This is a genomic window from Terriglobus tenax (assembly GCF_025685395.1).
GTDB lineage: Bacteria > Acidobacteriota > Terriglobia > Terriglobales > Acidobacteriaceae > Terriglobus > Terriglobus tenax.
In genome coordinates this window covers 2,404,302-2,628,164 of record NZ_JAGSYA010000004.1, presented here as the reverse complement: position 1 = coordinate 2,628,164, position 223,863 = coordinate 2,404,302, and the positions used below count along the sequence as shown (strand labels likewise).

211 protein-coding genes, 5 tRNA genes, 2 other RNA genes and 1 riboswitch (2 of these 219 running past the window's edge) are annotated in these 223,863 nt (G+C 60.5%); of the genes, 113 read left to right on the top strand and 105 right to left on the bottom strand.

The genetic code is table 11. The annotated features are described in order from the left end of the window. On the top strand, positions 1 to 746 hold the final stretch of the coding sequence (locus OHL13_RS16790) for a ribonuclease J (RefSeq protein ID WP_263411275.1). Its footprint begins 925 nt before the window's first position; the window shows 746 of its 1,671 coding nt (coding positions 926-1,671); its start codon lies off the left edge, out of view; its stop codon occupies positions 744 to 746. 213 nt (positions 747 to 959) lie between these two features. Here OHL13_RS16790 and OHL13_RS16785 read toward each other — a convergent pair whose 3' ends face one another. Then, the gene (locus OHL13_RS16785; protein WP_263411274.1) at positions 960 to 3,566 is read right to left on the bottom strand and encodes a DNA translocase FtsK; all 2,607 of its coding nucleotides are present in this window, start codon (positions 3,564 to 3,566) and stop codon (positions 960 to 962) included. A gap of 365 nt (positions 3,567 to 3,931) precedes the next feature. Between OHL13_RS16785 and OHL13_RS16780 the strand changes: the two genes are divergently transcribed. Continuing rightward, complete coding sequence (locus OHL13_RS16780; RefSeq protein WP_263411273.1) at positions 3,932 to 4,399, top strand: PA2169 family four-helix-bundle protein; 468 nt, start codon at positions 3,932 to 3,934, stop codon at positions 4,397 to 4,399. A gap of 63 nt (positions 4,400 to 4,462) precedes the next feature. Here the strand turns inward: OHL13_RS16780 and OHL13_RS16775 are convergent, their stop codons facing one another. Then, on the bottom strand, positions 4,463 to 5,842 hold the full coding sequence (locus tag OHL13_RS16775; protein WP_263411272.1) for a sigma-54-dependent transcriptional regulator: 1,380 nt from the start codon (positions 5,840 to 5,842) through the stop codon (positions 4,463 to 4,465). Next, on the bottom strand, positions 5,839 to 6,960 hold the full coding sequence (locus OHL13_RS16770; RefSeq protein WP_263411271.1) for a two-component system sensor histidine kinase NtrB: 1,122 nt from the start codon (positions 6,958 to 6,960) through the stop codon (positions 5,839 to 5,841). The genes OHL13_RS16775 and OHL13_RS16770 overlap by 4 nt, the downstream gene beginning before the upstream one ends. A gap of 274 nt (positions 6,961 to 7,234) precedes the next feature. Here OHL13_RS16770 and OHL13_RS16765 point away from each other — a divergent pair, with 274 nt between their 5' ends. From OHL13_RS16765 to OHL13_RS16755, 3 genes are read left to right on the top strand one after another with little or no spacing between them, the layout of a single operon-like run. Further along, positions 7,235 to 8,527, top strand: coding sequence for a TolC family protein (locus OHL13_RS16765; RefSeq protein WP_263411270.1), 1,293 nt, complete (start codon positions 7,235 to 7,237; stop codon positions 8,525 to 8,527). Beyond that, positions 8,527 to 9,675, top strand: coding sequence for an efflux RND transporter periplasmic adaptor subunit (locus OHL13_RS16760; RefSeq protein WP_263411269.1), 1,149 nt, complete (start codon positions 8,527 to 8,529; stop codon positions 9,673 to 9,675). Before OHL13_RS16765 ends, OHL13_RS16760 begins: the two co-directional genes overlap by 1 nt. Positions 9,676 to 9,677: 2 nt before the next feature. Further along, complete coding sequence (locus OHL13_RS16755) at positions 9,678 to 12,818, top strand: efflux RND transporter permease subunit (RefSeq protein ID WP_263411268.1); 3,141 nt, start codon at positions 9,678 to 9,680, stop codon at positions 12,816 to 12,818. Positions 12,819 to 12,925: 107 nt separating this feature from the next. Here OHL13_RS16755 and moaC read toward each other — a convergent pair whose 3' ends face one another. From moaC to OHL13_RS16715, 8 genes are all read right to left on the bottom strand, one after another. Beyond that, the gene (gene moaC, locus OHL13_RS16750) at positions 12,926 to 13,390 is read right to left on the bottom strand and encodes a cyclic pyranopterin monophosphate synthase MoaC (RefSeq protein WP_263411267.1); all 465 of its coding nucleotides are present in this window, start codon (positions 13,388 to 13,390) and stop codon (positions 12,926 to 12,928) included. A gap of 6 nt (positions 13,391 to 13,396) precedes the next feature. Then, positions 13,397 to 14,602 (bottom strand): molybdopterin molybdotransferase MoeA, encoded by a 1,206-nt coding sequence (locus OHL13_RS16745; protein ID WP_263411266.1) that lies wholly within the window; start codon positions 14,600 to 14,602, stop codon positions 13,397 to 13,399. Positions 14,603 to 14,679: 77 nt separating this feature from the next. Further along, entirely contained in the window at positions 14,680 to 15,858 is a 1,179-nt protein-coding gene (locus tag OHL13_RS16740) for a carboxypeptidase-like regulatory domain-containing protein (protein ID WP_263411265.1), read from the bottom strand. A 106-nt stretch (positions 15,859 to 15,964) separates the two neighbouring features. Further along, positions 15,965 to 16,660 carry a 7-cyano-7-deazaguanine synthase QueC gene (gene queC, locus OHL13_RS16735; RefSeq protein ID WP_263411264.1) on the bottom strand — a complete coding sequence of 232 codons (696 nt, stop codon included), beginning with the start codon at positions 16,658 to 16,660 and terminating at the stop codon, positions 15,965 to 15,967. After that, entirely contained in the window at positions 16,644 to 16,913 is a 270-nt protein-coding gene (locus OHL13_RS16730; RefSeq protein WP_263411263.1) for a putative signal transducing protein, read from the bottom strand. Before OHL13_RS16730 ends, queC begins: the two co-directional genes overlap by 17 nt. A gap of 96 nt (positions 16,914 to 17,009) precedes the next feature. Further along, positions 17,010 to 17,690, bottom strand: coding sequence for a 7-carboxy-7-deazaguanine synthase QueE (locus OHL13_RS16725; RefSeq protein WP_263411262.1), 681 nt, complete (start codon positions 17,688 to 17,690; stop codon positions 17,010 to 17,012). Positions 17,691 to 17,694: 4 nt separating this feature from the next. Next, positions 17,695 to 18,072: a 6-carboxytetrahydropterin synthase QueD gene (queD, locus tag OHL13_RS16720; protein ID WP_263411261.1), complete on the bottom strand. Its 378-nt coding sequence runs from the start codon at positions 18,070 to 18,072 to the stop codon at positions 17,695 to 17,697. A 48-nt stretch (positions 18,073 to 18,120) separates the two neighbouring features. Next, positions 18,121 to 18,366: a hypothetical protein gene (locus OHL13_RS16715; RefSeq protein ID WP_263411260.1), complete on the bottom strand. Its 246-nt coding sequence runs from the start codon at positions 18,364 to 18,366 to the stop codon at positions 18,121 to 18,123. Positions 18,367 to 18,424: 58 nt separating this feature from the next. On the opposite strand from OHL13_RS16715, the gene OHL13_RS18735 reads away from it, so the two are divergent. Together OHL13_RS18735 and OHL13_RS16710 are read left to right on the top strand one after the other, a co-directional pair. Beyond that, entirely contained in the window at positions 18,425 to 18,727 is a 303-nt protein-coding gene (locus tag OHL13_RS18735; RefSeq protein ID WP_399256094.1) for a BrnT family toxin, read from the top strand. Continuing rightward, positions 18,702 to 18,989, top strand: coding sequence for a BrnA antitoxin family protein (locus OHL13_RS16710; protein WP_263411259.1), 288 nt, complete (start codon positions 18,702 to 18,704; stop codon positions 18,987 to 18,989). The genes OHL13_RS18735 and OHL13_RS16710 overlap by 26 nt, the downstream gene beginning before the upstream one ends. A 118-nt stretch (positions 18,990 to 19,107) precedes the next feature. Here OHL13_RS16710 and OHL13_RS16705 read toward each other — a convergent pair whose 3' ends face one another. Continuing rightward, positions 19,108 to 21,117 (bottom strand): ATP-dependent DNA helicase, encoded by a 2,010-nt coding sequence (locus OHL13_RS16705; RefSeq protein WP_263411258.1) that lies wholly within the window; start codon positions 21,115 to 21,117, stop codon positions 19,108 to 19,110. A gap of 70 nt (positions 21,118 to 21,187) precedes the next feature. Between OHL13_RS16705 and OHL13_RS16700 the strand changes: the two genes are divergently transcribed. Further along, complete coding sequence (locus OHL13_RS16700; protein WP_263411257.1) at positions 21,188 to 22,486, top strand: MFS transporter; 1,299 nt, start codon at positions 21,188 to 21,190, stop codon at positions 22,484 to 22,486. Here the strand turns inward: OHL13_RS16700 and OHL13_RS16695 are convergent. Continuing rightward, the gene (locus tag OHL13_RS16695; RefSeq protein ID WP_263411256.1) at positions 22,470 to 23,372 is read right to left on the bottom strand and encodes an ROK family protein; all 903 of its coding nucleotides are present in this window, start codon (positions 23,370 to 23,372) and stop codon (positions 22,470 to 22,472) included. The genes OHL13_RS16700 and OHL13_RS16695 overlap by 17 nt on opposite strands. Positions 23,373 to 23,512: 140 nt before the next feature. Here OHL13_RS16695 and OHL13_RS16690 point away from each other — a divergent pair, with 140 nt between their 5' ends. Next, positions 23,513 to 24,151, top strand: a complete 639-nt coding sequence (locus tag OHL13_RS16690; RefSeq protein ID WP_263411255.1) for an NAD(P)-dependent oxidoreductase — start codon at positions 23,513 to 23,515, stop codon at positions 24,149 to 24,151. 73 nt (positions 24,152 to 24,224) lie between these two features. Here OHL13_RS16690 and OHL13_RS16685 read toward each other — a convergent pair whose 3' ends face one another. From OHL13_RS16685 to gyrA, 3 genes are read right to left on the bottom strand one after another with little or no spacing between them, the layout of a single operon-like run. After that, entirely contained in the window at positions 24,225 to 25,034 is an 810-nt protein-coding gene (locus tag OHL13_RS16685; protein ID WP_263411254.1) for a DUF4435 domain-containing protein, read from the bottom strand. 35 nt (positions 25,035 to 25,069) lie between these two features. Further along, positions 25,070 to 26,392 (bottom strand): AAA family ATPase, encoded by a 1,323-nt coding sequence (locus OHL13_RS16680; RefSeq protein ID WP_263411253.1) that lies wholly within the window; start codon positions 26,390 to 26,392, stop codon positions 25,070 to 25,072. Between the two features lie 54 nt (positions 26,393 to 26,446). After that, positions 26,447 to 29,323 (bottom strand): DNA gyrase subunit A, encoded by a 2,877-nt coding sequence (gyrA, locus tag OHL13_RS16675; RefSeq protein WP_263411252.1) that lies wholly within the window; start codon positions 29,321 to 29,323, stop codon positions 26,447 to 26,449. Between the two features lie 130 nt (positions 29,324 to 29,453). Here gyrA and OHL13_RS16670 point away from each other — a divergent pair, with 130 nt between their 5' ends. Next, positions 29,454 to 30,629, top strand: coding sequence for an AAA family ATPase (locus OHL13_RS16670; RefSeq protein ID WP_263411251.1), 1,176 nt, complete (start codon positions 29,454 to 29,456; stop codon positions 30,627 to 30,629). Between the two features lie 67 nt (positions 30,630 to 30,696). Here the strand turns inward: OHL13_RS16670 and OHL13_RS16665 are convergent, their stop codons facing one another. From OHL13_RS16665 to OHL13_RS16655, 3 genes are all read right to left on the bottom strand, one after another. Next, entirely contained in the window at positions 30,697 to 31,185 is a 489-nt protein-coding gene (locus OHL13_RS16665; protein ID WP_263411250.1) for a lipocalin-like domain-containing protein, read from the bottom strand. 69 nt (positions 31,186 to 31,254) lie between these two features. Continuing rightward, a complete protein-coding gene (locus OHL13_RS16660; RefSeq protein WP_263411249.1) occupies positions 31,255 to 32,163 on the bottom strand; it encodes a LysR substrate-binding domain-containing protein in 909 nt (302 codons plus the stop codon). Between the two features lie 93 nt (positions 32,164 to 32,256). After that, positions 32,257 to 34,458: a DUF4139 domain-containing protein gene (locus OHL13_RS16655; RefSeq protein ID WP_263411248.1), complete on the bottom strand. Its 2,202-nt coding sequence runs from the start codon at positions 34,456 to 34,458 to the stop codon at positions 32,257 to 32,259. Between the two features lie 234 nt (positions 34,459 to 34,692). Between OHL13_RS16655 and OHL13_RS16650 the strand changes: the two genes are divergently transcribed. Further along, positions 34,693 to 34,917 carry a hypothetical protein gene (locus OHL13_RS16650; protein WP_263411247.1) on the top strand — a complete coding sequence of 75 codons (225 nt, stop codon included), beginning with the start codon at positions 34,693 to 34,695 and terminating at the stop codon, positions 34,915 to 34,917. 129 nt (positions 34,918 to 35,046) lie between these two features. Here OHL13_RS16650 and rpoC read toward each other — a convergent pair whose 3' ends face one another. From rpoC to OHL13_RS16610, 8 genes are all read right to left on the bottom strand, one after another. Continuing rightward, on the bottom strand, positions 35,047 to 39,237 hold the full coding sequence (rpoC, locus tag OHL13_RS16645) for a DNA-directed RNA polymerase subunit beta' (protein WP_263411246.1): 4,191 nt from the start codon (positions 39,235 to 39,237) through the stop codon (positions 35,047 to 35,049). 165 nt (positions 39,238 to 39,402) lie between these two features. Then, the gene (gene rpoB, locus OHL13_RS16640) at positions 39,403 to 43,869 is read right to left on the bottom strand and encodes a DNA-directed RNA polymerase subunit beta (RefSeq protein ID WP_263411245.1); all 4,467 of its coding nucleotides are present in this window, start codon (positions 43,867 to 43,869) and stop codon (positions 39,403 to 39,405) included. 755 nt (positions 43,870 to 44,624) lie between these two features. Beyond that, on the bottom strand, positions 44,625 to 45,002 hold the full coding sequence (gene rplL / locus OHL13_RS16635) for a 50S ribosomal protein L7/L12 (protein WP_317889937.1): 378 nt from the start codon (positions 45,000 to 45,002) through the stop codon (positions 44,625 to 44,627). A 137-nt stretch (positions 45,003 to 45,139) separates the two neighbouring features. After that, on the bottom strand, positions 45,140 to 45,781 hold the full coding sequence (gene rplJ, locus OHL13_RS16630; protein ID WP_263411244.1) for a 50S ribosomal protein L10: 642 nt from the start codon (positions 45,779 to 45,781) through the stop codon (positions 45,140 to 45,142). A 66-nt stretch (positions 45,782 to 45,847) separates the two neighbouring features. Next, entirely contained in the window at positions 45,848 to 46,558 is a 711-nt protein-coding gene (rplA, locus tag OHL13_RS16625) for a 50S ribosomal protein L1 (RefSeq protein WP_263411243.1), read from the bottom strand. Between the two features lie 264 nt (positions 46,559 to 46,822). Further along, on the bottom strand, positions 46,823 to 47,017 hold the full coding sequence (locus OHL13_RS16620) for a hypothetical protein (protein WP_263411242.1): 195 nt from the start codon (positions 47,015 to 47,017) through the stop codon (positions 46,823 to 46,825). Positions 47,018 to 47,035: 18 nt separating this feature from the next. Continuing rightward, positions 47,036 to 47,935 carry an SDH family Clp fold serine proteinase gene (locus tag OHL13_RS16615; protein ID WP_263411241.1) on the bottom strand — a complete coding sequence of 300 codons (900 nt, stop codon included), beginning with the start codon at positions 47,933 to 47,935 and terminating at the stop codon, positions 47,036 to 47,038. A gap of 87 nt (positions 47,936 to 48,022) precedes the next feature. Next, entirely contained in the window at positions 48,023 to 48,616 is a 594-nt protein-coding gene (locus OHL13_RS16610; RefSeq protein ID WP_263411240.1) for a Uma2 family endonuclease, read from the bottom strand. 52 nt (positions 48,617 to 48,668) lie between these two features. Between OHL13_RS16610 and OHL13_RS16605 the strand changes: the two genes are divergently transcribed. Next, complete coding sequence (locus tag OHL13_RS16605; protein WP_263411239.1) at positions 48,669 to 49,904, top strand: excinuclease ABC subunit UvrC; 1,236 nt, start codon at positions 48,669 to 48,671, stop codon at positions 49,902 to 49,904. Here the strand turns inward: OHL13_RS16605 and OHL13_RS16600 are convergent, their stop codons facing one another. Together OHL13_RS16600 and OHL13_RS16590 are read right to left on the bottom strand one after the other, a co-directional pair. Further along, a complete protein-coding gene (locus tag OHL13_RS16600; protein WP_317889936.1) occupies positions 49,905 to 52,067 on the bottom strand; it encodes a putative bifunctional diguanylate cyclase/phosphodiesterase in 2,163 nt (720 codons plus the stop codon). It lies immediately after the preceding gene. Positions 52,068 to 52,287: 220 nt separating this feature from the next. Continuing rightward, entirely contained in the window at positions 52,288 to 53,247 is a 960-nt protein-coding gene (locus OHL13_RS16590; RefSeq protein ID WP_263411238.1) for a catalase family peroxidase, read from the bottom strand. A gap of 108 nt (positions 53,248 to 53,355) precedes the next feature. On the opposite strand from OHL13_RS16590, the gene rpe reads away from it, so the two are divergent. Further along, positions 53,356 to 54,018 carry a ribulose-phosphate 3-epimerase gene (rpe, locus tag OHL13_RS16585; RefSeq protein WP_263411237.1) on the top strand — a complete coding sequence of 221 codons (663 nt, stop codon included), beginning with the start codon at positions 53,356 to 53,358 and terminating at the stop codon, positions 54,016 to 54,018. 7 nt (positions 54,019 to 54,025) lie between these two features. Here the strand turns inward: rpe and OHL13_RS16580 are convergent, their stop codons facing one another. Next, positions 54,026 to 55,621 carry a B12-binding domain-containing radical SAM protein gene (locus tag OHL13_RS16580; protein WP_263411236.1) on the bottom strand — a complete coding sequence of 532 codons (1,596 nt, stop codon included), beginning with the start codon at positions 55,619 to 55,621 and terminating at the stop codon, positions 54,026 to 54,028. 278 nt (positions 55,622 to 55,899) lie between these two features. On the opposite strand from OHL13_RS16580, the gene bamD reads away from it, so the two are divergent. Both bamD and OHL13_RS16570 read left to right on the top strand, forming a co-directional pair. Next, on the top strand, positions 55,900 to 57,654 hold the full coding sequence (bamD, locus tag OHL13_RS16575) for an outer membrane protein assembly factor BamD (protein ID WP_263411235.1): 1,755 nt from the start codon (positions 55,900 to 55,902) through the stop codon (positions 57,652 to 57,654). 42 nt (positions 57,655 to 57,696) lie between these two features. Next, complete coding sequence (locus OHL13_RS16570) at positions 57,697 to 58,275, top strand: hypothetical protein (RefSeq protein WP_263411234.1); 579 nt, start codon at positions 57,697 to 57,699, stop codon at positions 58,273 to 58,275. 174 nt (positions 58,276 to 58,449) lie between these two features. Here the strand turns inward: OHL13_RS16570 and OHL13_RS16565 are convergent, their stop codons facing one another. Next, positions 58,450 to 58,653: a hypothetical protein gene (locus tag OHL13_RS16565; protein WP_263411233.1), complete on the bottom strand. Its 204-nt coding sequence runs from the start codon at positions 58,651 to 58,653 to the stop codon at positions 58,450 to 58,452. Positions 58,654 to 58,706: 53 nt separating this feature from the next. Between OHL13_RS16565 and OHL13_RS16560 the strand changes: the two genes are divergently transcribed. From OHL13_RS16560 to OHL13_RS16525, 8 genes are all read left to right on the top strand, one after another. Continuing rightward, positions 58,707 to 59,264: a D-glycero-alpha-D-manno-heptose-1,7-bisphosphate 7-phosphatase gene (locus tag OHL13_RS16560; protein WP_263411232.1), complete on the top strand. Its 558-nt coding sequence runs from the start codon at positions 58,707 to 58,709 to the stop codon at positions 59,262 to 59,264. Positions 59,265 to 59,268: 4 nt separating this feature from the next. After that, positions 59,269 to 59,583: a DUF721 domain-containing protein gene (locus tag OHL13_RS16555; RefSeq protein WP_263411231.1), complete on the top strand. Its 315-nt coding sequence runs from the start codon at positions 59,269 to 59,271 to the stop codon at positions 59,581 to 59,583. Next, positions 59,583 to 59,903, top strand: coding sequence for an Asp-tRNA(Asn)/Glu-tRNA(Gln) amidotransferase subunit GatC (gene gatC, locus OHL13_RS16550; RefSeq protein ID WP_263411230.1), 321 nt, complete (start codon positions 59,583 to 59,585; stop codon positions 59,901 to 59,903). Before OHL13_RS16555 ends, gatC begins: the two co-directional genes overlap by 1 nt. Beyond that, positions 59,903 to 61,339, top strand: a complete 1,437-nt coding sequence (gene gatA / locus OHL13_RS16545) for an Asp-tRNA(Asn)/Glu-tRNA(Gln) amidotransferase subunit GatA (RefSeq protein ID WP_263411229.1) — start codon at positions 59,903 to 59,905, stop codon at positions 61,337 to 61,339. Before gatC ends, gatA begins: the two co-directional genes overlap by 1 nt. Positions 61,340 to 61,477: 138 nt before the next feature. After that, the gene (locus tag OHL13_RS16540; protein ID WP_263411228.1) at positions 61,478 to 62,347 is read left to right on the top strand and encodes an outer membrane lipoprotein-sorting protein; all 870 of its coding nucleotides are present in this window, start codon (positions 61,478 to 61,480) and stop codon (positions 62,345 to 62,347) included. Continuing rightward, positions 62,347 to 62,880: a DUF4112 domain-containing protein gene (locus OHL13_RS16535; RefSeq protein ID WP_263411227.1), complete on the top strand. Its 534-nt coding sequence runs from the start codon at positions 62,347 to 62,349 to the stop codon at positions 62,878 to 62,880. The genes OHL13_RS16540 and OHL13_RS16535 overlap by 1 nt, the downstream gene beginning before the upstream one ends. A gap of 45 nt (positions 62,881 to 62,925) precedes the next feature. Then, the gene (locus tag OHL13_RS16530; RefSeq protein WP_263411226.1) at positions 62,926 to 64,179 is read left to right on the top strand and encodes a GGDEF domain-containing protein; all 1,254 of its coding nucleotides are present in this window, start codon (positions 62,926 to 62,928) and stop codon (positions 64,177 to 64,179) included. 93 nt (positions 64,180 to 64,272) lie between these two features. Continuing rightward, positions 64,273 to 64,349, top strand: a tRNA-Pro gene (locus OHL13_RS16525). A gap of 16 nt (positions 64,350 to 64,365) precedes the next feature. Here OHL13_RS16525 and OHL13_RS16520 read toward each other — a convergent pair. The 3 genes from OHL13_RS16520 to OHL13_RS16510 form a co-directional block, all read right to left on the bottom strand. Then, positions 64,366 to 65,652 (bottom strand): DMT family transporter, encoded by a 1,287-nt coding sequence (locus OHL13_RS16520; RefSeq protein WP_263411225.1) that lies wholly within the window; start codon positions 65,650 to 65,652, stop codon positions 64,366 to 64,368. Between the two features lie 33 nt (positions 65,653 to 65,685). Beyond that, a complete protein-coding gene (locus OHL13_RS16515; RefSeq protein WP_263411224.1) occupies positions 65,686 to 65,790 on the bottom strand; it encodes a translocated intimin receptor Tir in 105 nt (34 codons plus the stop codon). 153 nt (positions 65,791 to 65,943) lie between these two features. Next, entirely contained in the window at positions 65,944 to 67,464 is a 1,521-nt protein-coding gene (locus OHL13_RS16510) for a hypothetical protein (RefSeq protein ID WP_263411223.1), read from the bottom strand. Positions 67,465 to 67,551: 87 nt separating this feature from the next. Between OHL13_RS16510 and OHL13_RS16505 the strand changes: the two genes are divergently transcribed. After that, complete coding sequence (locus OHL13_RS16505; RefSeq protein WP_263411222.1) at positions 67,552 to 68,709, top strand: acyltransferase family protein; 1,158 nt, start codon at positions 67,552 to 67,554, stop codon at positions 68,707 to 68,709. Here the strand turns inward: OHL13_RS16505 and OHL13_RS16500 are convergent. Beyond that, the gene (locus tag OHL13_RS16500) at positions 68,704 to 69,537 is read right to left on the bottom strand and encodes a glycoside hydrolase family 6 protein (protein WP_263411221.1); all 834 of its coding nucleotides are present in this window, start codon (positions 69,535 to 69,537) and stop codon (positions 68,704 to 68,706) included. The genes OHL13_RS16505 and OHL13_RS16500 overlap by 6 nt on opposite strands. 161 nt (positions 69,538 to 69,698) lie before the next feature. Here OHL13_RS16500 and OHL13_RS16495 point away from each other — a divergent pair, with 161 nt between their 5' ends. The 3 genes from OHL13_RS16495 to OHL13_RS16485 are packed head-to-tail and all read left to right on the top strand — an operon-like array spanning position 69,699 to position 74,918. Continuing rightward, on the top strand, positions 69,699 to 72,818 hold the full coding sequence (locus OHL13_RS16495; protein ID WP_263411220.1) for a response regulator: 3,120 nt from the start codon (positions 69,699 to 69,701) through the stop codon (positions 72,816 to 72,818). After that, on the top strand, positions 72,815 to 73,774 hold the full coding sequence (locus OHL13_RS16490; RefSeq protein ID WP_263411219.1) for a diguanylate cyclase: 960 nt from the start codon (positions 72,815 to 72,817) through the stop codon (positions 73,772 to 73,774). The genes OHL13_RS16495 and OHL13_RS16490 overlap by 4 nt, the downstream gene beginning before the upstream one ends. A gap of 19 nt (positions 73,775 to 73,793) precedes the next feature. Beyond that, on the top strand, positions 73,794 to 74,918 hold the full coding sequence (locus tag OHL13_RS16485) for a sialidase family protein (protein ID WP_263411218.1): 1,125 nt from the start codon (positions 73,794 to 73,796) through the stop codon (positions 74,916 to 74,918). Between the two features lie 175 nt (positions 74,919 to 75,093). Here OHL13_RS16485 and OHL13_RS16480 read toward each other — a convergent pair whose 3' ends face one another. Continuing rightward, positions 75,094 to 75,888, bottom strand: coding sequence for a hypothetical protein (locus OHL13_RS16480; protein WP_263411217.1), 795 nt, complete (start codon positions 75,886 to 75,888; stop codon positions 75,094 to 75,096). Positions 75,889 to 76,118: 230 nt separating this feature from the next. Continuing rightward, positions 76,119 to 79,427: a lamin tail domain-containing protein gene (locus OHL13_RS16475; protein WP_263411216.1), complete on the bottom strand. Its 3,309-nt coding sequence runs from the start codon at positions 79,425 to 79,427 to the stop codon at positions 76,119 to 76,121. A gap of 254 nt (positions 79,428 to 79,681) precedes the next feature. On the opposite strand from OHL13_RS16475, the gene ssrS reads away from it, so the two are divergent. From ssrS to OHL13_RS16455, 5 genes are all read left to right on the top strand, one after another. Beyond that, positions 79,682 to 79,872, top strand: a non-coding RNA gene (ssrS, locus tag OHL13_RS18770) — 6S RNA. A gap of 55 nt (positions 79,873 to 79,927) precedes the next feature. Beyond that, positions 79,928 to 80,722 (top strand): prolipoprotein diacylglyceryl transferase, encoded by a 795-nt coding sequence (locus OHL13_RS16470; RefSeq protein WP_263411215.1) that lies wholly within the window; start codon positions 79,928 to 79,930, stop codon positions 80,720 to 80,722. A 22-nt stretch (positions 80,723 to 80,744) separates the two neighbouring features. Continuing rightward, on the top strand, positions 80,745 to 81,911 hold the full coding sequence (locus OHL13_RS16465) for an RluA family pseudouridine synthase (RefSeq protein ID WP_263411214.1): 1,167 nt from the start codon (positions 80,745 to 80,747) through the stop codon (positions 81,909 to 81,911). Between the two features lie 72 nt (positions 81,912 to 81,983). Next, complete coding sequence (locus OHL13_RS16460) at positions 81,984 to 82,955, top strand: VWA domain-containing protein (protein WP_263411213.1); 972 nt, start codon at positions 81,984 to 81,986, stop codon at positions 82,953 to 82,955. 18 nt (positions 82,956 to 82,973) lie between these two features. Then, positions 82,974 to 83,047, top strand: a riboswitch (Fluoride riboswitch). An 18-nt stretch (positions 83,048 to 83,065) separates the two neighbouring features. Beyond that, entirely contained in the window at positions 83,066 to 84,295 is a 1,230-nt protein-coding gene (locus OHL13_RS16455) for a chloride channel protein (protein WP_263411212.1), read from the top strand. Positions 84,296 to 84,305: 10 nt separating this feature from the next. On the opposite strand, the gene OHL13_RS16450 is transcribed toward OHL13_RS16455, so the two are convergent. The 3 genes from OHL13_RS16450 to OHL13_RS16440 form a co-directional block, all read right to left on the bottom strand. Then, positions 84,306 to 85,601 (bottom strand): flavin monoamine oxidase family protein, encoded by a 1,296-nt coding sequence (locus tag OHL13_RS16450; protein ID WP_263411211.1) that lies wholly within the window; start codon positions 85,599 to 85,601, stop codon positions 84,306 to 84,308. A gap of 24 nt (positions 85,602 to 85,625) precedes the next feature. Then, positions 85,626 to 86,930, bottom strand: coding sequence for a pectate lyase (pelA, locus tag OHL13_RS16445; protein WP_263411210.1), 1,305 nt, complete (start codon positions 86,928 to 86,930; stop codon positions 85,626 to 85,628). A gap of 113 nt (positions 86,931 to 87,043) precedes the next feature. After that, a complete protein-coding gene (locus tag OHL13_RS16440) occupies positions 87,044 to 88,465 on the bottom strand; it encodes a CCA tRNA nucleotidyltransferase (RefSeq protein ID WP_317889935.1) in 1,422 nt (473 codons plus the stop codon). A 99-nt stretch (positions 88,466 to 88,564) separates the two neighbouring features. On the opposite strand from OHL13_RS16440, the gene tsaD reads away from it, so the two are divergent. Further along, on the top strand, positions 88,565 to 89,722 hold the full coding sequence (gene tsaD / locus OHL13_RS16435; RefSeq protein WP_263411209.1) for a tRNA (adenosine(37)-N6)-threonylcarbamoyltransferase complex transferase subunit TsaD: 1,158 nt from the start codon (positions 88,565 to 88,567) through the stop codon (positions 89,720 to 89,722). 106 nt (positions 89,723 to 89,828) lie between these two features. Then, entirely contained in the window at positions 89,829 to 91,310 is a 1,482-nt protein-coding gene (gene cysS, locus OHL13_RS16430; RefSeq protein ID WP_263411208.1) for a cysteine--tRNA ligase, read from the top strand. Positions 91,311 to 91,346: 36 nt separating this feature from the next. Here the strand turns inward: cysS and OHL13_RS16425 are convergent, their stop codons facing one another. Continuing rightward, positions 91,347 to 92,186, bottom strand: a complete 840-nt coding sequence (locus OHL13_RS16425) for an EamA family transporter (RefSeq protein WP_263411207.1) — start codon at positions 92,184 to 92,186, stop codon at positions 91,347 to 91,349. Positions 92,187 to 92,211: 25 nt separating this feature from the next. Between OHL13_RS16425 and OHL13_RS16420 the strand changes: the two genes are divergently transcribed. Both OHL13_RS16420 and OHL13_RS16415 read left to right on the top strand, forming a co-directional pair. After that, on the top strand, positions 92,212 to 92,730 hold the full coding sequence (locus tag OHL13_RS16420) for a YraN family protein (RefSeq protein WP_263411206.1): 519 nt from the start codon (positions 92,212 to 92,214) through the stop codon (positions 92,728 to 92,730). A gap of 71 nt (positions 92,731 to 92,801) precedes the next feature. Further along, positions 92,802 to 93,290 carry a hypothetical protein gene (locus OHL13_RS16415; protein ID WP_263411205.1) on the top strand — a complete coding sequence of 163 codons (489 nt, stop codon included), beginning with the start codon at positions 92,802 to 92,804 and terminating at the stop codon, positions 93,288 to 93,290. Here OHL13_RS16415 and OHL13_RS16410 read toward each other — a convergent pair. Then, positions 93,277 to 94,002 (bottom strand): class I SAM-dependent methyltransferase, encoded by a 726-nt coding sequence (locus OHL13_RS16410; protein WP_263411204.1) that lies wholly within the window; start codon positions 94,000 to 94,002, stop codon positions 93,277 to 93,279. The two genes, OHL13_RS16415 and OHL13_RS16410, sit on opposite strands and share 14 nt — an antisense overlap. 186 nt (positions 94,003 to 94,188) lie before the next feature. On the opposite strand from OHL13_RS16410, the gene OHL13_RS16405 reads away from it, so the two are divergent. Together OHL13_RS16405 and OHL13_RS16400 are read left to right on the top strand one after the other, a co-directional pair. Then, the gene (locus OHL13_RS16405; RefSeq protein ID WP_263411203.1) at positions 94,189 to 94,923 is read left to right on the top strand and encodes a YcbK family protein; all 735 of its coding nucleotides are present in this window, start codon (positions 94,189 to 94,191) and stop codon (positions 94,921 to 94,923) included. Positions 94,924 to 94,955: 32 nt separating this feature from the next. Next, positions 94,956 to 95,612 (top strand): CatA-like O-acetyltransferase, encoded by a 657-nt coding sequence (locus tag OHL13_RS16400; RefSeq protein WP_263411202.1) that lies wholly within the window; start codon positions 94,956 to 94,958, stop codon positions 95,610 to 95,612. Between the two features lie 18 nt (positions 95,613 to 95,630). On the opposite strand, the gene OHL13_RS16395 is transcribed toward OHL13_RS16400, so the two are convergent. Beyond that, a tRNA-Ile gene (locus OHL13_RS16395) sits at positions 95,631 to 95,706 on the bottom strand. 61 nt (positions 95,707 to 95,767) lie between these two features. On the opposite strand from OHL13_RS16395, the gene OHL13_RS16390 reads away from it, so the two are divergent. The 3 genes from OHL13_RS16390 to OHL13_RS16380 all read left to right on the top strand — a co-directional run bounded on the left by OHL13_RS16390 (position 95,768) and on the right by OHL13_RS16380 (position 97,410). Beyond that, the gene (locus OHL13_RS16390; protein ID WP_263411201.1) at positions 95,768 to 96,061 is read left to right on the top strand and encodes a hypothetical protein; all 294 of its coding nucleotides are present in this window, start codon (positions 95,768 to 95,770) and stop codon (positions 96,059 to 96,061) included. Positions 96,062 to 96,115: 54 nt separating this feature from the next. Further along, positions 96,116 to 96,724 carry a hypothetical protein gene (locus OHL13_RS16385; protein ID WP_263411200.1) on the top strand — a complete coding sequence of 203 codons (609 nt, stop codon included), beginning with the start codon at positions 96,116 to 96,118 and terminating at the stop codon, positions 96,722 to 96,724. Between the two features lie 131 nt (positions 96,725 to 96,855). Continuing rightward, complete coding sequence (locus OHL13_RS16380) at positions 96,856 to 97,410, top strand: HdeD family acid-resistance protein (protein WP_263411199.1); 555 nt, start codon at positions 96,856 to 96,858, stop codon at positions 97,408 to 97,410. Positions 97,411 to 97,467: 57 nt separating this feature from the next. On the opposite strand, the gene OHL13_RS16375 is transcribed toward OHL13_RS16380, so the two are convergent. After that, positions 97,468 to 98,895, bottom strand: a complete 1,428-nt coding sequence (locus OHL13_RS16375) for a hypothetical protein (protein WP_263411198.1) — start codon at positions 98,893 to 98,895, stop codon at positions 97,468 to 97,470. Between the two features lie 424 nt (positions 98,896 to 99,319). Between OHL13_RS16375 and OHL13_RS16370 the strand changes: the two genes are divergently transcribed. Continuing rightward, positions 99,320 to 99,499, top strand: a complete 180-nt coding sequence (locus tag OHL13_RS16370) for a helix-turn-helix domain-containing protein (RefSeq protein ID WP_263411197.1) — start codon at positions 99,320 to 99,322, stop codon at positions 99,497 to 99,499. Positions 99,500 to 99,510: 11 nt separating this feature from the next. Here OHL13_RS16370 and OHL13_RS16365 read toward each other — a convergent pair whose 3' ends face one another. The 6 genes from OHL13_RS16365 to purS all read right to left on the bottom strand — a co-directional run bounded on the left by OHL13_RS16365 (position 99,511) and on the right by purS (position 104,659). Continuing rightward, the gene (locus OHL13_RS16365; protein WP_263411196.1) at positions 99,511 to 100,032 is read right to left on the bottom strand and encodes a hypothetical protein; all 522 of its coding nucleotides are present in this window, start codon (positions 100,030 to 100,032) and stop codon (positions 99,511 to 99,513) included. Then, the gene (locus OHL13_RS16360) at positions 100,029 to 101,354 is read right to left on the bottom strand and encodes an AAA family ATPase (RefSeq protein ID WP_263411195.1); all 1,326 of its coding nucleotides are present in this window, start codon (positions 101,352 to 101,354) and stop codon (positions 100,029 to 100,031) included. Before OHL13_RS16360 ends, OHL13_RS16365 begins: the two co-directional genes overlap by 4 nt. Before the next feature lie 37 nt (positions 101,355 to 101,391). Then, on the bottom strand, positions 101,392 to 103,287 hold the full coding sequence (glmS, locus tag OHL13_RS16355) for a glutamine--fructose-6-phosphate transaminase (isomerizing) (RefSeq protein WP_263411194.1): 1,896 nt from the start codon (positions 103,285 to 103,287) through the stop codon (positions 101,392 to 101,394). A gap of 85 nt (positions 103,288 to 103,372) precedes the next feature. Then, a complete protein-coding gene (locus tag OHL13_RS16350; protein WP_263411193.1) occupies positions 103,373 to 103,978 on the bottom strand; it encodes a histidine phosphatase family protein in 606 nt (201 codons plus the stop codon). Between the two features lie 21 nt (positions 103,979 to 103,999). Further along, positions 104,000 to 104,383, bottom strand: a complete 384-nt coding sequence (locus OHL13_RS16345; RefSeq protein WP_263411192.1) for a hypothetical protein — start codon at positions 104,381 to 104,383, stop codon at positions 104,000 to 104,002. A gap of 30 nt (positions 104,384 to 104,413) precedes the next feature. Then, positions 104,414 to 104,659, bottom strand: a complete 246-nt coding sequence (gene purS / locus OHL13_RS16340; protein ID WP_263411191.1) for a phosphoribosylformylglycinamidine synthase subunit PurS — start codon at positions 104,657 to 104,659, stop codon at positions 104,414 to 104,416. 108 nt (positions 104,660 to 104,767) lie between these two features. Between purS and OHL13_RS16335 the strand changes: the two genes are divergently transcribed. From OHL13_RS16335 to OHL13_RS16320, 4 genes are all read left to right on the top strand, one after another. After that, on the top strand, positions 104,768 to 105,292 hold the full coding sequence (locus OHL13_RS16335; RefSeq protein WP_263411190.1) for an inorganic diphosphatase: 525 nt from the start codon (positions 104,768 to 104,770) through the stop codon (positions 105,290 to 105,292). 200 nt (positions 105,293 to 105,492) lie between these two features. Next, on the top strand, positions 105,493 to 107,022 hold the full coding sequence (locus tag OHL13_RS16330; protein ID WP_263411189.1) for an ankyrin repeat domain-containing protein: 1,530 nt from the start codon (positions 105,493 to 105,495) through the stop codon (positions 107,020 to 107,022). A 60-nt stretch (positions 107,023 to 107,082) separates the two neighbouring features. Further along, positions 107,083 to 107,799: a 3-keto-disaccharide hydrolase gene (locus OHL13_RS16325; RefSeq protein ID WP_263411188.1), complete on the top strand. Its 717-nt coding sequence runs from the start codon at positions 107,083 to 107,085 to the stop codon at positions 107,797 to 107,799. 16 nt (positions 107,800 to 107,815) lie between these two features. Continuing rightward, positions 107,816 to 108,118: a hypothetical protein gene (locus OHL13_RS16320; RefSeq protein WP_263411187.1), complete on the top strand. Its 303-nt coding sequence runs from the start codon at positions 107,816 to 107,818 to the stop codon at positions 108,116 to 108,118. Positions 108,119 to 108,193: 75 nt separating this feature from the next. On the opposite strand, the gene OHL13_RS16315 is transcribed toward OHL13_RS16320, so the two are convergent. Then, positions 108,194 to 109,063: a dienelactone hydrolase family protein gene (locus tag OHL13_RS16315; RefSeq protein WP_263411186.1), complete on the bottom strand. Its 870-nt coding sequence runs from the start codon at positions 109,061 to 109,063 to the stop codon at positions 108,194 to 108,196. A gap of 125 nt (positions 109,064 to 109,188) precedes the next feature. After that, complete coding sequence (locus OHL13_RS16310) at positions 109,189 to 110,526, bottom strand: APC family permease (RefSeq protein ID WP_263411185.1); 1,338 nt, start codon at positions 110,524 to 110,526, stop codon at positions 109,189 to 109,191. A 64-nt stretch (positions 110,527 to 110,590) separates the two neighbouring features. Here OHL13_RS16310 and OHL13_RS16305 point away from each other — a divergent pair. Beyond that, positions 110,591 to 110,684, top strand: a tRNA-Ser gene (locus OHL13_RS16305). A 174-nt stretch (positions 110,685 to 110,858) separates the two neighbouring features. Beyond that, on the top strand, positions 110,859 to 111,497 hold the full coding sequence (locus OHL13_RS16300; protein ID WP_263411184.1) for a response regulator: 639 nt from the start codon (positions 110,859 to 110,861) through the stop codon (positions 111,495 to 111,497). A gap of 41 nt (positions 111,498 to 111,538) precedes the next feature. Here OHL13_RS16300 and OHL13_RS16295 read toward each other — a convergent pair whose 3' ends face one another. Then, positions 111,539 to 114,583, bottom strand: coding sequence for a sensor histidine kinase (locus OHL13_RS16295; RefSeq protein ID WP_263411183.1), 3,045 nt, complete (start codon positions 114,581 to 114,583; stop codon positions 111,539 to 111,541). Positions 114,584 to 114,883: 300 nt separating this feature from the next. On the opposite strand from OHL13_RS16295, the gene OHL13_RS16290 reads away from it, so the two are divergent. Beyond that, complete coding sequence (locus OHL13_RS16290; RefSeq protein WP_263411182.1) at positions 114,884 to 116,194, top strand: MFS transporter; 1,311 nt, start codon at positions 114,884 to 114,886, stop codon at positions 116,192 to 116,194. Positions 116,195 to 116,243: 49 nt separating this feature from the next. Then, positions 116,244 to 116,873 carry an HAD family hydrolase gene (locus OHL13_RS16285; RefSeq protein WP_263411181.1) on the top strand — a complete coding sequence of 210 codons (630 nt, stop codon included), beginning with the start codon at positions 116,244 to 116,246 and terminating at the stop codon, positions 116,871 to 116,873. 147 nt (positions 116,874 to 117,020) lie between these two features. On the opposite strand, the gene OHL13_RS16280 is transcribed toward OHL13_RS16285, so the two are convergent. Continuing rightward, the gene (locus OHL13_RS16280; protein WP_263411180.1) at positions 117,021 to 117,320 is read right to left on the bottom strand and encodes a hypothetical protein; all 300 of its coding nucleotides are present in this window, start codon (positions 117,318 to 117,320) and stop codon (positions 117,021 to 117,023) included. A 106-nt stretch (positions 117,321 to 117,426) separates the two neighbouring features. Continuing rightward, positions 117,427 to 118,308, bottom strand: a complete 882-nt coding sequence (locus tag OHL13_RS16275) for a hypothetical protein (RefSeq protein ID WP_263411179.1) — start codon at positions 118,306 to 118,308, stop codon at positions 117,427 to 117,429. A 516-nt stretch (positions 118,309 to 118,824) separates the two neighbouring features. On the opposite strand from OHL13_RS16275, the gene OHL13_RS16270 reads away from it, so the two are divergent. Genes OHL13_RS16270 through OHL13_RS16260 form a run of 3 tightly spaced genes read left to right on the top strand, consistent with a single transcriptional unit; the run spans position 118,825 to position 120,288 of the window. Beyond that, complete coding sequence (locus OHL13_RS16270) at positions 118,825 to 119,277, top strand: DUF6152 family protein (RefSeq protein ID WP_263411178.1); 453 nt, start codon at positions 118,825 to 118,827, stop codon at positions 119,275 to 119,277. A gap of 38 nt (positions 119,278 to 119,315) precedes the next feature. Next, positions 119,316 to 119,807: a DUF6644 family protein gene (locus OHL13_RS16265; RefSeq protein ID WP_263411177.1), complete on the top strand. Its 492-nt coding sequence runs from the start codon at positions 119,316 to 119,318 to the stop codon at positions 119,805 to 119,807. 10 nt (positions 119,808 to 119,817) lie between these two features. After that, the gene (locus OHL13_RS16260) at positions 119,818 to 120,288 is read left to right on the top strand and encodes a DUF6644 family protein (RefSeq protein WP_263411176.1); all 471 of its coding nucleotides are present in this window, start codon (positions 119,818 to 119,820) and stop codon (positions 120,286 to 120,288) included. Between the two features lie 86 nt (positions 120,289 to 120,374). On the opposite strand, the gene OHL13_RS16255 is transcribed toward OHL13_RS16260, so the two are convergent. Continuing rightward, positions 120,375 to 120,578 (bottom strand): Sec-independent protein translocase subunit TatA/TatB, encoded by a 204-nt coding sequence (locus OHL13_RS16255; RefSeq protein ID WP_263411175.1) that lies wholly within the window; start codon positions 120,576 to 120,578, stop codon positions 120,375 to 120,377. Between the two features lie 111 nt (positions 120,579 to 120,689). Between OHL13_RS16255 and OHL13_RS16250 the strand changes: the two genes are divergently transcribed. Next, positions 120,690 to 121,442 (top strand): hypothetical protein, encoded by a 753-nt coding sequence (locus OHL13_RS16250; protein ID WP_263411174.1) that lies wholly within the window; start codon positions 120,690 to 120,692, stop codon positions 121,440 to 121,442. 137 nt (positions 121,443 to 121,579) lie between these two features. Here the strand turns inward: OHL13_RS16250 and glgC are convergent, their stop codons facing one another. Both glgC and OHL13_RS16240 read right to left on the bottom strand, forming a co-directional pair. Continuing rightward, a complete protein-coding gene (gene glgC, locus OHL13_RS16245; RefSeq protein WP_263411173.1) occupies positions 121,580 to 122,836 on the bottom strand; it encodes a glucose-1-phosphate adenylyltransferase in 1,257 nt (418 codons plus the stop codon). Positions 122,837 to 123,079: 243 nt separating this feature from the next. Continuing rightward, positions 123,080 to 123,358, bottom strand: a complete 279-nt coding sequence (locus OHL13_RS16240) for a hypothetical protein (protein ID WP_317889934.1) — start codon at positions 123,356 to 123,358, stop codon at positions 123,080 to 123,082. 217 nt (positions 123,359 to 123,575) lie between these two features. Between OHL13_RS16240 and OHL13_RS16235 the strand changes: the two genes are divergently transcribed. Then, positions 123,576 to 124,034, top strand: coding sequence for a TIGR03435 family protein (locus OHL13_RS16235; protein ID WP_263411172.1), 459 nt, complete (start codon positions 123,576 to 123,578; stop codon positions 124,032 to 124,034). Here OHL13_RS16235 and OHL13_RS16230 read toward each other — a convergent pair. Next, entirely contained in the window at positions 124,031 to 124,177 is a 147-nt protein-coding gene (locus OHL13_RS16230; RefSeq protein ID WP_263411171.1) for a hypothetical protein, read from the bottom strand. The two genes, OHL13_RS16235 and OHL13_RS16230, sit on opposite strands and share 4 nt — an antisense overlap. 68 nt (positions 124,178 to 124,245) lie before the next feature. Between OHL13_RS16230 and OHL13_RS16225 the strand changes: the two genes are divergently transcribed. From OHL13_RS16225 to OHL13_RS16195, 7 genes are all read left to right on the top strand, one after another. After that, positions 124,246 to 124,629: a hypothetical protein gene (locus tag OHL13_RS16225; protein WP_263411170.1), complete on the top strand. Its 384-nt coding sequence runs from the start codon at positions 124,246 to 124,248 to the stop codon at positions 124,627 to 124,629. Between the two features lie 130 nt (positions 124,630 to 124,759). Next, positions 124,760 to 125,905, top strand: a complete 1,146-nt coding sequence (gcvT, locus tag OHL13_RS16220) for a glycine cleavage system aminomethyltransferase GcvT (RefSeq protein ID WP_263411676.1) — start codon at positions 124,760 to 124,762, stop codon at positions 125,903 to 125,905. Between the two features lie 54 nt (positions 125,906 to 125,959). Further along, positions 125,960 to 126,337 (top strand): glycine cleavage system protein GcvH, encoded by a 378-nt coding sequence (gene gcvH, locus OHL13_RS16215; RefSeq protein WP_263411169.1) that lies wholly within the window; start codon positions 125,960 to 125,962, stop codon positions 126,335 to 126,337. Beyond that, on the top strand, positions 126,337 to 127,662 hold the full coding sequence (gene gcvPA / locus OHL13_RS16210; RefSeq protein WP_263411168.1) for an aminomethyl-transferring glycine dehydrogenase subunit GcvPA: 1,326 nt from the start codon (positions 126,337 to 126,339) through the stop codon (positions 127,660 to 127,662). The genes gcvH and gcvPA overlap by 1 nt, the downstream gene beginning before the upstream one ends. Continuing rightward, a complete protein-coding gene (locus OHL13_RS16205) occupies positions 127,662 to 128,000 on the top strand; it encodes a hypothetical protein (protein ID WP_263411167.1) in 339 nt (112 codons plus the stop codon). Before gcvPA ends, OHL13_RS16205 begins: the two co-directional genes overlap by 1 nt. Before the next feature lie 9 nt (positions 128,001 to 128,009). Next, positions 128,010 to 129,557 (top strand): aminomethyl-transferring glycine dehydrogenase subunit GcvPB, encoded by a 1,548-nt coding sequence (gcvPB, locus tag OHL13_RS16200; RefSeq protein ID WP_263411166.1) that lies wholly within the window; start codon positions 128,010 to 128,012, stop codon positions 129,555 to 129,557. A 10-nt stretch (positions 129,558 to 129,567) separates the two neighbouring features. Then, complete coding sequence (locus tag OHL13_RS16195; protein WP_263411675.1) at positions 129,568 to 129,819, top strand: hypothetical protein; 252 nt, start codon at positions 129,568 to 129,570, stop codon at positions 129,817 to 129,819. Positions 129,820 to 129,824: 5 nt separating this feature from the next. Here the strand turns inward: OHL13_RS16195 and OHL13_RS16190 are convergent, their stop codons facing one another. Next, positions 129,825 to 130,403: a DUF4256 domain-containing protein gene (locus OHL13_RS16190; RefSeq protein WP_263411165.1), complete on the bottom strand. Its 579-nt coding sequence runs from the start codon at positions 130,401 to 130,403 to the stop codon at positions 129,825 to 129,827. Positions 130,404 to 130,476: 73 nt separating this feature from the next. On the opposite strand from OHL13_RS16190, the gene OHL13_RS16185 reads away from it, so the two are divergent. Beyond that, positions 130,477 to 130,553 (top strand) — tRNA-Arg (locus tag OHL13_RS16185). 6 nt (positions 130,554 to 130,559) lie between these two features. On the opposite strand, the gene OHL13_RS16180 is transcribed toward OHL13_RS16185, so the two are convergent. The 3 genes from OHL13_RS16180 to OHL13_RS16170 all read right to left on the bottom strand — a co-directional run bounded on the left by OHL13_RS16180 (position 130,560) and on the right by OHL13_RS16170 (position 137,005). After that, the gene (locus OHL13_RS16180; RefSeq protein ID WP_263411164.1) at positions 130,560 to 131,771 is read right to left on the bottom strand and encodes a ComEC/Rec2 family competence protein; all 1,212 of its coding nucleotides are present in this window, start codon (positions 131,769 to 131,771) and stop codon (positions 130,560 to 130,562) included. 54 nt (positions 131,772 to 131,825) lie between these two features. Further along, positions 131,826 to 135,152, bottom strand: a complete 3,327-nt coding sequence (locus OHL13_RS16175) for a TonB-dependent receptor (protein WP_263411163.1) — start codon at positions 135,150 to 135,152, stop codon at positions 131,826 to 131,828. 245 nt (positions 135,153 to 135,397) lie between these two features. Next, the gene (locus tag OHL13_RS16170; RefSeq protein ID WP_263411162.1) at positions 135,398 to 137,005 is read right to left on the bottom strand and encodes an ABC-F family ATP-binding cassette domain-containing protein; all 1,608 of its coding nucleotides are present in this window, start codon (positions 137,003 to 137,005) and stop codon (positions 135,398 to 135,400) included. A gap of 439 nt (positions 137,006 to 137,444) precedes the next feature. Between OHL13_RS16170 and OHL13_RS16165 the strand changes: the two genes are divergently transcribed. Both OHL13_RS16165 and OHL13_RS16160 read left to right on the top strand, forming a co-directional pair. Next, the gene (locus tag OHL13_RS16165) at positions 137,445 to 138,968 is read left to right on the top strand and encodes a di-heme oxidoredictase family protein (protein ID WP_263411161.1); all 1,524 of its coding nucleotides are present in this window, start codon (positions 137,445 to 137,447) and stop codon (positions 138,966 to 138,968) included. 106 nt (positions 138,969 to 139,074) lie between these two features. Continuing rightward, entirely contained in the window at positions 139,075 to 139,503 is a 429-nt protein-coding gene (locus OHL13_RS16160; RefSeq protein ID WP_263411160.1) for a hypothetical protein, read from the top strand. 63 nt (positions 139,504 to 139,566) lie between these two features. Here OHL13_RS16160 and trpS read toward each other — a convergent pair whose 3' ends face one another. The 5 genes from trpS to OHL13_RS16135 all read right to left on the bottom strand — a co-directional run bounded on the left by trpS (position 139,567) and on the right by OHL13_RS16135 (position 142,971). After that, the gene (gene trpS / locus OHL13_RS16155) at positions 139,567 to 140,652 is read right to left on the bottom strand and encodes a tryptophan--tRNA ligase (RefSeq protein ID WP_263411159.1); all 1,086 of its coding nucleotides are present in this window, start codon (positions 140,650 to 140,652) and stop codon (positions 139,567 to 139,569) included. Positions 140,653 to 140,679: 27 nt separating this feature from the next. Continuing rightward, positions 140,680 to 141,378, bottom strand: a complete 699-nt coding sequence (locus OHL13_RS16150) for a site-2 protease family protein (protein ID WP_263411158.1) — start codon at positions 141,376 to 141,378, stop codon at positions 140,680 to 140,682. A gap of 99 nt (positions 141,379 to 141,477) precedes the next feature. Next, positions 141,478 to 142,023: a hypothetical protein gene (locus OHL13_RS16145; protein WP_263411157.1), complete on the bottom strand. Its 546-nt coding sequence runs from the start codon at positions 142,021 to 142,023 to the stop codon at positions 141,478 to 141,480. 10 nt (positions 142,024 to 142,033) lie between these two features. Continuing rightward, complete coding sequence (locus OHL13_RS16140) at positions 142,034 to 142,759, bottom strand: SIMPL domain-containing protein (RefSeq protein ID WP_263411156.1); 726 nt, start codon at positions 142,757 to 142,759, stop codon at positions 142,034 to 142,036. Positions 142,760 to 142,791: 32 nt separating this feature from the next. Beyond that, positions 142,792 to 142,971 carry a hypothetical protein gene (locus OHL13_RS16135; protein WP_263411155.1) on the bottom strand — a complete coding sequence of 60 codons (180 nt, stop codon included), beginning with the start codon at positions 142,969 to 142,971 and terminating at the stop codon, positions 142,792 to 142,794. Between the two features lie 82 nt (positions 142,972 to 143,053). On the opposite strand from OHL13_RS16135, the gene OHL13_RS16130 reads away from it, so the two are divergent. From OHL13_RS16130 to OHL13_RS16105, 6 genes are all read left to right on the top strand, one after another. Continuing rightward, complete coding sequence (locus tag OHL13_RS16130; RefSeq protein ID WP_263411154.1) at positions 143,054 to 143,329, top strand: hypothetical protein; 276 nt, start codon at positions 143,054 to 143,056, stop codon at positions 143,327 to 143,329. 51 nt (positions 143,330 to 143,380) lie between these two features. Further along, positions 143,381 to 143,665, top strand: a complete 285-nt coding sequence (locus tag OHL13_RS16125; RefSeq protein WP_263411153.1) for a hypothetical protein — start codon at positions 143,381 to 143,383, stop codon at positions 143,663 to 143,665. Between the two features lie 86 nt (positions 143,666 to 143,751). Beyond that, a complete protein-coding gene (gene moaA, locus OHL13_RS16120) occupies positions 143,752 to 144,798 on the top strand; it encodes a GTP 3',8-cyclase MoaA (protein ID WP_263411152.1) in 1,047 nt (348 codons plus the stop codon). Between the two features lie 76 nt (positions 144,799 to 144,874). After that, positions 144,875 to 145,996 carry a sensor domain-containing diguanylate cyclase gene (locus OHL13_RS16115; protein ID WP_263411151.1) on the top strand — a complete coding sequence of 374 codons (1,122 nt, stop codon included), beginning with the start codon at positions 144,875 to 144,877 and terminating at the stop codon, positions 145,994 to 145,996. Between the two features lie 28 nt (positions 145,997 to 146,024). Further along, entirely contained in the window at positions 146,025 to 147,626 is a 1,602-nt protein-coding gene (locus tag OHL13_RS16110) for a PDDEXK family nuclease (RefSeq protein WP_263411150.1), read from the top strand. 9 nt (positions 147,627 to 147,635) lie between these two features. Further along, complete coding sequence (locus tag OHL13_RS16105) at positions 147,636 to 149,540, top strand: M61 family metallopeptidase (protein ID WP_263411149.1); 1,905 nt, start codon at positions 147,636 to 147,638, stop codon at positions 149,538 to 149,540. Between the two features lie 54 nt (positions 149,541 to 149,594). Here OHL13_RS16105 and OHL13_RS16100 read toward each other — a convergent pair whose 3' ends face one another. Next, a complete protein-coding gene (locus tag OHL13_RS16100; RefSeq protein ID WP_263411148.1) occupies positions 149,595 to 149,801 on the bottom strand; it encodes a DUF3565 domain-containing protein in 207 nt (68 codons plus the stop codon). Positions 149,802 to 149,846: 45 nt separating this feature from the next. Between OHL13_RS16100 and OHL13_RS16095 the strand changes: the two genes are divergently transcribed. Together OHL13_RS16095 and OHL13_RS16090 are read left to right on the top strand one after the other, a co-directional pair. Beyond that, positions 149,847 to 150,119, top strand: coding sequence for an oxidative damage protection protein (locus tag OHL13_RS16095; protein ID WP_263411147.1), 273 nt, complete (start codon positions 149,847 to 149,849; stop codon positions 150,117 to 150,119). A gap of 95 nt (positions 150,120 to 150,214) precedes the next feature. Further along, positions 150,215 to 150,291 (top strand) — tRNA-Pro (locus OHL13_RS16090). 102 nt (positions 150,292 to 150,393) lie between these two features. Here the strand turns inward: OHL13_RS16090 and OHL13_RS16085 are convergent. From OHL13_RS16085 to OHL13_RS16070, 4 genes are all read right to left on the bottom strand, one after another. Further along, entirely contained in the window at positions 150,394 to 150,912 is a 519-nt protein-coding gene (locus tag OHL13_RS16085; protein ID WP_263411146.1) for a cupin domain-containing protein, read from the bottom strand. A gap of 221 nt (positions 150,913 to 151,133) precedes the next feature. Then, the gene (locus OHL13_RS16080; protein ID WP_263411145.1) at positions 151,134 to 152,477 is read right to left on the bottom strand and encodes an aminotransferase family protein; all 1,344 of its coding nucleotides are present in this window, start codon (positions 152,475 to 152,477) and stop codon (positions 151,134 to 151,136) included. Between the two features lie 286 nt (positions 152,478 to 152,763). Then, the gene (locus OHL13_RS16075; RefSeq protein ID WP_263411144.1) at positions 152,764 to 154,314 is read right to left on the bottom strand and encodes an OmpA family protein; all 1,551 of its coding nucleotides are present in this window, start codon (positions 154,312 to 154,314) and stop codon (positions 152,764 to 152,766) included. A 125-nt stretch (positions 154,315 to 154,439) separates the two neighbouring features. After that, positions 154,440 to 158,498 (bottom strand): Ig-like domain repeat protein, encoded by a 4,059-nt coding sequence (locus OHL13_RS16070; protein ID WP_263411143.1) that lies wholly within the window; start codon positions 158,496 to 158,498, stop codon positions 154,440 to 154,442. A 405-nt stretch (positions 158,499 to 158,903) separates the two neighbouring features. Here OHL13_RS16070 and OHL13_RS16065 point away from each other — a divergent pair, with 405 nt between their 5' ends. The 4 genes from OHL13_RS16065 (at position 158,904) to purF (ending at position 164,479) form a co-directional block, all read left to right on the top strand. Beyond that, complete coding sequence (locus OHL13_RS16065) at positions 158,904 to 159,971, top strand: aldo/keto reductase (protein ID WP_263411142.1); 1,068 nt, start codon at positions 158,904 to 158,906, stop codon at positions 159,969 to 159,971. 37 nt (positions 159,972 to 160,008) lie between these two features. Beyond that, on the top strand, positions 160,009 to 160,449 hold the full coding sequence (dut, locus tag OHL13_RS16060) for a dUTP diphosphatase (RefSeq protein WP_263411141.1): 441 nt from the start codon (positions 160,009 to 160,011) through the stop codon (positions 160,447 to 160,449). 230 nt (positions 160,450 to 160,679) lie between these two features. After that, positions 160,680 to 162,995 (top strand): phosphoribosylformylglycinamidine synthase subunit PurL, encoded by a 2,316-nt coding sequence (purL, locus tag OHL13_RS16055; protein WP_263411140.1) that lies wholly within the window; start codon positions 160,680 to 160,682, stop codon positions 162,993 to 162,995. Continuing rightward, positions 162,995 to 164,479: an amidophosphoribosyltransferase gene (purF, locus tag OHL13_RS16050; protein ID WP_263411139.1), complete on the top strand. Its 1,485-nt coding sequence runs from the start codon at positions 162,995 to 162,997 to the stop codon at positions 164,477 to 164,479. Before purL ends, purF begins: the two co-directional genes overlap by 1 nt. Positions 164,480 to 164,599: 120 nt before the next feature. On the opposite strand, the gene OHL13_RS16045 is transcribed toward purF, so the two are convergent. The 5 genes from OHL13_RS16045 to OHL13_RS16025 are packed head-to-tail and all read right to left on the bottom strand — an operon-like array spanning position 164,600 to position 168,868. Then, positions 164,600 to 165,070 carry a Rid family hydrolase gene (locus OHL13_RS16045; RefSeq protein WP_263411138.1) on the bottom strand — a complete coding sequence of 157 codons (471 nt, stop codon included), beginning with the start codon at positions 165,068 to 165,070 and terminating at the stop codon, positions 164,600 to 164,602. Next, positions 165,067 to 165,564 carry a DinB family protein gene (locus OHL13_RS16040; protein ID WP_263411137.1) on the bottom strand — a complete coding sequence of 166 codons (498 nt, stop codon included), beginning with the start codon at positions 165,562 to 165,564 and terminating at the stop codon, positions 165,067 to 165,069. The genes OHL13_RS16045 and OHL13_RS16040 overlap by 4 nt, the downstream gene beginning before the upstream one ends. Then, positions 165,565 to 166,845 carry a phosphoribosylamine--glycine ligase gene (gene purD / locus OHL13_RS16035; protein WP_263411136.1) on the bottom strand — a complete coding sequence of 427 codons (1,281 nt, stop codon included), beginning with the start codon at positions 166,843 to 166,845 and terminating at the stop codon, positions 165,565 to 165,567. A gap of 38 nt (positions 166,846 to 166,883) precedes the next feature. Beyond that, the gene (gene rsmI, locus OHL13_RS16030; protein ID WP_263411135.1) at positions 166,884 to 167,750 is read right to left on the bottom strand and encodes a 16S rRNA (cytidine(1402)-2'-O)-methyltransferase; all 867 of its coding nucleotides are present in this window, start codon (positions 167,748 to 167,750) and stop codon (positions 166,884 to 166,886) included. Then, the gene (locus OHL13_RS16025) at positions 167,747 to 168,868 is read right to left on the bottom strand and encodes a CBS domain-containing protein (protein WP_263411134.1); all 1,122 of its coding nucleotides are present in this window, start codon (positions 168,866 to 168,868) and stop codon (positions 167,747 to 167,749) included. Before OHL13_RS16025 ends, rsmI begins: the two co-directional genes overlap by 4 nt. 56 nt (positions 168,869 to 168,924) lie before the next feature. Here OHL13_RS16025 and rsmD point away from each other — a divergent pair, with 56 nt between their 5' ends. After that, complete coding sequence (rsmD, locus tag OHL13_RS16020) at positions 168,925 to 169,485, top strand: 16S rRNA (guanine(966)-N(2))-methyltransferase RsmD (protein ID WP_263411133.1); 561 nt, start codon at positions 168,925 to 168,927, stop codon at positions 169,483 to 169,485. 11 nt (positions 169,486 to 169,496) lie between these two features. Then, positions 169,497 to 170,057, top strand: a complete 561-nt coding sequence (locus tag OHL13_RS16015; RefSeq protein WP_263411132.1) for a Maf family protein — start codon at positions 169,497 to 169,499, stop codon at positions 170,055 to 170,057. Between the two features lie 70 nt (positions 170,058 to 170,127). Here the strand turns inward: OHL13_RS16015 and OHL13_RS16010 are convergent, their stop codons facing one another. The 4 genes from OHL13_RS16010 to OHL13_RS15995 all read right to left on the bottom strand — a co-directional run bounded on the left by OHL13_RS16010 (position 170,128) and on the right by OHL13_RS15995 (position 173,295). Beyond that, complete coding sequence (locus tag OHL13_RS16010; protein ID WP_263411131.1) at positions 170,128 to 171,225, bottom strand: M20 family metallopeptidase; 1,098 nt, start codon at positions 171,223 to 171,225, stop codon at positions 170,128 to 170,130. After that, positions 171,222 to 171,992: a gamma-glutamyl-gamma-aminobutyrate hydrolase family protein gene (locus OHL13_RS16005; RefSeq protein WP_263411130.1), complete on the bottom strand. Its 771-nt coding sequence runs from the start codon at positions 171,990 to 171,992 to the stop codon at positions 171,222 to 171,224. Before OHL13_RS16005 ends, OHL13_RS16010 begins: the two co-directional genes overlap by 4 nt. 147 nt (positions 171,993 to 172,139) lie before the next feature. Beyond that, on the bottom strand, positions 172,140 to 172,799 hold the full coding sequence (locus OHL13_RS16000; protein ID WP_263411129.1) for a YqaA family protein: 660 nt from the start codon (positions 172,797 to 172,799) through the stop codon (positions 172,140 to 172,142). Between the two features lie 7 nt (positions 172,800 to 172,806). Further along, complete coding sequence (locus OHL13_RS15995; RefSeq protein WP_263411128.1) at positions 172,807 to 173,295, bottom strand: MogA/MoaB family molybdenum cofactor biosynthesis protein; 489 nt, start codon at positions 173,293 to 173,295, stop codon at positions 172,807 to 172,809. A gap of 107 nt (positions 173,296 to 173,402) precedes the next feature. On the opposite strand from OHL13_RS15995, the gene OHL13_RS15990 reads away from it, so the two are divergent. The 3 genes from OHL13_RS15990 to miaA are packed head-to-tail and all read left to right on the top strand — an operon-like array spanning position 173,403 to position 175,536. Then, a complete protein-coding gene (locus OHL13_RS15990) occupies positions 173,403 to 174,479 on the top strand; it encodes a TonB C-terminal domain-containing protein (RefSeq protein ID WP_263411127.1) in 1,077 nt (358 codons plus the stop codon). Next, positions 174,476 to 174,604: a hypothetical protein gene (locus tag OHL13_RS15985; protein ID WP_263411126.1), complete on the top strand. Its 129-nt coding sequence runs from the start codon at positions 174,476 to 174,478 to the stop codon at positions 174,602 to 174,604. The genes OHL13_RS15990 and OHL13_RS15985 overlap by 4 nt, the downstream gene beginning before the upstream one ends. Then, positions 174,598 to 175,536 (top strand): tRNA (adenosine(37)-N6)-dimethylallyltransferase MiaA, encoded by a 939-nt coding sequence (miaA, locus tag OHL13_RS15980; RefSeq protein ID WP_263411125.1) that lies wholly within the window; start codon positions 174,598 to 174,600, stop codon positions 175,534 to 175,536. The genes OHL13_RS15985 and miaA overlap by 7 nt, the downstream gene beginning before the upstream one ends. A gap of 169 nt (positions 175,537 to 175,705) precedes the next feature. Here the strand turns inward: miaA and OHL13_RS15975 are convergent, their stop codons facing one another. Together OHL13_RS15975 and OHL13_RS15970 are read right to left on the bottom strand one after the other, a co-directional pair. Further along, positions 175,706 to 175,915, bottom strand: coding sequence for a PGPGW domain-containing protein (locus tag OHL13_RS15975; protein WP_263411124.1), 210 nt, complete (start codon positions 175,913 to 175,915; stop codon positions 175,706 to 175,708). A gap of 20 nt (positions 175,916 to 175,935) precedes the next feature. Continuing rightward, positions 175,936 to 178,065 carry a molybdopterin-containing oxidoreductase family protein gene (locus tag OHL13_RS15970; protein ID WP_263411123.1) on the bottom strand — a complete coding sequence of 710 codons (2,130 nt, stop codon included), beginning with the start codon at positions 178,063 to 178,065 and terminating at the stop codon, positions 175,936 to 175,938. 28 nt (positions 178,066 to 178,093) lie between these two features. Here OHL13_RS15970 and OHL13_RS15965 point away from each other — a divergent pair, with 28 nt between their 5' ends. Further along, a complete protein-coding gene (locus OHL13_RS15965; protein ID WP_263411122.1) occupies positions 178,094 to 178,537 on the top strand; it encodes a YybH family protein in 444 nt (147 codons plus the stop codon). A 110-nt stretch (positions 178,538 to 178,647) separates the two neighbouring features. Here OHL13_RS15965 and OHL13_RS15960 read toward each other — a convergent pair whose 3' ends face one another. Further along, positions 178,648 to 180,333 carry a M20/M25/M40 family metallo-hydrolase gene (locus OHL13_RS15960; protein ID WP_263411121.1) on the bottom strand — a complete coding sequence of 562 codons (1,686 nt, stop codon included), beginning with the start codon at positions 180,331 to 180,333 and terminating at the stop codon, positions 178,648 to 178,650. A gap of 205 nt (positions 180,334 to 180,538) precedes the next feature. Between OHL13_RS15960 and OHL13_RS15955 the strand changes: the two genes are divergently transcribed. The 3 genes from OHL13_RS15955 (at position 180,539) to plsX (ending at position 182,397) form a co-directional block, all read left to right on the top strand. Beyond that, entirely contained in the window at positions 180,539 to 181,084 is a 546-nt protein-coding gene (locus tag OHL13_RS15955) for a YceD family protein (RefSeq protein WP_263411120.1), read from the top strand. 77 nt (positions 181,085 to 181,161) lie between these two features. Then, positions 181,162 to 181,347, top strand: a complete 186-nt coding sequence (gene rpmF / locus OHL13_RS15950; protein ID WP_263411119.1) for a 50S ribosomal protein L32 — start codon at positions 181,162 to 181,164, stop codon at positions 181,345 to 181,347. A 33-nt stretch (positions 181,348 to 181,380) separates the two neighbouring features. Beyond that, positions 181,381 to 182,397 (top strand): phosphate acyltransferase PlsX, encoded by a 1,017-nt coding sequence (gene plsX / locus OHL13_RS15945; protein WP_263411118.1) that lies wholly within the window; start codon positions 181,381 to 181,383, stop codon positions 182,395 to 182,397. Between the two features lie 115 nt (positions 182,398 to 182,512). On the opposite strand, the gene OHL13_RS15940 is transcribed toward plsX, so the two are convergent. After that, entirely contained in the window at positions 182,513 to 183,802 is a 1,290-nt protein-coding gene (locus tag OHL13_RS15940) for a GGDEF domain-containing protein (protein ID WP_263411117.1), read from the bottom strand. 173 nt (positions 183,803 to 183,975) lie between these two features. On the opposite strand from OHL13_RS15940, the gene OHL13_RS15935 reads away from it, so the two are divergent. The 4 genes from OHL13_RS15935 (at position 183,976) to OHL13_RS15920 (ending at position 188,748) form a co-directional block, all read left to right on the top strand. Then, on the top strand, positions 183,976 to 185,235 hold the full coding sequence (locus OHL13_RS15935; RefSeq protein ID WP_263411116.1) for an NAD(P)/FAD-dependent oxidoreductase: 1,260 nt from the start codon (positions 183,976 to 183,978) through the stop codon (positions 185,233 to 185,235). Between the two features lie 16 nt (positions 185,236 to 185,251). Continuing rightward, positions 185,252 to 186,640, top strand: coding sequence for a serine hydrolase domain-containing protein (locus OHL13_RS15930; protein ID WP_263411115.1), 1,389 nt, complete (start codon positions 185,252 to 185,254; stop codon positions 186,638 to 186,640). A 52-nt stretch (positions 186,641 to 186,692) separates the two neighbouring features. Next, a complete protein-coding gene (gene mltG, locus OHL13_RS15925; RefSeq protein WP_263411114.1) occupies positions 186,693 to 187,742 on the top strand; it encodes an endolytic transglycosylase MltG in 1,050 nt (349 codons plus the stop codon). 133 nt (positions 187,743 to 187,875) lie between these two features. Further along, on the top strand, positions 187,876 to 188,748 hold the full coding sequence (locus OHL13_RS15920; protein ID WP_263411113.1) for a LolA-like protein: 873 nt from the start codon (positions 187,876 to 187,878) through the stop codon (positions 188,746 to 188,748). A 77-nt stretch (positions 188,749 to 188,825) separates the two neighbouring features. Here OHL13_RS15920 and OHL13_RS15915 read toward each other — a convergent pair whose 3' ends face one another. The 3 genes from OHL13_RS15915 to OHL13_RS15905 are packed head-to-tail and all read right to left on the bottom strand — an operon-like array spanning position 188,826 to position 190,312. Continuing rightward, positions 188,826 to 189,797 (bottom strand): Gfo/Idh/MocA family protein, encoded by a 972-nt coding sequence (locus OHL13_RS15915; RefSeq protein WP_263411112.1) that lies wholly within the window; start codon positions 189,795 to 189,797, stop codon positions 188,826 to 188,828. A gap of 6 nt (positions 189,798 to 189,803) precedes the next feature. Beyond that, positions 189,804 to 190,004 (bottom strand): hypothetical protein, encoded by a 201-nt coding sequence (locus tag OHL13_RS15910; RefSeq protein ID WP_263411674.1) that lies wholly within the window; start codon positions 190,002 to 190,004, stop codon positions 189,804 to 189,806. A gap of 11 nt (positions 190,005 to 190,015) precedes the next feature. Then, positions 190,016 to 190,312, bottom strand: coding sequence for a hypothetical protein (locus tag OHL13_RS15905; RefSeq protein ID WP_263411111.1), 297 nt, complete (start codon positions 190,310 to 190,312; stop codon positions 190,016 to 190,018). A 567-nt stretch (positions 190,313 to 190,879) separates the two neighbouring features. Between OHL13_RS15905 and OHL13_RS15900 the strand changes: the two genes are divergently transcribed. The 13 genes from OHL13_RS15900 to OHL13_RS15840 all read left to right on the top strand — a co-directional run bounded on the left by OHL13_RS15900 (position 190,880) and on the right by OHL13_RS15840 (position 199,656). Continuing rightward, positions 190,880 to 191,473 (top strand): hypothetical protein, encoded by a 594-nt coding sequence (locus OHL13_RS15900; RefSeq protein ID WP_263411110.1) that lies wholly within the window; start codon positions 190,880 to 190,882, stop codon positions 191,471 to 191,473. Between the two features lie 55 nt (positions 191,474 to 191,528). Further along, positions 191,529 to 191,879, top strand: coding sequence for a hypothetical protein (locus tag OHL13_RS15895; RefSeq protein ID WP_263411109.1), 351 nt, complete (start codon positions 191,529 to 191,531; stop codon positions 191,877 to 191,879). Between the two features lie 158 nt (positions 191,880 to 192,037). Beyond that, positions 192,038 to 192,520: an HYR domain-containing protein gene (locus OHL13_RS15890; RefSeq protein WP_263411108.1), complete on the top strand. Its 483-nt coding sequence runs from the start codon at positions 192,038 to 192,040 to the stop codon at positions 192,518 to 192,520. Further along, complete coding sequence (locus OHL13_RS15885; RefSeq protein ID WP_263411107.1) at positions 192,521 to 193,492, top strand: hypothetical protein; 972 nt, start codon at positions 192,521 to 192,523, stop codon at positions 193,490 to 193,492. A 12-nt stretch (positions 193,493 to 193,504) separates the two neighbouring features. Next, positions 193,505 to 195,811 carry a hypothetical protein gene (locus OHL13_RS15880; RefSeq protein WP_263411106.1) on the top strand — a complete coding sequence of 769 codons (2,307 nt, stop codon included), beginning with the start codon at positions 193,505 to 193,507 and terminating at the stop codon, positions 195,809 to 195,811. 68 nt (positions 195,812 to 195,879) lie between these two features. Beyond that, positions 195,880 to 196,098 carry a hypothetical protein gene (locus tag OHL13_RS15875; protein WP_263411105.1) on the top strand — a complete coding sequence of 73 codons (219 nt, stop codon included), beginning with the start codon at positions 195,880 to 195,882 and terminating at the stop codon, positions 196,096 to 196,098. A 111-nt stretch (positions 196,099 to 196,209) separates the two neighbouring features. Beyond that, on the top strand, positions 196,210 to 196,470 hold the full coding sequence (locus OHL13_RS15870; protein WP_263411104.1) for a hypothetical protein: 261 nt from the start codon (positions 196,210 to 196,212) through the stop codon (positions 196,468 to 196,470). 46 nt (positions 196,471 to 196,516) lie between these two features. Beyond that, complete coding sequence (gene purE / locus OHL13_RS15865) at positions 196,517 to 197,014, top strand: 5-(carboxyamino)imidazole ribonucleotide mutase (protein WP_263411103.1); 498 nt, start codon at positions 196,517 to 196,519, stop codon at positions 197,012 to 197,014. Then, positions 197,011 to 198,165 carry a 5-(carboxyamino)imidazole ribonucleotide synthase gene (purK, locus tag OHL13_RS15860; RefSeq protein ID WP_263411102.1) on the top strand — a complete coding sequence of 385 codons (1,155 nt, stop codon included), beginning with the start codon at positions 197,011 to 197,013 and terminating at the stop codon, positions 198,163 to 198,165. The genes purE and purK overlap by 4 nt, the downstream gene beginning before the upstream one ends. A 60-nt stretch (positions 198,166 to 198,225) precedes the next feature. Next, positions 198,226 to 198,423, top strand: coding sequence for a hypothetical protein (locus tag OHL13_RS15855; protein ID WP_263411101.1), 198 nt, complete (start codon positions 198,226 to 198,228; stop codon positions 198,421 to 198,423). 194 nt (positions 198,424 to 198,617) lie between these two features. Continuing rightward, positions 198,618 to 198,866, top strand: coding sequence for a hypothetical protein (locus OHL13_RS15850; RefSeq protein ID WP_263411100.1), 249 nt, complete (start codon positions 198,618 to 198,620; stop codon positions 198,864 to 198,866). A gap of 2 nt (positions 198,867 to 198,868) precedes the next feature. Beyond that, positions 198,869 to 199,291: a hypothetical protein gene (locus OHL13_RS15845; RefSeq protein ID WP_263411099.1), complete on the top strand. Its 423-nt coding sequence runs from the start codon at positions 198,869 to 198,871 to the stop codon at positions 199,289 to 199,291. Positions 199,292 to 199,317: 26 nt separating this feature from the next. Continuing rightward, positions 199,318 to 199,656 carry a hypothetical protein gene (locus OHL13_RS15840; protein ID WP_263411098.1) on the top strand — a complete coding sequence of 113 codons (339 nt, stop codon included), beginning with the start codon at positions 199,318 to 199,320 and terminating at the stop codon, positions 199,654 to 199,656. Between the two features lie 167 nt (positions 199,657 to 199,823). Here OHL13_RS15840 and sucB read toward each other — a convergent pair whose 3' ends face one another. From sucB to OHL13_RS15820, 4 genes are all read right to left on the bottom strand, one after another. Continuing rightward, on the bottom strand, positions 199,824 to 201,458 hold the full coding sequence (gene sucB / locus OHL13_RS15835) for a 2-oxoglutarate dehydrogenase, E2 component, dihydrolipoamide succinyltransferase (protein WP_263411097.1): 1,635 nt from the start codon (positions 201,456 to 201,458) through the stop codon (positions 199,824 to 199,826). Positions 201,459 to 201,589: 131 nt separating this feature from the next. Further along, positions 201,590 to 202,330: a lipoyl(octanoyl) transferase LipB gene (gene lipB, locus OHL13_RS15830; protein ID WP_263411096.1), complete on the bottom strand. Its 741-nt coding sequence runs from the start codon at positions 202,328 to 202,330 to the stop codon at positions 201,590 to 201,592. Between the two features lie 190 nt (positions 202,331 to 202,520). Beyond that, positions 202,521 to 203,936: a dihydrolipoyl dehydrogenase gene (lpdA, locus tag OHL13_RS15825; RefSeq protein ID WP_263411095.1), complete on the bottom strand. Its 1,416-nt coding sequence runs from the start codon at positions 203,934 to 203,936 to the stop codon at positions 202,521 to 202,523. A gap of 192 nt (positions 203,937 to 204,128) precedes the next feature. Beyond that, the gene (locus OHL13_RS15820) at positions 204,129 to 204,737 is read right to left on the bottom strand and encodes a cytidylate kinase-like family protein (RefSeq protein WP_263411094.1); all 609 of its coding nucleotides are present in this window, start codon (positions 204,735 to 204,737) and stop codon (positions 204,129 to 204,131) included. Between the two features lie 228 nt (positions 204,738 to 204,965). Between OHL13_RS15820 and OHL13_RS15815 the strand changes: the two genes are divergently transcribed. Beyond that, the gene (locus OHL13_RS15815) at positions 204,966 to 205,907 is read left to right on the top strand and encodes a VWA domain-containing protein (RefSeq protein ID WP_263411093.1); all 942 of its coding nucleotides are present in this window, start codon (positions 204,966 to 204,968) and stop codon (positions 205,905 to 205,907) included. A gap of 169 nt (positions 205,908 to 206,076) precedes the next feature. Here the strand turns inward: OHL13_RS15815 and OHL13_RS15810 are convergent, their stop codons facing one another. Next, positions 206,077 to 208,506 carry an endonuclease MutS2 gene (locus OHL13_RS15810; RefSeq protein ID WP_263411092.1) on the bottom strand — a complete coding sequence of 810 codons (2,430 nt, stop codon included), beginning with the start codon at positions 208,504 to 208,506 and terminating at the stop codon, positions 206,077 to 206,079. A gap of 104 nt (positions 208,507 to 208,610) precedes the next feature. On the opposite strand from OHL13_RS15810, the gene OHL13_RS15805 reads away from it, so the two are divergent. The 4 genes from OHL13_RS15805 to OHL13_RS15790 all read left to right on the top strand — a co-directional run bounded on the left by OHL13_RS15805 (position 208,611) and on the right by OHL13_RS15790 (position 211,518). After that, positions 208,611 to 209,117: a zinc ribbon domain-containing protein gene (locus tag OHL13_RS15805; RefSeq protein WP_263411091.1), complete on the top strand. Its 507-nt coding sequence runs from the start codon at positions 208,611 to 208,613 to the stop codon at positions 209,115 to 209,117. 103 nt (positions 209,118 to 209,220) lie between these two features. After that, positions 209,221 to 210,210: a porphobilinogen synthase gene (hemB, locus tag OHL13_RS15800; RefSeq protein ID WP_263411090.1), complete on the top strand. Its 990-nt coding sequence runs from the start codon at positions 209,221 to 209,223 to the stop codon at positions 210,208 to 210,210. 196 nt (positions 210,211 to 210,406) lie between these two features. Further along, positions 210,407 to 211,003 carry a transcription elongation factor GreB gene (gene greB / locus OHL13_RS15795; protein ID WP_263411089.1) on the top strand — a complete coding sequence of 199 codons (597 nt, stop codon included), beginning with the start codon at positions 210,407 to 210,409 and terminating at the stop codon, positions 211,001 to 211,003. Positions 211,004 to 211,107: 104 nt separating this feature from the next. Further along, positions 211,108 to 211,518 (top strand): hypothetical protein, encoded by a 411-nt coding sequence (locus tag OHL13_RS15790; protein ID WP_263411088.1) that lies wholly within the window; start codon positions 211,108 to 211,110, stop codon positions 211,516 to 211,518. A gap of 132 nt (positions 211,519 to 211,650) precedes the next feature. Here OHL13_RS15790 and OHL13_RS15785 read toward each other — a convergent pair whose 3' ends face one another. Continuing rightward, a complete protein-coding gene (locus tag OHL13_RS15785) occupies positions 211,651 to 212,397 on the bottom strand; it encodes an SDR family NAD(P)-dependent oxidoreductase (RefSeq protein WP_263411087.1) in 747 nt (248 codons plus the stop codon). 186 nt (positions 212,398 to 212,583) lie between these two features. On the opposite strand from OHL13_RS15785, the gene OHL13_RS15780 reads away from it, so the two are divergent. Beyond that, positions 212,584 to 212,967 (top strand): winged helix-turn-helix transcriptional regulator, encoded by a 384-nt coding sequence (locus OHL13_RS15780; protein WP_317889933.1) that lies wholly within the window; start codon positions 212,584 to 212,586, stop codon positions 212,965 to 212,967. 296 nt (positions 212,968 to 213,263) lie between these two features. Here the strand turns inward: OHL13_RS15780 and OHL13_RS15775 are convergent, their stop codons facing one another. The 3 genes from OHL13_RS15775 to OHL13_RS15765 all read right to left on the bottom strand — a co-directional run bounded on the left by OHL13_RS15775 (position 213,264) and on the right by OHL13_RS15765 (position 216,534). Next, positions 213,264 to 214,181, bottom strand: coding sequence for a hypothetical protein (locus OHL13_RS15775; protein WP_263411086.1), 918 nt, complete (start codon positions 214,179 to 214,181; stop codon positions 213,264 to 213,266). Positions 214,182 to 214,441: 260 nt separating this feature from the next. Beyond that, complete coding sequence (gene eutC / locus OHL13_RS15770; protein WP_263411085.1) at positions 214,442 to 215,185, bottom strand: ethanolamine ammonia-lyase subunit EutC; 744 nt, start codon at positions 215,183 to 215,185, stop codon at positions 214,442 to 214,444. Then, a complete protein-coding gene (locus tag OHL13_RS15765) occupies positions 215,182 to 216,534 on the bottom strand; it encodes an ethanolamine ammonia-lyase subunit EutB (protein ID WP_263411084.1) in 1,353 nt (450 codons plus the stop codon). Before OHL13_RS15765 ends, eutC begins: the two co-directional genes overlap by 4 nt. A 99-nt stretch (positions 216,535 to 216,633) precedes the next feature. On the opposite strand from OHL13_RS15765, the gene OHL13_RS15760 reads away from it, so the two are divergent. Beyond that, complete coding sequence (locus tag OHL13_RS15760) at positions 216,634 to 217,224, top strand: NAD(P)H-dependent oxidoreductase (RefSeq protein ID WP_263411083.1); 591 nt, start codon at positions 216,634 to 216,636, stop codon at positions 217,222 to 217,224. Here OHL13_RS15760 and OHL13_RS15755 read toward each other — a convergent pair. The 4 genes from OHL13_RS15755 to OHL13_RS15740 form a co-directional block, all read right to left on the bottom strand. Then, positions 217,221 to 218,240, bottom strand: a complete 1,020-nt coding sequence (locus tag OHL13_RS15755) for a hypothetical protein (RefSeq protein ID WP_263411082.1) — start codon at positions 218,238 to 218,240, stop codon at positions 217,221 to 217,223. The genes OHL13_RS15760 and OHL13_RS15755 overlap by 4 nt on opposite strands. Before the next feature lie 5 nt (positions 218,241 to 218,245). After that, positions 218,246 to 218,608 carry a PadR family transcriptional regulator gene (locus OHL13_RS15750; RefSeq protein WP_263411081.1) on the bottom strand — a complete coding sequence of 121 codons (363 nt, stop codon included), beginning with the start codon at positions 218,606 to 218,608 and terminating at the stop codon, positions 218,246 to 218,248. Positions 218,609 to 218,759: 151 nt separating this feature from the next. Next, entirely contained in the window at positions 218,760 to 219,182 is a 423-nt protein-coding gene (locus OHL13_RS15745; protein WP_263411080.1) for a DUF1284 domain-containing protein, read from the bottom strand. A 2-nt stretch (positions 219,183 to 219,184) separates the two neighbouring features. Further along, on the bottom strand, positions 219,185 to 219,754 hold the full coding sequence (locus OHL13_RS15740; protein WP_263411079.1) for a biotin transporter BioY: 570 nt from the start codon (positions 219,752 to 219,754) through the stop codon (positions 219,185 to 219,187). A 58-nt stretch (positions 219,755 to 219,812) separates the two neighbouring features. On the opposite strand from OHL13_RS15740, the gene OHL13_RS15735 reads away from it, so the two are divergent. Further along, positions 219,813 to 220,088, top strand: a complete 276-nt coding sequence (locus OHL13_RS15735) for a hypothetical protein (protein WP_263411078.1) — start codon at positions 219,813 to 219,815, stop codon at positions 220,086 to 220,088. 42 nt (positions 220,089 to 220,130) lie between these two features. On the opposite strand, the gene rnpB is transcribed toward OHL13_RS15735, so the two are convergent. Beyond that, positions 220,131 to 220,567: RNase P RNA component class A (gene rnpB / locus OHL13_RS15730), an RNA gene on the bottom strand. Positions 220,568 to 220,632: 65 nt separating this feature from the next. Here rnpB and OHL13_RS15725 point away from each other — a divergent pair. Beyond that, the gene (locus OHL13_RS15725) at positions 220,633 to 221,496 is read left to right on the top strand and encodes a 3-keto-disaccharide hydrolase (protein ID WP_263411077.1); all 864 of its coding nucleotides are present in this window, start codon (positions 220,633 to 220,635) and stop codon (positions 221,494 to 221,496) included. 21 nt (positions 221,497 to 221,517) lie between these two features. Here OHL13_RS15725 and OHL13_RS15720 read toward each other — a convergent pair whose 3' ends face one another. Together OHL13_RS15720 and OHL13_RS15715 are read right to left on the bottom strand one after the other, a co-directional pair. Next, complete coding sequence (locus OHL13_RS15720; RefSeq protein WP_263411076.1) at positions 221,518 to 222,069, bottom strand: hypothetical protein; 552 nt, start codon at positions 222,067 to 222,069, stop codon at positions 221,518 to 221,520. A 67-nt stretch (positions 222,070 to 222,136) separates the two neighbouring features. After that, positions 222,137 to 222,712: a TetR/AcrR family transcriptional regulator gene (locus OHL13_RS15715; protein ID WP_263411075.1), complete on the bottom strand. Its 576-nt coding sequence runs from the start codon at positions 222,710 to 222,712 to the stop codon at positions 222,137 to 222,139. Positions 222,713 to 222,834: 122 nt separating this feature from the next. Here OHL13_RS15715 and OHL13_RS15710 point away from each other — a divergent pair, with 122 nt between their 5' ends. After that, positions 222,835 to 223,863: the 5' portion of an ABC transporter permease gene (locus OHL13_RS15710; protein ID WP_263411074.1), read on the top strand. The gene runs 198 nt beyond the window's last position; the window shows 1,029 of its 1,227 coding nt (coding positions 1-1,029); the start codon lies at positions 222,835 to 222,837; its stop codon lies beyond the right edge, outside the window.

Genomic DNA, 223,863 nt, shown 5'->3' with positions numbered 1-223,863 from the left:
CCCGCGCTGCCGTCGACAACCACAAGCACGCCCGCATCGAGCCCGGCGACACCGTCCTGCTCTCCAGCCGCATTATTCCCGGCAACGAGAAGGGCATCTTCCGCATGATCGACCACCTGGTGCGCCGCGATGCCGACGTGATCTTCGACGACGGCACCCACGGCATCATCCACGTGAGCGGACACGCCAGCCAGGAAGAGCTTCGCCTGATGATCAATCTCGTGAAGCCGAAGTTCTTCATCCCCGTGCACGGTGACTATCGCCACCTGAAGCGCCACGCGGAACTCGCGGCATCCACCGGCATCCCCAAACAGACCTTCCTTCTGGAAGATGGCGATGTGCTGGAGTTGACCAAGGACACGGCCACACGCCGCGACCAGAAGGTCCGCGCCGGACGCATCCTGATCGATGACGGATCGACCGCCGACGTGGTCGACGACCTCGTCATTCGCGACCGCCGCCACCTGTCGGAAGCCGGCCTGCTGCTGCCCATCCTGGCCATCAACAAGCTCACCGGCCTGGTCGAGGGCTCGCCCGAGATCATCGCCCGCGGTTTCGCCGTACCCGACCCCAGCGTGCTGAACGAAGCCCGCATGGTCATCGCACGCACCCTCGACAACTCCTCCAACGAGGAAAAGGGTGACTACGGTGTGATCAAGGAGAAGATCCGCACCGACCTCAAGCGCTACATCCAGAAGAACACCAGCCGGCGCCCGCTCATCATGCCGGTCATCCTGGAGATCTAAAAGAGCATTCGTTGCCCCACCCTTCGCAAGGCGAAGGGTGGGTATCTCGCAAAGCGAGAGTGCTTTTGCCTTTCTTGTCTTTTGTCATTCTGGAAGGGTCTGCTTCTCTTCGCAGACCGTCAGGGCGCGGCTTCAGCCGTGCCGAAACATCACCTTAAGAAAGAGAAACGCCGGCCTCAATGGCCGGCGTTTTTCTTCTCCCTGCAACATCCCTTACCGCAAGGCGGAATCGACTTCCTTTATCCAGTCCGGGCTCTTCAGAATCTCGCGGGGCTTTGATCCTTCGGCAGGACCCACCAGACCATCGCGCTCCATCATGTCGATCAGGTGTGCGGCGCGTCCATAGCCAATCCTCAGACGCCGCTGCAGCAGGCTGGTCGAGGCCTTACCGAACTCGAAGATCAGTTTGACCGCATCGTCGAACAGTTCGTCGTTGTCATCCTCGCTCATGGCATCCAGGTCGCGGCCCTTGTCGTCCTTCGGGCCTTCCAGGAAGCCCTGCACGTACTCGGCTTCGCCCTGCTGCTTCCAGAAGTCCGTGACCGCGGCAATCTCCTTCTCCGTCACAAACGGGGCGTGGACACGCTGCAGACGCGATGTGCCCGGCGGCAGGAACAACATATCGCCGCGTCCCAGCAGGCTCTCTGCGCCGTTGGAGTCGATGATGGTGCGTGAGTCCACCTTAGTCGCCAGGCGGAAGCTCATGCGCGTCGGCACGTTCGCCTTGATCAGGCCGGTGATCACATCGACCGAAGGCCGCTGCGTCGCCAGCACCAGGTGGATGCCGACAGCACGCGCCATCTGCGCCAGGCGGGTGATGGCCTCTTCCACGTTGGCCTTGTCCAGCATCATCAGGTCGGCCAGCTCGTCGATGATGATCATGATGTAGGGCAGCGGTGCCTGCTCCTCATCGTCCTCAAACATGGAAGGCGTGCCGTTCTCAAACAGTTTGTTGTACTGGTCAATGTTGCGGACGTGCTTGCTCGCCAGCAGCTTCAGCCGGCGCTCCATCTCGCGCACCGCGTTCCTCAGTGCATTCGCCGCCAGCTTCGGCTCCGTAATGATCGGCGTGAACAGGTGCGGAATCCCCTCGTACATCCCGAGTTCCACGCGCTTCGGATCGACCAGGATCATGCGCACCTGCTCCGGCGTCGCCTTGAACAGAACGCTCATGATCATGGCGTTGATGGCTACCGACTTACCAGAACCGGTGGAGCCTGCAATCAACACGTGCGGCATGGCGGACAGGTCCGCCGTGACAATACGGCCGTTGATGTCCTTCCCCATCGCAATGGCAAGCTTCGACTTCGTGTTGGCGAAGTGCTCGCTCTCCACAATGTCGCGCAGCCAGATGGTTTCGCGCTCGGAGTTCGGCACCTGGATGCCGACGGTGCTCTTGCCCGCCATGCGCTCGATCAGGATGCTCTCCGCCGCCATGGCCAGGCACAGATCATCGGCCAGCCCGGTGACACGCGAGTACTTCACGCCTGCCTCCGGGCGGAACTCGAAGGTGGTGACCACCGGTCCGGGATTGATCTGCGTCACCTGTCCGTTCACGTCGAACTCGGCACACTTCTCGACAAGCGTGCGAGCCTCTTCGCGCAGAGCGTCCTCGCGCACAATGGTCGGCTCTTCGCTGCGGTGCAGCAGGCTGGACGGCGGCAGCTTGTAGCCGTGGACGCTCTTGGCCGTCAGCGTAACCGTCTTCAGCTTCTCGTCGGCACGCTTGCCAAAGGAGATGTTCTTCTCTTCCGGCTCCGGTTCCTCATAGCGCTGCGCGGCGGCCGGCGTGGGAAAGCTGATGACCTTGCGCTCCGGCTCCGCATAGCTCTCTTCGGGTTCGAACTCCTCAATGGTGGCCTGGCTCAGCCGCTCCTCGGCGGCAGCAGCGTAGGCCGCCGGCAGAACGGGGTCACCACTCTCTGCCGGGGCATCCACCATGGTGCGCGGCACCTTGGACCAGACCGACGGCGTGGGGCCTGCCTCGGCCTCCAGCGGCTCGGCGGTTTCCTGCTCGCCCAGCGGCTCAGGCTTCACCTTGCGGCGGCTCATCCAGCCGAACAGGCTTGAGAGCAGAGAGGTGCTCTCGGCGGCATCGGCCTTCTGCGTCTTACGCTCTTCCTTCTCGCGGGCGCGGCGTTCGCGCTCCATGGAACGTTCGCGCTTGCTCTCGTACTCGGCAATGGCGCGGTCAGAGGCGGAGGTGCGATTCCCACGCCAGTTGCGCCAGCGGTCCTGCATAGCCTGCAGAAAAGCAAAACGGGCCGTGGCCCAGTCGCGCGCCGTGCTGAAGGTAAAGGTCGTGGAAAGGTAGGTGGCCATGACCACCATCATCCCCACCACGATGCAGGCGCCCGGGAAGTTAAGGATGGCGATCATGCCATCGGCCAGCAGACGGCCTTCCACACCCTCAATCGGCAGGGCGCCACGCCAGTGCATCTGCCCGGGGAAAAGCGCGAACATCGCGGGCCCGAAGACGATCCACAGCAGCAGTCCCACAGACTTGGCCACGGGCGATCCGGCCGGTCGCGAGCGCATCCAGCAGTAGCCCAGCCGCATCAGCCCCAGCGGGATGATAAACGCCGCCACACCAATCAGTTGCAGCGCCGCGTCACTGACAAACGCGCCGACAATGCCCGTCCAGTTATGCGCCGGCCGCCCCGTGGCGTAGCCTCCCACCGTGTTCCAGGATGGGTCTGTCGGCGTGTAACTGACCAGCGCCAGCGCCAGCAAACCGCCGGCAACCAGAACGGCCAGGCCAATCAGCTCGTTCAGGCGGCGGTTACGGGTCGGCGTGGTGACAAAACGGAGTGGCTTCATCTACACCTCGGGAAATGGGGGACCGCCTCCGCGCGCACGTCGCGGAAGTACCTTACATTCTCCCCGCTCCGGGGCCGCATCCGGGCCGGAAATCGCCCCGGGGGGAATCCAGGTGACTACCCTTCCGATTCGGGAAAGCGGTTTGATTTTCCGGGCAAACCCTCTCGGGCACCCGGCATCCATCCCGTTACGACACCCCGCTGACTTGTAGTCGGGCCGGCGGGAGAAATGCAACAAAGGGCTGGCAGGGGCGCGGGGTTTTCGCGATTTCCTCCTGCTTGCCGCCGGCGAAGGAGAATCGCAATGACAGCCGGCGGACCTTGCCTTAGCCCCTTAAGCGTATGAATCCACGGAGGATACAAACCATGGCAATCACCGATGCCGAAAAGCAAAGCAGCTTGAATGACACCCTGCGTGAAGTGATCCAGAACCTGATCGACGGGCAGGAAGGCTTCCAGACCATCGGCGAGCAGTTGAAGGACGAATCCCTGAAGCGTTACTTCCTGGCAGAGAGTCTGAAACGTGCCCGTTTCCGGGCCGATCTGGAAAACGAACTGCACCATGCCGGCTTCCACGATGTGAAAGAAAGCGGCACCGTTGCCGGCAAACTGCACCGCGTCTGGGGCGACCTGAAGGCCAAGCTGGGTGGCGGCGACCACTCACTGCTGGCGACCGCCGAACAGGGTGAAGATGAAGCCAAGAAGGTCTATGCCGAGGCCATCAAGGAAACGCTTCCGCTGCCGGTCCACAAGATCCTGAGCGAGCAGTATGCCCATATCCAGACCTCGCATGACTTCGTCCGCAACGCCCGCGACCAGCGTAAAGCGGCTTAAAAGAAACCACTTTGACACGCAAAAAGCGGCCTTCGGGCCGCTTTTTGGTGCTTAAAATGCGCTTTACTCGTCGTCTTTGTGAACCCCGGCCTCGACCAGGCCGTGCTTTTCCATGCGATAGATGAGCGTTCTGCGACTGATGTCCAGATACCGGGCAGCCTGCGTCTGGTTGCCGTGGAACCGTTCGAGAGCGCGGCGGATCAGGTCGCGCTCCAGCGCCTCCAGGCTGATGCCCTGCTCCGGCAGCTCCGGCCAGAAGAGCGCGGGACGCGGCGGCGCGCTAAGTTCGGGTGGCAGATCCTCCACAGGGATGACATTCGAAGAAGAGAGTACGACCAGCCGTTCCAGCATGTTCTCCAGCTGACGCACATTGCCCGGCCAGTGATAGGCGATGAGACGCTGCAGCACGCCCTGCGAGAGGCTCAGATCATCAATGCCGTGACGCTTGCAGGCGCGCTCAAAGAGCACCTCGATCAACTCCGGCAGGTCTTCGCGGCGCTCACGCAACGGCGGAATGCGCAGTGGCACAACGGCGAGGCGGTAGTAGAGGTCTTCGCGGAATGTACCGTCTTCAACCATTGCCGACAGGTCGCGATGGGTGGCGGCAATGACGCGGACGTCGACCTTCACAGGCTCGGTTGCGCCAAGCTTTGCGACCTCACTCTCCTGCAACACGCGCAGCAGCTTGACCTGTGCCTCCAGCGGAAGCTCGCCGACCTCATCGAGAAAGAGTGTGCCTCCGTTGGTGGACTCGATACGGCCTTCCTTGTTCGCAAGGGCGCCGGTGAAGGCTCCCTTGGTGTAGCCGAAGAGCTCACTCTCCACCAGGTCACGCGGAATGGCGCCGCAGTTGATGGCGGTGAAGGCCTTTTTACCGCGGCGGCTGTTGTGGTGAATGGCCCGGGCAACCAGCTCCTTGCCGGTGCCGGTCTCTCCCTGGATAAGGACGGTGGCGTCGCGCTGAGCGACGCGGGCAGCCTGGTCCAGCACACGCAGCAGACCCTTGGCATGGCCGACGATGCCTTCAAAGCCATAGCGCTGATCCAGAGCCGAGCGCAGCGTCTGCACCTCTTCAATCAGGCTCTGGCGCTCCATGGCGCGATGGACCACAAGCACCAGCGCCTCAAAGTCCAGCGGCTTGGTGACGTAGTCATACGCTCCGAGCTTCATGGCCTCAACGGCGGTCTCCACCGTGCCGAAGGCGGTGACGACAATGACGGTGGTCCGCAGACCTGCCTGGGTAATGCGTGAGAGCAGCTCCAGGCCGGTGGTGGGCATGCGCAGATCGGTAATGACGAGCTGCGGTTCGGACTCCTGCAGCATGCGCCATGCCTCCTCCCCATCCGTGGCAAGAGAGACCTGGTAGCCAGCTTCCTCAAGCTGCAGCTTCATGACGCGGCGCAGGCTGGCGTCATCATCGACAACAAGAATGCGGTTGCTCACGCCACCTCCACGGGTTGACGCAGACGTGCCGGGGCAAGCGGAAGCTCCACGCGAAAGATGGCTCCACGGCCCACGTTGGGGGCGCAGGTCAGCGTGCCACCGTGCTGGCCGGCGATGTTGGCCGCGATGGCCAGGCCAAGCCCGGTGCCGTTATCGCGCGTGGTGAAGAAGGGCTCGAAGATGTGGTCGCGCACCTCCGCGCTGATGCCCTTGCCCTGGTCGCTGACCTCCATGCAGAGCTTGCCGTTCTGCGCGAAGCTGCGGAGCGTGACGGAGCCTTCGCCCTCGGTGGCCTGAATGGCGTTGAGTACCAGGTTGAGCAGAAGCTGCTTGATCTGTTCCGGGTCGCACTCAACGGGCTGAAGAGCAGCGGCGTTACGGACCTCAATAGTGACGTTCTGACGGCTGGCGGCGTGCTGCGCCAGGGAGGCGACCGATGCGGCCATCTCGGCAGGCTCCATCCACTGCATGCGGGGCAGACGCGGGCGGGCGAAGTCGAGGAAGTTGGTGAGCAGCTTGTTGAGCCGCTGGGATTCCTTGGTCAGGATCTCAAGGCACTCGGCACGGGCTTCCGGCGACGCCTGCCCGCGGGCGAGGATGCCGGCGGCACCGCTGATGCTGGCCAGCGGGTTGCGGATCTCATGCGCGAGCGAAGCGGAGAGCTGTCCGGCGGCGCTGAGGCGCTCAGATTTGCGGAGCTGGTCAATGTTCTGGCGCAGCTCGGTGTAGACGCGCTCCAGCTCCTGCTTGGTGACCTCAACGCGGCGGCGCTGCATGCGTTCGCGGTCCGAAAGAATACCAGCAATGACGCCGGCCGCGCCGAAGGTACCAAGCTCAACGATCTGGTCCTGCGCGTCCAGCGGAGCCTTGAACCAGTGCAGGTAGATGGAGGGCGCAAAGAGCAGCCCCGCCAGCAGGGCCGTGCGATAGGCTCCGCGCCAGCCGAAGAACAGGCCGGCGAGCATGAAAGGCAGGATGTTGAGGTGGTGCAGGATGTTGTGCAGCACGACGGCGTGTGGCGGCACAACCCAGGTGAAAACCACCAGCACCACCACCAGCACAAGGACGAGTACGGCCTTGGCCTGCGAGGATCGCAACGCGGAGGGAAGCTGGGCCATGGTGTCATTTTCCCACGTGGGAACCGGCGGCATGGGCCAACGTAAGTTGGAGACTGCAGGCATCGCTGCCACTGTTGCAATTCCCGCGCCAACCCCGAAGGCCGCTGCGGATGAGGGTTTACCCCCGTTTTCCCGCTCGGCTGTGCCGGATAGCGAACACATGGTGTACGAAATGGGACACCCTTTCCCTTGCAAATCCATGGAAAACCCTGCATTTCCGGTTTGGTGCAGGAATTGCCATGGGGAGGTTGTGACGCCAGGAAAGCTTTTTCTATTGCCCTTGCTGCCAGCCAGTCTGCTGGTTGCGCAGAGCTCCGCCAACGCGCCGGTCGACGCGGGCACACCTGCGCAGACAGTGATGCAGCAGACGACCGCAGCAGCATCCGAATTGCGGCTGACATTGGATGAGGCGCTGGCCATGGCGCGGCGCAATAGTCCGCGGCTGCAGGAGGCGCTGGCCGCAACCCAGCGCAGCCAGGCGGGCGTGCTGGCCGCGCGAGCCTACAGCAATCCCACCATGGATATCTACTTCGGCCCGCAGTATGCGCGGCCTATCGCGACACCCGGCACGCCGGGTCTGCTGCAGCACTACAGCGGAACACAGACTATCGAGATTCCGTCAGAGCGCACCGCACGGCGCAAGGCGGCGGAGTTTCAGGTATCCAGCGCACGAGCGGCGGAGCAGGGAATCGGCCTGAATGTGATGGCCGATGCGCAGAGGGCGTTCTACATCGCGCTGAAGCGACTGCAAGAGATCAGGCAGGCGCGCGAAAACCTGACGCTGGTGGAAGATCTGCGCCGCCGTGTTGAGGTGGAAGTAAGCGTTGGCGAAAAGGGACGGCTGGAGCTGACCCGCGCCGAGGCCGAACTGGCCCGCGCGCGCTTTGCGGTCAACAGCGCACAGATTGAATACACCTCCGCCATTGCACTGCTGCGTGCCGCCATTGCTGCCCCGGCAGACGCCAACCTGGTGCCTGTGGGTTCCATTGATGGCCGCGCGGTGCTGCCTGCGCTGGATACGTTGCGCGACCAGGTGCTGGTGAATCACCCCGCGGTTCTGCAGTCGCAGGCGGATTTGAAGACAAGCCAGGCGACGCTGGACCGCGAGAAGGCGATGCGGATTCCGCGCCCCACTTTCTTTGCGGAGTTTGAGAACCAGCCGGATCTGCGTTACTGGCGCACGGGGTTTTCAGTACCGATTCCGGTGTTTGACCGACGGCGCGGCGAGATTGCCGATGCGAAGGCATCGATCTCTCAGTCGAATGCGGTTCTGGATCAACGCCGCCTGGAGTTGGTGAGCTCGCTGGAGCGTGCGTATGAGCAGTACCAACTGGCAAACCAGCAGGTCAGTTCGCTGGAGGCCGGCTCGCTGCGTGCGGCGGAAAGCGCGGTGGAAGCAGCCAAGTCCGCGTATCGCTTTGGCGAGCGCGGCATTGTTGAGGTTCTGGACGCGCAGCGTGTACTGCAAAGTGTGCGCGGCGATTTGCTGGATGCGCAGTTCGCGCGCCAGTCTGCATTGATTGATCTGGAAGAACTGGGCGCACTGACGCCAGGAGCGAAGCCGTGATGACACGATGGTATGCGGCCGCGGCGATGGCCGCGGTGATGCTGACAGCAGGTTGCAAGCAGAAGCCGAAGGAAGAGGCTGCGGCAGCTCCGGGAGACTCGAACATTGTTTCCGTAACGCCCGTGCTGGCAGAGAGCCTGAAGTTTGGCACGCCGCAGATGGCCGACGTAACCGGCACACTGCAGGTGGCAGCGCGCGTGGAGACGGATGCACAGCGTATTGCCCGCGTGGGGTCTCCGGTGGCAGGACGCATTCTGAACCTGCTGGTCTTTGAAGGGCAGCATGTACGCACGGGCGCGGTGCTGGCGACGCTGCACAGCACAAACCTGTCAGACACGCAGTTCGCGCTGATCAAGGCCGCATCGCAGCAGGCACTTGCCGATGCTGCCGTGAAGCGCGCGGAACAGCTTGTAACCGCCGACGTAATTGGACGCGCGGAACTGGAGCGCCGTCGCGCCGAGCTGCTGCAGGCAAGCACGGAGGCCGCGAGCTATCGCACGCAGCTGCTGGGCCTGGGCATGACCGAGGGGCAGATCCGCCAGTTGGAGACATCCCGCAAACTGAGCGCCGATTACCCGATCGTCGCTCCGAAGAGCGGCACTGTGCTGAAGCGTGAGATCACGATTGGGCAAGTAGTACAGCCGGCAGACCCGGCCTTTACCATCGCAGATCTTTCAAACGTATGGATTACCGCCGATGTGCCGGAACAGGAAGCCGGCATCCTGAAGGTGGGCATGGATGTCGAGGTGGGTATTCCCGCGCTGCCGCAGTTGAAGCTGCATGGCAGGCTCTCGTACGTTGCGCCGATCGTCGATCCGGCAACGCGGACGGTGCAGGTGCGCATGGATGTGCCGAATCCGGATGGGCAACTGAAACCGGATGAGCTGGCGAATATGACCTTCACCGGACACAGCGATCGCAAGCTGACGGTACCGAACACAGCCGTTGTGCGCGAGGAGAACAAGGACCACGTATTTATCCAGATCGGGCCGCAGAAGTACATTCTGCGCGAGGTCACGCTGGGCGAAGAAGAGAACGATCGCCGCGTGGTGTTGAACGGTGTGACACAGGCGGAACGCATTGTGACGGACGGTGCCTTCCACCTGAACAATCAGCGGAAGCAAGCTGCCATCAAAGGGGAGAAGTAAGCATGCTGCAGTCCATCATTGCGGGCGCACTGCGTCAGCGCCTCATTCTTGTGGTGGTTGCGTGTGTGCTGGTGGGCTTTGGCCTGAACGCGGCCCAGAAGCTCTCCGTCGACGCCTTTCCGGATGTAGCCAACGTGCAGGTACAGATTGCGACCGAGGCCTCGGGCAAGAGTCCGGAAGAAGTGGAGCGCTTCGTCACCATTCCGATTGAGATCGCCATGACCGGCCTTCCGGGCATGACCGATATGCGCTCGCTGAACAAGCCGGGGCTGTCGCTGATCACGCTGGTGTTTACCGACGAGAGCGATCTTTACCGCGAGCGGCAGATGGTCTCTGAGCGGCTGGCGGAACTGCGTGATCGCATGCCGGAGGGTGTCACGCCGGTGCTTGGGCCCATCACAAACGCACTTGGCGAGGTGTACCAGTACACATTGGAGCTGCCGGGTGAAGCGGAAGAGCATCATGTGCTGACACGGGAAGAGCTGGTTCAGCGCCGCACCCTGCAGGACTGGGTCGTGCGGCCGCTGCTGCGTTCCATCTCCGGTGTGGCCGAGATTAATTCCACCGGCGGCTTTGTCAAGCAGTATGAAACGCTGGTGGATCCGCAGAAGCTGCACTACTACAACCTGACGATCAACGATGTGCGTTCGGCGCTGGCGCGTAACAATGCCAATGCCGGCGGCGGCATTCTGCCGCAGCACGCCGAGCAGTACCTGATTCGCAGCGTGGGCCTTGTCCGCGATGTCGCCGATATTGAAAACATCGTGCTGAAGGAGAGCAAGAGCACGCCTGTCTACGTGCGCGATGTGGCCACTGTGCGCCTGGGCACCGAGGTCCGCTACGGCGCCATGGTGAAGAATGGCTATACCGAGGCGGTAGGTGGCGTTGTCCTGATGACCTCGGGCGGCAATGCCAAGCAGATCGTCAGCCGCGTGAAGGAACGCGTGACCGAGATCAATGCGAAGAACATGATCCCCGGCGGGCTGAAGATTGTTCCTTACTACGACCGGTCAGAGCTGGTGGACGCAGCAATCCATACCGTGACCGAGGTGCTGGGCGAGGGCGTGGTCTTTGTCGTTGTGATTCTGTTCCTCTTCCTCGGCGATCTGCGCTCAAGCCTGATTGTGAGCGCGAACCTGATCCTGACGCCTCTGCTGACCTTCCTGGTGATGAACCAGATACACCTGTCGGCGAACCTGATGTCGCTGGGTGGACTGGCGATTGCCATCGGCCTGATGGTGGACGGTTCAGTGGTGGTGGTGGAGAACGTCTTCGCCCGCCTGAGCCATAGCCATGGACACAGCGAAGAGAAACCGTCAAAGCTGCGCATGGTGCTGGATGCCACGCAGGAAGTGGCAACGCCGACGCTGTTCGGTGTGACGATCATCATCCTGGTCTTTCTTCCGCTGATGACGCTGGAGGGCATGGAAGGCAAGATGTTCGCGCCGCTGGCGTACACGATTGCCATTGCACTGGCCATCTCCCTGGTGCTGTCGTTGACGTTGTCGCCGGTGCTGTCCTCGTACCTGCTGAAGGGCGGGTCGGAAGACGACACCTGGCTGGTGCGCTGGCTGCGCAAGCCTTATTCGTGGATTCTGACGTGGGCGCTTGGCCATCGCAAGGTGATGGTGATGGGTGTCATCCTGTCCTTCTTCGGATCACTGGCCCTGGTGCCGCTGCTGGGCACATCGTTCATTCCGGAGATGCAGGAAGGCACGTTGTCGCCCAATGCGGACCGCGTACCGAATATCTCGCTGGATGAGTCTCTGCGAATGGAGTCGCAGATGCAGAAGCTGATCATGAGCGTGAAGGGCGTGGAGAATGTTGTCTCCCGCGTGGGACGAGGTGAGTCGCCGGCTGACCCGGCGGGTCCGAACGAGGCCGACGTGCTGACCTCGCTGACGCCGTTTGATGAGCGCCCCAAGGGCATGACGCAGGACAAGGTGGCGGAAGAGATCCGCACCAAGCTGGCGGCGCTGCCGGGCATCAACCTGGTGATGTCGCAGCCGATCAGCGATCGCGTGGACGAGATGGTTTCCGGCGTGCGCGCCGATGTGGCCGTGATGCTGTACGGCGATGACCTGGACCTGCTGGTAGAGAAGGCCAACCAGATTGCCAAGGTTGCAACCGGCATTCAGGGCACGCAGGATACGCGCGTGGATCGCGTGGGAGGACAGCAGTACCTGACCATCGACATTGATCGTGGAGCGATTGCGCGCTATGGCCTGAACGCATCGGATGTGAACGATGTGATTGAGACGGCCATCGCTGGCAAGTCTGCGACAGAGATCTACGAGGGAGAACGCAGGTTCTCCAGCGTGGTGCGTCTGCCCGCGAACCTGCGTGACTCGGTGGAGGACATTCGCCAGTTACAGATCAGCTCGCCGGATGGGCCCCGTGTTCCGTTGAAGGACCTGGCCAGCGTGAAGGTGGTGGAAGGTCCAGCACTGATCAACCGCAGCCTGGGCAAGCGCCGCATTGTCGTCGGAGTCAATGTGCAGGATCGCGACCTGGGCGGATATGTGGCGGAGCTGCAGCAGAAGGTGGAGAAGCAGGTGCCTCTGCCGGCGGGCTACTACATTGAGTGGGGCGGCCAGTTCCACAACATGGAGCGAGCTCTGCATCACCTGATGATCATTATCCCGATCACCATCGCGGCCATCTTCTTCCTTCTGTTCATCCTGTTCAAGTCCGTGCGGTTTGCCGCGCTGATCATCACCGTGCTTCCTCTGGCGTCGATCGGCGGCATCCTCGGATTGTTTCTCTCAGGAGAGTACCTGTCAGTGCCTGCGTCAGTCGGCTTTATTGCGCTGTGGGGCATTGCGGTGCTGAATGGCGTGGTGCTGGTCAGCTACATCCGCAAGCTGCGCCAGGAAGGGCTGGAGCAGGATGAAGCGGTGCGGGAAGGCGCTCGTCTGCGCTTCCGCCCGGTGATGATGACCGCAACCGTAGCAGCTCTGGGCCTGGTGCCGTTCCTGTTTGCAACGGGACCGGGATCGGAGATTCAGCGGCCGCTGGCGATTGTGGTCATCGGCGGCCTGGTGAGCTCGACAGCGCTGACGCTGCTTCTGCTGCCGGTGGTCTATGCCGCCTTTGAGGGCAAGAGCGCTCCGCCGGCGCTCGAGGAGATGCCGGAGGTTTAGGTGCGTCTTCTCCGGGGCTGAAGCCCCTTTACGATGAAGGCGAGTTCAGGCCTGCATGGAGACATACCCAGCCTCGAGCGAAGAACCGGGCTGATCCGAGGCTCCACTCAGCTTCTACGCCACTCGCCGCTCTTTCCGCCGGATTTCGACAGCAGTTGCAGATGGCGGATGCGGATGCCTTTGTCGAGCGCCTTGGTCATGTCATAGATCGTCAACGCTGCGACAGAGGCTGCCGTCATGGCTTCCATCTCGACGCCGGTACCGGCGACGGTGGCGGCGGTAGCCAGCACGCGGATACCGTCGTCCACGACCTCCGTCTGAATGTCGACGTAGCTGAGCGGCAGCGGATGACACATCGGGATCAGCGTGGAGGTCTGCTTGGCGGCCTGGATGCCAGCAAAGCGCGCCACCTCAAGCGGGTTGCCCTTGGGGTTCTGCGGAAGCGCGGCCAGCGTCTCGGCGGAGAGTTCCACGAAGGCCTCCGCGACCGCCTCGCGGCGTGTTCCGGCCTTGGCCGAGACATCGACCATGTGCGCCTGCCCTGCGTCGTCGTAGTGAGAAAGTTTGCTCATCGGCACTTAGCGTAGCAGGACGGTGACAGGCTCGCCTGCCTCAATGGAGTTACGGTCTGCCGGAAGCACAGCGTAGCCGTTGGCGCGGGCGTTGGCAGCCAGGTCGCCGGAGCCTTGCCATGGAACAAGCCGCACGGTGGGCGAGAGGGAAGAGTCCAGCCGTGCCGGAAGAAAGCGCGTGAGGCCGGGCTTGTGCTGCATGGGCTCAGCCGCGGCGGCCTGCGCGAAGAGCGGCGCAAGATTGGTGTCTCCACCGAGAGCGCGCAGCAGCGGAGCCGCAAAGAGCAGAAAAGTAACCTGCGTGGACACAGGGTTGCCGGGATGCCCGAAGAAGTACGGGCCGTCTTTCAGACGGCCGAAGACCAACGGCTTGCCGGGCTGGATGGCAACGGCGGTGATGTAGAACTCCGCACCGAGTTCGGCGAGTACCTCTTCGACGAGGTCATGCTTGCCCGCCGAAACACCGCCGGAGAGCAGGATCAGGTCGTGCTGGCGAGCCTGCTGCAGGCGCTGGCGCAGCGAATCGCGCGTGTCTTCCGCGATGGCAAGCTGTGTGGGGATGCCACCGTTCTCCAGCACCAAGGCGGCGAGCGTGTGGCTATTGGAGTTACGGATCTGGTGCGGCAGCGGTGTATTGCGCAGAGGGACAAGCTCATCGCCGGTGGCGAGAATGGCGACCGACGGCGCGGCATTGACCCAGAGCTGGCTTGCGCCGATGCTGGCAGCCAGACCGATCTCCGCAGGGCCGAGGCGAGCGCCGGCGGGCAGAATACTTTGTCCTGCCCTGGCTTCGGAACCGGTTGGAACGAAGTTCTCGCCGGACTTAAGGGTGCGACCGGCGGAGAGCGTGATGCGGTTGCCGTCGCGGGTGATGTGTTCGAGCATGACGACAGCGTCGGCGCCCGCGGGCAGTGGCGCCCCGGTCATGATCTCAATGGCCTGGCCGGGAAGGAGGTCTGCGGCCTGCCAGAGCTTGCCGGCGGGCAGAAAGCCAATCACCTCCGCCGAAAGCGCCGTGAGGAAGCTGTCTGCCTGAACAGCGTAGCCGTCGCGCGTGGAGCGGCGGAAGGGCGGCTGGTCGCGATCCGCCAGCAGGGGCGCGGAGAGCACGCGGCCCTGCGCCTGCTCCAGCGGAATGGACTCCGTACGTGGGACTGGAAGATGCCGCGCGTGCTCGAGGACAAGATCGAAGGCCTGCTGGAAGGAAAACACGTAGGGGAGCTCCTCAAAACCTGTAGAAAGACGAAGGCCCCACGCAAGGTGGGGCCTTCGTTGTGGATGAAACCAGCTTACTTCTTCTTGCCGGCCTTGTAGCTGGACTTGATCTCGGCACCGATGCCGGTCAGGATGCCCTTGACCTCTTCGGCGTGCGCGCCCGTGGGATCCAGTTCCAGGTACTGCTGGTAAGCCTCAACCGTTCCCGGAGGAGCCACGATCTTCTGGGTCTTGGGGTCGACGGTCGCCTTCGGGATCAACGCCTGGGCCTTGATGTAGTAGGCCATGGCGACGTTCGGGTCAGCAGCAATCGCCTTGTCCGCGGCAGCGGCGGCGGCGTCCAGCATCTGGCCGTTGTAGAAGGTGGCAGCGGCGTTGAAGTAGTAGGTCTTGCTCTTGGCGGGGTTGGCCTTCGCGGCCTCGTCGTAGGAGGCGTTGGCTTCCGCGACCTTGCCGGACTTGGCGTAAGCCGTGCCCTGGTTGCCGAGAGCTTCACCCAGAATTTCGGGGTTCGGCTTCTTGGCGGCGGAGTTCAGCTCCTTCACCTTGCCGTAGGCGTCCACGGCAGCCTGGTACTTGGCCTGCACGTCAGGATCGCTGGCGGCAACCTTACCGGCCTTCTTGTCAGCGGCGGCGGCGGTGTCAGCCTGGCCCAGGAGAGCGTTGCCGTACTCGTACCAGAGGATCGGCTCGTCGGGCTTGGAGTCGACAGCGGACTTCATGGTGTTGACAGCTTCGTCGTAGTTCTTGCTCGCCATGGAAGCGCGGGCTGCGCCCAGGGCCTGGTTCAGGTTGGCCACCTTGGCGTTCGCCGCGGTTGCGGCAGCGTTGTTCTTCTTGAACTCTTCGAGGGCCTTCTTCTCCTCAGGAGTCATCTTGTCGGTGAACTCCTTACGGGTCATGTCGATGTCGACAAGCTTGTCCTGTCCGGAGGTGAAGACGACGTTATCAATGAAATCGACGCTCTTGCCGTCAGCAGAGAAGTAGATGGCGACGTAGGTGCCGGGGGTAATGCCCTCGCCCTTGTAGTTGCCGACGCCGTCCACCTGGAAGGTGTAGGCATACTTGCGATTCTTCTCTTCAGAGCTGCGATCCTGCGTCAGCTTGACGGAACCGGCGGTCAGCGCCTGTCCGGCGGGGTTCTGAACGTGGCCATGGATGGTGGCCGGGGCCTGCTGCGCCACAATGGCGACCGGAGCGGAGAGCGCGAGCGCGACGAACGCCGTGCCCATCGAGTTACGGAAGTTGATCATGGTGATTTTCTTCTTCTCCTGCGGCGCGCTTGGGAAACAGGCGCCGTGACTGCTGGTGATTTGAAACACGGAAATCTGGCGTTGGTTGTCTGCGGCAGGCCCTGCTTCAGCGCGTCGCGTAAGGTATCGGATCGGCTGCTCCCGCCTCGCGGAACGCCCGCAGCCGGAGGACGCAACTTTCACAGGTTCCACAGGCGGCGTCCTGCCCGGAATAGCATGACCAACTTACATGGAACGGAGCACCCAATTCAACTCCGAGCCGCACGATCTGCGACTTTTTCAGGTGAATCAGGGGGGTCTCGATGCGAATATCGCCCTCTTTGGTCCCGGCCTGGATCAACCGGTTGAAGGCCTCGTAGTATGCCGGGCGGCAGTCCGGGTAACCGGAGGAGTCCTGCTCCACGGCTCCGATGAACACGGTCTTCGCGTCCAGAACCTCTGCCCAACTGACCGCCGCGGAAAGAAAATGCGCGTTGCGGAAGGGAACGTAGGTTACCGGGACCTGCTGGCCAATTTCGGCTTCCTCGGCGGGTGCATCCGGCACGGCGATGGACTCGTCCGTCAGCGCCGAGCCACCGATCCTGCGGAAGAGGTCGATCTTCAGGTGCAGAAAGTCTTTGAAACCAAGTATCTCCGCAGCCTGGCGGGCGGAGGCAAGCTCACGCGCCTCCGTCCGCTGGCCGTAGGAAAAGTGGACGGCGTAGGCGTCAAAGTCGCGTGCTGCCAGCGTGGCGCAAACGACGGAGTCCATACCGCCGGAGAGCGAAACCACGGCGCGCGGCCGGTTAGAGGTCGTTGCCATCGTCTGCGAGGGTGGCTCCTTCTGCCGGAGCCGGCGGATTGTTCAACAGCTCTTTCGCAGCCTCCTCATCGGCACGGCGCACCTGCAGGCGCGAGCCGAAGCTGGCCGGAATCAGGTGACTGGCCTCTTCGCCAGAGAGGAAGAACTCAATACCGGCGGACTCCAGGATGCCCTGGGCAAGGTCGGCTTCGGCGGGATTGGAAAAACGGGCTACGGTGACGAGATCGTCAGGGTTCGTGCTGGTCGTGCTCATGTTCGGCTACTTCCCTTCCTGGACTGCTACTCCGGTTAGATGCAAGCTACGCAAGAGGCAGATTCCTCCGCCTTCGGTTGCGGAATGACACACAAGCTAAACGCCCTTCTTCTGCGGCTCCCAGATGAACTTGTGGATCTGAAGCGAGAGACGCGCGGGAAGGTTGTCTTCCATCATCCACTCCACCAGCACGCGCGGATCGAGCGTAGCGTTGTCCGCGGTGCGGACAGGCGACGGCGTCTTCTGGAAAGCGGGCGACAGCAGGATATGGCCGCACTTTGTGAAGAGGTCGTGTTTCTGGATAAACGCGCGTGCGAATTCATAGTCGGCGCGATCGCTGAGGACGAACTTCACCTCGTCGGCCTTCGTCAGCGCGTCCAGGTTCGCCATGTTGAAGCTGTTGGCGGCGGAGCCCGCGCCGGGGCACTTTACATCGACAATCTTGTGGACGGCCTTCGGCACATCCGCCAGCGGGCGCTCGCCGCTGGTCTCTATCATCAGGGTGTAGCCCCGGGCGAGCAGGCGATCCATCAGGGGCAGCAGCTCTTTGGCCTGCAGCATGGGTTCGCCCCCGGTGAACTCCACCAGCCTGCAGTTCAGGGCTTCCACCTGGGCTTCGATCTCGTCCAGTGTGAAGGGTTTGCCGCCGGTGAAGGTGTATTCGGAGTCGCACCAGGCGCAGCGCAGGTTGCAGCCGGCCAGGCGGACAAAGATGCATGGCTCTCCGGCGAAGGAGGACTCGCCCTGCACGGATTTGTAGAGCTCAATAAGGTACATGGGCTTACTCGAAGTAACGCGCCATCGAAGTATCGGTTTCAAACATGACGCAATCCTTGACGCGGACGCGGCCGTTGGTCATCTCAATCATCTGCTTGGCCGTCTCCTGGTAGAAGTAGCGGGCCAGGTTTTCGGCTGACGGATTGACCTCGTCAAAGGGCTTCAGATCATTGATCATCTGGTGATCCAGATACTCGACGACAGGACGCATAACCTTCTTGAGCAGCTTGAAATCGAGCAGCAGGCCGCTGGGATCCAGTTCCTCGCCCTGCAGCGTGACCAGCACACGGTAGTTATGCCCGTGCGGGTTCTCGCACTTGCCGTGATAGTTGCGGAGGTAATGGCCGGAGGAGAAGGTCGCCTCTACGGTGATTTCAAACATGACGCGGTCTGCTTTCTAAAAATGCTTCAGCATCCAGTTTACCCGGTCTTACCGGTTACGGCGGGCGCGGGCCTGCTGTTCGGCACGACGCTCGGCCTGCTCAAACATGGTGGAAAGCACCGCGACGAGACCAGCAATCAGTGAGACGACCAGCAGGATGAGCCCCATGGTGCGCCACAGGGATTCGTCGCCGGGCGAGCCGGGCTCATGCGCGATGTTGGTGTACGCCAGGCCGCAGGAAAGCAGCGAAAACAGAAAAAGCGAACCGGCGAGGATGAAAAGATTACGTCCCACAGTTCTATTAAACCTGAATGTGGATTGGATGTGGTGAAAGCAACGTGTCCCCCAGGGACTGAAGCCCGATATTTACGGGGTTCTGACCGCTGGGCTGCATAAATGTCTACGGACGATACGCCGGAACGTTTTCTCCGTCCTTCGAGAGCCACTTTGCGGCCGGATCCGGCTTCAGCCCGCGCAGCGTGGAGACCACGAATCAAGAAACGGTGAGTACCGGATCATCGCACTCGGATATCTTGATGACCGACTGCACGTTCTTTGTTTCATCCCGATCCGCGACGGCATTCGTGTGATCAGTCTTCGCAAAGCCAATGAAAGGGAGGCAAAGCACAGTGGCAAAAAGAAAACCACTTACTGACGATGATGGTGAAGTCCGCGAACGGATGATGGCGGATTTTCGGGCCATGAAGCCGCTTTCTTCGCTTCCGGAAGACTTGCAGAAGAAGTTGCTCAGCCTTCGTGGCCCACAAGTGGCACCAACCAAAAAGCCAGTGTCCATCCGCCTTTCGGCCGATGTCGTTGCAGGCTTTAAAGCAACGGGCGCGGGCTGGCAGACGCGCATTGACGAGGTGTTGAAGAAGCACCTCGCGAAGCAGAAGCGGACAGGCACGCGCGGCTAGGTCAATTTTCCTGCAGGTATGACCAGTGACAAAGACTCTATGTGCGTTTTCTATCAGGGAAAACGCCGCTTCATCTCTGCTTTGAAAAGCACAGCAACACGAAAAATGGTCTAAGTCGTTACTCGAAGAAGTGCTCGACGTCCGTGATGTCGTCAGTGAGCTTGTAGGCGGGCAGGCTTTCCAGAAAGATGCGGCCGTAGCGTTGCCGCTGGATGCGTGGGTCCAGCAACATGAGCACGCCGCGGTCATTGATGCTGCGGATGAGGCGGCCAAAGCCTTGCTTCAACGCAATGACCGCCTGCGGCACCTGGAGATCGAAGAAAGGCTTGCCTCCCGCTGCGGTGATGGCCTCCATCCGCGCCTGGATGACGGGGTCTGACGGCACGGCGAAGGGCAGGCGGTCGACGATGACGCAGCTGAGCTGCTCGCCCTGCACGTCAACGCCCTGCCAGAAGCTGCTGGTGCCGAAGAGCACAGCGTTGGGTGTAGCGCGGAACTCATCCAAGAGAGCTTTGCGAGGCGCCTGCCCCTGCAGGAAGAGCGGGAAGGGCACCTCCACCAGCATGCGTTCATAGAGCTCGCGCATCTGCTGGTAGCTGGTGAAGAGGCAGAAGGCGCGGCCGGCAGTGATCTCAAGCACGCGGCGGGTGCGCTCGACGGCATGCTTCATGAAGTCAGGATCGCGCGGGTCCGGCATGTCCTGCGGCAGATAGAGCAGAGCCTGCTTCCCGTACTGGAAGTGCGAGGGCACGACCAGTTCCTTGGTGAAGGTGAGGCCAAGGCGCTTGCGGATGTGGTCAAAGCCGCCCTGCACGGTGAGCGTGGCCGAGGTAAGGATGACGGAGCGGAACTTCTCCCACAGCGTGCTGACCAGGATCTCGGAAACATCGATCGGCGTGGCCTGCAACTGGGTGTGCAGCGCGGGCGCAGCAGCGGAGCTGCGGGCGGCGTTCCGCAGGTTGCCGATGGCGCGGCGTTCGATCCAGAAGACGGTGTTCGGGTCCTCGGTCTCCATCAGGAAGCGGAGGTGGGCGCGGATGTCATTGACCCGCTTCTTCAGGCCCTGCACCTCTTCCACATCTTTCACACGATCCAGCTCGCCGAAGGTGCGCTCCAGCGCGGCCATCAGCGAGAGGTAGGCTTCGCCGTTGAGTTCGAGAAAGTCGGCGCGATTGGTAAAGGCCATGCGTCCCGGCGAGTTAGCGTGCGGCAGCGTGGAGAAGAAGAGTCGCGCGCGATCTTTCAGGGTGGCGATCGCCGAATCAACAGCAGGCACGGCCACCTGTTTGGCGCGCAGAAGGATCTCGGTGTCGCGTGCCAGCTCGTCAAAGCGTCCCGTGCCAAGCGCGATGCCGAAGTAGGCGCTGGCCACATCTTCGAGTTCATGCGCTTCGTCAAAGATGACCGCGGCAGCTTCGGGAAGAACGCCCGCGTCGGGCGCTCCGGCGGCTTCCTGCTTGATGGAGAGGTCCGCGAAGAAGAGATGGTGATTGACGATGATCAGGTCGCTGTCGAGCGCGCGGCGGCGCATCTCGGTAATGAAGCAGCGCTCGAAGCTGGGGCAGGTCTGGCCAAGGCAGGCCTCGGTGCGCGCGTCCAGCTTGCCCCAGAGTTGCGAGTTCTCCGGCAGGACGGTCAGTTCGGCGCGGTCGCCGGTCTCGGTGGTTTCTTCCCACGCGGCAATCTCGCGGTACTGGTTGATCTCTTCCAGACCGTTCAAAATTGGCTGGTCGCGCAGGGCGTAGAGCTTCTGCCGGCAAAGGTAGTTGGCACGGCCCTTCATGTAGGTGACGCGCAGCGGGCCGAGCAATGACTCGAGGAACGGGATGTCCTTGAAGAAAAGCTGTTCCTGCAGGTTCTTCGTGCCGGTGGAGACGATGACGCGCTGTTCATTCTCGCGGGCAAAGCGCAAGGCGGGCAGCAGGTAGGCAAGGGTTTTGCCGGTGCCGGTGCCTGCTTCCACAATCAGGTGGCGCTTGTCGTTGAGCGCCTGTTCGACGGTCTGCGCCATCTCGTACTGGCCGCGGCGGTGCTCATAGGTGAGCGACGACTGCGCCAGCACGCCGCCGGGTGAGAAGAACTCACGCAGCGTGGGGAGCTTTTCCGAGATGGTGACAGGTGAAGACAAGGTGAAAGCCTGATTTGATGATAGCCCGGCCAGCGGGCCTTCTGTCTTTCGCGCACGGTAAGATGGCTGCGTGCATCCGACAACTGAAGTTGTGACCCGGAAGGTGGCCTGGCGCATCCTGCCGCTGACCCTCGTTCTGTACTTCATCGCGTACCTGGACCGCGTGAACATCGGCTTTGCCGCCGCGGCCATGCGGCGCGACCTTGGCTATTCCGGCACGTTGTTCGGCATTGCCAGCGGCGTCTTCTTTGCGGGCTACCTGTGTGCGCAGGTGCCGTCGAATCTTGCACTTCGCCGCTTTGGCGCGCGCAAGTGGATTGCCATCATCATGGCGGTGTGGGGCATTCTGTCGGGCCTGGTGGCCTTTACCCACAACTCCACCAGCTTCCTGATTCTGCGCTTTCTGCTGGGCGTGGCCGAGTCCGGCTTCTACCCCGGCATCATCTACTACCTGAGCATCTGGCTGCCGCGCAGCCAGCGCACGCAGCTGATTGCGTGGTTCATCTTCGCCATTCCGCTGGCCAATATCTTCGGCGGACCGCTCTCCAGCACCATCCTGCTGCATGGCGCGGTAGCCGGGTTGCGCGACTGGCAGGTGTTGCTGATTGTGGAATGCCTTCCGGCGGTTTTACTGGCCGCGCTGGTGCCCTTTTGCATGACCGACCGCCCGCAGGAGGCTACCTGGCTGACCGAAGCCGAACGCGCCACTCTGCTGGAGGCCATTGCCGCCGGAGAACAGAAAGCTGAAGGAACGGGTTACACGGGCACCGAGGCGTCTCTCTACACCAACACGGCGATCTACCTGTTCGCGCTGCTGTACTTCACCACGCAGATTGGCCTGTACGGCCTTGTCTTCTGGCTGCCGCAGATGTTGAGCGGGCTTGGTCTGCCGCAGTTGCAGGTGGGCTGGACCGTGGCTGCCGTGTTTCTGCTGGCTGCGGTGATTATGTTTGTGTGGTCGCGCCTGTCTGACAGCAAGGGCCAGCCCGCGTGGGGACTCTCCGCGCCGATTGCGATCTCGGCGGTAGGCTTTCTGCTCTCCATTCCGGCATCGCATATGCCGGGCAAAGCAGGTGTGGCGTTTCTAATTGTGAGCTTTGCCATTGCCGAAGGCTTTGGCCTGGCGGCGACTCCGGCGCTGTGGTCAGCACTGACGCTGCAGTTTCCCGGCACGCTGGCCGCGCCCGCCATTGCGCTGGTGAATGCGCTGGGCAACATTGGCGGCTTTGTGGGGCCGTTTCTGCTGGGATGGCTGTCCGACCGCGGGCAGGGCTATGCCAGCGGTCTGTTCACCGTAGCTGCTGTGCTGTTTGTTGGCACGGCTGCTGCTGCGGTAGTGCAGAGACGCGCGCCTACTGCCGGGGCGTAGTCTCCATACCGGCGATGATACCGGCGCCCAGTACGGCGGCGGTTGAGGAGTGCTTGACGATCTCCATCGAGAAGCCCTGCAGGGGACTCATCGTCACCATCTGGTGCAGGTAGTTATCCAGCATGGGCAGGTCAAGGAAGCGGGTGTTCATTCCGGTAAGGTAGAACTTGCCTGCTCCGCTGACATGGATGCTGCTGGCCGTGGCCGCGGCCAGCGCCTTGTGCCACAGCTTCTTAAATTCCACGCAGCGCTCGTCGCCTTTTGCAGCAGCCTCGAAGACCTCTTCCGGTTCAAGATCGAGAAAGCGCATGCGCATGGCGCGGTGGCCCATGATGCCCTCAAGATGGCCGCGTCCGCCGCAGCCGCAGTACCGTTCTTTATCGTCCAGCGTGACGACAGTGTGACCGCCCTCCCACACGCCTTCCAGGAAGGGGTAGCGACCATAGCCAATGCCCAGGCCGAGCGTCCAGACGCGGATCATGTGGTCCAGCTTGCCGTGCTGTGCGGCAAGACCGGCGGCCATGGCGTCCGCATCGTTCACCAGCTTCACGTTCGTCTCAAAGCCACGCTTATGCAGGGCGGCGCACAGCGTCTGTTGCACCTTCGCGCCCTTCAGCTGCGGCAGGTTCGGAGCTTCTTCCACCACGCCGTTGCGCACCAGGCCCGGCAGGCCGACACCCACGGCGGTCACGTCCGTCGCCCCGGCGGCAATGTCGATCACGCGGTCGCACAGCAGCTCCACCAGATCTTCATGCGGCTTTTCGACCAGCGCGTCGGTTTCGGAGGGATCTTCCGGAAAATGACTGATCTCGCCCGTAAGCTTGTTGTCCACCACCACCCCGGCTTCAATCCCTTCGCCGAGCATGATGCCTATCGTCTTTGCCATGGCCCTTCGAGCTCCGTTTTCATCGACACTCTAACCCGCTTCCGGTATAGATGTCACTTTTCTTGCATCCGAACTATTACGGGCCACATCTACTGAAGTGCATCGATATTTCGATATCGAAATACTTAGGAGGTAGAGAGATGAAGGTTGTCGTTTACGGAGCAAAGGGCAAGTCGGGTTCAGAGATTGTGAAGGAGCTGGTGGCGCGCGGCCACCAGGTGGTTGCCGTAACCCGCAAGGCAGGCGAGGAGCCGGCCGGCGTCACCAGCGTGCTTGACGACGCCAGCAACCCCGGCAAGATTGCCGAAGTGGTGAAGGGCGCCGATGCCGTGGTGAGCGCCATCGCTCCCCCGGCGGACAATACCGATGTCCTGATCGGCCTGACCGACAACCTGATTGAGGGCGTTGCCCTAGCAGGCGGCAAGAACGGCGGACCCCGCCTGCTGGTGGTGGGCGGAGCAGGCAGCCTCTTCGTCGCCCCCGGCGTCACCCTGCACGACTCGGGCTACCTGCCGGAGCCGTACCTGCCGATCAGCGCGTCGCACATCAAGGTCCTCGGCAACCTGAAGAAGAACCAGACCATCGACTGGACCTACTTCTCGCCCGCCGGATTCTTCGAAGTCGGCCCCCGCAAGGGAACCTTCCGCATCGGCAAGGACGACCTGATCATGGGCGAAAACGGTAAGAGCGAGATCAGCTACGCCGACTACGCCATCGCGACGGTGAACGAGCTGGAGAACCCCCAGTTCCGCGGCCAGCGGTTTACGGCTGCTTACTAAGGCTGGATGGTGTGATGGAAGGCCGCGCGCAAGCGCGGCCTTTTACTTTGTGCCCTACTTGGACAACTCTCGACTAAGTTCGAATAACTGGGCAACCCAACTTGAGAACGATGAAATTTTTGTTAGTTTCCTGCCACTCACAAAGTGCAGCAAACAGGGATGTCGTCCGGAAATGCTCAGTCTCGAAAGCCAGTCTTAGAAAAGACTCCATGTCCCGGGCTGTTATGTCGCGGCGCCCTGTATAAAATTTTAGAATTTCGGCTGCAACAGCGGCCATATCGTGTCCTTGCGAAACGAGCAACGGATCATGCGAAGCATCAGATATCCCCCGAATAAGCTCATCTATTTCTAGAGGACTTCTTCCGAAGCCTACATTTTCCGCTGAACCCAGGACAGTAGATGCCACAAGATTGTTGGATACTACACCTGTCCTCGGATCAAAAAAAGAGTTGTACCGAATCCGTTTAAAATCTACATGCCATCCGTTTGCGTGGCATAGTGCTCGCATATAACCTAAATGACATGCGCCATTTGCTATGGTTTGGCGGAGATCGAATGTTGGTCTAACTTCATGCTCTCCAAACACTTTTTCGAGCGCTGGTGAGGCGATAAGCATACCTTCCAAATCACGCTTATCTGTAACAGCCACACACGGATCATCAATCCTACGATTGTAGATATGATCAGAGTCCCTATCTACAATGGCCACTACTCCAGGGACTTGGTTAGCTCTAGCTAGAGCTAATGCCTCCAACACGTTATCTCTTCCAGAGAGCACATACGGAGCACATTTATCCCAGTCAATAAAATTACTAAAAATCTTGTTGTCTTTGCGACCTTCCAGAAGGAGAGCCGCGTGCTGTGGCTTTACAGTACGGCTCATTCGGATTGCATTGACTGCACTATTTGGCGTGTGCATCATCTATGCCATTCCGGACCTTCTAAGACAGATACGAGATCGAAACGCTCATTGATAATCTGAGGTGAATGCGTCGCGATGAGAGCATCGAAATTTGATAGCCGTGTAATAGCGGACAGTTCTCTAAGGAAGTCTTGCTGCCATGAGATGTGTAAGGACATCTCCGGCTCATCAATGAGCACAAGCGATCCCTTATCTACCATGAAAATCAGTTCTGACCAGAGCACTAGTAAGTGTTGCTCTCCGCTCGATAACACCATCGGAGAGAGTGTCTGCCCCATACTTTCGAAGGTGAACCCATTCTCTTTGTCGATAGTGGCTGTCTTGTAGCGAAATCGTTGAGAAACTATGGCTTTAAATAACTCTATTTTCTCGAGTATATTAGCAAAAACACCAAGCTTTTTCTCTACATCACTCACATACATCGGCAGCACTTGCTGAGCTAGATCCTGAAGCGCCGGGGGGACTTTGAAACTGACATCTTCGCGCTCAAGTAAACCAGCTTCTCGAAGTCGCGCCCTCTTTTGATCGAGTGCACCCAATCTTTCCTCGAGCTCTTCGGGAGACATAGAGGTGGCACTACCACTTGACAAATGCTCAACAAGTCTCATTGGAAAAGTCTGATCCAGAGATTGAGAGAGTTCAGCATATTCAGCTAGCCTACGTGTCATCTCACGGGCTATCTGCTTGGAATAAAAAGCAACTGCAGGTTCCACACCACTGTTGCGGTGACCTCTCGAATTACGACTGTCTCTTGAGAGCCTTTGACTTTCAATAAAACGTATCTTTATAGATTGAGTGAGTTCTCTTAGCCATGGCGCAGTTTTCTGTCTTGTCAGTCGTACGGGGAGCATATCTTCATAGCGATTGAAAATCTCGCCAAACGAGAGTTCTTCGCCATTCTCTATATTGCGCCAAGTCGATTCGCCAATCCTAGTCAGAAATGGGAGAAATTCGTCGATCGCATGTAAGGGAAATTCGGCTTCACGTGGATCTAGAGTACGAAGGTGAGTTTCATCCAGCAAAATCCCTTCGCGCTCTAGACGAACGAGCAACCCATCTCCTTTACGCTTTTCTCGCCGAGGTAGGTGGAACACCCGTATCGCCGTTGAATCTTCAAGTAAGATCGAGAACTCATCGAAAGGCACGGACTCGATGTCTGTGAACCGACCGGTGAAGAACCCGTTCAACAAGCGTAAAATAGTCGTCTTTCCATATCCGTTCGGTGCATGGATGATCGTTATCCGATCATCCAAAGCCATTCGAATGGTGTGGTCAAATATTCCGAATAACTTTGAAATGCTAACTTCAGTTATTCTCATTGGTCTCCCTTGTGCCAACGATCCTGACGCGGCCTCGGTAACAATACCGACATCCTACTGCAACAGACCCTGCTCCGGTTCCTTATTCCCCGACTCATCCGGAGGAATCACAACCGCCGCGGCTACCTTGTCAGCGTCGTCCAGGTTGAGGAGTTTGACTCCCTGTGTTCCCCGGCCGGCGGCGCGGATGGTCTTGGTGTCGATGCGGATGATTTTGCCGAACTGGCTGATGGCCATCAGCTCGCTGGTCTCGTCCACCAGGTTGATGGCGGAGACCTTGCCGGTCTTGGCGGTGGCCTTCATGTTGATGACGCCGGAGCCGCCGCGGGACTGCAGGCGGTACTCCTCAACATTGGTGCGCTTGCCGAAGCCGTTCTCCGTGACGGAGAGGATGAGGCAGGGGCTGAGGCCCAGTTTTTCGTCCAGCTGGTCGCGCTTGTCGTAGGCCTTGTCGCGCTTCTTGCCGGCTTCCTTGGCGGCTTCCTCGTTGCCGGATTCGCGGGCGGTGGTCAGCTCCGCGGAGGCGGCTTCAATCTGGGCGCGGACCTCGGCGAGTTCCTTCACCAGGTTCTTTTCCAGTGCCAGCTCGTCACGGCGCGTGGCGCGTGACTCCGGGCTGGGGGTAACGGCCAGGCCGATGACGTAGTCGTCCTTCTTGAGCGTGATGCCCTTGTTGCCGCTGGCGTTGCGGCCCATGGGACGCAGGCCGGTACCCTTTTCGGGGTCGTGCTTTTCCGGGAAGCGGATGGCCATGCCCTCGCGGGTGGCGAGGAAGATGATGTCGTCACCTTCGGTGACGCGGGTACCGATCAGCTCATCGTTCTTGTCGATGTTGATGGCGATGATGCCGCGCTGCATGACGTTGGAGAAGTCCGTCAGCGGGGTCTTCTTGACGGTGCCGAGCTGTGTGGCGAAGAGGATGAATTTGCCTTCTTCGTTCAGGTCGCGGATGCCGAGGTAGGTGACGATCTTCTCGCCCGGCTGCAGCGCCAGCAGGTTGGCAATGTGCTTGCCCTTGCCGGCGGCGCCGACGTCGGGAATCTCGTAGATCTTGACCCAGAAGACGCGGCCCGTGTTGGTGAAGCAGAGCAGGTAGGCGTGCGTGCTCTCGACGATGAGCTGGGCGACGAAGTCCTCTTCGCGGGTCTTCATGCCGAGGCGGCCGGTGCCTCCGCGACGCTGCTGGCGGTAGGTGGAGATGGGCGTGCGCTTGAGGTAGCCGGTGTTGGAGACGGTGACGGCGACCTGCTCGTCGGCGATGAGGTCTTCGAGGGTGAGCTCGGCGCCTTCGTCGACGATCTGGGTGCGGCGCTCGTCGCCATACTTGGCGAGGACGTCTTTGAGCTCAGCCACGATGACGCCGCGCAGTTTCTTATCGCTGGCGAGGATGGACTCGTACTCGGCGATGTTGTCGCGGACCTCGGCGAGTTCCTTCAGGATCTCGTCGATGGAGAGCTGGGTAAGGCGATAGAGCTGCAGTTCGAGGATGGTATCGATCTGCTTGTAGCTGAGGATCAGCGATCCGTTGGCGGGCAGCAGGTCGGCGGCAATGTTGTACTTCACCGGGTCAAGCGTGACGCCGGCCAGCTCCGTACCGTTCAGGTTGATGGCGCGGCCGGAGAAGAAGCGGAACAGATTCTCGCGGGCTGCGGCGCGGTTTTCGCTGTTGCGGATGGTGCGGATCACCTGGTCCAGGTGGTCTAGCGCGATCTGGTAGCCGAGCAGGACGTGCTCGCGGTCGCGGGCCTTGGCCAGAAGGAAGGCTGTACGGCGGCGGACGACGTCGATGCGGTGATCGATGAAGGCGCGGATGGCGTCGGGGAGCGGGAGCTCGCGGGGCTGGCCGTTGTGGACGGCCAGGAAGATCATGGAGAAGCTCTCCTGCATGGAGGTGTGCTTGAAGAGCTGGTTGAGAACGATCTCGGGCTGCGCGCCGCGCTTCAGTTCGATGACGATGCGCATGCCCTGGCGATCGGAGAAGTCGTCGATGCCGGAAATGTCGTCGATGGTCTTGTCGTTGACCAGCTCGGCGATGCGCTTGATGAGGTTGGACTTGTTGACCTGGAAGGGCAGCTCGGTGACGACCAGCGCCTGGCGGCCGCCGGTGGAGTTCTCCGTGGCGACCTTGCTGCGAACCAGGAAGCGTCCGCGGCCGGTTTCATAGGCGCGGCGGATACCGGACTTACCGTAGATGATACCGCCGGTGGGGAAGTCGGGGCCCTGGACGTGCTTGAGGACTTCGTCGATGCCAGCAGCGGGGTTCTGCACCATTTCGATGGCGGCGGAGACAACCTCGGTCAGGTTGTGCGGCGGAATCTTGGTGGCCATGCCGACGGCGATGCCTTCAGAACCGTTGATGATCAGGTTCGGCACGCGCGTGGGCAGAACGGTGGGCTCCAGCACGGACTCGTCGTAGTTCGGGGTGAAGTCGACGGTGTCCATGTCGATGTCGGCGAGCATTTCGCCGGCGATCCTGGTCATGCGGGATTCGGTGTAACGCATAGCGGCCGGCGGGTCGCCGTCGACGGAGCCGAAGTTGCCCTGGCCATCGACCATGGGGTAGCGCATGGAGAAGGGCTGAGCCAGGCGCACCAAGGCGTCGTAGATGGCCGAGTCGCCGTGGGGATGGTACTGACCCATGGCCTGTCCGACGATCTTGGCGCTCTTGGTGTATTTCTTGTTGGCCGAGAGGCCCATCTCCGACATGGTGTAGAGAATGCGGCGATGCACAGGCTTCAGGCCGTCGCGGACGTCGGGCAGGGCGCGCCCGATGATGACCGACATGGAGTAGTCGAGATAGCTCCGGCGCATCTCCTCTTCGATATTAATGGGGATGATGCTGGTGGCCGCGCGCGGGTCGATGGGACCGTTGCCGTCGCCGTTATTTCCTGCGTTACCGGAGAGGGGGAGCTGGTTCTGATCGTCTGCCATGTAAGTGGTTTAAGTATACCGTTTCAGGGGACGGTTTGACAGGCTGGAAAGTGCTCGAAAGTGGTTGATTTTGTTGGGGATTTCCGCATTTGCAACGGGCGGGTTCCGGGTGAAGTAAGCTGCTGGAGAGATGATCCGCACGATTGCCATTCATGGATACCGTTCGATCCGGGAGCTGGTGCTGCCGCTTGGGCAGCTCAGCGTGATTACAGGGGCCAATGGCAGCGGAAAATCGAATGTTTATCGTTCGCTGCGGCTGCTTGCCGATGTAGCGCAAAACGCTGTGGTTTCATCACTTGCGCGGGAAGGCGGGCTGCCTTCGACCTTCTGGGCCGGGCCGGAGACGATTGCCCGTGGTGTTCGGCAGGGCGATTACAGAGTAGAGGGATTGGCGAATAGCGGAAAGCCCGCAAGTTTGAAGCTCGGCTTCGGTGGCGATGAATACGGGTACAGCATTGATCTTGGGTATCGGACAGGGCTACCTCCGGCAACAATCTTCCGGCTTGATCCGGGCGTGAAGCGGGAGTGCATCTGGCATGGGCCGCTGTATCGCAAGGCGGCAGCGATGGTAGATCGGCGAAACAACTTTGTGTGGCTCTCGACGACAAAGGATGAAGAGCCCACAATGCTGACCCAGCACCTGGGCGATACCGACAGCATGCTGACCACGGTGCCCGATCCGCACCGAGCTCCGGAGATGCTGGCTGTACGGGAGGCCGTGCGAGGATGGCGTTTTTACGATCACTTCCGCACAGACGCCGACGCGCCTGCACGCACCAGTCAGATTGGGACGTTCAGCCCGGTTCTTCATCACGATGGGAGCAACCTGGCGGCAGCGCTGCAGACCATCCTTGAGATTCGTTCCGATCAGGCGCTTGCGACTGCGTTGGAGGATGCGTTTCCGGGGAGCGAGTTGAGCGTTGAGGTGTTGGACGGGCGGTTCAACCTGACACTGCGACAGCATGGATTATTACGCCCCTTATCTGCCGCGGAGCTTTCCGATGGGACGCTGCGTTACCTGCTGTGGCTGGCAGCCCTGCTGACGCCGCGGCCTCCGCAACTGATGGTGCTGAACGAACCGGAGACCAGCCTGCATCCTGACCTGCTGCCTGCGCTGGCGCGGTTGATCATCGTGGCGGCTCGTCAGACACAGGTGATTGTTGTATCGCATGCGCAGACGCTGATTAGCGCATTGGTGAAGGAGCAGGTGTGCGTTCCTCTGCCTCTCGAGAAGTCATTTGGGGAGACCGTGCTGAAGGGTGCGACCTTGTTCAACACTCCGAAATGGAGTTGGCCGGCAAGATAGTTCGTCGATCAGTACAAGCCCATGTCCCAAAAGCGGAACATGGGCGTCCGGCGATTCCCACCACGGTTTACCTGATCCGTTCGAGCACGGTGATGGGAATGCTGCCATCAGGGCGGGCAGCGACCTTCCAACTGAGCTGGTCGCCTTTGAGTTCAAAGGGACGGACCTGGATAGTGTCGTCCAGGTTAGGGGTGGAGGCGCGGTCCACGTGGAAGGCGATGGTACCCCTGGCCGAGTCGACCGTGTAGGTACCGAAGTGGACGCTGAGAGTAAGGAAGGTCTGCTTGTACTCGTCGGCGGTGACTTTCAGACGGTCGTCGGAGGAGAACTTTGTACGCTGGTCGCGATAGATCTCGATGGCGTAGTGGCCGTCGGCGGTGAAGATAGCGATGCCGTGCGGGTTGGCTCCGTAGTCGAGGGTGCGTGTACCGTCGGGCAGCAGCTTGTCGGCGGCGATCAGCTTCCAGGTGCCGACAAGATCCTTTGCAGATTGCGCGACGGCATTTGAAGCAAGGATAAGGGAGGCAAGCAGGGCGGAATAGCGGAGGTAGCGCATGACGTCCACGCTACCGATGACTTACTCACAGCACAATTTGATTGTTTTCATCGCTCTGTTGAGCGGTGCTTATGCTTCGCGGAGGAGACGCAGGCGGTTGCGTGGCTTGCCTGACTGCTGCAAGGCAAGGGTGAGTGCCGAGGTGAGCAGGGTGCTGAAGCGATCGATGACCGGCCCCGTGGCATGCGGGTTGCGATGCAGTGTGACAGGCATGCCGCCGAGCGCGGGTAGACCAAAGAGCGACGGGCCACAGATCAGATCGGCAGGCAGGCCAAGTGCTGTCCTCGCCGTGATCCCAAGGCCACCGAGCACCGCGGCCCACAGGCCGTTGAGGCTGGGGCTGGTTGCAGCTATGCGGTAAGAGCGTGTGATCTCTTCAAGCTGCTGGATAGCCCGCTTACGGAAGGCGCACTGCGGACCAAGGACGGCGATGGGCAGCGGCTGGTCGCCGGGTGGTGTGAAGAGGGTTGAGGCGATCCAGACGAGTTTGAGCTCTCCGATGGTGACAGCCGCAGCACGGTCCGCCTGGCCGATGACGAGAGCGAGGTCGAGCTGCTGCTTCTCAAGAGAGTCAGCCAGGGCGGCGTTGCCTTCAATGTGCAGCTCCACCTGCATGCGCGGGTAGAGCGTGGCAAAGTGAGAGAGGACACCAGGGAGAATGGGCGAGAAGTCCTGCGGGCAGCCGATGCGGATAAGACCCGCGAGCGTGGCGCCGTGCATAGTGTCCATCAGCTCGTCGTTGAGAGCGAGCATGCGGCGCGCGTAGGCGAGTGTCGTCTCTCCGGCTTCAGTAAGTGCAAGTCCACGGCCGGATTTGCGGAAGAGCGGAATGTCGAGATCCTGCTGCAAACGCTTCATCTGCAGACTGATGGCGGAAGGTGTGCGTCCGAGCCGCTCCGCCGCCTGCGCATAGCCGCCAAGGTCATGCGCGATGACCAGCGTTCGCAGCGTATCGAGATCGAGATTGCGCAGAACCATTCTGGGCTGAGATTACATCACGGCTTATGGAACTCGCTTTGCACTTTCTTGCCGTGCGGGACAGAGTTGCCAGCAGGTTGCGGATGCGATTCGCTACAGCGTCTCATCCACCTCAAGCGCCTGCAGCTTTGCGTCGAAGTCGGCCTGGGCTTTCTCGCGATCGGTCTTCAGCGTGTCAGTCTCCTTGCGCAACGTGGCCAGACGGTCTTCCTGGGCATTCAGCTCCGTGGTGTAACGGCGGACCAGTGCACGCTCCTCTGCCGAGGACTTCAGCGCCGAGAGGTTCTTGCGCAGACGTTCCTGGTCGTCGTTGATCTTCTCCATCTCGTCGTTCCGGGAAGAGATCTGCTGGTCGACATCCGCAACGCGCTGGCGGGCGGCGATGACCGGCTCAAGCAGTTGCCGCAGCTTCGCATCGTTGCCGTTGGTACGCAGCACCATGTCAATCTGCTGGTCATTCATCTGCGCCAGTTGCCAGACCTGCGAAAGGGTATGGCGCTCGCCTACATGCAGGCGGACGGTTTCTCCGGGCGCGACGGCGACGCCATAGCGGTAGGCGGTTGGTGTGGTCTCCGTGGGCTGCGTGTGCGAGTCCAGCTCCCAGCCCGCACGACGATGGTGTTCCACAACAACCATGCGCGGCGAGGTAGCCGCGTTGTGGATGACGTAGGTGATCTCCGCGATCTCGCGGTTGACCCCCGTCAAAACACCTTTCCGCACGGTGATCTTCTGCAGATGGCGCGAGTTGAGGTTTGACTCCGTGCTGACGCGCACGGCGTCGTCCGCGGCATAGGAAAGCAGGCGCTTCTCGCCGGGATGAATGACATCGAACAGGCCTTCTCCACCGAAGTTGCCATTCTCCACAATGGAGAAGCTGCCGCTGTCGAGCGTGGCCCCGGTGGTGTTGGTTACCCAGAGCGCGCGGAGCGGGCGCGGCTGCGCGCTGGACCAGAGCGTGACACGCTCCACATCGAGCTTGGACTGCAACACCGGCACCATGGCCGACTCATTCTTGCGGATGGTAACGGGCTGGGTGAGCTTGTACTCGAAGTAGTTGTCGTAAGCGGCGGTGGAAGCGGCAGCAGTGACGGAGGACTCGACGAGTTCGGGGGTGATCATGCCTGCTCCTATCCCCCCACCGCCTCCCATTCCCGCCCCCTTTGCGAAACGGGCCGTTTGTCTCCCGTTTAGAGGGAGAGCCGCTACGCTTGCCGACTCAGTTTGCAGCATCGGCTCCGCAGCCGTCACCGTCACCGATTCATTTGCACTGCCTATCTGGGACGGCGGTGGTGCAGCGGCACCATTCATGTCGCCGCTTTGGTGCGTCTGCGGCGTCAGCTGCGCCTGCGTCGGCAAACCAATCTCCGGTCGGCGCGTGTAGTAAGGCTGCGAGAGCGGCTGGATGAAGCTTTGCGGCGAGCCGGCGATGAGCGAGAGCTGCACGTCGTCCCAGTCCGCGCCGACGGTGTTGTCGACAATCGCCCAGGCCTGCAGCGTCGCCTGCTGCTTCTGCGTGGCGCTGTCCGCGAAGATGAAGCGGTAGGTGGACTTCCAGACCGGCACCTCAGAGATATAACTGACCAGCAACTGGCGTGCGCCAGTGCCGGTGGCGCTGAGCGTCAGATGGCGTAGCCCCTGGTTGCGCGTGGAGGAGAGTAGCTGCAGGTAGTGGGCGACGTCCTGGTTGAGCGAGCCATCCAGCAGGCGCACCTGCGTTTGCGAGGTGAGCTGGAGTGTGCGAACGCCACCACCCTCAGAAATGACGGTAAGGAACTGCGCGCTCGGCTGCGGTTTGCCTTCGGCGGCGGGCAGTTCACGCTGCTCCACGTTCAGCAGGCGGCCGGTAATGGCTGCTCCGTTGCCGGTGACCTCCACACGCGCACCACGGATGGCCTGGTAGAAATCGGCCTCGGTGGGGTTCTCATTCAGCGAGAGGGGAAGGCTCTTCAACTGCTGTTCCAGCGGTGTGGTGGAGTTATAACCGGCGTTCCTGATCTTGCCGCCGTTCAGGTCAATGGCCGTAAGCGTCTGCAGCACGTCATTGAGCTGGGAAGTGGTGAAGTCGATGGTGACCTGCTGGTTTCCGTCAACCTGGCCCGCGTGCTCAAAGTAGCCGACACCGTTTTTGTAGAGCGCGACCCGGCGGACAGGCAGATTTTGGGTGCGGTCTTCGGTGGAGGGCCTCAATACGCGAGGCGTAGCGGCGGGCCGGGCCTGCTGTGCGGCGATGTTTGCGGGGTTGACCAGGGACGAGGAGACCAGCGAAACAAACAGCACGGCGGTAGACGATCTCAAAGCAGGAGCCCTCCAGGGGTGCATAACAACTGCAATGTGCAGTTTAGACACCGGCGATTGCATTTTTGTCACAAACGAAATGTTTGAGCAGCCCGGAGCATCGTTACACTAGAGAGAGGGCCGTTACCGTGCCCGCTTTCCTGCTCGCTTCTCATCCAGCGCTGATCCTTGTGTGCGACGAGCCCGAACCTTTTACCGCAGTCACTGCACGGCTTTTGCCCAAGGAGCTTCACCATGCGTTCCGAACAGGTCTATCGCGCCCTCAATCAGATCCCCAACCGCTTCCGCCTGTGTCAGGCCACAGCCCGCGCCACCAAGCACATGCACATCCCCGCAACCCGCACGGAAGACACCATGAACACGGTGCTGGGCGATATCAGCGAAGGTAAGTACGGCAAGGTGATCGAGACCAAGAAGATTGTGGCTCCGCTGCCGACGGTGGATATCGTTACGTTCTAAGCTGGATTTTCAGGATTCATACGAAGGCCGGGGCGATGCCCCGGCCTTTTACTGTATGCACACCTGGATTTTTGGCAATAGTAAAGGGCCGGCTTTCGCCGGCCCTTCTGGTTTTGTACTGTTCGCTGATTACTCGGCGGCCAGTTCTTCCTGCTCGCCTTCCATACGCATTGCCTCAAGCTCGCGCTCTTCGGCGTCGTGGGCTTCCTGGACTTCCTGTTGGATGCGGGCGGCTGCTTCTTCCAGCTCAGGAGTGAGCTGAACGTTGCGGTAGTACTCCATGCCCGTACCCGCCGGGATCAGGCGGCCTACGATGACGTTCTCCTTCAGACCGCGCAGGTTGTCGACGGCTCCGTTGATGGAAGCCTCCGTCAGGACGCGCGTGGTCTCCTGGAAGCTGGCAGCCGAGATGAAGCTCTCGGTCGACAGCGAGGCCTTGGTGATGCCGAGCAGCAGCGGACGTCCGATAGCCGGGCGGCCTCCGTTGGCGATGGCCTTCTCGTTCTCCTCGCGGAAGCGGAACTTGTCGACCTGCTGTTCCAGAAGGAACGGCGTGTCGCCCACTTCCTCGATCTTCACCCAGCGCAGCATCTGACGAACGATCGTTTCGATGTGCTTATCGCTGATGGCTACGCCCTGCAGACGATAGACTTCCTGGATCTCGTTGACCAGGTAGATCTGCAGTTCGCGCTCGCCGAGAACCGCGAGAATATCGTGCGGGTTCAGCGGGCCGTCCATCAGCTGATCGCCTGCACGCAGGCGCTCACCTTCCTGGATGTTGACGTGGATGGAACGCGGGATCGAGTACTCGCGCTCTTCGCCGTTATCACCGGTGACGTAGATCTTGCGCTGTCCCTTGACCACATCGCCGAAGCGAACCACGCCGTCGATCTCAGAGATCGTTGCGGTTTCGCGGGGCTTACGGGCTTCGAACAGTTCTACGACGCGCGGCAGACCGCCGGTGATGTCCTTGGTACGGGTGGACTCACGCGGAATCTTGGCGAGGATGTCGCCAGGCGAAACCTCGTCTCCGTCCGTGATCATAAGGTGAGCACGCGACGGCATGAGGTAACGCTTGGTTCCCTTGTCCGACTTGACCAGCAGCGTGGGCTGACGCTTTTCGTCCGGAGCGTCCGTAACCACCAGGCGCGACAGGCCGGTGACTTCGTCCACTTCTTCGTTCAGCGTGACGCCTTCCTGCAGGTCCTTGAACTGCACCGTACCGCCAACTTCGGTCACGATGGAGAAGGTGTACGGATCCCACTCGCCGAGCGTATCGCCGAGTGCAACCTGTGCGCCGTCTTCGACACGGAGCTTCGCGCCGTAGAGAACGACGTAACGCTCCTTCTCGCGGCCCTTCTCGTCAACGATGGCGATGGAGCCGGAGCGGTTCATGGCGACCAGGCTGCCATCCTTGGCGCGGACGGTGTTGAGGTTGATGAAGCGCACGAAGCCGGCGTTCTTGGCATCCAGGTGCGACTGCTCGTTGACGCGCGATGCCGTTCCACCGACGTGGAAGGTACGCATGGTCAGCTGCGTTCCAGGCTCACCGATGGACTGTGCCGCGATGACGCCGACAGCCTCGCCCATTTCCACCATCTTGCCGGAGCCGAGGTTACGGCCATAGCAAAGCTGGCAGGCGCCGCGGCGCGACTCGCAGGTCAGCACCGAGCGGATCTTGACGCGCTCAATACCGGCAGCCTGAACCGAGGAGGCCTTGTCCTCGTCGATTTCCTGGTTGATCTCGACGATGGTGTTGCCTTCAAAGTCCTTCAGCTTCTCGAGCGATACGCGGCCGATGATACGGTCACGCAGCGGCTCGATGGTCTCACCGGCTTCGATGATCGGGGTCACGTAGATACCTTCCACGGTGCCGCAATCGTTCTCGCTGATGATGACGTCCTGCGCTACGTCGACCAGACGGCGGGTCAGGTAACCCGAGTCAGCGGTCTTCAGAGCGGTATCGGCCAGACCCTTACGAGCGCCGTGCGTCGAGATGAAGTACTGCAGAACGGTAAGACCTTCACGGAAGTTTGCCGTGATGGGCGTTTCGATGATTTCGCCCGAGGGCTTGGCCATCAATCCACGCATACCGCTCAGCTGACGAATCTGCTGCTTCGAACCACGAGCACCGGAGTCCGCCATGATATAGATCGGGTTCATGGCGCCTTCCTTGTCAGCGCGCTTCATGTTGCCGAACATCTCGTCGGCCACCTTTTCGGTGATTCCCGACCACAGCTGGATGACCTTGTTGTTACGCTCGCCGTTGGTGATAGCGCCGTCCAGGTACTGCTGCTGGAGCGCGATGACCTGCTTTTCGGCGTCGTGCACAACGGTGTACTTCGAGTCCGGGATGACCATGTCGTCCAGACCGACCGACAGACCCGAACGCGTCGCGTACTGGAAGCCCAGTTCCTTGATGCGGTCCAGAGCCTTGACCGTAACTTCCAGGCCGAGGTTCAGGTAGCAGAAGTTCACCAGCTGGCCAATGCCCTTCTTCTTCAGAAGGCCGTTGACGTACGGCATACCGTCCGGCAGAGCGTCATTCAGGATGGCGCGGCCCACCGTGGTGGAGATGTACTGCTTGTGGTACTCCACGGCCTCGGTGTGCAGGATGTCCTGGTCGTCGTACGCGGTGGTCATGTCGAGCACGGAGCCCGAGTAACGCAGGCGGATCGGCGACAGCGTCTCAACCTCACCGGCGTGCAGCGCCATCAGAACTTCCTCGATGGTGCCGAAGGTGCGGCCCTCGCCCTTCGCGCCGACCTTGGACTTGGTCAGGTAGTACAGACCAAGCACCATGTCCTGCGTGGGGACAGTAATGGGCGCGCCCGATGCCGGCGACAGGATGTTGTGCGAAGCCAGCATGAGGACCGAAGCCTCAACCTGTGCTTCCGGCGACAGCGGAATGTGAACAGCCATCTGGTCACCGTCGAAATCGGCGTTGAAGGCGGTGCAGACCAGCGGGTGGATCTTGATGGCCTTACCTTCGACGAGCACGGGCTCAAACGCCTGGATACCGAGACGGTGCAGAGTTGGAGCACGGTTCAGAAGGACCGGGTGATCCTTGATGACCTCTTCCAGGATGTCCCAGACGATGGGCTCCTGCAGCTCAACCATCTCCTTGGCCTGCTTGATGGTGGTGCAGTGACCGGTCTGCTCCAGGCGGTGATAGATGAAGGGCTTGAAGAGTTCCAAAGCCATCTTCTTCGGCAGACCGCACTGGTGGAGCTTGAGCTCGGGACCGACGACGATTACGGAACGGCCGGAGTAATCAACACGCTTACCGAGCAGGTTCTGACGGAAGCGCCCCTGCTTACCCTTCAGGGTGTCAGAGAGCGACTTCAGCGGACGGTTGTTGGCGCCACGCAGAACGCGGCCACGGCGGCCGTTATCGAACAGGGCATCGACGGCCTCCTGCAGCATGCGCTTTTCGTTACGCACGATGACCTCAGGCGCATGCAGGTCCATCAGCTTCTTCAGACGGTTGTTACGGTTGATCACACGACGGTAGAGGTCGTTGAGATCAGACGTAGCAAAGCGTCCGCCATCCAGCGGCACCAGCGGGCGAAGCTCGGGTGGGATGACGGGGATCACGTCCAGGATCATCCACTGCGGCTTGTTGTCGCTCTTGCGGAAGGCTTCGACGACCTTCAGGCGCTTGGCGTACTTCAGCTTCTTCTGGAGCGACTGCTCCTGCTTCATGCGCTCGCGCAGCTCGATTGCGAGCTCCTGGATCTCAACGCGCTTGAGCAGTTCCTTGATCGCCTCGGCGCCCATCATGGCCTTGAAGCCGGAGGGACGGTACTGCTGGTCGAGCTCGCGGAACTTGGCCTCGTCCTTGATGATTTCGCGCTCCTTGACCGGAGCTTCACCTGGATCGATGACGACATAGGACTCGAAGTAAAGAACCGCTTCGAGCTCGCGCAGCGAGATGTCCAGCAGGTGGCCGATACGCGAGGGCAGGCCCTTGAAGAACCACACGTGCGAGCAGGGCGAAGCCAGCTCAATGTGGCCCAGGCGCTCACGGCGAACCTTGGACAGGGTCACTTCGACGCCGCACTTGTCGCAGATCACGCCGCGGTGCTTCATGCGCTTGTACTTGCCGCAGAGGCACTCCCAATCAGTGATCGGTCCGAAGATGCGGGCACAGAACAGGCCGTCGCGTTCGGGCTTGAAGGTACGGTAGTTGATGGTTTCAGGCTTCGTGACTTCGCCATGCGACCAGCTGCGGATCTTCTCCGGGCTGGCGAGCGAGATGCGGATGGCGTCGAAGTCAGTGATCGGGCCGGTCAGTTCAAAGGGGCTGGAGCGGAACATATGCTTGTCTCCAATTCAACCTTTAGCTATTAGCTTCTAGCTCTTAGCCTTGGCTGCGGTTGCTGATGCTGTTTGCAACTGGTGTACGTTGCGGTACTTCAAATCTCGTTTGCGCTTTGCCGTTAGCTCCTGACTCAAAGCCAGGAGCTAACGGCCAGCAGCGGGTTAGTCGGCTGCCGCGATTGCTGGGGCCGGGGCCTTTTTGCCGTCCTGCTTGATGAGTTCAACATCAAGGCAGAGCGACTGCAGTTCGCGGATAAGCACGTTGAACGACTCCGGCACGCCGGGCTCGATGGCAGCTTCGCCCTTGACGATGGCCTCGTAGATCTTGGTACGGCCATAGACGTCGTCGGACTTGGCGGTGAGCAGCTCCTGCAGGATGTAAGCTGCGCCGTATGCTTCCAGCGCCCACACTTCCATCTCACCGAAGCGCTGTCCGCCGAACTGTGCCTTACCACCCAGCGGCTGCTGCGTGATGAGCGAGTACGGTCCGATGGAGCGAGCGTGGATCTTGTCGTCGACAAGGTGCGACAGCTTGAGCATGTAGATGTAGCCCACGGTGGCCGGCTGTTCAAACGGATCGCCGGTCATGCCGTCCAGCAGCTGCGACTTGCCCGAGCTGGGCAGGCCGGCCGATGCCAGAAGAGCCTTGATCTCGCTCTCACGAGCGCCGTCGAAGACTGCCGTGCCGAACCAGATACCACGCTTCATGCCAGCGGCAACGCGCAGGGTCTGCTCGTCGTCGAGTTCCAGAAGCTGGTTCAGAGCCGCGGTACCGGCAAAGCGTGCCTTGAAGATCTCGCGAACCTCACCGGCATCCTGGGACTGCTTGGCCAGTTCTGCCACCTGGGCGCCAAGCGTATGCGCTGCCCAGCCGAGGTGCGTCTCGAGGATCTGTCCCACGTTCATACGGGAAGGTACGCCGAGCGGGTTAAGCACGATCTCCATCGGGGTGCCGTCGGGCAGGTACGGCATATCCTCTTCGGGGAGGATACGGGCGATAACACCCTTGTTGCCGTGGCGGCCTGCCATCTTGTCGCCCACCGAAAGCTTACGCTTCATGGCGATGTAGACCTTGACCAGTTTGATGACGCCCGGAGGCAGCTCGTCGCCCTTCTGCAGCTTCGAGATCTTCTCGTTGGTGATCTTGCGCAGAACATCGATCTGGCGCGAGGTCATCTCCTCGATCTCATCAATCTGCTCGTTGACGCGCGGATCCTTGTCGTTATAACGGATACGCTTCAGGTTGCGCGTCGAGATCAGCTCGATGGTCTCGCGGTTGAGAATGTCGCCCTTCGAGAGCAACTTCTTGTTGGTGCGCTCGTCGTGCAGATCAGCCTGGACTTCCTTACCGCCCAGGATGTTCTCAAGGCGCTTCAGACGCTCGTCGGTCAGAATGCGGATTTCGTCGCCCAGGTTCTTCTCGAGCTTCTCAATCTGCTCTGCCTCGATGGCCTTCGCACGCTCATCCTTCTCCTGGCCCTTACGGCTGAAGATACGGATGTCGACCACGGTGCCTTCGATACCCGGAGGGCACGTCAGCGAAGCGTCACGTACATCGCCGGCCTTCTCACCGAAGATGGCGCGCAGCAGCTTCTCTTCCGGCGTCAGTTGGGTCTCGCCCTTCGGCGTTACCTTGCCTACCAGAATGTCGTTGTGACCCACCTTGGCGCCGATGCGGATGATGCCCGACTCGTCCAGGTCACGCAGAGCGTGCTCGGAGACGTTCGGAATATCGCGTGTGATCTCTTCCGGTCCCAGCTTCGTGTCGCGGGCCTCGATCTCGAACTCCTCGATGTGAACCGAGGTGTAGTAGTCCTCACGGACCAGCTTTTCCGAGATCAGGATCGCGTCCTCGAAGTTGTAACCGCGCCACGGCATGAAGGCTACCAGTACGTTCCGTCCCAGGCCGAGTTCGCCCTGCTCCGTGCAAGGACCGTCGGCGATGACCTGACCCTTCAGAACACGATCGCCCTTGCGGACAACCGGCTTCTGATTGATGCAGGTGTTCTGGTTGGAACGCTTGAACTTGATCAGCTGGTAGATGTCCGAACCCACCTCACGCGACAGCTGCGTCGGATGATGCTCACCTTCCACGCGGATGATGATGCGCTCGGAGTCGACCGAGTCCACGATGCCGTTACGCTTGGCCAGGATGACGGCGCCCGAGTCGCGGGCGGTGACGCCTTCCATACCGGTACCGACCAGCGGAGCCTCAGCCACCAGCAGGGGAACCGACTGGCGCTGCATGTTGGCTCCCATCAGAGCGCGGTTCGCGTCGTCATGCTCAAGGAACGGTACGAGCGATGCGGCGACCGAAACCAGCTGCTTCGGCGAGACGTCGATGTAGTCGACCTCTGCCTTCGGCACCAGGACAAAGTTGCCCTGACGGCGAGCGTTGACCAGGTCTTCCTGCAGATGGCCTTCGTCGTCCAGGTCAATGTTGGCCTGTGCGATGGTGTGGCGATCCTCTTCCCAGGCCGACAGGTAGAAGCTGTACGGCTCAACCTCGAGCACGCGCTTCTTGTCCTTCTTCAACTGGTCCATCAGCTTGTGCGCTTCGTTGATCTCCAACACATCGCCCACGCGCAGACCCGACTCACCCGAGTTGGTTACAGCAACGTAGTCCAGCACCTGCGAGTCCTTCACCTTGCGGTAAGGCGACTCGATGAAGCCGTACTCGTTGATACGGGCAAAGCACGACAGCGACGAGATCAGACCGATGTTCGGCCCTTCCGGCGTTTCAATCGGGCAGATACGGCCGTAGTGGGTGGTGTGTACGTCACGGACTTCAAAGCCGGCACGCTCACGCGACAGACCGCCCGGTCCAAGGGCCGACAGACGGCGCTTGTGGGTGATTTCTGACAGCGGGTTGGTCTGGTCCATGAACTGCGACAGCTGCGAGGATCCGAAGAACTCGCGGATGGCAGCCATGACCGGCTTGGCGTTGATCAGGTCGTGCGGCATGGCCGTCGACATCTCCTGATACACGCTCATCTTTTCCTTGATGGCACGCTCCATACGGACCAGGCCGATGCGGAACTGATTCTCCATCAGTTCGCCCACGGCGCGGACGCGGCGGTTGCCAAGGTGATCGATGTCGTCCACCATGCCGATGTTCTTACGAAGCTTCAGCAGGTAACGAATGGTGCCGTAGAAGTCCTCCGGCGTCAGCGTGCGCTTGTCCAGCTCGCTGGCATCGCCATTCTCGTACAGCTTGATGTTGAACTTCAGACGGCCTACACGCGAGAAGTCGTACTTGCGCGGATCGAAGAACATGCCTTCGAAGAGCGCAGTCGCGGTGTCCAGCGTCGGCGGGTCACCGGGACGCAGCTTGCGGTAGATCTCGATCAGCGCTTCTTCCGACTTGCGGACCGAGTCACGCTTCAGCGTGTTGGTGATGATGTTGCCCACATCATCGCGCTCCGGGAAGAAGGCCTCGAACGAGGTCACGCCCGACTGCGCGATCTTGTGCAGCTTATCGGTCGTCACTTCCTGGTTGGCCTCGTACAGCAGCTCGCCGGTCGTCAGGTCGACAACGTCGGCAGCGAAGATCGCCGCGTCGAACTCGGCCGTCTCCACTTCCACGTCCTCAACCTTGCCCGCACGCAGCTGCTTCAGGATCGAAGGCGAGATCTTGCGGTTCGGCGTCGCCACATCATTGCCGTCAATCTTCACGGCAACTCCAGGCTTGGAGCCGAGCAGGTTGGTCGCGCCCTCTTCCTTCACCTTCCAGAACAGCTTCTGGTCGCGGACGTTGATCGTATCCACGGTGTAGAAGGTCTTCAGGATCTCCTCGTCCGTGCGCAGACCCAGGGCGCGCAGGAAGATGGTGCCCAGGAACTTGCGCTTGCGGTCGATGCGGACGTACAGGATGTTCTTCTGGTCGTACTCGAACTCCACCCAGCTTCCGCGGTAAGGAATGATCTTGCCCAGGAAGTAGGTACGGTTGTTCGCCGTCTCAAAGAAGACGCCGGGCGAACGGTGCAGCTGCGAGACGATGACGCGCTCGGTGCCGTTGACGATAAAGGTGCCGTTCGGCGTCATCAGCGGGATATCGCCGAAGAAGACCTCCTGCTCCTTCATGTCGCGCAGAGTCTTGGCACCGGTGTCCGGGTCCTTGTCGTAGATCTTCAGGCGGATGGTGACCTTCAGCGGGGCAGAGAAGGTCATGCCGCGCTCTTCGCACTCAGCCTGGTCGTACTTCAGCTGCAGACCCACCGGGTCACCGCACTTGGTGCAGAAATCCGGCGTGTTCTTGTTATAGGTTCCGCAGAAGGTGCAAAGTACGTCGCCCGGGTGGAACGGGTCCGTGATCACCATGTGGCCGCAGGTGGAGCAGGCCGTACGCAGGTGGTTCAGGCCCTTCAGGTAGCCGCACTTGCACTCCCAGTTGCCGATGGAGTAATCCACGAACTCAAGCTCGGAGACGTTGCGGAAATCGGTGATCGGAAAAACAGAGGTGAATACCGACTGCAGACCATTGTCCTCACGTTCCTGCGGCAGCTTGTCCATCTGCAGGAAGCGCTCATAACTGCGGCGCTGGACCTCAATGAGGTTTGGGATCTGAATGGCGGTAGGGATTTTGGAAAAGTCGAGACGGCTACGGACCGCGCGCAATTCGCTGGACATCGTGTGTTTGCTCCTGACTTCGTGCCTTCCGAGAAGCCTCCTGTTGCCGTCGCTTCGCATCGAACCATGCGAAGGCCGCAGAAGGGTTGGCGGGTCAATTCCTTGAGGTCAAGTCCTTGATCCGCCTTGAGGTATGCGCTGTTCGGGAATGCCCGTCCTCGGTAGCCGGACAAACCCATGCGCAGGATGCTGCTCGTGGCCAGATGGCGAAGATACTGGCCTTTGAAACTTGAATTTTGTTGGCTGCCCGGCAGAAAATTCTGCTATAAAAATCGCGAGCAGCACAGGTAGAACTATCTGCTGCCCGGGTGGTACAAAGACGGCAAAACGCCCTTGGAGACGACGAGTCCCAAGAGCGCAACGACCGGCTTGTGCACTAGCTGAATCTTTTCGATGTGAATATCTGCCGCCTGCTCCCAGCTCGCCCTTCTGGAAGCTCTTGCCGCGAATCTTTACTACTCGGGGTTACATGCCGGAGCGCTCGCCGCTGACGCATCCTGCATGACCGGTTCTTGATGAGCCGGGAGTGATTCCAATACCGTGTCGCGTATCAAATCTTTTTGAGACCGAAAGTGTTCGCGAGCCCATCTGCCCCGTTACGCACACCCAGGCAGGAGCGGGTCTCCTCGTCATGAGAGGATACCGCTTCTGCCCTGGAAGCGCAAGTCCCGGTTGCGATGAGACCGGTCGGTCTCTAACGGACAGCTCCGGGCCGAAGCCCGGAGTCGCCCGCAACCTTAGCCCGAAGGCCGAAGTTACTTGATCTCGACAGCCGCGATGCCGTCGAACTTCTTCGCGATGGCAGCCGCATCTTCCTTCGAAACGTTCTCCTTCAGAGGCTTGGGAGCTCCGTCGACCAGATCCTTGGCTTCCTTCAGGCCAAGGGCGGTGACTTCGCGCACAGCCTTGATGGTGTTGATCTTGTTCGCGCCGGCTTCCTTCAGGATGACGGTGAACTCGGTCTTTTCTTCGGCGGCGGGAGCAGCTGCACCCGCACCGGCGCCGGCCACCATGACGGGGGCTGCGGCAGCGGCGGAAACGCCGAGGCGCTCTTCGAGCTTCTTGACGAGCTCTGCTGCTTCGAGCAGGCTCAGGCTAACGATCTGATCTTCCAACTGCTGGATGTCTGCCATGTGATTTCTCCGATTACTTCTAAACTTGAAATTTGTACTTCAACTGCTCTCCGAAGCCATCGTTCCGCTCCGGTTGCCACCACCCCGAGGTTCCGTTGCGCCCAGACAAGCGCCCCCGGTGCAGCAGCGAAACTTGATTAGGCCTGCTCTGCGCCTTCGGCCGGAGCCTCAGCTGCAGCCGCTTCGGTCTGCTCGGAAGCAGGCTCGGCATCTGCCGCGGGAGCCGCTGCCACGGGGGCAGCCGGAGCCGCTCCGCCCAGCTTGTTCTCCTTCACAGCCTGGTCGATGACGACAGCCAGATCGCGGCCGGTGGCGTTGATGACGGTAGCCAGACGCTGTGCCGGAGCATTGATAAGGAACAGCAGCTTCGAGAAGAGCTCTTCCTTGCCAGGCATGCTGGCCAGATCGCCGATCTCCTTGACCGTGATGACCTTGCCATCAACGATACCGAGCTTGAAGCTGAACTCCGCATTGTCCTTGACCCAGGTCGACAGAGCCTTAGCCAGGGCGACCGGATCGCCGTCGGTGTAAGCCACCGAGCTGACACCCTTCAGGCCCTGCAGAGCGCCCTCAATCTGGGTGCCGGCGCCCGCCTTCGGGGCCAGCTTGTTCTTGATGACGTGATACTTGCCGCCAGCCTCGCGGATGGTCTTGCGCAGAGCAAAATCCTTGCTCGCCGTCAGACCCGAGAAGGTACCGACGATCGCCGAGGTGGAGGAGGCGAGGTCCTTTGCGAGGAACTCAACCGTTGCGTGCTTCTTTGCCTTGGACACTGCCATGGTAAAAATCCTTTTTGCCGGTTCAATCCGGCGAGAAGTCATAGGCCGCGCGTGGCGGCGAAAAGCTTATGCCTTGCCGGCGGCGTCAACGACAGCCTGTTCCAGCGGAACGCCGGGGCCCATCGTGGAGCTGACGTAGACGGCCTTGACGTACTTACCCTTGGCGGCGGAAGGCTTGGCCTTCACCACGGCGGTAATGACGGTCATGGCGTTGTCCACCAGCTTCTGCGCGTCGAACGAGAGCTTGCCCACCGGAACGTGAACCAGGGCGGTCTTGTCGGCGCGGAACTCCACCTTACCAGCCTTGATTTCCTTGACGGCAGCGGCGACATCGGTCGTCACGGTACCCGTCTTCGGGTTGGGCATCAGGCCCTTGGGACCGAGCACCTTGCCCAGGCGGCCAACCGACTTCATCATGTCGGGGGTGGCGATCAGGGCGTCAAAATCGGTCCAGTTTTCCTTCTGGATCTTCTCGACCAACTCTTCGCCGCCGAAGAACTCCGCGCCAGCCTGCTCGGCCTCGCGAATACGGTCACCGGAGGTAATGACGGCAACAACCTTGGTCTTACCCAGGCCATGCGGCAGAACCACGGTCGAGCGGACCATCTGGTCGGCGTGACGGGTATCGACACCCAGGCGCATGGTCAGGTCGACGGTCTCGTCGAACTTGGCGTACTTGACCTTCTGCAGCAGGGAAACGGCGTCAGCGAGAGAGTAGGGGCGGGCTTCTACAGCCGCGCGCGCCTTCGCGACATTCTTGGAGAGCTTCTTAGCCATCGACTGAAATCCTTCTTGAGTCTCCCACCGCACGAACCCTTGGGTGAACCGAGCCTACTGATTCCTTCTGCTCGCTGGAAACCGGGGATTTGTTCTGTCGCCCGGTTTAGGTTCACCCGCCGCGTTGTTTCTCGCGGAACCAGCCCCGAAATTGCTTGTACTACAACTGCTGGAGGGGGCTGATCGTTCGGCCGTGGTAAATGTGCCAGGCCTTGAGAGCTCGGGCACTCTTACGAGTATGCAACAAAAATTCATTTAGCGCAACTACAGGCAATACATCATCTCAGCCGTAGGCCTACTCAGAGCGTCTTCATAGGCTGGACGGACTGTATTTCCGAACTGAACTTGTGCCTGCTGTAGCTGCCCCACAAGTTGCTCGTGCTGTTTCAGCATCTGCGAAGAGCTTTCAGATATTTGCTCTTTATTTTCAACAATTTCAAGGACTTGTTCGGTCAACATTGCGACCTCCGGTACTTCTTAAAACAGTTTGACATGAGGACTATGTAAAACGAACTTCATTCCTTGACGAGACATGTAATCAGTCAACAGATCTGTATAGGTTCGAATAGCAGGCCGCAGCTTGTCATCATGTGTGTAATCGTCAATTCGGAGACGAAGTATATCCCTGAGTGTATTGATGCCAATAAACCGTCCATGGGAATGCCAAAGACGATTATCGCCCAGCATTCTAGCAATCTCATCTGCTCTGGCATGTCTCTGCTCGTCGGTAACCGGTTGCCCTAAGAGTTCTGGCGTCGTTTCATGAACGATCCAATCCTTGAACTTGTATTCGATTAGCCACTTCTTCAGCAACTCCACAGAGAGGTCGCGCGCTTGTTCATACGAACGAAGTAAGCCCAGATCTAGATCCTTCAATAGCGCAAACTCAGCAGCGGTAAGAGTATTGTCTGCAGATTTACCAATGAGTTCAGCCACTTTATCCAAATAGCCTAGGGCTGGAACGTACATCTCCTCGCCATTTTTCTTGACTAGTACTTGAGGGTCGATGGGACCTAGTGACGAGGAATAGTCCATCATTATGCGGTTACCAGACATGCACAAGACCGTTCCTGCGGACATCGCCATGTCGGGCACAATGAATGTCACTGTGCCCGTGTAATGCGCACGGATCAACTCCACCATCTTTTCGACAGTTTGGACACTCCCCCCGCCTGTCTCTAGCAGGATCGCCACAGAATCTTTTTTCTTCGTCTTATTAGCAGCGATATCCTCGAGAAATGTCCGAAAGGGCTTCAGATACGCTGGATGGATTCGCCCAACGTAAAAGAGAACATTCGCATTGAGCTGTTCTTCCAGCGCAAGCGCTCGCTCATCAATTACTCGGAGGATTGACTCATCTAGCTGAGGTGTCGACATGCTCTGTTATGTATCGCCTTATCTTCACAACAGGCAGATTGAACAGTCAATAGAAAACCGATCGAATCCATCTCGCCGCGATATTCTTCACGCCCAAATCCTCGCCAGCGGCAGCTCAAAACTAGCCAGCAACCCCTCGCCAAAGACCGACGTATGCCCTTCCTGCTCCTCAGGCTTTTGGCCGGGACGATAGATCGTCACCACCTTCCGGAACGGATCGACCAACCAGCCGAGCTGTACTCCGTTGGCAATCCATGCCTCCATCTTTGCTTGTAGCTTCGCCAAGCTGTCGGAGGGTGAACGCAGCTCAATGATGAAATATGGCGCTGCAGGCACAAACTTCGCCATCTGTTCATCGCTGATACCTGCAATCGCTTCATACGGCATCCAGGCAGCATCCGGGCTACGCATGGAACCATCCGGAAGCAGAAACCCGCCGGTAGAATCGAAGGCCATGCCTCCAAACTTCTCGGCCCACTCATCCAAAACGCGGGAGAGGTAGACGTTCTTATTACTGGTGAACCCACCAGACGGAGTCATCACGCTCAACTCTCCATTCGGCTCGCGCTCAATCCGGTAAAAATCATTCTCCGCGCAGAACTCAAACAACTCCTCATCCGTCATCGGCCGGTCGGGCCGGATGCGGGCAGGCAGAGCGAGATGATCGAGCGACAGTTGCATGGCCTGAGTCTACGCCGGAAAACTCCCGGCCGAATCCCCTAAAATCACCCCTATGCCCGCTGCGTTCCACTTCGGCCACAGCCTTGCTTTCTCTCCGGGGAACACAGCCGAGGTTCTGCGCCAGATTCCTGATTCCGCCGGCATCCTGGCCCTGCGCGGGGCCGATGACACCGCCCAGCCCTACCTGACCAAGGCCGCCAATCTTCGGCGCCGTGCTGCGCGCCTGCTCTCGCCGGCTGACGGGCAGACCAAGCGGCTGAGCCTGCGTGACCGTGTTGCCTTTGTGGAATGGTCCACGGCCGGCAGCGACTTTGAGAGCCTGCTGTGCCTGTACCAGGCCACCGCCGCCTTCTTCCCGCTGGCCGAGGCGCGCAGGCGGCTGAAGCTGTTTGTGCCCTACAACGTGCGTTTTGCCGGGGACAATGCGTTTCCCCGCGTCTATGTGACCAACCGGCTCGCCAAAAAATCTCTGGCGGAGACCTACGGGCCTTTCCTTTCGCGTGCGGCGGCCGAGCGCTACTCTGACGCCATGCTGGACCTGTACAAGCTGCGCCGCTGCTGGGAGGAGCTGGATCCGTATCCGGAACACCCGGGCTGCGTCTACGGCGAGATGAAAAAGTGCCTTGCCCCATGCCAGGAGCGCTGCACCTCGGAGGAGTACGGCGGCGAGGCCACTCGTGTGCGCGGATTTCTGGAGACGCACGGTGAATCGCTGCTGGCAGAAGTTGCCGCGGAGCGCGATGAGGCCTCCGCAGCGATGGAGTTTGAGCGGGCCGCCGAAGCCCATGCCCGCTGGCAGAAGGTGAAAGCGGCAGCTGATTTTGCACCGGAGCTTGTCTCTTCCCTGCCGAAGCTGAATGCCGTTCTGATGCAGCCCTGCGGCGAGGGCGAGGTCGCCGTCTTCCTGGTTCATAGCGGCTGCGTCCATGGGCCACAGAAATTCTCGACGCGTGACATTCGCGCGGCACGGGCGCAGGAAGAGACGGGAAGCTCCCTGTTTGCGCAGCCGCAGATGCTGCAACCGGTGCCCCTGGAAGGCGATATCGTTACACCGGAAGACCGCCTGCGCACGCTGCTGCAAGGCCTCGTCGCAGAGGCAAGCACCCCCACGGATATGGCGCTGCTGGGCGATCACCTGGCGCTGCTGAAGCGCTGGTACTACCGCCCGGAGAAATCGCGCGTTGGGCGCATCTTCTTTGCCGATAAGGACTGGCCGTGGCGCAGGCTGTTGAACGCTGCCGCGACGCTTGGCAACCGGACGCCGGCGGCTACGGAAACCGCATCCTGATCAGTGAACCAGGAACTTCTGCCGGAAGTCTTCGGCGGGGAGAGGTTTGCCGAAGAAGTAGCCCTGACCTTCATCGCAGCCAATGCTCTTGAGCCGCGCCATCTGCTCCTCTGTTTCGACACCTTCCGCGATCACATCCAGGTCGTAGTTGCGCGCCAGGCCTACGGTGGCGGCCACCGTTGCCTCATCCCGGATGGAGCAGCACATGTTGTTGGTAAAGCTTCGGTCGATCTTGATCTGCGTGAGGGGGTAATCGCGCAACATGCTCAGGGAGGCATAGCCGGTACCAAAGTCGTCAAAGGCGATGCAGACACCGGACTCGCGCAGACGCCTCAACGTTTCAAGGATGAGCGCGTTGTGATTCAGGATGATGTTTTCAGTGATTTCAAGCTCCACGCTTTCGGGGGGCAGGCCATTGTCCTGCAAGGCGCTTTCTACCTTTTCCTCCAGATCGCCTGCGAAGAACTGCGCAGCAAAGAGATTGATTCCCATACGGAACGAGTCGTTTCCTGATGACTGGCGCCAAGCGGCAGCCTGTGAGCAGGCCTGTCGCAGCACCCATGTGCCGACATCTCCGGCCAGAGGACCAGACTCCAGCAGCGGTAGAAACGCCGCCGGGGAGAGATAGCCCTTTTGCGGGTGGTTCCAGCGGATAAGCGCCTCCGCGCCGATGAGAGAGCCGCTTTTCAGGCACACCTGGGGCTGGTAGAAGAGTTCAAACTCCTGATTTTCCACCGCACGGTGCAGCTCTGCCTCAAACTGGCGGCGCTCGATCGCCTCCTGCCGCAGGGCCGGAATATAAACCGAAACCTGGTTCCTCCCCATGCTCTTGGCCTGGTAAAGAGCCAGATCCGCGTTGCCCATCAGCTCCTCGGCACTGTGCTTTGCCTCGGTCGAAAGTGCGATGCCGCAACTGGCGGTCACGCGCATGCAGAGCCCACCGGCTTCAATTGGCTTGCCGATCTCACTCATCAGGCTCAGTGCGGCCGCGCGTGCTGCTGCCAGTTCTCCCCGGCGCAGCAGCAGGGCAAACTCGTCCCCACCCATACGGCCCACCTTTTCCGAAGGCCCCAGGAGGTCTTTCATTCTCTCGGTCAGAACACACAGTACCTGATCACCAATTTTGTGCCCCAGCGTGTCATTCACATCCTTGAAGTTGTCTAGGTCAATGGCCAACACGGCCACGTCCGCACCTGTGTCCAGGGCTCCAGCCACCTCGTGGCGCAACACGCGACGGTTGGCCAGGCCGGTCAGGGCGTCGAAGTTCGAGAGACGATACAGTTGCTGATCGCGCTGCCTGCCGTCAGTAATGTCTGTCAGCATGACGCCGAAGTGCCGGTGGCTCATCTTCTTCCAGGCAAAAAATACCAGTTCCACAGGTACGGTGTAGCCATCCCGATGCAGCGCCAAGGCCTTATGAGGGAGGTGGCCGTTGCTTCCATTCAGGGTTGAACCGGCGATCAGGTGCTCAAGCCGGGGACGCTCCAACCCTGGCAGGAACCGCGCCAGCGGAGCACCCGCCAGTTGCTGCTGCGTGTATCCCAACAGGGCGGCGGTTGCCCCATTGCAGAAGGTGACGTGGAAGTTCTGATCAAACTCCAGCAGCGGCCCCGGCGAGGCAGCTGCAACCTCATAAAAGCGAGTGGGCCACATCTGCTCCGCGGCCTCCAAACGGCGCAACTCCAGCTTATCGGTGACCAGGAGAGCAAACTCCCGGAGACGCTCGCTGTCCTGCACCGAAAATGTCTGATGGGAAACACGATCCATCACGCAGAGCGCACCGATGGGGTGGCCCGATGGGGCATAGAGGGGAACTCCTGCATAGAAGCGGACTCCCGGCGAGCCGGTGACCAAAGGGTTATCGTGAAACCGGATATCGTTAGCGGTATCCGGCACGACCATGACCTCCTTCTGCAGGATGGCATGGGCACAGAAAGAGACATCGCGGCTCATGTCGCAGGCCTGTTCCAGCCCATAGCTGGCGGCAAAGAACACGTGCCGGTCCCCGATCAGGTTTACTGCCGCGATCGGCACATGAAACATCTCAGCGGCAAGACGGACCACGGGAGCAAGAGAGGAAAGACTATAGCTCTTATTCAGGCCATACTCTTCCACTGCCTGCAGCCGCTCAGACTCATCAACCAAGGTGGAGGGACAGCGCATCCAGAGACCTCCTCAACGGTATTGCGGCAAAGTCACGGAGAAAGGCATACCGACGCCTTTCGTACCTGGACCTGCTTTTTCAGCATTGCCAATGAACTTGAAGTTGCTTTTTGCGCCCTATCGAACGCGAGAACAACATACCACCCTTCGCTAAGCTTGTAAGCCCCTTTCCCGGCAGTTTGCAGGGAAAGGGGAGCCTGCTTTTCCTGTTTTGATGCGGTTAAGCGGGCTGCTCCATCTGCGCGGCGCGGCGACGGCGTCCGCTTATCAGATAGATAGCTGCCCGCAGTTCCAGTAGCGGATCGGCGGAAGCCTCAATCCCCTCGCAGCGCGGAATGGGATCAAAAATGATGTGCTTCTGCTGCGCGAGCGAGTCCGGAACGACTGCATTCAGCTCCACGACGCCAAGCTCCACCAGCGGACGGGTCTCCGGCCAGTGGATGGTGGCGTTGTCGACCACATCCCCGGGCCCGGCCACCTGGACGAAGATCTTGAACCTGACGGGAGCCTTGGCCACACGCTCAGTGATCTCCTCATAGTGATAGTTCGGGGCCAGATTCGCGGCGTCCTCGGCGGAGAAGAACTGGTCGCCTGCCTCCGGAAGGATGCGGTAGCGGCCAAACTTCTTCTCGCCCTGCGCGTTCGTGAACTCAAACGCGGTTACGGCAAAGTAGCTCTCCGTTGCCAGGCTGATGGGAAAGGGCTTGGGCGCCTGCACGAAAGCCAGGGCGGCGGGGTGGGAGCCGAGGAAGAGCTCCACCGGCTTGGGCGAGGGCACATCCGGCCCGCTGGCTCCGATGGCCTGGAGAAGTTCCAGAAACTCGTCCGCGGTGTGTGTCGGGAAGCCGTTGGTGGAGTGGCTGACGATGTCGGTGTGGACGTGCTCGGCCAGGTCAAAGCGGATAGCCAGGCCGCGCGGGTTAGCATCCGGGGCACTGTCCGGGATAAGCGGCAGGCCGGTGGAGTTGGAGAAACGCGCGGTCACCGGCGTGCTGGACCGCGTGATGTGCGGGGCATTGGTCAGTGACGCGGCTTGAGCGGAGGGAGTAAAGACGCCGGTCAGCATCAGGCCCTTGGCATGGGCCGCGCGGAAGCCGGGATGGAGTCCGAAGAGGGTGTCAAACTGAGCGAGAAGGCGGTTAGCGAGATCAACGACGCGTTCGTCATTGGGAAGCGGCATAGGGGAAACTCTCCTTGGCTGACGCCGTTATTGTCTGTACTGAGTAGAGGCAGCTTACCGCATTGCCCAATGTGGAGAGGTGAATTCGCGCTTGGTACACTCGAAGCTGTGACCGAGCTCTGCTTTTCCATCCTTGCAGCCGACTTTGCCCACCTAGCCGACGATGTTGCCAAAGCAACGGAAGGCGGCGGCACGGTTGTCCACTTCGATGTGATGGACGGCGTCTTTGTGCCCAACATCAGCATCGGTCCGCCGGTACTGAAGAGCCTGCGCAAGGCGACCAGCCTGCCGATTGACTGCCACCTGATGATTGCCAACGCCGACGCCTACATTCCAGCCTTTGCCGACAACGGCGCGAACTGGGTGAGCGTGCAGTGGGAAGCATGCCGCCACCTGAACCGCACGCTGGACCTGATCCAGAAACACGGCATGAAGGCCGGTGTGGTCATCAATCCGGCAACTCCGGTCGGATTTCTGGACGAGGTGCTGGACATGGTGCACCACGTGCTGGTGATGACCGTGAACCCGGGCTTCGGGGGACAGGCGTTTATCCCCGGCACGCTGAAGAAGGTGGAAAAGCTGGCAGCTCTCCGCAAGGAGCGCGGCCTGGATTTCCGCATCCAGGTGGACGGCGGCATTGACCACGAAACGGTGCAGAGCGTGGTGAAGGCGGGCGCAGAACTGCTGGTGGCCGGAACCTCGGTCTTTGGCCGCGGCACACCTGTGGAAGACGCAAAGAGCCTGCTGGAACTGGCTCGCACGGCCCGGTAGATAACTTTTAGCCGCGTTCCTCCTGGCTGATGGTGACCAGTGAGCCTTCGCTCCCCATAAAAGCCGGACGGCGAACGGGCGAGGCAAAGGCAAGCTCCCACGCGGGCGACTGCAGTTCCGGCATGGGACGTGCCATAAACAGCTTTTTGCACTGCCGCGCTGTCCATCGTGCCCAGCGTTTGGACTTCTTGCGGCGTGCGCTGTCGGTGGAGATGCCTGTACCGGCATACATCTGCCGATAGAGCTTGGACAGGAAGATGAAGCCCAGGCGCGCGCGAAGCGTGGGCGTGCAGGCAGACCGCTCCCAGATAGCTCCCCAGGTATAGAAGCGATCCCAGACCTTCTGGGTGCGGTTGCGAATCTCGTCCGAGCTCATGGTAGGGTGCGGCGTGAACATTTTGGGACGGATAGCCGTGGGAATGAGCCAGTAGCGGGTGATGGGCGTGCCCTCGACCATCATGGGGTCCTTGGCCTGCTCTTTTTCCCAGCGGCCAAAGTCGACGGTGCCCGGAAAGGGCGTCATCATGACGAACTGCGCGAAGGTCACACCGGCTTTCAGGGCCATCTCCACGGTGGCGTCGAACGTAGCGGGGCGGTCTGTGGGGAGCCCGAAGATGAACGAACCGAGGACGTGCACTCCGTGCTTTTTGAAGGTCTGGAGCTGGTTCGCCAGCCCTTCTCCGGAGTAGTTCCAGTCTTTGAAGACCGACTTCAGGCCTTCGGGCGTGACGGCTTCGACGCCAACCAGGGCGCCCTTAATGTTGGCGCGGCGCATGGCGTCCAGGTACTCGCCGTCTTCTCCGGCTTCCATGGTGATCTGGGTGAAGAAGACCATGTCTTTGGGCAGCTTTGCCAGCTCTTCCATCAGTTGGAAGCGCTCGGCGCGGATGGCGGTCAACTCCTCCAGCTTGGCGGTGTTGTTCTGCTCGCGGGCCAGGCGCAGGTCGGTCAGGGTGACGGGGTAGAAGTTGTCGTCGGCCAGGGCGATGAAGCGGAAACCGATGCGGCGGAGATTGACGATCTCGTCGATCACGCTTTGGAAGCGTCGCTGGCGGGGCTTCTGGCCGTCGGTACGCCAGACGCTGCAGAAGCTGCAGTGTTTGGGGCAGCCGCGGATGGTCTGGACGGAGGCCCACATATATTTCGCGGGATCCATCAGGTCCCATCGGCCGGCGAGGAACTCGCTGCCGCCGATGCGGCCGCCCTCATAGATGGTGTCGGGACTGCCTGCGAGGCAGTCCAAAACAGCCTTGCCCCAGGCAATATCTCCGTCGCCCTTGACGACGGCGTGCCCCTGGCCCTGTTCCAGAACTTCCTCAGGAAAAAGTGTGGCGTGGATGCCGCCGTAGACGACCCATGCGCCGCGCTCGCGGGCCATGCGGCCCACCTGGTAGCCCCGCAGGGCGTTGCCGGTGTGGACGCTGATGCCGACGATGTCGCCGGGCTGAATGCTCTCCGGAACGATGGGTTCGAGCGATTCGTCGATCAGGATGGGGTCGCCTGCGACCTCCGGGGTAGCGGCGGCCAGGACAAACAGCCAGCGCGGCGTAATGACGGCGGTACCAAAGGAGTTATCGCTAGGGTTCACCAGGTGAACGCTCATCGAAATCCGACCTTTCCTCGTGCGAGTACGGTGGTTTCAGAGAGCGTCTTCGCGAATACGGCGTCCCCGGTTGTGTTGTGGGCAGCCCGTGCGAAGATTCCCGCTGGATTTTGCCCAATCATACAGAAGGAGGATGACGGCTGGCTGAATTCGGTTGCCGGAATGAGGTGGAGGCGATGCCGATTTTCGTGCGGAGCGTCTAAAATAAACACACGTCCACGCTGGTGATCGATTGCCCGGCGGGGCATGCGCTTTTCATAGAAGAGCAGTGAGGTTTCATGAACCGTTTTGTCCTTTCCAGTCGTTTTGCGCCGCTTACCGCCGCCATGGCAGCTGCCCTGCTGGCTGGTTCGCTTAGTCTGCATGCGCAGGATGCCGGATCGTCGCAGCCCGCCGCCGCTTCCAACGGCGCCCAGAGCGAGAGCGCGACCTTCTCGACGGGCAAGAAGACCAAGAAGCGCAAGGGTGACGAAGAGACCGAGTCCAAGAAGGACCAGAAGGTCCAGCAGTCCAAAGACACGCGGGCTGCGCAAAAGAAGCGCCTGAAGCAGAATCCACTGGCGGACATTGATAACGATCTGCCGGACAAGCAGCTGTATGACAAGGCAATCGTGGCCATGAACAAAGGCCACTTTGATGTAGCCCGCCTTGATCTGCAGACCATGCTGAACACCTATCCGGACTCGCAGTACCAGATGCGCGCCAAGCTGGCCGTCGCCGATAGCTGGTACAAGGAAGGCGGATCGGCTGCCCTGGCTCAGGCCGAGGCCGAGTACAAGGACTTCATCACCTTCTTCCCCAATGTGCCGGAGGCCGCCGAGGCCCAGATGCGCGTCGGCGATATCTACTTCCGCCAGATGGACAAGCCGGACCGTGATTACACCAAGGCTGTCCACGCGCAGGAAGAGTACCGGAACATGGTCCAGCAGTTCCCGCAGTCAACGCTGGTGCCGCAGGCCAAGCAGCGCCTGCGCGAGGTACAGGAGGTTCTGGCGACACGCGAAGCCGAGGTCGCCTCCTACTACGCTTCGCACGAGAATTGGGCTGCCGCGATTGCCCGCTACCAGACGGTGGCCGATACCTATCCACTGTACAGCGGCATGGACCAGGTGCTGATTGGCATTGGCGACGGCTATGCAGCCCAGGGACGTTTCGTGCATGCCTCCAAGATGCCCGAGGGACCGAAGGCGACGCTGGAACAGGAGTTTGATGACCGCGCCATGGCCGCCTACACCAAGGTGGTGACCGAGCACGCCGCATCGCCCCACGTGGAAGATGCCCGCGACCGCATTGACGCGCTGAACCGTCCGCAGCCGCAGGCCACGCAGGAACAGGAACAGATCAGCCAGGCGCTGGAAGGCAGCCGCTCGCAGTACAAGCTGATGGATATCGCCAAGATCATGGTGATGCGCCGCCCGGACGTGGTGCAGACCGCCACGATCGGGGAGCCCACCATGGCTGACCCGCGCCCGACGCTTGCGCCGGAAGTAGCCAGCTTTGTGGAGAATGCCTACAAGGAAGCCCTGAGCCCGGGCAGCGTAGCCGCTTCGCCGAAGCCGGCACGCGCCGTGGAAACACCCGCAGCCGGTTCTGAGACGCCTGCCGCTGCCACATCGGCACAGCCGGGTGCACCGGCCACACCGCTTGGCTTCAACAATATCGATTCGGCTGACAATGCCGGCTCCGGGAACTCCGGCGCTACCGACCTGTCGGTGCCGGCGGGTTCGAGGGCGGGACAGGGAAGCACCGGAACGGGTGTTGGCCTGGAGATTGTGCAGCCGAAGCCCGGCGAGAAGCAGCCCACCTATGGCCTGAAGGCCGTAGGCAACGAGAACAATCAGCCACTGCCGGCAGCAGAGAAGCCCGCCGAAGCCGAGGACACCGTCAACGACGTGGCCGGGCAAAAGACACCGGCAGCCCAGGCAGCCACGCCAAACGGCAAGAAGGCTCCCAAGCCGTCTCTCGACAAGAGCGAGGAGAGCTCGTCCAAGACCAAGAAGAAGAAGGGTCTGGGCAAGATCAACCCCTTCTAAACTGTTCCGATAGACGAAAAGGCCCCACCAGTCGGCAACGGCGTGCCACCACGGCCAGACCGCGGCAAAGCGCATGGTGAAGTGAATGCCCAGGAACATGACCAGCATGATGGGGTAAGGCGCGCGGATGCGCCCGTAGCGGCGGTCGTCGAGCATCAGCAGCACCAGAATGAGCTCCAACGTCCCGAAAGCCAGGTTCAGTGCCAGGACGAATCCATGCACGAAGGGCAGCAGGAACATGGCCCGGACCATGGCCGGAGGCAGCAGGAGAAGGACGGTGCCGGTGATCCAGCGGGCATGAAGCGCCAGGTTTTTGCGGTAGCAAACGCTGAGGAAGACAAAGAGCGGGAACTGCCAGAGCGCCATGAAATCCAGATAGCCCAGAACATAGCGCGCGATGGGCGGAATACCGGTGACCCCGGCAAACATCAGGTGCATGACGATGCTCGCGAAGAGGACCATCAGCGGAGCCAGGCCATAGGCCGCCAGCTTGCCGAGCTTGCGGTGCAGCCGCATCTGGCCGCGCTGGTAGAGGATGGGTTGGATGATCAGGGTAGCGATCCATCCACCGGCGATGGCGCCGTGGATATGGTGGTAGATCGTGACCGAACCAAGCTGTAGAAAGTAGCTGCGCGAAAAGCCGATCCACGTGACGACGATGGCGGCAAAGAAGTACCACTGGGCGTGCGGATACAGTTTTCGTGGAGCGTTGGCGGCGGGGGAGGAGACGGTCGCGGTGGCCATGTGTGAGCGCAGTCTAGGACGGCGCTCGCTCCCCTGGAAATCATGATTTCCTCATTTTTCGCCGTTTGTTGCGTTTGAGCCCGGCGTGGTTCCTGTTTCTCCGGGGGCTGAGGGGTCAATCTGCCCGGTTTTGTTCTCGGGGGTGTTGGATTGCACCTTCGTCGGTCCCGGACCCGCGGTGGAGGGGTTGTCGCCCGTGGGGCCGGAGGGTGTCGCTTTTGCATCGTGTTCGTGAGTCCGGGTCGTGGTTGCCATGCGGAGATAAGAAGCCTGCGGGCTTTCTCCGGATGCCCGTATATCCTTGGAATGTGGCTCAACCTTGTTTATTTCTGGACCGTGATGGCGTCGTCAACGTCGAGATTGGCTATCTGCACAAGATTTCTGACCTGGAGTGGATGCCGGGCATTGCCTCGCTGATCCGCGCCGCCCGCTCGCGCGGCATGAAGGTGGCGATTGTGACCAACCAGGCCGGCATTGCCCGCGGAATGTATACCGAGGAGCAGTTTCACGAGCTGATGGATCACATGCGCGCCGAGCTTCGCAAGGAACAGGCGGATGTGGACGCCGTGTACTATTGCTGCCACCATCCGGTGCATGGCCAGGGACAGTACAAACTGGAGTGCGACTGCCGCAAGCCGTTGCCAGGCATGATGTTGCGGGGAGAACGGGAGCTGGGCGTGGATCTTTCCACCAGCATTATCGTGGGCGACCGCTGCACGGACCTGGTAGCCGGACGCGCCGCCGGGCTTGAAAAGGTCTTCCTGATTCGCGGCACGGAAGAGGCCGGATGCACGGAACCGCACACGGCCATTGATTCGCTGGCCGAGGTAGAGCGGTGGATTCTTGAGCGCTACCCGGAGGTTTAGCCCGATGGAACAGATGCGCGACGTGCTTCGCAACTCCCTGAGCAAGAGTCTGCGCACGCTTGGGGCGATTGACCGGCTTGCGGCGGCGTGGCCGGTGGTGGCGGGCAGCGCTATTGCCGCGCACAGCGAGGTGATGGTGTACGAAGAAGGCACCGTTGTGCTGTACGTGGACGACCCGGCGTGGCGCCCGCAGCTTGAGTCAATGTGCGGCAAGCTGGTGGGCGATCTGAAGAAAGTGGCCGGTGTGCCGATTACGGGGCTGCGATTCGAGATGCGACCGAGGCCGGGATTTGTGCCTCCTCGCTATACTCAGAAGTGATGAGTGAGACGGTAACCCTTGACGCGGTACGGCGTGTGGCCGAACTGGCCCAGCTTGAGCTGCAGGACGACGAAGTCGCCCGCATGCAGAAGGACCTGAACGCCATTCTTGGCCATATTGACCAGTTGAATGAGCTGGATACGGCTGGCGTTACGCCGATGGCGCAGGTCAGCGAAATTCTTGGCGGCCAGGTTGAGGCCTCCGCTGCAGCGCTGCGCGAGGACGTGGTGCGCCCCTCCATTGACCGGACCGCGGTGCTGCGGGAAGCCCCTGAGGCCGACCACCGCTTCTTCAAGGTCCCGAAGGTGATTGAACGGTAATGAATCTCGAGACATTAAGCATTGACCAGGCGAGCGCCGCGCTTCGAAGCGGTGAAACCACGGCCACGGCCCTGGCCGAAGCCCACTATGAGCGCATTGCCGCCAGGGATGGCGAGATCAACAGCTACCTGTCGCTGGCCAAGGATCGGGCGCTGGCGCAGGCCGCGAAGATGGATGCGCTGATCAAGGCCGGAGAACAGCTTCCTCCGCTGGCCGGAGTTCCGCTGGGCATCAAGGATGTGCTGACGATGGTGGGCTCGCCCGCCACGGCCGGATCGAAGATTCTTGAGGGCTACCACCCGCCCTATGACTGCACCGCTGTCGCGAAGCTGGAAGCAGCGGGCGCCGTGCTGCTGGGCAAGCTGAACTGCGATGAGTTTGCCATGGGCAGCTCGAACGAGAACTCGGCCTATGGGCCGGTGCGCAATCCACGCGCGACGGACCGCGTTCCGGGCGGAAGCTCGGGCGGATCGGCCGCGGCGGTGGCTGCGGGATTCTGCGTAGCCTCGCTGGGGACGGACACGGGTGGATCGATCCGCCAGCCTGCAGCCTTTTGCGGCGTGACCGGCCTGCTGCCGACCTGGGGACGTGTCTCCCGCTATGGTTTGATTGCGTTTGCTTCGTCGCTGGACCGCATTGGACCCTTCACCAAGAATGTGAAGGACGCTGCCACCCTGCTGGGCGTGATGGCCGGAGCGGATACGATGGACGCGACCTCATCGCACCATCCGGTGACCGACTACGTGGCCGAAAGCCAGAAGCCGGTTGCGGGGCTGAAGATCGGCGTTCCGGAGGAGTACTTCGGCGAGGGTCTGGATCCGGAGATTCGAGCGGCGGTCGAGAAGTCCATCGCTGATCTGAAGGCCGCCGGTTGCGAGATCAAACCGGTAAGCCTGCCGCACACGCGGTATGCGATTCCGACGTATTACGTCATCGCCACGGCAGAAGCTTCGAGCAATCTGTCGCGGTTTGACGGCGTTCGCTTTGGCCTGCGGGACAAGAACGCAAGCACGCTGGCCGGGATGTACCGCGAGAGCCGCGAGGCTGGTTTCGGTCCCGAGGTGAAGCGCCGCATCCTGCTGGGGACCTATGCGCTTTCCGCCGGATACTACGACGCCTACTACAAGAAGGCTCAGCAGGTACGCACACTGTTGACGCGCGACTTCCTGAAGGCTTTCGGCGAAGTAGATGCCATTGTGACTCCCATGACGCCGACCCCGGCCTTCAAGCTGGGCGAGAAGGCCGATGACCCGGTTTCGATGTACCTGGCCGACGTGTACACCGTCGCCGCATCGCTGGCCGGCATCTGCGGCGTTTCAGTTCCGTGCGGCAATACCAAGGACGGCCTGCCGATCGGTGTGCAGATTCTGGGCAAGCACTTTGGAGAAGGCACGGCGCTGCAGGTGGCGCAGGCGGTTGAAAACGCCCAGAAGTAGTTGTTGGTTGCCCGTTAGCAGTTGCAAGTTAAAGCGTTCAGGTGGGGCGGCCGAAAGAGGTCGCCCTTACCGTTTAATTTGCAACCGCTTCTCCTCCGCAACTCAAAGGCCGCAGACACGTCTATTCTTTAGACCGTGATGAAACGCATTCTCCCAGCTCTCGTTCTGCTTTGCGCCTCGGCTGCCTTTGCGCAGGAATCCGGCTTCGGCCCGCTTGATACGACCGCGCCCGCCGGAATTACGCCGGACGAAATTATCCAGAAGATGGGCGCGAAAGAGAGCGAGTTCGCCAAGGTGCGGCAGGACTATGGATTTCGCCGGTCGGTGAAGATCCAGACGCTGAGCGACACCAACAAGGTGGATGGCGAATACCAGATGGTGGTGGAAGTCACCTTCTCCGACGATGGCCGCCAACTGCAGAATGTAGTATTTGCGCCGCAGAACACGCTGGAGCGCATCATTATGTCGCCCTCTGACGTGCAGGACATTGAGAATAAGCTGCCGTTTGTGCTGACGGCCGAGGACCTGCCAAAGTACACCATCAAATACCTGGGCAAACAAAAGATCGACGAGCTGGACACTTACGTTCTGGACGCTGCTCCGAAGACGATTGAGAAGAACCAGCGCTACTTCCAGGGCAAGGTATATGTGGACCAGCAGGACTTCCAAATTGTGCTGGTGAACGGCAAGACGGTGCCCGATGACCTGCGCCGCGGGCATGAGGACCTGCATATTCCCTACACCACGTACTACGAGCAGATTGACGGCAAGTACTGGTTCCCGACGTATACGAAGGGCGAGGGAATTCTGCACTTCTCCGCGCAGGATGGGTCCATTGGCGGCGATGTGCATGTCCGGTCATACGTGCGCTATACGAACTACAAGCGCTTCCGGTCGACGATTCGCCTGTTGTACGGTGGCGAGGATGTGACCGGCAACTCGGACAAGCGGCAGGACGAAAAGGACAAGCAGCAGCAGACAACCCCGCCGGCATCTAAGCCGAAGTAATGGCGTACCGCACAACAGCTCCGGGAGAGGTACTTCCACCGCGCGGCATGGGCCGCTCGGGCGTGTTCTCTGACGAGAACCTGGAGCTGCTGTCGCATGTGCTGGATGACTGGTTCCGCATTCCCGGTACCTCGATCCGGTTCGGTATTGACGGCATCATCGGGCTGGTTCCCGGCATTGGCGACCTGCTGAGCGGGCTGGCGAGCGGCGTGATTGTCGTAGCCGCCTGGGCACGCGGCGTACCCGCTGCAGGCCTGATGCGCATGATGGTGAACATCGGCATCGATGTGCTGGTTGGCGCGATTCCGTTCCTGGGCGACGCGTTCGACATTGCTTGGAAAGCCAACCGGAAGAACTACGCCCTGCTGACGCGGCACATTGCCGAACCCCGACGGCATACCTGGAAGGACTGGCTGTTTCTGCTGGGGTTGGGCTGCGTCATGATGGCTCTGCTGGCCGTGCCGGTGATCGTCGCTGCCTGGCTGTTGGGATGGCTTCTCGGGGTGCCGATGCACCCGTTCTGGCAACGGTAGCCGCAGCACATCAGTGTTCCTACTCCGCCGCTATACTGGCGAAACGTGACCCCATTGATTCAGTTCGACATCAGGACACTCCTGGTCAGCGAAGCGGCAGTGTGCCTGCTGTTTTCGCTGGTCATGCTGCTGATGGCGAAGCATTACCCGTATGTTGGAGGGCTGCGGCAGCTTTCTCTCAAGTTTGTGGCGACCACGGGTGGCATCAGCTTTTTTCTGATGCGGAGCCTCTTCCCTTACAAGCTGGATGTGCTGCTTTCGAATGGGCTTTACTGCATCTCGAATTTGTTTGCCTACATTGGCATTTCTGCGTTGCTCCAGGTGCGTCCGCGTCTTCGTCTTCCGATCCTGCTTGCCGTACTGTCGACCGTCGCGCTTGCCTACTACCGCGGTGCAGGCCAGACGGATATCCGGATTGCGATTATCAGCCTGGTCGATCTTCTGCTTCGCGCCTTTCTGATGGTGGCGTTGCTGCGCAACCTGCGGCGCGGCGCAGCCGTCAAGATGCTCGCCGTATTTACCGGGCTGTTCCTGCTGTGCGATGCGGTGCGGATGATTGCCACCTTCCACTACGGAGCCCCGACGGATGTTTTTCAGTACAACGTGACGCAGGCGGACTATATCGCGATCAGCCTGCTGGCGAACTGCGGCATTGGCATCTTCAGCCTTGCGCTTGCTGCGCGGGAGGTAACAGGAGCGATTGAGCGACGGGCACGCCGTGATTCACTGACGGGCGCACTGAATCGCCTGGGCATGGAGGAGCAGCTTGCGGTCGAGATGGAGCGTTTGCGCCGCACGCAGACCGCCTGCTGTGTTGCCTTAATGGATGTCGACAACTTCAAGAGCTTCAATGACAGCGGCGGCCATGCACTGGGGGACAAGGTGCTGCAGCGGATCGCCGCATGTGTCCATGCCAACCTGCGCTCCTACGATGTGTTCGGGAGAATAGGCGGCGACGAATTCATGTTGTTGCTGCCTGGGCTAGCGGCACCTGATGCCGTAGCGGTCTGCCGCCGCATGGTGAAAGCCATTGCGGCACTGCCACACGATTCTGCCGCGGGAGCTTCGCCGACGGTGAGCCTGGGGCTGACCGAGATCGAGCTGTCCGATTCCAGCGAAGCGATTCTGGTCCGGGCGGACAAAGCGCTGTATGCGGCGAAGCGGCTGGGGAAGAACGGTGTCGAAATGGAACTGGCTGCCACTGGTACCGGCGAAGCTGCCCCGCCGGTACCACCAGAGCCGATGGAGGGTTCCACGCTCAGCCGCATGGCGGCCTTTCTGAAGGGCTTCCGCGCTTAAGGCGGTTGCTGTTATAACCCCATCCGGGGCAACCTTGGTAGAATCAAACAGCGCGGCGCGCCGAGGTCTCTTCGGCTGGCCCGCGAAATGAGTCGGGGCGTAGCGCAGTCTGGTAGCGCATCTGCTTTGGGAGCAGAGGGTCGGGGGTTCGAATCCCTCCGCCCCGACCAATCGAAATACTCTTCTCTACGAATTCGATAGCTTGCGAAGTGCGAAGATACCTGCGCCGACGGAAGCCAGCATGACGACGACCAGCACCACCACCCACTGCGAGCTAAACGCGATCTGCGGCACCCTGGCCTTCAAACCCAGGTAGAGGAAGACAGCCGTTGCCGTGGCGACGATAGCGTAGTCGCCGATGGAACGCTTGCCGCTGGAATCAAACTCGGGCCGGGAATAGTCGCGCACGACCTCGCGGATGTCGAGGTTGTAGCGGTCGCACTCGCGCTGCAGCATGTCCTGCATGGAGTTGTGCTCGCGTTGCGTGGCCACGGCGGTGCTGATGGCGATGGCTCCGCCGATCATGATGAGCGAGCCGGCGATGACCATGATGCGCTGCGTGGCGGAGGCGTTTGCCAGCTCTCCGAAGACCAGGGCTCCCCAGGCGAGTCCCCAGAGCTGGTTGGTGTTGGAGAGCGGGATGCCGCGACCGATGCCGAGATACTTGGTGGCGAACTGCTGGAAGATGTCTCCGATGACCCAGACGAAGCCGCCGAGGAAGAGCCAGAAGAGCAGATGCTCCAGACCCACAGTGTGGAAGATGGGCGCCTTTGCGCCGCCGTCCAGGAACCAGACCAGGGCGAAGACGGTGCCGAGTTCGCCGAAGGTAAACGCTGTGACGAAGGAGAGCGGATTCATACCGCTGATGTACGCCTTGCGATAGGGGATGTACATGGTTCCCCACAGCAGGCTGGCGCCAAGCGCCGCAAGAATACCCTGCACTGCGTGCGGCGATGGGCTGGAGCCGCCGTGCATGGTGCTGAAGCCAAGCAGCGTAGCCGCAGCCACAATGGCCACCGTCCCGATGACCACGCGCGCAATGTTGGCGGGGCTGGCCTTCTTCAGCTCGCCGAAGAGCAGACGTCCCCACAGCAGGCCGATCAGCGAGTTGGTGTTCCACAGCGGAAAGGCGATGGTGAGGCCGACGTCGCGGATAGCAAAGACGGTAAGCGTGTTGGCAACAGCCCACATCATGCCTGCCAGCAGGGCCCAGATGATGAGGTACTTCTTCCGCATGAGGTCACCGGCGACCTGGCTGGTACCTTTGAGCAGCGTGGGCAGAGTCCAGCGAGCGGCGAAGACGCCGCTGACCATGCAGAGCGAGACGGCGAAGGGCGAGAGGCCTGCGTTGACGAGCTTGGTGGGAGCCTCGGCCGCGCCAAGCCATACGCCGGCGCAAAGGCCGCAGACGACTCCGGCCCAGTGCAGGCGGCGGCTATCGTGCGGGGTGGAAGTGTTCTGGTCTTGGCTCATCGTGAAGCAACATTCCTGAGGATTTGAACGGGATTAGTGAAGCTGAATCAGCAGGGCGAGTCCAAGGCACAGGACGGCGGCCGGAATCAAAAAGTGAGCATCGGTCAATATGGCTTTCACGATTCGCATGCGGGTCATTGCACGGGTCCTTCCTTCACAGCGAGGCAGATCATCGCGCTAACTGTTTCACAGCTGACGGAGTAGAGGCAAACGGAATACTCCGTTCGACCTTGTTGGAACGTTGTGGTTTCCTGCCCACCTTAATTCCGTGAGGCTGGCTACCCTTTTGTTTTAGCGAGTGGCCACTTCAAGACGCATGTGGTGGACGCTGGCGTAGGTGAGGTCAAAAAAATCCTCGCCCTGGTTGATATGGAAGTCCTGGCTACCGGTTACGGCAACATCCAGGCCGGGAAGCTTCCAGAGCGTGGCGCTGATTTGTTGCTGACTGAGACCGGGAGCGTGGATGCGAAGGCGCACCGTCCCGCTGGTATCGATGGAGATGCCATGTTCGTCGGCGACGGCGTCGACCGGTGGACATTCGATGAGCTGTACCCAGCCGATGTGGCCCGAGGGCATGCGCCAGTGAATGGTGACGGGATGGAACTGTGAGGATGCGCCTGCACCGAGGGTCTTTGTGGTGGACTCTCCGCCGAGCAGAATGTCTTTCCCAACCCATGCCGTGGCCACGCGCTGCGGTGTGATGCTTTGGCGAACGGCATGCGGGCCGGGGAAGTGCTGCAGCTTCGTGAGGGCGTCCGGTGGAATGTTTGTACCAAGGATGGCGATGTGCGGCGCAAACCAGATATCGGGCAAGTGATCGGTGGTTGCGGAAAGCGAAGGCAGAGGCGCGGAGGATGCGGGCATGACGCTGCGCATCCATACGCCAGCAACGCTGACGTACTCGGTCATGTCCATGCCGTAGGCACGGTCGAACGGGCCGGAGAGGTTGCGGAGATCCGGCTGGTAGAAGCTGGCGATCTCACGCCACAGGCTTTGCTCCATGGTGGCGCCCATCCGGCGCATCTGCGCAGTGGAGCCGTAGTCGCGCCACAGGGCCAGGCCGTAGAGATCAACGCCGCCGTAGGTGGGCGAGTTGTACTCCGGGAAGGTGCCGCTCTGCTGGAAGAGCTGGTAGACGGAAATGTTCCACGCCGCGGCCTGGCGTGCCCAACTGATTTTGCCGTTGTGCATGGAGGCGAAGTCGTAGAGGAAACCATACATCAACGCGATGTTGGTGTAGGAGGGGACGAGGCGCTGTTGCTGCATCTCGCCCTGGAGCGCGATTTCAATGGCGTGGTACATACGCTGGCGCAGGGATGCGGGAAGGCGGTCCGTGTATTCCGTCAGCATGATGGCGAAGGTGGTGCCGATGAAGATGCGCCAGTTGGGGTCGTAGTCTTTCCAGAGCTCGGCGTTGGGGCCAGGTGTGGGCTCCTCGGGAGAGCGCTTCCAGGTACCGAACCAGCGCGCGGAAGGGTCAGTATATTGCTGCTGCAAAACAGCGTCGATAACGGCCGCGGCACGCTTGCGGTCGCCGGGCTGGTCGCGCAGCAGAAGACCGAGGGCGTACCAGCTTGATTCCCGCACCATGTGGCGGAAGGCCTCGGGCTTATGCGCCTCAAAGTACGGGCTCCTGATGAGCGAGGCGGAGCTGTCCCAGAAGTATTCGTCCCAGTGCATGGAGTCCCGGAAGAGATCGCGCGTGTTCTGCGGAAGCGAGGACAAGGTGACATGGCGTGGCTGCTGCGCGGAAGCCACAAGCATGGCGGGCAGAAGCAGAAGCGGGAACAGTGCGCGAAGAAGTGTTTGCATGGCGATGTAGGACAAATGCCCTTGGCTGCCGCGCCACCAGCAGGCGACAATCCGTGGCTATGTAACCATAGCGGAAGCTGCCGGTTCATGACAGACCAGACCACCATGCCACCTATGACTGAATCTTCTATGGACAAGCCTGTGCTTTCGCGGCTGGCATCACTGGATGTTTTGCGCGGATTGACGATTGCGCTGATGATCCTGGTGAATACCAGCGGAGATGGGAAGCACACCTATGCCCTGCTGGAGCATGCAGCGTGGAATGGGCTGACGATCGCCGATGTCGTGTTTCCCTGCTTCCTGTTCATGGTGGGCATCTCGGTGGCCATCTCCCTGACGGGACGGCTGAAGCGAGGCGTGACGCATGGTGCCATCCTGCTGCAGGCGGCGCGGCGGTCGGCGGTGCTGTTTGTGCTGGGACTGGCGGTGAACTCATTTCCGTTTTTTGATCTGCATACGCTGCGCATCTTTGGCGTGCTGCAGCGGATTGCCATCTGCTCATTTATAGCGACGGTGCTGTTCCTGCGGGCGAGGCCGAGGACGATCTTTGTGCTGACGGCCGGCATCCTGGTGGGCTACTGGGCGCTGCTGAGATGGACTCCGGTGCCGGGAGTGGGTGTTGCGTTCATGGATACGCACAACAACCTGCCCGCATGGGTGGACCGTCACCTGCTGCCGGTGAACCATCTCTATTCGGCGGGTTATTACGATCCGGAGGGATTACTGAGTACCTTCCCCTCCATTGCAACTTCGCTGCTGGGCTTGCTGGCGGGGATGTGGATTGTGCGTCATGGACGGTCGTACCTGACGGCGAAACGCCTGGGAGCCGCCGGAGCGACGTGCCTGCTGGCCGGGCTGCTGTGGAGCCTATGGTTCCCGTTGAACAAGCGCCTGTGGACCAGCTCGTTTGTGCTGCTGAACGCTGGGCTGGACATGCTGATGCTGGGTCTGCTGCTGTGGCAGATTGATCTGCGGGGCAAGGCGAAGCGGCTTCTTTACCCGGCGCTGGTTTTTGGCACCAATCCCCTGGCGGCGTATATCTTTTCCGAGTTCCTGGCGGCGGGGCTGAGCAGCTTTCATGTGCCCGGCAGCAGGCTGAACCTGCAGCAGTGGATTTACCAGCCGCTGGCGGCGCACATCTCCAACCCATATATGGCGTCGCTGGTGTACGCGGTGCTGTTTGTGGGCGTGTGCTTTGTGCCGGTGGCGGTGCTGTACCGCAGGAAGATTTACCTGCGGCTATAAGCGGGCGGCATACTCCGGCCAGAGCTCTCCGGCGGGTGGGCCGCCGTTGCAGGTGCCATCGGATTCGCTGGGACGTTTGATCCAGAGGTTGGCGTCGATGGCGCCTTCCGAGTAGCTGAGCGGCTGACGGCCCAGTTTGCGGCCGGGAGGATTGCACCAGTCTCCGGGCACATAGCCGTTGCCGTTGCGCGAGGTGTCGATGACGGAGGGTTTGCCCGTGGCCTGATACAGCCGGCGGGCGAAAGAGCGGCAGGAAGCATCGTCATTGAAGCTGGAGACATTGATGGAAAAGCCACGATGCGCGGTGGCGGGTATGTCGGCCAGCAAACCGAGCATGGTCTCGGCGTCCAGCCAGCCGGGATGGCCCATGTCCAGGTAGACGGTGCCACAGGTGGCGAGCCGTTCCACGGCGTAGGCCAGGCAGCCGTTGCGACGGGCGCGCTGCTGTGGGGTGTAGCCGGAGCTTTCAGCGATGCCGTCGGGTTCGACAATAAAGACCGGGCGGGCGTAGCCCGTGGCCTGCACGATGCCGTCAATGTATTGGCTGTACGTTACGGGGTCGGTACTGCCACCGGCGGAATACTGGCCGTTGTCCCGGCCCGGACGGTGGTAGACCACGAAAACGACGAGCTGGTCTGCTGCAGCCTGAAGGGTTGCGGCGATGTACTGCGCCGGGTTAAGCTGACGTCCGTCCAACCAAAAAGCCTGGGGACGGGCGGCAATGGCACGAAGCCGCGCAATCCCGGAATAGCTGGCATTCGCAACGCAGAAGCGCCCGATTCGGGAGGAAGGATCAATAAAGAGTGTCGTGTTATGAAACGGATTCATACCTTCCCCTGCAAGAATGCTTTCATGCCGTTGCTCCATGCGTATAGCATGGAGGGGCAATCCCTCCCCCGTCAGCATTCGTGTATGAGCCATATTGCCTGCAACGTGCCGCAAGCCTGCTGCTTCGTCCTGTGGAGGAGTTGAAGGGATCAGCGTTTTTAATGGGTATGCCGATGGTTGTCTCCGGACATTACGACCTTAGTCTGGTTGTTGTTTCTGTTTTTATTGCGATCCTGGCAGCGGGTGCGGCCCTGGATCTTTCCGGCCGCGTCAGTTCTTCCCGCGGAGCGGTACGTCAGGTCTGGCTTTCCGGCGGCGCCTTTGCCATGGGAACCGGCATCTGGGCCATGCACTACGTGGGCATGCTGGCCTTTTCGTTGCCCTTCACGGTGCTGTATGACTGGCCGACAGTCGCGGTCTCCTGGCTGGCGGCAGTGCTGGCCTCCTCGATTGCGCTGTTTGTCATCAGCCGCGAAAAACTGGGCCCCGTACAGGTCGGCATCGGCAGCATTCTGATGGGCTGCGGCATTGCCTCCATGCACTACATCGGCATGGAAGCGATGCGCATGCCGGCGATGTGCAAGTACGACCTGCGGATGGTTGCGATTTCCGTTGTGCTGGCCATTGTGATCGCGTGCGTGGCCATCTCCATGGGGTACCTGTTCCGGGCCACCACCAGCGGCTGGGGGTGGTGGAAGCTTGCCACCGCCATTGTGATGGGCGGCGCGATTCCTGTGATGCATTATGTGGGCATGGCGGCGGCCAGCTACGTGCCCATGTCCATGGAACACGGCAGCCTGCAACACGCCGTCAACATCTCAGACCTTGGCCTGCTCAGCATTGTGATTGCAACCGTGATGATGTTGGGGCTGGTTTTCCTTACATCGACCATTGACCGCCGCTTTGCGCAGCAGGCGGCCCAGCTCCATAGCAGTGAGCAGCGATATCGCCTGATTGTCGAGTCAGCCTTTGACGCGTTTCTTGAGATTGATCCCAGCGGCCAGGTGACCGACTGGAACGAACAGGCACAGAAGACTTTTGGCTGGAGCCGTGTCGAAGCGCTGACGAAGAAGATGGACGACCTGATTGTCCGCGACCGGCAAGGCAGCGACGCCCTGCGTGAAGTCATGACCGCTGGTGAGCGGGGTGTGCTCCAGAAGCAGCTTGAGATAACGGCACGACACAAGGACGGACATAGTTTTCCAGCCGAGATGACCATCTCAGAGATTGAGTGGGGAGAGACCAGGCTGATTTCAGCTTTTGTGCGCGATGTTACGGGACGCAAGCTGGCCGATCAGGAGCGGGAAGACGCCAAGGCACAAGCCGAGTCAGCCAGTCGCGCCAAAAGCGAATTTCTGGCCAATATGAGCCATGAAATCCGCACACCTCTAAATGGTGTGATCGGCATGACGGAGCTTGCGTTGGAAACCGAGTTGACGGGCGAGCAACGCGAGTACCTGGAGACGGTCAAGCTCTCTGCCGACGCCCTGCTGCATGTAATCAACGACATTCTGGACTTCTCAAAGATCGAAGCGGGTAAGGTGGATCTTGAGGAGATCGACTTCGACCTGCGCGAGTGCATGGAAGGCACCTTGAAGACGCTGGCCTTGCGCGCGGACGAGAAAGGCCTTGAGCTGTTGTGCGACGTGGATGCCAATGCGCCGGAGGGCGTACACGGCGATCCGGGCCGCCTGCGCCAGGTGCTGATCAATCTGCTGGGTAACGCCATCAAGTTCACACACGAGGGCGAGGTAACGCTGCGTGTCGAGGCTGAGGGCGCCGATGAAGACACCGTACGGTTGCACTTTATCGTCTCTGACACTGGCATTGGCATTGCTCCTGAAAAACAGCGGACGATCTTTGACAGCTTTACGCAGGCCGACACCTCCACCACGCGCGAGTACGGCGGGACGGGCCTTGGCCTGAGCATCTCGCGTAGGCTGGCGCAGATGATGGGCGGGGATATGTGGGTGGAGAGTGAGGCCGGGCAGGGCTCAAAGTTCCACTTCCGCGTTGTACTGGGTCAGGCGAAGGAGCTGCCGCAGGCTCCTGCAGCGTTTGTGGCGGGCGAAGAGCTTCCCCAGGCAAAGGTGCTGATTGTGGATGACAACCGCACCAATCGCCGCATCCTGGAAGGTCTCCTGCTGCGCTGGGGCCTGCAGCCGAATTCTGCGTCTGGCGGCGAAGAGGCACTTCGTATGATTGACGAGGCGAACAGATTGCAGCGTCCCTATGAGCTGCTGCTGACCGACATGCACATGCCGAAGATGGATGGCTTTGACCTGGCCCAGCGTTTGCAGAACAAGCCCGGAGGCGCCGCCACCATCATGATGTTGAGCTCAGGCGGACAAAAGGGCGATGCCGCCCGTTGCGAGCAGCTTGGTATCTCGGCCTACCTGCTGAAACCGGTCCGACAGAATGAATTGCGTGCAGCTATTGCGCGCGTGTTGCATGATGGTGGACGCGGAAAGGAGGCGCCGATGATTACACGCAGCACGCTGCTGGAACAGCGTGACCCTGCCCGGTCGCTGGATATTCTGCTAGCGGAAGATAATCAGGTGAATCAGATGCTGGCCACACGCCTGCTGCAGAAGCGTGGCCATCGCGTGGTGGTTGCAGGCAATGGCCGCGAGGCCTTGTCAGCGCTGGAGCGCGGCCGGTTCGATATGGTGCTGATGGATGTGCAGATGCCCGAGATGGATGGCCTGGAGGCAACGCGTGAGCTTCGCAAGCGTGAGGCCGGCAACGGACAACATCAGGTGGTAGTGGCCATGACCGCACTGGTGATGAAGGGCGACAAGGAGCGCTGCCTGGAGGCCGGTATGGATGGCTATCTCTCCAAGCCGCTGCGCCAGCAGGAACTGGATGAGGTACTGGACAATTTTGTCTCGACCCGCGATGTGGAGCAGCCGGAGGATGTTTCTGCTGCACTACAAAGCTCCGTCAATGAAGAGGATCTGATGGAGCGGATCGACAATGACCGCGTCTTCCTGGGAGAGCTGCTGACCATCTTCCGCGAGACCTGGCCGGGACAGATTGAGGCGGTAAAGACTGCGCTCCAGGCCGGCAGCGGCGACGAGGTGCGACGCAGCGGACATGCTCTGAAGAGCGCGCTGGGAAATCTGTCAGCCCTGCAGGCTTACCAGTTTGCCGCCGGGATTGAGGCCGCGGGCGGCGATAACGACCTGATGCGTGCCGCGGCATTGACCGCGGAGCTGGAGACGGAGCTTCCACGCGTGGAACAGGCACTGGCAGAGATGGCGGTGGAGGCTGCTCTGTGAGGATCCTGATCGCCGACGATGATGCCGTATCGCGCCGCCTGTTTGAGCGAATACTGACGCAGAGCGGCTATGAGGTTCTGTCGGTTGCGGATGGCCGCAGCGCACTGGATGCCCTGATGCAGAAGGACGGGCCACGGATGGCCCTGCTGGACTGGATGATGCCGGGCCTGGACGGTCCGGAGGTCTGCCGCCAGTTGCGGGAGCGGCAGGATGCTTCCTACGTCTACATCACGTTGCTGACCTCGCGGCACGATCGCACGGACGTCATCCAGGGACTGGAAGCCGGGGCGGATGATTACCTGATCAAGCCATGCAATCCGGAAGAGCTGAAGGCGCGGCTGCGGACGGGACTGCGCATTCTGACCCTGGAAGACAAGCTGGTGGAAGCGCGTGAGGAGATGCGGCAACGCGCTACCCATGACACGCTGACCGGGCTGTTCAACCGCGGAGCCATCCTGACACACCTGACGGCAGAAATAGCCAGATGCCGCCGCGAAGGCAAGCCGCTTTCTCTGCTGATGTGCGATGTAGACCACTTCAAGCAGGTGAACGATCTCCATGGCCACCTGGTGGGCGACCAGGTATTGCGTCAGACATCCGTGCGCCTGCGGCAGGCTGCGCGTCCCTATGACGGCGTGGGCCGCTACGGGGGCGAGGAATTCGTCATCGTGCTTGGCGGATGCGATGCGGACAACCTGCAGATTCGCGCAGAGCAGATACTGGAAACGATCCGAAGCACGCCGTTTGAGACATCCAGCGGCCCCCTGCACATTACCCTCAGCGCCGGCGCTTTTACGATGGACAGCCTGGAATGGGGCGGTGATGTGGAGTTTCTGCTGGGCCGCGCCGATACGGCTTTATACCGGGCGAAGATGGACGGGCGGGATTGTGCTCGATTTGCCGAACATTTGTCGACAAATGATGGTGAAAGTATCGGTCTCCCGACTGTATCCTGATCGCGGAGGATTTCACCCCTTGCGACTGCGCCATCTTGTCTCCGCTGCCGTTCTTGCCGTCTCGCTTCTTCCGGCTGCCGCCCAGAGCATCAACGAATTTATCTTTCAGCCCGGCTCCACCAGCTTTCCAGAGAGCCATGCCTCCACCATCGTGGAGTTGAAAGACCACACGATGATGGCCTCTTGGTTTGGCGGCACCAAGGAGGGCGATAACGATGTCGCCATCTGGGGAGCCTTCCGCTCCGCCCAGGGATGGAGCAAGCCGGTTGAGCTTGCACGCGAGCCCAATATTCCCTGCTGGAACCCGGTGCTGTTCCATACCAAGGATGGCGTGCTGTGGCTGTACTACAAGTACGGCAAGGCCCCGGCGGAGTGGGCTGCCGCCCGCATGTACAGCAACGACGAAGGCAAGACCTGGTCGAAGGTGGAGAAACTGCCGGCGGGCCTGATTGGTCCGGTGCGCGCCAAGCCGCTGGTCCTGACCGACGGCACCATCGTCGCGGGAAGCTCGATTGAGAGCGCCGCCGGATGGGCGGTGTGGATCGAGCGCTCCACCAATGGCGGAAAGACATGGGCGAAGATTGGGCCAATTGTCGTGCCCGATTCACTGGATGTGCCTTCTGAAGAATCAAAGGCCGCACAGGCTCTGGGCAACGTGGCCAAGGGTGAAGGCGTGAACGGCACCGATGAGAAGCTGTACCCGCCACCAACGAAGAACATCGGCATTATTCAACCGGCAATTGTGGACATGGGCAACAAGCATCTTCGCCTGTATGCGCGCAGCCATAGCCAGGCCTCTCGCATTGCGGTGGCGGATTCCAACGATAACGGTGTGACCTGGACCGAGGCACACTACATCGACCTGCCAAACCCCAGCTCCGGCATTGATGCTGTGCGGTTGAAGGACGGTCGCGTGGTGTTGATCTATAACCACAGCTATAACCGTCGCTCGCCCATCAACCTGGCGGTGAGCACCGATGGCGAACACTTCCGCAACTTCAAGGTGTTGGAACAGGGCCCGTCGCAGTACAGCTATCCTGCGATGATTGTCGACTCGAACGGCGACCTTGAGATCACCTACACCTATCGCCGCCTGACTATTCGTTACATGAAGGTGCTGGCCAGCGAGATTCCGAAGAACTAAACATCAGCTTTAGTCCTGGGTTGCCAGCAAAGAGCCCAGGGCTAAAGCCCTTCATTCCTGATGACTGCTTTAGTGGGCTGAAGGCCGCTGCTTAATCCTTGCAAGAGCTAGAGCTCTTACACAAGAAGCCGCCCTCGCGCAGGTAGTAGCTCTCCGTCGCGATTCACCAGACCTATTAAGCCGTACGGCGCACACGTTTTACAGCGTCTGCGGAGGGGCGACCAAGCTCTTGTACCGCTTCTGTAAAACACTCCTTCGCAATACTGCAGAGCAACAGAGACTGCTGCCAGCGGTTGAAGGGTTCCGGCGCATCCATAGGTAGATTGCGGGGCGGCAGCAGTTCCGGAGCGAAGGTAAGGAACGGCTGCTTTGTCCCCTCGGCCGTGAGAAAGCCCGTGAAGACACGCTTCCACAGGGCACGGAAGTGCGCGATATCCGGATGGAGGCTGATGTCTCCGTTGCCCAGGTCAATCTGCATCGTCTCTGAATCGCCGATGCGGCCGTGAAGGAACCGTACGCAGCCGAGCAAAGGCAGCAGAAAGGCGAGCTTCTCTTCAAAGCCGCCGAAAACCATCTCCTGCCCGGTATACCAGTGGGAGAAGTCACCGTTGAATTCGAGCGCCGGGAAACGACGGTGAAAGTGCACGGCGCGCCACATGTCCTGAAAAAGCGTGGCGCGACGCGTCTCCACATAGAGCGGCACGCTGTACTTGGCAGAGGCATTCAGTACGGACTCGATGAGCCGGACAGCGGCATCGTCTTCTTCGAGGCCAGTGCCAACACCGACTGAAATACACTCCAGCCCGGCAAGCCGTGCCTCTGTGGCCAGGCGGATGGCATCCTGCGCGCAGTTGATGTGGCCCGTCATGGCTGCTCCCAGGCCGAGCGTCAGCGCCTCGTCCAGTTCGGGACCATGCAGGGGATCGTGAAACTGCACTCCTTCATAGCCTGCATCGCGAATGGCCTGCATGGCTCCATAAGAAAAAGGGCCCATACCGGGAAGGGCATAGACGGGGAAGTAGCAGCGGAGATGGCGTTGCGGGGTCAGGCGCGTACCTCCGTGAAGCATTTGAGCGGGAATAGTACATGACCTGACTCACGCTTGCCTACGGAACCGACAGGAAATTTTTCCTGTCGTGAGAAATACAAAGAAGGATGCGCCGATAAGCGCATCCCTCTTTTGCAACAACTAAGTTACGCTTACTGAACGTTGAGGGTAACGGTGACGGAATGCGACAGTGTACCGCTTGTGGATGTCACCGTATAGTTGTATGCGCCAACAGGCGTGCCGTATGGGTTAGTGCTGGCAGAGCTGTTGCCACAGCCGGTTGCAGCGAAGCTTACACCCAGCAACACCAGCAACAGGCCGGCATGGCGGGCGAAGCGACGCGTGCGTCCAGCGAACAACATCATCACACCGGCAAGGCCCAGGCTCAGCGCAAGCGACAGACCGGAACGTCCACTCATGGCAACGCCGCTGCCGACGTTCCGCGTAGTGGTCGTGAAGGTCACATTCTGCGTTGTGGTTCCTGCCAGGGTGAAGTTGGCCGGCGTATTGCACACCACACCCGGAGCAGGCTTGACGAGCGCACAGCTGACAGCGATGGTCCCGGTGAAGCCACCCACAGAACTAAAGGTGAGCGGCAGAGTTGCCGTGCTGCCGGCCGTGACCGTCAGCGAGACATTGGTGCCCGTGTTGCCGGCCACGCTGAAGTCAGCAACACCGGTACCGGCAAGCTGCACACTGAAGGTGGGCCCGCCGTTGGTGTAGAGCGTCATCGTACCGGTGTTGGCGCCGCCGGTTGTTGGCTTGAAGGTGACATTCACATTGCAGGTACCGCCGACTGGCGCGCCGACCGTATCGCAGGTGGTGGAGTAAGCGAAGGGACCGGTTACGGTGACATTCGCAAGGTTGATCGCGCGCTCACCGGTATTGGTCAACACAACCTGCTGACCAGAAGATGTCGCGCCGACAAGCGTCGCTCCAAAGGTCAGTGAGGTGGGCGTGATGGTCGCACTCGCCACTGGAGACGGCGTGCTGAAGTAGGCGATGACGGGATCGTGGTCAGAGGTAGAGAAGGCCGTCGTCGAGTCACCGTGGAGGCTGATGGGATAGTCCGCGTTGATGTTGACACCCATGAACGAGCTGAGCTGCGGCATCAGGTTGCTGGTGACCACAACGTGATCCAGCGACTGGGTATTGCCGAGGTAGCTGTACGAATATTCATTGGTGTTGATGGTGGATAGATCGGTTGCCGCCGGATTGGTGATCAGCACGCCGGGCTGTACAACCTGGTCAGCAGGAAGGATACGGCCGGTGACCGTTCCCATGGTGTCGGTATAACCGTCAGAGAACTGGAAGGCGTTGTAATCGCCAACGGAGATGACATGCTCACCGTTGGTCTGCGCTGCCTGAATGATCTTTGCCAGCGACTCGGCCTGCAGTTCTTTCTTGTAGCGGGTGTAGTTGCTCGCGTCCGAGATACCGGAGAGCGAGCGCAGGTGATTGATGATGACCGTGATGGGGTAGTTGGCTACGCCTGCACCACGGATGATGCCACCCTTCAGAACAAAGGCCGGACGATCATTCAGAGTTGTTACCGATTGATCGGTCGGGCTGTTGAAGGTCTCGTTCTGGCCCATCTGCTGCGTGCTGGTAACGCTGACGGTCGAGGGCTTGACGAGAAAGCCGGTAGAAATACCGCCCACATCGGAGGTGTACGTGCCGTTCGCTGCAGAGACGCCATAGGCGGCATACGCCGGATCGGGAAGGCTGAGGCTTGAGGCCAGCGAGCTGATCTTGGCAGAGATGGCCGCAGCGACCCCCTGGTTTTCAATCTCGGCCAGGCCGACGATATCCGGAGCATTCAGGTTGACGAGGATGCCGCGCGCGATCTTGGTGATGCGTGCATCGAACGCCGCTGGCGTCAGGTTGACCGCGGACGAGGTCTTTACCGTCTGCGAGACCGGATCGTAGTACTTGTTGTCCGTCGAATCGGTATTGAACATGCGTTCAACGTTGTACGAAGCGACCGAGAACTTACCCGTTCCACCACCGACGGCATACTGCGTTGTGCTTGCCTGCGTGTAGCCGGAGAAGGTGTAGGTGCTGTCAACCAGGATGCGAGCCGGATCGTAGTAGGAATCCGAGCTATAGGTCATGTCGACGATGCCCGACAGGCCCATCACAACCGTATTGGCAGGGATATCCACGGGCGTACCGCCGAGAAACTTCGTATCGATGAGGATGCGCTCCGGGTTGTCATCAAAGCGGGCGACGTTGGCCGGAGTATTGGGCACAACGGCGTCGCGGATGTCGATGCCGGGTTCGCGGACAGGACGCGGGTAGTCAGGGTAGGTAGCGAAGAACTGACCGTTCGAGGTCGTGGTCGCGGTGGCTTCTGTAATGCTGCCATCGGTTCCGCTGATGCTGACCAGGTTGGGGAAGGTAACGCGCATGCCTTCGTAACGCGCCATCTGGTAGATGCCGCCGGAAGGCGTGAGGGTCGAGGCAGTGAGAGCAATGGGCGTGGGCAGCGCAACGCCTGCGGTGACAAGAGTCGCCGTGGAGCCGGTCAGTTCCGTAGCAGGTGTATGGCTGGCCGTTGCGGCTGGGTAGGTTGCGACCGATCCTGTAACGGAGACCAGGTTTCCAATGGCAATGGTCGAACTGCCCGGGGCGCTATTGGTAAAGACATACACACCTTCCGGAGTGGAAGGATCCCCATCCTGGGCCGAATCCTGGGCTTCAATGAAGTAGCCACTGTTACCGATTCCAATCACAACGCCGGTCACGGTCACCAACTGGCCGGCATACGGCGAAACCTGAATGGTGCTGGGATTGTAGGGACGGCTGCCAAGCAGCGTATGGATGGCGAGTACGGTGGGAGTGACCGGAGGTGGCGGATTGCCGGAGTTGTGTGGATTCGGGGAACCCGAGGTGAAATCCGCGCCATTGTTGTTGCTGTCGTTATACGGGTCAATACGATTGGCAGCAGTAGTGTTGGAAAGGGTGGGAGCGGCCGCTGCTCCTTCATAGCACACCGCGTGGTTGCTGCCGGAAGCCGCGTTGCCGTATCCCACCAGGTCGAGATAGCCCGTGGGGCAAACGGTATTGCTTGGAGCACTGGCGGTTGAAGGAATCAGAGCAACGATACCGGCGGCGCCGCTGAGAGCCGCGGTCGACGTGGCGTCGGGAGCAGGCGCCGTGGTGGTGCAGCTTCCGGCTCCGGTGCAGGTGCCAGCAGCTGCCTGAATCAGGAAGTAGGAGTTCGGCGCGATGGTCGAGGCACCCGGGAAGGTGATGGTATAGGGGGTCCATGTGCCAGACGCTGATCCATAGAGGATTTTGTAGGCAGACAGGTCTACACTTGCCGAGGTCGGGTTGAAGAGCTCAATGTAGTCGTTCTTCAGCGCGGCTCCGGTGTTGCCACCGCCGCCATACACGGCTGAGATAACGACGTGATTGGCCTGCGCTACAAGACCGGTGGAGGCAGCAAGGAGACACACGAAGGCTGCAAAGAGTTTTGCCAGATGTTTTTTCAAAGTCACGGACCTCTAAAAGTGTTTGCTACAGAAGCTGGGGAAAATCCGGTGATCGTGCTGACCGGAGGGTGAAGACTATTTTTTATGTCGTGAGGTGTTTGTTGTAACAACGCCCATGCGGGTGAGCAAGAGAAAATTCTTTGAAAACCGCAGACGGCTTTATCCACTGTTAGCCAACTTGCAAACAGTGGGTGGGGGCGATAGCATCCAATTCAGAGACCGGCCTGCTAAGCAGGTGCGGCGATCTACGCTGGTTGAACCAACATTCATTGAACCAGGGGTATGGCTCGTAGATATGGCTCGGTGTGCTATGTCCGCCAGTCCGGAAAGCCTAAAGAGCCACGGCTATTCCCCGAACGTCTTAGGACGGGTTCACCGGCGCCTCGCTGCACGGCCCCGTGGGTCGGTTTTCGCTTTTAATGCTGCCGCAGCGTCTTTCTTCGCGCTGATTTAAGCTGTTAACTATGCATCCGTGGCTTGTTCGGTGGGGAAAGTTCGGTCTGCCGACGCATGGCGCGTGCGTGGCGCTTGGCATTGTGGCCGCCATGGCGCTGGGGCAGCGCGTGGCGAGGCGCTCGGGTGTCGACGCGAATAAGTTCTGGGATCTTGGCTTCTTTGCCGTAGTGACGGTATTTGTGCTGTCCCGGCTGGAGCTGGTGCTGGTGAACTGGAAGACCTTTATCCAGGCTCCCCTTGTGGTACTGGCACTTCCGAGCGTGAGCACGCTGGGCCTGCTGCTGACTGGCGTGGTGTGCCTGGTTTATATGCATCGCAATGGAATGCCGGTGCTGAAGACGCTGGATGCCGTGGGCATCTGCGTGACGCTGCTGCTGGTGTTTGTGCACCTCGGCGATTTCTTTTCCGGCGATGATGTGGGCCTTGCCACACTGAGCCTGCCCGGCAGGCTGCAGCGCGGACCAGGGATCTATGCGGTGATTGGCCTGCACCCGGTATCGCTGTATGCCGCGTTTGCTTCCCTGCTGGTTCTTGCCGTGCTGCTGTGGTTTCTGCCCCGGCGCGGGCGCGCGGGAGAGGTCTTCGGGCTGGCGCTGGGACTTGGAGCGGTGGCGCGCTTCTGGGTGGATTGTTATCGCATGGAAACGATCTTTGAGATTGCCACTCCGTTCGGGTTGAATCCTGACCAGGTGGTGATGGTGGCAGTCATGCTGCTGGCCGCGGCGTTCTGGATCGAGTGGCGCAAGAGGAATACCAAAGCGGCGAAAGCCGCGACTGAAGTGGAAGGATTGCGGCACGGCTAAAGCCCTGCCCCTGACGAGACGTATGCCATCGAAGAACATGATCCGCAAGGGAAAGCGTCGCCAGACGGTGAAGCATGAGTACCGCATAGCGCGTGATGCCGCACGGGCCGCAGGGCTGGAACCTGGAATCGATCCGGAGAGCGTCGCAGTCCCGGAAGGCTATCTTGCGCCCATTCCGGAGCGCGTGGTTCCGCAACTGGACGAGGAAGAGCTGGAGTCCGAGGACGGCGTGCGGAGCTTTGCCGCCGACTCCGCAGCGGAAGGCATGCGGCTGGATGCGTACCTGGCCAAGGCGATTCCCGAGATCTCCCGTTCGCGCGTGCAACTGCTGGCGGAGAACGGACAGATCTCCGTGGATGGAGAGAAAGCCAAAAGCAGCCTGAAGCTGAAGGGCGGCGAACAGATCAGCATCGAGGGAGAACCGCGCCCGCTGCCTCTGAAGGCATTTGCGGAAGATATTCCTCTGGAGATTGTGCACGAGGACAAGGACCTTGCGGTCATCAATAAGCCTGCTGGCATGATGGTGCATGCCGGGGCTGGAGCAACCGAGGAAGCGCGCAACCACGGAACGCTGGTGAACGCCCTGCTGGGTCACTTTGGCAGGATGAGCGAGGTTGGCGGAGCGGAGCGGCCGGGCATTGTGCACCGTCTGGACAAGATGACCAGCGGGCTGATCATCGTCGCCAAGAACGACCTGGCACACCGCAGGCTGTCGGAGATGTTCGCGGCGCACGACCTGGAGAAGGTTTACGTCACACTGGTGCAGGGATGGATCCGCAAGGACAAGTTCACCATCCACATGCCGGTGGCGCGCGACCTGGTGCATCGCACACGCATGACCACCCTGCGCAAGGATGGCCGCGAGGCTGTGAGCCATGTGCAGGTGCTGGAGCGGATTGAGGGCCGGTTTGGCCGGTTCACGCTGGCCGAGGTCAAAATTGAGACCGGCAGGACGCACCAGATCCGCGTTCACATGCAGAGCATCAGCCACCCGGTGGTAGGCGACACGCTGTACGGCGCCGCCGGAGCTCTGAAAGACAAGGCCACCGACGAAACCATTCCGCTGGAGAGAAACTTCCTGCATGCGTGGCGGCTGGTCTTCCGGCACCCGATGACGGGCAAAAAGCTGGAGCTTGAGGCCCAGCTTCCGCCGGAACTGGCGGAGATTGCGGATCTCGTCAACAGCTAGCCGACCTCCGCACTGGTTTCTGCGTCCAAGTGTCATGGCTCTCCGGTAGAATTTGGGCCAGTGACTCCTACGATGTTTAAGAATCTTCAGCGCGGTATCTCGATTGCGTTTCTTTTCTTTGCGTGCGGCACCTTTATGGCCGCGCAGCAGCAGCCTGCGCCTGCGCAGCCTCAGCAGCAGCCAACCGCGCCAGGCGAGGAGTCACCCGCCGATGTGCCGATTATCCGCGGTACGGGCGCGCGCGAGGTCAACCAGATCTTTACGGTGACGGATAAGAAGGGCAAGTTCATCACCGGCCTGCGCCAGCAGGACTTTGGCCTGCTGGACGACGGCAAACAGCCGGAGCGCGTGATCCGCTTTACGCAGCAGACCAATCTGCCGCTGCGCGTGGGCATCATGCTGGACACATCCAGCTCCATTCGCCAGCGCTTCGAGTTCGAACAGCAGGCCGCGGTGGAGTTCTTTCTGCAGGTGCTGCACCGCCAGGACATGGCCTTCGTGGAAGGCTTCGATGTGCAACTGGACCTGGAACAGGGCTTTACCAACAACATTGATCTGCTGAACCAGGGTATTCATAAGCTGCGCCCCGGCGGCGGTACGGCGTTGTTCGATAACCTGTACACCACGTGCCGCGACCAGATGTTGATGCAGGGCTCGGGCTACCGCAAGGCCATCATCATGGTGACCGACGGCGACGACAACTACAGCCATGCGCTGATGACGGACGCCATCAAGATGTGCCAGCGTGCGGAGACGATGGTCTACAGCATCAGCACGAATGTGAGCCCTACCAAGGACAAGGGCGACGACATTCTGAAGGCAATCAGCGAAGCGACCGGTGGCCGCGCGTTTTATCCGACGCGCATCGAAGAGGTCTCTAACGGGTTCCGCTCGATTGAAGAGGAGCTGCGCAGCCAGTACTCGCTGGAATACGTTCCGGCGGACTTCAAGGCAGATGGCTCCTTCCGTACGATTTATCTGCAGGCCCTGGACCCGCGGTTCAAGGTCCGCGCGCGTAAAGGTTACTTTGCTCCGCGTCAATAAGCGTTTCTGCGAAATCTAAGGCTGTAAGGCGATGGGGTTCCGCCTGAACCGCCCCGGACAATAGTCCGGGAGCTGATGACTCCTACGAGAACAAATGCGTAGGAGGACGTGTGCCTGAAACTGGAAAGAAGCTGCTGGCCTGGGTTGCACTAGCTGCCGGAATTGGTGTGTTGGCCGGGCTTGCCTCGGCGCTCCTGATTGTTGCCCTGAACTGGGCGAATGCGACGCGTGAGAGCCACCACTGGCTGCTGGCTGGGTTGCCTTTGGCGGGTTTTGCCGTGGGCTGGCTGTACTGGCGCTACGGCGGACGAGCAGCCGGCGGCAACAACCTGATCCTGGAAGAAATTCATACACCCACGGAAGCTGTGCCGTTGCGCATGGCTCCGCTGGTGTTGCTGGGCACGGTGCTGACACACCTGTTTGGCGGAAGCGCGGGCCGCGAGGGCACGGCGGTGCAGATGGGCGCTTCCCTGGCGGACTGGCTCGCGGGACTGTTCGGCCAGAAGCAGATGCGGCGTGTCGCCCTGATGGCCGGTATCGCGGGCGGCTTCGGGGGTGTGTTCGGGACACCGTGGACGGGTGCGATCTTTGGGGTGGAAGTACTGGCCGTGGGCTGGGTTGGCTGGAATTCCGTGCTGGAAGGTCTGGGCCCGTGCCTGATTGCCTCGTTCGCGGGAGACCTGACCGTTCACCTGATGGGCGTGCACCACACGGAATACCACATTGGCGCGGCCCCCGCTCTGGTCCCCATCCATTGGGTGTGGGCCGCGGTTGCGGGCGTGGTCTTCGGATTGATTGCGCGGCTGTTCTCCACGCTGCATCATGGGCTGTCACACCTGTTCAAGAAGATGCTTGCTTATCCGCCGATGCGGCCGCTGGTGGGCGGAACCCTGGTAGCCCTGCTGATCTGGGGCCTGCGTGCGTGGCAGTTTGCGGGCCTTGGCGTACCGGGCATTCTGGCTTCATTCGACGGACAGCAGCCATGGTGGGTATGGGCGGCAAAGCTTGGACTTACCGCACTCACTCTCGGCGCTGGCTTCAAAGGCGGCGAGGTGACGCCGCTGTTCTTCATGGGCGCGGCAGCGGGCAGCACCATGGCGGGGCTGGTTCCGCTGAGCGTGGGTGTGCTGGCGGCGATGGGATTTGCCGCAGTGTTCTCGGCGGCGGCGAATACGCCGCTGGCCGGTGTGGTGATGGCGATGGAGCTGTTCGGAGGACGCGTTGGTGCACTGGCAGGGTTGGCGTGCGTGACAGCGTATCTGTTCTCCGGGCCGGTGGGCATCTACTCGTCGCAGTTGCCGATTATGGTGCGGTGGAAGATGTGGATGGAGAAAAAATAGGACTCGCGGCTTAGGCAACGATGTGGTTGTCACGGTCGTCCAGAACCTGGCGGGCCGCGCGTATGCCACTGCGAACAGCCGCGTGCACCGTGCCCCAGTGGCCAGTGGTATCCGTATGTTCTCCGGCAAAGTAGACGGTACCCTGCGCGGGTTCGCTCATGCGCAGGGACGCCTCTGCTCCGCCCACAGAGACGTAGCTGTAGGCTCCGAGAGCACAGGGATCGCGTTGCCAGTCATGCGCGAGACAGTGCAGAAGCTGGGCGCGAATCTGCTCCACCGGCCGCGCAAAGATGGTGGCAAGCTGCACACAGGCAAGTTCGGCAAGGTTGGCCGGCGTAAGCCCGCTGAGCTGATGCGCGCGAGGGCCACCGACCCAGGCGGTCAACGTATGGCTGTTGGCAGGATGCGCCGTCCACCAGACCGGCGGCATGGCATCGCGCGCGAAGAAGAAGCTGAGATTCGCCAGTGCGGGATCGCTCTGCCAGAAGCGCTCCCGGAAGATGAGGGTGAAACGGCGTGCCTGGCCCATGCAAAGCCCCGTGGCATGACGTAGAGCGGGCGGCTGAGGAGAGAAGGAGATGCTGCCGGACTTCAGCACGCCGAGAGGCACGGCCACAATGACCTGCTGCCCGGTAAAGCACACGGGCCGCTCGTGCTGCTGGGCCTGCAGGGTGACGCGGTGTGGCTGCCAGTCCATACTTTCGACCGATGTTTCCAGGTACAGATGCGCTCCCGCTGCCTGGGCACGGGCAAGCTGATGCTGCGGCACCAGGTCGTATCCTGCGCGGACACGGAAGAGGCGGTCGCCTTCAATCTCTTCCTCCGCTTTCTGTTGAAGGCCAAGCGAGAGAACGGAGATGTCATGATGGTCGGCGGCATTGAAGCCTTCGACGAAGCCGATGAGCTGCTGGCGGGCCGCATCGTCAATCTCAGGATGCTGCGCGAGGAAGGCAGCGAAGGAAAGATCGGGCTTCTGCCAGTCTTCGAACTGTTCCATGGCGGAGAAATTCTCGCCCATGTCTTCACCCTGCTGCAGACGCTGACCTTCGAAGGTGAGGTTGTCCCCCTCCAGTTCGAAGGTCTCGAGCCCTGCCTCTTCGATAAGCCGCCAGAGTTCGGGTGGTTTGCCATGCACGAACTCGGCTCCGAGTTCGACAATCTCCTCTCCCTCACGCACGGTGAGGATGCGACCGCCGACGCGCGAGGAGGCCTCGAGCAACGCGACCCGGACACCAGACTCCGCCAGTGAGCGGGCCGCGGTGAGTCCGGCCATGCCGGCGCCGATGATCAGGACATCGAATTCCATTTCGAGAAGGTGGATGTCACCAGTCTACGAATGGTTTGCCTGTGAAAGAGGATGCTTTTGCTTCCATGAAGCAAAGTGCTTCAAAGTGGTATCGGCGGTGGTGTTGTACCAGCCATAGCCGTTGCGACGCTCGTCGGAGATTTCGAGCAGGTCGTCGTGAATGGTGCGGTCTCGATCGCCGAAGATGGGCTTTTGTTGATCGAGCGAATAATAACGCGCCCAAAGGGGCTTGGCATCCGCCTGCGGGAAGAGACGGCGGCCACCGGGAGTCTCCTTGCCGCCTTTGTAAACATAGCCGCTGGTGGCGTGCTGCTGGAACCAGTCTGCCGCCGCGTAGATGGAACGCACCACGGCAGGCGAGGGCGCAGGTAGCTGCATCAGGTAGTTGACCAGCGCCGCCGACTCCGACGTAGCGAGGGAGACCATCTCGTAGTTGCGTGCTCCCGCGGGAACGAGCGTCAGTGCGTCTGCCTGCTGCGGCCAGAGGGTGAGCCGTCCACCGATGGAAACCTGTGCACGCAGAATGCAGTCCAGCCCATGGACGATGGACTGCGCTGCCTGCTGCTTCAACGGCTGCGGAAGAAAGCTATAGCCGGGATCGGTGACCGCGAGGTTCAGCGTCTCAATCGCGTTGATCATGGCGTTGTCGTTGAAGGTGACGGCATCGTGATATCCGCCCTCCAGAGGCCAGACCTGCGGCCAGCCGCCGTTGGGATATTGTGCCGCCAGCAGGTAGCGAATGCCGTGCTCAATGCTGTTGCGGTAACGCGCTCGATCCTGAGCCGAGGCTCGCGGCAGGCAGAGAGCGAGGAAGCGGATTTCCGTCGTGGTGGCGTCGTTATCGATGGTGCCGACGTAGTTCCATGTAGGCTCAAGCGGCCGGTCAGCGTCATCGGCGCTGAGGTGCTGCGAGCTATTGTCGGGGGCGAAGTCTTCGGAGGGCTCGCGATGGTGATGGTTGATCTCAATGTTCTTGCTCCAGCCTCCAGCGGGCGTCTGGTAGCTGAGGATATTTTCGGCGGTGGTGTGCGCTTCCGCAGAGGCGTAAAAGGCAGCATCGCGATCGAGCGGCATGGAGTTGGCACCGTGGCCTGCCCTGGAGTGGATGGACTCGGTGCGGCCCGCTGCCTTTACCTCAGCGGCGAGAGCAGCCTTGTCCGCGAGCTTCTGTTGCTGCGAGCGGTCAAGGTAGGCGAGCCATGCCGGTTGCTGCTCCGCGGGTAGAGTGCGGATGCGTGCTTCGGTGAGCGGCTGGGCAGGCTCCATGTGGCCGATGACGGCTGCGTGCAGCGTGACGGCAAAAACCGGGAGCAGGAGAAGGTGTCGCATGGGGTCGATGGAAAGGGTACACCGGAGAGACACGCGAGGGTGCATGGTGGTTGCGGAGGATATGCTGGGTGCCCCATTCACACTACGCGTGAATGGGGCACCCAGAGTCGGGATTAAGCCGGTGGGCCGAAGTGTTGGAGGAGGAGCTTCAGACCCTCTTCCGTGGTCGCAACCTGGCCTTCGAGCTGGGCATCTTCGACGAAGTGGAGCATCTCTGTAAAGCGAGGCCCGGGTTTGTAGCCTGCTTCGATGAGGGTGCGGCCGTTGACCAGCAGAGTTGGTTTTACGGCATCTTCCGGCATGGTTTCGTACTTCTGCTTTGCGAACTCGTAGAGGGTGAGGTTGCCGCTGGCGGAGCCGGCGTCGAGGTAGTGCAGGTGCAGATGCTCCTCAAAGCGCGGCATGCGCAGGAAGCGCTTGAGCGTGCTTTGCCGCATGTGCATCACATCGCCGAAGCGCATGTGGTTATGGATGAGCGCGAGGATCTGCGCTTTGTCGTCGTTGGAGAAACGCAGGCGGTTGAGGATGACCTCGGCGATGCGCTCGCCGACCTCGACGTGTCCGTCAAAACGGATGCGGTCGGGCGCGCGGCGGAAGGTTGCTGGTTTGCCAATATCGTGCAGGAGTGCTCCCCAGGCCAGCGTGGCAGAGGGGCTGGGCGGCAGCTTTTCGAGCAGCAGGAGTGTGTGGACCCAGACGTCGCCCTCGGGGTGGTATTGCGGTGGCTGCTCGATTCCCTGCATCTTCCTGACCTCAGGCAGGACCTCCGTGAGCAGGCCGGTTTCGTCGAGCAGGCGCAGGGCGATGTGCGCGTTGCCCTGGGTGAGCATGCGGGTCAGTTCGTCGCGCACACGTTCGGGTGAGACCTGGTGGATCTGCGGAGCGAGTTCGCGGATGGCGGCGAGGGTTGTGGTTTCGATAATGTAACCAAGGCGCGCGGCGAAGCGCACGGCGCGCAGCATACGGAGCTTGTCTTCCGTGAAGCGCAGGCGCGGGTCGCCGATGGCGCGCAGGATACCCGTGCGCAGATCGTCGCGGCCGTGGACAAGATCGAGCGTGGCCTCTTCCACCGATGCACCGGCGGCGAGCTTTGCGGGGTCCAGCAGCATGCCGTTGATGGTGAAGTCTCGGCGACGGACGTCTTCTTCGGGCGAGGTGGAGAAGGTGACCTGGTCGGGGCGGCGGCCATCGGTGTAGCTGCCGTCATTGCGGAAGGTGGCGACCTCGGTGGGGATGTCCGCGGCTTCCGGGCCGGGGTAGTCGGGACCGGGTTGGAGAACGAGGATGACGCCGAAGTGTGCGCCGACGGCGACGGTGTTGGGGAAGAGCGCCTGCACCTGCTGCGGCGTGGCGGAGGTGGCGACATCATAGTCCTTGGGCGTGAGGCCGAGGAGGAGGTCGCGGACGCAGCCGCCGGCGAAGTAGGCCTGGTGACCCGCGGCTTGGAGGGTTTGGGCGATCGTCAGGGCGGCCTGGAACTGGGGCGACTGCATGTGTGTTTCATGGTAGTGGATGGTGGTGGTGATTTCTCCCACTCACGCTGCGCGTGAATGGGGCACCCAGTATTGTGGCTGTTTGGAGAAGCAGGTCCCTTCGCTACGCGCAGGATGACAAACAAAAACTACAATGGAGAGATGGCTTCGGGTCTGATTCTCGGCATTGAGAGCTCCTGCGATGAGACGGCGGCGGCGGTCGTTCGCAGCGGTGGTGAGGTGCTTTCAAATGTGGTGGCCTCGCAGATTGCGACGCATGCGCTGTATGGCGGCGTTGTACCGGAGCTGGCCAGCCGTGAGCACCTGACCAATATTGTTCCGGTGGTGCGAACAGCAATGGCCGAGGCGGGTGTTTCGCTGGCGGAGATTGACGCTGTGGCTGTAACCGAAGGCCCCGGATTGGCGGGAGCGTTGCTGGTGGGTATTACCTATGCCAAGTCGCTGGCCTTTGGGCTGGGCAAGCCGCTGATTGCGGTGAACCACCTTGAGGGACATATCCATGCGGTCCTGATGGAAGCAGTGCATGCAGATCCCTCCACTGCGGCTCTGCGCGCCTCCGGTCGGGATGACAAGATTCTGGCGCTGGTAGTTTCGGGCGGACATACGCACCTGTATCTGGCCGAGGAGCGCGATGGTGTATGGCGCTACCGCAACGTTGGCCGCACGATTGACGATGCCGCGGGCGAGGCCTATGACAAATCCGCCAAGCTGCTGGGGTTGGGGTATCCTGGCGGGCCGTTGATGGATTTTCTGGCCGGGCATGGCGATCCGAATGCAGTGGAGTTCAAGCTGGGCGGCATCAAGACGAAGCCGCATCGCGAGGGGACGGCGCGCGGTGGAGAGTTCGACTTCAGCTTCAGCGGCATCAAGACGGCTGTTCTGCGCTACGTGGAAGTCCACAGCATGCGCGAACGAGCCGAGGCACGCCACGCATCGCTGATGCAGATAGAGGGCGACAAACGCGAGGCAGCGCTGGCGCTTTGCGATACGGAAACGCTGAACCTGATCGCCAGTTTCCAGAAGGCCGTGGTCAGCTACCTGGTGAAGCAGACTATGCGCGCGGCCGAGGAATTTGGCGCGGGCAGCATTGTGGTGTCCGGCGGCGTGGCGGCGAACCGCGGCCTGCGGGAACGTATGACCGCCGAGGCCGCCGTACGCGGGTTGCGGGTCGCGTTTCCGTCCCTGGCTCTGGCGACAGACAACGCCGCGATGATTGCCGCTGCGGCGTGGCCGAAGTTTGTGACCGGGGAGTTTGCCTCGGATGAGCTGAATGCAATGCCGCAGTTGCGGCTGGGGTAGGTTTTTGAAATCGAACCCATCCTAAGCTCCGCGGGTGGGGCACCCGTTGGGGAGAAACAATTCCACGCGGCTCCGGTAGAATCAACAAGGAAAGTAGCCCGCCCGGATGCCTGAGATTAAGCTCTTCAATACCCTGTCCTCTGCCATTGAGCCCCTGAAACCCGAGCGGGATAACACGCTGCGGATGTATGCCTGCGGGCCGACGGTCTATGACTACGGGCACATTGGCAACTTCCGCACCTTCCTGCACGTGGATGTGCTGCGCCGCTTTGCCATCCAGATGGGCATGAAGGTGGAGCACGTGATGAACGTGACCGACGTGGATGACAAGATCATCCGCAATGCGGCCACCGCCGGTATCCCCATCCAGGAGTACACGGCGAAGTTTACGCAGGCCTTCTTCGAAGACCTGGAAGCCCTGGGCATCGAGAAGCCCGAGCATGTAGCCAAGGCCACCGAAAATATTCCGGAGATGGTTTCTCTGATCGAGAAGCTGGCCAGCGAAGACATTGCCTACAAGACCGAGGACGGAAGCTGGTACTTCCGCATTGCGCGTTTTCCGGAGTACGGCAAGCTCTCGAAGAAGGACTTTGAAGGCATCACCGACGGCGCGCGTGTCGATGTGGACGAGTACGAGAAGGACGCGGCGCGCGACTTCGCGCTGTGGAAGGCTCCGAAGCCGGGCGAAGCGCAGTGGGATACGGCGATTGGCTGCGGCCGGCCGGGCTGGCATATCGAGTGTTCGGCCATGGCGATGAAGTACCTGGGCGAGACACTGGACCTGCACGCGGGCGGCGAAGACCTGATGTTCCCGCACCACGAGAACGAGATTGCCCAGAGCGAGGCGGCGACCGGAAAGCCCTTCGCAAAGCACTGGATGCATGTGCGCTTCCTGCTGGTGGAAGGCAAGAAAATGTCCAAGAGCGAGGGCAACTTCTACACGCTGCGCGACCTGCTGCTGAAGGGATATCGCGCTTCGGCCATTCGCTTTCTTCTGCTGAGCGTGCCGTACCGCAACCAGATGAACTTCACCTTCGATGGTCTGACGGAATCGACCAATGCGATTGACCGCCTGCGAACCTTTGTAGAGCGTCTACGCAAGGGCGGTTTTGCCGAAGGTGTGAATCAAGAGATCTCCGCCGCCGCGAAAAAGGCAGGCGAAGGCTTTACCGCCGCGATGGCGGACGACCTGAATACCGCTAACGCGCGCGCGGCGATCTTCGACCTGGTCCGTGCGGCGAACTCCGCCATGGACGGCGGCAAGCTTCTGGCCGGCAATGTTGCGGAGATTGACGCAGTACTGGCGGCCTTTGATGGCATCTTTGCCGTGCTGAACGACCGCGACGCGGAGCTGACCAAGGCTGCGCTGGTCTGGGCAGAGAAGGAAGGCCGTCTGAACCAGGCCTCTCCGGAGCTGCTGGCAACCATGTCACTGAGCGATGAGGACGTGGACAAGCTGGTGGCCGAGCGCACGCTGGCCAAGAAACAGCGCAACTTCGCGCGGGCCGATGCCATTCGCAATGAACTGCTGGAGAAGGGCATCGTGATTGAGGATTCGAAGGATGGGGTCCGTTGGAAGCGGAAATAGTTGTTAGTTCCTGGTTTTAGTTCTTAAGAAAGCCCGCTAGGCCACAGCGGGCTTTTTCGTGCGTGACAGGTTCACGAGCGCGACTGCGGCCAGGATCACGAACATTCCGGTCCATTCATAGGCGCCCAGACCTTCATGCAGCACCCATACGCCGAGAATGGATGCGACGATCGGGTTGACGTAGGCATACGTTGCCACCTTGGCCACGGAAACGTGGTGTAGCAGCCAGACGTAGGCGGTGAAGCCGATCAGCGATCCGAAGATGGTCAGGTAGGCCAGGCCCAGGACGGCGTTGTGCGTCCAGCGGGCGGTGCTCCATGAGCCGATGGCCGTGGCAATGACCAGGTTCAGTCCGCCTCCCAGCAGAAGCTGCCAGCCGGCCAGCACCAGTGGGTCGCGCTGCATCTTGAATCGCTTGGAGAGCACCGAACCGATCGCCCAGCAGAGCGCGGCCACAATCAGGATGGCGCTGCTGGCGGCTTTCCCCTGCCCCTCAAAGGAGGTGTGGCGGATAGTGGGCCAGAGCAAGGTAATCAGTCCACCGAAGCCGAGCAGAAGACCGCTCCAGCCGAGCCGTGTGAGCCTGTCACCGCCGGGCACGAGGGTATCCAGGAGGGCAATGAAGATTGGGATGGCGGCCAGCACCATCGCGGCAAAGCCGGAGTCGACGGTCTTTTCTGCCCACACCAGCAGGCAGTTATTGCCCACCAGCATGAAGGCGCCCAGCAGACCGCAACGGAAGATCTCTTTCCCCGGGATAAGAAGGGGCTGCCGGTTGAAGCGGCAGAGCAGAAAGATAAATGGCGCCGACAGGAAGTAACGTAGACCGCTGATGATGGGCGGAGCCAGATCGATGACCGCGTAGTGAATGGCCATGAACGTGGAGCCCCAGATGAAATAAATGCAGGCGAAGCACAGGATGACCTGCGCCATGGATTTTGAGGAGCTTTGCATCGGCGGTGGCCTTATGATTTCACACACAATGCTGGAGATTCAGAAATACGCGCTTGAACTGCTGGAGCGGGCCGCCCATGGGCTGGGACGAAGTCCGCATCTGCCGCCTCATCTGCGCGTGGGAGAGCATGGCGAGGAGACCGCGTACTGGTTCCTGCGCCGACACGGATACACCGTTGTGGCGCGGCGGTGGCGCTGGGCCGGCGTACAGGGCGGCGACGTGGACCTGATCGCCTGGCAAGGTGAAACGCTGTGCTTGATCGAAGTCAAGACACGGAGCCGGAGAGATCTCGTTCCGGCAGAGTTTGCCGTGGATGAGGCCAAGCAGCGCATGCTGCGACGACTGGCCGCGGCGTACGTGCGGCATTTCCCGGAAAAGCAGCGCGAAGGCATTGCGACGCGCTTCGATGTGGTCTCGGTTTACCTGGCCGAAGGCAGTTGTGAGCTGCGTCCGGATGCCTTCTGAGAGCCTAGAACAGGCTCGAGTGAACGAATTTGCTCTCTCCGGTGTCTAATGAGAGCGAAAGGGATAGAGCCATGAGCTTGATGGATGCGCCGGTTTACGACGAGAAAAAAGAAAAGCGGAGAACAGCGTTGCTGGTCCTGGCGGGATTATCCGTCCTCGCGCTGGTGCTGCTGTTTGTGGGCGGCTACATTGCCGGACACGGCTGGTTCTTCTCAAACCTGCCGGCGGAGCACAAGGTCGACAAGTTTTTGACCGCCATCGAGCATAAGGACTTCGACACGGCCTATGGCCTGTATGTGAACGATCCGGAGTGGAAGACAAACCTGAGTAAGCACTCGGGCTATTCCATCAAGCGGTTTACCGAGGACTGGACGACCTACAGCAAGGTGGGGGAAATCAAGAGCCACCACGTGGACATCTCCCGCACAGACGGCGAGGGATTCTGGGGTACTTCCATCATCGTCGGCACGACGATCAACGGCAGCAAGAAGTTCTTCATGAGCTATATCCGCAAGGACGGAACGCTCTCGGACTACACGTACCACATCATTCAGTACTAGCTGGCTTGCGCCACTCCATGACGACGAACCAGGGCACGCGGCGATATTTGTCTGCCGTGTGCGAGCCATCAGCAGGTGGCGCTGGTTCGTCGAAGTGCGTTAGCACTAACCCCTGCACCAGGAACTGCCGCATGTAGTCCGACAAGGGCCGGTGCCAGTTGCGGATGTGAATGCCGCGCCAGCTTTCCAGCGAACTGCGCGGTTCCAGGTAGTGATCGATGGTGAAGTGCTTCGGCTTGCCCAGCAGGTCGTACTGCCAGCCGTTCCCGGCCTTAGCAGTGGAGAGGCTTGTGAGGTTGGCGACCAGGAGTGTGCCACCCGGAGCAAGGACCCGGGTCATCTCCGCAATGGCTTTCTCGTACAACTCCATGTCGATCAGGCTGAGGTAGCTGACGACCAGGTCAAAGGCTCCATCGGCAAAGGGGAGCTGCTCGGCGGCGGCATTCGTATAGGTTCCACTGGGGTTCCGGCGGCGGGCCTCGGTCAATAGGGCTTCCGTGGGGTCAATTCCGGTGGTGGCAATCCCCAGCGACTGCAGCTTGCGGCAGAAACGGCCCTCGCCGCAGCCCACGTCGAGCGCCCGGTAGAAGCTGCCAGACCGGAGGCGCGAGAGCATGGCCTCGTCCAGAAATGTCCGCCGTCCCCAGTCTCCCTCTTCGCCCATATCGGCGATCCAGGCCTGGGCGGAACGGTCCCACCCGTTGTTCTGCATGGTTATTTCCTCTGACAGAAGGGAAAGCATAGCAGCCCGATAAGGCAAAATTGCCACCTCTGGAAAACCCGGGTTGGCAAATCTTTCACGCAGGTTACAATTGGCTACAAGCGAATGACATTTGGCAACCCCCATTCGGGTTTCCGGATCATAGTGCCGCACAACCTACATGGGGAGCTTTGCCAGTTGTCTCTGTACGTGTCTCTGCCCGCGCCTGTCCGTAAGCTGACTGTTTTTGCCACTGTGGCCCTGCTGGGTATGGTTTCCCCGGCGGTGAATGCCGCAGCACGCAAGCCGGTTGTGCATAAGCATCCCCGCCTGCACGCCCTGGCGCATGCTTTTGTCAACGCTGCCCTGCCCGGTGTGGGCCTGATTCCTGAAGAGGAAGAAGAAGTTCCGGACGAAGGCGAAAAGTACGAATTGAAGCTGGCCCACCCGTATACGGGTGAGGTGCTGAGCGTGGTGTACCGCATTGGCGACACCTACATGCCCAACGCACTTGCCGAACTCAACCTCTTCCTGCGCGACAGCCATAACCAGCAGGTGAACGCCTACGATCCGCGCACCTTTGATGTGCTGCACACCATGCTGGTAAAGCTGGGCAAACCGGACGGCGTCATCGATATCCTGTCGGCGTATCGCTCCAAGGAGACCAACGACGCGCTGCGCGCCAGTGGCACCACCAACGCCGCCGAGCACTCGCAGCATATCGACGCCAAGGCGATCGATTTCCGCGTTCCCGGGGTTCCGGCAGCACGCCTGCGTGAAGCGGCTCTCTCACTGGAAGCGGGTGGCGTAGGCTACTACCCGAAGAGCCAGTTCGTGCATGTGGATGTTGGGCCGGTGCGGCAGTGGACTTATAGCCACGCCAAGCACACGGCGCGCAAGCGCAGCCGCCGCGCCAGGGCGAAGCAGTCGTAAAGCTGCCTGTACCGGCGAGATAATGGGAGTCGATGAGCATTGCTGACCCCGGACCTCACCACAAAATTGACCTGGCCACCTGGGAGCGCACAGAGCTTTTCCGCTTATTCAGCGGGTTTACTGAGCCTTACCACGGCATTTGCCTGCGCCTGGACTGCACGGAAGCCTTTGCTTTTGCCAAGGCAAACCAGCTTTCAGTCTTTCTGACCTTTGTTCACTGCGCCTTGACCGCGGCCCACCGCGTTGAGAACTTCCACCACCGCATTGTGGACGGCGAACCGTGGCGCTATGAACGCATTGACAGCGGATGTGCCGTAGGCCGTCCGAACGGCACGATCGGATTCGCTCACTACCAGTTCTCCGAGAACATCCTGGAATTTGCGCCGCGCGCATCCGCCGAGGTGGAGCGTGTGAAGAACCGCACCGACCTGGAACGTTACCCGCACACCAATGTCATCCGCTTTTCCACCCTGCCGTGGCTGGACTTCACCTCGCTGTCGCACGCCCGGAACTTCGCCGTGGAAGATGCTGCGCCTCGGATTACGTTCGGAAAAATGACGGAAGCAGAGGGACGACGCACCATGCCGGTGTCGATTCACGTTCACCACGCGCTGGTGGACGGTCTGCACCTGGCGCATTTTGTGGATGAGTTACAGAAGCGGCTGGCTGATCCAGGAGCGGCTGTTTAGAAGGTGCGGTAAGAGGATTGGTGGGCCCAGCAGGATTCGAACCTGCAGCCAAGGGATTATGAGTCCCCTGCTCTAACCGTTGAGCTATAGGCCCTGTCTTTCCAGTCTCGCACGGAGGCGGCGTTCGTGGCTGCCTGTCTGCTACGCTGCTGGGCATGGGGCAATGGATTCTTCACAAACTGGCATGGACGCTGGGGATCACCGCCGTGGCGGCCATGGCTTTGTATATGGGCGACTGGGCGGTGTGGCGCGCCCGCGTGGCCCGTGGTGGCGGAATGGGACAGGTCCGGCGCACCGAAGTGGAAATTGCCAGCCTGAAAGCCAGCAAGGTGGAGTACTACTACGGCGGCCAGTGGATGGCCGTTTGCAGCCGTTCGATCTTCCCGCAGGCGGGTGAGGGAGCCTGCTGGTGGCTGCAAAAGCACCCCGAAGTGGTGAAGCGGTACTAGCTTCCGGTAGACTCTACGCAGGTCTCCGGGCCGAAACACCGCAAGGATGTATGGATGAAACTGCGTTTGTTCGCGGCCCTTCTCGGGCTGCTGCTCACCTCCGCCGCCGCTCACGCTCAATACGGCTTTTACATTAATCCGGTTGCAAACCGCATCAGCAACGCGCAGGCGGACACCGGCGAGTTTGCTTTCATGGGGGAAGGCAACACGAACGCGTGGTTTAAAGGCGTCAGCTACGGCGGATACGCGACTGTCTCCAACTCCGGCAAGAACGAGGTGGGCCTCGACATCCGTGGATCGTACGTGCGTAACAACAACGCCCCGCTGAAGAGCTTCCTGATCGGTCTGCGTGGATCGCACTACATTGACGGTCTGGGCGTGCGTGGCTATGCCGAGGTACTGGGAGGCATTGGCACCTCGTCGGCGCCGCATAACCCGAAGAGCGCCCGCCGCGGCCAGTTTATGGTGCTGGCCGGCATTGACCAGCCGCTGAATAAGCACGTGGACTGGCGCATTGTGGAAGTTGGCTACGGCAAGGTAAGCGTGATCAACTCCACTGTTGTCGCACCTACGGAGTCGTACGCGTCGAGCACGGTCTTCTCCGTGAGTACAGGACTGGTCTTCCGCTTTGGCGGGAATAAGGGTCTGATCAACAACAAGTAACGAACCTTGAATTTTCGCAAAAGAGCCCGGCGCGATGCCGGGCTCTTCTGTTTTGCCTGAGACCCATGTGATGGCACGCACGTTGCGCGTCTACGAAATTGTGACACCATGGCAGGCAGAGGAAGAAACCCATGAGCCTGTCTGTCCGCAGCATTGCGAAGGAATCCATCGGCTGGTCGATTGCCCTGAGTGTCTTGATGATCCTGGTTGGCCTGTTTGCCATTGCCGCACCGCTGGCGGCCGGCGTTGCCGTGACAACCGTGGTTGGCTGGCTGCTGCTTGTGAGCGGCTTTACGCACGTGTGGTTTGCCTGGCATGTGCGTGGCGCGGGAGCAGTTCTGTGGGAGGCTCTGGTTGCGCTGATTTACTTCTGGGGCGGCATCTACCTGCTGATGCATCCGCTGGCCGGACTGGTTAGCCTGACGCTGATCCTTTCCGCTTACCTGTTCCTCAAAGGCCTGGTCGAAGTGGCCGGAGGATTTGGCCTGCGCGGACTGGTAGGCAGCGGCTGGCTGCTGCTGGATGGCGTCTTCTCCATCCTTGTGGCGGTCATGATCTGGGCGCATCTGCCCAGCTCCGCCGCATGGGTGCCTGGAACGCTGGTGGGACTGGCGATTCTGTTCAGCGGATTTTCGCGGTTGCTGCTGTCGCTGGCGGCGAAGAAGGTTGTTGCGGCGCTGCCGTAGATACGAATGGGGCAACCGGATACCGGTTGCCCCATTCGAGCGTATTACGCTTTCGTTTTACAGCGTCTGCAGGTATGACACCAGGTCCTTCTTCTCCTGCGCGGTGAGCTTGGTGCCCAGCACCAGGTTGAAGTATTCGACGGTATCCTCGAGCGTGAGCAGGCGGCCGTCGTGCAGGTAGGGCGGCGTGTCCTTGATGCCGCGCAGCGGGAAGGTCTTGATCGCTCCGTCGCGCGCCATCATCATGCCGTTCTCCATGTGCTGCGTGTAGAAACGCTCGGCATGGAGATCGTGCATGCTGTTGTCTGTAAAGTACTGGCCGGAGTGGCACTCGGCGCAACGTCCCTTGCCGTAGAAGACATCCTGACCGTGCAATTCTTCTTTCGTGGCCTTGGCGGGGTCCAGCTTGCCGTCCCACATCAGCTTGGGAGCCGGCGGGAAGTCCAGCAACTCTTCAAACTCGGCCATGAAGTGCACCTGGCTGCCGCGCTCCAGCACATTGACGCCCTTTTTAGCGGCGATGACGTGATCGCCGTCGAAGTAGGCGGCGCGCTGCTCGAACTCGGTGAAGTCCTCCACCGTCTTCAACGCGCGCTGCGAGCCGAAGAGGCGCTGGATGTTCACACCGCGCAGTGCCGGCGTCTCGATGCGATGGCGGAACTCCTGCGGACGGATGTCGCCCACTTCATGGAAGGCTCCGTTGGTGCCGCCGTTGGTGTGGCAGTCCAGGCAGGCGACGCCGCGGCTGGGCTTGTCCGAGCGGCGGTCAGTGGTCTGGTTGAACTGCTGCTGCGGAAAGGGCGTAACCAGAAGGCGAAGCCCCTCAAGCTGCTTGGGGTTCAGAATGCCGCTGAACAGCTCGTAGTAGTTGTTGATGGTGATCAGCTGGCCCTTGCTCACGTCGCCCAGGTCGGGCCGTGTGGTCAGGTAGGTGGCGGCAGGGAACTCGGCCAGAAAACGCTCCGGGATGTCGAAGTCCAGGTCGAAGCGGGTCAGGTCGCGCTGCTCCTTGTCGAGCAGCTCCTGCAGTTCGGCATGCGGAAAGACCATGCCGCCCTCTTCATGGTGGGCATGCGGCAGAGGCAGAAATCCCTTGGGGAAGCTGCCCTTCTCGCGGATCTGCTCCGGCGTCTGCGACGCGAGCGCGTCCCAGGTAACGCCTGCGGGCAGCTTGACGCGAACGCCGGTCTGGACGGGCTTGGTGCGGTCCATGGTAACGGTCGACGAGGGCCGGTCACTCAGGTCATACCGCTCATTCAACAGGTCCAACTGGCGCTGCTGAACGGCGGCCTTGGCGGCCACCATGCGGTCGTGGACAGCCTGGAAGCTCTCCTTGTCATCGACCGGGGCGTAGCTGTTGGGAACGGGGGTTTGCGGGCTGGTGGCCTGGGCGTTGACCGCCGGACCTTTCCAAAGCGATGCGGTCAGGATGCCGGTGCTGACGGCGGCGATAGCGATCCTGCCCCAGTGGCGTGCGTGGCTCATAGTCTTGCCTCCCAAATCGTGGGGTTAGCGAAAGTCGGACAAAGGGTTAAGAAGAGGAACTGATTGCAAACGATAAAAACTATCGTTTGCATGAGACTATCATTCCATCAGTTTTATTGGATAGCCTCAAAAGGGTGATTTTGGGGTGGCCCGGTGGTGCGGGGGCGGAGAGGTTTGGGGACTCTGCGGGACCGGCGGAGAGATCGTGTGGTACGGGGCGGGTTGCGGGACCGCAGCGGCCGGTGAAGATGAGGAAGGCCGTCCAGAGGATGAGGGAGGGCCACTTGAGGAGTTTGAGTGTTCGGGGCGTCATGCTCGGCGTTGACCCTCTGGGTACATCTAACCCATAAGCTAGATTAGCTTATAGGCTAGATCGAAGTATGAGGGCATGACAAGAGACATCTGCGTGGCGGTTGGGGAGCGAGTGCGAGCGTTACGGAAGGCACGCGGCTGGCGGCAGATCGACCTGGCCGAGCACAGCGGGATCAATGTGATCTATCTGTCGTATCTGGAGCGCGGGAAGAAGGAAGTCTGCCTGCGGAATCTTGAGGTGCTGGCGCTGACGTTTGAGAAGTCGCTGTCGGAGTTTTTGAAGGGGCTGTAGGGGAGTTACTTTTAAGAGGAGCAATTAAGCTGCGCTATTGCCTGGGAAACATTCACGACTGTGATCCCCATCTCCTTATTTAAATAACGCGCTACTCCTCCTCTACTCTGGCTAATGAATTTAGATTTCACTTCTGCAGAGCCTCGTTTAGCTGTTGGCTCCCAAAAATCAATATCCTCTGAAATCAATAAATGAGGTGGAGAGGCAGTTGCAACTTCGACATAAACGCCCTCGTGCCGTGTTTGGTAAGGAAATCCGAGTGCTTGCATCAGCTGCTTTTTGTGCCGTTGTGACCTAATGGGGTCCACTACACGGATATAGCCATTTTGGATTCCGCGGACAATCCAATCTTCCATTAACAGATGCTTACAAGTTTCTCTCCACTGATTAAGCATCTTATCCGTACTGTCGATCGCGAAACCGAGCCCCTCGGAAAGACAAGCGAAAAGATGCGCGACGTCATCTTGACGATCTTCGACCAACGCCAAAAGGAAGCGCTGCATAACACATGCGTCCACTACAACACCGCTCATCGAGATGCTCTTCTTAGCAATGGAGCCTTAGCCAAACCTAAAGTCTCTTGCATCCTCTCTTCAAAGAATCCATTTGGCCACTTATCTGTGAACAAACCTTTTTCATTCAGCTTCAAAGTGACAATTTCCTTGCCGCTTTTTGTTGGATTTATGTAATTGAATACGATGTCTTCTGGTTTGATTTCCCCTAATGCGACTTTCCTCTGCAACCGAATAATTAGATGTTCGCTATGTGTTTCGATTACACTTTGCACTTTTCGACCGTAGAGATCACCAAAAAATTCGCCCAACTCAGCTTGAGCTTTTGGGTGAAGGTGAATCTCAGGCTGTTCAACAGAAAATAGCGAGCCAGGGGCAATATCATAACCAGCGATAAGGACGGGAAGGATTTGAGATGCACCGAAACCGACGTCAGCGAGATTCGAAGATTCTTGGGTTATAGGATGCCTAAGACGAATATCGTATTGCCTGTCACTGATTGCAACGACTTCGATATCATCTGCGATGCCAGCACGTGTCAGCCACTGGCTGACTTTTTTGGTGAGCTCCCGCTTCTGTCTTCCTCTTCGAAAAAAATCAGTCATTAGTATGTCGGTCGCACCGTGACCGGAACTTTCAAGCAAAGAAGGTCTTTCTCCTGAAAAAGGATAATTCCTCTTGGGATCCTCGCGGAATGGTCCAAGGTACTGAAGCGAAGAAAGAAGATATTGAATTTCCCGTACCCACTTAGTCAGAGAGCTAGATCCCTTTGGGGGGAAATCTTGATTCTTATGAAAGCGAAGCCTGCCTTTCGACTTTTTTGCAAGTTGTTCCCAAAATAAGAAGCTGATGCGAGGGAGAAAATGATAAAAGGGGACCGGAACTTGACCAATGATTCCTTCTGGAATCCCTGCGATAAAGCGAAGAAGTTGTCTCCGTGTTATTTCGGAATAAGTAGTTCTTAGTATTGTTGATTCACCGCCATCAGGCGTGCGCTCAAACGCCATAAACTCACTTAGTGCGACCTCGCGTCTCTGAACGCGATATTTGTACTTGAGATCGAAGCTTGGATTACCAGTATCCGATGAAAATTCAGCTCTAATGCGAATGCCACGACCGGTCTTATTGCCGTGGACAACATCCCTATAAGAGCCGAGTTGTTCCAATAGGAGAGTTGTATCCGGGTCAACGCTCTTCAACGTTTGCGAGAGTATGCGTAAGGCGCTTAATATTGAACTTTTGCCGGCATTGTTGGGTCCGACTAGAACTGTGATCGGTGCAAATTCAACTTTGCACTGCTCAAAAGCACGAAAATTATAAAGTTCTAGCGACTGAATCTGCATTGACCCTATATAACACGATTGAGTTTTGCAAGCGAGCTTACTCCACCGTCACACTCTTCGCAAGATTTCTTGGCTGGTCCACGTCGCAGCCTCTTCTTACTGCGATGTGGTAGGCCAGTAGCTGCAGCGGCACCGTCTCCAGAATGGGAAGCAGCAGCTCCGGGGCGGCGGGGATGTGGAGGGTGTGTTCTACCAGGTTGCTGATCTGGTGGTCGCCTTCGGTGGCGATGGCGATGACTCTTCCGCTGCGGGCGGTGACTTCCTGGATATTGCTGAGCGTCTTTTCGTACTTGAGGACCGACTGCGGGTCGGTGGGGTCCTGGGTGGCGAGGACGACTACGGGCAGGGTCTCGTCGATGAGGGCGTTGGGGCCGTGCTTCATCTCGCCGGCGGGGTAGCCCTCGGCGTGGATGTAGCTGATTTCTTTCAATTTGAGCGCGCCTTCGAGGGCGATGGGGTAGTGGATGCCTCGGCCCAGGAAGAGGAAGTCGCGGGCGTTGGAGAAGTTTTTGGCCAGGTTGGCGCAGGTGTCGTCGACGGCGCGGAGGATGTCTTCGACCTTGCCGGGGATTTTGCTGAGCTCGGTGACGAGGTGGAGGCTTTGCTGGGGCGTAACGGTGCCGCGTTGCTGTGCCAGGTAGAGCGCCAGGGTGAAGAGTGCGGTGAGCTGGGCGGTGAAGGCCTTGGTGCTGGCGACGCCGATCTCCGGGCCGGCGTTGGTGGTGATGGTGCCGTGCGCGTCGCGGGTGATGGCTGCTCCGACGACGTTGCAGATGGCGAGGGTGGGGATGCCGAGGGAGATCATCTCGCGCTGGGCGGCGATGGTGTCGGCGGTTTCGCCGGACTGGGTGATGAGCAGGCCGATCTCGTTGGGGCTGGCGATGGGGTTGCGGTAGCGGTACTCGCTGGCGTAGTCGACTTCAGTGGGGATGCGGGCGAGGCGCTCGATCATGAACTTGCCGGCGAGCGCCGCGTGCCAGCTGGTGCCGCAGGCGGCGATGGTGAGCTGGCTGGCGCGGGCGAAGTCCTGTGGGGTGAGCTTGAGGTCGGGCAGGAAGACCTGTCCGCTGTCGAGCGAGACGCGGCCGAGCGTGGTGTCGCGGATGGCGCGCGGCTGCTCGTTGGTCTCCTTGAGCATGAAGTGCTTGTAGCCGCCCTTTTCGGCCTGGATGGGGTCCCAGGTAATGCGCTGCGGCGGGCGCTGGACGGTGTTGCCGGAGAAGTCGGTGAAGCGGGCTCCTGCGGGGGTGAGGATGGCGATGTCGCCGTCCTGCAGGTAGACGATGTTGCGGGTGTGGTGCAGGATGCCGGGGACGTCGGAGGCGAGGAAGTATTCGCCGTCGCCGATGCCGATGACGGCGGGTGGTCCGCTGCGCGCGGCGATGAGGGTGTTGGGCGCGTTGGCGGAGAGGACGCCGATGGCGAAGGCTCCGGTGAGGCGTTTTACGGCGGTTCTTACGGCGAGTTCGAGCTTGGTAGCGGAATCCCACCCATCCGCGTTGCGGATGGATGGGGCACCCAGTTCTTCCTCTATCAAGTGGGCGATGATCTCGGTGTCGGTTTCGGTGACGAAGGTGTGACCCTTGGCGGTGAGCTCGGTTTTGAGCTGGAGGTAGTTCTCGACGATGCCGTTGTGGACGACGACGAGGGTGCCGCTGCAGTCGCGGTGGGGGTGGGCGTTCTCTTCGGTGGGGCGGCCGTGCGTGGCCCAGCGGGTGTGGCCGATGCCGTAGTTGCCGTGGAGCGGCTGGTTGGCGATGACGGCTTCCAGGTTGCGCAGTTTGCCGGGAGCGCGGCGAAGCTCAAGCCCGGCGTCGGAGCCGGCGACAGCGATGCCGGCAGAATCATAGCCACGATATTCGAGGCGGCGAAGGCCTTCAATGATGACGGGGACGACTGGTTTCGGGCCGATGTATCCGACGATTCCGCACATAGATGTTCAGTGTAGACGCGGCCGTGTAGAAAGGGTCGCGCAAAGCTTGACCCTTTCTACACGAGTTCAGCAATAGGAGTTCCTGTTACTGCGGCAACTTGTCGCCGGGGGTACGGTTCCAGGTCTGGAGCACGCGCTGGTCATGCTCATAGCCAAGGATGGAAAGTGAGGCCGGGACCAGCGACAGCAGACGTGCGCTGCGCGGCGGCAAGCCGAGCCAGGTAGCAGCGAGGATCCGCAGAATGTGGCCGTGCGCAACCAACAGCGTGTCGCCCGCGGGCGCGATTTCCAATACCTGATCGATGACGGCCTGGGCGCGCGCGGCGACCTGCTCAATGCTTTCGCCGTTGGGAATCTCGGAGTCGAAGATATTCCAGCGGGGATCGTTGCGCTGTTCGCGGATCTGCGGCGTGGTCAGCCCTTCGAAGATGCCGTAGTTCCATTCGCACAGATCCGGATTCACAACCGCCTGCGTGCCATAGCCGAGCAGGGTGCAGGTGTCGCGGGCGCGCTGCATGGGGCTGGTAAACACCTGCGCGAAATTATGGTGATTCAACAACACACCCACGGTGCGGGCCTGTGCCTGGCCGTTCTCAGTCAGGGGGATGTCAGTCGTTCCGGTGTGCTGACCGGAAAGCGACCACTCGGTTTCTCCATGGCGGACAAGGAAGAGGCGGGGCTTCGAGCTCATATCGCCAGTTTAGAGGAAGGCTTACTGGTGATGTTTGCGCGGCAGGTGGCCACCGATATAAGCCGCGGGCGTCATGACAAGGATGGCCACGATGGGCGCCCAGAAAGTGGAGAACTGGCGCCAGGTCTGCCAGATGTTCCAGGCAGAGAGGATGAAGATGATAGCCGCAGCGGCGGAGCCTGCCGAGGTATTGGCGGCGATGAGAGTGGCCAGCAGGCCACCCACCAGGGCAACCAGAATTCCGGCAAAGGCCGTCTCCACAATGTAGCCGGTGGAGGCGGGCAGCCAGGGATCATGCTTCGTGATGGTGAAGAACCAGACGAGGTATCCGGCCATTGCGAAGATGGAGCCGGCGATTGCACCGAGGAAGATACGGAAGTTTTTCATGGCCGGCGGACGTGCCAATGGGATTATGCCATGGTTCGGCGCGCCCGGTTACTCCTCAATGCGGAAGCTGTATTCCTCGATGACGGGGTTGGTTAGAACCTCGCGTGCGATCTTGTCGACCTGGGCTTCGGCGGCGGCCTTGTCCAGGCTGGGATCGAGGGTGAGCACGAAGTATTTGCCCTGGCGAACCGCGCTGACGCCGGTCAAAGAAAGGCGACGCAGGGCGTTGGCAATGGTCTGGCCCTGGGCGTCCAGGACAGTGGTTTTCAGCGTAACGTAGACATGCGCCTTCATCTGCTTGATTATAGAGGCAGAGACCGGGCCGCCCGAAGGCCGAGTCTCACCAGACTGTGATAAGGTTCCGCAGTACCCATTCCCTACCCAAGGATTTGATACACCACAATGGTTGATTATCTCGGCTTGCCCATTGGCGATAAGTCGCCTGAGAGTGTGACGGCTGTCATTGAGATTCCTCTGGAAGGAATCAAGAAGTATGAGTACGACAAAAAACTGGGCGTCTTCCGCCTGGACCGTAACCTGTACTCGCCGGTTCACTATCCCGGGGATTATGGCTTTATCCCGAGCACGCTGGGCGATGACGGCGATCCGCTGGACATCCTGGTGCTGGTGGATACGCCGAGCTTCCCGGGCTGCGTGATGGATGCCCGCCCCATCGGCATGCTGGAGATGATTGACGGCGGAGAGGGCGACGAGAAAATTCTGGCCGTAGGCGAGGGTAATCCCCGCTACAACGACGTGAATGACTTCTCGCAGATCTATCCGCACATCCTGAAGGAGATTACGCACTTCTTCTCCATCTATAAGGACCTGGAAGGCAAGCGGGTCGAGATCAACGGATGGAAGGATGCCGCCGCGGCGAAGGCGAAGATTCTGGAATGCGCCGCCGCCTTTAAGAAAGGCAAGTAGCCGCTTTTTGTTTCGCAAAGGGCCGCCCCAGGGCGGCCTTTTTGCATGCTCCGGAGGCGTGCTAGGATCGGAATGCGCTCCAAGGGCGCACCCCGTCCGCGGAAAGGGATTATCCCACCTGGCTTTTCGACGTACCCTACAATCCACTCTTTTCTGCCTGACGAAGCGGATCGCGGGCCTTTGATGGAAGGAGTGAGTCTATGTCTGAACGCCAGTTACCTGCGCGTCCGAATCTCGAACATCTTAAGAACCAGGCGAAGCTGCTTTTGCGCGAGGCGCTTGCCGGGGATAAGTCCGCCCTGAGCCGTTTCTCTCATGGTGGCGTAACCACCCAGCCAAAGCTTGCCGATGCTCTGCATGTGCTGGCGCGTGAGTACGGCTTTGACACATGGCCTGCGCTGAAGCTGCATGTGGAACTGGGTTCTGAAGACCCAGCTGAGGCACTTTCGGCGGCCATCCGCTCCAACAAGGCTGAACTGGTGCGGCAGGTATTGTCGCGGCATCCGAGTCTGCGGCAAACGATCAATGAACCGTTGAAGGGCTACGACTTTGGCACGCCGCCTCTGTTGGCAGCAACCTGGAACCAGAGCCGCGAGGTGGCGGAGGTGCTGTTGGAGTTTGGCGCCGATGTGAATGTGCGCTCGCAATGGTGGGCAGGCAGCTTTGGTGTGCTGGACTCGGCGAATCCTGAACTGGCGGAGTACCTGATCCAGCGCGGAGCCACTGTTGATATCCACGCGGCGGCGCGGCTGGGCAAGATCGAACGGGTCCGCGAGTTGCTGGAGGCCGATCCAAAGCTGGTACATGCGCGCGGTGGCGATGGGCAGCTTCCTCTGCACTTTGCAGCGACGGTAGAGATTGCCATGCTGCTGCTGGAGAGCGGAGCGGAGATCGATGCACGGGACATCGACCATGAATCGACGGCGGCGCAGTACATGGCATGTACGCGGCAGATGTATTCCTGGCGCGAGCCATACCGGCACGATGTGGTGCGCTATCTGCTGTCTCGGGGAGCAGCGCCGGACATCCTGATGGCTTCGGCGATTGGAGAGTTGGCGCTGGTGGAGCGGCTGCTGAATGAGAATCCTGATGCCGTGCATGTGACCGTGAGCGATCGGGACTTCCCGAAGCAGAATCCGCATTCGGGGGGAACGATTTACATGTACAGCTTTGGCAACAGCAAATCACCGCATGTGATTGCCCATGAGTTCGGACATAAGAATGTCTTTGACCTGCTGATGCAGCGCAGTGAGCCGTGGCTGCGGCTGTTGCAGGCAGCGGAGATCGGAGATATGTCGCTCGTCCAACAGATTCAGAAGACGACTCCGCTGGCAAAGCTGAGCGAGCGGGCTGCGCGACGGATTGTTGGAGTTGCGCTGCGGAACAATACAAGTGCGCTGAAGACTCTGTTGCAGTGCGGCTGGCCGGCGACGGCGACGATGGAGAACAACCAGACGGCGTTGCACTTTGCATCGTGGCACGGCAATGTGGAGGCGGTGGAGGCTCTGCTCCAGCGAGGGGCCACAGTGAACATCTTCGAAATGGAGTTCGGAGGCAGTCCGCTGGCGTGGGCTCTGCATGGCAGTCTGAATAGCTGGGAGCGGGATAAAGGTGATTACCCTGCGGTGGTGCGCGCGTTGTTGGCGGCAGGGGCGGCGATTCCAAAACCGAAGGGGCCGCTGGAGGCTTCCGAAGAGGTGCTTGCCATGCTGAAGAAGGAAGGGCTGTAACAGGGACAAAGTATGCGAGAGGAGATTGGTTTCATGGCGCGCGTGTAGGATGGTGTCGCCATGAAACTGTCTCTGATGCTTTGCCTCTCTCTCGCTGCAACGACGGCGCTTCACGCGCAGAACAATGTACTGTCTGCCAAAGACAAGGCTGCCGGATGGCAGATGTTATGGGACGGCAAGACGATGCAAGGTTGGCACGATGCCTCCGATAAGAGAGCTGCTGTAGAGGGTGCGCAGATTGTCGATGGAGTGTTGACGCTGCATCACTCGTCGTCGCACCAGGGCGATGTGGTTTCGGACGAGATCTTCCAGGACTTTGAACTGGTGGTGGACTTTCAGCTGACGCGTGGCGCGAACAGCGGCATCAAGTACTTCGTCAACGACAAGGTGAATGAAGCGGCAAAGTCGGTGATCGGTTTTGAGTACCAGGTGCTGGATGATGATGTGCATCCGGATGCCAAGCTGGGGCGGAATGGGAACCGCAAGACGGCGTCGCTGTATGACATTCTGCCGGCCGCGGAGAACAAGCCGGTGAAGCCGATTGGTGAATGGAACACAGCCCGCATTGTGGTGCACGTAACGCATGGTGAGCACTGGCTGAACGGCGTAAAGGTGCTGGAGTATGACCGCACCTCGCCGGAGTTCAAAGAGGCCCTGTCCCTGAGCAAGTTCAACCACTATGCCGGCTTTGGCGAGGCGAAGGATGGACATATCCTGCTGCAGGATCACGGCGACGTGGTGCACTTCCGCAACATCAAGATCCGCCGGCTGAAGTAGGCATCTAACCTGGCGTATGACGTCAGAGTTGAAACGCTATCCCGCTCCATGGCATGGCAAGGTTGTTCTGGCCTGCCGCAAATGCCAGAAGAAGCTGAAGAATGACGAAGCCCTGCACGCTCTGGCAAAGCTGAAGAAGACGGTCAAGCGCCACAACAAACTTCATCCGGAGATGGAGCTTCACCTCGTCAGCGTTGGGTGCATGGACCTTTGCCCGAAGCATGGTGTAACGGTGTGCGCGCCAGAGGATGATTCTTCGCAGCTTGTGATTCTGCGCAGCGAGAAAGACCTGGAACGAATTGCTGAGGGCATGGAATAAGGCCACCGGACAGGTGGCCTTATTGGCAAGAGAAGGTCGCGCGTTGCGATGGATGGGGCACCCGGTTTGAGGTCGTTATGCCAGGCGGCGCTTGTAGAGGGCCAGCAGTTCGGTCCAGGCCTTTTCCGCTCCAGGTTCGTTATAGACCTGGCTGCCTTTGACGGTCCATCCGTGGGCGCAACCGGGATAGACCTCAACCTTGGCAGGCACCTTGGCGGCAGCGAAGCTTTCCTTCAGAACATCCTTGGCCTTGGGGTCACGCTCATCGTCGTTGGCGGCGACAGCGGAGTAGACCTCTGCCTTCATCTGCGGAATAACGAGGTGCGGACTGTCGGGCTTGTCGGTGACCAGGCCGCCGCCGTGGAAGGTCGCGGCTGCGCCAACACGGTCCGAGACGACGGCCGCCGTGCGATAGGTGAGCGGACCGCCCATGCAGTAGCCCTGCACGCCGATCTTTTTCTTCTTGTTGGTCTGGGGCAGCGTGTCGAGGAACTTCAGGTAGTCCTTCGCATCGCTGATGTTGGCATCAGCCGCGGTGACAGAGGCAGCCAAAGGCATGACCTTGGCGCGGTCTTCGGGCTTGTTGAAGTCGAAGGTGCCATCCACGACCGGAGACTTGGCCTTGCGGTAGAAGGGGTTGGGGACAAGAACGACGTATCCCTCGGCGGCAAGACGGCGCCCCATCTCCCGGAAGACCGGGCGCAGGCCCAGGATGTCCGTCCAGATGAGTACGGCGGGCCAGGAGCCTTTGCCCTCGGGATAGAAGAGCGCGGAGTCGGAGACGCCGGAGGCCATGGGAACGTTGACGTCCTTTTCGACAACCTTCGCTTCCGCGTTGGCGCGGGCGGAGGTGAGGGCCACGGCTGCGGCAGCACCCAGACCAAAGGCCCGGCGGGTGAGGGTGGGATCGTGGGTCAGGCCCTGGTGAATGTGTTCATCGCACATGGGTGGCGCTCCTTTGAGTGTTGCGGTATGCGTAATGGACGAGTGAGGCTCGAAAGTCGTCGCGTGGGAATTGTAATTTCTCAACCGCCAGTACACGCGGGTCTCAATTGCGCGAGATACGCCCTTCACTTTGTAAAGGATGTGACAACAGGTGCATCTGGATTACGCCGTTTGCGCGCCAAAACCCAATACAAGAGCGGACCGATAGCAGCAATCAAGACTGAGAACAGTGCAGCGGAGATTCCGTAGGCCTGCTCATCCCGTGCGGCCCACAGTGCGAAGGCGATGAGTACGGCCGGGCCGAGGCCGAGGGTGATGGCGCCGACCAGGCCGCCGGGCACCTTGAAGGGGCGGATCATGTGCGGTTCGCGGAGGCGCAGAATGACCAGCGCGGCGAACTCCAGCAGAAGGCTGGAGCCCCAGAGCACGAGGTCCACGCTGATAAGCCGCTCAAACGTGAGCCCCAGGGCCAGTGCCCACAGGGTGGCACAGAAGAGGATGGCAACCCAGGGAACCCTGTGGCGGTTGAGCCGAGCGAAGGGTTTGGGCAGCAGGCCGTCCTGCGCCATGGCTAAGGGCAGGCGGGTGTAGGACATGGTGAGCGAGGTGAAGTTGCCGAGGCTGTCCATGGAGACGGCGACGGCGATGGCCGCGGCCAGGATAGGACCTCCGAAGAACCGTCCAGCGTCGACCCAGGAGCCGGTGGTGAAACCGGCAGGATCAAGCCCAGCCACCCACAGAACGCAGATAGGGATGGTGTAGGTGGCCATGGTCATGAAGGCGGCGGTGAGCATGGCGCGAGGGTAGTTGCGTTGCGGCTGCTCCACCTCGCCGGCAATGGTGGAGGCGTTGTCCCAGCCCATGTAGTTCCACATCGCGACGAGGATGGCTCCGGAAAGGGTGTATGTCGCTGGCTTGCCACCAAAGGCCGGGGCCTGGTGCCGGGCGGCGTGCCAGAGAGCAAAGATGATGAGCGCGACGAAGGGTGAGAGGCCGAGGAACATCATCTTTACCGAGCCCTCGCCGACGGCGTAGGCTCCACGCAGGTTCCAGAGCGTGGCGCACGCAATCACGGCCAGCTTGAGCAGCAGCGGCCAGTGGCCCTGGCCGAGCGCGGGAACGATGCGGCTGATGTACTCCACGAAGAGCGTGGGGTAGATGGCCATGTCAAAGATGGAGGCGGCGAGCGAAAGCCACGCCTCCTGAAAGCCCCAGAAGGGCCCCAGGGCGCGCCGGACCCAGGCGTAGAAGCCGCCTTCGAGGGGGATGGAGCTGGCTAACTCACCAATCATCAACGAGGTTGGCAGGCTCCAGACAAAGGGCAAAAGCACCAGAATCAGGATGGCGCGGCCGTATCCCGCCATGCCGAGGATGTCCTCAAGCCCCTGCGGACCACCGGCGACCATGTAGTAAATGCCTGCCAGCAGGGGCAGCAGGCGGAGCTTGCGAACCGATTTTTGCATTGCGATGGCTTTGACTGTACGGGAAATCGCGGCGTTCCGGTATACTGAAACCCTGTTGCACGCCGGAGAGATGGCCGAGTGGCTGAAGGCGGCGGTTTGCTAAACCGTTATAGGGCGTTAAAACTCTATCGGGGGTTCGAATCCCCCTCTCTCCGCCACTTCCCCTTCCTAAATCCCAATATTCCCTTGAAACGCTGGAATTCTCCGGTAGCGGAGTTGTGCCCTCGCTCGCGCTCAAAAATTGTGGGCATACTGCTCGAAAGTGTGACGCCAGCCCGGGCCCGGTAGTGTCAGTCTTAGATTTGCACCTCCATCCCCCTGGAGACCCACTGATGTCTACGAGCGATACCACACCCATTCGCATAATGACGGTCGACGATCATCCTCTGTTTCGCGAAGGCATTCGCGCCCTGATTGCACCGCAGCCGGATATGCAACTGGTTGCGGAGGCCTGCAGTTGCGCTGAAGCCGTTGCGATGTTCCGGCAGCACCGTCCGGACATTACCCTGCTGGACCTGCGCCTGCCCGACCGTGATGGACTTGCGGCGCTGGCCGACATTCGCGAGTACTATCCGGCGGCGAGAGTGATTATTCTGACAACCTACACGGGCGATGTGCATGCCGTGCGTGCGTTCAAGGCCGGCGCATCAGGCTACCTGTTAAAGGGGATGCTGCGCATGTACCTGCTGGACACTATCCGCACGGTTCATTCCGGCCAGCGCCGTATTGCTCCGGAGATCGCCTCACAGATTGCCGAGCATGCCGTTGATACCCCTCTTACACCGCGCGAGGTGGACATTCTGAAGCATGTCGCCTCAGGCAACGCCAACAAGCTGGTTGCCCGCAAGCTTTCCATCAGTGAAGAGACCGTGAAGGCCCATATGAAGAGCATTCTCTCCAAGCTGAGCGCGAATGACCGCACACATGCCGTCACCATTGCCATGCGCCGCGGCTTCCTGGACCTTCACTAGGATGGCGCTGGCGCGCGGCGCATGGGGCTGGGAGTTTGTGGCTACTCCCGCACACCATCCATACCCGAGCTCTGCGAGAAACGCCGCCAGAACCATTCATTTGAAAAGAGATTGCGCAGACCCACCTGCTGCACCCGCGCATTGGCATACGCAAGGCTTGCATCAACGGTGAGCTGAACACGGAACCCCGAAGGTTTGCGGTGTGCAAATGAGATTCGGCCGCCGATCTTGCGTGCGCGCTCTTCCATGCCCATCAGACCCCAGTGGCCATCTTTATAAGCGACCTTGCCGCCGGGCATGCCTTTCCCGTCGTCTTCAATCACCAACTGAAATTCATGGGGAAGATACGACAGTTTGCACCAGATGGTTTGCGCTTCGGCGTGCTCAATTGCGTTGTTGATGGCTTCTCTGCCAATGCAGAAGAGCTCATCCAGCATGACAGCGTGAAAGCGTCGCGGGTCGCCCTCGCTCTCGACGATCATGTTAGCCGGGGATTGAATGGACAGCATCGCGCCGGCATCTCGAAGCGCGTTTTCGAGCGCCTCGGGCGAGTCTGAAGTTGAACGCAGATCGCGCACGCGATCGCGGCCTTCCTGCACGACAGTTTCCGCGCGCTCCAGGGCCTGATGCATGACGCCGCGCTGCTTCTCATCGGCGATGGAAGTGTCTGCCAGGGCGCTGAAACGCAGGATGATGCCTTGTACAGCCTGCAGCAAGGTATCGTGCAGATCACGCGCGATGCGCTCACGCTCTTCAAGACGCGCCTGCAAACGTAACTGCGCGAGTTCGTAAACCTGGCGGAGGCGATAGCGCACGAACAGGGCGCCCAGAAGGGCCAGACTGGCGAGAGCAGCCAGCCTGACCTGCCAACGCTGCAGGAAGGCAGGCGGTACGCGCATCGAAAGACCCTGGGAGGATGGGCTCCACTGTCGGCCATCATAAGAGGCCTGCACTTCAAAGTCATACTGCCCGGGCGGAAGGTCGGTATAGACTGCCTGCCGTCGTTTGCCGGCAGTCTGCCAGCCGTAATCGACACCACGGAGACGGTAGCGGAAGACGAGACGCTGGGGAGCGTCAATGCTGACGGAACCATAGTCCACTTCAAGCGTGTGGATATGCGGCTTGAGCTGAATCTGCCGCAGGTCAAGCGGCTCGCCGTCCGCACGCACGCCGGCGATGATCGGTCGTTCAGCAATGGCGCGTTGCGCGGCCTTTGCTACATCCATGCGATAAACGCCGAGTTGCGTGGTGAAAACCACGCTGCCATCCTCGAGGCCGCGTGCGGTGGGCGTGAGGAACGATCGCAGAGGAATGCCTTCCACTCCATCCGAGGAATCGAAAACGTCAGCATCCACCGAGGTCTGCGTGTGGCGCAGGACCCCTTGCACCTGCTGTGCCGGGACATGCATAACGCCGACCGGAGTGTTGAGCCACAGATCTCCATTGCTGCAACGAACAAGGCCGGAGATACGATACGGAAATGGATTCGCCTTGATGGGCACAGGCAGAAACTGGCCTGCGTTCAGAAGCCCGATCCCCTTGTCCGTTCCAATCCAGATGCCTTCCTGGGCCGGTGTAAGGGCAGTGACGAATCCCATATCCAGCGCACGGTCACTTTGAAGGCCCTGCTCAGGGTTCCAGCGAATGACATGGCCATCGCGCGTGCCGACGATCACATCATCACCCAGCACCGCCATAGAAGTAACCGCCACACGGGCCAGAGCCGGGAGCGGCTGCCATGTGGTGCCTGTCCAGTGAACAACGCCGGCACCGTACGCAACGATCCAGAGGCCACCGTGCCCGTCTGCATGCATGGAGGTCACAGTCTTTACAGGTGCATTCGAGAACGATGGCAGCATAGTCCACTTCTTCTCAGTAAGAAGACCCACGCCTGCTTCCGTGGCAATCCACACGCCCCCTTTCTCCTCGCTGGTGACGGAGGTGATTTTGCGGAAGGTGGTGGGCAACGCCGCAGAGGGCTTCAGGTTGCCCTCGGAATCGCGGAGCCAGGCTCCGCCGCTGAAACCAACCAGCCAGAATCTTCCACCCGCAGCGGGAGCGATACCAAGGTAGGCGCGATCCAGACCTTCATCCACGCGAGCCAGCGCGCTGGTGTGAAAGCGATCCACACCACGCTCTGTACCCACCCACAGGCTTCCGGAGCGATCTACATAGTTGCTCATGACCTGCTCGGAGGTCAGGCCGTCGCGTTCATGGAACGCCTCGCGGCGAGAGGTTTCGGAGAGAAGATGCGTTTGAGAATCCGGCCATACCTTAAGGATGCCGGCACCGCGCTCAGTTGCCCACAGCACACCTGTGTTGTCGATGCGCACATCCGGCGCGGCGTACTCGTATTGCCACGAGAGGACACGGCGATGTTCTGCCACGCCATCCTCAATCGCGATGAGCCCTTGCGGGGTGCTTTCATACAAACGCCCTGCCGGATCGACCGCGAATGGGAGATAGCCGGAAAGCGTATCCATATGGTGCTCAAACCGCTTTGCGTTCGGGCTGAGCGTGAAATAGCCGGGGACAAAGGTACGCACCACGAGCGAGCCGTCTCCGCGCACAATGCAGGTGACGGACATATTCGTGGGCAGGCCCATCTCCGGGCCGACCGGATGAAATGCGTGTCCATCAAATGCTGCGAGCCCCATGGTCGTGGAAGCCCAGAAACGACCGTCCGGCGCTTGGAGAAACTGCGTGACACCGCCGCGTGGAATGCCCTTGCTGAAACGCGAGACGGTTCCATCGTGATGCAGGAGCGTGACGCCCGCAACGAAGTTTCCGATCCAGAGATCTCCGTTCGGCGTCGGCTTCAACGCATAGATGTCGGCAGGAGAGGCGGGCCCATCATCGACGGCAAAGATCCGCTGAAAGCCGGAACCGTCAAAACGATAAAGCCCCTGGCGGGAACCCAGCCACAGCGCACCGTCCACACTCTGTTCAAATGCCATAACGCTTGCCGGAGCACCATCGCGCCCGGTCCAGTTCATGTGCTGCATGCCCTGCAGCACATGGGGCTGCGGTGGCTGCGACTCCGCCGCCTGTGCTGCCGTGGCTGCGAAGAGAGCGCACCACGCCAACAGGCAACACCGAAGTCTCCGAATGCAGCTTGATGAGTTGAGCCGTCCAAGGCTTCTCAGTGCGGACGGAAAAGGTGCTGCTGGGGGATAGCAAGAGGAGGTCATGGCGTGTACGCTTAGACTCCGCAATCGGAAACTGCAAAACATCACCCGATGGGGTAGGTTCCACGCGCGTGGACACACAATCAACCGCATCCTCCTGGACGCATGCCTTGGCGACTGTTGCCTGCTGCTGCTAGTCTTTCGTGCGACACAGGAGCCGCGGTTTGCGCTGCGCTGTTTGTCACACACAGGGCAGCCATGGCATTTGAAGCGACCGATTCCCGCACCAGCGCAGCACCGCAGCAGCTCGCCGCGCATCCGGACCTGAAGAAGCGCTGGTACTACATTCTGCCGGTGGTCTTTGTGACCTATAGCCTGGCGTATGTTGACCGTGCCAACTATGGATTTGGCGCGGCGGCAGGTCTGGCGGATTCGCTGCAGATTACACCGACGCAGTCCGCACTGCTGGGATCGCTGTTCTTCTTCGGCTACTTTGCCTTTCAAATTCCTGGAGCGGCTTATGCGCGGAAGCGTTCTGCACGGCTGCTCATAGGGCTGGCCCTGGCGAGCTGGGGCATTCTTGCCTCGCTGACCGGCGTCATCAAACAGTACTGGGTGCTGGCGCTGGACCGCCTGCTGCTGGGCGCGGCGGAAAGCTTTATTCTGCCGGCCATGCTGATTCTTCTGACGAAGTGGTTTACGCGGTCAGAACGGTCGCGCACCAACACGCTGTTGTTACTGGGCAATCCTGTAACGGTGCTATGGATGTCCGCCGCAACCGGGTACATGATCAAGGCCTTCGGATGGCAGATGACCTTTGTGATGGAGGGCATGCCGTCGGTGGTCTGGGGCGTGATCTGGTTCCTCGTCATCCGCGACAGCCCCGAAGAAACATCCTGGGTTGCGCCGGAAAGCGCCACCGCTCTGCGCGACGTCCTGACCAGGGAACAAGCTGTGCTGCCGAAGGTTGCCAACCTGACGAGTGCGTATCGCAACCCCCGGGTGATTCTGCTTTGCGTGCAGTATTTCCTGTGGAGCGTGGGCGTGTACGGGTTTGTGCTCTGGCTGCCCGTGATGATCAAGAGCGGATCGTCGCAGGGCATTGGCATGACCGGCCTGCTTAGCGCCTTGCCGTATGCCTTTGCCATTGTGCTGATGCTGCTGGTGAGTTACTTCTCCGATCGCATGGCGAGGCGTGCGCACTTCGTATGGCCGTTCCTAATGCTTGCAGGCGCTGCCTTTTTCGGTTCCTACCTGACGGCAAATCATAGCTTCTGGATTTCCTTTGGCTTTTTGATTCTTGCCGGAGGCGCCATGTATGCGCCGTATGGACCGTTTTTTGCGATTATTCCGGAGATGCTGCCGAGCAATGTTTCCGGTGAAGTAACGGCGCTGATTAATAGCCTGGGCGCGCTTGGATCCTTTACCGGCACTTACTTCGTTGGCTTTCTGCAGGGACGCACTGGCAACTCACAGGCAGGATATCTGCTGATGGCGATCGCGTTGACGCTTTCCGGACTGTTGATCCTTCCGCTCAGAACAGAGCCTCGCCAGTCGGCAACGATGTGAAGCCTCGGCTTTTACTGTCCTTTTCCATGACAAACCTATACTGGAGAGAATGACTTTTACGTCACCGTTCTCCCAGGCAATTTCTCAAGCGTCAGGTCTGATCTTCGACTGCGACGGGACCCTTGTCGACACCATGCTGGCGCATCAGTATGGACTTGAGAAGGCGCTGCAACGCCGTGGGCTGGTGCTTCCCACGGAGTGGTTTTATCAGAACCACTCGATTACGGCGGATGCCCTTCTGCAGAAGTTTGAGGCTGAGGGGCTGGGCAGGATCGAGGACAAAGATCGCGTACTGACAGAGCATCAGCAGTATTTCCGGGAACATCTGCACCTGCTGCAGGAGGTTACGGTCGTCAGCTCGGTTGCCCGAGAGTTCAAAGGGAAGATGCCACTCGCGGTAGCCTCCAATGGAAATCGCGCGAATGTCATCGTGACCCTGGAAGCCATTCACCTGCTGGATTGCTTTGACGAAATTGTTACGCGCGAAGATGTGGTCCATGGCAAGCCAGCGCCGGATATCTACCTGGAAGCTGCACGCAGGCTCGGCGTATCTGCTGATCGCTGCGTGGTCTTTGAAGATTCAGAGACCGGCCTCGTAGCTGCACGAGCCGCAGGGTCCATTGTGGTGGATGTCAGAGAGTACTATCAGCCCTCCTGGCAACCAGCGGGACATCACTGACTGCCAGAGTGCGCGGACTGTGAGAGATAGAGCGACTTTGCGGCAGCGCGAAAGCTTCTGACGTGTCTCAGTTCCATGCGATTCCACCTGGTTATCATTCTCGACCAGAAGGATTCCCATCGTGACCGGCTTGCGGACCGCTCTCGTTCAGGGCAACTGTTGTTCCGGATGACGATCATGGCAGGAAGCGCAGCTTTTCTGCAGAGCTGTATAGCTTTCCAGCGCCCCCTGTATTTCTCCTGCGGATGACTGTGACTGGATCCTCTCCGCAAGCTGGATCGTTGCCTGATTGATGCGTCGTACCTCTTCGAATTTTTCGGTCTGCCAGAGAGGCTCGTCTTCGTGAAGTAACTGTGCGATGTCTCGACTGAGAGTTGCTGCTTTGGCGCCATCCTTCGCATCAAGAGCATCGCGCAGATCGTCACGCGTATCCTGCAGCTTGTCCATACGGGCCTTCAGCTCGGCACGCCTGTCCGGGGTGGCGGCCCCCATCGTGGAGACCGCCAGAATGGTGAGAAGGAAGAATCGTTTCATCATCTCTTGTCCAGATCACTTAGTCGGGAATATTTGTGACTGCGGGATGGCTCTTATCGGGGGGCGGAGGCAACGGAGCCAGCTTGCCATAGCCGCGCTGTCCATCGGGGCCGATGGGGCCGGGGCCGGGACCGATGTGCGGGGCGTCGACATTGTCTTCAGCGCAGGAGTATTCCTTCACTTCGTCCGTCGGCTTGCCCAGGAGCCAGGTGCGCTGGTAGTGAACCGGCTCGGTGTAGAACTTGGGATCGGTGACGGTCATCTCGACGTGAAGGTGGCCAATGTCAGGACGTGTCCAGCGTTCGACGACATGCTGCTGGTCGCTATGCGGATTGGCGTTTTCATCAGCCCAGGTGCGCTGTTCCTTGAATGCGGTGGAGTCGATGACGAAGGTGTCGCCTTCCCAGGAACCGATCTCTTCGCCAAAGAAGGAAGGGTCAGGATCTTCGGCGTGCTTGCGGCCATCAAAGGGTACAAGACGGTAGGTGGTGTACCAGTAGAGGAAGACGGCATGGTCCGCGCCCTGCAGCAACTGGAAGGGCAGACCGCTGGCATTGTGGCGCGGCAGACCGCCAACGATGCAGACCGCTTCGGGATCGACGGTGTGCTCCAGGTTGTACTTCAGCGCGGCTTCGCCGGCAGGCGTGAAGGGCAGCTTGTAGGCGGGATAGTCCTTGCCGAGGTTACCGGTTGGCCGGTCTTTCCTGGAGGGAATCCAGTAACCGGAGAGGTCAGGATGCCCGTTGAGGCGGGGCGCCGGGCCTTTGGGAAGGTCAGCTTCATTGCGCGAGAAGGGTGAGTTCTCGCGGCCGGTAACGTCAGGTGCCTTTGCGGACTTCTGCTGAGCCCATACGCTGGCAGAGCCAGCGAGAAGTACCGACAGTGACACAGATGCACTCAAGCGCAGGATTGCTTTCATCAGGAAAACCCTTTCCAGTCAACCTGAAACGATGCGCCATCGCACACAGAGACGAGGGCTCGCACAAGGTCTTTTTTTCTTTTTTGCTATTGGGATGTATGACAGAGATTGCCAACACGAACACATGCAGACGTGAGGACGCGAATGTCTAGCGACAGGCGCAACAACAACACGTACGTTCCAGCATGTAATGGCCGAACATGAGCCAAACGTAGAGCAAGTCCATGCACGGCGTCAAGTACTCTCGCTTGACACAGGAAAGAAACTGGACTTAGAGTTCAGCTAATGCATTCGCGATTCAGCATGCCGGGTTGTTGTTGCTCCTTCCAGAAGTAATGGACGGGACAACGCAGGCATGCGCGCGTAAGAAAGCACGAAATCCATAGGCCACTGGCCGGAATTCGCTTTCTTCTTACTCCGCAAGGTTTTCGAAGCCCGTTCCTCGTGAACGGGCTTTTGCATTTCGATCTACCCAATCCACAACACAGGAAAGACACCATGAAGAACAGGTTTGTTCTCTCAACTCTTGGTGCATTGGCGCTAGCGACGGCCAGTGCGTACGCCCACCACTCCTTTTCCGCGGAATTTGACGGAAGCAAGCCCGTCCGCCTGGTTGGCAAACTGACCCGCGTGGAATGGACCAATCCACACTCGTACTTCTACGTCGATGTTGTGGACAAGGATGGCAAGGTTACGAACTGGGGATGTGAAGGCGCAGGCCCAGGAGCGTTGAGCCGCCGCGGCTTCAAGAAAGGCGATTTGAACATCGGCGACACGATTGTCGTGGATGGATACCGCGCGAAGGATGGCTCTCACCTGATTGATGGACGCCGCGTGACGTTGCCCGATGGCCGCAGCATCTATGGCGGAACCCCCGGAGATGGCGGACCTGGCGACGATGGCTCAGTACAGGGCGCGCTGCCAAACACCAACAAGCCTGCAGGCAAGTAAGCCATGCAGTTTTCTTTCGTCGAAAGAGCCGATCCGGTATGCCCGAACTGCAACATCTATGCCAGGTAATCTATGACTCGCAGATCGGAACAGCGATCCGCGAGTCAGAATACCTGTTCTCCATTATTGAGTCTGTGCATGTGCTGGCCATCATGCTGCTGGTGGGCACCATTGCGGTGCTTGACCTGCGCATGCTCGGAATCGTGCTGCGCGAGGTTCCTGTCACGCGTATTTCACGCGCCGTGTTTCCACTCACCTGGTCCGGTTTCGTGGTGATGTTTGTCAGCGGTCTGCTGCTGTTCTGGGCAGAGGCGGCGAAGAACTACGGCAACCCCGCATTCCGCATCAAGATCATTCTGCTGGCGCTGGTGGGGTTGAACCCGCTGCTGTTTCATACCACGGTGTACCGCAGGGTGCAGGAGTGGGAGACGGCACGCACCTCTCCGTGGCGCGCGCGTGCCGCCGCGCTTGCCTCACTTACGCTTTGGGGCGGCATTATCGTCGCCGGCAGAGCGATTGCTTACTTCTGAAAGGCCTGCCATGCTTCGCGTCTGGTTTGTCGCTCTTGCTCATTCCTCGCTCGGCCAGTTCATGCAGAACTCGCGCTGGGGCTTCGCATCGGTGGAAGCAGTCCACCTGTTGGCTATTGCCCTGCTTGGCGGGGCGGTGTTGATCCTGGATCTGCGCCTGATGGGCGTGATTCTCACACGGGAATCTCCGCGGGTATTGAATCGCGACCTGAGCCGCCTGTTGCTCGGCAGCCTGGCAGTGCTGCTGCTGACAGGTATCGCCCTGGTTTCAGAAGAGGCGTTGAAGTGCTACTACAACGCCGCCTTCCGCTGGAAGATGGCACTGCTCGCGGCCGCGGTACTGTTCTATTTCACGCTGTACCGCAGGGTTGTGCTGACGCTGGGGAGTTCGGCAACGGTGCTATCCCGTGTGACAGCCGCCGTGTCGCTTTTCCTATGGCTGGGAGTGGGCGTTGCGGGCCGCGCCATTGGACTGATCTAAAAACGGGCACACGCAAAAAGGAGCAGACGCAAAGTCTGCTCCTTTTTGTTTTGAAATCTTTGTGGGTGGCGCCAAAGCGCAGGGCGTTACTTAACCTGCTCTTCAGGCTTGGGTGTAACGGCGTGGGCGGAATCCTTGGTGTCTTCCGTGACACCCTTCATCCCGTCCTTGAAACCGCGCAGACCTTCACCGAGGCCCTTTCCGAGTTCGGGCAGCTTTTTGCCGCCAAACAGAACAAGTGCGACGACTGCGATGACGATAAGGTGGGTTGGTGTAAATAGCTCGCCCATGACTGTCTCCCGGGAATCCTGTGGACTATTGTCGCATAAACGGCAGCGGCAGGCGTTTGGCCTCCGTCAAACCGTTATAGTTAATGATGCAGCATTGCTGTCTGGAGGACCATGCGACACGAAGTGACCCGGCGCGTACTTGCCGGGATGACCGCCCTGATTGCCACCACCCTGCTCTCGACCACACTGCATGCCCAGTCGGCGCCAGAGCAGACCAGCGGATCGGCAGAGCCGGCCACGCAGTCCCAGCAGCCCGTGGCTCCCAAACGCACCGTGCAATTTGCACGGCGTATCCCCGTAAGCTACGACAACAAGTGGGAAGCCTATGGCGGCATGAGCTTTATGAATGGCCAGGCCGGCCAGAACCTGCCCAAACGCTTCAACATGGGCGGTCTTGAAGGCCAGGCTACCTACTGGCTGACCGACCGTATCGGCCCGGTTGTCGACTTCCGTGTGGAATACGGCACCACCCCGGTCTTCCCGAACCCCTACCAGATCAACCGCCCGGTGGTTCGCCAGATGATTGGCATGGGCGGCGTACAGTACCGCGGATGGAAGAACCAGCGTTTTGCCATTCAATACCACGGCCTGGTGGGCGTGAGTGCGGGCAAGTATGACGGTGGAACGCGCGGCGGCCTGAATACGCCGACCAATACCCCCTCCGCAAATGCGGTTGCGGTTGGTCTCTATTCCAATCGAGTCAAGCCGATCGGCGCTTTTGGCGGCTCACTGGACATCAACGGCAGCTATCGCTGGGCGATCCGCCTGCAGCCGGACCTGATTGTGGAGCACTATGGCACGGAGTACCGCCAGTTCTTCTCCATCTCGACGGGCCTGGTGTGGCGCTTCGGCCATCGCCAGTAACCGGAAAACGCAAGGACACAAAAAAGGCAGGGCTTCGGCCCTGCCTTTTTTATTCCAGACGCTGCTGCAATTCGCTGGGACGACAAAGGAAAAGCCCGCCACGAAGATTCGAGGCGGGCTTCCTGCTTGTAGACCTTTTAGCGGCCCGGCTGGATAAAGCTCTGGCTGACCGGGTTTTCATAGACCGAGTAGTCGCGGGTGACCACGACCAGCCCGGAGGCGGAGACAAAGTAGTTTTTCTTGTCTTCCTGCGCGTCGTAGCCAATGACCGTGCCATCCGGAATGTGGACGTCGCGGTCAATGATGGCGTGGCGAATGCGGCAGTGGCGACCGATATTGACGTGCGCAAACAAGATGCTGGAATCCACGTCTGCAAACGAGTTCACGCGAACGTCGTGCGAGAGCACGGAGTTACGCACGACCGCACCGGAGACGATAGAACCACCGGAGATGACCGAGTTGATGGCCATACCGGTACGGCCAGGCTCACCGAAGACGAACTTCGCCGGCGGGTACTGGTAAGAGCGCGTTCGCATGGGCCAGCTCTTGTCGTAAAGATTGAAGGTAGGCGAGACCGAAGCCAGGTCGAGATTGGCCTCGTAATAGGCCTCAAGCGTACCGACATCGCGCCAGTAGAGTGCCTCCTGCTTGTTCTCGTCCACGAAGTTGTAAGCCATCATCTTGAAGCGGCCCAGCAAGTTGGGCAGGATGTTGTGGCCGAAGTCGTGCTTCGAGGCCGGGTCCTCGGCGTCCTTGATCAGTTCGGGCAGCAACACATCTGTGTTGAAGATGTAGATGCCCATGGAGGCATCGACCTTGTCCGGATTGAAGGGAGAACGAAGCTTGGTTTCTTTGGGCTTTTCGAGGAAGCCGTTGATCTCTCCATTGCGGGCAACATCGACCACGCCAAAACGCGAAACCTCATCCGGATTGATGGGCAGCGTGGCCAGGGTGACATGCGCTCCGGACTCGATGTGCTGGTCCAGCATGAGCTGGTAGTTCATCTTGTAGATGTGATCGCCGGAGAGGATGATGACGTACTTCGGCTGCTCCGAACCGATGGAATAGATGTTCTGGTAGACCGCATCGGCGGTGCCCATGTACCAGTTCGTGCTGACGCGCTGCATTGGGGGAAGAATCTCGATGAACTCGCCAAGTTCACTGGCCACCACCGGACCCCAGCCCTCGCGGATATGGCGATTGAGCGAAAGCGCCTTGTACTGCGTGAGGATGTAGACCCGGCGCAGATCAGAGTTGATGCAGTTGGAGAGGGTAATGTCGATAATGCGGTACTGACCGCCGAATGGAACGGCAGGTTTCGCACGGTCGCGGGTTAGAGGAAAGAGGCGCTCTCCGGCGCCACCAGCAAGCAGAACTCCCAATGTATCTTTCATGGCACCCAAATACCTTTACTTGCAAGAGGTCAATCTTCTGGGTAAGACGCAAATTTGCGCCTTCGCGTTCTCGAAGAGCAAGAATATCCCCCGAGAGATGAAGCGATGATAAACGGGCCATGGCATCTTGCCACCCCCGAATATTGTTGTTTTGAAGTGAGTTAGCAGTGATGGAAGAGCAACAGAAAGACACGCAACCGCGTGGAAACGCGGCCGTTCTTCTGTCAGAGAAAATGAGCGAACCTAGTTCGCAGCGTCTTCCACGGCAATGCGCAGCGACTTAAGGAAGTTGACGTCGTTGGAGGTAAACGGGCCGGTCATGGCCTCTTCCTCTGCGGCGTCTACGTTCTCTTCCTCAACCTCATTCAGGCCGATGGTCGCTTCCAGCATCAGCAGGACATCGAAGCCCTGCTCCCGGATGTCCCGTACAACGCCTGCGATGTGCTCTGACTCAGAGACCGACTCGTGAATGGCCTCGCCAAGCTGCTGGATCAGGTCCTTCACCTTCTGGTTCAATGACACCTCCGTCGAATAGCCACTTCGCCGCGCATCGGGTATTCCCGGCCTTTGAAAAAACGAGCCTGGCGGGAACGGCATTGCGGGGTGTTGGGCACTGCCTTTGTTAACGAATACCTTACTGCTGTATTGGACGCCCTGCAATGGGGATCGGTCGTATATTTCTTGCCTGTCCTGTGAACCAGCAGCGGATTGGGGCCGTATGTCGGGGATACCGCTGAAGATGCGTTATACCCTGCTCGCCCTGTTGTTCTCCAGCGCCTTTGCCCAGGATGTTCCGCGCATGGCCAAGGAGGCTCATCCGCCCTTTGATGTTGCAACGGTGAAACCCGCCGAACCAGGAGAGCGCAATATGCCTGTGCGTTCCATGCTGATGTTTGCCTTCGGCATGCAGAAAGACCAGCTGATTAATCTTCCGGATTGGGCGACCTCAGACCGGTATTACGTTAACGGTTACCCCGATGCGGATGGGCGGCCGAACGTGGAACAGTTCCACGGCACGGTGGAGAAGCTGCTTGCAGACCGGTTCGGGTTGAAGTTCCACATCGAACAGCGGGAACTGCCGATATATGCCATTCGCGTTGGGAAGAACGGCCCGAAGATGAAGGTGAAAGCAGACGCGACGCGTCTGCCGGTAGATGTCATGGTGATCGACAAGGTCGAGCGGCCGACGGCGAACTAGACGGCGGAAGTATGGTGGTCATGCCATGCGGTTTCGAGCTGGTGGGCAAGCTCATCAATCGGTTTCACACGGCGTGGGCCCCAGAGCAGAAGTGCCACGGCGGCGGCGCTGAACGTAGCGAAGGTAAAGACAAACGGCTTCATGGGATGGATTGGATGCAAGCCAGCGCCAGGGGTTGGGCCACGCATTTAGACTGAAATGCATGGATAAGGTGCGGCTGGGAAAGGTTCTGGGAGCGGGCGTACGCCACGCCGCGCGCACCGCCATTGAGGCCAGCAAGGCTGCCGCTGCCCCTGACCCCACGCCACAGGTGCGTCGCCCATCCGCCGCGCAGACCGGACGGGCTGTTGCCGCGGGCGGGCGAGGCTTTTTCGGCACGGTAAAACACGCCGGCCGCGCCGTCTGGCTACAGGTCATGGGGACCCTGTTTGCCGTGTTCGCCCTGTATTTTGTGCAGGCTACGATTACTCACTTCCATTCGTACCAGGAGGGTGGAACCCACCGGCAGCAGTGGTTTATGAGCGCGCTGATTGCCGCGGCATTCACATGGTTTGCCATTTCCAGCTTTGTAAGGGCAGCGAAGAGGCCCCGGTAGGTTTGTACGGCAGAAAACACTGCTTTTCGGGTTGGGCGGTAAACGCACGATATTGGGAGACATCCAACCCGCTGAATTAAAATCCTTCTTTGGCCCACCGAATTCCAAGCTCAAATAAAGGTGATCTCACATCGTGTCTGACTCTGGCTCTGTGCTTCGCAAAACTGCTTTGAACGCCACGCATCGCGCCCTGAAGGCGAAGATGGTCGACTTCGGCGGATGGGACATGCCGGTGGAGTACTCCGGCCTGGTGGCTGAGCACATGGCTGTACGCACGGGCGTTGGCCTGTTCGACGTATCGCACATGGGCGACATTCAACTGCGTGGACCGGGATCGCTGGCAGCCGTACAGAAGCTGCTGATGAACGATGCCAGCAAGCTGCAGGTGGGCCAGGCGCACTACAGCGCCATGCTGACGCCGGAAGGCACCTTCGTCGATGACGTGGTGCTGCATAAGCTGAGCGACAACGACTACCTGATCGTGATCAACGCCGGTACACGCGAGAAGGATGAGCAGTGGATTCGGAAGACCATCGGCTCCATGCCGTCGGTCCACATCAACAACTTCAGCGATATGTACACGCAGCTTGCCATCCAGGGTCCGAAGGCGATTGATGTGCTGCGCAAGCTGACCGATGTGGATCTGGACTCGATCAAGAACTACTGGTTCCAGTGGGGCAAGGTCTGCGGACTGTACAACGTGCTTGTGGCCCGTACCGGCTACACCGGTGAAGACGGCTTTGAGATTTATATCCCCTCCGACGAGGCGACCAGCGCCCGCGTGTGGAACGAGATTCTGGAGGCCGGCGCTGAGTTCGGCATTGTGCCTTGCGGCCTGGGCGCTCGCAACACGCTTCGTCTGGAGTCGGCGATGGCCTTGTATGGCCACGAGATCTCGGACGAGATCAATGTCTTTGAGGCGGGTCTTGGCCGCTACTGCAAACTGGATAAAGAGTCAGACTTCGTTGGCAAGGAGACGCTTGCAGCCATTCAGCGCGATGGCGGACCACACCGCAAGCTGGTGGGCCTGGAGACGATTGACCGCGGCATTGCGCGTGATGGATATGCGGTGTTCGATGTGGAAGGCAAGGAGCAGGTGGGCTACGTCACCTCTGGCTCGCCTTCGCCCTTCCTGAAGAAGAATATTGCACTAGCCTATGTGCCGCTGCATCTGGCAGAGATCGGCACGGAGGTTGCGGTGCAGGTCCGCAGTTCCATGGTGAAGTCGAAGGTAGTTCCGCTGCCCTTCTACAAGAAGCCGAAGAAAACGACCTAGTATCTGGCAATTTTACCGATTCAAGTTTCAACCGAAAGACTGGAGAGCACACAGATGGCTTACCCAACCGAGTATCGCTACACCAAGGAACACGAGTGGATTTCCGCCGATGGCAAGATCGGCATCACCGACTACGCGCAGTCGACGCTGGGCGACATCGTCTTTGTTGAGCTGCCCACGGTGGGCGCTGAGCTGAAGGCCGGTGAGAGCTTTGGCACGGTTGAGTCCGTCAAGGCCGTCAGCGACCTGTACTCGCCGGTGAACGGCAAGGTGCTGGAGATCAACGAGGCGCTGAACTCCGCTCCGGAGACGGTGAACTCGGATGCGAACGCTACCTGGATCATCAAGGCCGAGTTCGATGCCGCGCAGCTTGAGAGCCTGCTCTCCGCCGCCGACTACGAGAAGTTCATCAGCGAAGAGACGGGTCACTAATGCGCTACCTACCGAAGAGTCCGAGCGATCGTAAAGAGATGCTCGCCGACATCGGCGTGCCGTCGATCGACAATTTGTTTTCGACCGTTCCGGCGGAGTATCGCCTGACGCGCGACCTCGACATCCCTCGCCAGCATGGCGAGCAGGAAGTGATTGAGCGCTTCAAGGCCTTTGCCGAGAAGAACGCCACCGGCTATGCCAGCTTTCTGGGCGCGGGCGCGTACCGCCACTATCGCCCGGTGCTGATTGATACCGTCGTTTCGCGCGGCGAGTTTCTGACCAGCTACACGCCGTACCAGCCAGAGATTGCGCAGGGCACGCTACAGGCGCTGTTCGAGTTCCAGACGATGATCTGCGAACTGACCGGCATGGAGATTGCCAACGCGTCGATGTACGACGGTTCGACCGGCGCCGCGGAGGCCGTGATGATGGCGGTTCGCGTTACCGGGCGCAATGGCGCGGTGGTAGCACGCACCGTGCATCCGGAGTACCGCGAGGTCCTGAAGACGACCGTGCAGCACCAGGAGATCCCGATCACCGAGGTGGACTACGCGAGCGAGACCGGACGTGTGGACCTGGCGAAGCTGGATGCCACGATCACCAGCGACACAGCCTGCGTTCTGATCCAGTCGCCGAACTTCTTCGGAACGATTGAGGACGTGGCTGCCATTGCGGAGATTGCTCACAAGAAGGGTGCGCTGCTGATTGTCTCGATCGCAGAGGCTGTTTCGCTGGGCATTGTGAAGCCTCCGAAGGAGGCTGACATCGTCTCCATGGAGGCGCAGAGCTTTGGCGTTCCCGTTGGCTATGGTGGACCGTACTGCGGTGTCATCGCCTGCAAGGAGAAGTTCCTGCGCCAGATGCCGGGCCGTATTGCGGGCGAGACCAAGGACCTGGATGGCAAGCGCGGCTTTGTTCTGACGCTGAGCACCCGCGAGCAGCACATCCGCCGCGAGAAGGCGACCTCGAACATCTGCACCAACCAGTCCCTGGTGGCGCTGATGGTCACGGTCTTCCTGACGGTCTACGGCAAGGGTTTGAAGGAGCTGGGCGAGCAGAACCTGGCCAAGACACACTACGCCGCGCAGACGATTGGCGCGACGGGCAAGGTGTTGTTTGGCGGAGCTCCGCGCTTCAACGAGTTTGTGCTGCAGGGCGCCAAGTCGGCGGAAGCTGCCAATGCCGGTCTACTGGAGAAGAAGATTGTCGGCGGCCTGCCGCTCGAGAAGTTCTACCCCGAGCTTGGACCGAATGCATCCCTGTGGTGCGCGACTGAGCTGACGACGAAGGTACAGATCGACGCGGCAGCCGAGGCGCTGAAGTAATGGACTCCGAACTTCTTGTTGGCGAACGGCTCAACTCGGTCGAGTTCTTTCTCGACCAGGTGAGCCTGCGCTTCGATGAGAAAGTACTGAGCCTGTATGCATGGCCGCTGGTCGCTGATCCGGATGGTATCTCCATCGGCTTTGGCGAGCCGGGCTATCGCGATGCGCTTTGCTTTGTCATCGGCCTCAGCATCACGGCTTCAACATACGTTGAGGGCGTGGAGCTGACGATGGAATTTGAGAACGGAGTGGCCTTTGCACTCTCACTCCGCGAAGAAGATTTGAACACCTCGCAGGCTGGCGAACTGACCGCCGGTGGCGAGGTTTACGAGTTCTAAGGAAGAAACATGGCAGACGAAAAGTTCGTAGGAACACCGAAGAAAGCCACTGTCCACGTCAACCAGAACGAAGATCTGATCTTCGAGAAGTCGTCGCCGGGTAAGAAGGCGTACCGTCTCTCGGAGCTGGACGTTCCGGCCATTGACGCCGCCGCCCTGCTGGGCGATGCAGTCCGCACGGACCTGGGCGTGATGCCTGAGTTGAGCGAGATTGAGATTGTGCGGCACTTCACGCGCCTCTCCACCTGGAACTATGCCATTGACCTTGGCATGTTCCCGCTGGGCAGCTGCACGATGAAGTACAACGGCCGCGTGAATGAGCTGGTGGCCCGGCTGGAAGGTCTGGCCGAGGCGCATCCTTACCAGCCCGAGGCGCTGTCGCAGGGCGTGCTGGAGATCATGAAGGTGCTGAGCGATGCGTTGCTCGAAATCACCGGTATGGACACCATCACACTGCAGCCCGCTGCCGGAGCGCATGGTGAATTTACCGGCATGCTGCTGGTGCGCGCCTACCATGAGAGCAAGGGCAACCCGCGCAAGAAGGTGCTGATTCCTGACTCGGCGCACGGCACGAACCCCGCAACCGCGGCGGTTGTCGGCTACCAGGTGCAGAACCTGAAGTCGAACGCTGAGGGCATGGTGGACCTGGCAGAGCTGGAGAAGCTGGTAGATGAGGATACGGCGGCGCTGATGCTGACCAACCCGTCGACCATCGGCGTCTTCGAAAGCGACATTCACAAGATTGCCGACATTCTGCATGCCAAGGGCGCGCTGCTGTACATGGACGGCGCGAACATGAACGCGCTGGTGGGCAAGACCCGCCCCGGCGACTTTGGCGTAGATGTTATGCACCTGAACCTGCACAAGACCTTCTCTACCCCGCACGGCGGTGGTGGCCCGGGCTCGGGTCCGGTGGCCTGCAAGAAGATCCTGGAGCCGTTTCTGCCTTCGCCCGTGCTGGCAACCAAGACTGACGGGACGCTGACACTGAACTATGACCGTCCGCAGAGCATTGGCCGTGTGCGCGCCTGGTACGGCAACTTCGGCATGTTTATCCGCGCGCTGGCCTACATTCTGGCCAACGGTCCGGATGGCCTGCGCCAGACCACCGAAGACGCCGTGCTGAACGCCAACTACCTGCGCGCCAAGCTGGAGGACGTCTTCGAACTGCCATTCAAGACCGCCTCCATGCACGAGGTTGTTTTCAGCGACAAGCTGCAGGCAAAGAACGGCGTGAAGACTGGTGACATGGGCAAGCGGCTGCTGGACTACGGCTTCCATGCCTACACGGTCAGCTTCCCGCTGATCGTCTCCGGCGCGATGATGATTGAACCGACGGAGAGCGAAAGCCGCGAGGAGCTGGACCTGCTGGTCGACGCTCTGCGGCAGATTGCACGCGAGGCCGAGGAGAATCCTGAACTGGTGAAGAATGCGCCCTACACCACGCGCCTTCGCCGCCTGGACGAGACTACGGCTGCCCGTAAGCCGATTCTGCGCTGGCATGCTCCTGTAGCCAAGACACCGATGACACCTGACTCCGCAGCGAAGGAGTGGTAGCTTGGCCAACGTGTTTCAGGACCGCCGCGAGGAGCTCGAGAAATACGAGTTCATGATGGGCGCCGCGCGCGGCCGCCTGGCCGTAACCCTTGACGTGCTGACCGATGCTCTTGCGATGGTCGGTCAGCACGGCGTGTACTGCACTTCGCAGCGGAACCCCGCCGTTCCAGCGCTGGACCTGCAGTTTGTGCTGTCGCAGATTGACGGAGCCAAGGACCTGATCCAGTCTGTGATGCAGGAGCTGGAGAAGCAGAAGAAGTAGGTTCGTCACACCCTCAGACAGCCGCGAAAGCCGCGCCCTGCATAGTAGGATTCCGCTCCATTGTGATACACGAAGACCGTGTCATAACGGCGATCGCAGAATAGGGCGCCTCCGAGTTTTCTGATCCGCTCCGGCGTCTGTATCCAGCTCGATGTTTTGGTGTCGAACTCACCCAATGTTTGCAGATAGCGATATTGCTCTTCGGTGAGCAGTTCCACACCGATCGACTCCGACAGATTTATCGCACTGTTTGCGGGCTTGTGCTCTTTGCGGGCGTTCAACGCCTTGTGGTCATAGCACAGGCTCCTTCGACCGCTCGGACTTTCAGCCGAACAGTCGAAGAAGAGGATCACCTCATCCTCCCTGCCTACGGCATCCGGCTCTCCGCCGGTTCGTTCCATTTCTTCTAATATCCGAAAAGCGTCCGCACTCTTGCGCAGACGCTTTTCGACCGAGTCCCACATTATTCCTTTGTGCCGGCGTGTGTTCTTCTCAAAACGCGCTTTTAGCACGGCCAGGAGATTCGTTGCGCTATCCAGCGCAGTAGCGGCAGCTTGATCTGCGTTTGCTCGTTTCGCGGTCATCGTCCTCTCCTGTTCGCCAACAGCATAAGGCAGTCGGCCTTTTCCTTGCACCGTGCTACGCTTAAAGACAAGTGCACCCGTAGCTCAGCTGGATAGAGCGGCAGCCTCCGAAGCTGTAGGTCAGAAGTTCGAATCTTCTCGGGTGCACCATCCTTCTTATCCCCTACACCGATACGGATCGCTGACCCAGCGGACAGCCATATCTTCGTTTGTCGCATCCAGCAGATGGATACGGAAGCTCTTTGTGTCTGCGGCGACGCGGACCACGACGTGTCCCTGCCGGCTTTTGAAGCGTGGGGTGAAGCGGCTGTTGATCAGGGCGTTCGCCGGCAAGGATTCCAGCGCATAGACGTCGTGCTTCTTCGCGCCGGGCCATTCGCCCAGCATGCGCTGCGCCTGCGCCGGGCCTGGGTGGCCAACGTCCCATGCCTGCACGATGTACGCCTGCGCGTCGAGAGCGTCCGTAAAGGCTGCGCCGGTGGAATCAAAATAGCCATGATGGTTTGCGGCGGCGACGTCTGTCCTGCCGGCGAGACGGGCGACCGGGGTCTCGTTGTCGAGCCAGGGAACGCGGCCGTCATGCGTATCGCACGCCAGATCTCCACCGGTGTAGTAGCTGAAATTACCGAATTGCAGGCGCAGCGCAATGGAATAGAAGTTCTCATTCGGCTGCTCTTCCGCGGAGAGCGCTCTGCCCTGCGGCGTGAGCAGGCGGCTGCTGGTTCCTGAGCCTGTCCAGATGCGGCCGTTCGCAGCAAGTACCCGGGTCTGTACATCCTTCAACTGGAGTTGCGAGATAGACCCAACCATGGCGGACTGGACCGCGCGTTTCTTCGCGACGCGCTCTTGCAGGTAGGCCAGATAGTTCGCCGCGAAGGGCGCGTTCAGCGGTTTGGCGGATCCGAAGTCGGGGAAGGCGCGGTCGATCACGGTACGGATGGGCAGGATAGCGTCGACATCGCTGATACCGGTCAGACGATAGGCTCCGCTGCTGGATAGGGGACACCCGGGTGTCACGTCTCCGGTGTGGTCCGGATGAATATGGGTGATGAGAGCGTAGTCCAGGTAGTCTGCGTGGCTCACCTTCTGAGCGTAGCGTGCGATCCATTCGCCCGGACGGCGGGATGCATTGGGGCGAGGCGGAGCGGAGGTATCCAGCGTGACCGCCGAGGCCCCTGCATCGACCAGAAGCGTTGTGCCATCAGGGCCAACGATCAGGGTGCTGTTCCCACGGCCGGTGTCGATGTGGTGAATATCGAGTTCGCCGGAACGTCGCGCAGGGAGTGGAAGAAAGCTCTGTGACAGCGCATAGGAAGAGGGGGCGGCAGCAAGAAGACGAAAGAGAGCACGGCGCGAGAGCATTGGCATCAAGAATAAAGCCCCGGCCGAGACCGGGGCTTTTGGTAGGAATTGATTTTCTGTTTAGAAGAACAGCTTGGCGGTGAACTGCATCTGACGAGGTCCGAAGAGAACGCTGCTGGTGCTGGTAGGAGCTCCAAACAGTGTGCCCGTTGTAATCGCGCTGATGGTGTTCGTACCAGTGAACTGGTATGCCGAGGTACTCTGCGAGATGATGTGGCGGCGGTTTGCGACGTTGAACGCCTCCACGAAGACCTGCATCTTGATCTTGTCGTGGATGGGGATATCGCGGGAGACACGAGCATCCACGTTGCGGATACCAGGACCAGGCATCGAATTGCGGCGGAACTGAGGAGCACGTCCCGAGGTGTTAGAAGCGAACAGGCTAACCTGTGCGCCAGTGACACCACCATCAATACCACCCGTGACGCTGCCACTCATGTTGAGAGTGAGGGGCAGTCCCGTCTGCTCCGTAGCCGTACCGGAGATAGACCAGCCGTTTGCCAAGGTACGCAGGTACATATTGGCGATACCAAAGGTCGGAGCGTACACGACGCTGCCGACGAAGCGACCACGCATGTCCAGATCCGAACGTGAGTACTCGCTCAGGCTTCCCGGATTCTTGAGGTTGAACGGATCGAGAATTGTGTTCGTTCCGTTGAAGGTTCCGTTCTGTCCGGAGACCTGGGAACCGTCAATCGCTTTGGCCCACGTGTAGTTCACCAGCAGCTCAAGACCATGGCTGAACGGCTTGCGCACCGAGAATGCACCGGAGTGGTACCAGGAGTTCAGACCGCTATAACCAGTCAGAATAATCTGGTCATTTGGAGACGGTCGCGTGAGCGTATTGGAATAGAACGGAACGGTAACGGTAGAAACGCGACCACTAGCCTCCGTCACAGTATAGGTACGCGTCAGCGAAGTGCGCGGCAGGTTGGAGTCGATAAAGTAGGGCAGACGCATTCCGCGCGTTCCTACATAAGCGAGCGTAAGGCTGATATGCCCCGGCAGTTCCTGCTCAACACCAAGATCAATCGAGTGCGTGTACGGATTAGTAAAGTTTCTGTCCTGTCCACGGAAAGCAAAGGGCTGAGGCGTTACACCTCCCGGTGCAACCTGAGGAGTAAGAGCACCTGCGAAAGGAGCTGCAAGTGCCGGTCCCGGAGGCGTAAACAGCACATTGGTGTTGTTCGGTGCGCCGTTTGCCCAGCTATACGTCGTAGGTGTGCTCGCCGATGTGTTGCCAGCAGTGGTAATGACAGGGTAGTTGTACTGCTGCTGGAAGACACCGTTTTCGACGCGCGTTGCATAGAAGGTCGAGTTCGAAGTTAGACCATAGAAGATACCGTAGCCGCCACGAACCACGGTGCCAGGCATGGGCGACCATGCAAAGCCAATGCGGGGCTGGATCATCTTGTAGTTGGTATGAATGGTGCTTGTAACGGAATTGGCCAGGGGACTGGGCACGCCGTTATAGCTGTTGGTGTAAGGCCTCGGCGGCTGGGGAACCATCTGAACGTCATAGCGGACACCAGCGCTGAAGGTGAATGAAGGCGTTACCTTCCAGGAATCCTCTACAAAGCCTGCGAGGTTCTTATTCCAGAAGTCATCGAGACCGCGACCAGTGATGGGGTCGTTCACCTGGGTGAAGTTGGAGTAGTGACGGCCACCGTTCAGACCGTAAACATCCTGCACCCAGTTCGAGAAGGCCGCCTCAGTGGTGTTGGTGAACGTCGCGCAACCGAAGGTCTGTACACCCCCGACGCACTGCCCGGTTAGAGAGGAATAGGTGTAAAGACCACCACCCTGGAAGAGGTTCGCGATGACTTCGTGGATCAGGTTGACGTCAACACCGGCCTTGAAGGTGTGCTTACCCCGCGTAAGGGAGTAGGTATCCGCAGCCTGCCAGCGATGTTCATCCGGAAAAGCGCCACGCGGCAGGGCGTTAGGCAAACCATAGGCGAACAGACCACTGATGCTAACGTTCGGTCCGGGGGAATTGGCTCCCGTTACTTCCAGATCGCGGGCCCACTGGAAGCGGGCAGCATTAGTAGAACGGCTGGAGAGAACGCTCTCCCAGTTTGCAATGAAGAAGCGCTCGTGGAAGTCGGCACGTCCATTTGTGCTGACCGAAGAGTTGTTTGCGGTAGCGGAAGTGGTGTAGCCGTTAGGCTGAGAATAGTTCTGGTAAAGGAACTCGGCGCTGACGTGGTTCCGGTCATTGAGCTGCCAGTCCAGGCGCGGGAAGAAGATGTCCTGCTTCAGGTTACGAGAGGCTGCGCCCTGATTGCCCAGAATGTAGTTCTTCGCATTGGTGCACTGAGTCGTGGTAGCGGCTGTGGGGCAACGGAATCCCGCGAGCTGGGTCGAAGTCACCGACGAGGTGTAAAGCAGAGGATTTACCTTGCGGAAACCGTCATAGGTAAAGAAGTAAAAGAGCTTGTCCTTGATGATCGCTCCGCCCACGGAACCGCCAAACTGCTGCTGCTGACGAACGGTCGGCGTAAGCAGAAAGGGGTTATTTGCAGCACGTCCCTGCGACTTGGAGAGAGGATCGAGCGCATTGAGGGAAGGATAGCGGAGGTAATAAAACAGATCGCCATGGAAGGAGTTTGTACCCGACTTCGAGATGGCGTTGATCTGGCCGCCAGCGGCCTGACCGAACTCTGCTGAGTAACCCGAAGCAGAGGACTGGAACTCTTTGATCGAGTCCTGCGAGAACACATACGGAGCACCGATAGCGCGTCCGCGAGCCTCCGAGAAGAATGCCTGCTGGTTGTTGGCGCCGTCGATCAGGTTGGTGTTATAGAGGCCGGAGATACCACGATAGGAGATCAGACCGCTGTTTCCATCAGGAACAACGTTTGGGGTCAGCAGCACAAAGTTATCGTAGCGGCGGCCGTTAACCGGCAGGTTGGAAACGAGATTCTCACCAACCGTTTGCGATACTTCCGACTTTTCCGTATCGATCAGCGGCGATGCGTCCGTGACCGTCACATCGGTTGTAACCGAACCAGCGGGAAGGGTGGAATCCACCGTCAGGGTCTGACCGACAGTCAGGACCAGATTCTTGCGATCTACCTTACCGAAATTCCCAGTGCCGCCGGAAATGACTTCATAATGTCCGGGCTGCAGGAAGGTGGAGGTAAAGTAGCCTTCGCTGTTGGTGGTGAGGGTGCGGGTAGCACCGGTATCGGTGTTGATGATGGTTACCGAGGTCGAAGGAACTGCGGCGCCGGAGGCGTCCGAGATGGTACCGGAGATGGTGCCGGTGGCGGCGGTTTGAGCCAGAACGCGCGGGGTAAGAATCACATTAGCCGGGACAAAGGCCAGTCCGGCTGTGAGCACGGCCGCGAATACACGTGTGCTACAGATTTTTGCAATCTTCATTGAATACGTCACTCCTCAAAAGGGCGAAACAAAAATCGAAGGTTTCGAAGTGTTCTTTCGGTGAATCCCGGTGAACTCGTGACGCGCTCGTTGAATACGGCTGCGCCCGAAAACCTGTTAGGTGTTGAATCTACGGTCAGTGACCACAGACGGGTTGTCAAGAAAAAGAATCACGAATGATTCTTTCCATGCAAACTGCACCGCCTGCATGACGACGTCATACAAGCGGTGCAATTTTGCGGAGCTTACTTCTTTGCGGAAGCCAAGACCTGCTGGTATTCGGCGTACGGACCCTTGAAGTCCTCCACCTTGCCATCCTGAAAGTGCCAGATGCGGGTTCCGACTTCATCGATCAGGTCCTCGTCATGCGTGACCAGAAGAACCGTGCCCTCAAACTTCTGCAGGGCCTGGTTCAGAGCATTGATTGACTCCAGATCAAGGTGGTTGGTCGGCTCATCGAAGATCAGGATGTTCGGCTTCTGTAGCATCAGCTTGCAGAAGATCAGGCGGGCCTGTTCGCCACCCGACAGAGCATCGGTCTTCTTCAGGCCTTCTTCGCCGCGGAAGAGCATCTGGCCGAGGATGCCGCGGATGTCTTCTTCCGTGGCCTTCTCATCGAACTGGTGCAGCCAATCGGCGACGGTCATCCCCTTGGTGACGGTGCCGGTGTGGTCCTGGGCAAAGTAGCCGATGTTGGCTTCGTGTCCCCATTTCACCTCGCCGCTATCGCGCGTGAATTCCTTGTCGTCCGTCTCCGGCATACCGGCCAGCAACGACTTGATCATCGTCGTTTTTCCGGTACCGTTACGACCGATCAACACCACCTTGTCTCCGCGCATGACGGCGGAATTGAAGTTGGTGAAGACCGTGGTGTCATAGGACTTGGAGACACCTTCCACCTCGAGGATGTGCTTGCCGGAGGGGCGCAGCATGTCGAAGCGGATGAACGGGCGTTGGATGTTGGAGCGGGCCAGGTCCGTGGTTTGCAGGCGCTCGACTTCCTTCTTACGCGAGTTCACCTGCGAGCTGCGGGTACCGGCCGAGAAGCGAGCGATGAAGTCGTTCAACTGGGCGATCTTCTTTTCGCGCTGCTCGTTCTGGCTTTCAATGCGGGTGCGGACCTGGGTCTTCTGCAGCACCATGTCGTCGTAACCACCGTTGTAGGTGATGATGGTCTGGTAGTCGATGTCGGCGATGTGGGTGCAGACCGCGTTCAGGAAGTGGCGGTCGTGCGAGATGGTGATCAGCGTGCCATCGAAGCGGACGAGGAAGTCCTGCAGCCAGTGGATGGACTCGAGATCGAGGTAGTTCGTAGGCTCGTCCAGCAGCAGAGCCTGCGGGTTTCCGAAGAGCGCCTGTGCCAGCAGAACGCGGACCTTCTGGCCGCCCTGCAGCTCGCCCATCTTGCGCTCGTGCAGTTCGTCGGCGATATCCAGACCCTGCAGCAGAACGGCGGCGTTGGACTCGGCCTCGTAGCCGTCCTCTTCGCCGATGACGCCTTCGAGCTCGCCCAGGCGGATGCCGTCGTCGTCGGTCAGTTCGGCCTTCTCATAGAGCACGTCGCGTTCTTCAAGAGCGGCCCAGAGGGCCTTGTTGCCCATGATGACCGTGTCGATGACGCGGTAGGCGTCAAACGCGTACTGGTCCTGCCGCAGCACGCCAAGCTTCTTGGGGCGGACGACATTGCCCTTCTGGGCGTCTAGCTCGCCGGTCAGCACCTTCATGAAGGTGGATTTGCCGGCGCCGTTGGGCCCGGTGAGACCGTAGCGGCGGCCGGAAATAAATGTGGTGGATACGTCTTCGAAGAGCACCTTCGAGCCGTAGCGCATGGAGACGTTGGAAACGGAGATCATTCGTCTTCTATTTTCTCATGCGCTGGCAAGGGGGCTAAACGATGGCAGATACCCCTCTACCGCGCAGCCACGGCAATTTCGCTCTCCGGCAGCCCGGAGAGTGGCGCGGGGCAACTCCCGCCTGCTGCCTTCCTTCTGCCTTCCGCCGTCCAGTGTTTCTCGCAAATTGCGGTCAGCCTCCAACTCTCCCTGGCAAAAAATGTATGAAATCAAAGGATTTCCGCGACATAACAACAAAATGAGAAATCCTTGAGCCAATCCTCAAGACGCAAAACAGGTGCAGATCCTACTCTCGGAGGCAATCGACGGAGCCTCAGACCCACTTTCTGCGAGATGTCCGCAGAGAGAACCCACGCACATTCCGCATGGACTGCGTGCGGGAGAGTGCTCCGTTGACGATGCGGTTGCGATACATCCCTCTCCCTCGGAGCCCACTTCCTTGAAACCACGCCGATCTTTCTCTTCTGTTCGAATTTCGATCGCTTTTCTTCTGCTTCTGCTCACCCCCCTGCTCCACGGCCAGTTCCGCGAAAACTTTTTCCGCGCAAAAGACCCCGGACCACGGCCAAACCCTTCCTCCACCATCCCCCTGCCGGTACCAGGGCTGAACGCCAACGAAATTTCGCTCTTTGCCGAGAGCCTTCTGCGTGTTTCCGAACTGGAGGGCACCTGTGACACCTGTGTCGAGCAGCCGCAGGGCACCATGCCCATCGATCCTGATCCGCAGAACCCTTTCTCGCCCCTGAAGCTGGTGAACTCCGCCGGCATGGGACCGCGTTTCAATGCCGACCAGTGCTTTATCTGCCACTTCCAGCCCATGATCGGTGGCAGCGCGACGCGCAAGAACGTCGCCTTTGTGGTGGGCAAACGCCTGGGCGCCAGCAATACCATTCCTTCTTTTGAAGAGGCAGACGGCGCCTTCCGCGAGGTGCGGTTCAAGTTCAACAAGGACGGCAGCCGCGATGGTGGGGTCCACCAGCTCTTTACTGTCGCCGGAAGAGCGGACGCACCCGCCTGCCAGTTGCAGCAGCCGGACTTCGACCGGGAGCTGCGGCGCAACAACCTGTCGTACCGCATTCCGTTGCAGCTGTTCGGCCTGGGCCTGATTGAGTCCATCCAGGACTCCGCCATTCGCGACAACATGAATGCCAACCGGGAGCTGAAGCGGCTGCTGGGTATTGAAGGCCACCCCAACCTGGTGGCTAATAACGGCACCATCGCACGCTTTGGATGGAAGGCGCAGAACGCTTCCCTGACCCTGTTTGCCGGCGAGGCCTACAACGTGGAGATGGGCATCAGCAACGACCTGTTTCCCATCACGCAGTCTGAGGACAAGGATTGCAATCTCTCCTACGAGCCTTTCGACGTTCCCCGTACAACGGAAGCGAACTATCACGATCCGCTGAAGATCATGCCCGCCTGGCTGATGTTCACCGAGTTCATGCGCTTTGTGGATGCTCCGGCGCTGGCAGCGCAGTCGGAGAGCGCAAAACGCGGCGAACGGCTGTTCCGAGAAGTTGGCTGCGCGCTTTGCCATACACCGTCGTTCACGACGCCTGGAACGGCAAACCCGGGCTCTCCCGCGGAGCAGATCGGGCCACAAACTGTGGCCCTGCGAGGGCAACAGGTCAACCTGTACTCTGACCTGCTGGTCCATCGCATGGGAGCCACGCTGGCCGACAACATTGTGCAGGGCAACGCCGGGCCGGACGAGTTTCGCACAACACCGCTATGGGGACTGGGCCAGCGAATCTTCTTCCTGCACGACGGACGTACCGACGACCTGATGACCGCGATCCAGGACCATGCCTCCTATCGCGGATCGGACGGCGGTGATAACCCGTCCAAGGACCGCGATTCCTATAGCTACGGACCATCGGAGGCAAACAATGTCGTCCGCCGCTTCAATGGCCTGAACGAGCGCGAGAAGCAGTCTCTCCTGGACTTTCTGCGCACCCTGTAAGGAAAGGCCTGACCCTATGAGACTTGTCCGATTCCTTGCACTCCTCTTCCTTCTCACGTGTCCGGCCGTGCTTTGCGCGGCCGACCCCTTTCTCGGGAAATGGGTGATGGACACCAAACGCTCAAAGTACGTCTCCGGGCTGCCGGAGAGCATGACCATCGAGATGGTGGAGGCCGGTAGCGGCGTTCACTATCACTCCGAGACGCTGCTGCGTACCGGGGTTTCCTTTACGGCGGATTACACGGCGATCTACGACGGGCCTCCCGCCGTGGTGAGCGGAGCCAAAGGAATCCTTCTGCCGGTCGCGGTCAGGCGCCTTGGCCGGAACCGGGTTGTCGCGGAGTATCTGCGAGGTGTGGAGCGAGTGGCCACCAGCGTACGCACGCTCTCTGCCGATGGACGCACGATGACCGTCACCACCACGTCAAAAGACGGCGTGGGCAACAGTTATACCAACACGGGGGTTTACCGTCGCGTCCGTACACCTTCCGCGCAACTGCTGGCAACCGTCCCATTAGCAAAGCCGAAGCACTAATTTTCCGCACAAGAAAGGGACGGCACAGGATGCCGTCCCTTTCTTGTGTTCCGATGAGTTTTCTTATTCCATGCCGAGAGCGACCAGGGCATCCTGCATGGCCTCAGCGGCCTTGGCGTGGGCGCGTTCGGCACCGGCGGCCAGGATGTCGATAACCAGCCCCGGGTTGGCCTCGTACTTGGCGCGGCGTTCCTGGATGGGAGCGAGTTCGGCAACGACGGCATCCGCCAGCCAGCCTTTGCACTGGATGCAGCCGATGCCGGCGGTGGTACAGCCTTCGCGGACCTCGGTCTGCTTCTCGGCAGGCGAGAAGACCTTGTGCAGATCAAAGACCGGACAGACGTCCGGGTTTCCGGGGTCAGTACGGCGAACGCGCGCCGGATCGGTGACCATGGTCTTCAGCTTGGCGCGGATATCCGGCTCAGTCTCCGAGAGCATGAGGGTATTGCCATAGCTCTTGCTCATCTTGCGGCCGTCGAGACCGGGGAGCTTGGGCGAGGGAGTGAGAAGCGCCTGTGGCTCCGGGAAGATGAGATCGACGGAGTTGGCCGAGACCTCAGCCTTGATCTTCTCCTTGTCGGAGACAGCCTGCGCAATGGCCTCAGACCAGCGGGAGTCATAAAGCTGGTTGAAGCGGCGTGCGACCTCGCGGGTGAGCTCGACGTGTGCAACCTGGTCCTGACCGACGGGAACGAAGTCGGGCTTGTAGAGCAGGATGTCGGCCGACTGCAGCAACGGGTAGCCGAGGAAGCCGTAGGTGGCGAGGTCCTTCTCGCGAAGCTGCTCCTGCTGATCCTTATACGTGGGCACGCGCTCCAGCCAGCCCAGCGGCGTGAACATGCTGAAGAGCAGGTGCAGGGAGGCGTGCTCCGGCACGTGAGACTGGCGGAAGATGACGCACTTCTCGGGGTCAAGGCCGGCGGCGAGGAAGTCGACGGCGACATCGAAGCACTTCTGCTTCACGTTGCCGGGATTGGCGTAGTCGGTGGTGAGCGCGTGCCAGTCGGCGATGAAGAAGTAGCACTCGTACTGGTCCTGGAGGCGGACCCAGTTGTAGAGCGCTCCCATGTAGTTGCCCAGGTGGAGCTTGCCGGTGGGCCGCATGCCGGAGAGCACGCGGCGGCGCGAGGTGGTTTCAACGTCAGACATAGCTAGAGTTTGATGGTAAATGAGCGGCTACAGCGCAAACAGCAGGCTGTTGAAGAACATGAACATCGGCACGAAGAAGATCATGATGAAGCGGAAGCCGAGGAAGAAGAAACCGAACATCAAATACAGGCCGATGGAGTCGTAGGTCTTCTGCGCGTTGTAGGGCAGAAAGTTCCGCAGGATGCGTCCGCCATCAAAGGCGGGCAGCGGCACCAGGTTGAAGATGCAGAGCAGCAGGTTGGTGACGATGCCGATGTAGAGCATCAGGATCAGGGGGAAGAGCGCGGGCAGGTCCGTGGTGGCGATCGAGTTGTCCCGCAGGGCAAGCGCCTGCGCAACACCGAGCGACTGCGCGGCCATGGGGCTGGCATGCTTGAGGATCACCAGCAGAATCAGGCAGATAAGGCCAAGCGCAAGGTTTGCTACGGGACCGGAGAGAGCCACCAGGATCTCATCACGCACCGGCTTGCGGAAGTTGCGTGGCGTAACCGGGACAGGCTTGCCCCAGCCAAGCGCCAGCGGCGTGCGGAAGATGTAGAGCAGCGGCCAGATGACCGTACCGAAGAGGTCGTAGTGTTTGATGGGATTGAGCGAAGTACGCCCCAGCATGCGGGCCGTCGGGTCACCGAGACGGAAGGCCACCATGGCCTCCGTGGCGTCGTGAATGGTGATGGAGAGCACCAGCACGACGTAGGCAAAGATGGCGAGTGCGATTTCGAGATTCATGGGCGATCTTTGCTGATGGTAGCAGCGTGCATGAATTGCGTGGATGAACCTAACCCACCCTGGCGTTGCGAGGGTGTAGCGCCCAGGTGGGTGACGCTACTAGCGAGCGCCGACCTCGCCGCGCAGGGTGATGGGCTGGCGGTCGTCGAGGAAGACATCGCGGTGGAGAATGGCGTTCTCCTCTGCCGTGATGTTGTAGCCGAAGATCATCTTGATGCCGGCTGCGATCTGCAGGCCTTTTCCGGCCGACGCAAAGATATGGTGCGCCAGCATGGTGCGGAAGCGCGTACCGAGCCAGTGGTTCAGGCCCAGCGGAGAACGGTCAAAGGCCTGCCAGAAGAAGAGCAGCGGTTTGCGCGGGTAGAAGCGCTCGGGATCGAGGTCGGGCAGCGACTCGGCTTCGAGGGTGAGGTTGCGCGGGTCCAAAGACTCAATGAGCACGTTCATGGGGAGTTCGGTAACCAGGGTGGAGTTCAGCCGCCCACCGTGCGGGCGGCCGAGGATGATCTGGTGGAGCTCGTCGCGCACGATCTCGGCACGGCGGTCGTAGCCCTGGTGCCGGGTGAACTCATCGTTCAGGTGTGCGATCCACTTTTTGAAGATGGTTTCGGCTTCGGGCGTCGGCTTGAGATCGTGCGCGGTCATGGCGATGAGTTTATTCGATTGCGAAGAGGGCGGTCACGGTGGCCGAACGCTCCACCTTGCGGCCGTTGATGGCCAGGGGCTGAACTTTATCCATGGCAGGTGCAGCGGCAGCCATGCGCATCATCGGGATGGGGTGGGGTGACTGTGGAGCTTCATTGCTGGCGTAGACCAGTGGGCCGAGCTTTGCGTGCAGGGCTTCAGCCATCTGCGCGGCGATGCGCTGGGCATGCGCCAGTGCCTTGGAGGCGGCCTGCGCTTCGAGAGCCGACTCGTCCTTCAACTGCCAGTCGATGGAGCCACTCTGGTTCGCTCCGGCTTTGACGGCGGCATCCAGCACCTTGGCGGCGGTCTCCGGCGAAGTCTTCACACTCCAGGACTGGGTGAGGCGGAAGCGGTTGGCGGCACGGTCAGCCGGGAGCTGCTTGATCTCGTAGTCGTTGAGCGGCGCGAGGTTCTGGTTTTCGCTTTCGATGGCCGTCTTCTCGACTCCGGAGCCGGTCAGTGCCTTCATGATTGCATTGGAGACGCGGGAGCCTTCGGCGTAGGTGGACTGTTCATCGCGGCCCAGCACCTGGAAGCCAATGTGGACGACGGCCAGGTCGGCATCGGTGGTGACCGAGTCCGTGGCGGAGACCGAGATGGTGCGGTTTTCCTTATTGATCTGCAGGGTGGAGGTCTGCGCGAAGGTGGCGACGGAAGCGGAAAGCAAAAGAGCCGCGAATAGGGGGGACTTCATGATTTGTAAACTCCTTACCTGCCCTTGGACGCCTACTTCTCTTTTTCAGAGAGCAGGTCGGCCAGGGTTTCTTTGTGTTTTACTTTGCGACGCTCTGATTTTTCTTTGGGATCGGGCAGAGCGTGGCCGGGAGGAGGAGTGCCGACACGCTCGCGCGCGTTGGCTTTCACCGCCTTGGTTACGGAGAAGGTCTGTTTCTTAGCCTTGGTCATCACAGCCATTCCGTGCTGGTGGTTCCACCAGACACTCGCCGATTATGCAATACTTTGGGTCGCTGCCGGAGGTGGCACAAGCATGGAAGAACGCGATTTTTTCAATGAACGGGCAGAGAACCGGAGCCATACCCTGACGTGTCCGCACTGCGGACAGGCCCTGGAGTACGAATTAAGCTGGCTGGTGCGCCGCAAGAAACCAAGCCTGCAGGGCCGTGCCGACGACCGCGATCGCGCCCGGTTTGCCAAGGCACAGAGCTACATGGTGCTGCGGGATGACATGGTGGGCTGCAAGAATATCCGGTGCCGGAAGCGGTTCGAAGTGCACGGAATCAAGACCATGGCCTTTCTGGACTAGCCAGCTGTGGTTTAATGGAAGGCAAGTAGAATTTTTCAGGAGACAGGAACGATGGCGAACAAGCTGATCCCGGCTGCAGAGCGCAACCTTACCCCGGAAGAGGTGGAGCATCTGGATGCACGCCGCCGCCGCGGGCAGTTGATGGTGGTGATGGGCGTGCAGTGCCTCATCGTGACCGCGCTGTTGACGCTGTGGGTGGGTCAGGATGTGACGTACTCGCCGGGTGCGATTCACCCGATGTTGTACTGGTGCCTGACGACCGGCACCGCCTCGCTGATCTTCCTGCTGAACGGAATTCGCCTCCGCAAGGGCACCGCAGAGTTCCAGAGCTACTAGATTCTGTCCGATTCCGGACAAAAGGCCACCCATTTGGGTGGCCTTTTGCGTCCTATACTGAAATCCCGCTATCTAAAGGCTTCAGTATGTCCACACTGACCATTGCCGAGCTCGAGCAACCCCTGCTACAAACCCAGCAGGACAGGCTGCGGGATAAATTTGGCCGCGCGATTACGGATTTGCGGCTGTCCATTACAGACCGATGCAACTTCCGCTGCGTGTACTGCCGCAGTGGACAGGGCGCTACGCCCGTCCACGAGTTGCCAATGGCGGATTATGCCCGGATCGCTCGCGTCTTTCTGAGCATGGGGGTGGAGAAGATCCGCCTGACCGGCGGCGAACCTCTGCTGCGGAATGACCTGCCCGCCCTGGTGGAAGAGCTATATGCCATGCGGACCATGGATGGCGGGCGGCCCGATATTGCCCTGACAACCAACGGCCACATGCTGGCCGAACTGGCGGAGCCCCTGAAGAAGGCCGGGTTGAGCCGCATTACGGTGAGCATGGACGCGGTGGACCCCGAGATTTTCGCCCGCATTACCCGCGTGCCCCGCAGCTACGATCGCGTGCTGGCAGGCATTCGGGCGGCAAAAGCCGCCGGACTCGCCCCGGTGAAGGTGAACTGCGTGCTGATGCGCGGCTGGAATGACGACCAGGTGGAGCGGTTCGCCGAATTTGCACGCGAAGAGGATGTCGTCGTCCGGTTCATTGAGTTCATGCCGCTGGAGGAGGACAAGGTCTGGTCACGTGACCTGGTGGTGACGTTGGACGAGATTGTAGAGCGGCTGGGTAAGGTAGGCGACATCGTTCCACTGCCCCCGAACTTCGCCAGCGAGACCGCGCGGCGCTATGGCTTTGCCGATGGCCGGGGTGAAATTGGCATCATCGCACCGGTATCGCACCCGTTCTGCGGGCACTGCAGCCGGGTACGTCTGACCTCGGACGGAAAGATCAGGACCTGCCTTTTCTCGCACCTCGACCATGATTTGCATGGAATTATGCGACGTGGTGGAACTGATGAGGACATGGCCGCGTATATCAAGCAGACTGTCGATAAAAAAGAAGAACGGCACCACATCGGCGATGTGGGGTTCATCAAGCCGGCGCGTGCGATGGTCCAGATTGGCGGCTGATTTCTGGCCGTGATTACTTTTGTTTTTAAAGGTTGTTGCAATACTGCGGTAACGTTGCTTCAACGACTACTTCCAGGTGATTCGGCGGCGACAATTCGAAGTCATTGACGGCGGGCAGATGGACCAGGTCCGCGTCTTCCACGATGTGGCGCGTGCGCTGACGTCGCAGTTGGAGCTTGGCGTTATTCTGCGCACCATCATGGACAAGATGGCGCAGTTCTTTGCGCCGGAGCGCTGGTCACTGCTGATGGTGGATGAGAAGGCCAATGAGCTTTACTACGAGATTGCCATTGGTGAAGAGACGGAATACCTGCGCACGCTGCGCCTGAAGATGGGCGAAGGAGTTGCCGGGTGGGTGGCGCAGAGCAACCAGGCGCTGATCGTTCCCAATGTGAGCTCTGATCCGCAGTGGTCTGCCTATGCCAAGCGTCATCCGGAACTGAACATGCAGTCGCTGGCCTGTGTGCCGATTCAGGCGGACGGCAAGGTGCTGGGCGTTATCCAGCTGATGAACTCAAAGCTCGACCTGATGAGCGAGTATTCGGTCACCTTTCTGCGCATTCTGTGCGATTACGCGGCGATTGCCATTCAGAACTCACGGCGCATGGAACTGATCCAGGAGCTGACGATCACCGACGACGTGACCGGGCTGTTCAACGCACGCTACCTGTACAAGGCGCTTGAAGATGAGGTGAAGAAGGGGAAACGCAGCCACTTCAGCCTGATGTTCATGGATATGGACCACTTCAAGGAAGTGAACGACACCCATGGACACCTGGTCGGCAGCCGTCTGCTGGCCGAGGTAGGAAACCTGCTGCAACGCATCTTTGGTACGGCGAATCCTGCGTTCCGCTATGGCGGCGATGAATTTGTTGTGCTGATGCCAGGGCTGGGGAAAGAACGTGCGGTGACACTGGCCCGGACGCTCTACGATGCCGTGGGCGATGCGCGCTTTTTGACCGGGGAAGGCCTCTCGCTGCGGGTACAGGGTAGCCTGGGACTGGCTACCTTCCCGGAAGACGGCGACACGGTGCACTCGATTATCCGCGCGGCAGACACGATGATGTACGAGGTAAAGAACACCACACGCAACAACCTGGCGGTGGTGGGCATGGGCCTGCTGTATGACCGGCCGATGCAGACGCCGACCCAGCGCGATGCGCGCGGCACGGCAATTGGGCAGTCCGTTGTTACATAGAGTTTGTATGGCGGTAATATGAGAATCCATGCCGCCGCAACGAGCTTCTTTCGCGGAACAAGCCGACCCCGAACAAACTGCCAGGCGCATACGCGCCTTTCTTGAAACGCATCCGGAAGCGGCTGTGCTGGAGCATGGCAGTGTGTTGTTTGATCTGCGCGTGTCGCAATGGAACGTACGCGCGGAACATGGCCGCTGTACGCTGCACCTGTGGAACGATGAGCGGAACCTGACGCGACGCGTGCTTGCGATGGAAGAACGCGCAAGCGGATTGCGGCTGAGCGTGCAGCGATTTGGGCAGACGAAGCCGCAGACGCTGGACCTGATGGGGAAGCAGGATCGCCGCGTCCCAACGACGCGCGATGCCGGACGAACGCAGTATTTACGCACACTGGAACGAGTACTGCAGCGCGAATTTCCCGACTGGAAGCCGGTGGGCTTTCGTACAGCCATGGACCTGGAGAAGAGCTTTGGTCCGGCGTATGCCCGCGGAGTCCTGACACACGGCCAGCAGGCGTTGGCCGTGATCGGCGTGGGTCCGGAGGAATCCTCTGCAACGATCGATGGCATTCTGACGCTTGGCATTCTCTGGCTGCAGCACTGCCGGGAGCATGCCGCGGGCAAACATCTCTTCGCAGGTCTGCGGATCGTGGTGCCACGCGGCATGGCCGTGCTGACCCTGGCACGCATGGCGTGGCTGAACCCGCGTATTGCGCAGTGGGAGCTGTATGAACTGGACCCTCGCAGCGAGGATCTGGAGCAGCGCGAACCAGCTGACCACGGCAACCTGAAAACGCGGCTTCTGCATGCCGCGAATGAAGAAGCCGCGCGGGAACGCTTCGCCACGGCCATCGCACAGGTGATGGAACTTGTACCGGAGGAGGGTCACCCGCTGGTGGAACAGCGCCTGCGATCGACCACAGAGATGGCGTTTTTGCTGCATGGGCTGGAGTTTGCACGAGCGGAGATGAACGTCTCCGCGAATTCATTCGCGCATGATGTGCAGATCAGCTTTGGAGCGGGCGTAAATGAAACACGCCTCGACACCACCAACCGGGAGACGCTGCGCACCATGACTGCCGGATTGTTTGCCCGGCGCAAACCTGTGGGTGACAGCAATGATCCGGTGTATCGCATGCAACCGGAGCGATGGATGGAGTCTCGCTTGCGGACGCAGTTGCCGCTGGTGGATGAGGCTCTGCTGCCGGCTCCTGTTTATGCGCAGGTTCCTGCGTTTGCCGCGACCGATCGCGGCATGCTGGATCTATTAGGTGTGACCAAAGATGGCAGGCTTGCGGTGCTGGAGCTTAAAGCCGATGAGGACCTGCATCTGGCACTGCAGGCGCTGGACTACTGGATCCGCGTGCGCTGGCATGCGACGCCACAGGTGCACGAGACCGTGAATCCCCTGCAGCGGCATGGGTATTTCACGGGCATGGTGCTGTCGCGACTGGATCCACTGCTGTATCTCGTTGCTCCAGCACTGCGTATCCATCCGGCGACCGAAGTGGTTCTGCGCCACCTGAAGCCGGAGGTGGAGTGGCAACTGGTAGCGCTGGATGAACATTGGCGCAGCCACATCAAAACCGTCTTTCGCAAGCGTTCTACTCAGAAGAAACAGGAGCACTAGAATTCAGCTATGAAGTTACGTTTTACCGCAGCCACGGTGCTGTTCGCACTCCCTTTGTCCACCTTTGCCGCTGACAAAAAGTCAGCTCCGAAAGCCCTGGAAAGCCCATCGACACCGATCAGGCTCTCCATCGACCTGACCGATTCCTACCGGCACATTGTGCATGGCAGGGAGACGATTCCGGTGACCGCCGGGGCACTGACGCTTGAATATCCGGAGTGGATTCCGGGCACTCATATGCCATCTGGCCCTATCGCTCAGTTTGCGGGCATCTTCTTCACCGCCAATGGCCAGCCGCTGGGCTGGCGCCGCGATGACGTGGATATGTACGCCTTCCACCTGGAAGTTCCTGCAGGCGTAACGGAGATTGAGGCGAAGTTCGACTACCTGGACACGACCACCACGAGTGCGTTTACCAGCAATAACCTTACGGTGCTGGAGTGGAACAACGCCGTACTGTACCCGGCTAAGATTCCGGTGGCGAAGATCAAGGTGACTCCGTCGGTCACGCTGCCCGAGGGCTGGCATGGCGGCGGGGCGCTGGTTCCGGCAGGCACCAGCGGCAACACGACGAACTTTGAGACCACCGACGTGGAAACGCTGGTGGATTCGCCTTACATTGCGGGCAAGTATTTCCACGAGATTCCACTGGCGCCAGAGATTACACCGAAGCACTTTCTGGATGTTGCCGCCGACACGGAAGAGGCCAGCAATCTGCCGAAGGCGACACTGGAGGCACTGAACAAGCTGGTGCGCGAGACAAGGCCGCTGTACAAGAGCTCCCATTATCGCGACTACCACTTTGTGCTGTCGCTGTCGGACAAGATTCGCGGCGAGGGGCTGGAGCATCACCAATCCTCAGACAACGGGGTGGAGCTGGATGGCTACACCAACGCCGGTTTGGCCGTAAGCAATGCGGAACTGCTGCCGCACGAGTTTACCCACTCCTGGAACGGCAAATACCGCCGCCCGGCGCGGCTGTATCAACCGGACTATGCCACGCCGCAGCAGGGCGACCTGCTGTGGGTCTACGAAGGCATGACACAGTACTGGGGCAACCTGCTGGCGGCGCGTGCCGGCTTCTGGACGCCGGAGAGCTATCGGGATGCTCTGGCGTCCTCAGCCGCGTCCCTGGACACCAAACCCGGCCGCCTGTGGCGCAATACCGAGGACACGGCGATAGCGGCGCAGTCGATTCGTGGCGGGTCAGCCGCGTGGGTGAGCTGGCGGCGGTCGCAGGATTACTACCAGGAGGGCGAGTTGATCTGGCTGGATGCGGATACGACGATCCGCAAGCTGACCAACGACCAGAAGTCGCTGAATGACTTTGTAGCGATCTTCCTAGGCGCTGGTGGCGATACGCCGGCGAAGGTACTGCCCTATGAGTTCAACGATGTGGTGAAGGCCCTGAACCAGGTGGTGGCCTATAACTGGGCGAAGTTCCTTAAGGACCGCATCCTGTCACATGGACCGGGTGATCCGTCGATTGAAGCGATTGCGCAGAGCGGCTACAAGCTGGTCTACACCGACACCATGACCCCGTACCTGAAGAGCCTGTACGGTCGTCGCGGAACGGCGACCGCGATGTACTCGCTGGGCTTCAGCGCGAACCGCGAAGGCGTCATCAGCGACGTCTATATCGATTCGCTGGCGTACAAGGCCGGGCTTGGACCGGGCGAGAAGATTGTCGCGGTCAACAGCACGGTCTTCTCAGCAGATGCGCTGTACGGCGCACTGAAAGCGGCCAAGGGCACGGACAAGAAGATTGACCTGCTGGTGGCTATTGGCACCGAGCTGAAGACGGTGTCGTTTGACTACCACGACGGCGAAAAGTATCCGCGGCTGGAGCGCATGGAGGGAGCTCCGGCGTATCTGGACGAGATCATCAAGCCGATGACGGAAGAGACGAAATAAAGCCTAAAAACAGATCCCTTCGCTCAGAATGACAAAAACAAGGAAGGCGTGGAGCTAAAACTCCGCGCCTTCTTCAATTGCATCGCATTTGGTGCAATCGAACTCTTTGCCGATCCACCCGGCATGGCCTTCCTGGGTGAGCACCCAGGGGCGGAGCTGCCAAGGTGGGTCGTGGCGGACGTGGCGGGTATGGCCACAGGCGAGGTCGGCGACCCAGTGATTTTCCTCGTCCTGGTGGAAACCGGTGATAGGGCGAAGCATCTTGTCTTCCAGCGTACCGCGCGGTTCGAAGTAAGATAGAAAGCGATGGCACACATAGTTTTTTGCGCGAAGTACAAGCAGGAGATGGAGGGGCTGTCTGAACCTCCGTTCGATTCCGAACTGGGACAGAAGATCTACAAGACTGTCTCCAACAAGGCCTGGAACGAGTGGCTGGAGCGCCAGAAGATGCTGCTGAACGAGTACCGTCTGCAGCCGTGGACGCCCCAGGCACAGGAGTTCCTGGTGGAGCAGATGAATGACTTCTTCTACGGCTCCGGTGGCGAGCTTCCGAAGGAATACGTAGCGCCGCAGCACTAGAGCGGCGCGCCAGCCCCTTTGGCTGGTGTAAACTTAAGCGACAGCGGGGATAACCCCAGCGCCGCCCGGCGCTACCCGCGGTTGCAATGAGAAGTCGGGACGTGGCTCAGCCTGGTAGAGCGCACCCTTGGGGTGGGTGAGGTCGCTAGTTCGAATCTAGTCGTCCCGACCATTTCTCTTATTTCCCCTTACAACTTGAATATGGATCGCGCCTACGCGCGATAGCCCACATCTGGCGATGAAGCTGCCAGATATGGGCACCCGTTCGTTCTGACTAGTTGGATGTGGCGCTGGTGAGAATGAAGGTGACGCTGGCCTTGGTGACGCGCTTGTGCGGGGTCATGCGGGGGATGAAGATGTAGTCGCCCTTTTTGAGTTCGTGGGCCTTGGCGCCTTCGGAGTCGGGCGCGAGGAATTCGCCGGGCTTGGTTTCCCGCGGGGTCTTGGGGGTTCCGCCGAGGTAGTAGGTGGTTTCGCCGTCGAGGATCTGGAAGATGTGGTCGCGGTGCTGGTGGTATTCAAACTCTGCCGCAGCTTTTGAGACTTCGTTGGTGAGCACCATGGTGATGGGCGTTCCCTTGCCGTCGGCCAGGTCTGTGTTGCCGGGCTTCTTGTGCGCGGCTTCCACCAGAGCGGCTAGTTTTTCCGCGGGGATGGTCTGGACCGGAACGGGAGGCGCGGCAGGAGCCGACTGCGCGGCGGCTTTCTTTGTCAGCAGCGGAGCGGCAGTAAGGCCGAGGGCGGCGGCGGAAGCGGAGCCGAGGAACGAGCGGCGCGAAGTACGTTTCGTCATTGGAACAAAGCCTCTTTTCGAGGATCAGGGTAACAGGTGGGGATGGTGACTATCGAGGCCCATGTCCGAGACATCCGGACATGGGTGCACCCGGTTTGGTGGCTGAGTAGAAACAGATTCCTCCGCTGTCGCTGCGGAATGACAAACAAGAAACAATGCAGGTCCCTCCACTTCGCTACGATTCGGTCGGGATGACAAACAAGAGGAAGAACAGCCAACTGTCAGCCAATCAGAGCGTCGGCGATGGAGAGGTGCTCGTCGAAGGCTGCCAGGGCAAAGTCGATTTCTTCCTTCGTGATGATGAGCGGTGGCGCGATGACGAAGTGGCTCATCCAGGCCTGGAGGAAGATGCCGGAGGCCATCATCCTGGCGGCGATCTGGTCGACGACAAGGGGCTTGCCGTCGAGCTTCTCCTGCCAGGTATTGAAGGGTGTTTTGAGCTTCTGGTCTTTTACCAGCTCGACGGCCCAGAAGAGGCCGAGGCCGCGAACCTCTCCGATGGAGGGATGTTTGGCTTTGAGGGCGTTGAGCTTTTCGCCCATGTAGCTGCCCATCTCCGCGGCGCGGTCGACGAGGTTGAGGCGCTGCATCTCGCGGATGGTGGCGACGGCGGGGCCCAGGGTGAGCGGGTGGGCCTCATATGTATGGCCGTGGGCGAAGAGGTTCTCCTCAAAGAAGTCGGAGATCTTTTGCGAGACAGCGGTGAGGCCGAGCGGCACGTAGGCCGAGGTGATGCCCTTGGCAGTGGTGAGGATATCGGGCTGCACGTCCCAGTGGTTGATGGCGAACCATTTGCCGGTGCGTCCCCAGCCGGCCATGACCTCGTCGGCGATGAGAAGGATGTTGTTCTCGTCGCAGATGCGGCGGAGCTTCTGGTAATAGCCGGGCGGCGGGATAAGGACGCCGTTAGTGCCAACGACGGATTCGCAGAGGACGGCGGCGACATCGCCCTCGTTCCTGATCATGTATTCCAGGTAGTCAGCACAGGCGATGCCGCACTCAGGGTAGGAGTGTTTGAGCGGGCACTTGTAGCAGTTGACCTCTGGCCCGAAGACGACGCCGGGAAGCTTGCTGCGCGGCTCTGACGGCCAGCGGCGGGCGTCGCCGGTGGCGCCCATGGAGGTGGCGGTGGAGCCGTGATACGAACGGTAGCGGCCGATGACCTTGGTCTTGCCGGTATAGAGGCGGGCGATCTTGAGCGCGGCCTCTACCGCCTCCGTTCCAGAGGTGCAGAAGAAAAACTTGGTGAGACCTGCGGGCAGCACCTCCAGCAGAAGCTGGCTGAGTTCGGCGCGCGCGTTGGTGGTGTAAGAGGGCTGGATGTACGCAAGCTCGGCGGCCTGGTCCTGAATGGACTTGATGACGGCCTGGTTGTTATAGCCAAGGTTGACGCACATCAGTTGTGCGGAGAAGTCGAGATAGCGTTTGCCACTGGCGTCCGTGAACCAGCAGCCGTCGCCGCTGACGACGTGCAGGGGGTTCCACTGCTTGCCGCGACGCCATGTGCCGAAGTTGTGCTGCTTGGTGATGTCAACAACTTGCTGCGATGTAAGTGTGTCCGCCATGTGCCTGTGCCCTCGGAAGAACCTATCTTCCATGATCACGAGCGAAGGGGGAAGTACCTTTGTGGGTTTTGGGACGCCGGCGTTGGTTCCTGCGCGGGGAAGACACGTGCCCTGACGAGGTATGTGAGAAGCAGATCCCTTCTGGATGACAAGGAATAAGAAAGGCAAAGGCAACGGCTACAAGGCAGTCCCTCCACTACGCTTTGGTTGGAATAACAAGCAGCAGCAACAACAAAAAGCCCTGCGGCGAACCGCAGGGCTATAGGAGGGCTTGCTGCCGGTTGATCTATTTGCGGGGATTGCGGGGACGGCCGTAGGGCTGTCCGGCGCGCTTGAGGTTGCTCTCGTTGACGACGGTGGTGCCGTCGGTGGTGAAGGTAGCGCCAGCCGGGACCAGCGTGGTTTCAACGCTGCGACCGGAGGCGTTGCCGGTGCGGATCTCGATGCGGGTGGCATCGATACCCTTCTCCTTCGTCAGGTATTCCTTGACGTTGGCGGCACGCTGTTCGGCGGCGGCGGGCTTCTCCTTGCTGTCTCCGTGAGCGACGATTTCGAGCTTCGCATCGGACTCGCGGTTCAGGGTAAGAGCGACGTCATCCAGGCAGCCCTTGGCTTCGTTGTCGACACGCGTGGGACGCTTCTTGTCGCGGTCGAAGGACATGGTGCAGAGGTTGCGGGTCGACGGTGCCGGCGGAGGAGGCGGAGCCAGAACGCTGACCGTCGTAGTAGCGCTGGCAGACTTGCCGAGATCGTCCACCGCGTTGCAGGTAACAGTGATGGTGCCTGCGGATGCACCGGCGCTGGAGAGTGTTGCCGTGGAGGTATTGCCGGTCACCTGTCCGGCGGTGGAGGAATAGGAGTAGGTCAGCGGACGGTTTTGCGGGCTGACGGCGCTGGACGTGATGGTGGAGCTTTCACCCGGGCGAACCGTGCTGGGGCTGGCCGAGCAGGAGATGGTTGGAGGATCAAAGGGCTTGATGGTGAAAGGCGTTTCGCAGGTGGCGTTCTGCCAGGTCTTGCTGCCCTGCAAAACCTTGCCGGTGACGGTATAGTCGCCGGGGGCGAGGCCCTTGGTGTCGATGGTGGCGGTTTCGCCGGAGCCGGTGACGGTGCCGCCGGTGGAGGTCCAAGTATAGAGGGTCTTCTTCTTGGGGTTCAGACCAAGGTTCTGGCTGCTGATGGTGATTGGATCGCCGGAGTAGCCGCTGCGGGGCTGCACGGCGCAGGAGAGGGCCGCGGCCAGCGGCGGCTCAACCGCGCCGAAGCGCAGAACGAGGCCGGAGGAAAGGCGGAAGGCATTCATATCGGCAACACCGCCGGAGGAGCCGGTGATGTTCTGCGGGCCGAAGTCGACGTGTGCGTGCTCGTAGTCTGCCTGGATGGGACGGATAGCGAGGTGATCGCCGAAGCCAGGCAGAAGGTAGTCAAAGCCGCCACCGCCGGTGACTCCCCAACCCCAGGTGCAGGCCTGGAACATGGGCCCACCGATCTTGGCGCCGCCGCCGAGTGCGTGGACGAAGGGAATGAAGCGTCCGTGCTGGAAGCGGGCGATGGGGCCGGCCTGCGCGGTATAGACGCAGTCGTTCGGGCCGTCAGGATGAAGGCCACCTTCTACCTGCACGCCAAGCACGCGATTGAAGTAACCGGCGACGCTGACCACGGCGCCTTTCTTGATTGGCTGGTATTCAAAGCCGCCGATGCTGGTGTTGTACGGATGGAAGTAGGAATAGCCACCAAAGATATCGACGCGGGAGGCAGGATAGTCCGCAGACCCCGTGGGCTTCGCCTGCGCGCCGAGACTGGTTTGCAGACCTGCGAGGCAGAGAAGCAGAAGCATGATTTGGGTGACGAACCTGAGTCGGACTTGCATACGTTCATTCCTCCACTACGGTGTAGTGCAATCGATCTTTTTTGTCCTGGCTGGCGCCGGGGCAGGCAGTGCAGCCCCGGCGCCAGTGGAAGTTACGGCGCGCCGACGGTCAGGAAGACCTGGGTAGACTGCGGCGATGGGCCACCGAGCGTGCTGGTTCCGGTAACCGTGATGGTGTAGGTGCGGTTGGCGGTCGGCGGGCATCCGCAACCGGCAAGGCCGAGGATGATAAAGCTGCAGGCCACGAGCAGGGTGAGCTTGAGTTGGCGGTTGGTGAGCGGCTTACGACGGCGGAAGCCACCGAGCAGGACACCGATACCGCTGAGTTCAAACGGCAGCACGGAGGCGGCTGTAATACCTCGTGCGAGGTAGCTGCCGGTGGATGGCGCTTCGACTTTTGCCAGCGCATCGTTCAGCGTGGTGGTCGTCGTCATGGTGGTGGTGGCCGTGCTGCCGGCGGTCAGGTTCACGGTGCCCTGCGCGAAGGTGCAACCGGCATCAGCCGGAAGTCCAGCGCAGCTGAGCGCCACCGGACCGAAGAAGCCGCCCGTCGAGGTGACGGTGACCTGCCAGGTGGTGGAGCCTGCCCCGCGGATAATCTGCGTGGAAGGCGAGGCCGTGATAGTGAAGCTGCCGGGTGAAACGGTCATCACCTGAGTGAGCGAAGCCGTGCTTCCAGTGAAGCCGGCGCTGGCTCCGTAGGTTGCCGAGATAGCGTGGCTACCTGCGGTGAGCGACGTGGTGGTGTAGGTGGCCTGGCCTGAAGCGTTCACCGCACTGGTGCCAAGCACCGTGGAGCCGTCACGGAAGGTGACATTGCCGATGGTGACCGCTCCCAGGGTGGAGGAGACGGTAGCCGTGAAGGTAACCGAGGTCGTAACCGGAACCGGCGTACCGGAAGTGGCGATGGTAGTCACCGTGGGTACAGCGGTGACCGTCAGCGTTCCCGGCGTATTGGTCACAGCATAGTTGCTGAGGCTGGTGCCCGCACCCGCTGTCAGCGTAGCCGTGATGGGGTAGCTACCGACCGGGCTGGTGATCGTGGCCGTGGTGGCGTAGGCGACATTGACGGTCTCACCTGGGACAACACCAGTGATGGTGCCGGTCAGCGCCGGATTCGGCGTGCCGTAGGTGCGGGTCTTGCTGTCGACCACCACCGTGATCGGTGCCGGTGTGACGGTAAGCGGCACCGTTCCCGTGGCGGGCGAGTAGTTCGCGTCACCCGAGTAGCTGATAAGCACCGTGTAGGTACCGACAGGCAGCGTGGTGGCAGGGGCGTTGCAGGTGTTGGTGGCGCCAAGCGTTCCGTTCAGCGTGCAGGTAGTAACACCGTTGACGCTGAAGGTGACGGTGCCGGTTGGCGCAGTTCCGGAGAAGGTCGCCGTAACGATCTGCAGGAAAGGCTGGCGGTAGACCTCGGTCTCCGCTGGAGCACCGCCTGCGGCGATGACAAGGGGAAGACCGCTGGCGGCATTACCGGTCAGCGTGATAATTCCCGGCGTATTGTAGGCATTGCTGGGAGCGGTGAGCGTCGCGGTCTTCGCTCCGGCGGTTGTGGGCTCGAAGATGAATCCGAGATCGCAGGTTCCGCCTGAGGTGATGGAAGCTCCGCAGGTGCTGGAAGAAGAAAGCACATCAAACTCTGCCGTGTCCCCTGTGAAGGATCCAGCGCCCGTCTGACTGAGAGCATCCGTACCCGTGTTCCAGAAGGTTGCGGACTTTGCGGGCGAGGTCTGGTTGAGCAGCACGGTTCCGAAGTTGATGGTTGGCGCGGGATAGGTGATCTTGCGGATGGCATTGTTGCCGCCTTCCACGATGAAGACATTCCCGGAACCATCGACAGCAACACTGCGCGGGCTGTTGATGGTGGCCGTATTGGCGGGGCCGCCGTCGCCTGTGGAGGTAGCATTGCCATCGCCAATCAGCGTGGCCAGCGTGGTCGTGGCGCTGGAGGCGGCGAAGACGACATACACACGGTTCGCATCCCGGTCAGCGATGTAAACATCACCCGCCGCATCGATCGCGATGGAGGATGGGTTCACCAGGCCGGTGCCGAGAGCGCTGCCTGCCGTGGTTGTTGTGGTGGTTCCGTTGCCTGCAATTGCGTAGATAACACCGGAGCGATCGATGGCATAGACACGATGTCCACCGCCATCGGCAACGTAGACAACACCGTTGCGGTCGACGTGAACATCTGTCGGATTGACGAAGAGCGCGTTGGCTGCGGGAACTCCGTTTGCCGCGGGATCAGAGCCGCTGCCAGCGATGACGAGCTGCGTACCGGAGGCATAGATCTTGATGAGGTTATGCACCGCGCCGCCCTGCGAGACGTACAGATTGCCGAAGCCGTCCACAGCGATGGCAACCGGTGTAGCCAGGCCGGTGAGGTAGTTAAGATTAGTGGAGCCATCGGCACCGAAGCGGCTGACGCGGCCAGCGACCTGATCGGTGACGTAGAAATTGCCGGCGGCATCCCGGATAACGCCGCTGGGAGTGTCGAGCCCCGTGCCTGCGGCGACGATGGTCTGCAGGGTGTTGCTGCTGGCGACGATCTCGCGGACATCTGCGGTAGCTGCACCCGTTCCCTGCTCGACGAAGTAGGCGTTGCCGTCAATGTCCGTGGCGATAGAGACCGGATTGGCGAGGCTGCTGGCTACCGTGTTGACGACACCGGGGAAGAACTGCAGGCCTGCGCCGGTTGCCGTGCCCTGCAGGCCGACCGTGACGCGGGTTCCGGAGACAGAGTCTAGAACCGTGAGCGGCGCGTAGCGGGCGCCGGGACGTGTGGGATTGAAGGAAACAAAGACCTGGCAAGTCGTAGGAGGATTACCCGCCGTGGCAGCGGAAAGCGGGCCGGTGCAGGTGTTGGAAACGATGCTGTAGTCCGTGCCGGCTGCGACGGAGAGGTTGGAGTTCTGATTGACATTGAAGGTCACACCCTGCGCCGAAGAGGTCGCCGAAACGGGTGTGCTGGAGAATACGTTGTTGGGCGAGAGCTTCCGCAGAATGTGGTTGGCGCTGTCTGCCAGGATGAAGTTGTTGGATGCATCGACAGAGATACCAAGCGGGGCGTTGAAGGGAATGGTCTGCGCGCCGGCGCCGTCCTGCGTCGTGTCATACCCGCCCGAGGCATTGCTGGGCAGACCGCCCGCCTCGGTCAGTGCACCTGTCAACGGGGAGAAGCTCCTGAGCCGGTTGCTGTCGGTGATGATCAGGACCTGAGTTTGCGAAAGGGCAATGCCGTAGGGCGCGATGAGCGCGGTAGTGGCAGAGCCGGTGCTGTCATTGGTGCACTGTCCAACCACCGTCTGCTGCGTCGTCATGCCGGCGATCTTACGGACGCACTGGTTGCCCGTGTCTGCAATGTAGAGATCGTTGGCCGCGTTGATGACAAGGCCGTTGGGAGTATTGAGCGTGATTCCATTGGTGACGCCCGTGCAGGTAAGCGGAACGAGGACAGAAGGAGCGCCCGCCATGATGCAGAGATTGATGGCCGGATCACCTGCGGCATGGCGCAGCACCTGCTGCGCTGGCAGCACGGTATTGGAGACGGAGATGTAGAGATTGCTGGCTGCATCCAGCGCAAGACCGGAGGGAGAAGGCGTCTGTGAAAGAGCGGGCGTGCTGGTGCAGACACCGGCAACGGTGACGAGGTTTGCGGTGCCAAGCTGCGTATCGGGCAGGAGGCGGACGCAGTTGTGACCACTGTCCGCAATGTAGAGGTCGCCGTTCGGAGCGAGCGCGATACCGGTAGGACTGAGCAGACCCTGCGTTGGATCGGGCGTCGCATTACTGGCGGTATTGCAGGTATCGCCCTGACCGGTGACAGTAAGACCGACGACCGTGGAGACATTGCCCGCGCTGTCAATCTTACGGACGCAGTTGCTGGCCGTGTCTGAGAAGAACATGACGCCGGCTTTATCGAAAGCGACGTAATTCGGCGTGTTCAATGCGACGGTGGTGGCCGGGCCAAAGTCCTGGTTGAAGAGCTGAGACCCCGAACTGTCAGTACCGGCGGATTTGGCTGCGCTCAGGGTGAGGGATACGGCTTGCGCCTGCACATGTACTGTTGCAAAAACGGGGACAAGTGCTAAGGCTGCGATAGCAACCAGGTGTGTGATGGTTAGCACCAGACGGTGAAGACTCTTCATCGTGCGACTCCTGCCAGACCAAGGCATCTAGCGGCCAGACGCGGGCCGAATGGGGGAATGCCAGTGCAGGCGTCTTACTACAGACTGCACCAGGACCCACACCACCTATGTGTGTACGCACTGAGAAAAAGCCGGGTTATATCGCTCGCAACGAACGGAGCAGGAACCAAGACGCGCGCAGACCACATGGGGAGTGAGGTCTTACGAAATGCAAAAGCAAAATGGGGAAACCAAAAAACTCGTGCCGGCACTTACTACTAACCACCGACAGTGAAATAAGTTGCATAGTTTTCTTCTGCGGTTGTATCTCTTCAAAAAAATTGCGGCGGCTTGTGCGTAACATATGTCCCTTCCTGGGTGGCTGTGTGGCCTTTGCATGCGATACCGTTCTGCTGGGAGGCAACGATGAAGCTGACGGAATACATCACGCTTGGACGTTCTGGATTGCGCGTAAGTCCTTGCAGTCTGGGCACCATGACGTTTGGCAACGACAATTGGGGATCAAGCGACGAGGTTGCCCGCAATGTCTTCACGCGCTACGTGGAGCAGGGAGGTAACTTCCTGGATACCGCTGACGGCTATGGCGCAGGTAAGAGCGAGTTGCTAATCGGCGGGATGCTCCGTGAGCAGAAGCTGCGCGACCGCGTGGTGCTGGCCACCAAGTTCACCTTCGGTGTGGAGGAAGGCAATCCAAACTCCGGCGGCAATGGCCGCAAAAGCATGCATCGCGCGCTGGAAGCATCGCTGAAGCGGCTGCAGACGGACTACATTGACCTGTACTGGATGCATGCGTGGGATGGTGTGACGCCGGTGGAAGAGGTGGTGGAGTCACTGACCGACCTGGTGCGTGCAGGCAAGATCCGCTACTACGGCTTCAGCGATGTGCCGGCCTGGTACCTGGCGCGTGCGGTCACTCTGGCGGAGTGCCGCGGCATGGCGCGGCCGGTTGCGTTGCAACTGGAGTACTCGCTGGTGGTGCGGTCCATCGAGCGCGAGCATGTACCGGCAGCGCTGGAGATGGGTGTCGGCATCTGTCCGTGGAGTCCGCTGGCAAGCGGCTTCCTGGCCGGCAAGTACACGCGCGAGGCGACAGGGAAGAATGACGGGAACAACCGTTTGAATACGCTCGCAGGGACAAGTAATCCGGTCTTCCAGAAGTTCACGGAAAAGAACTGGGCGACGCTGGAGGTTGTGCAGACTGCAGCGAAGGAACTGGGTGTGAACGCGGCCCAGGTCTCGCTGGCGTGGGCGATGGCACAACCGGGGATTACCTCCACCATTCTGGGGGCGCGAACGGTGGCGCAGCTTGACGATAACCTGGCGGCGCTGGAGTTCACATTGCCGCAGGAAATTCTGAAGAAGCTGGATGAGGTGAGTGCGCTTGAAAATATTCACCCCTACATGTTTTTTGGGGGCGAGTTATTGCGGCGGATCAATGCCGGAACGAACGTGCGCAAGTGGCGGCCGGTGTAGTGCCGGCCATGGCCTTGCGTGCAACAATCAAGTTCGTATGTCACACGAAGTGAAGATCAAGACAAAACGACTCCACCCCAACGCCAGGCTGCCGAAGTATGCCCATGACGGGCCGTGGGGCGATCTCGCGGCCGATCTATACGCTGCTGAGCCTGCGGAGATTGCGCCCGGGCAGACCGCGCTGGTACCTACCGGGCTGGCGATGGAGTTTCCGGCTGAGTATGGCGCGCTGGTCGAAGACCGTTCAGGCCTGGCGGTGAAGGGTGTAACGACGCTGGCCGGGGTGATTGATCCGGGCTATCGGGGCGAACTGAAGATTGTGGTGACGAACCTGTCCGAGAACACGGTAACGCTGGCAGTTGGCGACCGCGTGGCCCAGTTGCGGATTGTGCAGCGGATTGTGGCCTCGTTTGAGGAAGCAGAGGAGATTACCGAGGCTCCGCGGGGTACAGGCGGGTTTGGGTCGACCGGGAAGTAAGTAAGGACAAAGGGTTAAGGACAGGGGGCAGGCCGAAGGCACACGCAAGGCCCCCTACTGCGGCGCCTTGCCTCGCGGCCGGGATGACATCGTCTGGATGCATGAAGCTAGGGCGGCAGACCTAGGGCGGGTTCGGCCCTGTGGACGAAAAGGCCTGGTTGCACCAGAACCGGTGCAGTCGCGTTGCAGTGTAACCCGGCAGCAACGTGAGAGAATCAAGGTAGCCAGCTATGCCTAACGAACTGCAAGCACAGGCCACCCACGTCCCCACACCGGCTCGCATCACGCCCGAGCTGCTTAAACTGCACAGCATCACCGCCGAGGAATATGCTCGCATTGAGCAAACGCTGGGCCGTGTTCCGTCGCTGACGGAGCTGGGCATCTATTCGGTGATGTGGAGCGAGCACTGCTCGTACAAGTCATCGCGCGTCCACCTGAAGCGCCTACCGACCAAGAGCGAACTCGTGGTTCAGGGTCCCGGAGAGAACGCGGGCATTATTGACGTGGGCGACGGATGGGCATGCGCCTTCAAGATTGAGAGCCATAACCACCCCAGCTACATTGAGCCCTACCAGGGCGCGGCGACCGGTGTCGGCGGCATTCTGCGCGACATCTTCACCATGGGTGCACGTCCGCTGGCGGTGATGGACTCGCTGCGGTTTGGTCCGCTGGACGATGCTTCCCTGCCGGAAGAGATTACGCACAAGAACCACGCCGTCGTTGAAGGTGTGGTGCATGGCGTGGCGGGTTACGGCAACTGCTTTGGCGTGCCGAACCTGGGTGGCGAAACGCGTTTTGAGCCCTGTTACAGCGGCAATCCTCTGCTGAACGCCTTTGCCCTGGGCATGGTGAAGCGTGACGAGATTTTCTATGCCAAGGCGACCGGTGTGGGTAACCCGGTGATCTACGTCGGCGCGAAGACGGGCCGCGACGGCATCCATGGTGCCACCATGGCTTCAGAAGAGTTCAAGGAAGGTTCCGAGCAGAAGCGCCCGAATGTACAAATGGGCGATCCGTTCCTGGAGAAGCTGCTGCTGGAGGCCTGCCTGGAAGTCATGCAGATTCCGGGAGCGGTTGCCGGCATTCAGGATATGGGCGCGGCGGGCCTGACCTGCTCCACCTGCGAGATGGGCGCCCGCGGCGGCGTTGGCCTGGATGTCGAGCTGGACAATGTTCCTCAGCGCGAGACGGGCATGAACAGCTACGAGATCATGCTGAGCGAGTCGCAGGAGCGCATGCTGTTGGTGGCCAACAAGGGCCGCGAGCAGGAGGTTCTGGACGTCTTCGCGAAGTGGGGCCTGGATGCGAATATTGTCGGCACGGTGATCGCGGAGAACCGCATGAGGATTCGTCACCACGGCGAGCTGGTGGCTGACCTGTCGAATGAGTCGCTGACCGATGACGCTCCGCTGTACCACCGCCCGGTAGGCACTTGGGTGGCTCCGGTGGAGAAGACGGCTCCGGCGGGAGTGCTGGAGCAGCCGGTGGATTACCCCGCCGCGCTGAAAAAACTGCTGGATGCGGCCAACATCTGCGACAAGCGCTGGGTGTTTGAGCAGTACGACTCGATGGTGCAGACCAACACGGTGCAGGGTCCGGGCAATGAAGCCGGCGTGATGCGCATCAAGGGTACGCAGCGAGCGCTGAGTATGGCGTTGGCAGGCAACGGACGGTGGTGTTACCTGGATCCGCTGACCGGGGCCAAGCACGCTTTTGCCGAGGCAGCACGCAAGGTGGCCTGTACCGGTGCCAAGCCCGTTGCCGCCACCAACTGCCTGAACTTTGGCAACCCCGAAAAGCCGGAGATCATGGCGCAGCTTTCCAATGCCATTGACGGTATTTCCGCAGCCAGCATCGCGCTTGGAGCCCCGATTACCGGCGGCAATGTCTCTCTCTATAACGAGACCCGCGGCGTAGGCATCTATCCAACCCCGGTCCTGGGCATTGTGGGCATTCTGGATGACGTGACCAAGGCGATGCCGGGACACTTCAGCCAGCCGGATGAGGTGATTGTGCTGATTTCGCCGAATACGGCGAAGGCAACCGACTGGCAGACGGAGTTCGGATCCAGCGAGTTTGCAAAGACGGTGCTGGGCAAGCTGTGGGGTGCACCTCCGGCGATTGACCTGGAGAAGGAAGCCGCGCTGCACGCGATGCTGCAGCAGCTGGCGAAGCGGAGCTTCGTCAGCTCGGCCTCGGATATCTCCGACGGCGGCCTGGCCGTGGCCCTGGCAAAGGCCTGCTTCCGCAAGGGCGTAGGCGCTGAAGTGAAGATCGACACCGAGAAGGGCGCGCTGGAGACACTGTTCAGTGAGCCGGCCAGCACGGTGCTGGTGACCTGTTCGCACAAATCTGTAGAAGCCCTGGTGGGCACGATTGAGAAGGATGGTACGCTGATGGCGCAGCCGATCGGTAAGGTGACGGCGGACGGTACGCTGTCCATCACGCTGGGCGGCGAGAACGTGATTCGCGCGGCTGTAAGCGACCTGAAGCAGACCTGGGCTACGGCGCTGGAGTCGCGCCTGGCGACGGAGGTGCTGGCGTAATGACCACCGTAGTGCAGCAGGACGACCTGGAACTCGACGAGACCCCGTTCGACAAACTGAAGGAAGAGTGCGGCGTGATGGCGGTGTATGGCCATCCTGAGGCTGCACGCATGACGTACTGGGGCCTGTACTCGCTGCAGCATCGCGGGCAGGAGTCCGGCGGCATTGCGACCTCGAATGGTGAGGACATCATCGATGTAAAGGGCATGGGCCTGGTGTCGGAGATCTTTACCGACGACGTGCTGCAGAAGCTGCCCGGCGAGATGGCGATTGGCCACACGCGCTACTCCACGACGGGCGACTCGGCACTGCTGAATGCACAGCCGATCCGCGTGGACTCCGTGAAGGGCCTGATTGCAATTGCGCACAACGGCAACCTGGTGAACCTGGGAACTGCGAAAGAGCGCCTGGAGCGCGATGGCGCGGTCTTCCAGACGACCAGCGATACCGAGATTATTGTGCAGTTGATTGCCCACTCGGCGGAGACAACGCTGGTGGACTGTATCGCCGATTCCCTGTCGCAGGTGGATGGTGCGTTCTCGATTGTGATGATGACGCGCAACCGCATCTTTGCGGCGCGCGATCCGCATGGCTTCCGCCCGCTGTGCATGGGCCGCATTACCGGCACCGATGGCAAGCCGGACACCTTTGTTTTTGCCTCCGAGACCTGCGCTCTGGACCTGCTGCACGCCAAGTATGAGCGCGATGTTCAGCCGGGCGAGCTGGTGATGGTGAGCGAGGACGGTGTGACCTCGCGCTTCTTCGATACGAAGAAGACCAAGCAGGCAAGCTGCATCTTTGAGCATGTGTACTTCGCTCGTCCGGACTCGAAGGTGTTTGGCCGCTGGGTGCAGAACAGCCGTGAAGAGATGGGCCGCCAGCTGGCGCGCGAGTCGGGCGTGGATGCCGACCTCGTCGTTCCGGTACCGGATAGCGGCGTAACGGCGGCACTGGGCTACTCGGCCGAGTCGGGCATTCCGTTCAACTTCGGTCTGATTCGCAACCACTATGTGGGCCGCACGTTTATTGAACCGACACAGCGGGTGCGCGACTTTGGCGTGCGCATGAAGCTGAACCCGTCGCGTGCGTTGCTGGAAGGCAAGCGCGTGATCCTGATCGACGACTCGATCATTCGCGGGACAACCAGCAGAAAAATTGTTCGTATGTGCAGAGCCGCCGGAGCGGCGGAGGTGCATATGCGCATCTCCTGCCCGCCGACGATCTCCCCGTGTTTCTACGGTGTGGATACGCCGAGCGCCAAGGACCTGATTGCAGCCAACAACACGATCGAGGAGATTCGCCAGTTCATTGAGGCGGATTCGCTCGCGTACCTGTCGCTGGATGGTGTGCTGAAGGCCTGCGGATCGTTTGACGAGGGCGGCAACGGCTATTGCACGGCATGCTACACGGGCAACTACCCGACGCAGTGGGTGGATGTGGACGAGATTCTGCCCGCGATTACAGTGGAGCCGGTGAAGGCATAGCAGCAGTTGAGGGATAAACAAGAAGGCTCCTGCCGAAGCAGGAGCCTTCTTGTTTTAATCTCGCTTCGCTCGACACCCCACCCTTTCGCGATGCGAAAGAATGGGGTAACAAAGCAGGCTTTATTGCCGGGGACGGGCGGCGACGACCATGACTTCAATCAGGCCGGTGGGGACGACGAGGTTTTTGACCTCGACCGTGGCGCGGACCGGCTTGCGGGGCTGCTCTTTGGAGCCGAAGTTGGCGGAGTAGGCGCGTTCCATGCCGGGACGGTCCATGACGCCGGTCCTGGGGTCTGCCTTGAGGAAGACCTGCATCTGCACGATGTCTCCGAGGCCGAGGCCTTGCTCCTTGAGTACCTTCTCGATATTGGCGAAGGCGGAGCGTGCCTGCTGTTCGGTATCAGAGGTATAGACAGGGGGATTGCCGGGCTTCTCCGGCGTCCCCATGACGCCGCAGACGTAGAGCATGTCGCCGACCCAGATGGCGGGTTCGATACGAACGTCCGGAGCTCCGAGGCGTTTCACCACGACTCCCTGCTGCGCGAAGGCGGCAGTCGAGAGCAGCAGCATTGTGGCCAGCTTGCGCTTCATGCGATCCTCGCGGCAACCATGAGGTAGTCCTGCGGAAGCGGCATGGTAATGCCGTGCTGGCGCAGCAGCGTGGTGAGTTGCGCGTAGTGGCGGATGGAATGCGAGAGCGCATGGAAGAAGACCGCCTTGCGCGTGGCAATCATCTTGCCGAGCGAGCGTGTGACGAACTCAAGCTCTTCATCCCAGTTGGTACCGGACGTTGCCAGGGCTTCACGAAAGAGTGCGATGGCGCGGTCGTGCGTCTCGAAGATCTCCTCCACCGTGGCGAAAGGCACCTGGTCGTACTGAGTCTCGGGCTGTCCGGCAAGACGCTCGGCGTAGCGAAGCTCCACAGCAACGATGTGCTGCATCAAACCGCCGAGGGTGCTGACCTTTGCTATGTCGCAGGAGAACTGAAGCGCCTCAGGATGCTTTGCGAGCAGGTCGCGAAAGCGCGTGGAGGTCTTCTCATTCCAGGTCAGCATCTCGTCGGCGGTGAGTGCAGGCTGAGTCATTTATTTGCCTTCTTCGGCAAGGGCGCGGTAACCAATGTCGCGGCGGTAGAACATGCCTTCAAAACGGATGCTCTCCAGGCATCCGTAAATCATGGCGAGCGCGGTCTTCAGGTCATCTGCAGCGGCGGAGACAGCCAGGACACGGCCGCCCGCGGTGCGGAACTCGCCCTCGACGAGCGAGGTGCCGGCGTGGAAGACCTGCACGGCGCCAGCGTCGCTGGTGGAGGTAAGACCGTCAATCCCGAGGCCGGAGCGGTAGCTGCCGGGATAACCTCCGCTGGCGGCGATGACGCAGGCACTGGCGCCGGGCTTGAGGCGGATGGCAACCTTGTCGGCGCGGCCATCAACCGCGGCATCGAACAGGTCATAAAGATCGGACTCAAGGCGCAGAAGGATCGCTTCCGTTTCCGGATCGCCCCAGCGGGTGTTGAACTCGAGCACCATGGGACCGCGCGCGGTCATCATCAGACCAGTAAAGAGGATGCCGGTGAAGGGGGTGCCCTCCTGCGCCATGCCGTCGACGACGTTCTGCGTGACGTGGGTGGTGAGCCACTCGACCATGCTGGGCTCAAGCAGCGTATCGGTGCAGTAGGCACCCATGCCGCCGGTGTTCAGACCGGTGTCGCCCTCGCCCACGCGCTTGTGGTCCTGCGCGGCGGCAATGGGAATGGCGTGCTTGCCGTCGCAGAGAGCGAAGAAGCTGACCTCTTCGCCTTCAAGGAACTCTTCGAGCACCAGACGGGTTTCGCTGGAACCGAGCAGGGCGCCGGAGAAAATGCCGGCAGCGGCTTCCTCGGCTTCCGCCTTGGTCTGGCAGATGATGACGCCTTTGCCGGCGGCGAGACCGTCAGCCTTTACAACGAGCGGCGTATGGAAGATGGGCAGCGACTTGCGTACCTCTTCAAGCGAGGTACAGACGGCGTAGTGCGCCGTGGGGATGCGGTGGCGCTGCATGAACTCCTTGGCGAAAGACTTGCTGCTTTCGAGCTGAGCGGCAGCCTGCGTGGGTCCGAAGACGCGCAGGCCGCGGGCCTGCATGGCGTCCACGATACCGGCGGCGAGGGGAATCTCGGGGCCAACGACGGTAAGCGCGGGCTGCTCCTGCGCGACGACCGCGAGCATGGAGTCGACGTCCTTTACATCCACGGGAAGGCAACGCGCAATGGCGGCGATGCCGCCGTTACCGGGAGCGCAGACCACTTCCGTGACTTTGGAACTCTGCTGCAACGACCATACGAGGGCATGCTCGCGACCACCACCACCAATAACCAGAACCTTCATAGATAGTTTGAGCCTAGCAAATTTGCCGGGATGGGTGCTTAGTGTCGGGCCTTCTCGCGCTGCCACTGGCGGTAGATCTCGCTCTTACCCAGGTTGCGATCGCGGGCGACCTGCTTGAGGGCATCTTTCTCGCTGATGCCCTGTTTCATGAGGACATCGACTGCTGTGGCAATGGAGGTTTGGGGTGTGCTGGCCTGCTCCGTGGTGATGCGGTTGCCGCTGAGCAGGAGGACGAACTCGCCCTTGATGGCGTCGCGGCTTGTGAGCGTTGCAAGCACTTCCGAGACGGGGCCGCGCAGGTGCTCCTCGTGCAGCTTGGTGACCTCCCGCGCGATGGCGATTGGGTGCTGTGGGCCGAGGACCGTGATGACATCCGCCAGGGTCTCAAGGATGCGGTGCGGCGCCTCGTAAAAGATATGCGTTGTGCCGTTGAAGGCGAGGGATTCGATCTGCGACTGGCGCTGACCGGCTTTTGCGGGAAGAAAGCCGTGGAAGGTGAAGGTCTCCGTCGACAGGCCACTGGCAATGAGGGCGGAGATGGCCGCGTTGGCACCGGGGATCGGGTAGACGGCGATGCCTGCCTCGATGGCGGCGGCGACGACCTTGGAGCCTGGGTCCGCAATGCCGGGGGTACCTGCGTCCGAGACGATGGCGATGCGTTTTCCAGCGCGCAGATCGTCCAGAAACTCTACCGTGCGCACGACTTCGTTGTGCTGGTGATAGCTGACGGTCGGCTTCTGGATATGGAAGTGGTTCAGCAGCTTCTGTGTCTGGCGGGTGTCCTCGCAGGCAATGCGGTCCACCGACTGCAGCACGCGCAGGGCGCGGAGGGTTATGTCTTCCAGGTTGCCGATGGGAGTTGCGACGAGATAGAGACCGGGAGCGAGCGGTGCGGCTTCCGTCACGACTGCTGCTCCTCGGCACCGCGCATACGGCGGCGCAGGGCGAGCAGGCTCATGGACTGGTTGAGATTCTGCGGCGTAATGATGCCGACGATGCGTTCTCCGTCGAGCACGGGGACCAGCTGCGCCTGGGCCCGGGGTCCCATCATGCGGCGCAGGGTCTGCACCAGCGAGTCACTGGACTGCGCGGTGTGGAAGCCGCGGGACATGATGGCTTGCACATATCCGTTGCCCTCGGCCTGCAGCGTCTCCAGAATGCTTTGGCGGCTGATAACACCGACTAGGATGGTGCCGCGGGTGACGGGGAAGACATCCTGCATGGTGTGGATGGACTTTTCGAGGGCGTCTTCGAGGGTATCTGAGGCGGAGAGTGTCGCGAACTCGGTGAGCATGACGTCACGCATCAGCACGGTATCCACCGAGTTCTGCAGCATGAGGCCGTGATCTTCCATCTGCGCGCCGATCAGGACAAACGCGCCGATGAGCAACAGCCACATGTTGAAGGTGACGATGCCGGCGATGATCATGACCAGCGCAATCAACTGGCCGAAGCCGACGGCGGCACGGGTTCCGCCCGCAAGTCCACGCGAACGCGAGAACTCGCCACGCAGGACCCGGCCTGCATCGAGCGGCCAGGCTGGCAGCAGGTTGATGGCGCCGAGCAGAAGCTGGATCCAGAAGGCGGCGCGCAGGAGGTGAAAGGGCGAGATCCATGGGCGGCTGAGCATATCGACGCCAGGAGTAGCGGCGAAGATGAGCAGGCCGATGATGGCGCCGAACAGGAAGCTGGTGATGGGGCCGACGATGGCGAGCTTGCGCTGGATGGCGCCCTCGTTGGCACGCTCCATGGACTCCGCCGTGGCGAAGGTGATGACACCGCCGGTGGGCAGGAGCTGGATGGACCGCACCTCAAGTCCGAACCAGGCGCAGGCAAGCGAACGCGCGATCTCGCGGACCACCACGGCGAAGAAAAGAATGAACCAGAGTGCAGCGCCGCGAAGGCCGCTGTGGCCGGACATGGAGGCCCAACTGAGGGAGAGTGCGAGCAGCAGCACAAAGAAGGTGTGCATACGAATCTCGACACCAAACCAGCGGCCAAGCGGAATGGACCACGAGCGCATCAGGTTTATTGTACGGAAGTTGCCAGGTGCGGGCTTTACGGTGCAAGGTGAACAGGATGCGCATTATTGGCGGCAAGTGGAGATCGCGTCCGATTGCGGCTCCGAAAAGTGAAGCAACACGACCAACGAGCGACCGCCTGCGCGAGACGCTTTTCAACGTGCTGGGGCAGGATTGCACAGGCCTGCGCGTGGTGGATTTGTACGCTGGATCGGGCGCTGTGGGCCTGGAAGCCCTGAGCCGTGGAGCGCGGCGAGTATGGTTCGCGGAGAAGTCATCGCCCGCGCTGGCTGCGCTGCGCGGCAACCTGAAGACTCTGGGGGCGGAAGGCAGCGTGGTGGAGAGTGGCGGCGTCTCCGTACTGCTGACCAGGCTGGCGAAGGACAAAACCGCGCTGGATATCGTCTTCCTGGACCCTCCCTGGGATATGGAGCAGGAATACGCGAAGACGCTCGGGTTCCTTGGCGCGCAGGAATATCTGTTGAACGAAGGAGGCCGCGTCGTGGCCGAGCATCGTAGCAAGACCGACCTGCCGGAGCGTGTAGGGGGGCTGAAACGGGTGCGCGTTCTGAAGCAGGGTGACGCTTCGCTGAGCTTCTACATGTGGAGCGGCGAGTAATACTGATGGAGATGCGACTGATTCTTGCCTCCGCCTCCCCACGACGCCGCGAATTGCTTACGCAGGCCGGTATTCCCTTTACCGTTGAGACGGCGGATATTGACGAGTCTCAATTGCCAGGTGAGGACCCGGTGACCTACACCACGCGGCTGGCACGAGAGAAGGCGCTGGCGGTGCTGGAGAAGCATGCGGGCGAAGACGATGTCCTGGTACTGGGCGCGGACACGATTGTGACTGTAGATGGCCTGTTGCTGGGCAAGCCAAAGGATGCCGACGATGCCGCGCGCATGTTGCGGATGTTGAGCGGACGGGCGCATGAGGTGGTGACGGGCGTCGCTCTGCTCTCGGTGGAGAAGACGGTGAGTCATGCGGAGCGGACGGCGGTCTTCTTCCAGGCGGTAAATGAGGATGAAATTGCAGCGTATGTCGATACGGGCGAGCCGATGGATAAGGCCGGGGCGTATGGCATCCAGGGCCAGGCGGCCCGGTTTATTCCGCGCATCGAAGGGGATTACTCGAATGTGGTGGGGTTGCCGGTGGCGGTTGTGGCGGGGATGTTGAAGGGTTTTTGAGGGTGTTGGGCGCCCACCCTCGCAGGTAAAGCAGATTCCTTCGCTTCGCTTGGTCGAGATGACAGAGCTTCTAAGCGTGGAGCATGTTGGCGAGGAGCTGGGTGCGAGGCAGGATATGCGATAGCTCTACCTGCTCATGCACCGCGTGGGCACCGATGCCGACGGCTCCCATACCGTCGAGCGTGGGTGCAAAAGGGGCTGTGAAGTTGCCATCAGAGCCACCGCCGGTGGCGGCTTCGTCGAGCTGGAAGCCAAGCTGTGCAGCCAGCTTCTTTGCCTGCCTGTAGAGGCGGACTGTGCCGGCGGAGCGTTCCATGGGCGGGCGGTTGATGCCGCCTGTAACGGTGAGCGTGCAGGCTTTATCGATGGGCTTCAGCGCACGGAGCTTGCGGTCGATACGTTCCCCGTCGCGAGCGGTGGGGATGCGAAGGTCAATCTCTGCCCAGGCCTGCGCGGCGATAACGTTGGACTTGGTGCCGCCGCCGATCACGCCGGCGTTGAGCGTGATGCCGCGCTGCAGATCGTTGAGTTCCGCGATCCGGAGCAACTGGCGCGAGAGCTCAAGCGTGGCCGAGTGGCCTTTTTCGGGATCGACACCTGCGTGCGCGCTGATGCCGGTGACAGTGAGACGGTAGTTGCCGATTCCCTTGCGCTGCGTTTTGTAGGCCCAGTTGGGGGCCTGCGCTGGTTCCAGAACGAAGACGGCTTCAGCGGCCTGTGCGGTTTTTTCTGTAATGGGGCGCGAGACCGGGCTGCCGATCTCCTCTTCCGAGACGAGCAGAAGGATGACCTCACGTGTGAGAGGAGCGGAGCGCAGGGCTTCCAGCGCCATGACGACACCGAGCTTCATATCCAGAACGCCGGGGCCGTAGAGGTGCGTGGCTGTCTGCCGCCAGGGCATGGTTTCAAGCGTGCCGACAGGCCAGACGGTGTCGAGATGACCGAGCAGGACGATGGGCTTCTGGCTGCGGCGCCTGGGACCGAAGCGAAGTTCGAGGATGTCGCCGTACTGCTTCTGCTTGTGGCGCTTGATGCGCGGTGCAAGATCGGAGGCCAGCTCCAGAAGCACATCGGCGCAGCGATCGACGGCGGCCTTGTCGTCCGAGGGCGACTCAATGCTGACGAGGGCCTGCGTCTGGGTGAGGATGCGGGCGAGGTCGAGGCTCATGCGACGGAGTCCTTGATCTCGCGGGGCTTCCAGTTGCGGGCCTCGTTGACGAAGCGCTCGAAGATAGCGCGCGAGGCGGGCGAGTGGTCGAAGGTGCGTTCCGGATGCCACTGCACGCCGAGGACGAAGTGGCCGGGGTGCTGGCCGCCTTCGACGGCTTCGATGATGCCATCTTCGGGGCTGCGGGCGACAACGCGGAGGCCGTCACCGGGGTCTTTGAGAGCCTGGTGGTGGCTGCTGTTGATGGGCAGTGAGAGCTTGTGATCGTGCTCAGGGACGCCGGTTGCGGCGACGAGGCCACCCAGCATGGAATCAGCTACGATCTCGGCCTGGTGCGCGTCCATAATCTCGCGACCGGCTTTGTGGTTTACTCCAGTGCCTTCGACGTGCTGGATGAGCGAGCCGGTGCGCCAGACGTTGAGTATCTGCGTGCCGAAGCAGATGCCGAGCAGCGGCTTGTGCATGTTGTGCGCATCCTGCAAAAGTAGCTCGTCGACGTTTTCGCGGAGTGGGTCTGCATCCGCCGACATGGGATCGCGTACCTCGCCATATTTCTGCGGATTGACGTCAGCGCCGCTGCCGGGGAGGAGGAAGGCCTGGCAGGAGTTCGCGATTCTTGCGATCTGGTCATTGGTGCTGTCGAGCGGGACGGGGACGGGCTCGGCACCGCAGCGGCGGACGGCTTCGGCGTATTGCGGCCAGGCACGTTCAGAGTATGCGGCGTCAGCGGACCAGGGGATAGGGATGGCGATGCGGGGCGTGTCCATACGAAGAGTTAATTGTATGCGTGTAGGGATTTGTGGCTCACGAACCCACCCTAGCGGTGCGAGGGTGGGGCAACCGATCCGGATGAGGAAGCTGCTGATGTCCCACCCATGCTTCGCATGGATGGGGCACCCAGAGTGGCGGCTTGGTTAGTTTTCCGGAGAGGTGTCTTCGGCGGGGAAGGTTTCGCCTTTGCGGCGGTTGAAGAGCTTGCGCATGATCCAGAGGCCGATGACCAGCAGGAGGATGCCCACGATGCTCCAGACGTAGCCGAGGTGCTGGTGGATCATAACGCTGGCGACATCGATGATCTGCGGACCGTAGTAGACGGTGATGGCTGCCTCCACACCGAAGCGGAGGAACTTGCCCAGGAAGATGGCCAGGAAGAAGGTGGCCGTGTGCATCTCAAAGACGCCTGCGGCGAACTCGAAGAGCTTGATGGGAGTGGGAGGCGGCATCATGGCGGGGATCATGATGGCGAAGAACTCCTGGCGCTCAAAACGGTCGCGAAGTTGCTCGTACCGTTTGCGATTGATGCGCTTGAGCAGGAAGAGCTCTCCACCGGCGCGGCCCACGTAGAACGGCACAAGGCTGCCAACCGCGGAACCCGCCGCGGCCAGCAGAACGTACAGGAACGCCTTGCGGTGGTCGTTGACGACGTAGGCAATCAGCAGAGCGTCAATGGGCACCGGGATAGTGGCCGAGTCGATAAGAGCAAGCGCGCCGATGCCCCAGAAGCCAAGCGGGAGGAGCAGTTTGAGCAGCCAGGCGCTGAACTTCTTGATGAGGACTGAAGGTGAGGATTTCACGGAAGTTCTATTTTATCGTGCCGGGTTGGGCGTGTTCAGTGTGGCCCGCGAGCAGGTCGAGGGCGTGGGAAAGCAGCGGAAGCACGGATTCGATTGATTCCTGTGCTCCCCTGGGGCTTCCCGGGAGGTTGATGACGAGGGAATGGTCGAGGATTCCGCAGACGCCGCGGCTGAGGATGGCGAGTGGGGTCTTTTTCAGGCCTTCGGCGCGCATGTGCTCCGCCAGTCCGGGAACCAGGCGGGTGCAGACGGCGAGCGTGGCCTCCGGGGTGATGTCGCGTTCTGCCAGTCCTGTGCCACCGGTGGTGACCACCAGGGGGGAGTTTTCGGCGGCATGACGCAGGGCGGAGGAAATGGCGTCTAACTCATCGGGAACGAGGTTGGTTGTGACGCTAAACCCTGCCTGCTCCAGCACCTGGCGGACACGCGGGCCGGAAAGGTCCTGCCGGGTACCGGCAAAGCTGCTGTCAGAAACGGTAATAACGGTGGCACGCACCCGGTCATTGTACGGGGCCGGGTACCGGGAAATAGTGAGAAAATAAGGAGAAGGCCGACTGCCGGCGAGACTTCCGGGTCGCGGTGGAAGTCTTACTTGATGACACGATGACGCCAGTGGAAACGCCACCCAATGCTCCTCAGCCGGAGCTAAGCGGACGGAAAACGCGCCGCTATGACGAGATGGAGCACCATGAACTGCTCCATTTGATGGACGAGGTCGACGACGAGCGAGCTCGTGCGCGGTTCCGTGAATCGATCTACATCTCGGTCATCGTATGGCTGATTCTGGGCTGGTTCCTGCTGTACGGGCCGAAGGTCCTGTTCCACCAAGGCAAGATGATTACCGTAGTGGACGCTCTGAAGCAGCGTGACCAGGAGTTGCGCTACCTGGACCTGCCGCCGGACGTCAGCAAGAAGCTGCAACAGCATAAGACCGACATCATCAGCGACAAGGATCGCGTCGCGCAGACGAAGACCCCATCGGTGGACAAGAAGACCCTGCAGCAGTTGCAGGCGATGCAGCGCAGCGCTCCGCCCGCGCCGACGCAGGCTCCTCCCGCTCCGACCCCGGCACCGCAACAGGCAGGGCCCGCACCGGCTCCGCAGCCGCAACAGCAGGCTCCTCAGCAGCAGGTGCAGCAGCAACCGCTGCCTTCCACGCCGCTGCCGCAGCATCCGACGCAGCAGGCTACTGTGGATGCCCCGAAGCCAAGCTTCAATACAAGCCGCGGAGCGACGACGGGCTTCGGCAATCTGGTGCAACAGGCCGCGCGTGACGCACGCAGCGGCGGTGGCGGCGGCAACTATGGTTCCAACGCGACGCCGCAGCACCCGGGCCTGCAGGCGGGCGCCGAAATTCTTTCGGACACGATGGGCGTGGACTTCAGCTCGTATATGAAGCGGCTGCATGCCGATATTCAGCGCAACTGGGACCCACTGATCCCGGAGTCCGTTCGTCCGCCGATCATGAAACAGGGCGTGACCGGTATCCGGTTTGTGATTCTGCCGGATGGCCGGATTGGCAACATCATGCTGGAAACGAAATCGGGCGACGTGGCTTTGGATAAGGCGGCCTGGAGCGCAATCATAAGTGAGGGCCAGTTCCCTCCGCTGCCCAAGGAGTTCAAGGGGCCGTACCTTGAACTGCGCTGCGGATTTTTCTACAACATGCCGGTGCAATGAAGACCGAAGAGCAAAGTTCCCTAGCGCGCGGCCTGCTGTGGCTGGCGCTGGTTGTGGTGGTGTTTGCATTGTGGCGCGCCGCCACGCACCACACGCTGGGAGCGGGATGGTGGAAGCCATGGTAGATCCGCTACTGGTAGTTCTGGTGGGGCCAACGGCCAGTGGCAAGACAGCTTTGAGCCTGCGGCTGGCGGAGCAGTTTGGCGGCGAAATTGTAAGCTGCGACTCGGTCTCGGTGTACCGGGGCATGGATGTTGGCTCGGCCAAGCCGTCGCTGGAAGAGCAGGCTGCGGCTCCACATCACCTGATCGATGTCTTTGATCCTGATGAAGCCTGCACGGCCGGCGATTACAGCCGCCTGGCACGGGAGGCGATTGCGGGGATTGTTGCGCGTGGAAAGTTGCCGATTGTAAGCGGCGGGACCGGGCTGTACCTGCGGGCGCTGACCGAGGGGCTGTTCGATGGGCCGCAGCGGGATGAAGAACTTCGCGAACGACTGCGGACAACGGCCGCAAAGCATGGAAGTGCATGGCTGCACAGGATTCTGGCGCGGCTGGACGTGAAAGCTTCCGAAGGAATCCACGCGAACGATACGCCCAAGCTGATTCGGGCGATTGAGGTGTGCCTGGCAGCAAAACAGCCGATGACCGAAGCGTGGGCCGAGCAGGGGCGCGACCCGCTGAGGGGATACAGGATTCTGCGGATTGGGCTGAATCCGGAACGCCCCCTTCTGTATGAACGGATCAACCGGCGGGCGGCGGCGATGTTTGAGCGCGGGCTGGTTGAAGAGACTGCGGCGCTGGTGGAGAAATTTGGCGTGGAGGCGAGGCCGCTCACCTCGCTGGGGTATGTGCAGGTGCTGGCGTTGCTGCGGGGAGAAATGTCGCATGAGGAAGCCATTCAGGCGGCACAGCAGGGGCACAGGAACTATGCCAAGCGGCAGTTGACCTGGTTCCGGCGGGATGAGGATGTTCACTGGATGGCGGGATTTGGGGATTCGCCTGAGGTGATGGAGACGGTGCTGGGGTTGGTGGAGAAGCAGATCTTTCCAGGATGACAAAGGCTACGGCAGAAGCAGATTCCTTCGCTGCGCTACGGAATGACAAAGCAAGAAAAGCAGGTCCTTCGCTACGCTCAGGATGACACGTTTGATTTATGTGGTGTCAACCCACCCATCGCTTTGCGATGGATGGGGCACCCAGAGTTGTGGCGGGGTGAAAACCGCGTTATTGTGCAGAGGATTTGACCTTGGCTTTGGCCTGATCCCACTTCAGCTTGACGTGGTGGAGCAGGCGGGCGGCCCAGGGGCGGTCGACGGCGAGGATGGCAAGGCCGCCGATAAGCAGGGGGATGCCGGGGATGACGGGCAGAATACAGCCCGCGAGGCCTGCAAGGATGAGGAGCCAGGCGCCGGTTTCACGAAGAATTCGCTTCACCTGGACTTAGACGCAAGGGGCTAGACGCAGGATTTACGGACTTCTACCAGGGTGGAATAGAAAGTTGCCCCCCCGCCTATGTCGGTGAGTCGCTCGCTGGTGAGCAGATTGATGCCCTGGCCGCGACTGTGGGTCTTGTTCCAGGAGAGGCGGGCGGCGACAACGCCCTGCGGAACGGTGCCGTCGACCTGGGCGGTGAGGGTCATGCTGCCGCGGTCATTGAAGATCTCTACGTCGTCTCCACTGGCGATACCGCGCAGATCTGCATCGGTGCGGTGGAGTTCGAGTATCCCGATGCGGCCGCATTCCAGCTTTTGATGGCCGGCAAGATTCGCGAAGGTGGAGTTCATATAGTTGTCGGCCTTGCGAGGCAGAAACTCCAGCGGATAGACGGCGGCCTGGGGGCCAAGGCGCGACTCCTGGGCCGGGTGGAAGGTGGGCAGGGCGTCACTGCCTTCCGCTTCAAGAGCGATGGAGGAGAACTCACCCTTCCCGCTGGGAGTGCGGAACCAGTCCGGCGAGGAGAAGGGCAGACCTTCTGGCAGGTTGAGGCGGATGTGGCCTTCCAGCGCGAGACGCTCGGGAGTGATGCCCTGGAAGAAGGGATGGCGCGTATCGTAGGCCTGGGCGATGAGGTCGTCTTCGGTGTCGTGGAAGCAGTCTTCGGAGAACCCCATGCGTTGAGCGAGCTGGCCAAAGAGCCAGACGTTGGATTTTGCCTCACCAAGCGGCGCAATGGCCGGGGTGTTGAGCTGGGCGTAGAGGTGGCCGTAGGCTCCCTGCGTGTCCTTGACTTCGAGGAAGGTGCCGGCGGGGAGAAGGATATCGGCGTAGTCGGCGGTGTCAGTAAAAAACTGCTCGTGGACGACGGTGAAGAGGTCTTCGCGGGCCATGCCTTCCAGAACGGCGTTCTGGTTGGGGGCAACTGCGGCGGGGTTCGAGTTGTAGACGAAGAGCGCCTTGACCGGCGGGTCGTTTAGTGCCGTGAGTGCCTGCCCCAGTTGCGACATGTTGACGATACGGGCGTCGCGGCCAAGCGGGCTGGACTTCATCAGCTCCGGCATCTGCAGCTTTGCGGAGTTGAAGGGGAAGGAGCCCGAAGTAGAGAGCGTGACGCCGCCGCCCTGGTGCATCCATGCTCCGGTGAGCAGGGGCAGCATAAGGACGGCGCGGGCGGCGGCACCGCCGTTTTCGCTGCGCTGGATACCGTAGTTCAAGCGGATAGCCGAGGGGATGGCATGGGCGTACTCACGGGCCAGGCGTTCGATGTCCTGGGCAGGAATGCCTGTGATCTGCGAGACGTTTTCCGGCGCGTATTCGGCTTGCAGGACGTGCTGCTTCAGGTCGTCAAAGCCGTGGGTGCAGCGGGCGATGTAGTCATCGTTCTGGAGGCCGTCACGCAGGATGACGTGCATCATGCCAAGGGCGAGGGCAGTATCGGTCCCAGGACGGATGGCGATGTGCCAGTCGGCGAGAGCCGCGGTACGGGTCTTGTAAGGATCGATAACGACGAGCTTTGCGCCATTGCGGCGGGCCTGCTCAATGAAAGGCCACAGGTGAATGTTGTTGCCGTGGATGTTCGCGCCCCAGGCGATGATGTAGCGGGCGTGGGCGTAGCTCTGCGGCTCCACGCCAAGCTTGACTCCGTAAACGCTGGTGAGCGCGGCTCCGCCGGCCGAGGCGCAGATGGTGCGGTCAAGCTGAGATGCACCGAGGCGGTGGAAGAAGCGGCGGTCCATGGAGCCATAGCCGAGCTGACCGATGGTTCCGGCATAGGAGTAGGGCAGGATGGACTCGGGACCGTGTGCGTCTGCAATCGATTGCAGGCGCTGGGCGATGGTGTCGAGAGCTTCATCCCAGGAGATACGCTCGAAGGCGTCCACCTCTTTGCCTTGCGGCAATGGGCCTTTGCGCACACCGGCGCGGCGGCGCATAGGATAGAGCATGCGGTCAGGCGAATAGACGCGGTCAAGGTACTTGGCGACCTTGCCGCAGAGGAAACCGCGGGTAACCGGGTGCGCGGGGTCGCCCTGGATCTTGATGGCGCGATCGGTCAGCGTGTCGACGGTGACCAGGACACCGCAGGAATCAGGGCAGTCATGCGAACAGACGGCATGCACCACTTTCGTGTTGGCCTGCGCGTTAGCCATAGGTACATTTTAGTTCTCAGGAGAATTCATGCGCCGTTTTTTGCTCGCTGTTGTTCTTGCCACTGCCACACTTGCATCCGCTCAAACGATGGGAACGGTTCCCCAGCAGACGCTGGATTGCGTGAAGGTGCTGCTGGCGCAGGAGCGGGCATGGAACGCCGGGGACATTGATGGCTTTCTGGCCGGGTACCAGAATTCTCCGGAGACGATTTACGTGAGCCGCGAGATTCATAAGGGGTTCGAAGGGCTGGCGGACAACTACCGCAGAAGCTATCCGACGAAAGCGGCGATGGGTACGCTGAGCTTCAGCGACTTTGATGTCACGCGGCTGGATGACAACTTCGCCGTTCTGCTGGGCAAGTACAAGCTGGAACGGTCAAAGAAGGATGGCGGGAGCGCCGAGGGGATCTTTTCGCTGGTAATGGAGAAGACCGAGAACGGATGGAAGATTGTGGTGGACCACACGACTTAGGGTTGATTGAGGGGAAAAAGAACGCCGGCCGTCGAGGCCGGCGTTCTTTTTGCTCGTGGGAGATTTTCGGCACAGCTTCGGCCGTGCCCTGACGAGGCAGATTGCACCGGTTATTTGGTGGGGTAGAGGCCTTCCAGGGGTTTGGGCGTGTTGAGATTGAGGGGTTTGCGGGGCATCATGGCGTCGCGCTGGCTGGCGTTCCAGAGGAAGATGGCCATGATGGTTGCGGCCTGGCGCAGGTCTGGTTCAGAGAGACGCTCGTAGGTGTCCAGCGCCGTGTGGTGGGTGCGGGTTTCGTAATCACGGGGGTCCTGGATGAACTGGAACCCGGGCAAGCCAGCCTGGTCGAAGTTGACGTGGTCGGTGGAGCCGGTGGCACGCTCGGAGACGGTAGTGAAGCCGAGGTCACGGATGGGCTCCATCCACTGGCGGAAGATACTGGCCGCGGGAGTATTGCCCTCGGCGTAGATGCCGAGGAACTTGCCGGTGCCGTTATCCATATTGAAGTAGGCGTCGAAGGTGTTGTAGTCGCCCTTTGGCGTAACCTTTTCGGGCAGCATGACGAACTCGGGCAGGTTCTTAGTGACCTCGTTCTGCGGGTACTTCAGGCTGGCCAGGTGGCTGACTACATAGCCGCGTGAGCCGTAGATGCCCTGCTCCTCGCCACCCCAGAGAGCAACGCGGATGGTGCGGCGAGGCTTGAGGTCCAGCGCCTTGAGGATGCGGAGAGCTTCCATGGCGACGATGACGCCGGCGCCGTCGTCGGTGGCTCCGGTTCCGGCAATCCAGCTATCGAGATGGCCACCAGCCATGACGACCTGATCCTTGAGGACGGGATCGGTACCGGGCAGATCGGCGATGACGTTCAGGCCGTCGACCTTATCGCCGCTGAACTGGGTCTGGATGTTGATGCGGACGCTGACCGGGACCTTGTGACTGAGCAGGCGCGACATGCGCATCCAGTTTTCTGTGTTGACGACTGCACCGGGGATGAGTTGCTTGTGTTCGGGCTTGAAGACGAACCAGCCGAAGGCCGCGGTGCCGGTGTCGTCGTGCATGGCTCCGTTGCTACCGCCGGGAATGAGGGCGGCGACGGCGTGCTCGTCCGCGAAGAACTTTGCGACGCTCTCTTTGAAGGGGGTGAAAACCTTGCTCCAGTAAGTGAGGTCGGTGGGCAGGACGTCGGTCTCGCCCTGGTCGCCGTCGAGCGGGTACTCGAAGAGGTGCTGGAGCCTGGTGGCATCGTAGCTCTGGATGGGTGTAGGCGGGTTGGGCGAGGTCTTTGGGGCGTCGCCATAGAGGATGACCTTACCGGCGAGCTTGCCCTTCCACTTTTCGAAGTCTTTTTCGGTATGGAGGGTGGGAATGGCGATGACTTCGGCGGTGGTTTCGCCATTGGTGGCGGGCGACCAGGGGCCGGCCTGCGCGATGACGGTGGCGGTGGCAGGTGCGGTCATCAGGACCGAGGTGCCGATCTGACGCCAGCCGATGCCGGTTTCGCCGAAGCTTTCAGTATGGGCGTTCGCCAGACCCATGCGCTTGAACTGGTCGACGGACCAGTCAGCGGCCTTCTGGTAGTCGGGCGAGAAGGTGAGACGGGGGCCGACGCCGTCAAAGAGCGCCGCACCGTATTCCATGACATGGGAGCGGTTGATGCCTTCGTCGCGTATGCGAGCGATGGTATCGAGGTCGAGCTTTTCCGCGGCGGGCGGGGAGGGGAGGGGGGAGTCCTTCTTCTGCGCGAGGGCCAGAGCAGGAAGGGCGAGACATAGTGCGGTTGCTACGATTTTGTACATTGTGACGGCAATGATAGCGGATGCCAGGTCGTGTCACTCCCCACGGTCTGGGGAGTAGAAGCAGATCCTTCCAGAATGGCAAAAGACAAGAAAAGCAGAAGCGGTCGAACTTTGCGCGAGGCCCACTCATCCGCTTCGGGCATGAAGGGGGCACCCGGCACCCGCCTGGGGATAGATGCGCGATAATGGGAGAGGAGGTTCCGCCGTGCTGATTACACCGCTGCAACTGGAAAAAGAGCCGCTGGAACTGGACGAGAAGCTGCCGGAGCTGGACTATGCTCCGGATGTGCGCCAGGTGAAGCCGCTGACCGTGACCGGACTGGCTGAGCTGCTGGAAGAGCATCGCGGGCCGAAGGAGATTGTGCAGGATATCCGCCTGCGGGCGAAGTATTCCGGCGACTTCGAGGTGCTGTGTGCGCGGTGCTTGGACCCGGTTCCACAGCATCTTGAGGGTGAATTTGACCTTCTGTTCCGTCCGGGAGGTGTGGATGGGGTTGCGGGGGAACACGCAATTTCGGAAGCTGAGACGGAAATCGGGTATTATGAACAGAGCGGCCTTGTGCTGGAGGACGTCGTGCGTGAGCAGGTGTTGCTTTCCCTGCCCGGACGAACGCTCTGCAGTGAGGACTGCAAAGGACTTTGCCCGAGTTGCGGACAGAATCTGAACCAGGGAAGCTGTGACTGCGCAGACCGAACGGTCGACCCGCGGTGGAACGCTCTCGCAGATCTGGCCAGCCGGATGAAATCTTAAGATCTCAAAGGATTGTGCCGTAGAAGAGCGCGTAGGTTTACCGAGCGCCATCTGCGGTGATGTGAAAGGAACCTACCATGCCGAATCCGAAACGGCGCCATTCCAAGCAGCGCACCGCGAAGCGCCGCAGCCACGACTTCCTCGTACCCACGGGCGTTTCTGAGTGCCCGAACTGCCACGAGCGCAAGCTGCCCCACCGTGCGTGCCCGAAGTGCGGCACCTACAAGGGCCGCGAAGTGATCGCGGTCAAGAGCGAAGCTTAAGTTTAGACATCTGACCGAGACCCCTGGCGCTGAATGCTGATTGATATCGTTCTGGACGCGATGGGCTCCGATAAGGCCCCCGAGCCCGAGATTCGAGGGGCCATTCTTGCCTGCCGTCATTTGCCGGTCAGGGTCCATTTAGTTGGGCCCGAGGATGTTCTGCGCCCTGCGCTGAAGCAGCACCTGCGCGGGGAACGGCTTCCCATTGAAATTGTTCATGCCAGCGAGTGGATCAGCATGGAGGATAAGGCGGCGCAAGCTGTCCGCTCCAAGCGTGACTCCTCAATGCGTGTTGGCCTGAAGATGGTGCGGGAGGGTCGCGCGGCGGGGTTCTTTACCGCCGGGAACACCGGCGCAGCCATGGCCACGGCCAAGATGGTACTGGGAAGCCTGGAGGGTGTCGACCGTCCGGCGCTGGCGACCATTCTGCCGACACAGACCGGGTTGCCGTGCCTGCTGCTGGATGTGGGCGCCAATGTGGATTCGACGCCGAGGAACCTGTTGGATTTTGCCGTAATGGGCAAGGTGTACAGCGAGCAGGTACTGAAGACGAAGAACCCTGAGGTTGGCCTGCTGTCGATCGGCGAAGAGGACTCCAAGGGTAACGCGCTGACGCGCGAGACCCTGCCGCTGCTGCGCGAGCTTGGATTGAACTTCATCGGCAATGTGGAAGGCCGCGACCTGTACAACGGACGCGCCGATGTCGTGGTGTGCGACGGCTTTGTGGGCAACGTGGCTCTGAAGACGAGTGAGGGACTGGCGAAGCTGGTTTCAAGCTCGCTGAAGACTTCCCTGAAGTCCACCGTTACCGCCAAGGTAGGGGCGCTGCTTTCGCGCAAGGCATTCCATTCCTTCCGGCGGAAGCTGGATTACTCCGAATATGGCGGCGCTCCGCTACTGGGTGTGCGCGGGGTTTGTGCGATTGGCCATGGCAGTTCGAACGAACGGGCCATTATGAACGGCATCCGCGTGACGGCCGAGTTTGCCCAGGCGGATGTGAATGCACAGATTGAAGTGGCGCTGCGGCCGGTTGGCGATATGACGCTGTAGCGTCTTGCCTGCTTAGAAATCTGCTGCCTAAAAGCGGGATCTTCCCTGCCCAAGTAAACAGACCTCGCAGAACGAAACCCCCTCGGCTTTGCCGAAGAATGGGGCGGCTGTGCTTTCAGCCGGCGAGTGGTGCAGCGAACTGCTTTGGGCTAGTGCCTGTAGGCCTGCCTGGCTTGTCCTGGTACATGTGGCTGTCGGCGATGCGGAGAAGCTGGTCCGGGGTAGCTCCGTCGTCAGGATAGAGAGCGCCTCCAACAGCTGCCTCGATATGGAAGTGTCTGCCTTGCACCTCGTAATCACCGATGCTGGCGCGGCGCATGGCGGCGAGCAGCTTTTCGATGGGTTCTCCTCGAACAAGGTCACTGACAACGATGACAAACTCATCGCCGCCAAAGCGGGCGAAGGTGTCGGCAGCGCGGACGGACTGACTTAAACTGTCGGCGAACTGTTTGAGAACGCGGTCGCCTGCGGCGTGCCCGAGTGTGTCATTGACGGTTTTGAAGCCGTTGAGGTCGAGCAGGAGGACGGCTGTGCTGGTGCCGTTCCGTTCAGAGCGGGCGGTCGCCTGCGCGAGGCGGTCTTCGAGGAGGCGGCGGTTGGGCAGGCCGGTGAGTTCGTCGTGCAGGGCGAGGTTGCGGTTCTTCAGGATCTGCTCATCGAGCAGCACCATCAGCATGCCCACCATGATGATGAACTTCTGCAGGTCCCAGAAGCGGCTGGCGATGGGCGCCCAGTAAGAGTTGTGATCGACGACCGGATGAATGACAAAGCAGAAGGCCCAAAGGGTGAAGCCGGCAACGATGGCGAGCCTGCCGGGGCTGCGGCGTTCCAGGGTGCGGCGCATGCCCATGCCCGCGGCAAAGAAGAGGGAGGCCAGCAGCCAGTACACAGCTGCGCGAACCTGGTGAAAGTAGAGGAGGACAATGGCCGGCAGCCAATTGAGGAAGCGGACCGCAAGATAGGCCAGGGGGCTGGTGACGATGTAGTAGCGGAAGAGGGTGGCCATGACCACGCTCATCAACAGCGCGAAGGCGCCGCAGGCGAAGTATGGCACAAGGTTGTCGCGGTAGTCGGCACCATACATGGTTTCCAGAACAAGCAGCGGCAGAATGTTCATGCCATAGAACAGCGCAATCTGTTGCCAGGGGAGCGCCGTTCGGCGGGCGCTATAGATGAAGATCACTCCTGCAATGACATAGGCATCCAGCGCCATGACATGGGTAAGAACATGAAATGGGCCATTGCGGACGTAGAACATCCGCGAGACGCATTCGATGAAGATCCAGAGCATACCGAAGAGCCATTGGCGGACGCGTGGCTGCGGGTTACGCCGCCGAAAGACCTCAAGCATGACCATGAGGGCTGCCAGGGCTGCGAGATCGGGAATAAGTTCGGCGTTCAGCATCGGCAATATTCTCAGGCAGTTAGTGTAGACATACCTGTTAGACAGACGGTAACGAAAAGCACTAAACGAGTCACCCCCACAAAAGTTGCGTGTATTGGATCACCGGTGGGATGTGACTTTGTTTCTTCGGGACGCAGGCGCTCCGGAAGCTCTAGTAAGCTGGGAGCAAAATTATGAACGAATTTGATGTGATTGTGGTGGGTGCGGGGCCTTCAGGTGCTACCGCGGCCAAGTGTCTTGGAGAAGCTGGCGTTCGTGTGCTGGTGTTGGAAAAAGCGGAGGCTTTTCCGCGCGAGAAGCCATGCGGCGGCGGGTTGTCGGCGCGCATGCTGGAGCGGTTTCCGTATGTGAAGGAAGTGCTGGCCGAGGTGGGAACCAATCCCATTCGACGGGTATACCTGGAGTCGCCGGACGGAACCGGCGTGGTGCACGAGCAGGCCGAGCCCATTATGTACCTGGTGCGGCGATGGGAGTATGACGCGGCGTTGTTTCGCCGGGCACAGGCTGTGGCTCCGGTGGAGATGGGTGTGACGATCCGTGCGCTGCGGGTACTGCCGGAGGGTGTGGAGTTGGAGGCAACCGATGGACGCGTCTTCCGGGCGAAGATGGTGATCGGCTGCGACTCGGCGAATTCCGTGATTGCACGGCACAGCGGGCTGCGGGTTGGCGACATACGCAGCGAGTATGCCGTGGACATGATGGAAGAGACGCCTGCGGCCAAGATGCAGGCGGCGCGACCCGATACGGTGAGTCTGTTTCTGACGCTGACGAAGACCTTTGGGTATGGGTATATCTTTCCCAAAACAGAACACTGCAACCTGGGCTTTGGGTGCAAGCTGGATTACTACCTGGAAGAGCTGCGGGGCAAAGGCAAAGAGCACCATGCCGGCTGGGTGGAAGAGATGAAACAGAAAGGCTTTGTGACCGGAGAGACGCAGAGGGACGGCTACAAGGCGTTTCCGATTCCGATCAGCGGGCCGCTGGCGAAGACCTATACGGACCGTGTTTTGCTGGCGGGAGACGCGGGTGGATTTGTGAATGCGTTTACGGCAGAGGGAATTTTTTATGCGATGACCTCGGGCGCGCTGGCGGCTGAAGCAGCGATCGCCGCAGTGAAGGCCAACGACTACTCCGAAGCGCAGTTGAAGGGCTATGAGCGGACGTGGAGAGCAGAGATTGGCGGCGACCTGGAGCACTCGGTGGATATCCAGCGGAGGCTGTTCAATGACTCCGGACGAATTGACCAGATTGTGCGGGCAGCTTCGCGCGATGAGGGTTTGCTGAAGCTGCTGATTGGCTACAGTATGGGTGCGGTGCGGTATGAGGAGCTGCGGAACTACATGGCGGCGTCTGCGGTGCCCAAGTGGGTGATGAGCAAGGTGGCGTCCATGCTGCGGTTCGGGAACAAGGGCGTGGCAACGTCAAAAGCATAAGAGGTGAAGCAGCGTGATGAAGCGGAGTGCTATTGCGATTGTCAGTGCATGGATGTTGAGCGGAGCGCTGTATGCGCAGGAGATCTCACCGGAACTGAAGCAGACCGTGGATGAGGCGGCACAGAGGGTTCTGCGGGAGACCGGCGTTCCCTCCGCTTCGATTGGCATTGTGAAGGATGGCGTGGTGGTGTACACGACCGCCTTTGGCAAGTCGCGGCTGGACATCAACGCGGATGCAATGCCGGAGATGCCGTATGCGATCGGGTCGATCAGCAAGCAGTTCACGGCGGCCTGCATTCTGCTGCTGCAGGAGGACGGCAAGCTGAAGCTGGATGATCCGGTGGCGAAGTGGTTTCCGGAACTGACGCGAGCCAAGGACATTACGCTGCGCAACCTGCTGACTCATACCTCGGGCTACTCCGACTATGCCCCGCAGGACTACACGATTCCGGAGTGGACCAAGCCGGGCGATCCGTTGAAGCTGGTGCGAACATGGGCCGGCAAGCCGCTGGATTTTGAGCCGGGAACGAAGTGGCAGTACTCCAACACGAACTTTGTGCTGGCGGGGTTGATTGTGGAGAAGGCCAGCGGCATGAAGTTCGCGGAGTTCCGGCGGACACGCATTCTGGTGCCGCTGAAGATGACGCATGTGCTGGATCTGAACACCGATGCGGCGCAGATGAAGGTGGGAGGATACTTTCGCAATGCGCTGGCTCCGCTGCGCAAGGCAACGCTGGAGGCTCCGGGCTGGTACTTTGCCGATGGCGATCTGGCGATGCCGGTGGAAGACCTGCTGACGTGGGATATGAGTGTAATGAACCAGACATTGCTAAAGCCGGAGAGCTATCGCGAGCTGGAGACGAATTTCAAGCTGAAGGATGGCTCGGAGGCGAACTATGGACTGGGAATTGGCGTAAGTGTTCGCAGCGGGCATCGCGTGGTGTCGCATACGGGTGAGGTAGGTGGATTTGTGGCGGCGAATGCGGTGTTTCCCGAAGACAAGATTGCGATTGCCGTGCTGACGAACCAGGAGGCAAGTTCGGCCGCAAGTTCGATTCAGCGTGCGATTGCGACGGCGATGATTCCGGGGCTTGCGAAGACAGCGACCGTCGGTCCTGAGGCGCAGGCGAAGACCGTGTTAGGCGGGTTACAACAGGGCAAGATCGATCGCACGCTGTTTACGGACAATGCCAACTTCTACTTCGACAAGGACGCAATGGACGACTTTCAGACGAGCCTGAGCCCGCTGGGGGAGATCAAGACGGTGGTAAAGAGCAGCGAGAGTCTGCGCGGCGGCATGACCTTCCGGGCGTTTACCGTGACCTTTGCTAATGGCAAAGAGGTGACGCTGACGACCTTCACGACGAAGGACGGCAAGCTGGAGCAGTTTTTGATTGAGCCATAGGTACAGCGCGTGAGAGCCACCTAGAATCAAAGGCAAGAGTAAGCGAGGTGGCGTGAAGGTACTGGGCGTTCTTTTTCTGGTGCTGTTGCTGATTGTGGGCGCGGGCGCGTATGTGTTGCTGACGCCGTATGGGCCGTCGGCGGAGACGTTTGTGGACGTACCGGCAGGTACGGGTGTCCGCGGGATTGCGACAGCACTGGAACGCGCTGGCGTCGTGCGCAACCGGTATGTGTTTGAGGCCTGGCACAGCTTTCGCCACTCCACGCTGAAGGCAGGCGAATACCGCTTTGACCACCCCGGGAAGGTGGAAGAGGTGTACGACCGCATGGTGCGCGGGGATGTGTACACGGTCTCCGTGACGATTCCCGAAGGGTACAACCTGTTTGATATTGCCGCGACGGTGCAGCATGCGGGGCTGGCGAGCGGCGATTCGTTTCTGGCGGCGGCAAGAACCGATACCAGCCTGATCAGTGATCTTTCGCCGGGAGCGGCGTCCCTGGAGGGGTACCTGTTTCCGGATACGTACAAATTTTCCCGCCATGCGACGCCGGAGCAGATGCTGGCGGCGATGGTGAAACGCTTCCGCAAAGAGGCGACCTCCCTGGGCGTGACGAGCGATGTTGCCAGGACGGTCACGATGGCTTCTCTGGTAGAAAAAGAGGTCCGTGTGGCCGGGGAGCGGCCACTGGTGGCCGGTGTCTTCGAAAACCGACTGGCAAAGGGGATGCCGCTGGCTACCGATCCGACGGTGATTTATGCGGCGCTGCTGGAGGGACGGTGGCGGGGGACGATCTACAAGTCTGACCTTCAGTCGGATTCGCCCTACAACACCTACAAACATGCGGGGCTGCCCCCGGGGCCGATCTGCAGTCCGGGTGTCGCGGCACTTAAGGCTACGCTGCATCCTGCGGAGACAAATTATCTTTATTTTGTTGCAGATGCGGCGGGTCACAGCGTGTTTTCGGCCGATCTGAAGGAGCATGACACGCATGTGCAGGAGTACCGGCGGGCGATGGGTGCATCTTCAGAGCCGCCTGCTCCGTCCAAGGGAAAAGGAGCCACTCCTAAGCCAGCGACGCACGGTCGGAAACGACATAAATAGGGCGAATCTACGAACCCTTGAGGATGGATGGAACATCCAAGAAAAGACTACGTAGATTCAAGAGGATGCACCCGGGCGCGGATCAAGCGACCCGATATAACTTTGCAGGTTGGGCAGGATGACGAGAGAGCGGTTGCGAGCTGGATTTTTGCTGGGAGCGGTGTTGCTGACCAGCGGATGCTTCCGGCATACGTATCGCGTCCAGAAGGCCGCGCCGGTGGCAAACGTGAAGACTGCCACGCTGGACGAACTCGTCGGGCAGATCCAGGGACGTTTTGACTCGGTCAAGACGATGAACGCGTCCGTAGAGATTGTGGCCAGTACGGGCGGCGCAAAACAGGGCAAAGTTACGGTTTATACCGCTTTCAGCGGATATATCCTTCTGCGCAAACCGGAAGACCTGCGAGTGCTGCTACTGCTGCCGGTGGTGCATACACGCGCCATCGACATGGTGACCGATGGCACGACCTTCAAGATGCTGATTCCGCCGAAGAACCGGGCGATTACGGGCAGTAATGAACTGGCGACCCCGTCGAAGAATCCGCTGGAGAACCTGCGGCCCGCGGTGTTCTATGACTCGCTGATGATCAAGGGTGTACAGCCGAAGGAACTGGTGGCCCTGACGTCGGATGAGCGTGTCTATCAGCCGGATCCGAAGAAAAAGGACATCGTTTCCGAGCCGGATTACGATGTGAGCCTGTATACGCAGAAGAATGGCGGCGCAGAGCTGGAAACCCGTCGCGTGATCCATATTGGCAGAAGCACCATGCTGCCGTATGCCCAGGACATCTACGACAACGAAGGTCGCGTGGTGACACGTGCCACCTACGAGAACTACCAGAAGTTTGGGGATATTGATTTCCCGACAAAGGTCACCATTGACCGCCCCCTGGATGAGCTGAAGATTGAGATGACACTGACCAAGGTGGCTCCTAACCAGGAGATGGAAAACGATCAGTTTGAACTGACGATTCCAGCCAATGCTCAGGTACAGAAGCTTCCGTAAGGGAAAAGCAGAGGCAGTCGCGCTTTGCGCGATACCCACGTCCCCGAATCGGGGCGTGGGGCACCCGTTTTGATTGGTTATTTGAGGCCGGCGCGGGAGGCGTGCTGGGCGATCATCTGGTTGATCTGGAGCGCGAGCTCTAAGGCCGCTTTGCCCTGCTGACCGGTGACGCGGGGTTGCTGGCGCGTCTGAACTGAGGCGAGGAACGATTCAATTTCGAGCTTGAGGGGTTCGCCGTTTTCGACCGGCAGCTTGCGCAGTGCAAGCCCCGTAGAGGGGTGCTGGAGCGGGCTGGAGGCCATGGCTGCTGCGGCAGCCGCGGCGTCTGCCACGTCAATGACCAGAAGATCCTGCCGAGCAAAATCAAGCGAGACGTATTGGTGTGGCTGGAAGAAACGCAGCTTGCGGACACGCTCCGTGGAGACGCGGCTGGCGGTGAAATTGGCGACGCAACCGGTGGCGAACTCAAGCCGGACGTTGGCGATGTCGACCTTGGGTGAGAGCACGGGCAGGCCGACGGCGCGAACCTCTGTGACCGGAGAGTTGACCATGGTAAGAACAACATCGAGGTCGTGGATCATGAGGTCGAGGACGACATCAACATCCAGCGAGCGCGGAGTGAAGATGCTGAGCCGGTGCGACTCAAAGAACATGGGCCGCGTGAGGATGGGCAGCGTTGCTGTGACGGCGGGGTTGAAGCGTTCAAGATGCCCGATCTGGACAATGCGACCGTGCTGTTCGGCCAGGTTGAGAACCTGTTCGGCCTCAGCAAGAGAGGCGGCAAAGGGCTTCTCAATAAGGCAGTCGATACCAGCCTGGAGGAGCTGCGAGGCGACCTGCGCGTGTGCCGAGGTAGGCACACAAACCGAAGCACAGTCGATGTGCAGGCCGCTGGCGAGCAGGGCCTCGACGGTGGAGAAGGTTGGGGTGTCTTCGAAGTGGACCGCGGGGTCGACGATGGCCGCGAGATGGACTCCGGGCAGTTCGCGATAGAGGCGGATGTGGTTTCTGCCGAAGACACCGGCACCGATGACAGCTACCTGGAGCACTGCGGGTTAGCCTTCCACGGCCTTTTTGCAGCGGGCGTAGAGCTCGAGGATCTGGTTGACCTGATCGTCTGTTTTTTGCGGTGCAGCGGAGGCACCGAAGCCGGTGGAGCCGGCGGCGGGCTTAGCAATGTGCACGGTGGACGCGATGAACTTCATGAGGTCCAATGCGATGTCTTCGTTACGGCGGGCTCCGAGGCTCTGATCCATAGAAGACAAGTTTAGAACTCCGAAAAGGAAATGCAAACCCGACCGACGATATGGTCGGCGAGGTTCTCGTGCGAGGAGAGGCGGAGAACCTCGACGGGATAGTCACGGGCGTGGGGGCGGAGGACCAGATATCCGGGGCGGAGCTCAACGTAACCGAGCAGCAGGGTGTGCTGGGTGCGGACGGCGAAGAGGTTGTTCTGGTGAGTCCGGTAAGCGGTGCTGAGGGTGAAATGGCGGTCGAGCACGAGGACGGAGCCCTCGTTAAAGAGGGGTCTGAGGGGAGCGGCCTGCTGGGCATCGAGCCGCATGGCGACGAAGCGCGCCCAGGCTGTGCGGGAAGGGATAGGGCGGGAACGGTAGCCCTGCAGGCTGGCTGCGGGGACATGGATGGTTTCCAGGATGGCCGAGGAGGCGATCTGCGCACTGGAAGCGGCCGTGTCAGCGGCGACGACCGGGACTTCTTCGAGTTCCGGTGTGGGCGAAGCGGCGGAGCCGGCGATCTCCAGAGGGAGAAGTTGCTCAATGGTGAGTCCCTGGGCGGCGAGGACACGATCGAGACCTTCAAGGGAGAGAGCACGGCGGCCGGCGAGGAAATTAGAAATATGGGCCTGGCTGACGGATCCGAATCCTCGTGTTTTCCAGCTGGGACGTCCGGGATCGCTGGCTTCGCAATATGTTGCGGTGAAGTTTGGCGGGCTGGTGGTGAAGGGCGCGAGCTATGCGCACTACCAGGTGCTGGTGAACCGGTAGTTGATGGGGAGCATCTTCCCACTCATCGCTTTGCGATGAATGGGGTACCCAGAGGATGGCACCGGAAGGGAGTGGGTCGAACCTGGCCTGCTCCCTTTGTTTTTTGCGATGGAAATGGAGGAGCGATGGCGTACCTGTTGCCAACGGAGTATGAGGCCTATGGCCTGAGCGCGGAGACCGCGGATGCGTGGGCGGAGGCAGCCAGCGCCATGGTGGATGCCTATTGCCGCAGGAAGACATTGGATGTGCAGACCTATACGGAACGCATGCGGATGCACCCTGAGAAGCAGGTGGTGTGGTTGAGTTATCTGCCGGTGCTGGAGCTGACGGAGGTTCGCGCACGGTTTGCACGGGCGTGCGGAGGATATGCGTGGGGCGATGAAGTGACGCGCGTATTTGGCCTGAGCGGACAGTGGACGGAGGTGGATGTGACGACGGTGGAGATTCGACCCGAGACCGGGGAACTGCGTTTGCCACAGAGCGTGCTGGGGCAGGTTTTTGGTGAGGTGGAGGTGATTTATACCTCGGGCTATCCGGAGATTCCTTCCGCGATCAAGACGGCGGTGGCGCAGATTGTGCGCAATGCCGAGGCGATGCCCGCACTGCAGGTGAAGAGCCAGAAGCTGGACGCGATGCAGGTGGAGTACTTCAGTGCGTCCCTGCTGGATGAGATGACGAAGTCCTTACTGCGGCCCTATGTGGCGGAGAGGCTGGGCTGAGATGGGACAAGGTGAGGGATACGCGGATGGTTGCCAGAGGGCTGCGGATGCACTGATGAAACAGCTTGGCGCGCGCACTGTACTGCTGCGCCTGGCTGTCCCGGCAGCAAATGTGGATGCGGAGCAGATGGGGCTGGCGGCGCCGGGGTTCCAGGAGATTGCATTGTCTCCTGCGCTGGTGAAGCAGACGGATGCGCAGCGGGCCAAGGATGAGATGACCTTGCAGATCAGTGCGACGGCAGTGAGAGCCGCGGTGGGAACGCTGGAGTTTGCAGCGGCGACCGGGCTGTTTGCACAGGCGTGTGGCGTGGTGCTGGATGGTGTGCTGATGCGCATTGTGGATGCGGGGCAGAGCGAGATGTTTGGCGAGCCGTATGTGTATCGACTGACGGTTGCGAAGGGTTAGAGCGGGCTTGAGAACGAGCAATGGGGCTCACTGCCCACACTGGTATTGCGCGGGTAGCGTACCTAGGTTGGATAGGCGTTCCGCAAAAGACAAGCAGATTTCTCCGCTCCCACTGCGGAATGACAAACGAAGGCAAAGAGAATCTGGAAGGGATGAAGATGCAGACGGCTAAGGATACGTTTTATGCGGCGCTGCGTGATCGCATGGCGGCGCAGTTCCCTGGGCGGACGGCGGCAATTCGCGGGCTGGTTCGACCGGCGGTGATGGTGGAGGAGAACGAACTGGTGACGGGGGACTCTCCGCTGGAGACCTTTGTGCTGCGATGGACGGGACGCAGCGTGGAGGGAAGCTCGGACGTGGAGATGCTGACGTGTGAGATTCGTTATGCGACAGAGGGCAGCCAGGAGCTGGCCGGCGTGGATCGCGGCCGCAGGTTGAGTGAGCTGGATGCAGAACTGACGCAGGTACTGGAGCCTCGCGTGACGGCAGAGAAGAACTTTGCGATTTCGCCGCCCGAGGTGACGGGCGCGAATGTGTTCTGGAGCGAACCGGCGTTTGAAGACTCCGCGACGGATGCGGACAGGCTGGAGCGCGTGGTGAAGGTGAGCGTGATGAGCAGCAGCGCGGCCGTGGAGGAGTAGATGAGCGTAACGGTGAGGGAGGCGGCGGGTCCAGCGGTAGAGCGTGTACGCGCCTACTTTGCCCCAGTGGACCGTGAGAGCGGGAATGCGACGGTATTTGATCCGGCGACGGATGGACGGTTTGCCGCGGGGTCTCCGCCGGAGGCATGGGTTGACCTGGGCTGGGTGAGCGGGTTCAAGCGAAGCTCCGGGAGCAAGGTCGTGGCGCTGGAGAACGGAGCACCTGCAATCGCAACCGCACAGGCGCGCCAAGAGACGGGCGCGAGTGTTGAGCTGAGCTTTCAGGCATGGGGCAAGCTGCAGATGGCGCTGGCAGGTGAAAGCCAGGCGATGAATGTCCTGGCTCCGGCGGAGTTTGTGGTGCATTCGGGCTCAGGCGGAACGGGAGCAAATGCGGTGCCGGTGTTGAGCGGATCAACAGCAACGGTGTTGCAGGTGGGCAGCAGCGTTGCTGCGGGCTTTGCTGTGGGAGATGTGGTTGCCGTGGATGTGGACTATGGAAGCCAGGTGGGCTTTGTAGGCAGCGGCATGAGTGGAGCGTATGTGCGCAGCGCGGATGCCGTAGCCGGAGATGCGAACTATGTACGGCGCGTGTCGTGGAACGTCGGTCGCATCGTGGCAGTTACCGGCGGAGCGTTGACGCTGGCGTCTCCCTTGCTGGCGGGAACGCCGGATACATCGATGAAGGTGTCGAAAGTGCTGGGGTTTGCAGATCGTGAGGGAGGAAGCTTCTTTCCGGAGTGGTCGGCTCTGTTTGTGGCGGATGGAGCGCAGGGGGACCGGGTGTTGTTTCACTACCCGCGACTGCAGCCCATGAAGACAGTGGAAGAAGCTCCGCAGGAGCTGGCGGGAAGCTGGGAGCAATGGGGATTGAAGGCGGCGTTTCGTGCGTTGCCCGTGACCGATCCGAATGATGGAGAGCGCGTGGTGTGCTTCCGGACATATCTGCCGGCGCAAATGCGTGCGGTATAGCGAGGAGGCTCGGTGAAGCTGTGGATTGACAACATGGATGGCGCGGGCGCGATGGACTATACACCCGCACTGAGCAAGCAACAGCCGCTGCGCGTGGAGCGGAAGCTGAATGCGATATCGACCTGCGCAGCGCTGCTGGATGTGGACAGCGTTGGCCTGGCAAAGCCGATTCGTAAAGCTCGTGTGATTGTGGCAAATGATGCGGGCACGACGCTGTTCACGGGATATCTGACAACAGAACCTGTGGCCAGGTATGCGGGCGTGAGTGTGAAGGGACCGGTGTATCACTGGGTGATCTCCGCAGCGAGTGATGAGTGGCTGCTGAATCAGCTGGGTGGGTCCAATGGCGTAAGCGGGTTAGGGCAGAATGCCGGTGATGTGCTGACGATGCTGAGCACACGTACCGGCACGGCGACGCTGGCGACCAGCGGTATAGGCGCGGGGCTGCCGCTTGGCGTGTATCTGCCGGGCCAAGGCGAGGCGTGGTCGGCGTCTGCCGGGGAGGCGGCCGGGAACAGCTATGCGGCGTATCGCGCGGTAGGCGGGCAACTGATGCTGCAGAGCGTTGCCACTGTAACGCATACGTTCTACGAGGGTGACGGCACGCTGGATGCGAATGCGCTGACCGCAGGCAAGCTGCGCGAGTTAGCCAACGATGTGACGTTGAGTGGAGAGCGCGAGCCGGCGGCGCTGGTGCAGGAGATCTTTACCGGGGATGGAACGACGGACTCGTTCTATCTGAACGATGCGCCGTTGCGAAGCTCTCCGGCGACGCTGATCCGGGATGCGTTCGATGCTGCGGCGATCGATGACACGGTGTGGGCGGTGAATGACCCTGGGACATACGTTTCACTGACCGGCGCCGGCCTGACGCTGAATGGTGGCAATGGCCTGGACGGGCAGACGACCGTCCAGAGTTTGAATCGTGTGGAGATGGGCGGAGCCTTGCTGGTGGAGGCATCGCACGTGGTGCTGGCAACAGGCAGCGATGGAGTGTTGTGCGGTTTATACCAGGGAGTGGTGAGCCTGGCGAACCTGTTTGCGGGCTTCCGCGTGAAACAGGTGAGTGGAGCGACGGTGCTGCAGCCGGTGGTGAATGGAAGCGAGGTGGGATCGCCATTCGCCGTAGTTAGCGGGCATGTGTACACGCTGCGACTGCGGGCGTACTGCGTGGAGATGCAGCGGGTGAAGCAGACGTACTACGCGATGGTCGATGGCGGAGTGCAGCAGTTTGGCGGCGGCCTGGTGGAAGCTCCGATGGCTGTGACTTTCGAGGTGCAGGACCTGGGGTTGTCGTCAGCAACGCCGGTCACGGTGCTGTATGACGGATTGGCCACAAGTTCGCCGTCAAGTGCGGTGCTGGTGGCCGTGAACTCGGTACAGATGTTTGGCTCGGTTGGCGGCTTCCGGCTGGTGCGGAGTGGATCCGCTTGGGTCGTGAGCACGCTTCCCGACGGAACGAAGCAGACGCGACTGCAGGGCGCGACAGGCGAGGGAGTGGATTGCTCCATTGATTCCAGTGGCAAGGTGAGCTTCTACAGCGGGCGTGTGCCAGTTGCCGGGGAGCGGGTGACGGTGTTCTACCGGATGGGCAGGAGAGCCGTGGCTCGCATGGCGGATGCGGCGAGCGTGGCGGAGGAAGCGGCGCTGGGACTGCCGGGGCTGGCTCGCTGGGTGGGTAAGGTAAGGCAGCCGAAGGCGCGGAGTACGGAAGACTGCGAGGCGGCAGCGCAGGCGGTGCTGAGCTTTGCGGTAAGCCGTGCGGCGGCGCAAAACGGAAGTTATGTCGCAGTGAATCCGCCGGAGGATGTGTGGCCGGGGGACATGCTGACACTGGCCAGCAGCACAGATGCAATGAACGTGATTGTTCGCCAGGTTGTGATGGAAGACCAGCACTGCGTTCCGGAGATGGTGCGATACACGATCCAGTTTGCGAATGACTGGGCGGAGAGCCTCTCGATGACGCTAAACGAGAGCGTGGCGACGGATGCGGTTCTGCCGAAGGTGGCCGCAACTACTCCTGCAACAGCGTTGGCGAATCTGCAGCAGGTGACCGTGGTGGGCGTTACGGAGACGATGCTGCAGATGGATGCGGGGGTAAGCGCCCCGAGTGGCGGAGGGTTTGAGGTGCGGCGACGGGACTGGTCGTTTGGAGCTGGAGCGGATGGCGACCTGGTGCTGCGGAGTCCGGTACGGAGCTTTGAGATACCACGGGCGGCGAAGGATGAGCGGTACTTCATCCGCATGTATGACGGAAGCTCTCCGCCGGTGTATTCGAGGTTCTCGGCGGCGGTATTTACGCATGTGCCGGTAGGGTAGGCGGAAAAGCAGATCCTCCGCTGTACTAGGAAATGGCAAGCAAGAGCAGTGGTGGGTGTGGGGTGGTTATGACGGAGTTTGAAGGACAGGTGTTGGCCGATCTTCGCGTGTTGAAGAGCCAGGTGGAGAGCCTGATCGGAATTGGGCAGCCGGGGCGGATCAGCCAGTTGGAAGAGCGCGTGGAGCGGCATGAGCAGACGGTGCAGCGGATGAAGGGGATTGGCGGATTGCTGAGTGTGTTGTTGACGACGGTGCACGTAGGGCTGGATGTATTTCGGGGGAAGTGAGGCCTGCGAAACAACGCAGGTCCCCGACTACGCTTTCACCCCAGCCACCAAGCTGGCCGGGGGACCCCGATGCACTCGCTCGGGATGACAAATTTGAGGAAGGGGAGAAGGATGAATTTTCTGAAGCTGTTTTTGCGCGGGATTGCGTTGCTGCCGGGAGTGATTCAAGCGGTGGAAGGTCTGTTTGGCTCGAAGACCGGGTCGCAGAAAAAGGATGCGGCGCTGGCGATTGTGAAGAGTGCGCTGAACATGACGGATGCCCTCTCGCAGAAGCAGATTGTGGATGCCAATGCATTCACGGCGGGGCTGGCGCAGGTGGTGGACGGTGTCGTTGCATGTCTGAATGCGTCGATCTGGGCATCGGCGAAGTAGCTGTGGAAGAGCGGAAAGAGGCCTCTGCGCTGGTATCATCAGGCCCATGAGCGCCTTGCCGCTGGTTGGAGTGGTGATGGGCAGCCGGAGTGACTTTAAGGTCATGAAGGCTGCCGTTACTGTGTTGCAGGAGTTTGGCGTGCCCTACGAGGCACGCGTTGTGTCAGCCCACCGTACCCCGGATCTGCTGATGGAATATGCGGCCACCGCCGAACAGCGCGGGCTGCACGTGATTATTGCGGGCGCCGGCGGCGCGGCGCACCTGCCGGGTATGCTGGCGGCGAAGACCGTGGTGCCGGTGCTGGGCGTTCCCGTGCCCGCAACCTGCCTGCAGGGGCAGGACTCTCTGCTGTCGATTGTGCAGATGCCGAAGGGCATTCCCGTGGGCACCCTGGCGATTGGCGAGCCGGGTGCGATGAACGCCGGGCTGCTGGCCGTGGCTATACTGGCGACGACCGACGAGCCTCTGCGCGAGAAGTTGAAGGCATGGCGCGCCGCGCGTACCGCAGCCGTGCTGACCGAGAGTCTGGATGGTGAGTTGTGAGTGCGATTCTTCCTGGTAAAACCGTCGGCATTTTTGGCGGTGGGCAGCTTGGGCGCATGATGGCAATGGCCGCGCGCTCGTTTGGCTACAAGATTCATGTGCTGGACCCGGACCCGAACTGTCCGGCCGCGTACGTTGTCGACAAGGTGATTGAGGCCAGCTGGCGCGATGACTGGGAGGCCGGCAACCTGGCACGCGGATGCGACGTGGTCACGCTGGAGATTGAGCAGATTTCTCCTGAGAGCATGGCCATGGCCACGCGGTTTGCCCCGGTACGCCCGGGTGGGCAGATGCTGGCCATTATCCAGGACAAGGTCGAGCAAAAGAACTGGCTGCAGAAGATGGGTTTCCCGGTAGGTGCGTTCCGCGGCGTGCACTCGCTGGAGCAGTTGACCAGCGCGGTGATGGAGCTTGGCGGCAACTGCTTTATCAAGAGCGCCCGCGGCGGCTATGACGGCCGCGGGCAGGCTCGCATGTATCCGGAGGAAGTGACCGACGGCACGATTCGCGATGCGTGGCTGGCCGTAGGCGAGACCGACTGCGTCGTGGAGAAGGCTGTCGACCTGGAGCAGGAGATCAGCGTGATGGTAGCGCGCTCGCCCAGTGGCGAGGTGAAGGTCTTCCCCGCAGCCGGCAACGTGCATGAGAACCAGATCCTGGTGTGGAGCGTGATTCCCGCCCCGGTACCGCATGAACTGGACAAACAGGCGCGCGAGATTGGCGAGGCGCTGGCCGATACTTTCCAGCTGGAAGGCGTGATGGCCGTAGAGATGTTCGTCACGAAGGATGGCAAGCTGCTGATCAACGAGCTGGCTCCGCGGCCGCATAACAGCTACCACCAGAGCGAACGCGCCTGCGTGACCGGCCAGTTCGAGCAGGCGATTCGCGCGGTGTGCGATCTGCCGCTGGGTGATGTTTCGCTGGTGCAGCCCGCAGCGATTGCCAACCTGCTGGGCGAGGTTTGGCTGGATGAGGCCGGTAACGAGCGCGAGCCACAGTTTGACGCAGCACTGGCGGTCCCCGGCGTACGGCTGCACCTGTACGAGAAGCTGAAACCACGCAGGGGACGAAAGATGGGACATCTGTCCGCCGTGGGAGCTACGGGGGAAGAGGCGATTGCCCGCGTAAGAGAAGCAAAGGCAAAGTTGTAGATGGAACCCATGTTCCACAAGAGGGACATGGGACACCCGCGAGGTTGTAATATTTCCGCTATGAGTGAATCAACAACACCGAAGCCGGCAGTACGGAAAACAGGTCTGAGCCCCAAGCAGCAGAAGCTACAGGCGATGCTGGAGAAGATGAAGGGCAAGGATGCGAAGGGCGGCGAGTTTGGCGGCTCTTCGACTGGTGGATTCAAGGCCAAGGGGACTGTGGCGAAGAAGACGGCCTTCCAGCGCAAGGCGACCTAAACCCTGTTGGCGAAACTGCGAATCAACCTACTGCAGGGAACGCAGATCGTCGCATCAGTGCGTGGATCCAGATCCAGCTTTGTTCGCACCCATGAACAATTAACGAACCCTCTGATACAACCCGATATATTGGATTGTGGAGGAGCGCTTTTTAAAATTATGCTAATCTTCCACCGAATCGGAGAAACGAAATCATGGGCAAGATGGTGAACTACAACGGAAAGATGGCACCAGCCTCCGAAGTAGGCATCGATGAATCGTCGGAGCCATGGCAAACATATACGCTCGCGGACGGCACCGTGGTCAAAACCAAGGCCGTAATGATGGATGTTGTGCGAATCGACAATGAATACACAGATACTGGCGATCCAATTTATCAGTTTCAATTCCAACAGATCATCACGGTGGTAGCACCCGATTCATTGAAAAGAAAGACGCAGTAGTCATGCTAGTAGAAATCGCATTGATGTGTATTGTTTCGTATCCGAACCGCAACTGCGAGGAGGGCGAACACATTGTGTTGCTTGAGAATGCCTCTGCCCTGCAATCTCGAATTACCGTTAAGACACGCGAGCATGGAATTGTAGAAAACAATCGCAGTCTAGAGTTTTCGATTGCCCACGATTTTGCTTCGCTGAAGGATGTTCGACACGTTCTGATGGAGATGGCGGAAGGCAATATGCTTATCTGGATTGCTGTAGACAACCCGACCCGCGAGATTCGTGAGCAAGTGTTTCAGAAACAGTTTGGCATCATTGACGCCTTTCCAGAGTACTCTTTTGATTTCAATTTACTCGGGGCCAAAGGGAGAAATGCCTCGGAAATCGCTACTAATGCCAAGGTCGTTTACTCCCGTAAGGACAGCTAACGCCATTGCCAACAAAAGATGAACACGTGCAGAAGGCTCAAGGCAATGAAACCTTCGCTGCGGCGCTTGCGACTGATAGCCCCGTGCGTATCGGGTGGAAATTAGTAGCTATATTCTACGCTGCCGTTCATTTTGTTGAAGCATACCTTGCGAAGACACTTAATCAACACGTCAAAAGCCATACCACCCGAGACGGATATCTGAGCAGAGAAGCAAACTTGAGAAAAGTGCGTACGGAATATGGCCACCTAAAGTACTACGGTTACAATTCACGCTATGAAATGGATGTATTTACCGTAGATGATGTAGCAGAAGCGGAAAAATATCTTGTAAAGATCAAGACCGAAATTCTGAAACATCTTTAACCGCTCGTGACCTCTATATCGTCTTGGAATGACATTCGTGATCACGCTGAGCAACGCGCTCTTACGAACGCATATATTTCGCAATTAAATACTAAAACCGGGGATGCCATCTGGCATCCCCGGTTTTGTATTTAAGGCGCGAAGCGCGACCCGCCGAGCGCGCAGCTCTAGCCGATGTCTTCGGACCAGTTCTCCAGGTAGTTCTTGAAATCGCTCATGAACTTGCCGGCATCGGCTCCGTCGACGATGCGGTGGTCGAAGCCGAGGGTGAAGCGCTGCACGGTGCGGATGGCGATGGTGTCGTTGCCTTCCGCATCGGTCAGGACCAGGGGCTCCTTGAACATGCCGCCACAGCCCAGGATGGCGCTCTGCGGCTGGTTGATGATCGGGGTGCCGAACTGCTCACCGAACATACCCGGGTTGGTGATGGTGAAGGTTCCGCCGGAGATCTCATCAGCGCCCAACTTCTTGCCGCGGGCGCGGGCTGCGATGTCCACGATTCCGCGTGCGATGCCGAGGAAGTTCTTCTCCTCGCACTGCTTGATGACCGGGACGATCAGACCCCAGTCCAGGGCGACGGCGATGCCGACGTTGATGTTGGAGGCGTAGCGGATGGCGTCGCCTTCCATGCGCGCGTTCACGATCGGGTGCTTCGACAACGCATGCACGGCGGCGCGTGTGATGTACGGCATGTAGGTCAGCTTGACGCCGTTACGCTGCTCGTACTTGTTCTTCTCTTTCTCGCGCATCTTCACGATGCGGGTCATGTCCACCTTGAAGACGGTGTGGACGTGCGGAGAGGTCGCCTTCGACTCCACCATGCGCTTGGCGATGATGGCGCGCATCTTCGACAGCGGCTCCAGCGTTCCAGGCGTGGGAGCGGGAGCAGCCGGGGCAGCCTTCGGTGCCGGAGCAGCAGCCACAGGTGCAGCAGCAACAGGCACCGGAGCGGCAGGCTTTGCGCCGCCGGAGATCACGCCGCTGATATCTTCCTTGGTGATGCGACCGCTGGCGCCGGTACCGGATACCGTCGACAAGTCAATGTTGTTCTCCTTGGCCATCTTGCGGACCAGGGGCGAGCTGCGGAAGCCAGCTTCCGCGTCCGGAGCGGCGGCAGCCGGGGCAGGCGCTGCAGCGGCTGGTGCGGGAGCGGCAGGTGCGGGAGCAGCAGCGACCGGAGCCGGGGCAGAAGCACCCGCTCCACCACCGATGACGGCAACCACGGTGTTGATGGCGACAGTCGTTCCCGCCTCAGCCTTGATGGCGGTCAGCGTACCGGCAGCAGGCGACGGAATCTCCGCGTCCACCTTGTCGGTCGAAATCTCAAAAAGCGGCTCGTCGCGCTGGACGGAGTCGCCCACCTTCTTCAGCCACTTGGTGATGGTGCCTTCGGTGATGGACTCGCCCATCTGCGGCATCACCACGTCGGTACCAGGGCCGGCAGCAGGCGCAGCCGGAGCAGCCACATTCTCTGAGGGCTCCTGCTTGGCTTCGCTGGCGGCAGCCTTATCGTCTGCGGCAGCCGGTGCGGCAGCGACGGCTGGAGCAGAGGCAACGGCAGAGCCTTCTTCCGCAATCACGGCCACAACGCTGTTCACACCAACCGTGGTGCCTTCCTGCACTTTGATCTCGGTCAGAATACCGGCCGCAGGCGACGGAATCTCCGCGTCTACCTTGTCGGTCGAAATCTCAAAAAGCGGCTCGTCGCGCTCTACCTTGTCGCCGGGCTTCTTCAGCCACTTGGTCAGGGTGCCTTCGGTGATGGATTCGCCCATCTGGGGCATGACTACGTCAGTCGGCATGATGATCCTTGAGAAATGAAATCGTGCTGCAATGCTGCTAAAGTCGCTTCCGCAACTCCCGATTCTATACCTCTGAAAATACCGTCGAAAACCGCCTTGAGCGATAAACGAACATTTAGGCGATATTCAGCTTAACCGGGTTCCTGATTCTTCAACAATTCTTCCACCGTATCCGTGGCCAGAATCTGCCGCTCGAAGACGTGCCCGAACTGCCGCGCTGCGGCATTGGCCGTGTTCTCCAGGGTTGGAGCAGGCTCGCGGCCCTCCGCTGCCTCCAGCTCCAGGCTGGTTACCGTCCGGTCGCTGATGCCGCAGGGCACAATCAGGTCAAAATCCCGCAGATCGGTCGTCACATTCAGAGCAAACCCGTGCGAGGTCACGCCCATGGACACATGCACGCCAAAGGCGCAGATCTTCTTCTCGGCAAAGCTGACACCCGGCAGCGTCCACACGCCGGTCCGCCCCTTCACCCGCTGCGTCATCACGCCAAAGTCCTTGCACACGCGGATGATGACCTCTTCCAGCATGCGCATGTAGTCCACCGGCCCCAGGTGCGGCCCGCGCTTGCCCGGCCAGTCGCCGCGCAGATCGAAGATGGGGTAGCCCACCAGCTGGCCTGGCCCGTGATAGGTCACATCGCCGCCACGGTTGATCTCGTGCAGCGTAACGCCTTTGGCCGCAAGCACTTCGTCGCTGGCCAGCACATTCTCGCGGTGTGAGTTGCGCCCCAGCGTCAGCACCGGCGGATGCTCCAGCAGAATGAGCGTGTCGCCAATGCGGTTGGCCTTGCGTGCCTCAGTAACCTTGCGCTGGATTTCCAAGCCGTCGGCATAGGAGGTGCGTCCGAGTTGGAGGAGGTGAATGTGCTGCATCTGGTTGGCTGATGTGCTGGATGGATGGTTGGTGTATCCAGAGTTCTGTCATCCGTCAGGGCACGGCTTCAGCCGTGCCGCAATTGTCCTGAGAAAGGAAGGGGCTTTGGCCCCTGAGGTCTGTCTTCCCTCAGCGGCTAAAGCCGTATTCCTTCAACTCGCTTAATGTCAGGTCTAAAGCCCTGACTACCTACACGTTGATCGCCATGCCCTCAACCGAGCTGAAACCATCCAGCAGGGCCTCGGCAACGGTCGGGTGAGCATGCACGGTCCACATCATGCTCTCCACGGTAGCTTCCAGCTCCATCGCCGTGACTGCTTCGGCAATGATATCGGTCGCCAGCGGGCCAATGATGTGAACGCCCAGAATCTCACCGTACTTCTTGTCCGAAACCACCTTGATGAAACCATCGTGCGAGCCCAGGATCGTCGCCTTCGAATTGCCGACGAACGGGAACTTGCCGACCTTCACGTCGTAGCCGGCTTCCTTGGCCTTGGCTTCGGTCAGACCCACGCTGCCGATCTGCGGTTCGCAGTAGGTGGCACCCGGAATCAGGTTGCGCTTCAGCGGCTTGGCGTACTTGCCGGCGATCTTGGCCGCCACCACCATGCCGGCGCTCGAACCCGAGTGCGCCAGCTGCGGGAAACCCGCGACGATGTCGCCAATGGCGTACACGCCCGGCTCAGCCGTCTCCATGTACTCGTTCACCAGCACAAAGCCGCGGTCCACCTGCACCTTGGTCTTGTCGATACCGACGTTGCCGGTACGCGGAGCGCGGCCTACGGCCACCAGCACCTTCTCGGCTTCCTTGCTCGCAGGCTTTCCGTCGCTGGTGGTAAAGTCCACCTTCACGCCAGTCTTGGTCTTCTCAATCTTGTCCACCTTGGCGGAGACGTGCACCTCGATGCCGCGCTTCTTGTACAGGCGCAGCAGCTCCTTGCTGATGTCTTCGTCCTCTGCCGGAACAATGCGCGGCAGAGCCTCGATGATCGTCACCTCGGCGCCAAAGCTCTTGAAGATCGACGCAAACTCCACACCTACGGCGCCCGAACCGATGACCACCAGCGACTTCGGCACCGCATCCATCGACAGGATCTCGATGTTGGTCATGATCTTCTCGTCGGCCGTGTAGCCCGGCAGCATGCGGGCGTCAGAACCGGTGGCGATGACCACGTTCTTGGCCTGTACCTGGCTCTCCTTGCCGCCCTCGATCGCAACCGTGTGGACGCCGCCCTTGGCCGCGCCGGTCAGCTTGCCGTAACCACGTACCACGGTGATCTTGTTCTTCTTCATCAGGAAGTCGAGACCCTTGGTGTGCTTGGTCACGATGTCGGCCTTGCGGCCGACCACGGCAGGCCAGTTCACCTTGATGTCGCCGGTCGTCTCCAGGCCGAACTCCTTGGAGTGCTTGAAGTGCTCATACACCTCGGCCGAGAACAGGATGGCCTTCGTCGGGATGCAGCCGACATGCAGGCAGGTGCCGCCAATCTTGTCGGTCGCCTCAATCAGGGCAACCTTCAGTCCATACTGCGCCGCGCGGATCGCGCAGGTGTAGCCCGCCGGTCCGCCGCCAATTACCGCTATGTCGAAAATGGTATCTGCCAAGGGAATCTCCGTCCTTCAGGACATGGAATGACACAAACGTGACCATTTTACGCCGAGTCACCAGACCTACCGATTATCGATGCGCCAGGGCGATGTTCGGATTCAAACGGTAAGTTGTGAAGTGCGAGGTAAGGGTCCGGAATTCGAGTCGTGTCCCTGGAAAACTCAGAACACACAACTCCCGCCTCTCAACTACCCGATCGTTCCCGCCGCATCAATCGTCGCCTTCACCATCGCATCGATCCCCATGCAGCTGTTCAGCAGCAGGTGATACAGGTGGCGGTCGGCCCAGTCGCGGTCGTAGTGGCGGCGGATGTAGGTCGCCCGCGCTGCATCCGCCGCGTGGATCTCCTGCTCGGCATGGCTGGCGCGCTCCGGATACTTCTGCTCAAACCACCGCTTTTTGTGCGGCATAGAGGCGTAGGTGAACACGTGGAACGCCCCCGGCTCGCCACACAGGTAGCTGGCGCCGCCGCGGCCCACAATCACGCAGTGGCCTTCATGGGCAACGCGCTTCATGGCGCGTTGCAGGTAGCCCAGCATCTGCTCGGTATCAATTCCAGACGGCGGAAAACCAAGCTCCGCGCCTCCAGCCAGGAACCCTTTGCCCAGGCGCGAGTACCACGGGTCCGGCTTCTCGTCGCTTGCCGCCACCTGCTCCGGATCCACCCCGGCCTCCTCGGCCACGGCATCGACCAGAGCCTTGTCGTACAGCTTCCATCCCAGCTTCTCAGCCAGGGCCGCGGCAAACTCCGCCCCCTCGCTGCCGTATTCCCGTTCCACCGTAATAAATCGCACCATAACGAGCGAAGAATAGCATTCGAGCGAGTGAAACGTTGAAGGTTAAAAGTTAAAAAGCCGGATGCCAGTACAAACCGGGTGCCCTCTCTCTACGAGCAGCGGATGGGTGGGAGATTCAAGCAGAGCTCGAACCCATCTTCTCCGGGCCTCCACCCGACTGGTACGGCTTCAGCCGTGCCCTGGCGAAAATCAAGAACCATCCAGTCGCCCGCGTCGTACCTTAGTTCCATGAAGATCCTCTTGCCTTCGCTGGCCCTCGCAGCGCTTACCTCTGCTGGGTTTGCCCAGCAGGACCAGCCCAGCTTCCGCATGCAGGTCAACAGCCGGCTGATCAGCACCACCCTCACCGTCCGCGACGCCAAAGGCCAGCTGGTCACCAACCTGCCGCAGGAGGCCTTCCACATCCAGGAAGACGGCCGCGACCAGAGCGTGCGCTACTACGCCAGCCAGCGCGAGCTGCCCCTCTCGATCGCCCTCATCGTGGACGCCAGCGGAAGCCAGGACAAATTCGTGAAAGAGCACGAACACGAGATTGAAGCCTTCCTGAAGACCGTCATGGAGCCGCGCGACCGCGCCTTCGCCGTCTGTTTTGGTAACCACCTGCGCCTGGTCACCGACTGGACCAACGACCCCAAACAGGTCACCGAAAGCGTCCACCTCTTCAACAAGGGCGACCACAGCGGATCCGAGCTAGGCCCGCAGGAGCAGCGCGAGCTTGGCACCGCGCTCTACGACGCTGTCTACTTCTCCGTCACCGAAAAGATGGAGACCGAACGCGAGCACCGCCGCGTACTCATCGTCTTTTCCGACGGCGAAGAGAACTCCAGCGAGCATGACCTGATCGACGCCATCACCGCCGCGCAGGGCGCCGACACGCTGGTCTACGCCTTGCGCACCACTGAGAACAAAGAGAGCAAAATGACCCCGCGCGACCGCTACGGCATGCGGGCGCTCGATCACCTGACCCAGGCCACCGGCGGTCAGAGCTTTGACATCCGCGTCATCAAACCGAAGGACGCCTTCCGCTCCATTGCCGACGACCTGAAATCGCTTTACGAGATCGGCTACTACTCCAACAACTCCACCCGCGACAAACGCTTCCGCAAGATCACCATCACCGCCGGAGAAGGCACAACGGTCAGGGCAAGGGAAGGGTATACACCGCGGTGAAGCAGTGGTGAGTTAAGAGTTGGGAGTTGTGAGTAAGAACCGGGGTGCCCCACGTCCCGCTGTTGGGACGTGGGATAAGAATCCGTCAGGGCACGGCTTCAGCCGTGCCGCAAAAGCCCCATAAGAACAAGCAAAGCGAGACCTCTAAGAACAGAGCACTGAGCACTCTCTACAGTTTCAAATCCACAATCGTCGCGCCCTGCCCGCCTTCGTTATACGGAGGCTCACTCACGTTTGCCACATGCGGATGCCGCCGCAGATACTCCCGCAGCGTGCGCCGCAGAATGCCCATGCCCGTTCCATGCACGATGCGGATGTTCGGCATGCCGGCAAGAAACGCCTGGTCCAGGAAGCGTTCTACTTCGTCCTGCGCCTCGTCGGCCGTGCGTCCAATCACGTTGATCTCGCGCGGCATCAGGTCCGGGTCGCTCTGCATGGCGATATTCACGCCGCCCTTCTTGCGCGCCGCCTGCAGCGGCGTCTCCACCGGAGCCTTGCGCACCACCTCGGCAATGTCGTCGCGCTGCACACGCATCTTCATCGGGCCCATGCTCACCTCGAAGACATTGCTTGAGACCTCGCGATCGACCCGCACCTCGCGGCCCAGCGTGCGCAGCTTCACCGTGTCGCCCACGTTGATGGCCTTCACCACGTGCGGCTGCGCGTTGGGGTCCTTCTTGTCCGCGCCGGTAATGTGCGCCACCACCGTGGCGTTGAACTGCTCACTGAACTCGCGCTTCAGCCGGGCCAGCCTGCGCTCGGTCTCCGCCGCCAGCTTCTTGCTCGCGGCCTTGTCGGCAATTGCACTGGCGGCCTCGCGCATCTGGTGCTCGAACTCCTTCATCAGGCTGCCCAGCTTCTGCTCCAGCTCGCGGGCCTTCTGCCGCTGCTCCTGTCTTCCTTCCGCCTCAAGCCGCTGCTTCTCGCGCTCCAGGGCGACCTCGCGTTTCCGCAGCGCCTCGCGCTCTTCATTCGCCGCCGCAAGCTGCGCATGTAGCTGATCAATGAACCGCCCGATGTCCGCCGTCTGATGGTCAAGCTGCCCGCGCGCCGCCGCGATAATCTCCGGCTGCAAACCAATGCGCTGCGCAATGTTGATGCCCGCCGACGCACCCGGAACGCCCATCCGCAGCGTATACGTCGGAGCCAGCGTCTCCTCATCGAAGCCCACAGCAGCGTTCACCACACCTTCGTTGGTCGCGGCATAGATCTTCATCGAGTTCAGGTGCGTGGTGATCAGACTCCATGCCCGCATCCTCAGAAAGTGTCCACTGATGGCCACCGCCAGCGCAGCGCCTTCTTCTGGATCGGTCGCCGAGCCCAACTCATCTAGCAACACCAGCGACTGCGCATCCGCCTCGCGCGTAATGCGGTCCAGGTTGGTCATGTGCGCGGAGAAGGTGGAGAGGTTCCGCTCAATCGACTGTGCATCGCCAATGTCCGCATACACGGCGTCAAACAGCGGAAGCTTCGCTTCCTCCGCAGGCACCGGAAGACCCGCCTGCGCCATCAGCGCCAGCAGCCCAACCGTCTTCAGGCTGACGGTCTTGCCGCCCGTGTTCGGTCCGCTGATGATCAGCTGCCGCGCACCGTTCTCAATCGCCATGGTCAGCGGCACAACGCTTGCGCCTTCGACCTTCATCCTCAGGTCCAGCAGAGGATGCCGAGCGTTCTTCACGGCAATCTCTCCCGCCGTAAACTCCGGACGCACGCAGTCCAGCATCTGCGCAAAGCGCGCACAGGCAAACAGCACATCCAGCGCGATCAGTACCTCCGCGCCCGCCTGCAGCACGCCGGCGTTCTCACCCACGGCGCGCGTCATCGCCACCAGGATGCGGTGCACCTCGGCCTGCTCCTCATCCAGCAGACGCAGCAACTCATTGTTGCTTTCGACCGTCTCCATCGGCTCCACGAAGACCGTCTGCCCGCTGGAACTGGAGCCGTGAATCACGCCCGGCACCTTGCGCCGCTGCTCGGTCTTGACCGGGATCACAAACCGGTCGCCGCGCACTGTGATCAACTCTTCCTGCGCCGCTCCGCTCTCACTCACCGCGCGCAGGCTGCGCCGCAGGCTCTCCTCAATCGCACGATGCTGGCGGCCGATGGCATGGCGCAGCCGCGCCAGCTCCGGCGATGCATCGTCGCTCAGCGTCCCGTCCGGCAGAATCTTTCCCCGCAGCGCATGCAACAGCGGAGCCAGGTACGCCTCGGTCACCGGCAGCGACAAAGCCGCCACGGCATCCCATTGCCCCTCCATCTGCGCCACCGACCGCCACTCTTCCATGGTCTCCGTCAGCGCCAGCAGCCGCAGCAGTTCTTCCGGCTCCAGCGAAGCGCCGGGGATACGTGCCTTTTCCAGCATCGACTCCGGCGCGAAGACCTGGCTGAAATAGAACACCGCCCCCGTCGCCAGGTACGTACGCACCTCGGCAACCGAGTCGTGCTGGCGCGCAATCCACGCCGCGTCCATACGTGGCTCCAGGGCCAGCACATGGTCACGGCCTGCAGACGACCCCGTCTGCCGCGCAATCTGCTCCCGCAGCCGCGGCCACTCCAGTGACACCGCACTGGTCTCGCGCAATTGATCCAACTCCGCCATATCTCTCTATCGTAGCCGGACGGGCGGGCGTAAAATTCCGCCTGACGGAACCAGTCACGGGCCCTTTGCGTAGATATCTCTGGTTCACAAAGGAGGCGCTTCCAATGACCTGCGCTACCTGTGGTTCTCCTACCGCCGCCGATGGCGGCTTCTGCTCGCGCTGCGGCACCCGGCAACCCATGCCCTCCGGCATTTCCGCCGCGTACAGCCTGCCTTATCTGCCCCGCGTACAAAAGCATCTGCAGACCCTCAGCATCCTGTGGGCCATCTTCGCAGCCTATCGCGTCGTCAGCGTCTTCCTCGGTATGGCCTTTGCCAATGCCGTACTCGGCCGGCGTTTTTTCCGCTGGAGCGGTTCCGGCGCGGAGCTGCCCTTCCTGCACGCCCTCATACCCTTCATCTTCGCCACCACGCTTGTCATGGCCGGCGCGGCCGCGTTGGTAGCCTGGGGACTGATGCAGCGCAAGCGCTGGGCACGTACGCTGGCCATCGTCTTCGGCGTGCTGGCACTACTCAAGTTTCCGCTCGGCACCGCCCTCGGTGTTTACACGCTCTGGGTGCTGGCCCCCGCGGCCTCCGGCCTGGAGTACGACTCCATCGCCGAGGACTAGTTCTCTGTGCTCAGTTGTCAGTAAGAACTCGGAATAAGCCGAGACCCCTCTGAGAACAGAGCACTGACAACCTTCCACCATCCGCCAGCCGTAGAATTACCCCATGGAGTTCCCGATCACTCGCATGCGGCGTCTGCGCCGCACCCCGGCCATGCGCTCACTGGTGCGCGAAACCCACCTTCGCCCCGGCATGCTGCTGTACCCGTTGTTCATCTGCCCCGGCGAGGGCGTACGTAAGCCCATCTCGTCCATGCCCGGCGTCTACAACCTCTCCATTGACGAAGCCCTGAAGGAAGCCCGCGAGTGCGCCGAACTCGGCATCGGTGGCCTGCTGCTCTTCGGCCTGCCCGAAAGCAAGGACGAGACCGGCACCGGCGGCTACGCGGAAGATGGCATCGTCCAGCGAGCCATCCGCGCCCTCAAGGCCGAGCCCGCGCTCGACAGCCTGCTCATCATCTCCGACGTCTGCCTGTGCGAGTACACCTCGCACGGCCACTGCGGCATCGTGGCCCGCGAAGGCGACCACTACAGCATCGACAACGATGCCACCATCGAGCTGCTGGCCAAAACCGCCGCATCGCACGCACGCGCCGGAGCAGACATCGTCGCACCGTCGGACATGATGGACGGCCGCGTCGAAGCCATTCGCGAGGAGCTGGACCTGGCCGGATTCACCGAAGTGCCCATCCTGAGCTACGCCGCCAAGTTCGCCTCCGCCTTCTACGGCCCCTTCCGCGAAGCCGCCGACTCCACCCCGCAGTTCGGCGACCGCCGCACCTACCAGATGGACGCCGCCAACCCGCGTGAAGCCATGCGCGAAATCGAACTGGACCTGATGGAAGGCGCGGACATGCTGCTGATGAAGCCCGCCGGTCCCTACCTGGACATCATCCTCGCCGCCCGCCAGCGCTTCGAAGTGCCCATCGGCGCCTACCAGGTCTCCGGCGAGTACTCCATGCTTTGTGCCGCCTTCGAAAAAGACTGGCTCGAACGCGAGCGCACCATCCTCGAAAGCCTTCTGGCCATCCACCGCGCCGGCGCCGACTTTATCTTCACCTACTTCGCCAAGGAAGCCGCAAAGCTGCTGAAATAGCCATCAATCTGGGTGCCCCATCCATGCGCAGCATGGGTGGGATATCGAGCGAAGCGAGACCCGCCTTTGCTCTTCTGCTTGTCATCCCGACCGAACCCTGACCGCAGGGAAGGGGAAGCGGAGGGACCTGCATTTCTTGCTTGTCATTCCGCAGCGGAGCGAAGGAATCTGCTTTTAGCCTAGAAGGACCTCAACAATGCGCAAAGGCTATACCCGACAACCGCAGGCCGATCAGCCCGGACCCCAGGTCAGGAACTACATCACCCCCGGCGGCCTGCAGCGGCTGAAGGACGAGCACCACTTCCTGCTCACCAAAGACCGCCCCGCCGTGGTGGAAGTCGTCGCCTGGGCCGCCGGCAACGGCGACCGCAGCGAGAACGCCGACTACCAGTACGGCAAGCGCCGCCTGCGCCAGATCGACAGCCGCATCCGCTTCCTGAGCAAACGCATTGAAGCCGCCGAGGTCGTCGACCCGGAAGCCCCCAGAAGCGGCCAGCGCGCCGAGCGCGTCTTCTTCGGAGCCACCGTCCGCTACGAAAACGCCGCCGGAGAAGAGCGCGTCGTCAGCATCGTCGGCGTCGACGAGGTCGACCTCGACCGCAACCACATCAGTTGGCAATCCCCGCTGGGCCGCGCCCTGATGAAAGCCGCAGCAGGCGACCAGATCACCCTCCACGCCCCCCGCGGCGCAGAGAAGTTGATTGTGGTGGACGTCCGCTACGAACGCATCGCGGTAGAACCCTTCAAGGAGCCGCCGGGGTCGGTAGCTTCAGCCAAAGAGACCGAGCGATAGCAGCATTGTGCCGGGTGCCCCATCCATGCGCAGCATGGGTGGGATATAGCTTGATCCGTTACTGTAGAGAGGATTCCAGGCAGCTCCCAAAGGTCCGGTGACGGATGAAAAGCATTCTTCGTACAACTCTCAGCCTGATCGTTGGCTGTGCTGGGGCAGTCGCAGTTGCCGCTGTTGCGGTTCTGACGGCGCGGGCGCTTTGGCCGGAATACGCTGCCGCGGAGCCGCAGAAACACTACACGCTCGGGATGCTCTTCGTGAGACTGGCCGTTGGAGCCTTGGGGGCGGCGATGGCAGCGTGCGTCACGACAGCCGTGGCGGGTGACAACGGCCGGGCAGCGTGGTGGCTCGGAGGGCTATTTTTTGCTCTGTCGGTCCCTGATCATATCTATCCGGGATACGCATGGAACGATTATCCAGTCTGGTATCACGTCACGTACCTTTCCTACTTGGTGCCGATTACGGGATTGACCGCCCAACTCTTTCGCCGGCTGATCCCATGCAAAGCACCTTGAACTCACCTGATAACGAAGGACGCCGGCCATCGAGACCGCCGTTCAAGCGTGTCATCCTGAGCGCATCGAAGTCCCCGGCCAGTTTGCTGGCTGGGGGGAAGCGAAGATGCCTCCACCTTCGCCCCCTTCCGCTCAGCGCGCGCTGTCAATGATCTGGCCTCCATCTGGCGTAAGGCTGTAGCCGGTCAGGAACTGTGCATCCTTGCTTGCGAGGAACAAGGCCACTGGCGCAATGTCGTCCTCCGGCGATCCAAAGCGGGCGAGCGGGGTAGTCGGCGCTGGAATATTGGAGGCTGCCGCGCCCCAGGTGTCAGCGACTGGCAGGAGATTGTTCACAGTGATATTGTCAGCGCCCCATTCGCGCGCCGCCGTACGGGTCAGGGCACGGACGGCCTCTTTCGCCATGTTGTAAGGGCCATAAGGCAGTAATCCGGTAATACCCGCAAGAGAGGCTACGTTGATGACTCGGCCTTCTCCGCTGGCCTTCAGATGGGGATAGCAGGCCTGCATCATGCGCAGATAAGAGATCGGCCCCATCTCGAAGTTGCGTTGTAATTTTTCGATCGACAGTTCCATGATCGACGACGTAACTACGGATGGATCGAAGGCGTTGTTCATCAGGATGTCGATCCCGCCATAGGTTTCGATAACCTTGTCCACCGCCGCTTTGATATGTGCAGCATCGCTGACGTCACAAACGATGCCTAGCGCCGTACCACCCGCGGCACGGATACCGGCAACGACGGTGTCCACATGATTAGCAGTCCGCGAAAGAACAACTACCTTCGCACCTTCTGCGGCAAACAGTTTTACAGTAGCGCGACCGATACCACGGCCAGCACCAGTGACGATTGCCACTTTTCCATTGAGGCGGTTCATCTTGATCTCCAATCCATACGCGGGCATCCTGCATTCCCCATTCCTCCTGCCCAACAGAGCAATGTGGTGCGTACGAGGTGTGGCTCGACGACTAGTCTCGGTCCAAAGAGTTCAAGGACGCGGCTTATCCTGATCATGCGAGCTAGCATCGAATCCAACAAGAAGGATGAAATAGCGACACTTAGTATGGAAAAGAAGACTAAGGAAAATCGTCCTATCAACATGCACGAAGAGATGCGGCGAGCATTCGCACTTCTCTCGGGCAAATGGAAATTAGAAATTCTTTGGCTGCTCAATCAACGGCTTCATCGCTTTGGAGAGCTGCGACGGGCCATTCCAGGCATCACGCAACATATGTTGACGGCGCAGCTTCGCGAGCTTGAAGAGGATGGTTTGGTAACGCGCACTGTCTTCGCTGAAGTGCCCCCGCGGGTTGAGTACGAGATCACGCTGAAGGCTCGCGGACTCGGGCCTACGATGGAAGCGCTTACGGCATGGTGGCAAACGTACGGAGAGACCGTACCTCGAAAGAGGTCCCTCGCGCGCGGCCGCAAAGCGGACCTCCGTTAGGCAAAGCCCCGACGCCTATTAGCATTCCGCCAGCCAGGTGCCCTATATCTGTAGAGCTTCTGTGGGTATCTCGAGCATCGCCAGCGCTCTCTTTTGCCGGGTGCCCCATCCACGCGCAGCATGGGTGGGATATCGAGGACTTCAGTCCTCGATCCGGATTAAGCAGCGGCCTTCAGGTCGCTGAACTAACCTCTCTAAATAACGATGAACGCCGGCCTCGATGGCCGGCGTCTCTTACTGCTAATTGCCGATAAGCCAACTTCTCAGGAGTTACCTTTTATTCACGGCAGGATGCTTCACTCATATCGCTTCCGGTCTTGATACCTGATCTCATACATTTCCTTCGCCTCAACGACGAACTCAGAGAGGATTACCCAGAGATAATCAATCGTAGTTTGATTGTGTAACTTTAGATATGTGTCGATCTCGGTCGCCACGGCTAAATAGATAATGACAGTCCGCGACACTTGTTGAAAGTGGAACGACTGCATCGCCCGTACGCGATTCGTTTCGGGAACTTGATCGCCCAACAGATCTGCAACGAGAAAGCCGGATACTTTGATAAGACCCGCAAACGTCAGATGCGCTTGAGCGGAGATATCTTTATATAGCTCTTTTTCTAAGAACTGAAGGAAGCTTTGGCATGGACCCTTTCGCTTAGCAAGTTTGAACGGGGTTTTCCAATAATCAACCAGTTTTGGATTCTGTTGCTCTTCCGGCGTCAACTTGAATCGATCCACCATCGTGTCGATCTGGCTGTCCATTGATTTCAGGAAATCCGCCCATTCATCGCGACCATCATACTGCGCCTTGCGCTCGTCGCGTTCTTCAACGCAATCTCTCCAGCCAGCCTTTTGATAATCGAGTGATCTCGGAATCAGATCGTCGAGCATGTAGACCAGACTGAAGAAAAGATCGAGGAGTTGTCGATCGATGGCTGGCAAGACAATCGTATAGTTCGCCTTTCGCGCCGGGTCGGGCGGGGTATCTGCGCTCAGGTACCTCACAGCCTCATATGAATTCCAGGCGAATCTCAGCATCACAAGTAAAACAGAGAGCGACCGTTCGTGCTGTACATGACCGTTCGCGATGGCATTCGCAATTTCACGTTCGAGACTACGATTTATGTTGAAATGAAGACCGTCGATCTTCTTTGCTATCAGTGAGTAATCAAACTCGCGAAGCGGTTTTTGCTGTTTCTGATTTTCGGTCATTGTAAGGGGAGCCTACGCCCGCGCTTCAATGATTAGGGTACGACGTACGATCGCTGGTCGGGTTGGTCCCGATAACGCTGTTCTCGTAAGTTATGAACAATGCAGGCACCGCCGACCATCGAGGCCGGCGGTGATGTTCTTCGGGATGTTTCATTCGACACGGCTGAAGCCGTGTCCTTAAGCAAGACAGCAGCGGGGCGAACATCGGTTAGATCAGAAATGTCATTCTATGTAACGAGAGCTGACCGTCATCCAATCTCTTACTCCGCTTTACCGAACCCAAGCCCCACTACACCACTCTCCTTTAACCCCGTCCCCGTCAAACCCCGCACCTTCGCCTCCTGCAAATACCAGGCAATCTTCCGCGCAGCCTCCACCGGCTCTAACCCACCACTGCGGATATTCGAGATACAGTTCCGCGCCGCATCCGTAAGTCCCACACGCGGCTGCCAGGTCAGGTAAGCGCCCAGCGAATCCGCTGACGACAGCCCCGGCCGCTCCCCAATCAAAATCAAAGCGAGCTTCGCCCCAAGCGCCTCGCCCACCTCATCCGCCACGGCGACCCGCGCCTGCGTCACCAGCACCACCGGAGCAATCACCCACTCCCACAACATCGGCAGCAGGGCCGCCAACACCGGCACCGCATTGCGCTCCACCGCCAGCGCGGAGAGGCCATCGGCCACTACAATCGCCAGGTCGTACGCACCCTTCGCAAGCTGCGCGCGTGAGGCATCGTTCAATCCGCGTCCCAGACCGGGGTTGCGCAGATACGTCGCGCGGTCCTTCGCACGGGTGGCAAGCTGCAGTGTCTGGGCAACACCCGCCTCATCCTTCAACCGCATCGCCAGTGTGGGTAAATGCAACGGGACATGCACCGCATCGCGCGCCTGCGCATGCGCAAGCTGAAACTGCAGCACCTCTTCCGTTGCCAGCGAAACACCAGCCGTCGGCAAGGCGACACGCGCCGGGGTGAACCTGCGCAGCGTGCTCAGTTCGCGCATCATGCGCCGCTCCCCAACTGCAGCGGAGAGGCCTCCGCCAGCCGCGCCGCGTTGCTGCTGGCAAGCCACGCCTCAAACTCCGGAGCAGGCCGCAGCCCCAGCACCTGCCGCAGGTACAGTGCATCGTGGAAGCTGGTGCTCTGGTACTGCAGCATCACATCGTCAGCGCCAGGAACGCCCATGATGTAGTTCACACCCGCCGCGCCCAGCATAGTCAGCAGCGTGTCCATGTCGTCCTGGTCGGCCTCGGCGTGGTTGGTGTAGCAGACGTCGCAGCCCATGGGCAGGCCGAGCAGCTTGCCGCAGAAGTGGTCTTCCAGCCCCGCGCGCAGAATCTGCTTGCCGTTGTACAGATACTCCGGCCCAATGAAGCCGACGACCGTGTTCACCAACAGCGGCTTGTACCGGCGGGCCACCGCATAGGCGCGTGCCTCGCACGTCTGCTGGTCCATGCCATGATGTGCATTGGCACTCAGGGCCGAGCCCTGCCCGGTCTCAAAGTACATCAGGTGTTCGCCGCCGCGGCCCAGCGCGCGCGCTGCCTCATACGCCTCGTCGAGCAAGCCAAGCGTAATGCCGAACGAGGCATTCGCCTTCTCCGTCCCGGCAATCGACTGGAACACCAGGTCCAGCGGAGCGCCACGCTCCATCGCCGCCATCTGCGTGGTCACATGCGCCAGCACGCAGCTCTGCGTGGGGATCTGGTACCGCTCGCGCACGGCATCGATCAACCGCAGCAGGCGCGTCGTTGTCTCCACGTTGTCCGTCGCCGGGTTGATGCCGATCACCGCATCACCCGACCCCAGCAGCAAGCCATCCAGCATCGACGCCGCAATACCCACCGCATCATCCGTAGGATGGTTCGGCTGCAGCCGCGTCGACAGCCTGCCCGGCAGCCCGATCGTCGTGCGGAAGCGTGTGACCACCTGCGCCTTGCGCGCCACAGCGACAAGATCCTGCACGCGCATTAGCTTGCTCACCGCCGCTACCATCTCCGGCATCAGCCCCGGGGCAAGCGCGGCCAGCACCTCGCCGGTCGTCTCTTCGCTCAACAACCAGTCACGAAAGCCGCCCACGGTCAGGCTCTTGACCGGGCCAAACGCCAGCGGACAATGCTCATCGGCGATCAGCCGCGTCACCTCATCCTGCTCATACGGAATCAGCGCCTCGCCCAGAAATACCTCAAGCGGCAGGTCAGCCAGAGCCATCTGCGCGGCTACGCGCTCCACCGCCGAACCCGCGGCAAGCCCGGCCAGTTCATCGCCCGAGCGCAACGGCGATGCCTTCGCCAGCAGATCCTTCAGATCGCGGAAGCCATGCCGCACGCCGCTAATAGTATGTTCCAGCCGCACGATTGACCTGAGTGTAGCAACCGCGGCCCCACGCCCGGCATGAAACCACTGTGACATCCCGCGCCACGCGTGACTTGCATCACTGCATCACGCTGCGCCATGGCGCACTCTGGCAGCATGGAACGCATCGTCGTCATCGTCGGGCACCCCCGGCAGAACACTCTTTGCGAAGCCCTTGCCGCGGCCTATGCCGTGGGAGCGCGCTCCGCCCAGCATGAAGTGAAGATCTTCCCGCTCGGCCAGATGTCGTTTGACCCCATACTTCACAGCGGCTTTGAAGCAGTGCAGCCCCTGGAGCCCGATCTGCAGGCGGCCCATGACGCCATCCTGCAGGCCACCCTCCTGGTCTTCGTCTTCCCGCTCTGGCTGGGCGATATGCCCGCGCTGATGAAAGGCTTCTTCGAGCGTGTCTTTCAGCCCGACCTCGCTGAGCCGTCCCGCAAAGGCAAATATCCCAGGCTGCTCGAGGGCAAGCGCGCCCGCATCCTTCTCACCATGGGCATGCCCGCCTTTGTCTTCCGCTGGTACTTCCGCGCCCACGCTCTCAAACTTCTGGAACGCAATATCCTCGGCTTCCTGGGGATTGCCAAAGTGCGTTCCACCCTCTTCGGCAACGTAATGGGCGCAGGCGAGGCAGGCCGTACCCGATGGCTGCAGAAAGCCGCGGCCCTGGGCAGGCGTGCTGCCTAAAGCATCACTGCCTTCGGCGTTGCGCCGGCCGCTCCACGCAGCCGCAGCGTCTGCCACAGCTTCCATCCGGCACATGCCACTGCAACCGCCAGCGCTATCCGCAGGCTCAGCAGAATCCCCGTCTGCATGCCCTGCTCCGCACGCAACGGCAGCATTCCGTGCAGGGTAAACAGAGGCTCTCCCGGCAACACCAGCAACGCCAGCGCTATGGCCGAGCAGGCATCCGCTGCCACATACAGCAGCCCTGTCCGGCGGGCCGAGTAGCGGCTGTCGAAGGCCATCGCCTTCAACACCATCCGTGTCACCAGCAGAGCCATCACCGGGACAAACATCCGCTGCCACACCGGCGCGGCAGTCACATCCAGCCACTGTGCCGCCGGCCCGAAGAACAGCAGCACAGGAAAACGCGGCACAGCCACCAGCCACGCCAGGAACAACGCCTCAAACACCAGGTCCGCCATGGGATGCTTTGGAGCAATGCCCCGCAACGGCTCCGTACGGTCCGCCGCAGGCAGCTTCGCCGGATCCCAGTCGCGCATCCGCGGAAGCTTCACCCCGTAATGCGTCATGGCGTACTCCAGCGCCGCGAACACCAGCGTCGTCACCGCCCAGAAGAAGAACAATACCCTTGGCAGGCGGCCCAGCTGCGCCAGCAGTGCGCCAGTGCCGTCCGTGGCCATGCTCATCGCCAGCCCCACAACCATAACCACCAGCACCACCATCGGAGCCGCGCGCTTCAGCACATACGCATACAGCGGAAATACCGCCGGCCCTATCAACGACCGCTGGGGCTGGTATCGCAGCGCCACCTCCATCGGATGCCCGTGCCGCTTCAGCACAGCGGCCTGCTCCTCCACGCTCAGCGGACGTCCAAGCTCTTCCTCGCGGTCGTCGAAACCGGCCTGCAGGTTGGCGCTCAGCTCCGCCAGGATGTCTTCTTTCCGGTCTGCCGGAAGGTGCCGCGACACGGCGGCCAGATAGCGATGCAGTAGCGAATTGTTCGTGGTTTCGGTCATCCCAGTCACCCCTTCAGGACAGCTTCCCGTGCAAGAATGCGTTTCAGCGCAGCCGTAATTCCGGCGTACTCCGCCACCAGCGCTTCAAAGACCTGGCTGCCAGCCGCCGACAGTCGGTAGAAGCGCTTCTTCCGCTTCTCCTCCTCGCGCCACTCACTGGTCAAAAGTCCCTGGCTCTCAAGCCGTCGCAGCAACGGATAAAGCGTGCTCTCCTCCATCTCCAGACCCTGCTCGGCAAGCGTCTTCCGGAGCGTGTAACCGTAATGCTCCTGCCGCAGGGCCGCCAGAACGGCCAGCACCAGCGATCCGCGCCGCAGCTCCAGCGTCAGGCTTTCGGCAACATCGGGAGGTGGAAGAAGGTTTGTCATATCCTGTACATCACATACTGTACGAGACACAGTGTATGCCGTCAAGTCTCTCCTGCAACTCTACCTGCCATGCAGTCCTGAAAAACTCCACCGAAAAACAGGAACGCCGGCCTCGATGGCCGGTGTCTCTGTTTTTCGGCAATCTCAGATCTCACCCCGGCAGACGTGTCCCGGCAAATCCCCGCGCGGCAATCCCGTCACACAGATCCTTCCAGGGGCACTCCACGCACGCCGACCGGATATCCCCATTGCGGAAGGCTGTCTTCATCATGGCCAGCCTTGCCGGGGTCAGCCGCAGCGTTGCACCGGGAGCCACCACCTCGCCCAGCAGAGCAGACAACTCCTCCGCCGCCTTCTGGTCGCGCTCCACTACGCTCGGGCTGAAGCAGTGACACTCGCCGCTCTCCAGCAGCGGAGCGCACACATCATCCGGCCCGGAAACGACTTCGACCGGCTCTCCCGTGGCAGCAAGCTGCCGGGTAAGCCGGTCGAAGTTCTTCACAAATTCCTGCGAGTAGCCTTCGCCCTTATAGGTCAGCATGCACAGCAGGTGATGCGGACGCAGGCGAATCATCGTTAGTTCGCTGGCTTGAAACTGCGCTTGGCGGCGAAGCAGGTTCCAGTAGCCAGAACAGCCTTGACCACCGCGCCGATCAGGAAGGGAACCACACCGATGGCGATCGCCTTGCTGCCGCCCACAAATCCGGCCAGAACCGCCGCGCCCATCGCCAGGTTGATGGCATTGCCGGCCAGCATCGCGCCAAAGTTGGCAGCAACGCCGTTCAGCGCCTTGCGGTCAGCCAGCCAGCCGATAAAAGCGGCTGTAACCGGGAAGCTGGCAATGTAGCCCGCCGTCGGCCCCAGGAACACCGCTGCACCAGCCGAACCGTGCGCCAGCACCGGCAGGCCGATCAGCGCCTCCGCCAGCCACGCCAGCACAGTGATCACGCCCATACGCGCGCCAAACAGAGCACCCACCACCAGCACCGCGTAGGTCTGCATGGTGATCGGCACCGGGAACATGGGCACAGCCATCCACGACGAAGCCGCCAGGAACAGCGTTCCCAACGCGACCTTCGCAACATTGCGGGTCAGCGAAGTGTTCTCAGCAAAGACAAAAGACGAAAGACGGACGCGAAGTTCCATGGGCTTGATTGTCTCTCTTTTCTGGTTCAGACGAAAGTCTCCAATATGATGCTTTGCAATGCAAAAGCACGTATATCTTTGGTCTCTTCTGATTGCAGTGTTGATCGTCGGCATATTTGCTGGTATCGCCAGCATTCCTGGCCTTAATTTCGTCATCTTTGCACTGCTTCCGGGAGTATTACCGGCCGCCCTCTTCTTTCCGGAAGGAATTCATTCTTCTTCAGGGATAGGTTTTATGGTTCTTGCCGCAATATGCGATATAGCCATTTATTCGTTGCCAATTTTGTGGATTCTCAAAGGGCGACGAGCGAATCGGAAGCGTGCAAAGACATAAACGTTGGCGGCCCCGGGATGCATGCGCATCCCGGGGCCGTACTTGCAGACAAGGCTCGTAAGCCGAATTTTGTTCTAGACGGTCATTCCTCTAGGCGCCGCATTACTGCGGACACTCAACAGCAACCTACCCGCGAGTTCCGGCCTGTTGCGGCAAGCCGCTTCAGGAACCCCCCTTGGCGCATCGGGCCGATACGCGATGGCCCCATCAGGGTCGAGGACCATCTTCCCGCCTATTTGGTCTTGCTCCGTGTGGGGTTTACCCTGCCACAACTGTTACCAGCTGCGCGGTGCGCTCTTACCGCACCTTTTCACCCTTACCGCAAGCTGCATTCGCGTCCTGCGGCGGTATCTTCTCTGTGGCACTTGCCGTCTACCGGTCTTGAAACCGGCATCCCGGACGTTATCCGGCACACTGCCCTACGGAGTTCGGACTTTCCTCTCCCAGCCGAAGCTGGCAGCGACCATCCGGCCCCATCTGCACCTTTAGTCTACCGCGTATCTACACCCATGGCTTAGGCTTGGTGCGCATTCCAGGAGACCCCATGAATCGCCGCGAACTCCTCAGAAACGGTGCCTCCCTTGCACTTGCCCCCGCCCTTCTGCCCCATGCCTCGCTGCTGGCGCAAAGCTCCGCACCGCCTCTGCCGCCCGCCGGTGCCAACGGCTGGGTCTCGCTTCTGAACGACCGCGACCTCTCCGGCTGGTACACCATGCTGCAGAAATCCGGCAAAGGCGTTGCCGAGGCCAAGAAGATGGTCACCATCGAGGAAGAGATGCTGCACATCATGGGCAGCCAGGTCACCGAGGAAGAATTCGAGCCCGGCTACCTGGCCACGCACCAGGAGTTTGAGAACGTCCGCATCCGCATGGAGTACAAGTGGGGCCAGAAGACCTTTGCCCCGCGCACTCTCTCCAAACGCGATAACGGCCTGCTCTACGCACTGATCGGCGAGGACAAGGTCTGGCCCACCTGCGTCGAATGTCAGATTGAAGAAGGCGATGTCGGAGATTTCTTCCTCGTCGGCGGCGTTCGCGGCGTGCAGGGCAATCACTCCGCGGGACTCTTCGGGCAGGGCATCAGCCCCACCCATGGCTGGCCCGCCCCCGGCAGCGCCATGGAGCGCGCCGCCGGGAAGCCTTCCACCACCGAACCCTCCACCGGACGCATGGTCAAGGATGGCAACTTCGAGCTTCTCGACGGCTGGAATACGGTCGAGGTCATCCACCAGGGGGATCGCGCCGTGAACATTGTCAATGGCCGCGCCGTAAACGTCGTGAACAGGCTGGAAGCTCCCGATCCCCAAAAACCCGGCAGCTTCCTCCCTCTCACCCGCGGCAAAATCGCCATCGAAATTGAGTACTCCGAAATCTGGATCCGCCGCATCGAGGTGAAATCGCTGCTTTAGAACCGGCTCCCCGGCTAACCATCAATCGGCCAGGGGAGCCTTCGCCAGCCTCCGCGTCAGCAGCGCGGCGGCCACCAGGAAGTAGACCGCACCGAAGACCGCGTAGCCTCCCAGATCTTTCCCGTGGAGCTTGCCGCCCAGGCCACCCAGGATGAAAGCGCCGCCGGCAAGGGTGGACTGCGCTCCGCTCAGGATCATCGCCCACTGGCCTCCCGTCTGGCTGCGCCGACGGACCCCGACGGCCAGCTGCAGAACTCCCGCCGTCAGAGCCCACGCTCCAAAGCTGGCCACGGTATAAGCCTCGTTCCGCAAGCCGAAGACAGCCAGGGCCACCGCCGTCGCCAGTCCAATCAGCACATTCGCATACTGCACGCTGAGCGTCGAGGAGGCCGCGCCCACGTTGGTTCTGAGGTCGTAGATCGTCGAGGCAACATCCCACAGCGGGTACAGCACCAGCATCACCGCCCCAAAGGCGGGAGTCTTGACGGCAAGGGCAAGGTAGGTGGCAGCCCAGAGCGATTGCACGGCGGCACGTGTGGCATAGAGATTACGGAGGTTTTGATTGGCATTCATGATGGCACCTTTTCTACCTTCTAGTTGGTAGGTTGTGAAGCGAAAAATGTTGAAGGAGAGTCGTGCGTCAGCCCGCAAGCAGCCGCTGCAACACCCCGTTGGTTATGACCTGGTAAACCTGTCCCGAGCCCGCAACCCGTGCCGAGCTCATCGCTCCATGCACCACGGCCATCAGCATCTCGGCCTCGGCTTCCGCGCCTTGCTCCAGTCGGAGAGACCCATCCCGGGCACCCGCCTTCAGCAGCCGAATCAGCCAGCCCAGCAGCACCTCAAAGTGCTGCTTCACAGCGCGCTGTACCTCCTCGGGCAGGCTTGGCAACTCCACCGCTAGCAGGGCCGCAATGCAGAACGGCTCCTTCTGTTCACGGATGCATGCCTCCCAATAGCCCAGGTACTGGCGAAGGCGATCGGAAGCCCACGGCAACTTCTCGTCCAGCAGGGCTGTGTTCCTTTCCAGCGCCTCGCGATGCTGCTGCAGCACGGCAACCACCAGCTCCGCCTTCGTTGGAAAGTGATGGTGAATGCTCGCCTTGCGAATGGAGATCGCCTCGGCGATGTCGGCATAACTGAAAGCGGAATATCCACGCTCAATCAGCAGCTCGTGGGTGACCCTCTTGATTCGCTCTGCGGTGTCGTTCTGCATATCCAAATAGACTACCTACTAGTAGGTCGCGATTCACAAAGTTCCCTCCTCCCGCAAAATTCTTCCGGGGAAACTTCTGTCCTCTTTCTGACGTACCCTTATCACCAGCAAGAATCACCTATATGGAATTCCGCGAAGCCGTTAAGATTGCTCTGCAGTCGCTGTGGTCCAACAAGCTGCGCTCTGTGCTCACGCTGCTCGGCGTGGTCATCGGCGTCGGCTCGGTGATCGCTGTGGTCACCCTGGTCAACGGCGCCAACGTCTACGTCGCCGAAAAGATCTACCGCTACGGCGCGGACGTCTTCACCGTCAGCAAGCAGCCCACGGTGATTACCAGCTATGAGGAGTACAGCAAGTTCCAGAAGCGCAAGATCCTCCGCCTGGACGACTACCGCTTCGTGCTGGAACATTGCAAGCACTGCCAGGCCGTCGGCGCAACGCAGACCTCCACCGGCAAGGTTGTCTCCGGAACGCACTCCACCACGGACACCGATATCCGCGGATGGACCTCCTCCATGCCGCCCATGTACAACCTGAACGTCGTTCTGGGACGCAGCTTCACCCCCACCGAGGAAGAGCACAACGCCCACGTCGCCATCATCGGCACGGATATCCAGGACAACGTGCTCGGCGGCAACGACCCGCTCGGCCAGGAGATCCGTGTCGACGGCGTGCCCTATACCGTGATCGGCGTCGGCGAGAAACAGGGTAAGAGTTTCGGCTCCAGCCAGGACAACTGGGTGGCCGTCCCCATCACCACCTTCCAGCGCACCTACGGTTCCTCCAAGAGCGTGCGCCTGTACGCCAAGGCCGGAGCCACCGGCGAGCCATTGAACGCCGCCGTCGAAGAGGTCCGCACCCTGGTACGCAGCGAACGTCACAACCGCCCCGGCGAAGAGGACGACTTCTCGCTGGATACCAATGACAGCTTCGTCGGCCTGTGGAACCAGATCTCCGGCAGCTTTGAGGCCGTGGCCGTCGCCATCGCCGGCGTCTCCCTGGTGGTCGGCGGCATCGTCATCATGAACATCATGCTGGTCTCGGTCACCGAACGGACCCGTGAGATCGGCGTCCGCAAGGCGCTCGGCGCCAAGCGCAAAGACGTGATGCTGCAGTTCCTTATCGAAAGCGCCACCCTGTCCCTGGTCGGC

What these genes read in the sequence shown, in the direction of transcription:
- trpS (WP_263411159.1), bottom strand. Translation starts at nt 140,652, where the DNA reads ATGTCTGACGTTGAAACCACCTCGCGCCGCCGCGTGCTCTCCGGCATG.
- OHL13_RS16615 (WP_263411241.1), bottom strand. Translation starts at nt 47,935, where the DNA reads ATGTCGACACCTCAGCTAGATGAGTCAATCCTCCGAGTAATTGATGAG.
- OHL13_RS15900 (WP_263411110.1), top strand. Translation starts at nt 190,880, where the DNA reads ATGGCGTACCTGTTGCCAACGGAGTATGAGGCCTATGGCCTGAGCGCG.
- OHL13_RS15905 (WP_263411111.1), bottom strand. Translation starts at nt 190,312, where the DNA reads ATGCGGCTCGATGCCCAGCAGGCCGCTCCCCTCAGACCCCTCTTTAAC.
- OHL13_RS15725 (WP_263411077.1), top strand. Translation starts at nt 220,633, where the DNA reads ATGAATCGCCGCGAACTCCTCAGAAACGGTGCCTCCCTTGCACTTGCC.
- OHL13_RS16025 (WP_263411134.1), bottom strand. Translation starts at nt 168,868, where the DNA reads ATGCGCTCGTGGTCCATTCCGCTTGGCCGCTGGTTTGGTGTCGAGATT.
- rsmD (WP_263411133.1), top strand. Translation starts at nt 168,925, where the DNA reads ATGCGCATTATTGGCGGCAAGTGGAGATCGCGTCCGATTGCGGCTCCG.
- OHL13_RS16610 (WP_263411240.1), bottom strand. Translation starts at nt 48,616, where the DNA reads ATGCAACTGTCGCTCGATCATCTCGCTCTGCCTGCCCGCATCCGGCCC.
- OHL13_RS16110 (WP_263411150.1), top strand. Translation starts at nt 146,025, where the DNA reads ATGCCGCCGCAACGAGCTTCTTTCGCGGAACAAGCCGACCCCGAACAA.
- OHL13_RS16400 (WP_263411202.1), top strand. Translation starts at nt 94,956, where the DNA reads ATGAGCATTGCTGACCCCGGACCTCACCACAAAATTGACCTGGCCACC.
- OHL13_RS16300 (WP_263411184.1), top strand. Translation starts at nt 110,859, where the DNA reads ATGTCTACGAGCGATACCACACCCATTCGCATAATGACGGTCGACGAT.
- OHL13_RS15845 (WP_263411099.1), top strand. Translation starts at nt 198,869, where the DNA reads ATGCTAGTAGAAATCGCATTGATGTGTATTGTTTCGTATCCGAACCGC.
- OHL13_RS16085 (WP_263411146.1), bottom strand. Translation starts at nt 150,912, where the DNA reads ATGACGAAACGTACTTCGCGCCGCTCGTTCCTCGGCTCCGCTTCCGCC.
- OHL13_RS16080 (WP_263411145.1), bottom strand. Translation starts at nt 152,477, where the DNA reads ATGGCGGACACACTTACATCGCAGCAAGTTGTTGACATCACCAAGCAG.
- OHL13_RS16685 (WP_263411254.1), bottom strand. Translation starts at nt 25,034, where the DNA reads ATGAGCCGTACTGTAAAGCCACAGCACGCGGCTCTCCTTCTGGAAGGT.
- gcvH (WP_263411169.1), top strand. Translation starts at nt 125,960, where the DNA reads ATGGCTTACCCAACCGAGTATCGCTACACCAAGGAACACGAGTGGATT.
- OHL13_RS16190 (WP_263411165.1), bottom strand. Translation starts at nt 130,403, where the DNA reads ATGACCGCGAAACGAGCAAACGCAGATCAAGCTGCCGCTACTGCGCTG.
- glmS (WP_263411194.1), bottom strand. Translation starts at nt 103,287, where the DNA reads ATGTGCGGAATCGTCGGATACATCGGCCCGAAACCAGTCGTCCCCGTC.
- OHL13_RS16040 (WP_263411137.1), bottom strand. Translation starts at nt 165,564, where the DNA reads ATGACTCAGCCTGCACTCACCGCCGACGAGATGCTGACCTGGAATGAG.
- OHL13_RS16555 (WP_263411231.1), top strand. Translation starts at nt 59,269, where the DNA reads ATGGAACAGATGCGCGACGTGCTTCGCAACTCCCTGAGCAAGAGTCTG.
- OHL13_RS16420 (WP_263411206.1), top strand. Translation starts at nt 92,212, where the DNA reads ATGCAGGCGAAGCACAGGATGACCTGCGCCATGGATTTTGAGGAGCTT.
- OHL13_RS16140 (WP_263411156.1), bottom strand. Translation starts at nt 142,759, where the DNA reads ATGAAGTCCCCCCTATTCGCGGCTCTTTTGCTTTCCGCTTCCGTCGCC.
- OHL13_RS16480 (WP_263411217.1), bottom strand. Translation starts at nt 75,888, where the DNA reads ATGCAGGCCATTCGCGATGCAGGCTATGAAGGAGTGCAGTTTCACGAT.
- OHL13_RS16505 (WP_263411222.1), top strand. Translation starts at nt 67,552, where the DNA reads ATGACAGACCAGACCACCATGCCACCTATGACTGAATCTTCTATGGAC.
- OHL13_RS16465 (WP_263411214.1), top strand. Translation starts at nt 80,745, where the DNA reads ATGCCATCGAAGAACATGATCCGCAAGGGAAAGCGTCGCCAGACGGTG.
- OHL13_RS15720 (WP_263411076.1), bottom strand. Translation starts at nt 222,069, where the DNA reads ATGAATGCCAATCAAAACCTCCGTAATCTCTATGCCACACGTGCCGCC.
- OHL13_RS15750 (WP_263411081.1), bottom strand. Translation starts at nt 218,608, where the DNA reads ATGACAAACCTTCTTCCACCTCCCGATGTTGCCGAAAGCCTGACGCTG.
- OHL13_RS16540 (WP_263411228.1), top strand. Translation starts at nt 61,478, where the DNA reads ATGAAACGCATTCTCCCAGCTCTCGTTCTGCTTTGCGCCTCGGCTGCC.
- OHL13_RS16665 (WP_263411250.1), bottom strand. Translation starts at nt 31,185, where the DNA reads ATGCGCTACCTCCGCTATTCCGCCCTGCTTGCCTCCCTTATCCTTGCT.
- OHL13_RS15735 (WP_263411078.1), top strand. Translation starts at nt 219,813, where the DNA reads ATGCAAAAGCACGTATATCTTTGGTCTCTTCTGATTGCAGTGTTGATC.
- OHL13_RS15855 (WP_263411101.1), top strand. Translation starts at nt 198,226, where the DNA reads ATGAGTGAATCAACAACACCGAAGCCGGCAGTACGGAAAACAGGTCTG.
- pelA (WP_263411210.1), bottom strand. Translation starts at nt 86,930, where the DNA reads ATGCGACACCTTCTCCTGCTCCCGGTTTTTGCCGTCACGCTGCACGCA.
- OHL13_RS16065 (WP_263411142.1), top strand. Translation starts at nt 158,904, where the DNA reads ATGAAGCTGACGGAATACATCACGCTTGGACGTTCTGGATTGCGCGTA.
- OHL13_RS16335 (WP_263411190.1), top strand. Translation starts at nt 104,768, where the DNA reads ATGGTTGATTATCTCGGCTTGCCCATTGGCGATAAGTCGCCTGAGAGT.
- OHL13_RS16755 (WP_263411268.1), top strand. Translation starts at nt 9,678, where the DNA reads ATGCTGCAGTCCATCATTGCGGGCGCACTGCGTCAGCGCCTCATTCTT.
- OHL13_RS15985 (WP_263411126.1), top strand. Translation starts at nt 174,476, where the DNA reads ATGAAGACCGAAGAGCAAAGTTCCCTAGCGCGCGGCCTGCTGTGGCTG.
- OHL13_RS16760 (WP_263411269.1), top strand. Translation starts at nt 8,527, where the DNA reads ATGACACGATGGTATGCGGCCGCGGCGATGGCCGCGGTGATGCTGACA.
- OHL13_RS16580 (WP_263411236.1), bottom strand. Translation starts at nt 55,621, where the DNA reads ATGAGCGTTCACCTGGTGAACCCTAGCGATAACTCCTTTGGTACCGCC.
- OHL13_RS16230 (WP_263411171.1), bottom strand. Translation starts at nt 124,177, where the DNA reads ATGAAGCCGTTTGTCTTTACCTTCGCTACGTTCAGCGCCGCCGCCGTG.
- OHL13_RS15960 (WP_263411121.1), bottom strand. Translation starts at nt 180,333, where the DNA reads ATGTACAAAATCGTAGCAACCGCACTATGTCTCGCCCTTCCTGCTCTG.
- OHL13_RS16730 (WP_263411263.1), bottom strand. Translation starts at nt 16,913, where the DNA reads ATGAGCACGACCAGCACGAACCCTGACGATCTCGTCACCGTAGCCCGT.
- OHL13_RS16205 (WP_263411167.1), top strand. Translation starts at nt 127,662, where the DNA reads ATGGACTCCGAACTTCTTGTTGGCGAACGGCTCAACTCGGTCGAGTTC.
- OHL13_RS16005 (WP_263411130.1), bottom strand. Translation starts at nt 171,992, where the DNA reads ATGGACACGCCCCGCATCGCCATCCCTATCCCCTGGTCCGCTGACGCC.
- OHL13_RS16410 (WP_263411204.1), bottom strand. Translation starts at nt 94,002, where the DNA reads ATGCAGAACAACGGGTGGGACCGTTCCGCCCAGGCCTGGATCGCCGAT.
- OHL13_RS16255 (WP_263411175.1), bottom strand. Translation starts at nt 120,578, where the DNA reads ATGGGCGAGCTATTTACACCAACCCACCTTATCGTCATCGCAGTCGTC.
- purL (WP_263411140.1), top strand. Translation starts at nt 160,680, where the DNA reads ATGCCTAACGAACTGCAAGCACAGGCCACCCACGTCCCCACACCGGCT.
- OHL13_RS16070 (WP_263411143.1), bottom strand. Translation starts at nt 158,498, where the DNA reads ATGAAGAGTCTTCACCGTCTGGTGCTAACCATCACACACCTGGTTGCT.
- OHL13_RS16650 (WP_263411247.1), top strand. Translation starts at nt 34,693, where the DNA reads ATGCGTTCCGAACAGGTCTATCGCGCCCTCAATCAGATCCCCAACCGC.
- gatA (WP_263411229.1), top strand. Translation starts at nt 59,903, where the DNA reads ATGAATCTCGAGACATTAAGCATTGACCAGGCGAGCGCCGCGCTTCGA.
- OHL13_RS16600 (WP_317889936.1), bottom strand. Translation starts at nt 52,067, where the DNA reads ATGCGCTGTCCCTCCACCTTGGTTGATGAGTCTGAGCGGCTGCAGGCA.
- OHL13_RS15775 (WP_263411086.1), bottom strand. Translation starts at nt 214,181, where the DNA reads ATGACCGAAAATCAGAAACAGCAAAAACCGCTTCGCGAGTTTGATTAC.
- OHL13_RS16075 (WP_263411144.1), bottom strand. Translation starts at nt 154,314, where the DNA reads ATGCTTCTGCTTCTCTGCCTCGCAGGTCTGCAAACCAGTCTCGGCGCG.
- rplJ (WP_263411244.1), bottom strand. Translation starts at nt 45,781, where the DNA reads ATGGCAGTGTCCAAGGCAAAGAAGCACGCAACGGTTGAGTTCCTCGCA.
- queC (WP_263411264.1), bottom strand. Translation starts at nt 16,660, where the DNA reads ATGGCAACGACCTCTAACCGGCCGCGCGCCGTGGTTTCGCTCTCCGGC.
- OHL13_RS16315 (WP_263411186.1), bottom strand. Translation starts at nt 109,063, where the DNA reads ATGTGCGATGAACACATTCACCAGGGCCTGACCCACGATCCCACCCTC.
- rplL (WP_317889937.1), bottom strand. Translation starts at nt 45,002, where the DNA reads ATGGCAGACATCCAGCAGTTGGAAGATCAGATCGTTAGCCTGAGCCTG.
- OHL13_RS15785 (WP_263411087.1), bottom strand. Translation starts at nt 212,397, where the DNA reads ATGAACCGCCTCAATGGAAAAGTGGCAATCGTCACTGGTGCTGGCCGT.
- OHL13_RS15820 (WP_263411094.1), bottom strand. Translation starts at nt 204,737, where the DNA reads ATGGTGCGATTTATTACGGTGGAACGGGAATACGGCAGCGAGGGGGCG.
- bamD (WP_263411235.1), top strand. Translation starts at nt 55,900, where the DNA reads ATGAACCGTTTTGTCCTTTCCAGTCGTTTTGCGCCGCTTACCGCCGCC.
- OHL13_RS16515 (WP_263411224.1), bottom strand. Translation starts at nt 65,790, where the DNA reads ATGACCCGCATGCGAATCGTGAAAGCCATATTGACCGATGCTCACTTT.
- OHL13_RS16095 (WP_263411147.1), top strand. Translation starts at nt 149,847, where the DNA reads ATGGCACACATAGTTTTTTGCGCGAAGTACAAGCAGGAGATGGAGGGG.
- queD (WP_263411261.1), bottom strand. Translation starts at nt 18,072, where the DNA reads ATGTTTGAAATCACCGTAGAGGCGACCTTCTCCTCCGGCCATTACCTC.
- OHL13_RS16670 (WP_263411251.1), top strand. Translation starts at nt 29,454, where the DNA reads ATGATCCGCACGATTGCCATTCATGGATACCGTTCGATCCGGGAGCTG.
- greB (WP_263411089.1), top strand. Translation starts at nt 210,407, where the DNA reads ATGCGCAAAGGCTATACCCGACAACCGCAGGCCGATCAGCCCGGACCC.
- OHL13_RS16785 (WP_263411274.1), bottom strand. Translation starts at nt 3,566, where the DNA reads ATGAAGCCACTCCGTTTTGTCACCACGCCGACCCGTAACCGCCGCCTG.
- OHL13_RS16510 (WP_263411223.1), bottom strand. Translation starts at nt 67,464, where the DNA reads ATGCAAACACTTCTTCGCGCACTGTTCCCGCTTCTGCTTCTGCCCGCC.
- OHL13_RS16780 (WP_263411273.1), top strand. Translation starts at nt 3,932, where the DNA reads ATGGCAATCACCGATGCCGAAAAGCAAAGCAGCTTGAATGACACCCTG.
- OHL13_RS16725 (WP_263411262.1), bottom strand. Translation starts at nt 17,690, where the DNA reads ATGTACCTTATTGAGCTCTACAAATCCGTGCAGGGCGAGTCCTCCTTC.
- OHL13_RS15870 (WP_263411104.1), top strand. Translation starts at nt 196,210, where the DNA reads ATGAATTTTCTGAAGCTGTTTTTGCGCGGGATTGCGTTGCTGCCGGGA.
- OHL13_RS16360 (WP_263411195.1), bottom strand. Translation starts at nt 101,354, where the DNA reads ATGCAGATTCAGTCGCTAGAACTTTATAATTTTCGTGCTTTTGAGCAG.
- OHL13_RS15815 (WP_263411093.1), top strand. Translation starts at nt 204,966, where the DNA reads ATGAAGATCCTCTTGCCTTCGCTGGCCCTCGCAGCGCTTACCTCTGCT.
- OHL13_RS16495 (WP_263411220.1), top strand. Translation starts at nt 69,699, where the DNA reads ATGGGTATGCCGATGGTTGTCTCCGGACATTACGACCTTAGTCTGGTT.
- OHL13_RS15715 (WP_263411075.1), bottom strand. Translation starts at nt 222,712, where the DNA reads ATGCAGAACGACACCGCAGAGCGAATCAAGAGGGTCACCCACGAGCTG.
- OHL13_RS15935 (WP_263411116.1), top strand. Translation starts at nt 183,976, where the DNA reads ATGAACGAATTTGATGTGATTGTGGTGGGTGCGGGGCCTTCAGGTGCT.
- OHL13_RS16045 (WP_263411138.1), bottom strand. Translation starts at nt 165,070, where the DNA reads ATGAAGCGCAAGCTGGCCACAATGCTGCTGCTCTCGACTGCCGCCTTC.
- OHL13_RS16150 (WP_263411158.1), bottom strand. Translation starts at nt 141,378, where the DNA reads ATGAATCTCGAAATCGCACTCGCCATCTTTGCCTACGTCGTGCTGGTG.
- OHL13_RS16385 (WP_263411200.1), top strand. Translation starts at nt 96,116, where the DNA reads ATGAAACTGCGTTTGTTCGCGGCCCTTCTCGGGCTGCTGCTCACCTCC.
- OHL13_RS16425 (WP_263411207.1), bottom strand. Translation starts at nt 92,186, where the DNA reads ATGGCCATTCACTACGCGGTCATCGATCTGGCTCCGCCCATCATCAGC.
- plsX (WP_263411118.1), top strand. Translation starts at nt 181,381, where the DNA reads ATGCTGATTGATATCGTTCTGGACGCGATGGGCTCCGATAAGGCCCCC.
- OHL13_RS16325 (WP_263411188.1), top strand. Translation starts at nt 107,083, where the DNA reads ATGAAACTGTCTCTGATGCTTTGCCTCTCTCTCGCTGCAACGACGGCG.
- rpmF (WP_263411119.1), top strand. Translation starts at nt 181,162, where the DNA reads ATGCCGAATCCGAAACGGCGCCATTCCAAGCAGCGCACCGCGAAGCGC.
- OHL13_RS16415 (WP_263411205.1), top strand. Translation starts at nt 92,802, where the DNA reads ATGAGCTTGATGGATGCGCCGGTTTACGACGAGAAAAAAGAAAAGCGG.
- OHL13_RS16170 (WP_263411162.1), bottom strand. Translation starts at nt 137,005, where the DNA reads ATGATCTCCGTTTCCAACGTCTCCATGCGCTACGGCTCGAAGGTGCTC.
- OHL13_RS15965 (WP_263411122.1), top strand. Translation starts at nt 178,094, where the DNA reads ATGCGCCGTTTTTTGCTCGCTGTTGTTCTTGCCACTGCCACACTTGCA.
- OHL13_RS16280 (WP_263411180.1), bottom strand. Translation starts at nt 117,320, where the DNA reads ATGGACAAGCTGCAGGATACGCGTGACGATCTGCGCGATGCTCTTGAT.
- OHL13_RS16460 (WP_263411213.1), top strand. Translation starts at nt 81,984, where the DNA reads ATGTTTAAGAATCTTCAGCGCGGTATCTCGATTGCGTTTCTTTTCTTT.
- OHL13_RS16470 (WP_263411215.1), top strand. Translation starts at nt 79,928, where the DNA reads ATGCATCCGTGGCTTGTTCGGTGGGGAAAGTTCGGTCTGCCGACGCAT.
- OHL13_RS16740 (WP_263411265.1), bottom strand. Translation starts at nt 15,858, where the DNA reads ATGATCAACTTCCGTAACTCGATGGGCACGGCGTTCGTCGCGCTCGCG.
- OHL13_RS15805 (WP_263411091.1), top strand. Translation starts at nt 208,611, where the DNA reads ATGACCTGCGCTACCTGTGGTTCTCCTACCGCCGCCGATGGCGGCTTC.
- hemB (WP_263411090.1), top strand. Translation starts at nt 209,221, where the DNA reads ATGGAGTTCCCGATCACTCGCATGCGGCGTCTGCGCCGCACCCCGGCC.
- OHL13_RS15990 (WP_263411127.1), top strand. Translation starts at nt 173,403, where the DNA reads ATGACGCCAGTGGAAACGCCACCCAATGCTCCTCAGCCGGAGCTAAGC.
- OHL13_RS15790 (WP_263411088.1), top strand. Translation starts at nt 211,108, where the DNA reads ATGAAAAGCATTCTTCGTACAACTCTCAGCCTGATCGTTGGCTGTGCT.
- OHL13_RS16500 (WP_263411221.1), bottom strand. Translation starts at nt 69,537, where the DNA reads ATGAATCCGTTTCATAACACGACACTCTTTATTGATCCTTCCTCCCGA.
- OHL13_RS15850 (WP_263411100.1), top strand. Translation starts at nt 198,618, where the DNA reads ATGGGCAAGATGGTGAACTACAACGGAAAGATGGCACCAGCCTCCGAA.
- OHL13_RS16130 (WP_263411154.1), top strand. Translation starts at nt 143,054, where the DNA reads ATGGAAGAACGCGATTTTTTCAATGAACGGGCAGAGAACCGGAGCCAT.
- OHL13_RS15780 (WP_317889933.1), top strand. Translation starts at nt 212,584, where the DNA reads ATGGAAAAGAAGACTAAGGAAAATCGTCCTATCAACATGCACGAAGAG.
- OHL13_RS16105 (WP_263411149.1), top strand. Translation starts at nt 147,636, where the DNA reads ATGAAGTTACGTTTTACCGCAGCCACGGTGCTGTTCGCACTCCCTTTG.
- OHL13_RS15740 (WP_263411079.1), bottom strand. Translation starts at nt 219,754, where the DNA reads ATGGAACTTCGCGTCCGTCTTTCGTCTTTTGTCTTTGCTGAGAACACT.
- lipB (WP_263411096.1), bottom strand. Translation starts at nt 202,330, where the DNA reads ATGCAGCACATTCACCTCCTCCAACTCGGACGCACCTCCTATGCCGAC.
- OHL13_RS16695 (WP_263411256.1), bottom strand. Translation starts at nt 23,372, where the DNA reads ATGGCAAAGACGATAGGCATCATGCTCGGCGAAGGGATTGAAGCCGGG.
- moaA (WP_263411152.1), top strand. Translation starts at nt 143,752, where the DNA reads ATGTCCACACTGACCATTGCCGAGCTCGAGCAACCCCTGCTACAAACC.
- purE (WP_263411103.1), top strand. Translation starts at nt 196,517, where the DNA reads ATGAGCGCCTTGCCGCTGGTTGGAGTGGTGATGGGCAGCCGGAGTGAC.
- glgC (WP_263411173.1), bottom strand. Translation starts at nt 122,836, where the DNA reads ATGAAAGATACATTGGGAGTTCTGCTTGCTGGTGGCGCCGGAGAGCGC.
- cysS (WP_263411208.1), top strand. Translation starts at nt 89,829, where the DNA reads ATGCCTGAGATTAAGCTCTTCAATACCCTGTCCTCTGCCATTGAGCCC.
- OHL13_RS16690 (WP_263411255.1), top strand. Translation starts at nt 23,513, where the DNA reads ATGAAGGTTGTCGTTTACGGAGCAAAGGGCAAGTCGGGTTCAGAGATT.
- OHL13_RS16145 (WP_263411157.1), bottom strand. Translation starts at nt 142,023, where the DNA reads ATGACCGCGCACGATCTCAAGCCGACGCCCGAAGCCGAAACCATCTTC.
- OHL13_RS15745 (WP_263411080.1), bottom strand. Translation starts at nt 219,182, where the DNA reads ATGATTCGCCTGCGTCCGCATCACCTGCTGTGCATGCTGACCTATAAG.
- dut (WP_263411141.1), top strand. Translation starts at nt 160,009, where the DNA reads ATGTCACACGAAGTGAAGATCAAGACAAAACGACTCCACCCCAACGCC.
- OHL13_RS15755 (WP_263411082.1), bottom strand. Translation starts at nt 218,240, where the DNA reads ATGACCGAAACCACGAACAATTCGCTACTGCATCGCTATCTGGCCGCC.
- OHL13_RS16160 (WP_263411160.1), top strand. Translation starts at nt 139,075, where the DNA reads ATGGACACCAAACGCTCAAAGTACGTCTCCGGGCTGCCGGAGAGCATG.
- OHL13_RS15890 (WP_263411108.1), top strand. Translation starts at nt 192,038, where the DNA reads ATGCAGACGGCTAAGGATACGTTTTATGCGGCGCTGCGTGATCGCATG.
- gcvPA (WP_263411168.1), top strand. Translation starts at nt 126,337, where the DNA reads ATGCGCTACCTACCGAAGAGTCCGAGCGATCGTAAAGAGATGCTCGCC.
- OHL13_RS16250 (WP_263411174.1), top strand. Translation starts at nt 120,690, where the DNA reads ATGCGACACGAAGTGACCCGGCGCGTACTTGCCGGGATGACCGCCCTG.
- OHL13_RS15885 (WP_263411107.1), top strand. Translation starts at nt 192,521, where the DNA reads ATGAGCGTAACGGTGAGGGAGGCGGCGGGTCCAGCGGTAGAGCGTGTA.
- OHL13_RS15875 (WP_263411105.1), top strand. Translation starts at nt 195,880, where the DNA reads ATGACGGAGTTTGAAGGACAGGTGTTGGCCGATCTTCGCGTGTTGAAG.
- OHL13_RS16590 (WP_263411238.1), bottom strand. Translation starts at nt 53,247, where the DNA reads ATGCCGCTTCCCAATGACGAACGCGTCGTTGATCTCGCTAACCGCCTT.
- OHL13_RS16290 (WP_263411182.1), top strand. Translation starts at nt 114,884, where the DNA reads ATGGCATTTGAAGCGACCGATTCCCGCACCAGCGCAGCACCGCAGCAG.
- OHL13_RS15910 (WP_263411674.1), bottom strand. Translation starts at nt 190,004, where the DNA reads ATGGATCAGAGCCTCGGAGCCCGCCGTAACGAAGACATCGCATTGGAC.
- gatC (WP_263411230.1), top strand. Translation starts at nt 59,583, where the DNA reads ATGAGTGAGACGGTAACCCTTGACGCGGTACGGCGTGTGGCCGAACTG.
- gyrA (WP_263411252.1), bottom strand. Translation starts at nt 29,323, where the DNA reads ATGGCAGACGATCAGAACCAGCTCCCCCTCTCCGGTAACGCAGGAAAT.
- eutC (WP_263411085.1), bottom strand. Translation starts at nt 215,185, where the DNA reads ATGATGCGCGAACTGAGCACGCTGCGCAGGTTCACCCCGGCGCGTGTC.
- OHL13_RS16330 (WP_263411189.1), top strand. Translation starts at nt 105,493, where the DNA reads ATGTCTGAACGCCAGTTACCTGCGCGTCCGAATCTCGAACATCTTAAG.
- OHL13_RS15760 (WP_263411083.1), top strand. Translation starts at nt 216,634, where the DNA reads ATGGCGCACTCTGGCAGCATGGAACGCATCGTCGTCATCGTCGGGCAC.
- OHL13_RS16380 (WP_263411199.1), top strand. Translation starts at nt 96,856, where the DNA reads ATGAGCCTGTCTGTCCGCAGCATTGCGAAGGAATCCATCGGCTGGTCG.
- OHL13_RS16100 (WP_263411148.1), bottom strand. Translation starts at nt 149,801, where the DNA reads ATGCTTCGCCCTATCACCGGTTTCCACCAGGACGAGGAAAATCACTGG.
- OHL13_RS16320 (WP_263411187.1), top strand. Translation starts at nt 107,816, where the DNA reads ATGACGTCAGAGTTGAAACGCTATCCCGCTCCATGGCATGGCAAGGTT.
- purF (WP_263411139.1), top strand. Translation starts at nt 162,995, where the DNA reads ATGACCACCGTAGTGCAGCAGGACGACCTGGAACTCGACGAGACCCCG.
- rpoB (WP_263411245.1), bottom strand. Translation starts at nt 43,869, where the DNA reads ATGTCCAGCGAATTGCGCGCGGTCCGTAGCCGTCTCGACTTTTCCAAA.
- OHL13_RS16265 (WP_263411177.1), top strand. Translation starts at nt 119,316, where the DNA reads ATGCCCGAACTGCAACATCTATGCCAGGTAATCTATGACTCGCAGATC.
- OHL13_RS16310 (WP_263411185.1), bottom strand. Translation starts at nt 110,526, where the DNA reads ATGCAAAAATCGGTTCGCAAGCTCCGCCTGCTGCCCCTGCTGGCAGGC.
- miaA (WP_263411125.1), top strand. Translation starts at nt 174,598, where the DNA reads ATGGTAGATCCGCTACTGGTAGTTCTGGTGGGGCCAACGGCCAGTGGC.
- tsaD (WP_263411209.1), top strand. Translation starts at nt 88,565, where the DNA reads ATGGCTTCGGGTCTGATTCTCGGCATTGAGAGCTCCTGCGATGAGACG.
- gcvPB (WP_263411166.1), top strand. Translation starts at nt 128,010, where the DNA reads ATGGCAGACGAAAAGTTCGTAGGAACACCGAAGAAAGCCACTGTCCAC.
- OHL13_RS16365 (WP_263411196.1), bottom strand. Translation starts at nt 100,032, where the DNA reads ATGAGCGGTGTTGTAGTGGACGCATGTGTTATGCAGCGCTTCCTTTTG.
- OHL13_RS16390 (WP_263411201.1), top strand. Translation starts at nt 95,768, where the DNA reads ATGGGGCAATGGATTCTTCACAAACTGGCATGGACGCTGGGGATCACC.
- OHL13_RS16135 (WP_263411155.1), bottom strand. Translation starts at nt 142,971, where the DNA reads ATGACCAAGGCTAAGAAACAGACCTTCTCCGTAACCAAGGCGGTGAAA.
- sucB (WP_263411097.1), bottom strand. Translation starts at nt 201,458, where the DNA reads ATGCCGACTGACGTAGTCATGCCCCAGATGGGCGAATCCATCACCGAA.
- OHL13_RS16535 (WP_263411227.1), top strand. Translation starts at nt 62,347, where the DNA reads ATGGCGTACCGCACAACAGCTCCGGGAGAGGTACTTCCACCGCGCGGC.
- OHL13_RS15940 (WP_263411117.1), bottom strand. Translation starts at nt 183,802, where the DNA reads ATGCTGAACGCCGAACTTATTCCCGATCTCGCAGCCCTGGCAGCCCTC.
- OHL13_RS16285 (WP_263411181.1), top strand. Translation starts at nt 116,244, where the DNA reads ATGACTTTTACGTCACCGTTCTCCCAGGCAATTTCTCAAGCGTCAGGT.
- OHL13_RS15895 (WP_263411109.1), top strand. Translation starts at nt 191,529, where the DNA reads ATGAAACAGCTTGGCGCGCGCACTGTACTGCTGCGCCTGGCTGTCCCG.
- moaC (WP_263411267.1), bottom strand. Translation starts at nt 13,390, where the DNA reads ATGAGCAAACTTTCTCACTACGACGACGCAGGGCAGGCGCACATGGTC.
- rplA (WP_263411243.1), bottom strand. Translation starts at nt 46,558, where the DNA reads ATGGCTAAGAAGCTCTCCAAGAATGTCGCGAAGGCGCGCGCGGCTGTA.
- OHL13_RS16680 (WP_263411253.1), bottom strand. Translation starts at nt 26,392, where the DNA reads ATGAGAATAACTGAAGTTAGCATTTCAAAGTTATTCGGAATATTTGAC.
- OHL13_RS16125 (WP_263411153.1), top strand. Translation starts at nt 143,381, where the DNA reads ATGGCGAACAAGCTGATCCCGGCTGCAGAGCGCAACCTTACCCCGGAA.
- OHL13_RS16660 (WP_263411249.1), bottom strand. Translation starts at nt 32,163, where the DNA reads ATGGTTCTGCGCAATCTCGATCTCGATACGCTGCGAACGCTGGTCATC.
- OHL13_RS15970 (WP_263411123.1), bottom strand. Translation starts at nt 178,065, where the DNA reads ATGGCTAACGCGCAGGCCAACACGAAAGTGGTGCATGCCGTCTGTTCG.
- OHL13_RS16175 (WP_263411163.1), bottom strand. Translation starts at nt 135,152, where the DNA reads ATGAAGATTGCAAAAATCTGTAGCACACGTGTATTCGCGGCCGTGCTC.
- OHL13_RS16520 (WP_263411225.1), bottom strand. Translation starts at nt 65,652, where the DNA reads ATGAGCCAAGACCAGAACACTTCCACCCCGCACGATAGCCGCCGCCTG.
- rpoC (WP_263411246.1), bottom strand. Translation starts at nt 39,237, where the DNA reads ATGTTCCGCTCCAGCCCCTTTGAACTGACCGGCCCGATCACTGACTTC.
- OHL13_RS16375 (WP_263411198.1), bottom strand. Translation starts at nt 98,895, where the DNA reads ATGAGCCACGCACGCCACTGGGGCAGGATCGCTATCGCCGCCGTCAGC.
- OHL13_RS15930 (WP_263411115.1), top strand. Translation starts at nt 185,252, where the DNA reads ATGAAGCGGAGTGCTATTGCGATTGTCAGTGCATGGATGTTGAGCGGA.
- purD (WP_263411136.1), bottom strand. Translation starts at nt 166,845, where the DNA reads ATGAAGGTTCTGGTTATTGGTGGTGGTGGTCGCGAGCATGCCCTCGTA.
- OHL13_RS16620 (WP_263411242.1), bottom strand. Translation starts at nt 47,017, where the DNA reads ATGTTGACCGAACAAGTCCTTGAAATTGTTGAAAATAAAGAGCAAATA.
- OHL13_RS16605 (WP_263411239.1), top strand. Translation starts at nt 48,669, where the DNA reads ATGCCCGCTGCGTTCCACTTCGGCCACAGCCTTGCTTTCTCTCCGGGG.
- OHL13_RS16010 (WP_263411131.1), bottom strand. Translation starts at nt 171,225, where the DNA reads ATGAGCCTCGACCTCGCCCGCATCCTCACCCAGACGCAGGCCCTCGTC.
- OHL13_RS16565 (WP_263411233.1), bottom strand. Translation starts at nt 58,653, where the DNA reads ATGGCAACCACGACCCGGACTCACGAACACGATGCAAAAGCGACACCC.
- OHL13_RS15810 (WP_263411092.1), bottom strand. Translation starts at nt 208,506, where the DNA reads ATGGCGGAGTTGGATCAATTGCGCGAGACCAGTGCGGTGTCACTGGAG.
- OHL13_RS16260 (WP_263411176.1), top strand. Translation starts at nt 119,818, where the DNA reads ATGCTTCGCGTCTGGTTTGTCGCTCTTGCTCATTCCTCGCTCGGCCAG.
- OHL13_RS16235 (WP_263411172.1), top strand. Translation starts at nt 123,576, where the DNA reads ATGCGTTATACCCTGCTCGCCCTGTTGTTCTCCAGCGCCTTTGCCCAG.
- OHL13_RS16350 (WP_263411193.1), bottom strand. Translation starts at nt 103,978, where the DNA reads ATGAGCTCGAAGCCCCGCCTCTTCCTTGTCCGCCATGGAGAAACCGAG.
- OHL13_RS16450 (WP_263411211.1), bottom strand. Translation starts at nt 85,601, where the DNA reads ATGGAATTCGATGTCCTGATCATCGGCGCCGGCATGGCCGGACTCACC.
- OHL13_RS16015 (WP_263411132.1), top strand. Translation starts at nt 169,497, where the DNA reads ATGCGACTGATTCTTGCCTCCGCCTCCCCACGACGCCGCGAATTGCTT.
- OHL13_RS16770 (WP_263411271.1), bottom strand. Translation starts at nt 6,960, where the DNA reads ATGGCCCAGCTTCCCTCCGCGTTGCGATCCTCGCAGGCCAAGGCCGTA.
- purS (WP_263411191.1), bottom strand. Translation starts at nt 104,659, where the DNA reads ATGAAGGCGCATGTCTACGTTACGCTGAAAACCACTGTCCTGGACGCC.
- OHL13_RS16180 (WP_263411164.1), bottom strand. Translation starts at nt 131,771, where the DNA reads ATGCCAATGCTCTCGCGCCGTGCTCTCTTTCGTCTTCTTGCTGCCGCC.
- OHL13_RS16270 (WP_263411178.1), top strand. Translation starts at nt 118,825, where the DNA reads ATGAAGAACAGGTTTGTTCTCTCAACTCTTGGTGCATTGGCGCTAGCG.